Annotated in this window: 227 protein-coding genes, 4 tRNA genes and 3 pseudogenes (1 of these 234 only partly in view); 119 read left to right on the top strand and 115 right to left on the bottom strand. The window is 65.9% G+C overall.

Features of this window, described 5'->3' with window-relative positions; genetic code table 11:
• Positions 1-798 carry the 5' portion of a VOC family protein gene (locus AWC12_RS11875; RefSeq protein WP_024446472.1) on the bottom strand. The gene continues 345 nt to the left of window position 1, outside the view, so 798 of the gene's 1,143 nt are visible here — the first part of the coding sequence; its start codon is at positions 796-798; its stop codon lies beyond the left edge, outside the window.
• Between the two features lie 111 nt (positions 799-909).
• Here AWC12_RS11875 and AWC12_RS11870 point away from each other — a divergent pair, with 111 nt between their 5' ends.
• Together AWC12_RS11870 and AWC12_RS31900 are read left to right on the top strand one after the other, a co-directional pair.
• Complete coding sequence (locus tag AWC12_RS11870; protein WP_085174470.1) at positions 910-1,614, top strand: TetR/AcrR family transcriptional regulator; 705 nt, start codon at positions 910-912, stop codon at positions 1,612-1,614.
• Positions 1,615-1,735: 121 nt separating this feature from the next.
• The gene (locus AWC12_RS31900; protein WP_268786514.1) at positions 1,736-1,864 is read left to right on the top strand and encodes a hypothetical protein; all 129 of its coding nucleotides are present in this window, start codon (positions 1,736-1,738) and stop codon (positions 1,862-1,864) included.
• Between the two features lie 270 nt (positions 1,865-2,134).
• Here the strand turns inward: AWC12_RS31900 and AWC12_RS11865 are convergent, their stop codons facing one another.
• The 3 genes from AWC12_RS11865 to AWC12_RS11855 all read right to left on the bottom strand — a co-directional run bounded on the left by AWC12_RS11865 (position 2,135) and on the right by AWC12_RS11855 (position 5,093).
• On the bottom strand, positions 2,135-3,211 hold the full coding sequence (locus tag AWC12_RS11865; RefSeq protein ID WP_085174468.1) for a helix-turn-helix transcriptional regulator: 1,077 nt from the start codon (positions 3,209-3,211) through the stop codon (positions 2,135-2,137).
• Positions 3,212-3,349: 138 nt separating this feature from the next.
• Positions 3,350-4,285, bottom strand: coding sequence for an alpha/beta hydrolase (locus AWC12_RS11860; RefSeq protein ID WP_085174466.1), 936 nt, complete (start codon positions 4,283-4,285; stop codon positions 3,350-3,352).
• 64 nt (positions 4,286-4,349) lie between these two features.
• Positions 4,350-5,093, bottom strand: coding sequence for an SDR family NAD(P)-dependent oxidoreductase (locus AWC12_RS11855; protein ID WP_085174464.1), 744 nt, complete (start codon positions 5,091-5,093; stop codon positions 4,350-4,352).
• 105 nt (positions 5,094-5,198) lie between these two features.
• Here AWC12_RS11855 and AWC12_RS11850 point away from each other — a divergent pair, with 105 nt between their 5' ends.
• Positions 5,199-5,825, top strand: coding sequence for a TetR/AcrR family transcriptional regulator (locus AWC12_RS11850; RefSeq protein ID WP_085174462.1), 627 nt, complete (start codon positions 5,199-5,201; stop codon positions 5,823-5,825).
• Here AWC12_RS11850 and AWC12_RS11845 read toward each other — a convergent pair.
• Complete coding sequence (locus AWC12_RS11845; RefSeq protein WP_085174460.1) at positions 5,803-6,225, bottom strand: hypothetical protein; 423 nt, start codon at positions 6,223-6,225, stop codon at positions 5,803-5,805. The two genes, AWC12_RS11850 and AWC12_RS11845, sit on opposite strands and share 23 nt — an antisense overlap.
• Positions 6,226-6,582: 357 nt before the next feature.
• Here AWC12_RS11845 and AWC12_RS11840 point away from each other — a divergent pair, with 357 nt between their 5' ends.
• Positions 6,583-8,160: a phospholipase D-like domain-containing protein gene (locus AWC12_RS11840; RefSeq protein WP_085174458.1), complete on the top strand. Its 1,578-nt coding sequence runs from the start codon at positions 6,583-6,585 to the stop codon at positions 8,158-8,160.
• Between the two features lie 167 nt (positions 8,161-8,327).
• Here the strand turns inward: AWC12_RS11840 and AWC12_RS11835 are convergent, their stop codons facing one another.
• From AWC12_RS11835 to AWC12_RS11820, 4 genes are read right to left on the bottom strand one after another with little or no spacing between them, the layout of a single operon-like run.
• On the bottom strand, positions 8,328-8,762 hold the full coding sequence (locus AWC12_RS11835; protein ID WP_085174456.1) for a type II toxin-antitoxin system VapC family toxin: 435 nt from the start codon (positions 8,760-8,762) through the stop codon (positions 8,328-8,330).
• Positions 8,746-8,979, bottom strand: a complete 234-nt coding sequence (locus AWC12_RS11830) for an AbrB/MazE/SpoVT family DNA-binding domain-containing protein (RefSeq protein ID WP_234813978.1) — start codon at positions 8,977-8,979, stop codon at positions 8,746-8,748. Before AWC12_RS11830 ends, AWC12_RS11835 begins: the two co-directional genes overlap by 17 nt.
• A gap of 48 nt (positions 8,980-9,027) precedes the next feature.
• Positions 9,028-9,444: a pyridoxamine 5'-phosphate oxidase family protein gene (locus tag AWC12_RS11825; RefSeq protein WP_085174619.1), complete on the bottom strand. Its 417-nt coding sequence runs from the start codon at positions 9,442-9,444 to the stop codon at positions 9,028-9,030.
• A complete protein-coding gene (locus AWC12_RS11820; protein WP_085174452.1) occupies positions 9,444-10,277 on the bottom strand; it encodes an NAD(P)H-binding protein in 834 nt (277 codons plus the stop codon). Before AWC12_RS11820 ends, AWC12_RS11825 begins: the two co-directional genes overlap by 1 nt.
• An 81-nt stretch (positions 10,278-10,358) precedes the next feature.
• On the opposite strand from AWC12_RS11820, the gene AWC12_RS11815 reads away from it, so the two are divergent.
• Positions 10,359-11,291 carry an AraC family transcriptional regulator gene (locus AWC12_RS11815; protein WP_085174450.1) on the top strand — a complete coding sequence of 311 codons (933 nt, stop codon included), beginning with the start codon at positions 10,359-10,361 and terminating at the stop codon, positions 11,289-11,291.
• 28 nt (positions 11,292-11,319) lie between these two features.
• Here AWC12_RS11815 and AWC12_RS11810 read toward each other — a convergent pair whose 3' ends face one another.
• The 4 genes from AWC12_RS11810 to AWC12_RS11795 all read right to left on the bottom strand — a co-directional run bounded on the left by AWC12_RS11810 (position 11,320) and on the right by AWC12_RS11795 (position 14,676).
• Positions 11,320-11,730, bottom strand: a complete 411-nt coding sequence (locus tag AWC12_RS11810) for a RidA family protein (protein ID WP_085174448.1) — start codon at positions 11,728-11,730, stop codon at positions 11,320-11,322.
• Between the two features lie 127 nt (positions 11,731-11,857).
• Entirely contained in the window at positions 11,858-12,298 is a 441-nt protein-coding gene (locus AWC12_RS11805) for a DoxX family protein (RefSeq protein ID WP_085174617.1), read from the bottom strand.
• Positions 12,299-12,358: 60 nt separating this feature from the next.
• A complete protein-coding gene (locus AWC12_RS11800) occupies positions 12,359-12,865 on the bottom strand; it encodes a hypothetical protein (protein ID WP_085174446.1) in 507 nt (168 codons plus the stop codon).
• Between the two features lie 11 nt (positions 12,866-12,876).
• Positions 12,877-14,676 (bottom strand): ABC transporter ATP-binding protein, encoded by a 1,800-nt coding sequence (locus tag AWC12_RS11795; RefSeq protein WP_085174444.1) that lies wholly within the window; start codon positions 14,674-14,676, stop codon positions 12,877-12,879.
• A 75-nt stretch (positions 14,677-14,751) separates the two neighbouring features.
• Here AWC12_RS11795 and AWC12_RS11790 point away from each other — a divergent pair, with 75 nt between their 5' ends.
• Complete coding sequence (locus AWC12_RS11790) at positions 14,752-15,321, top strand: TetR/AcrR family transcriptional regulator (RefSeq protein ID WP_036464974.1); 570 nt, start codon at positions 14,752-14,754, stop codon at positions 15,319-15,321.
• Between the two features lie 20 nt (positions 15,322-15,341).
• Here the strand turns inward: AWC12_RS11790 and AWC12_RS11785 are convergent, their stop codons facing one another.
• The 9 genes from AWC12_RS11785 to AWC12_RS11745 are packed head-to-tail and all read right to left on the bottom strand — an operon-like array spanning position 15,342 to position 25,900.
• Complete coding sequence (locus tag AWC12_RS11785) at positions 15,342-16,358, bottom strand: zinc-dependent alcohol dehydrogenase (protein WP_085174440.1); 1,017 nt, start codon at positions 16,356-16,358, stop codon at positions 15,342-15,344.
• A gap of 16 nt (positions 16,359-16,374) precedes the next feature.
• The gene (gene araA, locus AWC12_RS11780) at positions 16,375-17,886 is read right to left on the bottom strand and encodes an L-arabinose isomerase (RefSeq protein ID WP_085174438.1); all 1,512 of its coding nucleotides are present in this window, start codon (positions 17,884-17,886) and stop codon (positions 16,375-16,377) included.
• A complete protein-coding gene (locus AWC12_RS11775) occupies positions 17,883-18,590 on the bottom strand; it encodes an L-ribulose-5-phosphate 4-epimerase (protein ID WP_085174436.1) in 708 nt (235 codons plus the stop codon). Before AWC12_RS11775 ends, araA begins: the two co-directional genes overlap by 4 nt.
• The gene (araB, locus tag AWC12_RS11770) at positions 18,587-20,254 is read right to left on the bottom strand and encodes a ribulokinase (RefSeq protein ID WP_085174434.1); all 1,668 of its coding nucleotides are present in this window, start codon (positions 20,252-20,254) and stop codon (positions 18,587-18,589) included. Before araB ends, AWC12_RS11775 begins: the two co-directional genes overlap by 4 nt.
• Complete coding sequence (locus AWC12_RS11765; RefSeq protein ID WP_085174432.1) at positions 20,251-21,279, bottom strand: LacI family DNA-binding transcriptional regulator; 1,029 nt, start codon at positions 21,277-21,279, stop codon at positions 20,251-20,253. The genes araB and AWC12_RS11765 overlap by 4 nt, the downstream gene beginning before the upstream one ends.
• Positions 21,276-22,277 (bottom strand): ABC transporter permease subunit, encoded by a 1,002-nt coding sequence (locus tag AWC12_RS11760; protein WP_234813977.1) that lies wholly within the window; start codon positions 22,275-22,277, stop codon positions 21,276-21,278. Before AWC12_RS11760 ends, AWC12_RS11765 begins: the two co-directional genes overlap by 4 nt.
• Entirely contained in the window at positions 22,274-23,362 is a 1,089-nt protein-coding gene (locus tag AWC12_RS11755; protein ID WP_165762801.1) for an ABC transporter permease, read from the bottom strand. Before AWC12_RS11755 ends, AWC12_RS11760 begins: the two co-directional genes overlap by 4 nt.
• Positions 23,362-24,885 carry a sugar ABC transporter ATP-binding protein gene (locus AWC12_RS11750; protein ID WP_085174427.1) on the bottom strand — a complete coding sequence of 508 codons (1,524 nt, stop codon included), beginning with the start codon at positions 24,883-24,885 and terminating at the stop codon, positions 23,362-23,364. The genes AWC12_RS11755 and AWC12_RS11750 overlap by 1 nt, the downstream gene beginning before the upstream one ends.
• A gap of 25 nt (positions 24,886-24,910) precedes the next feature.
• Entirely contained in the window at positions 24,911-25,900 is a 990-nt protein-coding gene (locus AWC12_RS11745) for an ABC transporter substrate-binding protein (protein ID WP_234813976.1), read from the bottom strand.
• Positions 25,901-26,180: 280 nt separating this feature from the next.
• Between AWC12_RS11745 and chvE the strand changes: the two genes are divergently transcribed.
• Genes chvE through AWC12_RS11710 form a run of 7 tightly spaced genes read left to right on the top strand, consistent with a single transcriptional unit; the run spans position 26,181 to position 33,460 of the window.
• A complete protein-coding gene (gene chvE, locus AWC12_RS11740) occupies positions 26,181-27,287 on the top strand; it encodes a multiple monosaccharide ABC transporter substrate-binding protein (RefSeq protein ID WP_085174425.1) in 1,107 nt (368 codons plus the stop codon).
• Positions 27,288-27,316: 29 nt separating this feature from the next.
• Complete coding sequence (mmsA, locus tag AWC12_RS11735) at positions 27,317-28,828, top strand: multiple monosaccharide ABC transporter ATP-binding protein (protein WP_085174611.1); 1,512 nt, start codon at positions 27,317-27,319, stop codon at positions 28,826-28,828.
• Positions 28,825-30,060, top strand: coding sequence for a multiple monosaccharide ABC transporter permease (mmsB, locus tag AWC12_RS11730; protein ID WP_085174423.1), 1,236 nt, complete (start codon positions 28,825-28,827; stop codon positions 30,058-30,060). The genes mmsA and mmsB overlap by 4 nt, the downstream gene beginning before the upstream one ends.
• Positions 30,061-30,112: 52 nt before the next feature.
• A complete protein-coding gene (locus tag AWC12_RS11725) occupies positions 30,113-30,328 on the top strand; it encodes a hypothetical protein (RefSeq protein ID WP_133057332.1) in 216 nt (71 codons plus the stop codon).
• Positions 30,325-31,416, top strand: coding sequence for a galactose-1-phosphate uridylyltransferase (gene galT / locus AWC12_RS11720; protein WP_234813975.1), 1,092 nt, complete (start codon positions 30,325-30,327; stop codon positions 31,414-31,416). Before AWC12_RS11725 ends, galT begins: the two co-directional genes overlap by 4 nt.
• Before the next feature lie 2 nt (positions 31,417-31,418).
• Entirely contained in the window at positions 31,419-32,522 is a 1,104-nt protein-coding gene (locus tag AWC12_RS11715; protein ID WP_085174419.1) for a galactokinase, read from the top strand.
• 17 nt (positions 32,523-32,539) lie between these two features.
• Positions 32,540-33,460: an aldose 1-epimerase family protein gene (locus tag AWC12_RS11710; protein ID WP_234813974.1), complete on the top strand. Its 921-nt coding sequence runs from the start codon at positions 32,540-32,542 to the stop codon at positions 33,458-33,460.
• A 9-nt stretch (positions 33,461-33,469) separates the two neighbouring features.
• Here the strand turns inward: AWC12_RS11710 and AWC12_RS11705 are convergent, their stop codons facing one another.
• The 3 genes from AWC12_RS11705 to AWC12_RS11695 all read right to left on the bottom strand — a co-directional run bounded on the left by AWC12_RS11705 (position 33,470) and on the right by AWC12_RS11695 (position 38,123).
• Entirely contained in the window at positions 33,470-34,756 is a 1,287-nt protein-coding gene (locus tag AWC12_RS11705; RefSeq protein WP_085174415.1) for a spinster family MFS transporter, read from the bottom strand.
• 59 nt (positions 34,757-34,815) lie between these two features.
• Positions 34,816-37,059, bottom strand: a complete 2,244-nt coding sequence (locus AWC12_RS11700; protein ID WP_207576418.1) for a glycoside hydrolase family 3 C-terminal domain-containing protein — start codon at positions 37,057-37,059, stop codon at positions 34,816-34,818.
• A 122-nt stretch (positions 37,060-37,181) separates the two neighbouring features.
• Positions 37,182-38,123 carry an AraC family transcriptional regulator gene (locus tag AWC12_RS11695; protein WP_085174413.1) on the bottom strand — a complete coding sequence of 314 codons (942 nt, stop codon included), beginning with the start codon at positions 38,121-38,123 and terminating at the stop codon, positions 37,182-37,184.
• 91 nt (positions 38,124-38,214) lie between these two features.
• Here AWC12_RS11695 and AWC12_RS11690 point away from each other — a divergent pair, with 91 nt between their 5' ends.
• A complete protein-coding gene (locus AWC12_RS11690) occupies positions 38,215-39,243 on the top strand; it encodes an aldo/keto reductase (protein WP_085174411.1) in 1,029 nt (342 codons plus the stop codon).
• Positions 39,244-39,340: 97 nt separating this feature from the next.
• On the top strand, positions 39,341-39,892 hold the full coding sequence (locus AWC12_RS11685; protein WP_085174409.1) for a YaeQ family protein: 552 nt from the start codon (positions 39,341-39,343) through the stop codon (positions 39,890-39,892).
• Positions 39,893-39,952: 60 nt separating this feature from the next.
• Here the strand turns inward: AWC12_RS11685 and AWC12_RS11680 are convergent, their stop codons facing one another.
• The 3 genes from AWC12_RS11680 to AWC12_RS11675 are packed head-to-tail and all read right to left on the bottom strand — an operon-like array spanning position 39,953 to position 41,644.
• A complete protein-coding gene (locus AWC12_RS11680) occupies positions 39,953-40,528 on the bottom strand; it encodes a TIGR03620 family F420-dependent LLM class oxidoreductase (protein WP_234813973.1) in 576 nt (191 codons plus the stop codon).
• A 2-nt stretch (positions 40,529-40,530) separates the two neighbouring features.
• A complete protein-coding gene (locus tag AWC12_RS31340; protein WP_207576416.1) occupies positions 40,531-40,815 on the bottom strand; it encodes an LLM class oxidoreductase in 285 nt (94 codons plus the stop codon).
• A gap of 1 nt (position 40,816) precedes the next feature.
• Positions 40,817-41,644, bottom strand: coding sequence for a MerR family transcriptional regulator (locus AWC12_RS11675; RefSeq protein WP_085174407.1), 828 nt, complete (start codon positions 41,642-41,644; stop codon positions 40,817-40,819).
• Positions 41,645-41,793: 149 nt separating this feature from the next.
• Here AWC12_RS11675 and AWC12_RS11670 point away from each other — a divergent pair, with 149 nt between their 5' ends.
• The 3 genes from AWC12_RS11670 (at position 41,794) to AWC12_RS11660 (ending at position 43,854) form a co-directional block, all read left to right on the top strand.
• Positions 41,794-42,144: a nuclear transport factor 2 family protein gene (locus AWC12_RS11670; RefSeq protein WP_207576415.1), complete on the top strand. Its 351-nt coding sequence runs from the start codon at positions 41,794-41,796 to the stop codon at positions 42,142-42,144.
• The gene (locus AWC12_RS11665) at positions 42,141-42,980 is read left to right on the top strand and encodes an SDR family NAD(P)-dependent oxidoreductase (RefSeq protein ID WP_085174405.1); all 840 of its coding nucleotides are present in this window, start codon (positions 42,141-42,143) and stop codon (positions 42,978-42,980) included. The genes AWC12_RS11670 and AWC12_RS11665 overlap by 4 nt, the downstream gene beginning before the upstream one ends.
• Positions 42,981-43,125: 145 nt before the next feature.
• Complete coding sequence (locus AWC12_RS11660; protein ID WP_085174403.1) at positions 43,126-43,854, top strand: L-threonylcarbamoyladenylate synthase; 729 nt, start codon at positions 43,126-43,128, stop codon at positions 43,852-43,854.
• 22 nt (positions 43,855-43,876) lie between these two features.
• Here the strand turns inward: AWC12_RS11660 and AWC12_RS11655 are convergent, their stop codons facing one another.
• Together AWC12_RS11655 and AWC12_RS11650 are read right to left on the bottom strand one after the other, a co-directional pair.
• Positions 43,877-44,461 (bottom strand): hypothetical protein, encoded by a 585-nt coding sequence (locus tag AWC12_RS11655; protein WP_085174401.1) that lies wholly within the window; start codon positions 44,459-44,461, stop codon positions 43,877-43,879.
• 93 nt (positions 44,462-44,554) lie between these two features.
• Entirely contained in the window at positions 44,555-45,394 is an 840-nt protein-coding gene (locus AWC12_RS11650) for an IclR family transcriptional regulator (protein WP_165762800.1), read from the bottom strand.
• A gap of 97 nt (positions 45,395-45,491) precedes the next feature.
• Here AWC12_RS11650 and AWC12_RS11645 point away from each other — a divergent pair, with 97 nt between their 5' ends.
• Together AWC12_RS11645 and AWC12_RS11640 are read left to right on the top strand one after the other, a co-directional pair.
• Positions 45,492-46,394, top strand: a complete 903-nt coding sequence (locus AWC12_RS11645) for an alpha/beta fold hydrolase (RefSeq protein WP_165762799.1) — start codon at positions 45,492-45,494, stop codon at positions 46,392-46,394.
• A 27-nt stretch (positions 46,395-46,421) separates the two neighbouring features.
• Complete coding sequence (locus AWC12_RS11640) at positions 46,422-47,315, top strand: aldo/keto reductase (protein ID WP_085174397.1); 894 nt, start codon at positions 46,422-46,424, stop codon at positions 47,313-47,315.
• A gap of 10 nt (positions 47,316-47,325) precedes the next feature.
• Here the strand turns inward: AWC12_RS11640 and AWC12_RS11635 are convergent, their stop codons facing one another.
• Together AWC12_RS11635 and AWC12_RS11630 are read right to left on the bottom strand one after the other, a co-directional pair.
• Positions 47,326-48,741 carry a dihydrolipoyl dehydrogenase family protein gene (locus tag AWC12_RS11635; protein ID WP_085174395.1) on the bottom strand — a complete coding sequence of 472 codons (1,416 nt, stop codon included), beginning with the start codon at positions 48,739-48,741 and terminating at the stop codon, positions 47,326-47,328.
• Positions 48,738-49,415 carry a TetR/AcrR family transcriptional regulator gene (locus AWC12_RS11630; protein WP_085174393.1) on the bottom strand — a complete coding sequence of 226 codons (678 nt, stop codon included), beginning with the start codon at positions 49,413-49,415 and terminating at the stop codon, positions 48,738-48,740. The genes AWC12_RS11635 and AWC12_RS11630 overlap by 4 nt, the downstream gene beginning before the upstream one ends.
• Before the next feature lie 132 nt (positions 49,416-49,547).
• Between AWC12_RS11630 and AWC12_RS11625 the strand changes: the two genes are divergently transcribed.
• Together AWC12_RS11625 and AWC12_RS11620 are read left to right on the top strand one after the other, a co-directional pair.
• On the top strand, positions 49,548-50,702 hold the full coding sequence (locus AWC12_RS11625) for a molybdopterin-dependent oxidoreductase (protein WP_085174600.1): 1,155 nt from the start codon (positions 49,548-49,550) through the stop codon (positions 50,700-50,702).
• On the top strand, positions 50,699-51,142 hold the full coding sequence (locus AWC12_RS11620; RefSeq protein WP_085174392.1) for a hypothetical protein: 444 nt from the start codon (positions 50,699-50,701) through the stop codon (positions 51,140-51,142). The genes AWC12_RS11625 and AWC12_RS11620 overlap by 4 nt, the downstream gene beginning before the upstream one ends.
• Positions 51,143-51,174: 32 nt before the next feature.
• On the opposite strand, the gene AWC12_RS11615 is transcribed toward AWC12_RS11620, so the two are convergent.
• The 3 genes from AWC12_RS11615 to AWC12_RS11605 all read right to left on the bottom strand — a co-directional run bounded on the left by AWC12_RS11615 (position 51,175) and on the right by AWC12_RS11605 (position 55,126).
• Positions 51,175-52,125 (bottom strand): carbon-nitrogen hydrolase family protein, encoded by a 951-nt coding sequence (locus AWC12_RS11615; RefSeq protein ID WP_024446502.1) that lies wholly within the window; start codon positions 52,123-52,125, stop codon positions 51,175-51,177.
• Positions 52,126-52,138: 13 nt separating this feature from the next.
• Positions 52,139-53,473 carry a histidinol dehydrogenase gene (gene hisD, locus AWC12_RS11610; RefSeq protein WP_085174390.1) on the bottom strand — a complete coding sequence of 445 codons (1,335 nt, stop codon included), beginning with the start codon at positions 53,471-53,473 and terminating at the stop codon, positions 52,139-52,141.
• 162 nt (positions 53,474-53,635) lie between these two features.
• Complete coding sequence (locus AWC12_RS11605) at positions 53,636-55,126, bottom strand: APC family permease (RefSeq protein WP_085174389.1); 1,491 nt, start codon at positions 55,124-55,126, stop codon at positions 53,636-53,638.
• 103 nt (positions 55,127-55,229) lie between these two features.
• Here AWC12_RS11605 and AWC12_RS11600 point away from each other — a divergent pair, with 103 nt between their 5' ends.
• On the top strand, positions 55,230-56,153 hold the full coding sequence (locus AWC12_RS11600) for a LysR family transcriptional regulator (protein ID WP_085174387.1): 924 nt from the start codon (positions 55,230-55,232) through the stop codon (positions 56,151-56,153).
• A 176-nt stretch (positions 56,154-56,329) separates the two neighbouring features.
• Here the strand turns inward: AWC12_RS11600 and AWC12_RS11595 are convergent, their stop codons facing one another.
• From AWC12_RS11595 to AWC12_RS11580, 4 genes are read right to left on the bottom strand one after another with little or no spacing between them, the layout of a single operon-like run.
• The gene (locus AWC12_RS11595; RefSeq protein ID WP_024446506.1) at positions 56,330-56,719 is read right to left on the bottom strand and encodes a type II toxin-antitoxin system VapC family toxin; all 390 of its coding nucleotides are present in this window, start codon (positions 56,717-56,719) and stop codon (positions 56,330-56,332) included.
• A complete protein-coding gene (locus AWC12_RS11590) occupies positions 56,716-56,955 on the bottom strand; it encodes a type II toxin-antitoxin system Phd/YefM family antitoxin (protein ID WP_085174598.1) in 240 nt (79 codons plus the stop codon). Before AWC12_RS11590 ends, AWC12_RS11595 begins: the two co-directional genes overlap by 4 nt.
• 48 nt (positions 56,956-57,003) lie before the next feature.
• On the bottom strand, positions 57,004-58,023 hold the full coding sequence (locus AWC12_RS11585; RefSeq protein WP_085174385.1) for an alpha/beta fold hydrolase: 1,020 nt from the start codon (positions 58,021-58,023) through the stop codon (positions 57,004-57,006).
• The gene (locus AWC12_RS11580; RefSeq protein ID WP_085174383.1) at positions 58,017-59,234 is read right to left on the bottom strand and encodes an MFS transporter; all 1,218 of its coding nucleotides are present in this window, start codon (positions 59,232-59,234) and stop codon (positions 58,017-58,019) included. Before AWC12_RS11580 ends, AWC12_RS11585 begins: the two co-directional genes overlap by 7 nt.
• 91 nt (positions 59,235-59,325) lie before the next feature.
• Here AWC12_RS11580 and AWC12_RS11575 point away from each other — a divergent pair, with 91 nt between their 5' ends.
• The 3 genes from AWC12_RS11575 to AWC12_RS11565 all read left to right on the top strand — a co-directional run bounded on the left by AWC12_RS11575 (position 59,326) and on the right by AWC12_RS11565 (position 61,036).
• Complete coding sequence (locus AWC12_RS11575) at positions 59,326-59,889, top strand: TetR-like C-terminal domain-containing protein (RefSeq protein ID WP_085174381.1); 564 nt, start codon at positions 59,326-59,328, stop codon at positions 59,887-59,889.
• A 305-nt stretch (positions 59,890-60,194) separates the two neighbouring features.
• The gene (locus tag AWC12_RS31895) at positions 60,195-60,374 is read left to right on the top strand and encodes a hypothetical protein (protein WP_207576414.1); all 180 of its coding nucleotides are present in this window, start codon (positions 60,195-60,197) and stop codon (positions 60,372-60,374) included.
• A 293-nt stretch (positions 60,375-60,667) separates the two neighbouring features.
• Positions 60,668-61,036 carry a hypothetical protein gene (locus AWC12_RS11565; RefSeq protein WP_085174377.1) on the top strand — a complete coding sequence of 123 codons (369 nt, stop codon included), beginning with the start codon at positions 60,668-60,670 and terminating at the stop codon, positions 61,034-61,036.
• A 13-nt stretch (positions 61,037-61,049) separates the two neighbouring features.
• Here the strand turns inward: AWC12_RS11565 and dnaB are convergent, their stop codons facing one another.
• The 5 genes from dnaB to rpsF form a co-directional block, all read right to left on the bottom strand.
• Positions 61,050-62,438, bottom strand: a complete 1,389-nt coding sequence (dnaB, locus tag AWC12_RS11560) for a replicative DNA helicase (protein ID WP_085174375.1) — start codon at positions 62,436-62,438, stop codon at positions 61,050-61,052.
• Between the two features lie 492 nt (positions 62,439-62,930).
• Complete coding sequence (gene rplI / locus AWC12_RS11555; protein ID WP_024444219.1) at positions 62,931-63,380, bottom strand: 50S ribosomal protein L9; 450 nt, start codon at positions 63,378-63,380, stop codon at positions 62,931-62,933.
• Between the two features lie 11 nt (positions 63,381-63,391).
• Positions 63,392-63,649, bottom strand: a complete 258-nt coding sequence (gene rpsR, locus AWC12_RS11550; protein WP_024444220.1) for a 30S ribosomal protein S18 — start codon at positions 63,647-63,649, stop codon at positions 63,392-63,394.
• Positions 63,650-63,689: 40 nt separating this feature from the next.
• Positions 63,690-64,199, bottom strand: a complete 510-nt coding sequence (locus AWC12_RS11545) for a single-stranded DNA-binding protein (RefSeq protein WP_024444221.1) — start codon at positions 64,197-64,199, stop codon at positions 63,690-63,692.
• A 117-nt stretch (positions 64,200-64,316) separates the two neighbouring features.
• Positions 64,317-64,607 (bottom strand): 30S ribosomal protein S6, encoded by a 291-nt coding sequence (rpsF, locus tag AWC12_RS11540; RefSeq protein WP_024444222.1) that lies wholly within the window; start codon positions 64,605-64,607, stop codon positions 64,317-64,319.
• A 176-nt stretch (positions 64,608-64,783) separates the two neighbouring features.
• Between rpsF and AWC12_RS11535 the strand changes: the two genes are divergently transcribed.
• A complete protein-coding gene (locus tag AWC12_RS11535; RefSeq protein ID WP_085174373.1) occupies positions 64,784-65,314 on the top strand; it encodes a hypothetical protein in 531 nt (176 codons plus the stop codon).
• On the opposite strand, the gene AWC12_RS11530 is transcribed toward AWC12_RS11535, so the two are convergent.
• Genes AWC12_RS11530 through AWC12_RS11520 form a run of 3 tightly spaced genes read right to left on the bottom strand, consistent with a single transcriptional unit; the run spans position 65,277 to position 69,890 of the window.
• The gene (locus tag AWC12_RS11530; protein ID WP_085174596.1) at positions 65,277-66,905 is read right to left on the bottom strand and encodes a glycosyltransferase family 87 protein; all 1,629 of its coding nucleotides are present in this window, start codon (positions 66,903-66,905) and stop codon (positions 65,277-65,279) included. The two genes, AWC12_RS11535 and AWC12_RS11530, sit on opposite strands and share 38 nt — an antisense overlap.
• On the bottom strand, positions 66,902-69,463 hold the full coding sequence (locus AWC12_RS11525; protein ID WP_085174371.1) for a transglycosylase domain-containing protein: 2,562 nt from the start codon (positions 69,461-69,463) through the stop codon (positions 66,902-66,904). The genes AWC12_RS11530 and AWC12_RS11525 overlap by 4 nt, the downstream gene beginning before the upstream one ends.
• Complete coding sequence (locus AWC12_RS11520) at positions 69,456-69,890, bottom strand: DUF5318 domain-containing protein (RefSeq protein ID WP_024444226.1); 435 nt, start codon at positions 69,888-69,890, stop codon at positions 69,456-69,458. The genes AWC12_RS11525 and AWC12_RS11520 overlap by 8 nt, the downstream gene beginning before the upstream one ends.
• A gap of 134 nt (positions 69,891-70,024) precedes the next feature.
• Between AWC12_RS11520 and AWC12_RS11515 the strand changes: the two genes are divergently transcribed.
• The 4 genes from AWC12_RS11515 (at position 70,025) to AWC12_RS11500 (ending at position 73,778) form a co-directional block, all read left to right on the top strand.
• Positions 70,025-70,900 carry a DUF1707 SHOCT-like domain-containing protein gene (locus tag AWC12_RS11515; RefSeq protein ID WP_085174369.1) on the top strand — a complete coding sequence of 292 codons (876 nt, stop codon included), beginning with the start codon at positions 70,025-70,027 and terminating at the stop codon, positions 70,898-70,900.
• A gap of 118 nt (positions 70,901-71,018) precedes the next feature.
• Positions 71,019-71,564: a PadR family transcriptional regulator gene (locus AWC12_RS11510; RefSeq protein ID WP_024444228.1), complete on the top strand. Its 546-nt coding sequence runs from the start codon at positions 71,019-71,021 to the stop codon at positions 71,562-71,564.
• Positions 71,565-71,634: 70 nt separating this feature from the next.
• Positions 71,635-72,723, top strand: coding sequence for an inositol-3-phosphate synthase (locus AWC12_RS11505; protein WP_024444229.1), 1,089 nt, complete (start codon positions 71,635-71,637; stop codon positions 72,721-72,723).
• A gap of 158 nt (positions 72,724-72,881) precedes the next feature.
• The gene (locus AWC12_RS11500; RefSeq protein ID WP_085174367.1) at positions 72,882-73,778 is read left to right on the top strand and encodes an Rv0045c family esterase; all 897 of its coding nucleotides are present in this window, start codon (positions 72,882-72,884) and stop codon (positions 73,776-73,778) included.
• A gap of 174 nt (positions 73,779-73,952) precedes the next feature.
• On the opposite strand, the gene AWC12_RS11495 is transcribed toward AWC12_RS11500, so the two are convergent.
• Positions 73,953-75,629, bottom strand: a complete 1,677-nt coding sequence (locus AWC12_RS11495) for an Ig-like domain-containing protein (protein WP_051226434.1) — start codon at positions 75,627-75,629, stop codon at positions 73,953-73,955.
• A gap of 337 nt (positions 75,630-75,966) precedes the next feature.
• On the opposite strand from AWC12_RS11495, the gene AWC12_RS11490 reads away from it, so the two are divergent.
• From AWC12_RS11490 to AWC12_RS11465, 6 genes are all read left to right on the top strand, one after another.
• Positions 75,967-78,042: a PhoX family protein gene (locus tag AWC12_RS11490; RefSeq protein WP_085174365.1), complete on the top strand. Its 2,076-nt coding sequence runs from the start codon at positions 75,967-75,969 to the stop codon at positions 78,040-78,042.
• Positions 78,043-78,126: 84 nt separating this feature from the next.
• Positions 78,127-78,924, top strand: coding sequence for an LLM class F420-dependent oxidoreductase (locus AWC12_RS11485; protein ID WP_085174363.1), 798 nt, complete (start codon positions 78,127-78,129; stop codon positions 78,922-78,924).
• A 52-nt stretch (positions 78,925-78,976) separates the two neighbouring features.
• Positions 78,977-79,654, top strand: coding sequence for a GntR family transcriptional regulator (locus AWC12_RS11480; protein WP_085174361.1), 678 nt, complete (start codon positions 78,977-78,979; stop codon positions 79,652-79,654).
• The gene (locus AWC12_RS11475; RefSeq protein WP_085174359.1) at positions 79,655-81,451 is read left to right on the top strand and encodes an ABC transporter substrate-binding protein/permease; all 1,797 of its coding nucleotides are present in this window, start codon (positions 79,655-79,657) and stop codon (positions 81,449-81,451) included.
• Positions 81,451-82,182: an amino acid ABC transporter ATP-binding protein gene (locus AWC12_RS11470; RefSeq protein ID WP_085174357.1), complete on the top strand. Its 732-nt coding sequence runs from the start codon at positions 81,451-81,453 to the stop codon at positions 82,180-82,182. The genes AWC12_RS11475 and AWC12_RS11470 overlap by 1 nt, the downstream gene beginning before the upstream one ends.
• 81 nt (positions 82,183-82,263) lie before the next feature.
• Positions 82,264-82,704: a MarR family winged helix-turn-helix transcriptional regulator gene (locus tag AWC12_RS11465; protein WP_024444237.1), complete on the top strand. Its 441-nt coding sequence runs from the start codon at positions 82,264-82,266 to the stop codon at positions 82,702-82,704.
• Between the two features lie 3 nt (positions 82,705-82,707).
• Here AWC12_RS11465 and ggh read toward each other — a convergent pair whose 3' ends face one another.
• Entirely contained in the window at positions 82,708-84,048 is a 1,341-nt protein-coding gene (gene ggh, locus AWC12_RS11460) for a glucosylglycerate hydrolase (RefSeq protein WP_024444238.1), read from the bottom strand.
• Positions 84,049-84,104: 56 nt separating this feature from the next.
• On the opposite strand from ggh, the gene AWC12_RS11455 reads away from it, so the two are divergent.
• On the top strand, positions 84,105-84,770 hold the full coding sequence (locus AWC12_RS11455; protein WP_024444239.1) for an SDR family oxidoreductase: 666 nt from the start codon (positions 84,105-84,107) through the stop codon (positions 84,768-84,770).
• Positions 84,771-84,810: 40 nt separating this feature from the next.
• Here the strand turns inward: AWC12_RS11455 and AWC12_RS11450 are convergent, their stop codons facing one another.
• Both AWC12_RS11450 and leuS read right to left on the bottom strand, forming a co-directional pair.
• Positions 84,811-85,668 (bottom strand): PDDEXK-like endonuclease domain-containing protein, encoded by an 858-nt coding sequence (locus AWC12_RS11450; RefSeq protein ID WP_085174355.1) that lies wholly within the window; start codon positions 85,666-85,668, stop codon positions 84,811-84,813.
• 101 nt (positions 85,669-85,769) lie between these two features.
• On the bottom strand, positions 85,770-88,547 hold the full coding sequence (gene leuS / locus AWC12_RS11445; protein WP_420087707.1) for a leucine--tRNA ligase: 2,778 nt from the start codon (positions 88,545-88,547) through the stop codon (positions 85,770-85,772).
• 276 nt (positions 88,548-88,823) lie between these two features.
• Between leuS and AWC12_RS11440 the strand changes: the two genes are divergently transcribed.
• Together AWC12_RS11440 and AWC12_RS11435 are read left to right on the top strand one after the other, a co-directional pair.
• Complete coding sequence (locus tag AWC12_RS11440; RefSeq protein WP_085174353.1) at positions 88,824-89,726, top strand: LpqN/LpqT family lipoprotein; 903 nt, start codon at positions 88,824-88,826, stop codon at positions 89,724-89,726.
• Positions 89,727-89,799: 73 nt separating this feature from the next.
• Positions 89,800-90,162 (top strand): hypothetical protein, encoded by a 363-nt coding sequence (locus AWC12_RS11435; RefSeq protein WP_085174351.1) that lies wholly within the window; start codon positions 89,800-89,802, stop codon positions 90,160-90,162.
• Here AWC12_RS11435 and AWC12_RS11430 read toward each other — a convergent pair.
• Complete coding sequence (locus tag AWC12_RS11430; protein WP_024445086.1) at positions 90,159-90,773, bottom strand: YqgE/AlgH family protein; 615 nt, start codon at positions 90,771-90,773, stop codon at positions 90,159-90,161. The two genes, AWC12_RS11435 and AWC12_RS11430, sit on opposite strands and share 4 nt — an antisense overlap.
• 151 nt (positions 90,774-90,924) lie before the next feature.
• Here AWC12_RS11430 and AWC12_RS11425 point away from each other — a divergent pair, with 151 nt between their 5' ends.
• On the top strand, positions 90,925-92,208 hold the full coding sequence (locus tag AWC12_RS11425) for an MFS transporter (RefSeq protein WP_085174591.1): 1,284 nt from the start codon (positions 90,925-90,927) through the stop codon (positions 92,206-92,208).
• 10 nt (positions 92,209-92,218) lie between these two features.
• Positions 92,219-93,004, top strand: coding sequence for a TIGR03084 family metal-binding protein (locus tag AWC12_RS11420; RefSeq protein ID WP_085174589.1), 786 nt, complete (start codon positions 92,219-92,221; stop codon positions 93,002-93,004).
• A gap of 84 nt (positions 93,005-93,088) precedes the next feature.
• On the opposite strand, the gene AWC12_RS11415 is transcribed toward AWC12_RS11420, so the two are convergent.
• Positions 93,089-93,583 (bottom strand): pullulanase, encoded by a 495-nt coding sequence (locus AWC12_RS11415; protein ID WP_085174349.1) that lies wholly within the window; start codon positions 93,581-93,583, stop codon positions 93,089-93,091.
• Positions 93,584-93,589: 6 nt separating this feature from the next.
• Positions 93,590-95,059 carry a CCA tRNA nucleotidyltransferase gene (locus AWC12_RS11410; protein ID WP_085174347.1) on the bottom strand — a complete coding sequence of 490 codons (1,470 nt, stop codon included), beginning with the start codon at positions 95,057-95,059 and terminating at the stop codon, positions 93,590-93,592.
• A gap of 85 nt (positions 95,060-95,144) precedes the next feature.
• Here AWC12_RS11410 and AWC12_RS11405 point away from each other — a divergent pair, with 85 nt between their 5' ends.
• The 8 genes from AWC12_RS11405 (at position 95,145) to AWC12_RS11370 (ending at position 105,827) form a co-directional block, all read left to right on the top strand.
• The gene (locus AWC12_RS11405; RefSeq protein ID WP_024445091.1) at positions 95,145-95,930 is read left to right on the top strand and encodes an NUDIX hydrolase; all 786 of its coding nucleotides are present in this window, start codon (positions 95,145-95,147) and stop codon (positions 95,928-95,930) included.
• Positions 95,927-98,302 (top strand): DUF6049 family protein, encoded by a 2,376-nt coding sequence (locus tag AWC12_RS11400; protein ID WP_085174345.1) that lies wholly within the window; start codon positions 95,927-95,929, stop codon positions 98,300-98,302. The genes AWC12_RS11405 and AWC12_RS11400 overlap by 4 nt, the downstream gene beginning before the upstream one ends.
• On the top strand, positions 98,277-101,861 hold the full coding sequence (gene murJ, locus AWC12_RS11395; protein ID WP_085174343.1) for a murein biosynthesis integral membrane protein MurJ: 3,585 nt from the start codon (positions 98,277-98,279) through the stop codon (positions 101,859-101,861). Before AWC12_RS11400 ends, murJ begins: the two co-directional genes overlap by 26 nt.
• 56 nt (positions 101,862-101,917) lie before the next feature.
• On the top strand, positions 101,918-102,496 hold the full coding sequence (gene sigM, locus AWC12_RS11390; protein ID WP_085174341.1) for an RNA polymerase sigma factor SigM: 579 nt from the start codon (positions 101,918-101,920) through the stop codon (positions 102,494-102,496).
• Positions 102,497-102,554: 58 nt separating this feature from the next.
• Positions 102,555-103,121, top strand: a complete 567-nt coding sequence (locus AWC12_RS11385) for an RsmA family anti-sigma factor (protein ID WP_234813971.1) — start codon at positions 102,555-102,557, stop codon at positions 103,119-103,121.
• 112 nt (positions 103,122-103,233) lie between these two features.
• Positions 103,234-104,229, top strand: coding sequence for a thioredoxin-disulfide reductase (trxB, locus tag AWC12_RS11380; protein ID WP_024445096.1), 996 nt, complete (start codon positions 103,234-103,236; stop codon positions 104,227-104,229).
• A complete protein-coding gene (gene trxA, locus AWC12_RS11375) occupies positions 104,226-104,555 on the top strand; it encodes a thioredoxin (RefSeq protein ID WP_024445097.1) in 330 nt (109 codons plus the stop codon). Before trxB ends, trxA begins: the two co-directional genes overlap by 4 nt.
• Before the next feature lie 84 nt (positions 104,556-104,639).
• Positions 104,640-105,827: an N-acetylmuramoyl-L-alanine amidase gene (locus AWC12_RS11370; protein WP_024445098.1), complete on the top strand. Its 1,188-nt coding sequence runs from the start codon at positions 104,640-104,642 to the stop codon at positions 105,825-105,827.
• 4 nt (positions 105,828-105,831) lie between these two features.
• Here the strand turns inward: AWC12_RS11370 and AWC12_RS11365 are convergent, their stop codons facing one another.
• The 9 genes from AWC12_RS11365 to rpmH form a co-directional block, all read right to left on the bottom strand.
• The gene (locus AWC12_RS11365) at positions 105,832-106,581 is read right to left on the bottom strand and encodes a hypothetical protein (RefSeq protein ID WP_024445099.1); all 750 of its coding nucleotides are present in this window, start codon (positions 106,579-106,581) and stop codon (positions 105,832-105,834) included.
• A gap of 217 nt (positions 106,582-106,798) precedes the next feature.
• Positions 106,799-107,794, bottom strand: coding sequence for a ParB/RepB/Spo0J family partition protein (locus AWC12_RS11360; protein ID WP_024445100.1), 996 nt, complete (start codon positions 107,792-107,794; stop codon positions 106,799-106,801).
• A 43-nt stretch (positions 107,795-107,837) separates the two neighbouring features.
• On the bottom strand, positions 107,838-108,770 hold the full coding sequence (locus AWC12_RS11355; RefSeq protein WP_024445101.1) for a ParA family protein: 933 nt from the start codon (positions 108,768-108,770) through the stop codon (positions 107,838-107,840).
• Entirely contained in the window at positions 108,770-109,453 is a 684-nt protein-coding gene (gene rsmG / locus AWC12_RS11350) for a 16S rRNA (guanine(527)-N(7))-methyltransferase RsmG (RefSeq protein ID WP_024445102.1), read from the bottom strand. Before rsmG ends, AWC12_RS11355 begins: the two co-directional genes overlap by 1 nt.
• A gap of 80 nt (positions 109,454-109,533) precedes the next feature.
• Positions 109,534-110,112 (bottom strand): Jag family protein, encoded by a 579-nt coding sequence (locus tag AWC12_RS11345; protein ID WP_024445103.1) that lies wholly within the window; start codon positions 110,110-110,112, stop codon positions 109,534-109,536.
• A gap of 34 nt (positions 110,113-110,146) precedes the next feature.
• Positions 110,147-111,226 carry a membrane protein insertase YidC gene (gene yidC, locus AWC12_RS11340; protein ID WP_051226537.1) on the bottom strand — a complete coding sequence of 360 codons (1,080 nt, stop codon included), beginning with the start codon at positions 111,224-111,226 and terminating at the stop codon, positions 110,147-110,149.
• A 43-nt stretch (positions 111,227-111,269) separates the two neighbouring features.
• Positions 111,270-111,599 carry a membrane protein insertion efficiency factor YidD gene (yidD, locus tag AWC12_RS11335; protein ID WP_081659932.1) on the bottom strand — a complete coding sequence of 110 codons (330 nt, stop codon included), beginning with the start codon at positions 111,597-111,599 and terminating at the stop codon, positions 111,270-111,272.
• The gene (gene rnpA, locus AWC12_RS11330; protein ID WP_024445105.1) at positions 111,596-111,955 is read right to left on the bottom strand and encodes a ribonuclease P protein component; all 360 of its coding nucleotides are present in this window, start codon (positions 111,953-111,955) and stop codon (positions 111,596-111,598) included. Before rnpA ends, yidD begins: the two co-directional genes overlap by 4 nt.
• Positions 111,956-111,974: 19 nt before the next feature.
• Entirely contained in the window at positions 111,975-112,118 is a 144-nt protein-coding gene (rpmH, locus tag AWC12_RS11325; RefSeq protein ID WP_003930923.1) for a 50S ribosomal protein L34, read from the bottom strand.
• 598 nt (positions 112,119-112,716) lie between these two features.
• Between rpmH and dnaA the strand changes: the two genes are divergently transcribed.
• The 12 genes from dnaA to AWC12_RS11270 all read left to right on the top strand — a co-directional run bounded on the left by dnaA (position 112,717) and on the right by AWC12_RS11270 (position 127,367).
• Positions 112,717-114,192 (top strand): chromosomal replication initiator protein DnaA, encoded by a 1,476-nt coding sequence (dnaA, locus tag AWC12_RS11320; RefSeq protein WP_024445106.1) that lies wholly within the window; start codon positions 112,717-112,719, stop codon positions 114,190-114,192.
• A 537-nt stretch (positions 114,193-114,729) separates the two neighbouring features.
• On the top strand, positions 114,730-115,920 hold the full coding sequence (gene dnaN / locus AWC12_RS11315; RefSeq protein WP_200864956.1) for a DNA polymerase III subunit beta: 1,191 nt from the start codon (positions 114,730-114,732) through the stop codon (positions 115,918-115,920).
• A gap of 33 nt (positions 115,921-115,953) precedes the next feature.
• The gene (gene gnd / locus AWC12_RS11310; protein WP_024445108.1) at positions 115,954-116,847 is read left to right on the top strand and encodes a phosphogluconate dehydrogenase (NAD(+)-dependent, decarboxylating); all 894 of its coding nucleotides are present in this window, start codon (positions 115,954-115,956) and stop codon (positions 116,845-116,847) included.
• A gap of 7 nt (positions 116,848-116,854) precedes the next feature.
• The gene (gene recF, locus AWC12_RS11305) at positions 116,855-118,015 is read left to right on the top strand and encodes a DNA replication/repair protein RecF (RefSeq protein WP_024445109.1); all 1,161 of its coding nucleotides are present in this window, start codon (positions 116,855-116,857) and stop codon (positions 118,013-118,015) included.
• On the top strand, positions 118,012-118,569 hold the full coding sequence (locus tag AWC12_RS11300; protein ID WP_024445110.1) for a DUF721 family protein: 558 nt from the start codon (positions 118,012-118,014) through the stop codon (positions 118,567-118,569). The genes recF and AWC12_RS11300 overlap by 4 nt, the downstream gene beginning before the upstream one ends.
• Positions 118,570-118,780: 211 nt before the next feature.
• The gene (gene gyrB, locus AWC12_RS11295; RefSeq protein WP_024445111.1) at positions 118,781-120,802 is read left to right on the top strand and encodes a DNA topoisomerase (ATP-hydrolyzing) subunit B; all 2,022 of its coding nucleotides are present in this window, start codon (positions 118,781-118,783) and stop codon (positions 120,800-120,802) included.
• A gap of 19 nt (positions 120,803-120,821) precedes the next feature.
• On the top strand, positions 120,822-124,625 hold the full coding sequence (gene gyrA / locus AWC12_RS11290) for an intein-containing DNA gyrase subunit A (RefSeq protein ID WP_085174337.1): 3,804 nt from the start codon (positions 120,822-120,824) through the stop codon (positions 124,623-124,625).
• The gene (locus AWC12_RS11285) at positions 124,626-125,570 is read left to right on the top strand and encodes a DUF3566 domain-containing protein (protein WP_024445113.1); all 945 of its coding nucleotides are present in this window, start codon (positions 124,626-124,628) and stop codon (positions 125,568-125,570) included.
• 70 nt (positions 125,571-125,640) lie between these two features.
• Positions 125,641-125,714: transfer RNA gene (locus AWC12_RS11280), tRNA-Ile, on the top strand.
• A 17-nt stretch (positions 125,715-125,731) separates the two neighbouring features.
• Positions 125,732-125,857, top strand: a complete 126-nt coding sequence (locus tag AWC12_RS31890) for a hypothetical protein (protein ID WP_268743621.1) — start codon at positions 125,732-125,734, stop codon at positions 125,855-125,857.
• Positions 125,848-125,920: transfer RNA gene (locus AWC12_RS11275), tRNA-Ala, on the top strand. Before AWC12_RS31890 ends, AWC12_RS11275 begins: the two co-directional genes overlap by 10 nt.
• Before the next feature lie 418 nt (positions 125,921-126,338).
• On the top strand, positions 126,339-127,367 hold the full coding sequence (locus AWC12_RS11270) for a nucleotidyltransferase domain-containing protein (protein ID WP_133057330.1): 1,029 nt from the start codon (positions 126,339-126,341) through the stop codon (positions 127,365-127,367).
• An 11-nt stretch (positions 127,368-127,378) separates the two neighbouring features.
• Here the strand turns inward: AWC12_RS11270 and AWC12_RS11265 are convergent, their stop codons facing one another.
• The gene (locus tag AWC12_RS11265; RefSeq protein ID WP_165762798.1) at positions 127,379-127,759 is read right to left on the bottom strand and encodes an HIT family protein; all 381 of its coding nucleotides are present in this window, start codon (positions 127,757-127,759) and stop codon (positions 127,379-127,381) included.
• A 299-nt stretch (positions 127,760-128,058) separates the two neighbouring features.
• Here AWC12_RS11265 and AWC12_RS11260 point away from each other — a divergent pair, with 299 nt between their 5' ends.
• From AWC12_RS11260 to AWC12_RS31070, 3 genes are all read left to right on the top strand, one after another.
• Entirely contained in the window at positions 128,059-128,394 is a 336-nt protein-coding gene (locus AWC12_RS11260) for a hypothetical protein (protein ID WP_085174332.1), read from the top strand.
• Positions 128,395-128,509: 115 nt separating this feature from the next.
• A tRNA-Ala gene (locus AWC12_RS31075) sits at positions 128,510-128,577 on the top strand.
• A gap of 94 nt (positions 128,578-128,671) precedes the next feature.
• Entirely contained in the window at positions 128,672-128,845 is a 174-nt protein-coding gene (locus AWC12_RS31070) for a hypothetical protein (RefSeq protein ID WP_165762797.1), read from the top strand.
• A gap of 3 nt (positions 128,846-128,848) precedes the next feature.
• Here AWC12_RS31070 and AWC12_RS11255 read toward each other — a convergent pair whose 3' ends face one another.
• Positions 128,849-130,195 carry an L-serine ammonia-lyase gene (locus AWC12_RS11255; protein WP_085174330.1) on the bottom strand — a complete coding sequence of 449 codons (1,347 nt, stop codon included), beginning with the start codon at positions 130,193-130,195 and terminating at the stop codon, positions 128,849-128,851.
• Positions 130,196-130,209: 14 nt separating this feature from the next.
• On the bottom strand, positions 130,210-130,644 hold the full coding sequence (cwsA, locus tag AWC12_RS11250) for a cell wall synthesis protein CwsA (RefSeq protein WP_024445115.1): 435 nt from the start codon (positions 130,642-130,644) through the stop codon (positions 130,210-130,212).
• A gap of 118 nt (positions 130,645-130,762) precedes the next feature.
• Between cwsA and AWC12_RS11245 the strand changes: the two genes are divergently transcribed.
• Positions 130,763-131,290 carry a peptidylprolyl isomerase gene (locus AWC12_RS11245; protein WP_085174328.1) on the top strand — a complete coding sequence of 176 codons (528 nt, stop codon included), beginning with the start codon at positions 130,763-130,765 and terminating at the stop codon, positions 131,288-131,290.
• Positions 131,291-131,343: 53 nt separating this feature from the next.
• On the opposite strand, the gene AWC12_RS11240 is transcribed toward AWC12_RS11245, so the two are convergent.
• Positions 131,344-131,766 carry a PH domain-containing protein gene (locus AWC12_RS11240; protein ID WP_085174587.1) on the bottom strand — a complete coding sequence of 141 codons (423 nt, stop codon included), beginning with the start codon at positions 131,764-131,766 and terminating at the stop codon, positions 131,344-131,346.
• A gap of 155 nt (positions 131,767-131,921) precedes the next feature.
• Positions 131,922-132,203: a cell division protein CrgA gene (gene crgA / locus AWC12_RS11235; RefSeq protein WP_024445118.1), complete on the bottom strand. Its 282-nt coding sequence runs from the start codon at positions 132,201-132,203 to the stop codon at positions 131,922-131,924.
• Positions 132,204-132,335: 132 nt separating this feature from the next.
• Here crgA and AWC12_RS11230 point away from each other — a divergent pair, with 132 nt between their 5' ends.
• From AWC12_RS11230 to AWC12_RS11215, 4 genes are all read left to right on the top strand, one after another.
• On the top strand, positions 132,336-133,097 hold the full coding sequence (locus AWC12_RS11230) for a DUF881 domain-containing protein (RefSeq protein WP_024445119.1): 762 nt from the start codon (positions 132,336-132,338) through the stop codon (positions 133,095-133,097).
• A 239-nt stretch (positions 133,098-133,336) separates the two neighbouring features.
• Complete coding sequence (locus AWC12_RS11225) at positions 133,337-134,434, top strand: PE-PPE domain-containing protein (RefSeq protein WP_085174326.1); 1,098 nt, start codon at positions 133,337-133,339, stop codon at positions 134,432-134,434.
• 329 nt (positions 134,435-134,763) lie between these two features.
• Positions 134,764-135,927: a PE-PPE domain-containing protein gene (locus AWC12_RS11220; protein WP_085174324.1), complete on the top strand. Its 1,164-nt coding sequence runs from the start codon at positions 134,764-134,766 to the stop codon at positions 135,925-135,927.
• Between the two features lie 38 nt (positions 135,928-135,965).
• Positions 135,966-136,640: an aminodeoxychorismate/anthranilate synthase component II gene (locus AWC12_RS11215; RefSeq protein ID WP_085174322.1), complete on the top strand. Its 675-nt coding sequence runs from the start codon at positions 135,966-135,968 to the stop codon at positions 136,638-136,640.
• On the opposite strand, the gene pknB is transcribed toward AWC12_RS11215, so the two are convergent.
• The 7 genes from pknB to AWC12_RS11180 form a co-directional block, all read right to left on the bottom strand.
• On the bottom strand, positions 136,618-138,495 hold the full coding sequence (gene pknB / locus AWC12_RS11210) for a Stk1 family PASTA domain-containing Ser/Thr kinase (protein WP_085174320.1): 1,878 nt from the start codon (positions 138,493-138,495) through the stop codon (positions 136,618-136,620). The two genes, AWC12_RS11215 and pknB, sit on opposite strands and share 23 nt — an antisense overlap.
• On the bottom strand, positions 138,492-139,793 hold the full coding sequence (locus tag AWC12_RS11205) for a protein kinase domain-containing protein (RefSeq protein WP_024445124.1): 1,302 nt from the start codon (positions 139,791-139,793) through the stop codon (positions 138,492-138,494). The genes pknB and AWC12_RS11205 overlap by 4 nt, the downstream gene beginning before the upstream one ends.
• Positions 139,794-139,856: 63 nt before the next feature.
• Positions 139,857-141,332, bottom strand: a complete 1,476-nt coding sequence (gene pbpA, locus AWC12_RS11200; protein WP_085174318.1) for a D,D-transpeptidase PbpA — start codon at positions 141,330-141,332, stop codon at positions 139,857-139,859.
• Complete coding sequence (locus tag AWC12_RS11195) at positions 141,329-142,741, bottom strand: peptidoglycan glycosyltransferase RodA (RefSeq protein ID WP_024445126.1); 1,413 nt, start codon at positions 142,739-142,741, stop codon at positions 141,329-141,331. Before AWC12_RS11195 ends, pbpA begins: the two co-directional genes overlap by 4 nt.
• On the bottom strand, positions 142,738-144,306 hold the full coding sequence (locus tag AWC12_RS11190) for a PP2C family protein-serine/threonine phosphatase (RefSeq protein WP_085174316.1): 1,569 nt from the start codon (positions 144,304-144,306) through the stop codon (positions 142,738-142,740). The genes AWC12_RS11195 and AWC12_RS11190 overlap by 4 nt, the downstream gene beginning before the upstream one ends.
• Positions 144,307-144,328: 22 nt before the next feature.
• Positions 144,329-144,796 (bottom strand): FHA domain-containing protein FhaB/FipA, encoded by a 468-nt coding sequence (locus tag AWC12_RS11185; RefSeq protein WP_024445128.1) that lies wholly within the window; start codon positions 144,794-144,796, stop codon positions 144,329-144,331.
• Positions 144,797-144,859: 63 nt separating this feature from the next.
• Positions 144,860-146,314, bottom strand: coding sequence for an FHA domain-containing protein (locus AWC12_RS11180; RefSeq protein WP_085174314.1), 1,455 nt, complete (start codon positions 146,312-146,314; stop codon positions 144,860-144,862).
• A gap of 162 nt (positions 146,315-146,476) precedes the next feature.
• On the opposite strand from AWC12_RS11180, the gene AWC12_RS11175 reads away from it, so the two are divergent.
• Positions 146,477-146,562: transfer RNA gene (locus AWC12_RS11175), tRNA-Leu, on the top strand.
• Between the two features lie 132 nt (positions 146,563-146,694).
• Here the strand turns inward: AWC12_RS11175 and AWC12_RS32035 are convergent.
• Positions 146,695-146,868 (bottom strand): annotated as a pseudogene (locus AWC12_RS32035) (GNAT family N-acetyltransferase); the annotation flags it as partial.
• A gap of 227 nt (positions 146,869-147,095) precedes the next feature.
• Here AWC12_RS32035 and AWC12_RS11170 point away from each other — a divergent pair.
• The gene (locus AWC12_RS11170) at positions 147,096-147,617 is read left to right on the top strand and encodes an AAA family ATPase (RefSeq protein ID WP_085174312.1); all 522 of its coding nucleotides are present in this window, start codon (positions 147,096-147,098) and stop codon (positions 147,615-147,617) included.
• 78 nt (positions 147,618-147,695) lie between these two features.
• The gene (locus AWC12_RS11165) at positions 147,696-148,358 is read left to right on the top strand and encodes a histidine phosphatase family protein (RefSeq protein ID WP_085174310.1); all 663 of its coding nucleotides are present in this window, start codon (positions 147,696-147,698) and stop codon (positions 148,356-148,358) included.
• 160 nt (positions 148,359-148,518) lie between these two features.
• On the opposite strand, the gene AWC12_RS11160 is transcribed toward AWC12_RS11165, so the two are convergent.
• From AWC12_RS11160 to AWC12_RS31600, 3 genes are all read right to left on the bottom strand, one after another.
• Positions 148,519-149,466, bottom strand: coding sequence for an alcohol dehydrogenase catalytic domain-containing protein (locus AWC12_RS11160; protein WP_207576412.1), 948 nt, complete (start codon positions 149,464-149,466; stop codon positions 148,519-148,521).
• A 147-nt stretch (positions 149,467-149,613) separates the two neighbouring features.
• The gene (locus AWC12_RS11155; protein WP_234813970.1) at positions 149,614-150,030 is read right to left on the bottom strand and encodes an NADPH-dependent F420 reductase; all 417 of its coding nucleotides are present in this window, start codon (positions 150,028-150,030) and stop codon (positions 149,614-149,616) included.
• A 4-nt stretch (positions 150,031-150,034) separates the two neighbouring features.
• Positions 150,035-150,211, bottom strand: coding sequence for an NAD(P)-binding domain-containing protein (locus AWC12_RS31600; protein ID WP_234813969.1), 177 nt, complete (start codon positions 150,209-150,211; stop codon positions 150,035-150,037).
• On the opposite strand from AWC12_RS31600, the gene AWC12_RS31065 reads away from it, so the two are divergent.
• Entirely contained in the window at positions 150,140-150,406 is a 267-nt protein-coding gene (locus AWC12_RS31065) for a hypothetical protein (RefSeq protein ID WP_165762794.1), read from the top strand. The two genes, AWC12_RS31600 and AWC12_RS31065, sit on opposite strands and share 72 nt — an antisense overlap.
• The gene (locus tag AWC12_RS11150) at positions 150,385-151,041 is read left to right on the top strand and encodes a TetR/AcrR family transcriptional regulator (RefSeq protein WP_337360669.1); all 657 of its coding nucleotides are present in this window, start codon (positions 150,385-150,387) and stop codon (positions 151,039-151,041) included. Before AWC12_RS31065 ends, AWC12_RS11150 begins: the two co-directional genes overlap by 22 nt.
• Positions 151,042-151,532: 491 nt before the next feature.
• Here the strand turns inward: AWC12_RS11150 and AWC12_RS11145 are convergent, their stop codons facing one another.
• A complete protein-coding gene (locus tag AWC12_RS11145) occupies positions 151,533-152,516 on the bottom strand; it encodes an MOSC domain-containing protein (protein ID WP_110808617.1) in 984 nt (327 codons plus the stop codon).
• Between the two features lie 262 nt (positions 152,517-152,778).
• On the opposite strand from AWC12_RS11145, the gene AWC12_RS11140 reads away from it, so the two are divergent.
• Positions 152,779-153,525: an SDR family oxidoreductase gene (locus AWC12_RS11140; RefSeq protein WP_024448768.1), complete on the top strand. Its 747-nt coding sequence runs from the start codon at positions 152,779-152,781 to the stop codon at positions 153,523-153,525.
• A 191-nt stretch (positions 153,526-153,716) separates the two neighbouring features.
• Positions 153,717-154,475, top strand: a complete 759-nt coding sequence (locus AWC12_RS11135) for a helix-turn-helix domain-containing protein (protein WP_024448769.1) — start codon at positions 153,717-153,719, stop codon at positions 154,473-154,475.
• Here AWC12_RS11135 and AWC12_RS11130 read toward each other — a convergent pair.
• Entirely contained in the window at positions 154,426-156,630 is a 2,205-nt protein-coding gene (locus AWC12_RS11130) for a S9 family peptidase (RefSeq protein ID WP_337360670.1), read from the bottom strand. The genes AWC12_RS11135 and AWC12_RS11130 overlap by 50 nt on opposite strands.
• A gap of 269 nt (positions 156,631-156,899) precedes the next feature.
• Positions 156,900-157,283, bottom strand: coding sequence for a hypothetical protein (locus tag AWC12_RS11125; RefSeq protein ID WP_133057329.1), 384 nt, complete (start codon positions 157,281-157,283; stop codon positions 156,900-156,902).
• A gap of 212 nt (positions 157,284-157,495) precedes the next feature.
• On the opposite strand from AWC12_RS11125, the gene AWC12_RS30825 reads away from it, so the two are divergent.
• Complete coding sequence (locus tag AWC12_RS30825; protein WP_133057328.1) at positions 157,496-157,696, top strand: hypothetical protein; 201 nt, start codon at positions 157,496-157,498, stop codon at positions 157,694-157,696.
• Here AWC12_RS30825 and AWC12_RS11120 read toward each other — a convergent pair.
• Positions 157,693-158,250 (bottom strand): lipoprotein LppJ family protein, encoded by a 558-nt coding sequence (locus tag AWC12_RS11120; RefSeq protein WP_234813964.1) that lies wholly within the window; start codon positions 158,248-158,250, stop codon positions 157,693-157,695. The two genes, AWC12_RS30825 and AWC12_RS11120, sit on opposite strands and share 4 nt — an antisense overlap.
• A 7-nt stretch (positions 158,251-158,257) precedes the next feature.
• The gene (locus AWC12_RS11115; protein ID WP_085174305.1) at positions 158,258-160,135 is read right to left on the bottom strand and encodes an alpha/beta hydrolase; all 1,878 of its coding nucleotides are present in this window, start codon (positions 160,133-160,135) and stop codon (positions 158,258-158,260) included.
• A gap of 77 nt (positions 160,136-160,212) precedes the next feature.
• On the opposite strand from AWC12_RS11115, the gene AWC12_RS11110 reads away from it, so the two are divergent.
• Positions 160,213-160,482 carry a YdeI/OmpD-associated family protein gene (locus tag AWC12_RS11110; protein WP_024448774.1) on the top strand — a complete coding sequence of 90 codons (270 nt, stop codon included), beginning with the start codon at positions 160,213-160,215 and terminating at the stop codon, positions 160,480-160,482.
• 19 nt (positions 160,483-160,501) lie between these two features.
• On the opposite strand, the gene AWC12_RS11105 is transcribed toward AWC12_RS11110, so the two are convergent.
• The 6 genes from AWC12_RS11105 to AWC12_RS11080 are packed head-to-tail and all read right to left on the bottom strand — an operon-like array spanning position 160,502 to position 166,182.
• The gene (locus AWC12_RS11105) at positions 160,502-161,299 is read right to left on the bottom strand and encodes an ABC transporter permease (RefSeq protein ID WP_085174303.1); all 798 of its coding nucleotides are present in this window, start codon (positions 161,297-161,299) and stop codon (positions 160,502-160,504) included.
• Complete coding sequence (locus AWC12_RS11100) at positions 161,274-162,170, bottom strand: 2-aminoethylphosphonate ABC transporter permease subunit (protein WP_085174301.1); 897 nt, start codon at positions 162,168-162,170, stop codon at positions 161,274-161,276. The genes AWC12_RS11105 and AWC12_RS11100 overlap by 26 nt, the downstream gene beginning before the upstream one ends.
• Positions 162,167-163,336 (bottom strand): ABC transporter ATP-binding protein, encoded by a 1,170-nt coding sequence (locus tag AWC12_RS11095; RefSeq protein ID WP_085174299.1) that lies wholly within the window; start codon positions 163,334-163,336, stop codon positions 162,167-162,169. The genes AWC12_RS11100 and AWC12_RS11095 overlap by 4 nt, the downstream gene beginning before the upstream one ends.
• Position 163,337: 1 nt before the next feature.
• Positions 163,338-164,378, bottom strand: a complete 1,041-nt coding sequence (locus AWC12_RS11090) for a 2-aminoethylphosphonate ABC transporter substrate-binding protein (protein WP_085174297.1) — start codon at positions 164,376-164,378, stop codon at positions 163,338-163,340.
• A 2-nt stretch (positions 164,379-164,380) separates the two neighbouring features.
• Positions 164,381-165,064 carry a phosphonatase-like hydrolase gene (locus AWC12_RS11085; RefSeq protein WP_085174295.1) on the bottom strand — a complete coding sequence of 228 codons (684 nt, stop codon included), beginning with the start codon at positions 165,062-165,064 and terminating at the stop codon, positions 164,381-164,383.
• A 2-nt stretch (positions 165,065-165,066) separates the two neighbouring features.
• Positions 165,067-166,182, bottom strand: coding sequence for a TIGR03364 family FAD-dependent oxidoreductase (locus AWC12_RS11080; RefSeq protein WP_085174293.1), 1,116 nt, complete (start codon positions 166,180-166,182; stop codon positions 165,067-165,069).
• A 110-nt stretch (positions 166,183-166,292) separates the two neighbouring features.
• Between AWC12_RS11080 and AWC12_RS11075 the strand changes: the two genes are divergently transcribed.
• The 4 genes from AWC12_RS11075 to AWC12_RS11060 are packed head-to-tail and all read left to right on the top strand — an operon-like array spanning position 166,293 to position 168,848.
• Positions 166,293-166,820 carry an HD domain-containing protein gene (locus tag AWC12_RS11075; RefSeq protein WP_085174291.1) on the top strand — a complete coding sequence of 176 codons (528 nt, stop codon included), beginning with the start codon at positions 166,293-166,295 and terminating at the stop codon, positions 166,818-166,820.
• Positions 166,817-167,515 (top strand): GntR family transcriptional regulator, encoded by a 699-nt coding sequence (locus AWC12_RS11070; protein ID WP_085174289.1) that lies wholly within the window; start codon positions 166,817-166,819, stop codon positions 167,513-167,515. The genes AWC12_RS11075 and AWC12_RS11070 overlap by 4 nt, the downstream gene beginning before the upstream one ends.
• Before the next feature lie 36 nt (positions 167,516-167,551).
• Entirely contained in the window at positions 167,552-168,184 is a 633-nt protein-coding gene (locus AWC12_RS11065) for a maleylpyruvate isomerase family mycothiol-dependent enzyme (RefSeq protein ID WP_085174287.1), read from the top strand.
• 52 nt (positions 168,185-168,236) lie between these two features.
• On the top strand, positions 168,237-168,848 hold the full coding sequence (locus AWC12_RS11060) for a hypothetical protein (RefSeq protein WP_024448784.1): 612 nt from the start codon (positions 168,237-168,239) through the stop codon (positions 168,846-168,848).
• A gap of 19 nt (positions 168,849-168,867) precedes the next feature.
• Here AWC12_RS11060 and AWC12_RS11055 read toward each other — a convergent pair whose 3' ends face one another.
• Complete coding sequence (locus tag AWC12_RS11055; protein ID WP_085174285.1) at positions 168,868-169,080, bottom strand: DUF3072 domain-containing protein; 213 nt, start codon at positions 169,078-169,080, stop codon at positions 168,868-168,870.
• Positions 169,081-169,176: 96 nt separating this feature from the next.
• Here AWC12_RS11055 and AWC12_RS11050 point away from each other — a divergent pair, with 96 nt between their 5' ends.
• Entirely contained in the window at positions 169,177-169,698 is a 522-nt protein-coding gene (locus AWC12_RS11050; RefSeq protein WP_024448786.1) for a pyridoxamine 5'-phosphate oxidase family protein, read from the top strand.
• Here the strand turns inward: AWC12_RS11050 and AWC12_RS11045 are convergent.
• The 3 genes from AWC12_RS11045 to AWC12_RS11035 all read right to left on the bottom strand — a co-directional run bounded on the left by AWC12_RS11045 (position 169,670) and on the right by AWC12_RS11035 (position 171,599).
• Entirely contained in the window at positions 169,670-170,092 is a 423-nt protein-coding gene (locus tag AWC12_RS11045; protein ID WP_420087700.1) for a hypothetical protein, read from the bottom strand. The genes AWC12_RS11050 and AWC12_RS11045 overlap by 29 nt on opposite strands.
• 429 nt (positions 170,093-170,521) lie before the next feature.
• Positions 170,522-170,797: an integrase core domain-containing protein gene (locus tag AWC12_RS11040; RefSeq protein ID WP_165762796.1), complete on the bottom strand. Its 276-nt coding sequence runs from the start codon at positions 170,795-170,797 to the stop codon at positions 170,522-170,524.
• Between the two features lie 79 nt (positions 170,798-170,876).
• Positions 170,877-171,599, bottom strand: a complete 723-nt coding sequence (locus AWC12_RS11035) for a FadR/GntR family transcriptional regulator (RefSeq protein ID WP_085174281.1) — start codon at positions 171,597-171,599, stop codon at positions 170,877-170,879.
• A 227-nt stretch (positions 171,600-171,826) separates the two neighbouring features.
• Here AWC12_RS11035 and AWC12_RS11030 point away from each other — a divergent pair, with 227 nt between their 5' ends.
• Genes AWC12_RS11030 through AWC12_RS11010 form a run of 5 tightly spaced genes read left to right on the top strand, consistent with a single transcriptional unit; the run spans position 171,827 to position 177,527 of the window.
• Positions 171,827-173,329: an APC family permease gene (locus AWC12_RS11030; protein WP_085174279.1), complete on the top strand. Its 1,503-nt coding sequence runs from the start codon at positions 171,827-171,829 to the stop codon at positions 173,327-173,329.
• Positions 173,326-174,675 carry a glutamine synthetase family protein gene (locus AWC12_RS11025; RefSeq protein ID WP_085174277.1) on the top strand — a complete coding sequence of 450 codons (1,350 nt, stop codon included), beginning with the start codon at positions 173,326-173,328 and terminating at the stop codon, positions 174,673-174,675. Before AWC12_RS11030 ends, AWC12_RS11025 begins: the two co-directional genes overlap by 4 nt.
• Positions 174,672-175,421: a gamma-glutamyl-gamma-aminobutyrate hydrolase family protein gene (locus AWC12_RS11020; RefSeq protein ID WP_085174276.1), complete on the top strand. Its 750-nt coding sequence runs from the start codon at positions 174,672-174,674 to the stop codon at positions 175,419-175,421. Before AWC12_RS11025 ends, AWC12_RS11020 begins: the two co-directional genes overlap by 4 nt.
• Positions 175,406-176,764 carry an aldehyde dehydrogenase family protein gene (locus AWC12_RS11015; RefSeq protein ID WP_085174274.1) on the top strand — a complete coding sequence of 453 codons (1,359 nt, stop codon included), beginning with the start codon at positions 175,406-175,408 and terminating at the stop codon, positions 176,762-176,764. The genes AWC12_RS11020 and AWC12_RS11015 overlap by 16 nt, the downstream gene beginning before the upstream one ends.
• Before the next feature lies 1 nt (position 176,765).
• Entirely contained in the window at positions 176,766-177,527 is a 762-nt protein-coding gene (locus AWC12_RS11010) for an SDR family oxidoreductase (RefSeq protein ID WP_085174272.1), read from the top strand.
• A 105-nt stretch (positions 177,528-177,632) separates the two neighbouring features.
• On the opposite strand, the pseudogene AWC12_RS30565 reads toward AWC12_RS11010, so the two are convergent.
• The 4 genes and pseudogenes from AWC12_RS30565 to AWC12_RS10990 form a co-directional block, all read right to left on the bottom strand.
• Positions 177,633-177,809, bottom strand: a pseudogene (locus AWC12_RS30565) (thioesterase family protein); the annotation flags it as partial.
• A 15-nt stretch (positions 177,810-177,824) separates the two neighbouring features.
• Complete coding sequence (locus tag AWC12_RS11000; RefSeq protein ID WP_024448788.1) at positions 177,825-178,157, bottom strand: GNAT family N-acetyltransferase; 333 nt, start codon at positions 178,155-178,157, stop codon at positions 177,825-177,827.
• Between the two features lie 7 nt (positions 178,158-178,164).
• On the bottom strand, positions 178,165-179,142 hold the full coding sequence (locus tag AWC12_RS10995; RefSeq protein WP_085174268.1) for a pirin family protein: 978 nt from the start codon (positions 179,140-179,142) through the stop codon (positions 178,165-178,167).
• Positions 179,139-179,579 carry an EVE domain-containing protein gene (locus tag AWC12_RS10990; protein WP_085174266.1) on the bottom strand — a complete coding sequence of 147 codons (441 nt, stop codon included), beginning with the start codon at positions 179,577-179,579 and terminating at the stop codon, positions 179,139-179,141. The genes AWC12_RS10995 and AWC12_RS10990 overlap by 4 nt, the downstream gene beginning before the upstream one ends.
• 83 nt (positions 179,580-179,662) lie before the next feature.
• Here AWC12_RS10990 and AWC12_RS10985 point away from each other — a divergent pair, with 83 nt between their 5' ends.
• Together AWC12_RS10985 and AWC12_RS10980 are read left to right on the top strand one after the other, a co-directional pair.
• Positions 179,663-179,932, top strand: coding sequence for a DivIVA domain-containing protein (locus AWC12_RS10985; RefSeq protein WP_085174264.1), 270 nt, complete (start codon positions 179,663-179,665; stop codon positions 179,930-179,932).
• On the top strand, positions 179,925-181,487 hold the full coding sequence (locus AWC12_RS10980; RefSeq protein WP_085174262.1) for an acyl-CoA carboxylase subunit beta: 1,563 nt from the start codon (positions 179,925-179,927) through the stop codon (positions 181,485-181,487). The genes AWC12_RS10985 and AWC12_RS10980 overlap by 8 nt, the downstream gene beginning before the upstream one ends.
• A 171-nt stretch (positions 181,488-181,658) precedes the next feature.
• On the opposite strand, the gene AWC12_RS10975 is transcribed toward AWC12_RS10980, so the two are convergent.
• Positions 181,659-181,952 (bottom strand): WhiB family transcriptional regulator, encoded by a 294-nt coding sequence (locus AWC12_RS10975; RefSeq protein ID WP_024448793.1) that lies wholly within the window; start codon positions 181,950-181,952, stop codon positions 181,659-181,661.
• 315 nt (positions 181,953-182,267) lie between these two features.
• Between AWC12_RS10975 and AWC12_RS10970 the strand changes: the two genes are divergently transcribed.
• The gene (locus tag AWC12_RS10970) at positions 182,268-183,008 is read left to right on the top strand and encodes a helix-turn-helix domain-containing protein (RefSeq protein ID WP_085174260.1); all 741 of its coding nucleotides are present in this window, start codon (positions 182,268-182,270) and stop codon (positions 183,006-183,008) included.
• Positions 183,009-183,011: 3 nt separating this feature from the next.
• Here the strand turns inward: AWC12_RS10970 and AWC12_RS10965 are convergent, their stop codons facing one another.
• A complete protein-coding gene (locus tag AWC12_RS10965; RefSeq protein ID WP_412093773.1) occupies positions 183,012-184,226 on the bottom strand; it encodes a MinD/ParA family ATP-binding protein in 1,215 nt (404 codons plus the stop codon).
• A gap of 438 nt (positions 184,227-184,664) precedes the next feature.
• On the opposite strand from AWC12_RS10965, the gene AWC12_RS10960 reads away from it, so the two are divergent.
• From AWC12_RS10960 to AWC12_RS10885, 16 genes are all read left to right on the top strand, one after another.
• The gene (locus AWC12_RS10960; protein WP_085174258.1) at positions 184,665-185,522 is read left to right on the top strand and encodes an ESX secretion-associated protein EspG; all 858 of its coding nucleotides are present in this window, start codon (positions 184,665-184,667) and stop codon (positions 185,520-185,522) included.
• Between the two features lie 18 nt (positions 185,523-185,540).
• Positions 185,541-186,065: a hypothetical protein gene (locus AWC12_RS10955; RefSeq protein WP_085174256.1), complete on the top strand. Its 525-nt coding sequence runs from the start codon at positions 185,541-185,543 to the stop codon at positions 186,063-186,065.
• A complete protein-coding gene (eccA, locus tag AWC12_RS10950; RefSeq protein WP_085174254.1) occupies positions 186,062-187,786 on the top strand; it encodes a type VII secretion AAA-ATPase EccA in 1,725 nt (574 codons plus the stop codon). The genes AWC12_RS10955 and eccA overlap by 4 nt, the downstream gene beginning before the upstream one ends.
• 3 nt (positions 187,787-187,789) lie before the next feature.
• Entirely contained in the window at positions 187,790-189,265 is a 1,476-nt protein-coding gene (eccB, locus tag AWC12_RS10945; RefSeq protein ID WP_085174252.1) for a type VII secretion protein EccB, read from the top strand.
• Complete coding sequence (eccCa, locus tag AWC12_RS10940; protein ID WP_085174250.1) at positions 189,262-191,493, top strand: type VII secretion protein EccCa; 2,232 nt, start codon at positions 189,262-189,264, stop codon at positions 191,491-191,493. Before eccB ends, eccCa begins: the two co-directional genes overlap by 4 nt.
• The gene (gene eccCb, locus AWC12_RS10935; RefSeq protein ID WP_085174248.1) at positions 191,490-193,241 is read left to right on the top strand and encodes a type VII secretion protein EccCb; all 1,752 of its coding nucleotides are present in this window, start codon (positions 191,490-191,492) and stop codon (positions 193,239-193,241) included. The genes eccCa and eccCb overlap by 4 nt, the downstream gene beginning before the upstream one ends.
• 179 nt (positions 193,242-193,420) lie before the next feature.
• A complete protein-coding gene (locus tag AWC12_RS10930) occupies positions 193,421-193,714 on the top strand; it encodes a PE domain-containing protein (RefSeq protein ID WP_024448802.1) in 294 nt (97 codons plus the stop codon).
• Between the two features lie 28 nt (positions 193,715-193,742).
• Positions 193,743-195,059, top strand: coding sequence for a PPE family protein (locus AWC12_RS10925; protein ID WP_085174246.1), 1,317 nt, complete (start codon positions 193,743-193,745; stop codon positions 195,057-195,059).
• Positions 195,060-195,195: 136 nt separating this feature from the next.
• Positions 195,196-195,477, top strand: a complete 282-nt coding sequence (locus AWC12_RS10920) for a type VII secretion protein EsxB (protein ID WP_234813962.1) — start codon at positions 195,196-195,198, stop codon at positions 195,475-195,477.
• 42 nt (positions 195,478-195,519) lie between these two features.
• Complete coding sequence (locus AWC12_RS10915; RefSeq protein WP_051226905.1) at positions 195,520-195,816, top strand: WXG100 family type VII secretion target; 297 nt, start codon at positions 195,520-195,522, stop codon at positions 195,814-195,816.
• 92 nt (positions 195,817-195,908) lie between these two features.
• Positions 195,909-197,303: a MinD/ParA family ATP-binding protein gene (locus tag AWC12_RS10910; RefSeq protein WP_024448806.1), complete on the top strand. Its 1,395-nt coding sequence runs from the start codon at positions 195,909-195,911 to the stop codon at positions 197,301-197,303.
• A complete protein-coding gene (gene eccD / locus AWC12_RS10905; protein WP_085174244.1) occupies positions 197,300-198,826 on the top strand; it encodes a type VII secretion integral membrane protein EccD in 1,527 nt (508 codons plus the stop codon). Before AWC12_RS10910 ends, eccD begins: the two co-directional genes overlap by 4 nt.
• 188 nt (positions 198,827-199,014) lie before the next feature.
• On the top strand, positions 199,015-199,596 hold the full coding sequence (locus AWC12_RS10900) for a hypothetical protein (protein ID WP_234813960.1): 582 nt from the start codon (positions 199,015-199,017) through the stop codon (positions 199,594-199,596).
• The gene (locus AWC12_RS10895) at positions 199,593-199,907 is read left to right on the top strand and encodes a WXG100 family type VII secretion target (RefSeq protein ID WP_085174240.1); all 315 of its coding nucleotides are present in this window, start codon (positions 199,593-199,595) and stop codon (positions 199,905-199,907) included. The genes AWC12_RS10900 and AWC12_RS10895 overlap by 4 nt, the downstream gene beginning before the upstream one ends.
• Before the next feature lie 36 nt (positions 199,908-199,943).
• Positions 199,944-200,177 carry a hypothetical protein gene (locus tag AWC12_RS10890; RefSeq protein WP_085174238.1) on the top strand — a complete coding sequence of 78 codons (234 nt, stop codon included), beginning with the start codon at positions 199,944-199,946 and terminating at the stop codon, positions 200,175-200,177.
• The gene (locus AWC12_RS10885) at positions 200,167-200,478 is read left to right on the top strand and encodes a type II toxin-antitoxin system PemK/MazF family toxin (protein ID WP_085174236.1); all 312 of its coding nucleotides are present in this window, start codon (positions 200,167-200,169) and stop codon (positions 200,476-200,478) included. Before AWC12_RS10890 ends, AWC12_RS10885 begins: the two co-directional genes overlap by 11 nt.
• A 22-nt stretch (positions 200,479-200,500) precedes the next feature.
• Here AWC12_RS10885 and AWC12_RS10880 read toward each other — a convergent pair whose 3' ends face one another.
• Together AWC12_RS10880 and AWC12_RS10875 are read right to left on the bottom strand one after the other, a co-directional pair.
• A complete protein-coding gene (locus AWC12_RS10880) occupies positions 200,501-201,538 on the bottom strand; it encodes an ESX-1 system-associated protein (protein WP_085174234.1) in 1,038 nt (345 codons plus the stop codon).
• A 15-nt stretch (positions 201,539-201,553) separates the two neighbouring features.
• Entirely contained in the window at positions 201,554-202,237 is a 684-nt protein-coding gene (locus AWC12_RS10875) for an EspK C-terminal domain-containing protein (protein ID WP_234813958.1), read from the bottom strand.
• Here AWC12_RS10875 and AWC12_RS31060 point away from each other — a divergent pair.
• On the top strand, positions 202,236-202,787 hold the full coding sequence (locus tag AWC12_RS31060) for a hypothetical protein (RefSeq protein WP_234813955.1): 552 nt from the start codon (positions 202,236-202,238) through the stop codon (positions 202,785-202,787). The genes AWC12_RS10875 and AWC12_RS31060 overlap by 2 nt on opposite strands.
• Before the next feature lie 2,224 nt (positions 202,788-205,011).
• Here AWC12_RS31060 and AWC12_RS10865 read toward each other — a convergent pair.
• The 11 genes and pseudogenes from AWC12_RS10865 to AWC12_RS10820 form a co-directional block, all read right to left on the bottom strand.
• Positions 205,012-205,284, bottom strand: coding sequence for a hypothetical protein (locus tag AWC12_RS10865; protein ID WP_085174232.1), 273 nt, complete (start codon positions 205,282-205,284; stop codon positions 205,012-205,014).
• The gene (locus AWC12_RS10860; RefSeq protein WP_085174230.1) at positions 205,281-205,580 is read right to left on the bottom strand and encodes a hypothetical protein; all 300 of its coding nucleotides are present in this window, start codon (positions 205,578-205,580) and stop codon (positions 205,281-205,283) included. Before AWC12_RS10860 ends, AWC12_RS10865 begins: the two co-directional genes overlap by 4 nt.
• Before the next feature lie 86 nt (positions 205,581-205,666).
• Positions 205,667-206,011: a YbaB/EbfC family nucleoid-associated protein gene (locus AWC12_RS10855; protein WP_207576411.1), complete on the bottom strand. Its 345-nt coding sequence runs from the start codon at positions 206,009-206,011 to the stop codon at positions 205,667-205,669.
• The gene (locus AWC12_RS10850) at positions 206,011-207,246 is read right to left on the bottom strand and encodes a PPE domain-containing protein (RefSeq protein ID WP_234813946.1); all 1,236 of its coding nucleotides are present in this window, start codon (positions 207,244-207,246) and stop codon (positions 206,011-206,013) included. The genes AWC12_RS10855 and AWC12_RS10850 overlap by 1 nt, the downstream gene beginning before the upstream one ends.
• A 203-nt stretch (positions 207,247-207,449) precedes the next feature.
• Positions 207,450-207,650, bottom strand: a pseudogene (locus AWC12_RS31595) (PPE domain-containing protein); the annotation flags it as partial.
• Between the two features lie 31 nt (positions 207,651-207,681).
• Positions 207,682-209,079 carry a type VII secretion protein EccE gene (eccE, locus tag AWC12_RS10845; RefSeq protein ID WP_085174228.1) on the bottom strand — a complete coding sequence of 466 codons (1,398 nt, stop codon included), beginning with the start codon at positions 209,077-209,079 and terminating at the stop codon, positions 207,682-207,684.
• The gene (mycP, locus tag AWC12_RS10840) at positions 209,076-210,422 is read right to left on the bottom strand and encodes a type VII secretion-associated serine protease mycosin (RefSeq protein WP_085174226.1); all 1,347 of its coding nucleotides are present in this window, start codon (positions 210,420-210,422) and stop codon (positions 209,076-209,078) included. Before mycP ends, eccE begins: the two co-directional genes overlap by 4 nt.
• 182 nt (positions 210,423-210,604) lie before the next feature.
• Complete coding sequence (locus AWC12_RS10835; protein ID WP_024448821.1) at positions 210,605-210,862, bottom strand: HPr family phosphocarrier protein; 258 nt, start codon at positions 210,860-210,862, stop codon at positions 210,605-210,607.
• A gap of 44 nt (positions 210,863-210,906) precedes the next feature.
• Positions 210,907-212,880: a PTS fructose transporter subunit IIABC gene (locus AWC12_RS10830; protein ID WP_024448822.1), complete on the bottom strand. Its 1,974-nt coding sequence runs from the start codon at positions 212,878-212,880 to the stop codon at positions 210,907-210,909.
• A gap of 21 nt (positions 212,881-212,901) precedes the next feature.
• Complete coding sequence (locus AWC12_RS10825; protein WP_085174224.1) at positions 212,902-213,879, bottom strand: 1-phosphofructokinase family hexose kinase; 978 nt, start codon at positions 213,877-213,879, stop codon at positions 212,902-212,904.
• Entirely contained in the window at positions 213,876-214,655 is a 780-nt protein-coding gene (locus tag AWC12_RS10820) for a DeoR/GlpR family DNA-binding transcription regulator (protein WP_085174222.1), read from the bottom strand. The genes AWC12_RS10825 and AWC12_RS10820 overlap by 4 nt, the downstream gene beginning before the upstream one ends.
• Before the next feature lie 63 nt (positions 214,656-214,718).
• Here AWC12_RS10820 and ptsP point away from each other — a divergent pair, with 63 nt between their 5' ends.
• A complete protein-coding gene (ptsP, locus tag AWC12_RS10815) occupies positions 214,719-216,464 on the top strand; it encodes a phosphoenolpyruvate--protein phosphotransferase (RefSeq protein WP_085174220.1) in 1,746 nt (581 codons plus the stop codon).
• Positions 216,465-216,614: 150 nt separating this feature from the next.
• On the top strand, positions 216,615-217,589 hold the full coding sequence (locus tag AWC12_RS10810) for a pirin family protein (protein ID WP_024448826.1): 975 nt from the start codon (positions 216,615-216,617) through the stop codon (positions 217,587-217,589).
• 2 nt (positions 217,590-217,591) lie between these two features.
• Here the strand turns inward: AWC12_RS10810 and AWC12_RS10805 are convergent, their stop codons facing one another.
• Positions 217,592-219,739 carry an FUSC family protein gene (locus tag AWC12_RS10805; protein WP_085174218.1) on the bottom strand — a complete coding sequence of 716 codons (2,148 nt, stop codon included), beginning with the start codon at positions 219,737-219,739 and terminating at the stop codon, positions 217,592-217,594.
• Between the two features lie 448 nt (positions 219,740-220,187).
• Between AWC12_RS10805 and AWC12_RS10795 the strand changes: the two genes are divergently transcribed.
• The 8 genes from AWC12_RS10795 to AWC12_RS10760 all read left to right on the top strand — a co-directional run bounded on the left by AWC12_RS10795 (position 220,188) and on the right by AWC12_RS10760 (position 227,216).
• Positions 220,188-220,823 (top strand): TetR/AcrR family transcriptional regulator, encoded by a 636-nt coding sequence (locus tag AWC12_RS10795; protein WP_207576410.1) that lies wholly within the window; start codon positions 220,188-220,190, stop codon positions 220,821-220,823.
• Between the two features lie 148 nt (positions 220,824-220,971).
• Entirely contained in the window at positions 220,972-221,901 is a 930-nt protein-coding gene (locus AWC12_RS10790; RefSeq protein ID WP_085174214.1) for a class I SAM-dependent methyltransferase, read from the top strand.
• Positions 221,902-221,979: 78 nt separating this feature from the next.
• Positions 221,980-223,386: an aldehyde dehydrogenase family protein gene (locus tag AWC12_RS10785; protein WP_085174212.1), complete on the top strand. Its 1,407-nt coding sequence runs from the start codon at positions 221,980-221,982 to the stop codon at positions 223,384-223,386.
• Positions 223,387-223,428: 42 nt separating this feature from the next.
• On the top strand, positions 223,429-224,292 hold the full coding sequence (locus tag AWC12_RS10780; RefSeq protein ID WP_085174210.1) for an SDR family oxidoreductase: 864 nt from the start codon (positions 223,429-223,431) through the stop codon (positions 224,290-224,292).
• A gap of 5 nt (positions 224,293-224,297) precedes the next feature.
• A complete protein-coding gene (locus AWC12_RS10775; protein ID WP_085174208.1) occupies positions 224,298-225,260 on the top strand; it encodes an NADPH:quinone oxidoreductase family protein in 963 nt (320 codons plus the stop codon).
• Positions 225,257-225,958, top strand: coding sequence for a haloacid dehalogenase type II (locus AWC12_RS10770; protein WP_024448834.1), 702 nt, complete (start codon positions 225,257-225,259; stop codon positions 225,956-225,958). The genes AWC12_RS10775 and AWC12_RS10770 overlap by 4 nt, the downstream gene beginning before the upstream one ends.
• 22 nt (positions 225,959-225,980) lie before the next feature.
• Positions 225,981-226,715, top strand: a complete 735-nt coding sequence (locus AWC12_RS10765; RefSeq protein WP_085174206.1) for a methyltransferase domain-containing protein — start codon at positions 225,981-225,983, stop codon at positions 226,713-226,715.
• A gap of 18 nt (positions 226,716-226,733) precedes the next feature.
• On the top strand, positions 226,734-227,216 hold the full coding sequence (locus AWC12_RS10760; RefSeq protein WP_085174204.1) for a DUF456 domain-containing protein: 483 nt from the start codon (positions 226,734-226,736) through the stop codon (positions 227,214-227,216).
• Here AWC12_RS10760 and AWC12_RS10755 read toward each other — a convergent pair whose 3' ends face one another.
• Positions 227,217-227,789, bottom strand: a complete 573-nt coding sequence (locus AWC12_RS10755) for an endonuclease domain-containing protein (protein ID WP_133057326.1) — start codon at positions 227,787-227,789, stop codon at positions 227,217-227,219.
• Between the last annotated feature and the right edge of the window lie 64 nt (positions 227,790-227,853).

The raw sequence follows: 227,853 nt of genomic DNA, 5'->3' as shown, positions 1-227,853 counted from the left end.
CAGCGCGTCGAGATCGCTGACCTCATAGGCCGAGTGGACGTAGCGGTTCGCCGGCCCGAGCGCGAGTGCGAGGGTGTGATGGTCGGCAGGGGTGGTGCCGCGATCACACCGGATGAAGCTCATGGCGGGTCCGCGGACCCGCTGTCCGGGGAAGAACAGGAAATCGCTGACGATCATGCCGAACGTGTCCAGATACCAGTTCAGCGTGTGCAGATAGGTGGTGGACTGCAGCACGACATGGCCCAGACGCTGCACACGCGCGGGTACCCGCGGTGGGCGCACCGTGGCGTTGAGCCGCGCATCGTTGATTCCGGTATTGCGCACCTGTGGTGTCTGTTCCGGATGGGCGGGCAGGGTGTGCATGCCGGCGACGACTTTGACTGCCATGCCGCTGGGGTCGGTCAACTGCACCGCCACTCCCCCCATCGATTCGGGGAGCGGATGCAACGCGGCGCCTGTCTTGTCGGCCAGGCGCACGAGGTCGACCTCGTCGGCGGCACGCAGCGCGAGCCCGGCGAAGCGGGTGTGCCGACCGCGCCGGACGATCACGCAGGGCGACCCCGCTTTCGTCCCGCGCAGGTGAAGCTCCTCGGGGTGACGTAGAGCGATGCCGAACCCGAAGGCGCGGGCGAATGCCTCGGCGCGGACGAGGTCGGGTTTGTCGAACTCCAGCCACGCGATGTCTTCGACCCGAATGATCGGGTCCCGCGATCGCCCGGGGTGTTCGCCGGCCAACGCGCCGCGTTCGCTGTGCAGATTGCGATGCCCGTCGGATACGGATGTCACTGCCTGTGCCACCGCTCGGCCTCCTCTCAGACTTTCTGATGAAATCGTCACATACGACGCGATCGTCAGTCAACCAGTTCTGACGAAATCCTCAACTCTGAACCGGCCTGGTATCTTCGGCCCATGAACGTGCAGGAGCGCGACGTCTCGTCGCCCCTCGGCTCGGCGAACCGCCTGCAGAGGCGCAAGCTGAAAACCCGCGGTGCGCTGGTCCGTGCGGCCCAACGCTTCATCGCCGAAGGAAAGCTGAACGCCCCCATCCTGGAGATCACCCAAGCCGCCGACGTCGGCATGGGTTCCTTCTACAACCACTTCTCCAGCAAGGAGGAGTTGTTCGATGCGGCGATCACCGACGCCCTCGACAACCTCGGCGCTTTGCTCGACGTGTTCACCGCTTCGATGGAAGATCCCGCCGAGGCTTTCGCGACCAACTTCCGGCTGACGGGTAGGCTGTTCCGTTATCGCCCCGAAGAGGCCGCGCTCCTGCTCGCCAACGGCGGTTCGCTCATCCTGTCCGATCGTGGACTGTCCCCCCGAGCGCTGCGCGACATCGCCGCGGCAATCGACCGCGGCCGGTTCACCATCAGCGATGCCGAACTCGGGCTGGCCATCGCCGGGGGCATGCTCGTCGGCCTCACCACCCTGCTCCGTGAGCGCCCCGACCGCGAGACGGATGCCACCGTCGACGAGGTGACGGAGAGGTTGCTGCGCACACTGGGTATGACCTCGGCCCAGGCCAGGGCGATGTGCCGAAAGCCGCTGCCTGACATATCCGCCCTGCGCGATTCCCCCGCCGACTGGCCCATTGCCGTATCGCCCGACGCCTGAACCCACGGCGTAGGGACGAGACGTCTCGCGGCAGGTTGGGCACTTTTGGGATCGGTAGCCATCCGGCGCTGTGTATTTGTCTCCACGAGGCCGCCGACGCGGCAGAACGAGAGAAGAGCACATGTCCGCACATACGCGTAAGCGCTACATCGCCGGAGCGTTGATTTCCGCCACCCTCGCCGGAAGCGCCATGAGTGTTGCCGTCGGTACGGCCGAGGCCCAAGTCCCTCCGGGCGGGCCTTACACCTGATGCCCCGGTGATCCGCCGGTCGAGACCGGAAACAAGAAGTTCAACCCTGTCCGCTGGGACGAAGGCATCTGCCACGAGTACTGGTTCGTCTATCACGGGCAGGGCAATGTCGCGCAGAACATCTGGGACGGACCGAATCCTCCTGGACCTCCGCCGGGGCAAGGTGTTGGAGTTCCGCCGCCACCGCTCCCGCCGGGTTGGTGCTGGTCGCTGTTCCTTGCCGGCCCCTGCCCGCCGGGGGTCCCGGGACCACGGCTCGGCTAGGACGGCTCACCCCGGTTTGATCGCCAGGAGCAACCGCACGAGTTCGGCTTGCCGGTGCGTACCGGTCTTGTCGAAGATGTGATGCAGGTGAGTCTTGATCGTCGCGAGCGATAAAGCCATATCATCCGCGATCGGTGTGAGGCCGTCACCGCGCATCACGCGTAACGCTACGTCGGCCTCCGCGTTGGTCAGGCCGAACAACCGCAGCAGCAGTGCCTTTGGCGGCTCGGGTTCGAGGTCGGGATCAACGATCATCACCATTGCTCCGGACGTCATCGGCAGCACGTGGACGATGTACGGGCGCTTTCCCGATGGCCGGCCGCATGTGAGTGATTCTCCTTTGCGAGCGCCGTCGGGTTGTGCGACGCACGCACGGCTGATGCTCTTGGACAGAAGGTCGCTGGTGGATCCGCACAGAGACGCGATGCGCCGGGAGCGCACACACAATCCGTCGTCCGCATTGAAGATTCGCTCGGCTGCCGTATTAATCTGTGCCACATCGTGATTCACCGCGACGAGGGCGATTCCGTGGCGCGATGTTTCGATGACTGCGTTGACGTCATCGGCACGGGCGGCCAGCTCCGAGAAGTGGCTCTGAGTGTGGAGGGCTTGCTGGAGGTGCGGAACGATCGCGCTGAGGAACTTGACCCGCTCGGCCGTCTCGAACGGCTTAGCCCGTTCCGGGGCCACGGCCAGGAAGCTCGTCGGAATCGCGCCGACCGCCAGCCTCAGGAACAATCCCTCACACATGTCGTAGGGACGCATGAAGTCCGCATAAAACTCCGAGTGCTTCGTCAGCGCCACCAGCTCTGGCCCGCCTCTGATCAGACCGACCGGACCGTCCTCGACCGCATCCAGAACGCAGTCGATCGCGTAGTAGTGCTCGCGGTAGCGGCTGCTCACCTCCTCGGGCACTGTGATCGCCATCACCGACCGGGAACTCCCGGCGCCGAGGAACAGTCCCGATCCGGTCGCGCCGAGAAGCCGACTGATCTCCGTCAACGCCGACGTCCAGTTCTCCGACCGGATCGACGACGCGTAGATGGCAGAGACTACGCGCGAGAAATCGTCGATCGTGACCATTGCCGACTCCGACGGTCTACCCAACTTCGCGGCATCGGCGCCCCCTCCCACCTGCGGTTGGCTGGGAACTGTAGCCCGGTCACCGCCCTTGGGTGAGACTTTGGCGCCTCCGCGCGCGGTTTTTTACGCAGTAGTCATTCAGTCGGCGCCGGCCAGGTGCCTGCCGTAGAAGGTCGCCAGACGGTCGACGGCCTGGTCCACGTATTCGGGTACGTCGTACATCTCGTAGTGACCCGCTCCCTCGACGATCAGCAGATCGGCCGGATTGGGCGCCATTCGCCAGAGCTTCATGCCTGCTTCATAGGACTTCGTCACGCCCTTGCGGCCGGCCAGTATCACCTGCAGTGGTTGCGTCAGCAACTGGTCGACGAGGTGGAATGCGTCATAGCCCAGCAGCAGGGGGTCGCTGCGAACCAGGCGACGGTTCGTTGATCGCGGATGAGAACCCCGAGGGGTCCGGTAGTAGGTGAGCGCCTGGGTGTTGTCGATGTCGGTGATACCTGCCGCCGCGGCGTCTTCGAGGGTGTCAGGAAGCCAATTGACCCGAGCCATGTCGCCGGTTTCGGCTTCCCGGCGGCGGGTGAGCGCGAGGTCGTCCAGCGCCTTGGCGGGACCGTCGGGAGCGAACGCCGCGGAGCGCCACGAGTCACCCATGTTGCCGCCAACGACGGTCGCGACCGCCCGGATGCGGTGATCGGTGCGGGCGGTGTACACCGCGTACCCACCGCCTGCACAGATCCCGAGTACGCCGATGCGGCCCGGGTCGACACCATCCATGACGCTAAGGGCGTCGATGACGTACGAGATGTCCTCGCCACGTTGATAGGGATCTTCGAGATCGCGTGGCTCGCCGCCGCTCGCGCCCTGGTAGGCGGAGTCGAAGACCACCGAAACGAAGCCGCGTGCGGCAAGCCGCGTCGCGTAGTTGGCTCCGATCTGCTCCTTGACGCTGCTGCCCGGGGTGGACAGCACGACGGCCGGATAACTCGCCGACCCGTCGAAATCAGCCGGCAGGTGGACGTCGGCGGCAAGCGTGAGTTGTCCTCTCGGCACGGACACGGATCGCACCGTCATATAGCTCCCTTTGATCGTTGTCCTGCAGTGCTAACCCGTCACCGGGCCAGATGCTTCCGCCAGCTCAGAGTTGGCTGGCTCCGCCGTCGACATAGATCTCGGAGCCGGTCATGAACGAGCTCGTACTCGACGCCAAGAAGGTGACCACACCGCCGATTTCCTCTGGTGCCGCACGGCGTTTCATGGGTATGGAGGACGTCAGGTCCGCGAGTGCGTCACCGGAGCCGGAGAACAGGTCGGCGAGGCCAGGTGTCTCCGTGACGCCCGGGGCGATGACGTTGACACGAATGTTGCGGTCGACGAGTTCGGCTGCCCAACTGCGGGCCAGGGAACGAATGGCGGTCTTGGAGGCGGCGTAGACGCTCATCCCGGGTGACGCCTTCACATCGCCCGCCGAGCCGCACAGGATCAACGAGGAACCGTCGTTCAGAAGCGGCAGCGCAGCCTGGATAGTCGCGATAATTCCGCCGACGTTGGTGTTGAACGTCTTCGTGTAGTGCTCCCAGGTGAGGTCTCCCAGTGCCGCCATCTCGGCGATGCCTGCGTTGGCAAAGACGACATCGAGTTTGCGTCCCGTCGCCTCGATGGTGGATGCGACGTGGTCGAGGTCGGATTGGTCGGTGACGTCGGCGCGGATGTGGCTAGCCCGATCGGCACCGATGTCTGCTACGGCCTCTTTGAGCGCGTCCTCGCGCCGGCCCACGAGAACCGCGTAGGCACCCGCCTCGGCGAGGGCGCGAGCTGCCGCCAGTCCGATCCCCGAGGTGGCTCCGGTGACCAACGCGGTCTTCCCTGCCAGCACCGACATGACGCCTCCTATTTTGTACCGTTCGGTTTGATCGCACTTTACATGGTTTTGTACCGTTCGGTAGGCGGACAGTTCGTCGCGATATCAGAGGACTAAGATCGCGCCATGAGCGCAGATCAGCGCAATGGCGGAGGCCGACCTCGCGCCTTCGACGAGGACGAGGCGCTCGACGCTGCTATCGACACGTTCTGGCGACTTGGATACGAAGGCGCGTCGATGACAGAGCTGACGCAGGCCATGGGAATCAACAAGCCAAGCCTCTACGCCGTCTTCGGTAGCAAGGAGAAGCTGTTCACCCTGGCACTGGAACGTTACGGGCTGCTGTACCGACAGCAATTGACTGCGGTGCTGGGCAGATCTACTGCGTACGAGGTGCTGAAGTCCTACCTGCGCTCCGTTGCCGACGCGGCCACAGACGGGACATTGGGTTGTCTGTCCATCCAGGGCGGCTTGGCCTGTGGTCCGGACAACGCCCACATCCCGCGCCTTCTCGCCGACTATCGTCGCGGCCTGGAGGAGGCCGTTACCAACGCACTTGTCAATGCGCAGGATCTCTCTCGAGGCACCGACGGCATCGACGCGGCCACCCTTGCGGGATACGCCGTGACGGTGGGGCAGGGGCTCGCAGTGCACGCCGCGGCGGGAGTGCCGCGAGACAAGTTGGACGCGATCGTCGACGTGGCGCTGGCCGGGCTGGCGAAACTAATTGCTACTGAGCGGCAACCTGATTGAGGGTGATGGTGAACGGCTCATCGACTACGTCGCTTTCCCCGCACACATCGTCCGGCCCCTGGAAAACCGTGCCATGAAGAGTCGCTGCGTCGATTGACACCCGTCGTGTCGCCGGCGCATCGGTGCCGTCTTCGCAGTCCCACCCGATCGGGTGCGTGTAGGTGAACGTCCACTGCCCATCCATGAGCCACGCGTCGGCGTTCACGTGCCCGCTGTCGCTGACGACGTGCGCGCAAGCAGAACCGCACGGCGTCACGACCCACGTGTTGGTTGAGCCGTCTTGGGTCTGCAAGCGAAACGTCCCGTTGAACACCGGACCGTCGGCTGCAGCCTGCGCGGCCAGACCTAGCGAGGCCCCGGCGCAGACGATCACGACGGCGAAGACGTTGCCTTTTCTCACGTTCCCCCCGAAAGTTTGACTGTGCAACATCCGGATCGTAGGGCCTGCCCGGCGGCTTGTCTCCAATACAGCCGCGCGGCACGTACTCGATAATCTGGGATTCGGTAAACCATGGCAGCTCAGCATGATTCAACACGCCGAACCGCATGCAGCTCCCCCGTGTGCCCGTCCTCGTTCGGCCGGGGCGGCCGCAGCCAGGCCTCGGTCTACATTCTGCGCAAGCATCAGGGCCCTTCTGTCCTGCAGCCTCATGACCTACCAGCATTAACTGTGAGGCGCACCACGGTGAAAGGACGTTCGGTTGGGTCGCCGCGACGCGACTGTGACTATGGACGTACACACAGTTGAGGACACACCATGCGCACCAGCTCTGATAGCGGCATCCTGCAGCCTGGCGACACCTGCTGGCGAACCGCCCGTGCCGACCGTTTCAGCCGCATCGTCGACGGGGCCGACTACCTCGCGGATGTGAAGTCGGCGATGCTGCGCGCCAAGCACCGGATCATGCTGATCGGATGGGACTTCGACTACCGGACCGCATTCGAGGCTGACGGCGGATCACTACCCGGGCCCAACCACCTCGGACCGTTTCTGCACTGGCTGGTATGGCGCCGGCCCGACCTCCGGGTGTATCTGCTCAAGTCGAATCTGCGCCTCTTGGCGGCGTTTGACGGATTCTGGTTCGGCATCGCACCGGTCGGCCTGCTCAACCTCGTCACGTCGCCCCGTATGCACTTTGCGGTCGACGGCGCACATCCACCCGGGGCAGTCCACCATCAGAAGATCGTGGTCGTCGACGACACCGTGGCGTTCTGCGGCGGCATCGACTTGACCCTCGGCCGGTGGGATACACGGCAGCACCTCGGCGACGACTCGCGCAGGAAGGGAGCCGGGCAACTCTACGGCCCGCGACACGAAGTCGCGACAGTCTGCGACGGCGATGCAGCACGCGCGCTCGCCGAACAAGCCCGCTACCGCTGGGAAACCGCTACCGGCGAACAACTCGAGCCGATCACCACGCAACGCAAGATCTGGCCACGCGGTGTTCGGAAGCCGCTGCGCGACGTCGAGATCGGCATCGCCAGAACGCTGCCTGCGCTCCCGCAACGCGAAGAGGTACGCGAGGTCGAGGCGCTCAACATGGCCGCGGTCGCCGCCGCCAAAGAAGTGATCTACCTGGAGAACCAATATTTGGCTGCTCGCACGTTGGCCGAGGCGCTGGCCGCGCGTCTGAAAGAACCGGACGGGCCAGAGGTCATCATCGTGTTGCCGCGAAGTTCGGAGAGCCGGCTGGAACAGCAGTCGATGGACAGCGCCCGGCAGCGCCTGCTTCGGTTGCTGTGGGACGCGGATATCCACGGGCGTCTAGGCGTGTATTGGCCGGTATCCCGCGGCGGTGTTCCCGTCTATATCCACTCCAAGGTGATGGTGATCGATGACCGTCTGCTGCGGATCGGCTCGTCGAATCTCAACAACCGGTCGCTGGGCTTCGACAGCGAGTGTGACATCGCGCTGGAGGCAGTGCCCGGCTCGACGGACCACGCGATGATCTCCGACGAGATCGCCTACGCCAGGGATGATCTGCTGGCCGAACATCTCGGTGTCTCGGTCAAAGTCCTTCGCGCCGAAATCGACAGCCAGGGTTCACTTCTCGCCGCTGTCAATGCGCTGCGCACCGCTGGTCGGTCGCTGCGCAAATTCACCCGGACGCAAACGTCGGCCGACGCCGGCCCCTTCGCAGAGAACGATCTGATGGACCCCCCGAGTGTGCCCGAATCGGTGGCCAAGGGCGTCCTCACCCTGGTCACCGGCGCGGCGCTCTGGCCGCTGACCCGCCTTGCACCGCAAGCGGTTTCGACCGTGCGATCACTGTCGGACGCGGCGGCGGCGCTGCGCAACGTGGCGGAGTCCCTGCGGGACAACCCGGACAGTTGAGCACCAGGACATCATTGCCGCAGGAATAGATCCTGCCGCGCCGACCGTCGCGACCCACACCGACATGTGCCGGGTTCGGCACCTCCAAACTGCTCGTGATATGCGGCCCTGCTGATCCCCGCTCACGACGTATACGTGCCCGATCGGCCCACTGCCGCAGGCGACCGTCAACGTGGAGCTGGCGAAAGGAGTTCGTAATCGACACCGAGGAGACGGTATGTCGGCTCGGCTCGACGGTCGCAGGTGACGAGCAACAGCTGGTGCGCACGTGCGGCTGCCCCTACCAGACCGTCGTAGAACGCTCCCCCGGTCACACCAGCGTGGGCCATCTCCTTCACGACACGTTTGGTCTCCGCGGACGACAGAAAACGAGACTCCGGGAAGTTCGTGTCTTCGAGGCGCAGGGTAGCCGCCGGACTGAGCCGGTGCGGGGGCGGAAGCCGGGTCAGCACGGACAGTAGCTCGACCGCTGCGTGGCCCGACATTCCGCGCCGACAGTCGAGGAGTCGCTTTCTGGCCTGGGCATGAAAGGGGTTCTCGCGCTGGACAAGTGCGAGCGCCGCGCTGGTATCGATCAGTACGATGTCATCTTTGGTCGGCAAGCCGCAGCTCCCTGACCTCGTCTGGATTCAGTTTCGGCCCGCCGAGCGGCAGTAGCAGAAGACCGTCTTCTTCGACCAGCTCGTCTGCTGCCACACTCTCGATGCGGATGGCGGCCCCGTCGAGGAATACTTCCACCTCACCTGCGGTGATACCCGCCTGGTCCCGCAGCGCTTTGGGAATTACCAATCGTCCTGCCCTGTCTATGGACGTTCGCATACCGCAAGGATACCAATGTTTTGGTAGTGGTATGGATCCTCCGGGGCCTCACATTGCGTAACGGTGCACCGTCTCGGGATGGAGGACGATCCGGACCCACCGCTGGGCCGACATCTCCGCGAGATCGCTTGCGCGGCGGGCATCATCGAGATCCCAGTATCGCGCGGCGAGTCGCTTCAGCACCGCGTGAGCACCGTCGTCCGCGACCGTCGCGGTGCCCGTCACCGCCACCCACCTTTCCCGCTCGCCGACGGGAGCGGTCACGACGAGCGATGCGCGCGGGTCTCGTCGCAGTCGACGCACGCGCACGGCATCCGGAGCACTGAACAGTTGCACCTCCCCTGACTCGGTGACCTCGAACCACACCGGCCGCGGCTGCGGCGGAACCGGCCCGTCGGCGGTGGACAGGAGGCCGTAGAGCGGACGCCGGAACAACTCCAGATCTTCCTCGGTCAAACCGCTCATCACGTCCACGCTCCGGTGACCGCCACGCGCAGCACGTAGTCCTCGAAGCTGCGAGCCGGGCGCCCGAGCACGGCGGCGACGTCCTCGGTGGTTTCGGCGATCACACCGCTGCCCATCAGCACGAACATCTCCGCGACGTGCTCGGCGCCGCCGCGATCAACTCCCTGTCCGACGAGTGCCTCGACGTAGTCGTGGGGGTTGATGCGCCGGAAGGAGATCGACCGGCCGCAGGCTCGGGAGATGAGATCGACAGCCTCCTCGAAGGTGATGGACCGGGGCCCGCTCAACTCGTAGACGCGTCCCGTGTGCCGGTCGGGGTCGATGAGAACATGCGCGGCGACGTCGGCGACATCCTCCAGGTCGATGAATGGCTCACCGATATCACCTGCGGGAAGCGCCAATTCACCGTCGAGCAGAGGTTGGTGCCAGAGTTCTTCGTCGAAGTTCTGCGCGAAGTTGTTCGGTCGCAAGATGGTCCATGGAATGTCCGAGGCGCTTACGGCGTCCTCGGCGTCGCGCATGTCGCGCCCGAACGACGAATCACCCCAGTCATCGGCGCCGCGGCCAGAGAGTAGAACGAGGTGGCGCACGCCCGCCGCCGTCGCCTGCGCCGCGAACTCGTGGACCGGCCCGGGCACCGCCGGCGGCACGACGTACACGGCTCTCACACCCTGCAACACCGCGTTCCAGCCGCTCGGATCGGCCCAGTCGAACGGAATTTCGCTGCGGCGCGAGACGGCGCGGACGGGCAGGCCCTTCAGCCGGAGCCGGGCCGCGACCCGTCGTCCAGACTTACCGCTCGCCCCCAGGACGAGAGTCGTTGAATCATTCATGACGTCGAGTCAACGCGCTTCTGTCGGACGAGTACATGGGTGAAAAGCCGAAAAACCTGGGCGATCGTCTAACCTGGGCACATGGATGCGTTCGGTGACCTATTCCGGGGTGTACGAGCGCACGGCTCGCTGTTCGGCAGTTCGCTCCTGACCCCGCCCTGGGCGCTGCACTTCGTGGACGGCGCACCGCTGACGCTGTGCGCGGTGCTCGGCGGCGGCGGGTGGATCGTCCCCGAGGACGGAGCGCCGCAACGCCTCGACTCGCATGAGACCGTCCTGGTGCGCGGACCGGGCACCTTCACCTTTGTCGACGACCTCGACACCGCAGCCGAACCGATCGCCTGCGGCGAATTCTGCGCGACGCCCGAGCACGGCGGCACCCGCCACCGACTCGGGTGGAGTGACAGCGGAAACAGCGACGGTGCAACGACTTTAATTGTGGGCGCCTATCCCGTGCGTGGCGAGATCAGCCGCCGCCTCCTCGATGCCCTACCGGTCGTGTTGCATGTGGGGGCAGCCGAAACGGGCGACGCCGTCCTCGACCATCTGGCAGCCGAGGTCGCGATGGATGTACCCGGTCAGCAGGTCGTGCTCGATCGACTGCTCGACTGGATGCTGGTGTGCACCATCCGGGAGTGGTTCGACAGACCCGGCGGTGAGCCGCCGGCCTGGTGGGTGGCTCAGCGGGATCCGGTGGTCGGCGACGCGCTGCGCCTGCTGCACGACGAGCCCGCTGCACCATGGACGGTCAAAGCACTCGCCGAACGCATCGGAGTGTCCCGGTCCACGCTGGCGAAACGCTTCTCCGATCTCATGGGCGAGGCCCCGCTGACGTATCTGACGCAGTGGCGGATGGCGCTGGCGGTGGACCGATTGGTCGACGAACCGACGTCCTCGATCGCCGAGGTAGCCCGCTCGGTCGGATATGCCGACCCGTTCGCGTTCAGTGCGGCGTTCAAGCGCGTGCGCGGCATGAACCCGCGCGACTTCCGGCGCGAGGCACTAGGCGCATGAGTCGCGCCGACATGCCCTGCGCCTGAGCTCAATCCAAGATCGCAGTCGCTTCGACCTCGACGAGGACGTCGGGCTCGAACAGATAATCCACTCCGATCAGGGAGGCCGGGGGCATCGGTGTCGGCAGCCCGATCTCGGCGGCCACCTGCTCCACTCCGGCCATGAACGCAGCGATCTTCTCAGGTGCCCACTGCGTGACGTAGAACGTCAATCGGACGACATCGGTGAATGCCGCGCCGGCCGCGGCAAGCCCGATCGCGGTGTTGCGCAATGCGTGCGCGACCTGCCCCGCGAGATCGCCGGTGGCGACCGGCGTTCCGTCCGCTGTTCGTGCGATCTGCCCGCTCACGTGCACGTGGCGGGTGCCGGTGCCGACGGCGACGTGGTGGTACGGAACGGGCTGGGTCAGCCCGTCGGGCGACAAGTACCGGACAGACACGGGCGCTCCTTGTGGGTTGTCGTCAGGGACGGTGGGCGGGGACGGTTGCAGTCACGGGGATCTGTCGATCCAGTCCGCACCGGACCGCCCATGAAGAATCGCACTCACCCGGGCAGCGATTCGTTGATCATCGTTCCACGGCACGACCGTCCCGGTCGACCAATGCCTTTGAGGCGCTTACCGCCGTGTCGAGGGCCAAAGCGCCCGGTCCGGTGAACACCAGCAGCAGGAACGCAAAGCAGTTCATCACCGCGGGCTCCCCTTGATTGACCGCGGGCCAAAAGCTCATCGACGCGTGGCCCATGAAGTACGCGAAAGCCATCGTTCCCGAGGCCAGGAACGCCGCCGGCCTGGTCGCCGCTCCTAGGGCGATCAGGACTCCGCACACGAGTTCGATGGCACCGGCGTACCAATACGGCCAAACCCCGAACCCGGCGGATTCCCCTGCGGGCCAGCCGAACAGAGCAGTTGTCCCATGGACGGCCAGCATCAGGGCGAACACAACTCGGAAGGCGGCCAGCACGTACGGGGTCATCGGAGCCAAGCGCGCATCTAGGTAACGTTCCATGTCAGACATTTCCTTTCGACGTGTTGCTGCGAAGTCGCGTTGAGTGGAAAGGGAGCCAGGTCATTTGATGACCAGGTTGATGACGATGACCGCCACTCCGAGGCAGGTGTTGCCAAGCCCGACAGCGCATGCCGCCCAACGGGAGTATCCACTGATACGCCCCGCCACCACGCCCCAGGCGAATAGCAGTCCCGCATTCACCATCAGGGTGACGGATGTGTAGCCGATCGTCAGTGATCCATCTGCGGCCACGGAGTCGTCGCGCCATCCGGTCAGGTGTGCGATCCATAAGGCCAACAGCGTCGGTACTGCGGCGAGGACCATGGGCACGCCAGTCAGCATCGAGGATCCGAGATCCTTCCAGAGGCTGGCGGTGGTACTCACCTGGTGGGTGGAGACATGCTGTCCGTAGCTTCTCGTCAGCGCCGCAATCGCGACGCTGGCGGCCACCCAGCCCGCTGAGTAGGCGGGCGGTGCCCCGATGGGGATCGCGGCGAGCGTGGCGCTGGCGAACACCGTTCCGATCACTCCGCCGTAGATATCGTTGGCGGACAACCACTTCAACATTGATGTTTTCCTCATCGCTGTCCTGACTGCACGGCGTCCCGGTCAGCAGCGTCGAGACGCAGCGAGTCGACAAGGCGCCGATACAGCGCGCAGCGCTCCAGCAGATCCTCGTGGCGCCCGTGGTCGACGATGCGCCCGCGGTCCATGACGATGATCGTGTCGGCGTCGACGACGGTCGAGAGGCGATGAGCAATCGTCAGTACCGCGCGTTCGCGCGCCTGATGACGGATGACGTCGTGAACCGCGGTCTCGGAAAGGCCATCGATCTGCGCGGTGACCTCGTCGAGCAGAAGCACGTCGGGTTCGGCAAGTAACGCCCGCGCGAGCGCGATGCGCTGCCGCTGCCCGCCCGAGACGGTCACCGCCGAGACGTCCGTGTCGAGTCCCTGCTCGAGTCCGCAGACCATGTCAGTCAGTCGCAGCTGCTGGAGCACGTTATCGATATCTGCCTGCGACGCCGACTGATTGGCGAACATGAGATTGTCCCGCAGCGTTCCGGGCAGCAGGGGGCTGTCCTGCTCCACATAGCCGAGACGAGCACGAACACCCGCGATCCCAAGGTCCGAGTAGGTGACGCCCGACATCGTCAAACGACCTGCCTCGGGCTCGATGAACTTCAGGATCAAGGCGAAGATCGTGGTCTTGCCCGCGCCTGACGGCCCCACGATCGCGGTGTGGCCGTGCCGAGGCACCTCGAAGCTGACGTCGCGCAGTACAGGCGGCCCTTCGCCCCGATAGCGGACACTGACGTGTTCGACTGCGATGGCCGGCGCCTCGTCGGAGCGCCGCCCCTGATTGTTCACCGATCTGTCGTCGCTGTGCTCCAGGTCCAGTGATCGCACGTCCCGTATCCGGCCCGCCGCGGCTATCCCGGCCTGCAGCGTCGTGAGATGGCTGCTCAATTCCATGGTGGGTCCGAGTAAGCCGACCGCATAGAGCAGGAAGGCAACCAGAGTCGACATGGTGAGCTGCCCCGCCGCCACCAGATAGGCACCCCCGCAGACGATCACGAGGGTCGCAACCTGGATTCCGGAGAAGGCCACACTCCACACCAGCGCCTCTCTGCGCACCGCACGCAGAGAGTGCTCGCGCGAGTCCTTGGCAAGCACGAGAAGCGCTTTCGACTGCCGTTCCTCGGCCGCAGCGACCTTGATGGTCTTGATGGCACGCAGCGTGGTCTCGAGGACGCCACCGAGCCGGCCCAGCGAACCCTGCGCGTCTTCCTGCGCTTGCCCTATCGCGGGCATCAGCGTCGCGAAAATGAGCGAGATCAGCACGATGGCCGCGATGGTGACTGCCCCGAGCAAGGGATGGAGGTAGACCATCAAGACCAAGGTGCCGACGATGGTGATGGTGCCGTTGACAAGACCGACTGCGCTCGACGATGCCGCCTCGCGCAGCAGCACCGTGTCGCTGGTCACCCGGGTCACCAGCTCACCACCCGGTCGCAACTGCAGGGGTATCAGCCGCGCACGCAGAAACCGTCGGACCATACCCTGGCGGGCGTCGTAGACGACGTCCTCGGCCAAGGTCCCCAGGACCACCCACTGCCGCCAGCTCAAGATGGTGCCCACAACGATCAAACCGGCAAGCAGCAGGATCGGTCCGATGAACCGGCTCCCCTGCGCGCCAATGGAGTCCAGAACCCACCGGGTCACCAGCGGCGTGGCGAGTTCGGCCGCCGACACGCCCAACCCCAACACCAGAGCAAAGACCAGCTTCGCCCTGTGCGGCCGGGCGAACCCCCACAGCACGGACAGCTTGGTGGGCTGTACCGGGGCGTGCGCGTCGGCAATAGCGGCGGCGGACATGCACTAATTGGGACATTTATGTCCGATTTTCGTCAAGTTGCGTCCCGCTATCGACATATCGGGCACGATAGACGCATGTCGTCGACTGGCCGACCGATGCGAGTGCGCGACCGCACCCGTGCGGCCTTGCTCTCGGCGGCCATCGACGTGCTGACCGACAACACCGCAGCGTCCATGGGTGAGATCGCCAAGGCGGCGGGCGTCGCACGAAGCACCCTGAACCGGTACTTCCCCGACCGCGCCGCGCTGACCGAGGGCATCGAAGGGTTCGTCGAGTCCGAGTACGAGGAAGCCGTGCGGGCGGCTCGGACCGGGGAAGGCACCGGGTTGGCGGCCTACCTGCGCATCGTCGACGAGATGTTGGAGCGCCTCGACAGTTTGGGATGGTGGATGCGAGCGACAGAGGACTACGACCTCGACGACTTCGAGTGTGAGGCGGATCAGGGGATCATCGCCGTCATCCAGCGTGGTCAGGGCGATGGCACGGTAGACACGCAGTTCACCCCGGTGTTCATGGTCGGCGCAACGTGGTCGATGTTGACGGCAGCCCACTACGACGTGCGGCACGGTAAGCAACCTCGCCGGGAGACCCGAGAGATGTGCCGGACGGCACTGGCGAAACTGGCTCGCGCACAGTCAGATTGACGCTTGCGATCGACCGTTCGTCATCCGCAGCTGTGTGACACCGCGACGACGACCTTGTCACCGCGCCGCTCCGACGCCGCGATGAATGCCTTGGCGGCATCGGTCAGCGCATAACGGTCAGTGACCAGAGCGTCGAGGTCTATCCCGTCGCACGCCATCGCGATCGCGTCGGGATAGGTGTCGAGCATGCGCCGCACCATCGCAAACGTCAGGCCCTTGCGGCGCGCGTCAGCGGCGGGAAAAGACGACGCGTCCTCGGACGGGATACCCGCCAGCGCCACTCTGGCGCCCGGCCGCCCGGCGGCGACCGCGATACCAATGGCCGAGTCGGTGCCGGCTACCTCGATGACGACGTCGACACCCCGGCCGCCGGTCGCGTCGCGCACCGCGTCGGCTGCGTCGGCGGACGACCACACCGCATCGGCGCCGGCGCCCAGGGCCGACAGCCTTCGGTGTACCAACGGCTCGACGGCGAACACTCTGGCGGCGCCCTGCTTTCGCGCCACCTGTACCACCAACTGACCGATCGGGCCCGCACCGATCACCAGCACGTCGGCGCCTGGCCGCAGGTGGCTGACGCGCACCGCGTGGATCGCCACACCCAGCGGTTCCAGCAGCGCGCCCGCATCGTCGCTCAGCTCGTCGGGCAGCGGGTACAGCAGCTGATCAGGCCACAGCAGGTATTCCTGCAGTGCACCGTCGACGGACCCGTGTCCGGCGAACTGCACTGTGGGGCAAAGGTTGTGCTGGCCTGCAAGACATATCTCGCACTTCTGGCACGGTATCGCGGGATCCACCGCGACGCGACGCCCGGCATAGGGCCCGGTCATCGCGACGGCGGCGAACTCGTGGCCCGGCACCACCGGATGCTCGATCCGGTTCTCACCGATGCCGCCGTCGACGAACCAGTGCAGGTCGGAGCCGCAGATGCCCACCGAGGTCACCCGTAGCAATGACCACCCCGGCGGCGGTTCACCGGGTTCGGGCTCGCCGCCGACGCGCAGATCTCCGATGCCGTGCAGCCGTGCGGCCTTCATGGACGGATGTCTCCACTCACAGGCCGGCTGCGACGTGGTGGTACACGTCGTTCCACCTGAGTTCATGGGCGAACCCGCGCGTCGTGGTATCGGCGTCGATGACGAGCAGCTCGGTCTCCGTCATTGCGGCGAAGTCGTCGATCGTCTCGGTGCCGAGGGCCGTCGTGAGCACCGTGTGATGCGGTGCACCGGCCATCAGCCACGCCTCTGCCGAGGTGGACCACGAGGGCAGCGGCTCCCACACGGCACAGGCTACGGGCAGGTTCGGAAGATCCGCGGTCGGCTCGACGACACGAACTTCGTTGGCCACCAGTCGGAATCGGCTACCCATGTCACAGATCCCGACAACGACCGCGTTGCCAGGTGCGGCTGTGAAGCGCAGCCGCACCGGATCATCGCGACCGCCGATGGAGAGCGGATGCACCTCCAGCGTCGGAGTGCCCGCCGCGATGCTGGGGCACACCTCCAGCATGTGGGCACCCAGGATCCGCTCACGCCCCGGCGTCAGGTCGTAGGTGTAGTCCTCCATGAAGGACGTGCCACCGGGCAGGCCCTCGGCCATCACCTTGATGGTCCGCAGCATCATCGCTGTCTTCCAGTCGCCTTCGCCGCCGAATCCGTAGCCGTCGGCCATCAGCCGCTGCACGGCCAGCCCGGGGAGCTGGCGCAGCCCACCGAGGTCTTCGAAGTTCGTGGTGAAGGCACCGAAGCCACCCTGCTGCAGAAACTTTCGCAGACCCAGTTCAATCTGTGCGCCGTGGCGCAGCGATGCATGCTTGTCGCCGCCGGGACGCAGCTCGTCGGCCAGCCGATAGGTGTGCTCGTACTCGCGGACCAGTTTGTCGACATCCGCGGCATTGACCCGGTCGACGACGTTCACGAGATCGTTGACGCCGTAGGTGTTGACCGACACCCCGAAGTGCGCCTCGGCCTCGACTTTGTCTCCCTCCGTGACGGCCACCCCGCGCATGTTGTCTCCGAAGCGGGCGACCTTGAGCGTGGACAGGTCCGCATTGCCGAGGGCAGCCCGAACCCACGAGCCGATCCGGCGCCGGGTGTCGCCATGATCGACATGGCCGGCGATTGTCTTGCGTGGATGCGAAAGCCGGGACTGGATGTATCCGAACTCCCGGTCGCCGTGCGCGGCCTGATTCAGGTTCATGAAGTCCATGTCGATGGTGCCCCAGGGCAACTCGACACCGAACTGGGTGTGCAGATGCAGCAGTGGCTTGCGCAGCGCCTTAAGACCTCGGATCCACATCTTTGCCGGGGAGAACGTGTGCATCCACGCGATGACGCCGATGCACTCGTCGGTGCTATTGGCCTCGGCGAACACCCTGGCAATCTGCTCCGCGTCGGTGACCACCGGAAGCCACCGCACCTCGACGGGTACCTCGCTGCTCGCGTCGAGTCGCTCGGCGATCTGTCGCGATTGGTCGGTGACCTGATCGAGGATCTCCGGACCGTACAGGTGCTGACTGCCCGTGACCAGCCACACCTGACTGGTGACGAGCGTGGGCGCGGTCATCGTGTCTCCTCCGGGGTTCCTGAACGGCCGACCTGGCCGTACACGTTCTGGTAGCGCTCGAACAGCGCGGTGACGTCGGCGTCGGCCAGCGGCGACGCCGACCCGAGTTGGCGGCTGATGTGGACGGTGCGGGCCACGTCCTCAACCATGACGGCGGCCTTGACGGCGTCCCGAGCGGTGCGGCCGATGGTGAACGGTCCGTGGCTCCGCATCAGCACCGCGGGAGATCTGCTGTGCCGCAATGTATCCACGATGCCCCGCCCGATGGAGTCGTCGCCGATGAGCGCGAAGGGGCCGACCGGGACTTCTCCGCCGAACTCATCGGCGATCATGGTCAGCACGCAGGGTATCGGCTCGCCGCGGGCAGCCCACGCGGTGGCATAGGTGGAATGCGTGTGCACCACCCCACCGACGTGCGGCATATGCCGGTAGACGTAGGCGTGGGCTGCGGTGTCTGAGGACGGGTTCAGCGCACCGTCGACCAGGTTGCCGTACAGGTCGCATACGACCATGTCGGCAGCGGTCAGCGAATCGTAATCGGCGCCTGATGGTTTGATCACCATCAGATCGCGGCCGGGCACCCGGGCCGAGACGTTGCCCGCTGTCCAGATGACGAGTTCGTACCGGGTCAGGTGCGTGTGCAATTCGCAGACCTGCTCTCGCAGATCGGCGATGACGCGGTCGACGTCGGAAGTGATTGTCATGCTGTGGCTCCCAGCGTCTCTCGGGCTCCGATGCGACGCAGTCGGCGCATCATCTCGTTACCGCGGCCGAACCATTCGTAGGCCGCGACGTACTCGCGGTAGAGCCTGTTGTATGCGTCGGCGTTTTCGGGGATCGGCTCGTAGGCGTTGCGGGTTCGGCGACCCATTTGTGCCGCGGCGGCGGGAACGTTGTCGAAAACTCCCGCGGCCGCGGCAGCGTGGATCGCCGAACCCAGCGCGGGCGCTTGTGCTGACGGCACGGTCGACAGTGGTAGCCCGACGGCATCGGCGTAGATCTGCATCAGGAGCCGGTTCTTCAAAAGTCCGCCCGCCACGACCAATTCGGTGACCGGCACACCGCTGGCCAGAAACGTCTCCACGATCATCCGGGTGCCGAATGCGGTGGCCTCCAGCAGCGCGCGGTACATGTCGACGCAGGTGGTCTCCAGCGTCTGACCGATCATCACCCCGGACAGCTCGTGGTCGACGAGGACCGATCGGTTACCGCTGTGCCAGTCCAGCGCGACGAGGCCGTGTTCGCCGACCCGCTGCTGGCTCGCCAATTCGGTGAGATAGGCGTGGAGGGTTTGCCCGCGCCTGCGCGCCTCGACGTGATAGCTCTCGGGAACGCAGTTGTCCACGAACCACCCGAAGATGTCGCCGACCCCGGACTGGCCGGCCTCGTATCCCCAACTGCCGTCAGAGATTCCGTCCCGAACCACGCCGCACATGCCGGGCACATCGCGCAGGACATCGGAGTTCATCACGTGGCAGGTGGACGTTCCCATGATGGCGACCAGACATCCGGGCTCCAGCGCGTCGGCCGCGGCGACGGTGACGTGCGCGTCGACATTGCCCACCGCGACGGCGATGCCTTCCGGCAGGCCGGTCCAACGTGCGGCCTGGGCGGTGAGCCCACCGGCCCGCTGCCCGAGGCGACCGATCTGGTGATCCAGCTTCTCGGTGACGAAGTCCGCGAATTCGGGCCGAACCTCGGCGAGGAACTCCCGTGACGGGTAGCGGCCGTCTTGTCGAATGCCTTTGTATCCGGCACTGCACGCGTTGCGGACGTAAATTCCGCTGAGCTGCCACACGATCCAGTCCGCGGCCTCGACGAAGCGGTCCATCGCCGCGTACACCTCCGGGTCCTCGTCGAGGATCTCGAGGGCCTTTGCGAACTCCCACTCACTGGAGATCAGTCCGCCATAGCGAGGCAGCCAGCTCTCCCCCCGTCGGGCCGCTACGGCATTGATCCGGTCGGCCTGCGGTTGCGGGGAATGGTGGCGCCAGAGCTTGGCGTACGCGTGTGGGCGCTCGGTGAAGCCGTCGAGCTCACACAGCGGGGTTCCGTCGCCGCGGACCGGCACCATGGTGCAGGCGGTGAAGTCGGTGCCGATGCCGACGATGTCTGCCGGGTCGATACCCGCCTTTGCGACGGCCTCGGGCACGGCGGTGCGCAGAACATCGACGTAGTCGGACGGCACCTGCAGTGCCCACTGCGAAGGAAGTCGAATCTGGCTGCCGGGCAGGGTTTCGGTGACCACGGCATGCGTGTAGACGTGCTCGGCGCTCGCCATCTCGGCACCGTCGCTGACGCGGACTACCAGCGCCCGCCCGGACAGGGTGCCGAAGTCGACACCGACCGCATACTTTTCGTTCTTCATGGCGCCTCCTGTGGCGGGGCCGTACTGGCACGAATGATCAGTTCCGGGACGAGGAGGGGCACACTGGACGGTGCGCCCTCCAACGTCTTGGTCACCAGGTCGATGGCCCGCTGACCGAGGACCCGGAAGTCCTGCCTGACGGTCGTGAGGGCCGGGTTGAGATAGCCGGATTCGGGAATGTCGTCGAACCCGACGACGCTGATGTCCTCGGGCACCCGCACGCCTGCCTCGGCGAATGCGTGCATCACCCCGATCGACATCTGATCGTTGGCGACGAATACCGCTGTACTGCGGGCCCTTTGCACCAGTTCACGCCCGATCCGGTAGCCGCTCTGCGGGGTCCAGTCGCCTTCCCAGAGCTCCCGCGCGGCCAGGCCTGCGGAGCGCATCGTCTCCTCGTAGCCGGTGCGACGGCCTTTGGCCTCGGTGTAGGTGAGGGGTCCCGCTACGTGGTCGATCGCGCGGTGCCCGAGGTCCAGGAGGTGCTGGGTGGCTTGCCGCGCACCCTCGATCTGGTCGACGCCGACGGTCAAACCGCGGCCGGAGAGATCTCCCTCGACCACGATCAGCGGTACCCCGGCACTCGTCGCGTGCACGACCGCGAGCGCATCTTCCTTGCCGACGATCATCACGATCGCTTCGACGGACTGTCGGACGAGATGGTCGAGGGCACTGTGGAGTTCCTCGACGGTCACCTCGGCCAGCGGAACGAGGCTGGAGAAGTAGCCTGCCGCCCGAGCGGCCTCGAGCACGGAGCGCTGGATGCTCGCCGGCCCGTAGAGCCCACTGTTGGACCCCACGACGCCGATGATCCCGGAGCGCCGCGTCACCAGTGCCCGCGCCGCGGTGTTGGGACGGTAGCCGAGCTCTTGGATGGCCTCCTCGACACGGGCCTTCGTGGCGGGTCGAATGTTGGCCGAGCCGTTGATGACTCGTGAGACGGTCTGATGGCTGACTCCCGCGAGCCGCGCGACGTCGGCCATCACCGGCTTCGCCGTCGAGGGTGTGTTCGATTGGGGGCTCATCCGTGCTTCCTCACCACTAGTCGCTGCACCAGCACGAAGACCAAGAGCAAAGCGCCCGTCATGATCCGGGTCCAGTACGAGTCGAGGTTCTCCGCTGTCACGAATGTTTGTATCGTGCCGAGCACCAGGACACCGATGACCGAGCCAAGTACGAAGCCGACGCCGCCGGAGAGCAGGACACCGCCGATCACAGCCGCGGCAATGGCGTCGAGCTCCAAGCCGATGCCGTTGAGGCTGTAGCCCGACAGCTTCTGCACGGCCAACAGCAGGCCCGCGAGTGCGGCACAGAATCCGCTGATGGCATACACCGAGACCCGCGCCCGGGACGCGTCCAGCCCCATCAGCTGTGCCGACTGCCGGTTTCCACCGACGGCGTACACCGTCCGGCCGAATCGGGTCTGGTGCAGCACATAGACCGCGATGACCACCACGACGGCCGCGATGACGACTGTCCAGCGGATGAACTTGTCCTCGTAGAGGTACACGTAGTTCAGCCCGATCACGCGCAGCACCGGATCGTTGATCGGCAGGGTGTCGACGCTGATCACGTAGCACAGCCCACGAGCCAAGAACATGCCCGCAAGCGTCACGATGAACGGCTGCACGTCGAAGTGCTCGATGATCAAGCCCATCAGCATCCCGAGGAACGGCCCGACCACCAGCACCGTGCCCACGGCCAGCGGCATCGGCCAGCCGGCCTGCAGCGCACTCGCGACGATCACGGTGGACAGCGCCACCACGGATCCGACCGAAAGATCGATACCCCCGGTGAGGATGACGAACGTCATGCCGACCGCCAGGACGATCAGATACGCGTTGTCCACCAACAGGTTCAGGAACACCTGTGCGGGACTGGCAAAGTCGTAGCGAGCCACGACAACCGCGAACATCACGGCGAACAGTGCCAGCGACGCCAGGGGCGACAGATACCGTCCGGTGGCACGCCGCAGCAGGCTGCCGGCGACGGCCCGGGGCCGCATGTCGATTCCGATGCTCACTTCGCCACCACCGAGGGTCGTGCGGGGATCGTCGCCGATCCCTCGGCGGCACCCTTCTCGGTCGGGGATGTCGGTCCCTTGGTCCGCGAGGGTCGGCGACGAAAGAGAGCGCCGCGGAATTTGGGCGACTGCAGCAGGCACACGGCGATGACGACCAGGGCCTTGAACACCAGCGTCGTCTCCGGGGTGATGCCCGCGGTGTACACGGTCGTCGTGAGCGTTTGGATGATCAGCGCTCCCAGAATGGTTCCGGTGAGGCTGAATCGTCCTCCGAGCAGCGAGGTTCCGCCGATCACCACGGCGAGGATGGCGTCCATCTCGATCCACAGTCCGGCGTTGTTGGCGTCGGCGGCCGAGATGTTGGACGCGATCATCAGGCCCGCGATGCCGGCGCACAGGGCGCAGAACACGTAGACCGCGAACACGATGGAGCGATGCCGGACACCCGCGAGCCGGCTGGCTTCCGGGTTGACACCGACCGACTCCAGCAGCATGCCCAGCGCGGTGCGCCGGGTGAGCAGACCCACGAGCGCGAACACCGAGAGGCTGACCAGGATCGCGACGGGCAGGCCGAATACGAAGCCGGCACCCAGCACCTTGAAGGGAGCACTCACGGTGGTGACGATCTGACCGTCGGTGATGAACAGGGCGATGCCCCGGCCGGCGGTCATGAGGACGAGGGTCGCGATGATCGGCTGGACCCGGAAGACCGAGACCAGCATGCCGTTCCACAACCCGAGCCCGACGGCGACGCCGAGAGCGATGCCCATGGCGGTGATGACCGATCCGACGCTCGTCGGGTCGGCCGACGCGGCGATGTGCGCGCACGCCAGTGCTCCGCTGACGGCGACCACCGCGCCGACGGACAGGTCGATACCGCGCGACGCGATGACCAGGGTCATCCCGAGGGCGACCAGCATGGTTGGCGCGCCGTTTCGGAGGATGTCGATGAGGCTGCCGAAGAGGTGGCCGTCCTGCACCCGGATGCTCAGAAAGCTCGGTGTCAGAATGACATTCACGATCAGCAACGCGATCAGGGCCAGGGTAGGCCACAACAGCGGCGACGAGTTCAGCTTCTTGATCATCACTGCGCTCCGCCCGCGATGAGTGCGGTCAGCTCCCGGACGCCGCACTCCTTGCCGACGACGGCGATGCAATGCCCGTCGCGCAGCACCGCGATCCGGTCGCTCATCCGCGCGACCTCGTCGAGTTCGGCGGAGATGAAGACCACCCCCATGCCGTCAACGGCGAGATCGGCGACGAGTTTCTGAATCTGCGCCTTGGCTCCCACATCGATACCTCGGGTGGGCTCGTCGAGGATGAACAGCTGCGGCTCGGTGATCAACCAACGCGCCAGCAGCACCTTCTGCTGGTTGCCACCGCTGAGGTTCTTGACCAGTGCGCCGGGATTCCGCGGCCTGATGTCGAGGGCCTCCATGTAGCGATCGACGAGGTCCTCCTTCACCCGGCTGGACAACGGGCGGGCGAACCCTCGGCGCGCCTGCAGCGCGAGCACCAGGTTGTCGCGGACGGAGAGCTCGCCGATGATGCCTTCCCCTTTGCGATCCTCCGACGAGAAGGCGATGCCGTTGGCGATTGCCGCGCGTGGTGAGCGCAGGGTGACCGCTTTGCCGTTCATGGTGATCCGTCCGCTGCTGGCACGGTCGGCGCCGAAGAGCAAGCGGGCCAATTCGGTTCGGCCCGAACCCAACAGCCCCGCCAGGCCGACCACCTCTGCGCGGTGGACGTCGAGATCGAGCGGTGCAACCGCGGGTGTGCGACCGAGGTCGCGTGCGCTGATCACGGTCTCGCCGCTGCCGACGTCGCGGTCGGCGGCGCGGTCGTCCATCGCGTCGCCGATCTCCTCGAGCAGGTCCAATTCGTGGCCGAGCATCGCTGCGACCAGCTGCACCCGGTCCAGGGTTGCGGTGCGGTACTCCCCGACCAGACGCCCGTTGCGCAGCACCGTCATTCGGTCCGAGATCGCGTACACCTGGTCAAGAAAGTGGGAGACGAACAGGATCGCTGTGCCGCCGTCTCGAAGCCGGCGCATCACCCGGAAAAGTTCGGCGACCTCGTCCGCATCGAGACTGGAGGTCGGCTCGTCGAGGATGAGCACCTTGGCCGACACCGCTGTCGCCCGTGCGATGGCGACCAACTGCTGCAGGGCGATGGGGTGCTCACCAAGGGTCGAGGTCGGCTCGATGCTCACGTCGAGTTGGCCGAGCAGCTCGGCGGCGCGGCGGTTCATCGCACGGTAGTCGATACGACCCAGCCGACGGGGTTCGCGGCCGAGCAGAATGTTCTCTGCCACAGTGAGATTCGGACAGAGGTTGACCTCCTGGTACACCGTGCTGATGCCTGCGTCCTGCGCTTGACGGGGGCCGCTGAACCGCTGCTCGACCCCACCGACCGCGATGGATCCCGAATCGATGTCGTAAACCCCGGTCAGCGCCTTGATCAAGGTTGACTTGCCGGCTCCGTTCTCGCCCATCAGGGCGTGGATCTCGCCGGGCAGCAGCCGGAAGTCGACGGAGTCGAGCGCCTTGACCCCGGGGAAGTCGATGGAGACGTCCCGCATCTCCACCACGGGCGGTGGTGCAGTCATCGTGGGATCCCTCGCTGACCCGAGATCAGTACTTGCGCTCGGGCAGTGCGGCAGACGCTTGCGCCTGATCGAAGGTCTGGTCTTCGGTGACGATGCGGGTGGGCACGGTCTCGCCGGCGACCACCTTCTTCGCGATGTCCATCAGCTGCGGACCGAGCAGCGGGTTGCACTCGACAAGGAAGTTGAATTTGCCGTCGGCGGTGGCCTGCATGCCGTCCCGGGTGGCGTCGATGGCGACGATCTTGATGTCCACGCCCGGCTTCTTGCCCGCCGCTTCGATGGCCTCGACAGCGCCGAGACCCATGTCGTCGTTCTGCGCGAAGACGACGTCGATGTCGGGATGGGTCTTCAGGAACGCCTCCATCACCTGTTTGCCGCCGGATCGCGTGAAATCACCTGTCTGCGAGGCGATCACCGTCAGATTGGGGTTTACGGCGATGGCCTCGGCGAAACCACTGGTGCGCTCCAGTGCGGGGTCCGAACCGGTGGTACCTTCCAGTTGCACGATGTTGACCGGGCCGGGTGCCGAGGCGAATTCCTTGGCGACCCAATCACCGGCCCACTGGCCCTCCTGCACGAAGTCCGCCCCGATGAAGGTCTTGTAGACGTCGGGTTCGGTGGTGTCGACCGCGCGGTCGGTGAGGATGACGGGGATGCCGGCATTCTTGGCCTCCAGGAGCACGGCGTCCCAGCCGGTGCGTACCACCGGACTGAATGCGATGACATCGACGCGCTGCTGAATGAAGGAGCGGATTGCGGAGATCTGATTCTCCTGTTCGCCGTTGGCGTCGGAGAACTTCAGATCGACGCCTGCCTCCTTCGCGGCTTCCTGGATGGACGTCGTGTTCGCGGTCCGCCACCCGCTCTCCGCGCCCACTTGGGAGAAGCCCATCGTGATCTGTCCGCCGTCGGCCCAGCCGCCGCCGGACTGGCCGGACGGGGCCGGTCCGCTCCCGCAGGCGGTGAGCACACCTGCCGTCGCGATGCCCAGCATCGCAATCAGAAATTTGTTCACGACCGCTCCTTTGATGTCCGCATTCGTCGATGTCAAGACGGATCCACACCGGATCGCGTGGGAATCTGAGTGACGCAGCTGCGATGTGACCTGCGCTACACCTGACGGATGTTAACGCTCACATTTATGGGCTGTCAATCATTTGTGAGCGCTCACATTCACCGCCGGCCAGCCCTTGACAAAGGCGTGACCGCGGTCACAAGATCTGGATGTTAGCGCTCACATGCACCGGGGCCGCTCCCCGTGATCGCAACCCGAAACTGACACATCGGAGGACTTCATGCGCAAGAGCTTTGTTCGAATCGTGGGCGCGCTCGCCGTGGCCGCCGCCCTCACCAGCGCGGGCTGCGGTCGGTCTACCTCGCCCGAGGCCGGCGGCGGTGCCGGCTCCGGTGAACGCACGGGCACGGTGGGCATCGCGATGCCCACGAAGTCCTCCGAGCGATGGGTCGCCGACGGGGACAACATGGCCGAGCAGTTTCAGGCCCTCGGCTACGACACCGACCTGCAGTACGGCGACGACGTCGTACAGAACCAGGTGTCCCAGATCGAAAACATGATCACCAAGGGCGTCAAGGTGCTCGTCGTTGCACCGATCGACGGATCCTCGCTGACCGATATCCTGCAGCGCGCGGCCGACGCCGACATTCCCGTGGTCAGCTACGACCGCTTGATCCGCGGGTCGGAGAATGTGGACTACTACGCGACGTTCGACAACTTCAAGGTCGGTGTCCTGCAGGCCACCTACATCGTCGACAAGCTCGGCGTCGCACAAGGCAAGGGCCCCTTCAACATCGAGCTGTTCGCAGGCTCGCCCGACGACAACAACGCGACGTTCTTCTTCGACGGCGCGATGAGCGTCCTGCAGCCCTACATCGACAGCGGCAAGCTGGTGGTCAAGAGCGGCCAGACGTCGTTCGACCAGGTCGCGACGCTTCGTTGGGACGGTGGCCTGGCCCAGTCCCGGATGGACAACCTGCTCAGTCGCAGTTACACCAGCGGGCGCGTCGACGCCGTTCTGTCCCCCTACGACGGCATGTCGGTCGGCATCATCTCCGCACTGAAGAGCGCCGGTTACGGCACTCCCGCCAATCCCCTGCCGATCGTCACCGGCCAGGACGCCGAGCTGGCGTCGGTGAAGTCGATCATCGCCGGCGAGCAGACCCAGACCGTGTTCAAGGACACCCGCGAGCTGGCGAAAGCGGCTGTCCAGATGGCAGATTCGCTGCTGACCGGTGGAACCCCGGAGACGAACGACACCACGACCTACGACAACGGCGTCAAGGTGGTCCCGGCATTCCTGCTCGAACCAGTCAGCGTCGACAAGTCGAATTACGAAAAGGTCCTCGTCGAATCCGGGTACTACACCCAGGCGCAACTCGCGTGACGGGACCCGACACCACAGCGCTCCTGGAGATGCGCGGTATCACCAAGCGGTTCGGCAACGTCACGGCACTGCGAGAGGTCACTCTCACGGTGCGTCGTGGTGAGATCCACGCGATCTGCGGGGAGAACGGCGCCGGCAAGTCGACCCTGATGAAGGTGCTCAGCGGGATCTATCCACACGGCAGCTACGACGGCGAGATCGTCTTCGATGGCCGTCCAGGTGATTTCAAGGACATCCGATCCAGCGAGCAGCGCGGCATAGCGATCATCCATCAGGAACTCGCGCTGGTACCCGTCCTGTCGATCGCCGAGAACATCTTCCTCGGCAACGAGCACGCCCGAGGCGGGGTGATCAACTGGCACGAGACGATCACTCATGCGCAGCACCTGCTGGACCGCGTCGGGCTCAAGGAGAACCCGAACACTCGCATCTCCGACATCGGCGTCGGCAAACAACAGCTCGTCGAGATCGCCAAGGCGCTGTCCAAAAAGGTCCAGCTGCTCATCCTCGACGAGCCGACCGCAGCGCTCAATGACGAGGACAGCCGGCATCTGCTGGACCTGATCCTCGGGCTCCGGGAGCAGGGATTGACCTGCATCATCATCTCGCACAAGCTGAACGAGGTGATGCGGGTCGCCGATTCGGTGACGATTCTGCGCGACGGCCAGACAATCGAAACCCGTTCTGTCGACAACGGACTCACCGAAGAACACATTGTCCGCGGAATGGTGGGCCGCGACATGACCGACCGCTTCCCCGACCGGCAAGCGCACGATATCGGCGATATCGCACTCGCCATCGAGAACTGGACGGTATTCCACCCGGTCGATCAACAGCGCAAGGTGGTCGACGACGTATCGCTGTCGGTGCGGCGCGGCGAAGTCGTCGGGCTGGCCGGCTTGATGGGTGCCGGACGCACCGAGTTGGCGATGAGCGTGTTCGGACGGAGCTACGGGAAGAAAGCGGGCGGAGCGGTCTTCAAAGACGGCCGACAGATCAGCACCCGCACGGTACCGGAGGCCATCTCCCACGGCATCGCGTACGCCACCGAAGACCGCAAGCACTTCGGGCTCAATCTGATGGACGACATCGCCCGCAGCGTCACCTTGGCGTCGCTGCCGAAGGTGAGCAGATTGTCGGTGATCAACGAGCACGACGAGACGGTGGTCGCGGAGGGCTTCCGCAAGGACATGCGCATCAAGGCTCCGTCAGTGCGGGCGACGACCGGCAACCTCTCGGGAGGCAACCAGCAGAAGGTCGTGCTGAGCAAGTGGATCTTCGCCGATCCTGACGTTCTCATCCTCGACGAGCCAACCCGCGGCATCGACATCGGCGCCAAGTACGAGATCTACCAGATCATCAATTCCCTTGCCGCCCAAGGTAAGGCCGTAATCGTTATCTCTTCCGAACTACCCGAGCTGATCGGCCTGTGCGATCGCATCTACACGCTCAACGAGGGCCGTCTCACCGGCGAGGTGGCCCGCGAGGACGCGTCGCAGGAGACCCTGATGCACTACATGATGAAGGGACGTACGACATGACGACCACCCCCATGGTCGACGCGACTCCGAGCGCTCCGGGCGCTCCGCCCCCGTCGGAGGGTCTCACCGAGCGGCTGAAGTCGGCGCTGCGCGGCAACGTCCGACAGTACGGGATGGTCGTGGCGCTGGCTGCCATCGTCATCCTGTTCCAGATCTGGACCAGCGGCATTCTGCTCAAGCCCCTCAACGTGACGAACATCGTTCAGCAGAACGGCTACATCCTGATCCTCGCGATCGGGATGGTGATGGTCATCATCTCTGGCCACATCGACCTGTCCGTCGGATCGATCGCCGGGTTCGTCGGCGCGATGTCCGCCGTCCTGATGATTCAGAACGCTATGCCGTGGCCCGTGGCCGTCACACTCTGCCTGCTGATGGGAGCGGTGATCGGGGCCTGGCAAGGCTTTTGGATCGCCTACGTCGGAATCCCGTCGTTCATCGTCACGCTGGCGGGCATGCTGGTCTTCCGCGGGGCGACACAGTACCTGCTGGAGGGCCAGTCCATCGCCCCGTTCCCGCGCAGCTTCACCCAGGTCAGCAGCGGATTCCTCCCGGAGTTGGGCGCCAACAGCCTCTACCACTGGCCCACGGTCATCCTCGGGCTACTCGTCATGGTGGCTGCTGTGTGGCAGCAGGTGCGGCAGCGACGCACGCAGTCCCGCTACGGATTCGACGTGGCGCCGCTGGGCTGGTTCGTGTTCAAATGCGCAGCGATCGTCGCCGCGCTGGCCGCCTTCACGCTGCTGCTCGCAAGCTATCGCGGCGTGCCTGTCGTCGGCATCATCCTGGCCGTCGCTTTCGTGATCTACGCGTTCATCATGCGCGGCACCGTGGTCGGTCGTCAGGTGTACGCCGTGGGTGGCAACGAGGCCGCGGCCCGACTCTCCGGCGTCAAGACCAAGCGCACGACGTTTTTGGTGTTCGTCAACATGGGTCTGTTGTCGGCCCTGGCCGGTCTGCTCTTCGCGGCACGGCTCAACTCGGCGACACCGCAGGCCGGAATCGGCATGGAATTGGAGGCCATCGCGGCCGCGTTCATCGGCGGCGCATCGGCCACAGGTGGCGTGGGAACGGTATTGGGCGCCATCATCGGTGGCTTCGTCCTCGGCGTACTGAACAACGGGATGTCGCTGATCGGCATCGGCAGCGATGTGCAGCAGGTGATCAAGGGCCTGGTGCTGCTGGCCGCCGTCGGTTTCGACATCTACAACAAGAAGAAGGGCGGGTCCTGACGTGTCCGGTGGTGACATCCCAGATCGATTCACACACGATATCGTCACGTTCATGCGCAGTTGGGCGCCGTACGGTGGGCCGCCCGCCGACGAGGTGCTTCCGGAATTCGGGTTGACCCGCGACCAGTTGATAGAGCGCTACCACCAGATCCTTGCTCGCCGCGCAGCGGAGGCCGAGCAGGCACGCAGGAAGCCCTGGTTGGCGCTGCGCCGCAACGCTTCTCTCGGCGATAAGGCAGCGCCGCGCCCTTCGACGACCAACCAGTGACCATCACCCCGACACGCTGGACACTGGCCGATGGGCGCGAACTACTGTTCTTCGACCTCCCCGGACACCGCTGCGCCCCGGTCACAGACCGGCGGCAGCTACCCGCGCAGCGGGATGCCCAGTCGGAATTGCGCTTCGACCGCATCTCCGGTGAATGGGTGATCATCGCGGCGCTGCGTCAGGACCGCACATACAAACCGCCGGCCGCCCAGTGTCCGCTGTGCCCCGGCGCCACCGGACTGACCAGTGAGATCCCGGCTCCCGACTACGATGTGGCCGTCTTCGAGAACCGCTTTGCCAGCCTCGCCGGTGCCGACGGCCACAAATTTCTGTTGCCCGCCGACCCCGACCCGGGTTTCGTCTGCGAACCGAGCCACGGCCGCTGCGAGGTGGTCTGCTTCTCCGCCGATCACACCGGATCCTTCGCCGATCTCGATTCCCGGCACGCGCGGCTCGTCGTCGAAGTGTGGCGTCACCGCACGCGTGACCTGTTGAGCCGGAACGGAATTGAGCAGGTGTTCTGCTTCGAGAACCGTGGTGAGGAGATCGGAGTCACCCTCACCCATCCACACGGGCAGATCTACGGCTACCCGTACGTCACGCCGCACGCGGAGGCGACGCTTCGCCGGGCACGAGCGCACCGCGCGTCGCACGGCACCAATCTGTTCAGCGACATCCTCGAACACGAGCTCTCCTCCGGCGCGCGGATCATCGCCCGCACAGATGCCTTCACCGCCTTCGTTCCGTTCGCGGCGCGCTGGCCGGTGGAGGTGCACATCTTTCCTGACCGGCCCGCACGCAATCTGCTCGACTTCGACGATGCCGAACTGGACGAGTTCACCGAGCTCTACCAGATGGTTCTACAGCGGCTGGACCGCCTCTACGACGAGCCGCTGCCGTACATGGCGGCTTTGCACCAATACACCGACACCGAGTCCCAATGCGAAGGACGCTTCCACGCGCAGGTGATCTCGACACGGCGCAGCGCCACCCGGCTGAAGTACTTGGCGAGCTCGGAATCCATCATGGGTGCCTTCATCAATGACGTCACACCGGAGTCCCTCGCCCAGAGGCTACGGGAGGTCTGACGATGGCGAAAGGCCCTGCGGTGGTGCGCTACTCGGCGCCCGGGCGGATCAATCTGATCGGCGAGCACACCGACTACAACATGGGTTTCGCGTTGCCGATCGCGCTTCCCGAACGCACCGCCGTGACCTTCCAGCCCGCCGCTGTCGAGACGATCGTTGTCACCAGCGACCGGACGGAAGACCCGGTCGAGTTTCCGGTCGACACGACACCGGGTGCCGTCACCGGTTGGGCGGCCTACGTGGCGGGCATCGTCTGGGCGCTGCGCTGCGCAGGTCACGCGGTGCCCGGCGGCACAATGTCGATCGCCGGCGGCGTCGAGATGGGGTCGGGTCTGGCATCGTCGGCGGCCCTCGAATGTGCCGTGCTCGGAGCATTACTGCACGCGACTGATCGACGGGTCGACCCTATCGGGCAGGCGCGCATCGCCTCGCTGGCCGAGAACGAGTACGTGGGCGCCCCAACGGGTCTGATGGATCAACTCGCCATCCTCCTCGCCGAACCGCAGCGGGCATTGCTCATCGACTTTCGCAAGCCGTTCGCCCGGTCGGTGGTTTTCGACCCTGATGCTTCCGGCGTAGCTCTTCTCTTGATCAACTCCCGCGCAACGCATCGGCACGCCGGCGGCGAGTACGCGGCCCGACGCGCGTCGTGCGAGCGCGCCGCCGCCGCGCTGGGCGTGTCCTCCCTTCGCGATGTGCAGAGCCGCGGAGTGGCGGCGCTCGATGGCGTTCCAGACCCCTGCGATGCCCGTCGTGCCCGGCACATCATCACCGAGAATGGCCGTGTCCTCGATAGCGTGGCGGCTCTCGAATCGGGTGACTTCACCACATTCGGCGCGCTGATGAACGCCTCGCACGCGTCCATGCGGGACGACTTCGAGATCACCACCGGCCACATCGACTTGATCGCCGCCACGGCCGTGCGGGCCGGCGCACTGGGGGCGCGGATGACCGGCGGCGGGTTCGGAGGCTGCGTGATCGCACTTGCTGCTGTGGACGATGTGGAATCAGTCGCTTCCTCGGTGCGCGAACAGATGCGAGACTCCGGCCACCCCGAGCCCACCATCACCCGCACACGGTCCGGACGTGGTGCTGGTGCATGGTGAGGCCAAGCGTGAGGCCGGTGTCGGGAACCGACTACGACCTGGTGCTGACGTCTCCGAGCCGAGACGTTCACGGGCGGATCTCGGGAGTCGGGGCCGCCGTTCAACAACTGTCGATTGACGGCATCGAACTCACCCCCGGCTTCGACTCCCGCCGCCCGGCGCCGTTCTACTGCGGAAAAGCATTGGTGCCGTGGCCCAACCGCGTGCGTGACGCTCGATGGCATCACGACGGCCACACGCTCCAGCTCGACATCACCGATCCCGAAACGAATACCGCGCTTCACGGGCTACTCTGCGCCGCCGAATACGAATGCGTCGCGCACTCGGAGTCGTCGGTGACCCTCGCCGCGCCGATTCAGTACCGGGACGGATACCCATTCGACCTCGCGACCACGGTGCGATACCAGTTGACCGCCACGGGGCTTGCCGCCACACACACGGTTCACAACGTCGGATCACGCTGTGCACCAGTAGCTCTCGGCGCCCACCCGTTCCTGTCCATCGGCGACGTCCCGACCGACCAATTGACTCTGAGGGTGAACGGCGACTTCCACGTCGACGTCGACGCCCAGCGCATCCCGGTGGGAGTCACACCGGTGGGCGGCACCGCGTGGGACCTGCGCACCGGCCGCCCGGTAGCCGACCTCACTCTCGACGACTGCTGGGTCGTGTCAGGTGCCACCAACCACGGCAGCACGCACACCCTGTGCTCGCCCGACGGGCGGACGCTCTCGCTCTGGACCGATGAGCAGTTCGGCTTCCTGCATGTCTTCGTCACACGTGAGTTCCCGAAAGACGGTGACCACGTCACCGCGGTCGCCCTCGAGCCCATGACCGCTCAGGCCGACGCCCTCAACAGCGGTATCGGGCTGCGGTGGCTCGCACCGGGGAAGCAGTTCTCCGCCTCCTGGGCGATCCGCTACGAGTACCCGCGCTAACCGCCCGACTCAGAACTCCGCGACAATGTCGCGCCGATAGCGTTGCGCGGCAAGCGCGTAACAGCCGACGGCCGCCAGCTGCATCGTCGGTACCAGGATCAGTAGGGCGCGGCCCAGAGCCTGCGGGCCCAGTTCACTCGTCAGTGAATCGCTGATCAACCCCGTCACGAACGGCCCGACGGCACCCAATGTCGCGTTGAAGAACAAGAAGACGGCGGACGCCGTCGCCCGCTGCTCCGGGAGCACCAGACGCTGGATCGCCGCAATGGACGGTGCCAGATAGGCGATGCCGATCACGTAGGCCAAGGCCAGAAGCAACACGCACCAGATGCGGTTCTCGACGATGAACGCCAATGCGGATGCCGGCAGCAGCGCCGCGATCAGAATGACCACGATCCACAGCAGCCAGCGCGGGTCGCGGGCGGCCAGCCTATCGGCGATCCGCCCCACGATGAGCAGCCCAAGAATCCCGAGCACGCCGGTGGCCAGCCCGTACTCGATCCCGACCTCACCGAGCGACATGCCCAGGTCACGCATCAGGAACGCGGGCGCAAAAGTCGTCAGCGAGTAGCCGGCGGCGGATACCAGCGCGGTACCGGCGACCATGGCGAGGAAGCTGGGCTTGCGCAGCAGATCCCACCAGTTCAATGCGGCGGTGTTCTCGCGCGGCGGTGGGGCGGGCAGGCGCTGGCGGCTGCCCACGACCCACAGCACCACGGGGGCGAGCAGAACGCTGATGGCGCCCATCACCACGAAAGCCGCCCGCCAGCCCAGGCTTTCGGCGAGCAGACCGCCCCCGAGCAGGCTGGCGGCACTGGCCAGCGGGATCGCCATGGTGGTGACAGCCAGCGGCGCCGAGCGCTTATCGGGGGCGAAGTTGCGCGCCACGTAGGCATGTGCGGCCGGCGTGCTGCCCGCCTCGCCGACAGCGACACCGACGCGGGTCAGGGCGAGCTGGAAACCGGACTGGACGGCGCCGCCCAGCATGGTCATCGAGCCCCACAACGTCAGGCAGCCGGCGATGACCGTGCCGAAGAGGCCGCGATCGGCGATACGTGCGATCAGTATGCCCACCACGGCGTACACGATGAGGAACCCGAACCCGTTGATGACACCGATCGCGGTGTCGGACAGCGCCAGGTCCTTCTTGATGGGTTCGGCCAGTACGCCCGGCAGGAAGCGGTCGACGTAGTTGAGAGTGCCGACGAGGGCGAGCACCACGACTGCGGTCCATGCGCGGGATGGCGAGTGCTCAGCCTGGGTGTCACGGGCGGCTGCATCCTGTGGTGTCGGCATCGTTCTCCTCCGTCAATCGCTGCCGAGCAGCTTGACAGACGGCCCGCCGCTCGGGGCGCTCAGGACTGCACTGATTTGCGCCGGCGACTGCGGCTTCGAGCCATCAGCTTCTCCAGGGCGTCCACCGGTGCCGCGTCGCCGAGCATCATGATCACCGTCCGCATCGGCATGGACGCCACCATGCGCATCAAGTCGGCAGGAGACTCCCCACCTTGTGGTACCTCCGCCGGACCGGATGCCAGCGTGGCGAGCAGCTCCCGCCCCACCACCGGGTGACTCCACCACTCCTGCACCGTGGAATCGAGGGTCAGCGCCCGGACCAGGTTGTCGCCGTCGAGGCTCACCGTGTTCTCCAGGGACACCGTCGCGGAATCCCGGCAGACCTGCACGGTGTAGTCACCGGGCGCCACCACCCAATCGTTCTCGTCGATGTCCCAGTAGGCGAACGAGCGGCGGCTCAATTCCAATGACACCGAACGTTTTTCGCCTGGTTCCAGGCGTACTTTGGTGAAGGCTCGCAGCTCGCGGACAGGGCGGCGCACCAGGCCGGCGGTGCTGGCGACGTACACCTGGACCACGTGGCCGCCGCGGCGGTGGCCGGTGTTGGCAACCATCAGGGTCACGTGCGCGGTGTCGGGCCCGGTGACCTCGACCATCAAGTCCGACACAGCAAAAGTGGTGTAGGACAGACCATGGCCGAACGGGTAGCGCGGTGCGATGCCAGATGTCTCGTGCCACCGATACCCGACCATCACGCCTTCGCCGTAGCGGACGTGGCCCTGCTCGCCCGGGAAGTTCAGATAGCTCGCGGTGTCGGCCAACCTGACCGGGATCGACTCGGCGAGACGCCCGGAAGGGTTCGCCACACCGAAGAGCAGGTCGGCCAGCGCGCCGCCACCGGCCTGGCCCAAGAGAAAGCCCTCGACGATGGCATCGACCAGGTCATGCCAGCCTTCCACCGTGACAACCCCGCCGTTGGCAAGGACGACCACTGTCCGGGGTGCCACCGCGGCCACCGCCGTGATCAGTTCGATTTGGCCAGCTGGCAATTCGAGATTCGTCCGGTCATAGCCCTCGGACTCATCGGCGTCGGCGAGACCGGCGAACACCACCGCCACGTCGACCCGGCGGGCGATGGCGACGGCTTGGGCACGCAGCGTCTCGGCGTCGCCGGTGCCGTCCAAGGTGAAGCCCCCTGCGAAGTCGACGGTGTCCTCGGAATGCTCGCGGATGAAGTCGAGCGCGGTGTCGACACGGGTGGCGTTGACATGCGAGCTTCCTCCGCCCTGAAAGCGTGGTGTCCGGGCGAATTCACCGATGACCGCGATCCGCGCACTGGTATCCAGCGGGAGGATCTGGCCATCATTCTTTAGCAGCACAGCGCATTCGGTGGCCAACTCGCGAGCGAGCGCATGGTGTTCGGCGACGTCGAAGTCCAAGGACGGTTGCTTCGCCAGTTCGGTCAGCGCCAACACCCGGGCCGCCGCGGCATCGAGCGTGTCATCAGAGAGGGTCCCCGCCTGCAGGGCCTCGACAATCTGCCGGGCACTGCGCCCGCCCGTCCCGGGCATCTGAAGATCCAGCCCTGCATCCAGGGCAGCGACGGGGTCGCTCACCGCGCCCCAATCCGATACCACGGCTCCGGTGAAACCCCACTGCTCACGCAGCACATCGGTGAGAAGCCAACGGTTTTGAGCGGCGGGGACGCCGTTGATGCGGTTGTACGAGCACATCACGGTGGCGGGACCGGCATCGGTGACCACCTGTTCGAACGCCGGTAGGTAGATCTCGCGCAGCGTGCGCTGGTCGACATCGGCGCTGATGCGCATCCGGTCGGTTTCCTGATTGTTGGCGGCGAAATGTTTCACCGACGCGCCCACGCCTTGGGCCTGCTGCCCGCGAACGTGCGCCGCCCCCAACGTTCCGGCCAGTAGTGGATCCTCTGAGTAGTACTCGAAGTTGCGTCCGCACAGCGGTGACCGCTTGATGTTGACGCCTGGACCCAGCACCACCTGGACGTCCAATGCGCGTGCCTCCACTCCGATCGCCGCGCCAACCTTTTCGGCGATATCCGGATTCCAGCTACTCCCCACCGCCGCAGCAAGGGGAAAGCAGGTGGCGGGCCGGCTCTCTCCCAGGCCCAGGTGATCGGAGGTGCCGGCCTGGCGGCGCACCCCGTGCGGGCCATCGGTGAGCACCATCGAGGGGACGTCGGCGTGCTCGACCGGGGTCGTGGTCCAGAAATCCCGCCCGCACACCAGGGCCGCCTTCTGCTCACGACTGAGTTGGTCGGCTGACGCCACCTGATCTCCTCCTGCACGGGTTACCTTTTGCCCAACGTACTGGGAGGGGCAACCCGGCCGATCCGAGGAGCGCGCGACGGCGCGGCCGGTGGGTGGGCGCCTGCCGAGATCTCGGCCCGCGGCTACGCGTGTTCGCTGGCGGCGGCCCCGTTCCGGAAGCGGCCTGGCGGCGCGCCCATCACGCGGGTGAATGCGTGGGAGAAGGAACTGTGCGAGGCGTAGCCGACTCGTTCTGCGACCTCGGTGACGGAGGCGTCCGGCCGGCGCAACAGCCCGACCGCATGATGCATTCTCAGATGCAGCAGGTACTCCAGCGGGGGCACTCCGACGAGCTCGCGGAATCGGGCTGCGAACGTGGAGCGGGCGAGGTGGGCGCGCTGGGCCAGTTCTCTGACGGTCCACGGATGTGCAGGGTTGTGGTGTACGGCGCGCAGAACGGAACACAGCTGCGGATCCGTCAGCGCCGCAAGCCAACCGCGCACATCGGGTCCTGCGGCGTAGGCGCGGAGTGCCATGGTGATGACGATGTGCGCCAGGTGCGTCCGCACGAGGTCGCCACCGAGCTGCTGCGCTCCGGCGGCGGTTTCGGCCGCCAACAAGTCCATTGCCGCCCGCAACGCCGGCGCCGGTTTGGAGCCGGCGTAGATGGCCATCACCGGCGGCAACAGATCCAGCAGCAGTGCCGCGTGATCGGCGTTGAGCACGAACCGACCACCGGTGACGACGACGTCCGGGGCGTCCTCGACCTCCCCCAGCCGTAGCCAACCGTCGACCGCGTCGGCTGCGTACCGCACCTCTGCGTCTTCCACGGTCTCGGCGGGGGTGTCCGCGGCGCTGGTCATGGTGTACTGACCGCCGGCGGTGAACAGGTAGCAGTCGCCCGCCTTCAGCCGTACAGCAGGGTGGTCCGGCGCGGCGATCCAGCACACACCCTGGTGCACCACACCGAACTTGGCGTACGGCACCGCGGCGAAGCGCAGCCCCCAACTGCCCGAGGCCTCCAACCGGGAGGTGACAGCCGCCTCTACGGTGACCATCGAGACGATGTCCGACAGCGGGTCCATCGGACCAGTATCCGTCAACTCGGACGATCGAGCACAAAATCAATCGATTCTGCTATAGAAAAGCCAGTACGGGCGTCCTACCGTCGGACACATGAAATACCGCATGCTCGGAAACACCGGTGTCTACGTGTCCGTGGTCAGCCTGGGGTCGATGACGTTCGGCGGGGCAGGCACGACCCTGGGTGATGCTCTGGGTGGCCTCGACCTGCGTGCCACCGAATCCGTTGTCGGACAGGCTCTCGACCTCGGCATCAACCTGATCGACACCGCCGATGTGTACTCCGACGGCGAGTCCGAGGAGTTGCTGGGCACAGCGCTGCAGGCTCGTCGAGACGATGTCATCCTGGCAACCAAGTTCAGTGCACGCACGGGCGCGGGACCCAACCGAATCGGTTCTTCGCGCCTGCACCTGATGCGCGCGTTGGAGGACAGCCTGCGCCGCCTGAGAACCGACCACATCGATCTGTACCAACTGCACAGCATCGACCCGGTCACTCCGATCGAGGAGACGCTGGCCGCCCTCGACGACCTGGTGCGCCAGGGCAAGGTCCGCTACGTGGGCTGTTCCAACCTGGCCGCGTGGCAAATCATGAAGGCGCAGGCCGTATCCGAGCGCCGCGGTTGGACCAGGTTTGTCGCGTCTCAGTCCTACTATTCGCTGCTCGGCCGTGATGTCGAGCGGGAGATCGTGCCGATGGCTCTCGACCAGAACCTTTCGCTACTGGTGTGGGCGCCGTTGGCAGGAGGCATCCTCTCCGGCAAGTACCGCCGCTCGGGCGCCGACGATCCCGGAGCTCGCCGGGCTGCCGCGGATTATCCCGACTTTCCCCCGATCGACCCCCACAGCGCCTGGGACGTGGTCGATGTGCTGCGTTCCGTGGCCACTCGGCACGGGGTCAGCGCGGCTCAGGTCGCCTTGGCCTGGGTGCTGTCCCGGCCGGCGGTGACCAGCGTTGTCGTCGGCGCCAAGCGCCCGGATCAGCTGGCCGACAGTGCCGGGGCAGCCGATCTGGTGTTGACGGCGCAGGACATGGCCGACCTCGACGCGGTCACCGACCCGGGCCGGTCCTACCCGCAATGGGTCTGGGACTTCGCCGGCGGTGGCCGAGTCCCGGCCTGACGGCCAGCGAGGAGTTCCAGTCCACCCGTGCGCGCGGCCTGCACAACTCGAAGAGACCCGACTGATCGCGGAACACCGCCCGGGTGGACACTATGACGTGGCCCTATCCGCAACCGTGTTCAAAGTCGAACTCGCCGTTTCCGATGTCGATCACGGCTACTACGCCGACCACTCGCTGACCGTGGCCCGTCATCCCAGCGAGACCGATGAGCGAATGGTGGTGCGATTGTTGGCGTTTGGGCTGCGCGCACACCGACTCAGCGACGTCGACGGTGAGCTGGCGTTCGGCGCCGGCCTGTCCACCCCTGGCGTACCAGACCTGCGACTGGCCGACTACACGGGCCGGACTCTCGAGTGGATCGACGTCGGTCAACCCGATGAACGCGCGTTGGGCAAGGCGTCCGGCCAGGCCGAGCAGGTGAGGCTGTTCCCGTTCGCCGCCGGAGTGGCCACCTGGTGGCGCACCGTCGGCCCCAAAGTGACGGGGCTGCCGAACCTGTCTGTGGTGCGCATACCGAACGAACCGGTGCAGCAGCTGGCTGATACCGTCGAGCGACGGGTCGCGGTGCAGGTCATGGTGATCGAAGGTGAGGTGACGATGACCGTGGGTGGGGTCGACGCCACCTTCACACCCGAGCCGTTGCTCTGACGGCGGCACAACGGCCGTGCGGCACGTGATCGCCGGCCGATGACGAATTCACGCCGACGGCTACGGAATGTGCGTCGGACGGTGTTCGGCCAGGGTTCGGAAGGCCTGCACGGGTGAGGCGGCGGGATCCTCGGCGAGGACTTGGATGCCGACGTGGTCGGCGCCGGCGATGAGGTGCTCGTTGATCTGGCCGTAGATGGTCGCCGGGGAACCGTGGGCGACCAGGGCGTCGATGAGGGTGTCGCTGCCCGATCCGTCGACATCCGCTCGGGTGAACCCGTGCCGCACGAGGTTGTTGGTGTAGTTGCGCAAGCCGAGGTAGGGATTCCGGACGGCGGGGCGGCCGATCCTCCGCCCCTCACGACCGTCCTCGGTCAGCACGACCTTGTGCTCGGGAGCTAGGAAAGCGTTCTTGCCCAAGACTTCTCGCGCATACCGTGTGTGCGCGGGCACGGTGAGATAGGGGTGCGCCCCCAGTGTCCTGTCGCCGGCCAGCGTGATCGTCTTGGTACCCAGGGCACCGATCACGATCGCGTCGGCCGGCACTGCACTCTCCAAGAGCGAATCGACGTAGTCGACCATCCGCTCGTAGGGCCTCTGGTAGGCGTCTCGGGTTTCGGGATGACCGAGGCCCACGCCTAACAGCAGTCGAGGTCCGTGGCGATCGACGATCCGGTGGTAGTGATGGCGACGCTGCGCGCGTCGTCGTGCCACATGTTGATGATGGCGCTCGCGATGATCGCATGCCTCGTCGAGGCGATCATCTGCTCAAGCAAGCCCATATCGCCTACGGGGTCGGCACCGATTCCCACCCAGATCGTCTGGTAGCCGAGATCTTCGAGTTCAGGGGCGTACTCGATGCGGTGCACATCACCCAGCGCGGGATTGAGCCATGCTCCGTACGTGCCGAAATGCTCGCGCATGTCATTCCGCCGGTGGGGTGGTGCTGAAGATGGGCCAGCAGATCTCGGTGGCGGTGAACGCCATGGGAGCGTGGGGCGTGGCGCCGAGGTAGTGCTCGCGGATCGGGCCCTGGTGACTGATCAGACGTTCGTTGACGTATGTGCCCAGAGCCGCGTAACTGCGGTCGATGCCGTCGTGACCGCCGGTGTGGGTGAGCACGGCGAACTCGGCTGCGGGCAGGACCTCGGCGCGGACACCGTCCGGCGGACGTGCGGTGTGTGGCGCGGGGACGAACATCGTTGCCTTTCCTCGTGATTCGAGGAACAGTGCTCGGTCGTAGAGGCCTCCCGGCGCGGCCTCGAAAGGCGCGCCGTGCACCGTCGCGAGTGCGTCGCGCAGCACTCCCAGAGTCGACCCGAACCAGTCGTCGATCTCGGTGACCTCGATGGTATCGCCGATGGACCAGACGGACAGCGCCGGTTTGCGCTGCACCTCCACGTGGGCCGGGGTGCCGACGGGGGAGAGCAGTTCGCGCAGCGCGCCGACGGTGTCACGGGTCTGCTGCAGTTGCTCCTCCATCTGTGCGAGATGGGTCGTGATGATCTCGGTGCGCGCGGTCGCGTCCTCGGTGCTCAACAGCGCCTTGATGTCGGGGATGGACATGTCGAGGGCTCGGAACCGGCGGATGATGTGGGCGTGATCGACCTGGCTGGTGTCGTAAAAGCGGTAGCCGGTGTGGGAGTCGATGTGCGCCGGCTCGAGGATGCCGATGTCGTGGTAGTGCCGAAGCGCCTTCCTACTCAGGCCGGTCATCACGGCGAAGTCGCCGATCGAGACGTGCGCGCCCATCTGGTCCTCCTCTGTGCTCCGCGCCCGCGTCGTGCGGGTGGGGCCATCCTGCAGCTTCCCCCAGGGGGAAGGTCAACGCGACGCCTAATCGACATGACTTCTGCGATTCGGCTTGACCTTTCCCTTACGGGAAACCGCACCGTGGTGGCATGACCACAGATTGGGATGCACTCCCGGACAACATCACGACGTTCATGACCGCACTCGACGCCCGAGATACCGACCGCGCTCTCGCGACGCTCACCCCGGACGCCGTCGTCACCGACGAGGGCCACGACTACACAGGCCACGCCGACATCGAAACCTGGGTCGCGACGGCGGCCAGCGAGTACACCTACACCACCGAAATCACTGGCTCGACAGTGCTCGAAGGGCAGGCCGGCCCGAGTATCGACGTGACACAGCACCTCGAGGGTGACTTCCCCGGTGGAGTCGCCGACCTGCACTATCGGTTCACCCTCGACGGCGCGCTGATCAGCCGGGTGGTGATCGAGCCGTGAGCAGAACATGGTTCATCACCGGTGGCACGCCCGGCAACTTCGGGATGGCGTTCGCCGAGGCCGCACTCGAGACTGGGGACCGGGTGGTCCTCACGTCCCGGCGTCCACAGGAGCTGACGACGTGGACGCAGCAGTACGGCGACCGCGTCCTGGTCGTATCGATGGACGTCACCGATACCGCGGCGGTGCGGCGTGCGGTGCGCACTGCTGAGGAGCGCTTCGGTGGTATCGACGTGCTGGTCAACAACGCCGGCCGCGGCTGGTTCGGATCGATCGAGGGAATGGACGAGTCCGCGTTGCGCGGGATGTTCGAGCTCAACTTCTTCGGGGTGCTGTCCGTGACGCGGGCAGTGCTGCCGGGCATGCGGGCACGCGGCAGCGGATGGATAGTTTACGTCTCGTCGGTGGCGGGTCTCGTCGCTGCGCCGGGGTTCGGCTACTACAGCGCGACGAAGTTCGCCGTCGAGGCCGTCACCGACGCGCTGCGCGACGAGGTCGCTGGGCACGGTATCTCCGTGTTGGCCGTCGAACCGGGAGCATTCCGCACCAACGCCTACACCGGCTTCGCGGACGAGCCCGTCGCCGAACCGATTCCGGAGTACCACGACATGCTGAAGGAGGTCCGCGCCGCCTTCGTGGAGATGGACGGCGCGCAACCCGGTGATCCGCGTCGCGGTGCCCGTGCGGTGATCGCGGCGATGGCCCAGGAGCCACCGCCGCGACGGCTGGTGCTGGGAAACGGCGGGTATGACGCTGTGGTCGATGCGCTCCAGCAGAGCCTGGCCGACATTCGGGCGAACGAAACGCTCTCTCGCAGCGCGGATTTCCCGGCCTAGCGGGCCGCCTGAGCGAGACGCACCCGACCCCGCCTCGGTGGCGACGCCTCGTTGGTTTCGGTGGACGAAACCAACCTTGTACGGTTCACGATGGCTGTCGAGTGTTGAGTGAGAACACGAGCGATGGTCGGCGAGCGGAGAACCTATGAGCAGATACCACATTCCCGGCGATGCGCAGCGCATCTACGACACGGTCGCCGCCGGCGGCGCGGTCATCATGCCGAGCGATATCGGCTACGGGGCCGTCGCCAGCTCCTCTGAGGCGTTGCTTCGTCTCTTTCGGGCGAAGCGACGGGCCCCGCATAAACGGCATGCGATGGCAGGCAACTACGACCTTCACCGCGATGTACACAAACTCGGCCGGCGTGAACAGGACATCGTCGACGCCGTGGTACTCGATGCGGATCTTCCGTTGGCGGTTGTCGGGCACTACGACGCCACTCACCCCGTCGTCGCGGCTGTCGAACCCGAGACGCTTGCGGCGAGCACAGTCGGCGACACTCTCGCGATGCTCGTCAACGGTGGTGCGCTCCAGGATGCGGTGGTTCGGATCGCGCACGCGAACGAGACACCACTGCTCGGTTCATCGGCGAACCTGACTGGCGCCGGGACGAAGTTCCGGGTTCAGGACATCGAACAACCCATCCTCGACGCGGTCGATCTGGTGCTGGACTACGGCCTGCGGAAGTACCACCTCTATCGCCGATCGTCGACGATGATCGACTTCTCCACGATGAAGGTCGTACGCATCGGTGCGTGCTACGAGTTGATCAGTGACATCTTCGCCAACCGGTTCGGCATCAACCTTCCCGACGATCCCGGCTGGGATGCGCTGCCGTCGGGTCATCTTCGCGAGCACTTGCTCGGACAGTGAACGCGCCTCACAGTCTGTTCATTCAGGCACCGCGCCGTCGCCGGCGTGCAGCGCGCACGCTCAACCCGATCGCCGCAACCAGGAAGTAGACGGCTCCGAACGCTGCATAGGGTGCGATATCGACGGGTCTGGGTGCGGCAGGGCCGGCAGCCTGCCACAGGAACATGACGCCGACAGCTGCGGACTGCGCACCGCTTAGCGCCATCGGCCATTGTGCGCCAACGCCTTTCCATCTGCGGACGGCCGTCGCGAGCTGCAGGGCCCCTGACCCGCTCGCCCAGACACCGAAAATCCCGAGCACCACGTTCATACTCGCGGCCAGCCCGAAGGCGACAGCCAGAGTGGTGAGAAAGCTGACAGCCGTGTTGAGCGCCTGGGTCGGATTACGGCGCAATCCCCCGTTATGCCGGGCATCGACCACGTTCGCCAGGCCATCCCACGCCGGGTAAATCAACAGTAGCGCACCCGCCACAAATGGGGACTGCGAGCCGATGACGACGACAGCGGCGACCCAGAGAAGGGAAAAGAGCGCTCGCACAGCGTAATAGAGTCGTAGCCATTGATCCGTATCAACGGAGGTTCGATCTTTCAGGGTTTGGTCGGTCATGTTCTGTCCTTTGGCCGTTCACGTTGAGTGGCTTCACTGTGAATCGGCAGGCGCACTGGCAGCCATTTAAGTTTCAGATGGTGCAACCGTGCATCACGCGCGCGCGGCCGCCACCAGGTCCTGGATGGTGACATCGAGGGCTTCCCGACGCGCCGAAGAGTTCGGGCCGAGCAGGGCGCAAAAATGTGGTGCGAGTCCGTCGCACGCAGCGATCAATGGTCGGACGAATGTACGCAGCGCTGTCGCCGGCAGTTGCTCGTCGGGTCCGGCGATGGCGATCGACCCGAGCGGATAACCGGTGTCCGGGTCGAGAAGCGCTGCGCCGATTCCGTTGAAGGACGGGCGATTCTCGCTGAACGACAAGGCATAGCCGTCGGCTCGGATGTCGCCGAGTTCGCGCTCGAGCTTTGCGCGATGTCTGCCGATTGCGTGTTCCGCCAACACCGCGCTTGCCTCTTTGGTGGGCAGATGAGCCAAGATCACGCGGCCGCTGCAACCGGAGGTCAGGGGTGACCGCTCACCGATGTGGATCCGCCGCGCCTGCAGGTTGGTACCTTGTTCGGCGCCGAGCACGAGGACCCGATGCTCGCCGCTGCGGAGATGAAGAGTTGCGGTTGCCTGAGCCATGGCCGCCAGTCTGGACAGCACGGGGCGCGCACGTTCGAGCAGCGCGGGACGTGGCCCCACCAATGAGGCCAGCGCTATCGAGCGGCTCCCTACGCGGTAGCCGCGGCGGCCGACATGGTCGACATACCCCTCGTCCTGCAGCGTGCGCAACACTCGGTACGCACCGGCCTTGGACAACCCGACAGCCGACGCGATTGCCAGCAGGCTCGCGGGTTGTTCCATGGCGGCAAGCGTTTCCAGCACCAGCAGCGGTCTTCGAAGAAGATCCGGCTGGGGAGGTTTCGGTGACTTTCGGGGTCCTGACATCACAACCTGTTGGTTTCAGCTGGCGCAACCAAGTTTGGAGCACGTCGTGCGCGCTGTCCACTGTTGTCTCGAAACCTTCGCAGAGAGATGCCGACACATGACCACAGCATGCGATGCCGAGGTGCGGCACGGTCGGGACTGGGTCGACCCGGATAGGACGGTTCGTCTCGGTTACACCGTGGTCGCCCCCGCTGACTTCCTCAAGACCGTGGTGCTTCTGCATGGCGCTCCCCAGACGAGGTACGAGTGGCGCAAAGTCATGATGCCGCTCGCCGCCGCCGGTTACCGGGTCATCATGCCCGACTATCGCGGCGCCGGAGCTTCTGACAAACCTCGTGACGGCTACGACAAACGGACGATGGCCGGCGATGTTCACTCGCTGCTGCGGAAGACCTTGGGCGTGACGGAGCCGGTTTCGCTTGTCGGGCACGACATGGGGTCGACGCTGGCGCTGAGTTACGCACTGCGCTACCGCGATGATGTCGTCAGCGCCACCCTCATGGAAGCGCCGTTGCCGGGCACCGCCTACTACGACTGGCGCGTGACGCAGAAGTCGGCCTGGCAGTTCTCGTTTCATGCCAACCCCGATGTCGCGGTATACCTCACGCACGGACGTGAGCGGTGGTACATCAATCGATTCTTCGACGAGTTGGCCTACCAACCGGATGCCATCTCCAACGATGACCTTGACGTGTACGCCCGTGCGTTCGAAGCGCCAGGAGCCATGCGCGCCATGTGTGAGATCTACCGCGAGCTCGACCGCGACGCCGAAGACAACCGCGCCTCGTTGCAGGAGCACGGCAAGCTTGCCGTTCCGGTGTTGGCGTCCGGGGGCGCTTCCGGGCCTCTGGCCAAGAACTTTCGGGCGATGTGTGAAGAGGTCGCCGAATCGGTGACAGAGCACCTCGTCCCGGATTGCGGCCACTGGGTGGCCGAGGAACAGCCGGCGCACTTCACCAAGATGTTCTGCGACTTCGACGCGGACGCGCGAACACGTTAGGTAACAACAAAACTGGAGGTAGTTGTGATGGTGAATCCTCACCCGCAGGCAATCGGCATTGCCGGCAAGAAGGTGTCGAGGTTGGGCTTCGGATCGATGAGATTCACAGGCCGCGGGATATGGGGCGAGCCGCAGGACCGCGACGAATGTATCGCCGTGGCCCGGCGGGCTATCGACCTCGGCGTGCAGTTCATCGACACCGCCGACTCCTATGGGCCGCATGTCGCCGAGGAGATTCTGCGGGAGGCGTTGCATCCGTACCCCGACGATGTCGTAATCGCGACGAAGGCCGGCCTGACCCGAAACGGACCGGATGTCATCGACACTGACGCCGGACCGAAGCGCCTGGGCCCGGCGGCGTGGCCGCCGGTCGGACGACCCGAATACCTGCGGCAGCAGGTGTTGATGAGCATGCGACGTTTGGGCGTCGACCAGATCGATCTGCTGCAGCTGCACCGGGTGGATCCGAAAGTGCCGCTGGCGGATCAGATCGGTGAGCTCAAGTCGCTCCAGGATGAGGGCAAGATCCGCGAGATCGGCATGTCGCAGTGCACCGTGGAGCAGCTCAACGAGGCGCGGGAGATCGCCGACATTGTCAGTGTGCAAAGCCGATTCAACGTTATGGACCGCGGAGCGCAAGACATGCTGAAGGTGTGCGAGCGCGATAGTCGCACGTTCATTCCGTGGGCACCGGTCGCACAGGGCGGGCTCGACTCGGCCCACCGGGCGCTCGCCGACGTCGCCCGGGCACATCAATGCACCGTGGGCCAGGTGGCGATCGCCTGGCTTCTGCATGTCTCACCGGCGATGCTTCCCATCCCGGGGACATCGCGGCGTGCGCATCTGGAGGAGAACATGGCCGCCGCTGACCTGCAGTTGACTCAAGAAGAGCTCCACACGCTCAGCGCGGCCGGCAGTTGAGAGCCTGGTGTCAACCCGCCGCGAGCAACGGGTTCCAGACCTGGCTGAGCGACGGATGCGGCGCGATCACATGGCGCAGCACCGACAGCGGAACCTCGCCGACCACGGCAACGGTTGCCGCCTGCACCAGGTCCGCGACGTCCGGTCCGACGAACGTGGCTCCCAGAAGCGTGTCGCGGTCGGCGTCGATCACCAGCTTTCCCTCCGCTTCGAATCCGTCGCGAAGGATCGACAGCTGGGTGAGCTCTCCGGGGTAAAGCGCGCTGCGCGTCGTCACGGTGAATCCCGCCGCGCGCGCTGCGGCTTCGGTGTAACCGACCTCGACCACCTGCGGATCAGTGAAGATGATCTGCGCCAGGCGGCCGCTATCCCGTGCGGTGGATTCCGGGCCATCCGGCACTGCACCCCGTGCGCGGCGGGCCACGACGTCTGCCACGATGCCGGCGTGGTACTGGGACACATGCGATAGCAGCGCACGACCTGTCGTGTCACCGATTGCGTAGAGCCACTCACCGTCGACTCCGGTTGCCGTGAGGTGGTCGTCGACCGTGACGAACTCCCCGACGGGAAGACCGACAGTCTCCAGACCCAAGTCCTCGGTATTGACCGAACGTCCTGTGGCGACGAGGATTTCGTCAGCTTCGAGTTGGGTGTCAGCAGTGACGACGCGGACGCCACCGGAACCTGGCCGCTCGACGGATGTCACCGTGGATTCGACATGGATCTTGACGCCGCGGTCTTGTAGCGCGCGCGCCACTCGCGCTCCGGCGAAGGGTTCGGAGCCCGGCAGCAGGGCGGGCCCCCGCGCCAGCAGGGTGACCTCACTTCCGAGCCCGGACAGGATGGTAGCGCTTTCCACGCCGACGACTCCGCCCCCGAGGACGATGCTCCTGGCAGGAACGCTGGTCATGGTCGCGAGATCGCGATTGGTCCACGGTGCCGCAGACCTCAAACCGTCGATGTCGGGGATGAAAGGGCTTGTCCCCGTGGCGAGAACGACGGCGTGCTCGGCGTACAGACGGCGCTGCGAGCCATCGGGTTCGACAACAGCCACCGTGCGGTCCCCGTCGAGGCGACCTCGACCGTGAACGACCTCGATGCCGGCTTGCCCAAGGTTGGCGACGATATCGCGATCGACGAGGTGATCGATGATGACGTCTCTTTTGGCGAACACCGCCTCGAGGTCAAGGCCCTGGCCGGTGACGACCTCCCGAACTCCGGGAACCGCTCTGGCGAGTTGGAGGACCTCGATGGGCCTGATGAGCGCCTTGGTCGGATTGCACGCCCAGTAGTGGCACTCGCCACCGACCAGCCGGTCTTCGATGAGGGCCACGGCGAGCCCCTGGGCTGCGAGGCCTAGCGCCGCGGTCACACCGCCGGGCCCTCCGCCTATGATCACCACGTCGAATCGGTCGACACTGCTCATGGTTTCTCCTCGACAATCGTTGAATCACTGAATGTGCACGCGGTCCTCGCCCGTTTCGTTTCGCCCGGGCGGGGAGAGCCGGCGAGTGCCGCGTCGACGACGCCCCGGAGGGCGCGCCGCAAGGGCGCCACATCGCCGGAGGCATTGGCCAGCAGCACGCCGCCCTGGTAGGCCGCGAGCAGAGCGGAGGCCAGCGTGTCGGCGTCCGAGCCCTTGTTGAGACCTCCGGCGTCATCCACGCGTTGAAGTCCGGCGGCCAGTAACTGTTCCCATCGCGTGAAGCCGGAGACCAGTGCTCGTCGCGCTGCCACGTCGTCGGCCCGGAGTTGATGGATCAGCGACCCGATGGGGCAGCGGATGTTTGACGTGGACGCGGCGTGAAAGGCGACGACCTCGTCACACCAGGCGTGGACGTCAGCGGCTGTCGACATCGACTCGAAGGTCGGGGTGAGCCCGCTGACGACGCGTTCGACTTGCACCGCGACCACCTCGGCGACGAGGTCGGACTTGTCGACGAAGAAGTGGTAGAGCTGACTGCGCCCGACGCCTGCGGCGGCGCCGATCTCGTCGAGTGAGGTGGATTGGATCCCCTGCGTGCCGAAGAGGTCACACGCGGCCTCGATGATTCGCTCGACGGTGGCCCGACCGCGGTCCGTGGTCGGTGTCGATTTCATCGTTGCCTCCTCGCCTTTCCCGGGGACATGTTCTGTACTAGACAGTACAGTGGCTGTATTGCTCAGTACACTTGGGTGCTGAGCTCGGCGCCGACAGTCGCCGGGCACGAGGACACAGAGGTGATCAACGGCATGTCTTCAGACGCACGTGCACGGGTACCGGTGCGCCGAAGAGGATTCTCCGATTCCCGGACTACGGCGGTGACCGTCCGGGTCGGGATGTGGCTGGGGGTCGCCGTCGCGCTGTGCATGGCGACCGGACTCATCAGTCACTTCATCCAGCACCCGCAGCCATGGTTCTGGTGGCCCACCCGGCCGGTGTGGCTCTACCGGTTCACACAGGGATTGCACGTGATCAGTGGGATTGCGGCCATCCCGCTGCTGGTGGTCAAGCTGTGGTCGGTGTGGCCGAAGCTGTTCGCGCGCCCGGTGATCGGAGGCGTGACCCGGCAGCTCGAGCGGTTGTCCATCCTCGTGCTCGTCGGCTCGATGATCTTCCAGCTCAGTACAGGACTGCTCAACATCGCACAGTGGTACGTGTTCGGATTCTTCTTTCCACCAGCGCATTACGCAATGGCGTGGGTCGCCGTGGGCGCGATCGTCGTGCACGTCGGCGTCAAGCTTCCGGTGATCCGGCGCGCGCTCGGCGAACCGGTCGACTCAGCCGACGTCACGGGGGGCGGCGTCGTCGGACCGAGCCGACGCAACGTTCTCGTCGGTGCTGCCGCGGCTACCGCCGTCGCCACCATCGCGACCGCAGGTCAGACGGTGCCATGGCTCAAACGGGTGTCGGTGCTCGCCCCGCGCTCCGGCGACGGACCGCAGGGTCTTCCCGTGAACCGAACGGCGCTCGCCGCAGGCGTCGTGCGGTCCGCCCGTTCTCCGGAGTACCGGCTGACTGTGGTCGGCCCGAGTGGGAGTCGTAGCTTCACCCTGGCCGAACTGCAGGCGATGCCGCAATCGACGCACGAACTGCCGATCGCCTGCGTCGAGGGATGGAGTGCCAGCGCGCAATGGACCGGTATTGTTCTCGCCGATCTCATTTCCGCGGTCGGCGGCTCGCCGGAATCCGACGTTCGGATGATCTCGCTCGAGCCGCCGGGTCCGTATTCGCGAACGACACTGCCCGCTCGTCACGCCCGTGATTCGGCGACGCTGATCGCCCTCCGGTTGAACGGAGGGGAACTCGACCTCGATCACGGATACCCCTGTCGACTGATCGCACCGACGAGACCGGGTGTTTTGCAGACGAAATGGTTGACCCGGATCGAGGTGGTAGGCGCATGACCGAGGTGACGGACGCACCGACTGCCGGGGTGAGGACCCTTCGGTGGGCTTTGGTGGCGATGGGCGTCGCCATCGGCGGCTACGGCGCGTGGCAGCTTTGGGAATTTCCCACGGACGCACTGTTGCGTATCGCCGTGTGGGCGGCGGCGGGCGTGATCATCCACGACTTCGTGTTCGCACCGTTGACTGCCGCCCTCGGGTACACATCCCGGCGGCTGATCAAAGGACGCTGGTGGCCACCGGTCGCCGTCGCCGCGATGTGCTCAATCACCCTGGTACTACTCGCCATCCCCGTCTTCGACACGCCGGGAGCCAAGCCCGACAACCCGAGCGTTCTGGACCGCGATTACCCACTCGGGTTGGGCGTATCACTGGCGCTAGTGTGGGCGAGTGTGCCGCTGTGGTATGCGATCTCCGCGCTATCGCGTCGACGCCGATGAGCCATACATCGCCAGGCGTGGCACCCCGCAGGTCAGTCTGTAAATGCCGTCAGCGCCTGCCGCCGTCGATCGACGACGAGTCTCGTCACGTCGGGACGACCGTAATGGCCTGAGGGATCGAAGTTTTGGCGCTCACGGCGCACCTGACCGTGGTCAAGCGTCGCGACCGTCAAGCCCTCGGTGTCGGCGATCGGTTCGACCAACCAGCTCCCGTCGGGCGCGGCGATGCACGTCCCGCCGGTGCTGATCTGCTCGTCGCTCGCCGCGCGCATCATGTCCGCGCCCGGCATGAAGTCGGGGATGTGCTCGCGGCGCAGTACGCCGGACACGGAGATGACGTAGGACCGCGACTCGAGCGCAATGAACCGGGTGGCGTCCGCGGTGTCGTACACATCGCCCGGCCATAGCGCGACGTGCAGGTCCTCGCCCTGCGAGTACAGCGCGGTACGCGACAACGGCATCCAGTTCTCCCAGCAGTTGAGCGAGCCGAGGGTGAAAGGCGACAGCTCGTGCGTGACGAGTCCGTGGCCGTCACCGCTGGCCCAGCTCAGTCGCTCTTCGTAAGTGGGAGTGAGCTTTCGGTGTACGGACGCCACCTCTCCGCGCGCGTCGATCGTCACTGCCGAACAGTAGATGCTGTGGCCGCCGCGGTCGGCGGGGCGCTCGGCGACGCCGAGCACGACCGCCGTACCGTTGCGTCGCGCGGCGTCTCGCACGCCGTCGAGATGGCCGGCCTCGATCTGTACCGCTTCGCGTAGGTAGAGCGAGTGGATCTCCCGCTGGAGATCGGAATTGAATCTCGCCCCGTCCGTACGCCCCAGCCAGAACGGGTAGCCGGGTACCAGCGTCTCCCCGAACGCGACGAGACGGCAGCCGCTCGCGCCGGCCTCGTCGATGTACCGTTCGACTTTGTCGAGTGTGGCCGCGCGGTCGAGGAAGACCGGTGCCATCTGGACGGCGCCGACAACCAGAGTCTGATCCATGTCGCCCATCCTCCTACTCCGCACCCACGGTCTCGGCGTAGCGGGCAAGTCTGCGCGTGGCAGTCGCGCTGTGGGCGGCCATCCCCTCGGAATCGGAGATGACCGCGACGGCGTTGGCGAGCGCCGGCGTGGCTTCTCGGGTGACGCGCTGAAAGGTCAGCGGCTTGAGGTACCGCGACACCGACAGTCCCGCACTGTGCTTCGCGCCGCCCGCCGTCGGGAGGACGTGATTGGTGCCGGCCATGCCCTTGTCGGAGTACGCGACCGTGCTCCACGGGCCGAGGAAGATGGACCCGTAGTTCTGCAACCGGTCGTGATACCAATCGTCGTCGGCGGTGATGACCTCCAGGTGCTCCGGCGCGAGGTCGTCCATCAGCAGCGCGGCGGTCTCGCGATCGTCGGCGACCGTCACCATGCCGAAGTCCCGCCACGCAGGTCCGGCGATCGGCTCGGTGGACAGGCCTTCGAGCTGCCGCTCCACCGCCGCGATCACCGCGCGCCCATGCTCTTCGGACGTAGTGACAAGGGCGGCAGGCGAATTCGTGCCGTGCTCGGCCTGTCCGAGCAGATCGGCGGCAACGATCTCGGGGTCGGCCGTCTCGTCGGACAGCACGGCGACCTCCGAGGGACCGGCCAGCAGGTCGATCGCCACCGTGCCGAACAGCTGTCGCTTCGCCTCGGCGACGTAGGCGTTGCCCGCGCCGACGAGCATGTCAACGGGGAGCTCGCCGAGCAGCCCGAACGCCATGGCGGCCAGCGCCTGCACGCCTCCGAGCACGAAGACGCGATCGACTCCCGACACGTGTGCCGCGTAGACGACCGCGTCGTTGGCGCTGCCGTCGGGTTGGGGTGGGGTACAGGCGACCACCGTCGACACGCCAGCCACCTTCGCAACCCCTACCGTCATGAACGCCGACGCGGTCAGCGGGAAGCGGCCGGCGGGCAGGTAGGCACCCACGCGCGCCACGGGGACGTAGCGGGTTCCCGTGACCAGTCCGGGGCACAGCTCGGTCTCGAATCCGACGAGGTGCGAACGCTGTTCACGCGCGAACGCGCTGGTGCGCGTCGAACCCAGTTCGATCGCTTCCCGCAGGTCGGGTGGCAGACGGTCGCCGCTCGTGGCGATGTCGCGCGGCGACAGTTCGAAGTCATGGCGGTCATCGTGGTCGAGCGCTCGGCTGAAATCGCGCACGGCGTCGAGCCCCCTGGCCTCGATGTCGCGGAGCATGGTGGTGACGGTGTCGATCACGGCCGGGTCCCGCTGCGCGGCGGGCGCGTCCACGAGCGGGCGCTTGAGGTGCCGAAATCTGCCCTGCAGGCGGTCGAGGAGAAGAGTCGAGTAGCGCATGACACTCACGCTAGGCACTCACCAACCGGCGGACCAGGCAGTGATTTCCGGTATGTGTCAAAGGTTTGGCCTATGTGTCCGCCGCATTGCGTGTGAGCCGGAAACGCGTCGAGACCAAGACCCGATTCGGGCCCTGGTCTCAACGGTGGTGATAAATAGACCTCAGGACGTCACAGCCGCTGCGTCCTGCCGTTCCGAGGTCGCCAGAGCGTACTTCGGCCCTGCCTCGGCGCGGGCGATGCGTCCTCTCAGGACGACGAGCCACCAGACGGCGGCCAGCCCCATCGTCACGACGAACACGATGGCGTTGGCCCGGAAGTCGGGTAGGAACAGGAGCGCGGACATCACCGAGCCGAACACCACGAGACCAAGGACGTAAACGGGCAAGCGCATTCGGCCGAGGTCGAAGACTCCCTCCGCGCCCTGCGGGATCCGCTTGCGGGCGTTGGCGACGACGAGTCCGGCCGTCGTAAGCAGGTAGACGCCGAAGAATCCGAGCGCCGACATTCCGATGATGTAGGAGAAGGTCTGCTCGTTGGCCAGCGCTGACAGCAGTAGCGCGAGCGAGACCAGTCCCGTCGCCCACACGGCGTACGTCGGCACCTTGTGCGTGGCGGAGACTTGTCGCAGTACCCGGGAGCCGGGAAGCATGTTGTCTCGGCCCAAGGCGTACACCAGGCGCGTGGCAACCAGCATGCTCGCGAGGACGCAGACGAGGATGTTCGTCAACGCCAACGCGATCACAAACTTCGAGAACCACGGCGACACCTGCTGGGCGAACAGGTCGGTGATCGGCGACGCGCTGTCAGACAGTGTGGCCGGATCCTTGATCACCAAGAGGAACACGATGTACATGAAGAACTCGATCGCCGACGCCACCCCGAGGGCGAGGAACATCGTGCGCGGGATGGTGCGGCGGGCGTTCTTCGTCTCCTCCGCGACGTCGGCCGCCGCCTCGACACCCAGCAGCCCGAAGATGCAACCGAGACTGGCGGTCAGCCACACGATGACGTAAGGCGACGTGGAATCGCCTGCGGCGCCGGAGAAGAGGAACTCGATCCCCTGGTGCTCATCGGAGATGAAAAAAGCAACGATGGCGATGAACGCCGTCGCGCCGATCGTCACGACCAGTTCCAGGGCCACGCCGATGTTGTTGAGCATGGTCGCGAGCCGCACCCCGTACACGTTGATCAACACGCACAGCAGCACGACGGCGATCGACGTGAATATCTGTGCAGGCGTGCTCATCTCGATGCCCAACAGACTGCCGATGTATCCGGACATCACGAACGCGACGCCGGTGAAGCCACTGATGAATCCGACCGCGCCGGCAAAACCGGTGAACCACCCCAGGTGAGGGCTGACGAGCCGACTGGTCCACTGATATGCGTATCCCGCGAGCGGCAGTTTGACCACCAGGTCGGCGGCAATCAACGCCCACACGAAAAAGACGGCGACCGCGAGAGGGAAGGTCCACACGAAGGCCGGGCCCGCCGTGCTCAGCCCGAATCCGAACCCGGAGAACACCGCCGTCGTGGCGCTGATGACCGAGAAGCCGAGGAAGAACGACGACACTCCTCCCACCGAGCGGCTGAGCTTCTGGGTGTAGCCCAGTTCGCCGAGCTGGCGGTCCTCCTCCTCCGAGGTTTCCATGGGTGATCCTCCTGGATTGGCACTTGCGGATTGGGCTCAGCGTATGGACGGCCGAGCAAGAGGACAACCTTGTGAAAACCGAGGACTGCTATCGTGTTTAGCTATGTCGCTGTCGCTCGTTCAGCTACGCGTGTTCGTTACGGCGGCGCAATGCGGTTCTTTCACGGCGGCCGCCAAGCAGCTGCACATGTCACAACCCACCGTCTCCGAAACCATTCGCCGTATTGAACAGCAATACGGCACACCGCTTTTCGTTCGTGGCCCGCGCCGGTTGATTCTCACCACCCCCGGCGAGGAGCTGATGCCACTGGCCGAGCAGACGTTGGCGTCGGCCGATGGCGCCGACCGGGCCTTGAAGGCGGTCACCGGTCTGCAGGGCGGCGTGGCGTCGATCGGATTGCTGCGCAACGCCAAGTTCTACGCGATGGCGGATCTGCTGACGTCGTTTCACGCGCGTTACCCCAACGTGCGACTCCGTGTCATCGGCGTCAACTCTGCCGACGTCGCCGACCTGGTTCGCGACGGCGCCCTCGAGGCCGGGTTGGTGGTACTGCCCGTCGACACGCACGAACTCTCGGTGACGCCGTTGCTGAGGGACGAGGTGGTGTACGCGACGTCGTACCCGTGGCGGACCGGTCCCGTATCCATCGAGGACATCGCGGCGGCAAAGCTGATTCTCTACGACGCGCACGCGGGATGGCGGGATCCCACTCGCCGCCAGCTGGCGGAGCGCGCACTGTTGCGGGGCCTCGCGCTTGAGCCCGTGATCGAGGTCGAACAGGTCGACACCGCACTCGATCTGGTCGCGGCGGGCGCCGGCGAGACGATCGTGTCGAAGGCCGTCGCTGCGTCCACGATCGCACCCCCCGGTGTCATGTACCTGCCACTGGAGGAACCGCTCTACGATACGGTCGCGCTCATCCAGAAGCAGTCGGCGATCCTGTCGCCGGCGACGAAGGAACTGGCCCGGCTCGCGCGCGAAACCCTCGCCGACCTTCGGTCCTCCGAATCCGATTCGCAGCCATAGGGATTCCCTAGCGTCGACCGCTGTGGCGCACGCTGATTCGGGCGACTCTCGGTGAGCAGGCGTTGGAGCTACGGAAGATGCCCGCACAACGACGCGACGGCTCGCCGATTGACACCGACTACCGCTATCGAGATTTCGAGGCATCCCAGGGTTGAACGAGGGGTGCCGCGCTTGCTTTACGCCTTCAGGGTCGGGGTGAGGGCCGAGTCGAGAATCTTCGCATCGCGAGTGGCAATTGTGAGGTTGCGACGCAGCGCTTGGGCAACGATGACCCGATCAAAAGGATCGCGATGCTGCCAGGGCAACCGACCGGCGAGGATCGCGTCATCCGAGTCGATCGGTAGATCATCCACGCGCATGGCTTCCAGCTGACCCGCCCACGTCGCCAGCAAGGTGGAGCCCTCCAGGCGGCCGAGGCGGGTCTTGATGGCGATCTCCCACGCCGACGCAGCGCTGACAGACACCGTGTTGGCGGGATCGGCTAGCTGGTCGAGTACCTCGGAATCCACGGCACTGGGCTGACTCACGAGCCAAAGCAGCGTGTGGGTGTCGAGCAGGATATTCACGAGCCCTCGTCACCGTAGAAGCGGGCCAGCTCGTCGTCGGGCAGCGGTTCGTCGAAATCGTCTGGCACCGACAGCTTCGGCAGCTGACCAAAGGTGCGCAGTGTAGGGGTGGCCGACACGAGGCGCGCCACATCGCGACCGTGGTTGGTGATGATCACCGTCTTGCCGGTGCGCTCGACGTCAGCCAGCAATGCATTGAGTCGATTCTTGGCTTCGGTGCTGGAGACTTTTTCCACGGTCACAGCGACAACGCTACCGGCGTTGCGCTTGTCGCGCTAGCTGTCCTAGCGCGAATTCATGTCCAGGAGAGCACTGCGCAGCCATGCCCGGATCACCTCGATGTGTTCGTTTTTCCGTTCCAGCGGCAGCCAATGCCCGGCGGGCAGGCTCACCACGCTGAGGTCCGCGCATGCGTCACGCATCGGGTCGCCCTGACGGTTGCCGACGATGGTGCAGATCTGATCGAAGTCTCCGTTGACGAAGAGCACCGGCATCGACAGCCGGCCGCGATCGGGCGCTGTGCGCGCGTACGCGATGTTGGCCTCATCGTTCAGGTACCAGGCACACGGCGGTCGGAAGCCGCGGGCCTCGAACGCCTGGACCACAGCGTCGAAGTCAGCCTGCGGCCAGAGCGTCGGGTCGGGTTCGGTCGGCGGGGCGCGGTGCGCGGCGCCGAAGCGGCCACCGTTGCGCGTAACCATCGCTGTCGGTGACACCTCTCCGATCGCGTCGGGGTTACCCGGTCGGTACACCGCGGCCAGCGTGGCGGCGCGGTCGGCGTCGAGATCAGCCACGGCCGCCTCGAAATGCGTTGTGTAGTAACGGTAGTAGTCCCACTGTCCGTCCGGGTAACGGTCCGCGGGATAGATCTCCCTGTCGACCAGCGAGACCAGGGTGGTAAGACTGTTGGCGTCGGGGAAGTATGCCCAGGACGTGAGCACGAGGCCACGGCTGCGGCGGGGATGATGCGCGACGAGGGCTCCGGCGACGATGCTGCCCCAGTCGTGGCCGACCCAGATCGCCGGCTCTCCGCCGAGATGATCGTGCAGCTCAAGCATGTCGGCCACTACCTCCTCGACGGTGTAGGCCTCGACGTCCGCTGGAGCAGACGACCCGCCGTACCCCCGGAGATCCGGTGCGACGCAATGCCAGCCGTCGGCACCGAACGCCTCGAGCTGCGCGCGCCAGATGAGGCCGGTGGCCGGCCACCCGTGAAGGAACAGGATCAGCGGTCCGTCGGCTGGGCCACATTCGAGGTAGTTAGTGGTATGGCGCGACGAGCGGTACGTCCGTGATGTCAGCATGGCTTCGCCTCGGCACGTAAGATGTTGGCCGGCCGCCCAGACGCCACAACCACTCCGGCCACCACGGCGATCAGGATCAGGGCAACGTCCAGCCCCCCGTACGCGACCGCAGTGGGCTCCAGCCCGAACCGTTCGACGGCAAGCCCCGCCGCGAGCGCGGGCACGCTGAACGCAAGATAGCTGACAAGGTACATCGTCGCGAAGACCTGTCCTCGCTGGGCGGCCGGCGCCACCTCACCGACCGCGGCGACGGCGGACGCGAACGCCGCTCCGAAACCGAAACCCGCAATCGCCGAACCGATCACATAGAAGGGCAGAGCGCCCACCACCATTGCCGCGATCGTGACGACGACACCGACGGCAAGCGTCCCATGCCCGAACCACTCGCGCAGACGAGGCGGTGTGACGACGGAGACCACCGTCCCGGACACCCCTGCAGCGAAGAACACGCCTATCACGATGCCTACCACGAAATGACTGCGCACCCCGAGGATCTCGCGCAGTACCGAGGACCCCAGCGACAGGTAGAGTCCTGCCAGCGCCCAGGTTGCTCCGATCGAGGGAATGAGCGCGAAGAAGGTCGGCCGCGTGGGAGGCGGCAGTCCGATGCTGGGTAGCAGCGATCGCGCGATTGATTCCCGCACAGTCGTTGTATCCGAGGTGTTTTCAGGGATCAGCCAGACGAGCCCGGCCAGCACCAGATGGGTGCCGGCAAGGAGCCAGAAAACGAGTTCTCGAGGGTGAGGCGCAAATTCTACGAGCGCGCCAGACAGGGCCGCTCCGATCACGATTCCCATCGCGGGGACCGCGCTACTCACCGTCGAGCCGGATCGCCGGTTCGGTGCCGTGTCCATGATCATCGCCGTCATGGTGGCGGTGGCTGTCCCCACGGCGGAACCCTGGACGATCCGCGCGGCCATCAGACCCCCGGGACCGCCGGCCGAAGCGAACAGCAGCATGCCGAGGGCGAGAAGAACGAGGGCTGCGGAGGCGACCGGCCGCCGTCCCACCCGGTCGGAGAGCGAACCCACGGTCAGCAGCGCGGTGATCAAGGCGAAAACGTAGACGGCGAAAATGACCGTGAGCGTGAATGTCGAAAAGCCCCAGAGCCGTTGGTAATCGGTATATAGCGGGGATGGCGCCGAGGCAGCCGTGAGCGTGGCGGCACCGGCAGACCCGGCGATGGCGAAGGCGGCTGCGCGACTGACCATACGACCTCGTTCCAAAAAGCAATGATCTTTGCTTTTGAGCACCCTACGCGCCACGGGGACAAAAGCAAAGTTTTTTGCTTATGCTGGTGGAATGTCGCGCGCCGAAACGTCGTCCCGCCCCGGCGGACGTGCCGATCGGGTGCTGACCGCGATCTACACCTCGGTCGGTGAACTCGTCGCCGAGGGCGCCACCAAGATCAGCTTCCCCGTCATCGCCGAACGGGCGGGGGTCAACCCGACTACGCTCTACCGGCGCTGGACCGACGTGCGCGCGCTTCTCGAAGAGGTCGCGGTTGCCGCCCTGACGCGAGAGGGCGATTCGCTACCCGACACCGGATCGCTTGCCGGCGACCTGGCCGAATGGGCGAGCGTCATCGCCCGGGACATCACCCGCCCCAACCGAACCCGCTACCTGCGGGCGATGGTGTCGGCCCGGGTCGAGGCCGTTTCAGCCTGTCCGGTCATGGAGAAGCGGCGAGAGCAGGCAGCGGAGATGGTCAACCGGGCCGCCGAACGCGGAGAAGCGACACCGACCGTCGAGCAGATCCTCGACCACGTCATCTCGCCGCTCTACCACCACGTCGCGTTCGCGCTGGAAGCGGACGACGCGTACGCGCGGCGACTCGTCAGCGACGTGCTGGCGATGTCGCGCTGACCCGTCCTGCCCAGAGTTGGTCACTCAGCACGGGTCGGCGAATGTCCGCCCCACCTGGGTCGCTGCAGCAGCCCCGGCTACTGGCGAGCGCCTCACCGCGACGCACGGGTTGCCTCTCAATCGAAGTGGGTTACTGAAACCTGGAAGCTGCGACCGCTTGGATGCTCGTCTGTGATGAGGCGGACGTCGAAGTCGGCGTGATCGTCGACGAAGTGCTGCGAACTGCCTGGGTTACGCGTTCGTTGCGACCGCGGTTGCATCCGTGCACGACCACCGATTCACCCTCGGCGGCAAGCATTTCGGCGATGCCGGGCGCTCGGCTTTGCAGCGATGTGGTGCTCTCGGTCATCAGCGGAGTGCTCTTAAGGCGTCGCGTTGTCGGTGCCCGCGCGATGAACCGCAGGAACGCCCCTGAACAACTCGCGACTCTGCTGGCGGCGGTGTTGGACGCAATCGTGGAGACGCCGGTGATCTACCCCTGCTGAGATGATCGAGACCTCCCATTCCGGGTCGAGACGAGTTGGAAGAACAGGTTGGCCGCTTCGATGTCAAACGGGATGTCACCGACCTCGCGATGACATCGACCGTAGGGGCTGATATTGCGCAGTTCGGTGTCGAGGCCGACCGATGCGGTGCGGTTCGGCCGAGCGGGTGATCCCCCATGGGGCCGCATTGAGAACGACGGCCACAACCCTCCGCCCCTCGCCGCCTTGGCTCTTGCGGGCCGCACCCGCTCACTTGGCGGCTTCGGCACCTCGCAAGGTCTAGCGTTGACGCAATGGGGTTGTTCAGCCATGAGGAGTTCCGCGACCCGGACGAGGACGTGGCCGGCGGTGCTGGTGGTGGGGCCGTTGAGAGGGCTCGCGGTGCTGATGTTGCCGAAGTCGGGTCAGATCATCTGGTGGTCGTTGGTCCGGGGTTGCCGCCCGAGGATGGTTCCTGCGGTCAGTTCGCCGTGCAGTTTCACGTGTCGACGTCGATGCTGGTCGGGTTGAAGCGTATTGCTGATATGCGCGGGGTCAGCGTGCCGGAGGTGTGCCGGCAGGTGATCGGTGTGTTTGTTGCCCAGCAGGAGGGCGAATTGGGGGCGTTGCTCGCTGCTGAAGCCGAGGCGGCGGACTACCGGCCGAGTTTGGGTGACGCATAGGCGCACCCTGCCGCTACCTCGCCATGTTCGCGAAACGCGACAAATGCAGTTGGTGCGCAACGGTTACCGTCCGCGTCGGACCTGCGCGGTGCTTCGCGACGATGAGGTCGGCCTCGCCGCCACGCGGATCGTCCGTCTCGAAAGCGTCGGGCCGATGGAGCAGGATCACCAAGTCCGCATCCTGTTCGATGCTACCGCTTTCGCGTAGATCGGACAGCATCGGCTTCTTGTCGGTCCGCTGCTCCGGGCCACGGTTCAGCTGGCTCATCGCGACCACCGGAACTTCGAGTTCTTTGGCCAAAAGCTTGATCTGCCTTGAGAACTCGGACACTTCCTGCTGGCGCGACTCGACCTTTTTTCCGGATGTCATCAGCTGGAGGTAGTCGATCACGATGAGACGGAGGTCGGCCTTCTGCTTCAAACGTCTTGCCTTGGCGCGGATCTCCATCATCGTGAGGTTCGGCGAATCGTCGATGTAGAGAGGCGCTTCGCTGATCTCGCTCATGCGGCGCGCCAGCTTGGTCCAGTCGTCATCACTCATTCGACCCGATCGCATATCAGCAAGCTTGATCTTCGCCTCCGCGGACAGCAGACGCATCACGATCTCGGTCTTGCTCATCTCCAGCGAGAACACGATGCTCGGCAGCTGATTCTTGATCGAGCACGACCGCATGAAATCGAGTCCAAGGGTGGATTTGCCCATACCGGGACGCGCCGCGACGACGACCATCTGCCCTGGATGCAGGCCGTTGGTCAGATCGTCGAGATCGGTAAACCCCGTCGGGACACCCTTGGAGATGCCGCCCTCCGACGCGATCGCGTCGATCTCGTCCATCGTCGGTTGGAGGATCTCCTCCAAAACCACGAAGTCCTCGGCGGCGCGACGTTCGGTGACGTCATAGATCTCGGCCTGAGCGCGATCCACGATCTCGTTGACGTCGGCCCCATCGGCACCTGCGTAGCCGTACTGCACGACGCGCGTGCCCGCCTCCACGAGACGGCGCAGCAGCGACTTTTCCGAGACGATCTCGGCGTAGTAACCCGCGTTGGCCGCCGTCGGCACCGTCGAGATCAGGGTGTGCAGATACGGTGCCCCACCGACCCGGCGCAGCAGCCCACGCCGGTCCAGTTCCGCGGCGACGGTGACCGCGTCGGCCGGCTCGCCGCGACCGTACAGATCGAGGATCGCGTCGTAGACGAGCTGGTTCGCGGGCTTGTAGAAGTCGCCGGGGCGCAGCTTCTCCAGGACGTCAGCGACGGCGTCCTTGCTCAGGAGCATGCCGCCCAGCACGGCCTGCTCGGCCGCGGCGTCCTGTGGGGGCTGGCGACCGAAGTCCTCACTCGGCGGGGGCTCGAGATCGGTGGGATTTCCAGGACGTCCTCGGTCGTCGACGACAGCCACGCGGCGCCTCACCCTCCTCGATCCGTATGTGAACAAACGTTCGAAGCCTACCGCCGCGATGCTAATAACAGCCTCCGACAAGCCCCCCGCCGGGAAGTGCTACCAACCCTGCGACCGCCCACGCTAGACGTTGCTGGCAGGGATGCAACCACCCCTTGTTGATGACGTTGTGGATGGTGTGTGGATAGGCCTGGTGGACAATGTTGACGGCCTGGGGAGAACCTGTTGATAACCGACCGCATTGCCGGCATCTCCGCAGTTGGGAGCAGCTTAAGGGGGTGTGCAGGCTGTGGATGGGAAATTGCCCGGCGTGTCGTGCCCGGTTTCGACCCCGGGCGTGTTGTGTTTCGCCACGGGGCCCGGCAGGTTAACAGTCCGTTATGTTAGCTGCGCTTGATTCGTGGAAATTCGTTCGCCACCGGATACGGCAACGGCCGGGTGTCGACCGTGAAGGTCTCCACCCGGCCGTCAGAAGCCGGTACGCCCGTGGGCCTAGCCCGCGACGACGTTCAGCGACACCGTCGCGTTCACGTCGGGGTGCAGCCGCACCGTGATCGAGTGAGTGCCGGTGGTCTTGATGTGCGCCTTGGGCAGGTTCACGACGCGCTTGTCGAGGTTCGGCCCGCCGGCCTTCTTGATCGCGGCGACGACATCGGCTGCAGTCACCGAACCGAACAGGCGTCCGGACTCAGCCTTGACCGAGAGCTCCACCGAATCCAGACCCTCGATGGCGGCCTTGAGCTCGTTGGCGTGCTCGAGGCTCTTGACGCCCTTGAGCTCCTGGGCGCGGCGGATGTCCTCCGCCTGACGCTCGGCGCCACGGGTGGCGACGATCGCGAGCCCACGCGGCAGCAGGAAGTTGCGGCCGTAGCCGTCCTTGACCTCGACCGTGTCACCGGCCGAGCCGAGGTGATCGACCTCTGCGGTAAGAATCAGTTTCATTGTCTTGGTCCCTATCGCGTCGACGAGCTGAACGGCAGCAGGGCAACCTCACGGGCGTTCTTCACCGCGATCGCGATGTCCCGCTGATGCTGGACGCAGTTGCCGGTCACCCGGCGGGCACGGATCTTGCCCCGCTCGCTGATGTAGGTGCGCAGCAGCTGGGTGTCCTTGTAATCGATGCTCTGCCCCTTCTTCGAGCAGAACACGCACTTGCGAGTCTTGACCGGCTTCTCAGGAGCCGGGCGCCTCTTGGTCGAGGACTTGGCCATGTCTCTATCTCTTTCTGGAAATCACTTGAATATTGGTATGTCAGAAGGGCGGTTCGTCGTCAGCGCCGCCGAAGGAACCCGATGCGGGCGCGCTGCCCCACGGGTCCTCGGCAGGCGCGCTATTGGACGAGGGACGCGAGTTGCCGCCCGAACCCGAACCGAACCCGCCACCACCGCCGCCGCTGCGGTTGGCCTTGTTGACCTTGGCCGTCGCGTAGCGCAGCGACGGGCCGATCTCGTCGACCTCGAGCTCCATCACGGTGCGCTTCTCACCCTCACGGGTTTCGAACGAACGCTGCTTGAGCCGGCCGCTGACGATCACACGGGACCCGCGAACCAGGCTTTCGGCGACGTTCTCGGCTGCTTCCCGCCAGATGTTGCAACGCAAGAACAGCGCTTCGCCGTCCTTCCACTCGTTGGTCTGGCGGTCGAACATGCGAGGTGTCGACGCGACCGTGAAGTTCGCGACGGCCGCACCCGACGGCGTGAACCGCAATTCGGGGTCGGCAGTCAGGTTTCCGATCACCGTGATGATGGTGTCACCAGCCACAAGGTCCTCCTGTGTGCTCTTTCGGCTTCGCGCAAGCGCTCATCGCGGGCGGCGTACGCATGGACAGTCGCAGGCGAGCCTACGGAACTGCTCCGACGCGCACAGCCCGTCGCGGGATTAGTGCTTTTCGGTCCGCATCACCTTGGTCCGCAGCACGGACTCGTTCAGGTTGAGCTGGCGGTCGAGCTCGGACACCGTCGCGGGCTCGGCCTTCACATCGAGAATGGCGTAGATGCCCTCGGCATGCTTGGCGATCTCGTAGGCCAGGCGCCGACGGCCCCAGATGTCGACCTTGTCGACACTGCCGCCGTCCTTGCGGACGACGTTCAGGAACGTCTCCAACGACGGAGCTACGGTGCGCTCGTCAAGTGTGGGGTCGAGAATGACCATGATTTCGTATGGACGCATAAGGAACCCATCACCTCCTCTGGTCTGGTGCGGCCACGGCCTATCCGTGGCAGGAGGGTCGCCTGCGTCGGCAACCCGCCAAGGCTACAGGGACAGGCCCTGATCTGCGAAATCCGCACATGCCACCGCCGCCGGACGCGGCTACGCTGGAGCACTCACACCGATCAGGGGGACCAGTGACCTCTCCGCACGGCCAGCAGCCGAGTTACCGGCCCGGCTTTGCGCCGTACAACTTCCCCCAGCCGGTGCCACGGCCCTCGCCCAGCGGCCTCACCGCGATCATCGCCGCCGTTCTGGCCGGGCTCAGTGCGCTGACGTGCCTCAGCGAAGCAATTCTCGGCATCCTCGATCTGGCCGGGCTCAGCGGGAACTCGCAGGTGCAGACGTCAGTCGGAATCGCCGGCGCTCTCCTCCCCGTCGTCGTCCTCGGGATCCTTCTCGACGTGGTGGCCGGGGTCCTGCTGGTGGTCGGGTTGGCGATGCTCGCCCGGCGCAGGCTGACCGGACGCAAGCTGGTGGTCGCGGGGTCCGCCATCACGATCGGCGGAACTCTGCTCAGCCTCGGTTACGTCACTGCCGCAGCCACGCCGTACGGTCTCGCGCTCCTCGGCTTGCTCTTTCCCCTCGCGACATTGATGGCGGTGCTGGTGCCGCCGACGACCGCCTGGCTCAAAGCCCGACCGTCGACGGACTGGTCAGCGAAGTAGGTCTGGGACGCAGCCAATCCGGAAGCCAGCGTGGCGGATTGTCCCTCGCCCCATCGAACACTCCCCCGGCAGGGTCGTCGACTCCGCCGCCGCGCACCAGATCCAGTTCGGGGCGATAGATCTGCCGAATCACCAAGGCGCACAACGTGATCACCGCGATATCGCGAAGCAGCACCGTCGCGGTGAACCACTGCTGCGGCAGGCCCATCTTCTGCTCGCCGAACAGATACAGCATCCGGGGCACCCACACCAGCATGTCGATGGTCATCCATGCCAGCAGGATGCGCCGATGCGGAAGCGCCAGCACGGCCAGCGGAACCAACCACAGCGAGAACTGCGGGCTCCACACCTTATTGGTCAGTAGGAACGCCGCAACCACGAGGAACGCGATCTGCGCGACGCGCGGACGCCGCGCCGCTGTCAGGACGATGTAGCCGATCGCGATGCAGCACGCGGCGAACAACGCCGCCGTGATGGTGTTAAGCACCACCGGCGGCTCCCAAAAGCCGAGATCTGGATCGAACCCGCGCCAGCCGGTGAACGTTTTGACGACGTTGTAGATCGAATCCATGTCGTCGCCGCGACGTGTGTTGAGCCGGAAGAACTCCGACCAGCCCCGCGGGAACAACACCATGATCGGGAGGTTCACCACCACCCACGCCAGCACAGCCGCGATTGCGGTCTTGGCGACCTCCCGCAGACGGCCCGCCCGCAACGCCAGCAGCGTCAACGGAACGATCAGCAGCAGCGGATACAGCTTCGCCGCGACACCGAGCCCGATCAGTACACCCGCAAGCATCGGTCTTCGCCGCGCCCACGCCAGCAGTGCGCAGGCCGCGAAAGCCGTTGCCAGAGCATCGAAATTGGTGAAGATCTGAAAGATCACGATCGGAGAGCCGGCCAGCATCGCGGCGTCCCAGATCCGCCGCGGGCCGGCCAGCATCGCCGTCGCCCACAGCGTCGTCAGCCACGCCAGCGCGAGCCCGAACGCGGAGATGTTGAAGAACATCACGACCTCGGCGACGATCGGCACCGACACCAGCTTCGTCAGCGCCGTGTATGTCTTAGCCAGCGACATCGACAAGTACTGGTAGATCCCGGTGAGCACCGGATACTCCATGTACCGCACCGCGGGTGCGCCGTCGTACTGCACATGCGGCTTACCCTCGGCGTCGGTCTCCACCCAGCTGGATTTGTACGGGAACTTACCGAGATTCAGCAGCTCCGCGGTGTAGAGCGGAACGGTGTCCGAATAGCAGAGCTCGTAGTAGGCCCGCTGATTCTCCCAGTTTGCGACGCGCTGATCGGCAGTGCCGGAACCGGTGGTCTGCAGGCATGCAGCCTTGGTCGAGTAGCCGAGCGCCAAGAACACCAACGCGATGATCATCATGACGCGCAGCGGGGTCAGGAACCGGGTGCGCCCGATGAGTGCGTGCCTACCGACCGGCCCGCCGATGGTCTCCGCGAACGCCGCGCCCAGAGTGTCAGTGCGACTTGGGAAGTCGCGGCTGTCCAAGCTACGGACATCACCCGCCAGAGGAGCGGGTGATGTGCGCGGTGCCTCGTCGTCGACGTCGGATGCTGCCGTCACGGAGGCGGCGGAGGACCGGGCGGCACCGGTGCGCCGGGGGCGCCCACGGGCGCACCGGGCGGCGGAACCGTCTGCTGTCCTGGCGGCGCCCCCGGGACCGGCGAAGCCCCGGGCGCCGGCGAAGCTCCGGGTGCCGGCGGAGGTCCGACCGGCACGGTGGTCGGCGGGCCCCACGGGATCGTGATGCCGGGCGCGATCTCCAGCGTCGGTTGAATCACCGTCTCCGACGGCGGCGGCGGTGCCGTCGGCGACGGCGGCGGCGGCGGGGCTTGCGGCACCCCGGCGTACCCGCCGATCTCCTCGGGCTTCGGGAAAGTCTCGTCCTCCGTACCGTCGAGAGCCTCGTCCATGGTGGATTTCCAGATCTGGCCCGGCAGACCCGATCCGTACACCGAGCCGCCCGATTCGTTGATCAGCGGTTTGGTGCCGTCGACGGTGCCCACCCACACGGCTGTCGAGAGCGACGGGGTGAATCCGACCATCCAGGCGTCGCGGTTCTCGCCGGTGTCACCCAGCTGGTTGGTCCCGGTCTTGGCAGCGGACGGACGACCGCCCGCCAGGCCCCTGCCGGAGTAGCCCGCGATCGGCTGCATCGCCGCGATGACGTTGTCGGCCACCGCCTTGTCGATGCGCTGCTCGCCGGTGTTGTCCTCCTGGCTGGCGTCGAACAGGACCGTGCCCTCGGCGTTGACGACCTTCTGCACGAAGTGCGGTTTGTGGTACACCCCCGACGCGGCGATCGTCGCGTACGCCGAGGCCATGTCGATGACGCGGGACTGGTACTGCCCCAACACGATGCCGTTGTTGGGCGGGCCGCCCTGCCCGTCCTCGGACAGCGTGTGCTCCACACCGGGGAAACTCTCGGCGACACCGGCCTGGTGCGCGGCGTCGGCCACGTCTTGCGGGCCGTTGTTCAGTTGCAGCATCAGGCGGTAGTAGCTGGTGTTCAGCGAACGCTTCAGCGCTTCGGCGATGTTGCAGGTACCGCAGCCGCCGCCTTCGACATTCGTGATCTTGATGCCGTTGACGTCCAACGGTGAGCTGTCGACCTGGTAGCCCAGGCCCATCCCCTGCTGCAGCGCCGCGATCAACGCGAACACCTTGAACGAGGATCCCGTCGGCAGGCCGGCCTGCGCGAAATCGAAACCAGCCGCATCCGAGCCCCCGTAGTAGGCCTTGACGCCGCCGGTCTTCGGATCGATCGACACGACCGCGGTGCGCATGTCGGGGTCCTGCCCCTCCATGTACTCGTTGACCGAATCCACCGCGGCAGCCTGGACTTTCGGATCGATGGTCGTGGTGATCTGCAGCCCCTCGGTGTTGAGCGCCTGCTCGTTGATATCGAAGATCGACAGCAGTTCGTCGACCACCTGGCGCTCGATCAGACCGTTGGGACCTGTCGTCTGGTTCGCAGTGTTGGCCTGGTCCGGCGGGATGGTCGGCGGGTACACCTGCGCCGCCCGCTCCTCGGGGGACAGCGCGCCGATCTCGACCATGCCGTCGAGAACCCAGTTCCACCGCGCGGCGGACGCTTCGGGATCGACCGCGGGGTCGAGCACCGACGGTCGCTGGATCAGCGCCGCGAGCAGTGCGCTCTCGGCGACGTTGAGCTGTTCGACGGGCTTGCCGAAATAGGCCTGCGCCGCCGCGGCGACACCGTAGGAGCCGCGGCCAAAATAGATGATGTTCAGGTAGGACTGCAGCACCTGATCCTTGGACCACTCACTGGACATCTTGGTGGAGATGACCAGTTCCTTGGCCTTGCGGATCACGCCGCCGATGCCCGACCGGGCGTCGCCGACCAACGCGTTCTTCACGTACTGCTGGGTGATCGTCGATCCGCCCTGCAGGTCGCCGCCGAACACGTTGTTCTTGAAGGCGCGCAGGAACCCGGTGAACGAGAAGCCCGGGTTGGAGTAGAAGTCGCGGTCCTCGGCGGCCATCACCGCGTTGCGCAGCGGCACCGGGATCTGGTCGATGTTGACGTCGACGCGGTTGCCTTCCGGCGGCACGATCTTGGCGATCTCGCTGCCGTCACTGGCGAGGATCGTCGACACCTGCGCGGTGCGGATGTCCCCGGGCTTGGGGACGTCGACGATCATGTAGGCCATCCCGAATGTCAGTAGCGGCAGCACGATCAGCGCGATCGCGGCGACGAGCGATCCGCGGCGCACCCATTTCCAGTTGATCTGTTCGCGCAGGGTGCGCTTCTGCGGACCGGTCGGGCTGCCGCCGTAGGGTCCGCCTCCACCGGGCGGGCGACCGCCCGGCGGCGTTGGCGGACGGTTCGGCGGGCCGGACCCCGTGCGTGTCTCGCGCGGGCGGTCGAGGGCACGCTTGACCGCATCGATCGGATCGCGCGTTGGTGGCGGCGCGCCGTCGCGCACAGGCGGCAGGATCGCGGTGCGGCGGTCATCCGGCGGCAAAGCAGGTGGGCGGCGCTGGGCATCAGGACCGGCCGGTCGGTGAGCGGGTCTTCTCGCGCCTACGCTGTCGGCCGCCCGCTGCCCGTCCCGGGCGTCGTGGGGTGACCGGTCGTGGCGCCCTTCGCTATTCACTTGCCGTGCGCGCTGTCCCGCGCGCGGTCTGGGTGCGGCGCGGCCCCCGTGACCCCTTGGGGGGCGGAACCGCTCCGAGCACGTAGGACTTGACCAAGTGATTCCAGCTGCAGGTGCGACATACCTCCACTACGTGTACCGAGAACTCGTCGTATTTGGTGGCCAGTAGGACCAACTCCTCTGCGGTGCGGGCGGATCCGGATACCGCGCCGAGATGGTCACCAAACACCCACGACACCAATGTCAGTTGTTCCTTGCGGCAGATCGGGCACATGATCGAACTCGGCTTGCCGTGGAACTTCGCTGCTCGAAGCAGGTACGGATTCGCGTCGCAGACTTCCGAGACACCCGTGCGCCCCGAGTACACCTCGGCCAGCAGGGATCGCCGCCGGAGGGCGTAATCCACCACCTGTCGCTGCAATCGCACGAGGACCAGAGTACGTCGGCGGGTCGGGCATCGAGGCTCGACGTGCATCCCGAGATCGCACCGACGCCCTTCCGAAACGACCGCCATGGAGTCTGGCCTGCGCGGAAGCCGGGCCAACTCTTACGATCTTCGTCGTGGCTTCGGGCAGCTCAGGACCTCGCACCACCCGCACGCGGGCGAAAGACAGTGACCGCAATGAGACGTGCCAGATCCTCGATACCGCCCTGGCCGAAGGTCAGCTGTCGATGGCCGAGCACGGCGAACGGGTCAAGGCCGCCACGAACGCGTCGACGCTCGGTCAGCTGGAAGGTCTGATCTCCGATCTCCAGACCGGCAAGTCGCTGACGGACACCCCGAAGACGGCGAAAGTCATCAAGCGCCCGTCGCTCCGGCCGGGCTGGGGCCTCAAGGTCGCGATGGCTGCCGTTCTCGTCGTGCTGGGGATGGCCATCGGGTGGGGGCTCTACGGCAACACCCCGTCACCGCTGAGCTTCGAGTCCGATCCCGGGGCCAAGGACGACGGCATCCCCGCCCAGGTGCTGACCCCGCCGCGACAGCTGCAATCGCTCGGGGGATTCAAGGGCCTGTTCGAGCAGATGCGGCAGAAGTTCGGCAGCACGATGGGCTACGAGCTCGACATCCACAGCGACATCGCCTACCTCGACCGGCCCGACCCGCAGGACAATCGGCGCAGCCTCGACTACCAGTACCGCGGCGGTTGGGGCGACCCGAGCAGTGCCGCCTCGACGGTCAGCGCCGACGCCAGGCTGGTCGACCTGTCGAAGTTCGACTACGAAAAGGTGCTCGCGATCGTGCGCGGCGCGCCGGAAACCGTCGGTGTCGCCCGCGCCGACGTCACCGATGTCTGGCTGCGGGTCAGCCCGTCCGAGGATCCCGCCACACCCGACGCCGTCGGCATCGAGATCATCGTCAGCAGTGATTTCGGCGGCGGTCGCGTCGAGCTCTACCCCAACGGCGACACCAAGGCGATCTGGCCCGCCAGCTCCTGAACTGGGGTTTTACCTCTCAGTGAGGCCCACTTGTGGCGTTCAATATATCGGCGCGATACTATTGCGCGACGTGTTGGAGCGTCGTAGCGGCGCATATATCCGAAGAGGAGGTTCCTGGATGCTCGAGCTCGCCATCCTGGGCCTGCTCCAGGAGTCACCGATGCACGGCTACGAGTTGCGCAAGCGGCTGACCGGCCTGCTGGGGGCGTTTCGGGCCTTTTCTTACGGCTCGCTGTACCCGGCTCTGCGCCGGATGCAGACCGACGGGCTGATCGTCGAAGACGCCGCCCCCGAAGGTGTGGTCAAAGTTCGCCGGGCGCGGCGGGTCTACCAGTTGACCGAGTCCGGCAAACAGCGCTTCACCGAACTCGTGGCCGACACCGGCCCCCAGAACTACTCCGACGACGGCTTCGGGGTTCACCTTGCATTCTTCAACCGCACACCGGCCGAGGCCAGGATGCGGATCCTGGAGGGCCGTCGCCGCCAGGTGGAGGAACGTCGCGAAGGCCTGCGTGAAGCAGTAGCGCGGGCGAGCAGCTCATTCGACCGGTACACCCGGCAGCTCCACCAGCTGGGGCTCGAATCCAGTGAGCGGGAAGTCAAGTGGCTCAACGAGTTGATCGCGGCGGAGAAGTCGGCGCAGGGCCGCGCCGAACAGACCTAGGCGAGTACCCCCACATCTCAGCCGCAAATACCGAAAACAAGCAGTGAAGTAAGGACAAGGAGAAGCCGTCATGACCGCAAGCAATGACGTCCGGGTCGCGATCGTCGGCGTGGGCAACTGCGCGTCCTCGCTCGTGCAGGGTGTTCAGTACTACAAGGACGCCGATGAGAACGCCAGCGTTCCCGGCCTGATGCACGTCAAGCTCGGCCAGTACCACGTGCGCGACGTCAAGTTCGTCGCAGCGTTCGACGTGGACGCCAAGAAGGTCGGCTTCGACCTGTCCGAGGCGATCTTCGCCTCCGAGAACAACACCATCAAGATCGCCGACGTACCGCCCACCGACGTCGTCGTACAGCGCGGCCCGACGCTCGACGGCATCGGCAAGTACTACGCCGACACCATCGAGATCTCCGACGCCGAGGCCGTCGACGTGGTCCAGGTCCTCAAGGACGCCGAGGTCGACGTGCTCGTGTCGTACCTCCCGGTCGGCTCCGAAGAGGCAGACAAGTTCTACGCGCAGTGCGCGATCGACGCCGGCGTCGCGTTCGTCAACGCGCTCCCGGTCTTCATCGCCTCCGACCCCGTATGGGCCAAGAAGTTCGAGGACGCCGGTGTCCCGATCGTCGGTGACGACATCAAGAGCCAGATCGGCGCCACCATCACCCACCGCGTGATGGCCAAGCTGTTCGAGGACCGCGGCGTCACGCTGGACCGCACCTACCAGCTCAACGTCGGCGGCAACATGGACTTCCTCAACATGCTCGAGCGCACCCGCCTCGAGTCGAAGAAGGTGTCCAAGACCCAGGCCGTCACCTCCAACCTGTCGGGCTCGCTGGCCGGCAAGGTCGAGGACAAGAACGTCCACATCGGCCCCTCGGACCACGTCGCATGGCTCGACGACCGCAAGTGGGCCTACGTCCGCCTGGAGGGCCGCGCCTTCGGCGACGTGCCGCTGAACCTGGAGTACAAGCTCGAGGTGTGGGACTCCCCCAACTCCGCCGGCGTCATCATCGACGCTGTCCGCGCCGCCAAGATCGCCAAGGACCGCGGCATCGGCGGCCCGATCGAAGCCGCCTCGGCCTACCTGATGAAGAGCCCGCCCAAGCAGCTTGCCGACGACCTCGCCCGCGTGCAGCTGGAGAAGTTCATCGAAGGCTAATCACCCGTTCCGCCGAAACTGCATTCCGCGCGCCGCTTTCTCGAACTATGGCGCATGGAATGCAGTTTCGGCGTTTCAGGGGGTCGGTCACACGGTCGACGGTTGCACACCGGCCCCTGAGAGCGCACACGAATATCGGCGGTGCGTACTGTCAGACCATGGACGATGCCGATGACGAGCTGGCCAGCCTGTCCGAGTTCATCTTTCTCCCGGAGAACGCCCGCCAGGCCGGCCTTACCGGACCACTGCCCACAGTGACCCGAATCGACGCAGGACCGATCAGTGGCCTGAAGTTCGGCGACGACGCTTCACGTGTCGTGTTCCTGCACGGGGGCGGCCAGAACGCACACACGTGGGACACCGTCATCCTCGGGCTGGGGGCTCCGGCACTGGCGTTGGATCTGCCCGGGCACGGCCGTTCGGCCTGGCGCGAGGACGGTGACTACGGGCCGAAGTTCAACGCCGAGGCAGTGGAGCCGGTGGTTCGCAACCTCGCCCCGGACGCCGACCTCGTGGTGGGAATGTCACTGGGTGGACTGACGGCCTTGCGACTCGCCGTGGCAGCTCCTGACCTGGTGCGCAAGCTCGTCATGGTCGACGTCACACCGTCGGCGCCCGAACGCCATACGGAGATGACCGATGTGCAGAAGGGCACCGTCGCGCTCGTCCAAGGTGACCGCACCTTTCCGTCCTTCGACGCGATGCTGGAGGTGACGGTCGCCGCGGCACCACACCGAGATCGAGAGTCGTTGCGGCGCGGCGTGTTCCACAACGCCAAACGCCTCGACGACGGTACGTGGACGTGGCGCTACGACACCATCCGCAAGGGCGAGGGGTTCGAGGGGCTGTGGGACGACGTGCCCCGCCTCACCACCCCGACGACGCTGATTCGCGGCGCCAACTCCTTCTTCGTCAACGACGACGACGCCGCCGAATTCGCCCGTACCGCGCCGGGATTCCAGAAGGTCCACATCGTGGAGAACTCGGGTCACTCGGTGCAGAGCGACCAGCCGCGAGAGCTGGCCGCCCTACTACGAGACGTGCTCGACGGCTAGTCGCCCTGCGGTAGCGCAACGACGGTGTAGCCGACGTGACGCCGAGCTGCAGCCAGCGGCGGACCGTGAGCTAATCCGATATGCGGTGCCGGCCAGAACCATTGGCCGGCAGTGTATCCCGACGATGCTCAGTCATTCTGTCCCAGCCTGTGTTTCGTGCTCCCAGCGGACGGCTCACACCGCCGTGGGCAGGGCGACCAACGGAACCACTGTGTACCCGAGATCCTTGAAGATTCCGAGTTCCAGCGGGGTCAGTGTTCTGACACCCGGACCGCCGCTCAGCTTCGGACTCATCAGGAAGTTGCCGAAGGTCTGCAAATCCAGGTGGGTGAGGGAACTGCCGGGCTCCAACGGATTTGGCGTGTAGATGCGGACCAGCTGCCCCCCGTTGGCGGCGACAGCATTCGCGCCACCGAAGAACAGACCGTTATTGCTGCCGAGAACGTTGGGGGTATACGCCGTGTTGAGCGTGTAGTCGTCGTTGACCAGTCGGTTCCCGCCGTCGGTCATGATGAAGCGAGCGAAAACGTGCCACCGTCCATTTACACCACTGCCGAAGTTGAAGCCGAAGGAATGCAACAACTCGTGCATGATCGTGGTCGTGAAGTCGAGTTGGTTGGCGGGAACGTCATCGCCGAATGCCAGTGGCTTCGCGAAGTTCACGTTGATGTAGCCGTCGGCCTCTTGGCCGTTGAGGTCCTCACCGGTGATGATCTCGTGCTGGATTCGCGTGTACCAGAATCCGCTCTGCTCATTGGTCAGCAAGCCGTACGCGTTGGCGATCGTGCCGACGTTCTCGTCCTCGAAACCCGTTACGTCATAGGTCAAGACCACCGGCTTGACGACTCGGAAGTGCTCGATTAGCAGGTCCGCAGCACGGTGAAGCGCACCCCTGCTCTCGTCGGACCAATAGTCGCGGCCCGCCGTGTAGTTGAAGTCGAACCTGACGGCACCCTGGTTGATCAGTGAGGTGGCCAGTCCGCTGGCGATCGGGCGCAGCGGCTGTAGAAGATTCATGTGCAGGCCGACGTCGATGGCGACGACATGAAAGGTGTCCACGCCGTCGAAGTCATCGCCGGGCACATAGGTGTAGGTGCCGTCGGCGCCGAGTTTCACACTGCCGGTCTTCGGGCCTCTGGTCATGATGTAGATGAGACGGTCGCCGTCTGGATCGATCGCACCGACGGTGCCGGTGATCGGCCCGCTGATCACTCCCGTGACCTGGATCGGTGCCACGGTCGGCGCCTGGTTGAAGAAGGTGCGGCGCATCGCCAGGAACGATGCCGTCAGCCGCTCTTTACGCTGGTCCGACACGTCGAGCGAATCGACCCAGGTCTGGTGCCGATCAGTCCAGTTCTGAAGAATCTCAGCTACTGCCTCCTGATATGGGCTCTGCTGTGATTCGTACGGCGGCATCGACGCTGTCGCGCCTGTTGCCGGCGCTGCCAAAGTCGCTGGCGGCCCGTCGAAGTCGACGCCCGCCTCATCGTCGGCGACTTCCACCAGATTCGAGACTGCGTCGGAGTCGTTGGCATCGGCTGCGATTTCGTCGGCTCGGTCGTCGTCGACGGCCGCATCGTCATCCGATCGGTCGTCGGTCCCGTCGCCGGTTTCGTCGTCGGTCTCGTCGCCGTCCGAGTCGGCATCCGAGCCGGTCTCTCCGTCCGATACGTCGGCGTCGGCCGCTTTGGTGGCCTTCGTCGACTTGGCGCGCTGGGTGGAGCCCGAAGAGTCCGAAGAATCAGAAGAGTCCGAGGAGCCGGCGGATGCCGAGGACTCGGTACCGGTATCGGCCGTTGCCGTCGCCGCGTCCGGGCCGACCAGGCTGAAGCCCAGCAAGGCAGCACCCATACCGGCAGAGGCCAATCCCAGCTTTAGCCATTGTCGGACCGGGAAGTCGTCGGACCGACGATGGCGCCCAACCCTGCGCTCGGTCAACGATTTTCTGACATCATCGGACATAATTTCCCCCACCGTTAGTTGCCTGAGGGAATTTATAGCGCATGGCGTTCGGGTTTGCTGGCAAAACTTTTGCACTTGTTGACACGTAGCACTGAGCCGGCGACCGAACTCCGTTGACTTTTGTTAACCCGCTGCTTGCCTGCTGCTAGCCCGGCTACCGTAACTTTCCGCGAGTCTCGGCCGTCCAGCCCACGGCCGGAGTTCACGCCGGAAGGAATCAGTCGTCATGGCGCTTGTGCCGCTCAATCTCCTTGTCAGCCACGACGGAAAGTCGAAGCGACAGCACGTCACCTGCGTGCACAAGTGCGGCAACGCATGCTCCAAGCCAGCCCCGAACAAGAGCGACAACGAATACTTCGGCGATATCGCCAAGGCAGTCTCGAGGCGCTCCATTCTGCAGGCCGGCGGTGTTGCCGTCCTCGCCGTCGGTGCCGGTTCCGCGCTCGCCGCGTGTTCGAACAACTCCGAGCCTGCGCCGACCACCGCCTCCTCCTCACCCGCAGCCGCCGAGCCGCCTGCCGGCATGAACTTCCCGTCGGTCGCCCCCAACAGCGACGACGCCGTCGTCGTCGCCGACGGTTACGAGCAGGGCGTCGTGATCAGCTGGGGTGACCCCATCCTGCCAGGCGCGCCTGAGTTCGACGTCACCAAGCAGACCGGCGCCTCGCAGCGCGGCCAGTTCGGCTTCAACAACGACTTCGCCGGACTCCTGGCCATCGAGGGCCAGGACGGCCACTTCTTGTTGGTGACCAATTTCGAGTACGCGACACCGCAGTTCATGTTCCCCGGCTACAACGCCGACGCCCCCACCCGCGATCAGTTCGATGTCGAGATCGCCGCGATGGGCATGGGCGTCGTCGAGGTCGAACGCACCCCGGAGGGCGGCCTGCGGCCGGTGATGGGACGGTACAACCGCCGCGTCACCGCCGACACCCCGTTCACGCTTACCGGCCCTGCTGCGGGCACCGACTTCGTCAAGACAGCGGCCGACCCGGCCGGCCGCACCGTCCTGGGCACCATCGCCAACTGCGCGGGCGGTGTAACACCCTGGGGGACAGTTCTTTCCGGCGAAGAGAACTTTCACACCTACTTTGGGGCTCCCGAGGGCTCGCCGCCTCCCGGCCCGGTCGATGCCGACCGTCACGACCGCTACGGCGTTGCGCTGGAGCCATCCGAACTCAAGTGGGAGACCTTCGATCCCCGTTTCGACCTGGCCCGCTCACCCAACGAAGTGAACCGCTTCGGCTACGTGGTGGAGCTGAACCCGTGGGATCCGACGTCGACTCCCGTCAAGCACTCGGCCATGGGCCGGTTCAAACACGAAGGCGCCAACATCCACGTCACCGATGACGGAACCGTCGTGGCCTACTCCGGTGACGACGAACGCTTCGACTACATGTACAAGTTCGTCTCCACCCGGAAGATCCAGCCGGGCACCGGGCCCGAGGCCATGGCCAACAACCTCGCCATCCTCGACGAGGGCACGCTCTACGTTGCCAAGCTGTCCAGCGACACCCCGGCTAACGAGATCGACGGCTCGGGCAAGCTGCCCGCCAAAGGATCGTTCGCCGGGTCCGGCACCTGGCTTCCGCTGCTCAGGTCCGGCCCGAACGGACAGGCGGAGTCACTGGTCGACGGCATCACCGCCCCGGAGGTCGCCGTGTTCACCCGCATGGCCGCCGACAAGGCCGGCGCCACCAAGATGGACCGGCCCGAGGACTTCGAAGCCAACCCCAAGACGGGCAAAGTCTATGTGGCGCTGACCAACAACAGCGAGCGCGGCGCGGCCGGGGAGGCACCTGCCGATGCGCCAAACCCCCGTAACGACAACAAGAGTGGGCAGATCCTGGAGATCACCGACAACCACACCGGCACCGACTTCACCTGGGAGCTATTGCTGGTGTGCGGCGACCCCGCGGCCGCCGACACCTACTACGGCGGCTTCGACAAGACCAAGGTGAGCCCGATCTCCTGCCCGGACAACCTCGCGTTCGACAGCCACGGCAATCTGTGGATCTCGACCGACGGCAATGCGCTCGATTCGAACGACGGCCTGTTCGCCGTCGCGCTGGAGGGGCCCAACCGCGGGGAGACCAAGCAGTTCCTGACGGTGCCGATCGGTGCGGAGACGTGCGGTCCCGTGGTGACCGACGACATCGTCACCGTGTGTGTTCAGCACCCCGGTGAGAACGACGAGAACAGCATCGACGACCCCCAGTCGCGGTGGCCCGAAGGCGGCAACGGCACCGCGCGGCCGTCAGTGGTCGCGGTGTGGAAGAGCGGCGGCCAGATCGGCGTGTAACCTCGCCGAGCAGACGCAAACTCGCACTATTACGGGCCGATCCACGCGAGTTTGTGTCTGCTCGCGGAGGGATACGTTAGATCCATGACTTCTCCCGTCCGTATCGGCGTTCAACTCCAACCGCAGCACTCGCCGCGCTACGACCTCATGCGCGACGCCGTGCGCCGCTGCGAGGACATCGGCGTCGACGTGGTCTTCAACTGGGACCACTTCTTCCCGCTGTACGGGGATCCCGACGGTGCGCACTTCGAGTGCTGGACGATGCTGGGCGCGTGGGCCGAGCAGACGTCACGCGTCGAGATCGGCGCGCTGGTCACCTGCAACTCCTACCGCAACCCCGAGCTGCTCGCCGACATGGCCCGCACGGTCGACCACATCTCCGAGGGTCGGCTGATCCTCGGCATCGGATCGGGCTGGAAGCAGAAGGATTACGACGAATACGGCTACGAGTTCGGCACCGCGGGAAGCCGGCTCGACGACCTCGCGGCCGCGCTTCCCCGCATCGAATCCAGGTTCGCGAAGCTGAACCCACAGCCGGTACGCGACATCCCCGTGCTGATCGGCGGAGGCGGGGAAAAGAAGACCCTGCGCCTCGTCGCCGAGCACGCCCACATCTGGCACTCCTTCTCCGACACCGAGAGCTACCCGCGCAAGTCCGACATCCTCGCCCGACACTGCGCCGACGTGGGCCGCGATCCGGCGACGATCGAACGTTCGGCGGAGGCCAAGGGCCGCGACGAGAACGCACTCGTCGAGAACGCCGGCGCCCTGACCGCGCTGGGCATCTCGATGCTGACGGTCGGCGTGAACGGACCCGACTATGACCTGTCCCAGGCCGAGGCACTGTGCCGCTGGCGGGACCGCCGGGCTGCAAACGGTTGATGCTGCAGAACCGCCCTGCGGGCGGCGCCGCGCGTGAGACACTGTCGCGGCCATGCCCAAGAAATACGGGGTGAAAGAGAAAGACCTCGTGGTCACTCACGTGGTCAACATGGTGCTGACCGGGAAGCTCCGCTCGGGAGATCGATTGGACCGCAACGAGATTGCCCACGATCTCGGTCTCAGTCGCGTCCCGATTCAGGAGGCGGTGGTCCAACTGGAACACGACGGCATCTTGTCCACGCGCTACCACCGTGGGGCCTACGTCGAACGATTCGACGAGTCGACCGTGCGGGAACACCATGAGCTCTACGGCCTTGTCAGCGGCATCGCGGCCGGGCGCGCCGCCGACGCCGCGGACCCGACCATCGTCGCCGAGCTCGCCCACGAGGTCGGGCAGATGTTCGACGCTCGCGACGCCCGCCAATTCGGGGCCCATGCCAAACGGTTCCGCGCCGTCATCAACAGCGAGTACGCGGGTCCCCGCCTGCAGGCCGCCATCGACTCGTCACAGGCCTTCATCCCTGCATCGTTCTGGGAGTCGAATACGCAGCATCGTGAACAGCTGCTGCCCTCCTATGAAGCCGAACTCGCCGCGATCCGCGACCGGGACCGGGATGGAGCACGCGGGGCATGTGCCGAGCGCGCGGACGTCATGGCCAGGACGCTTCTGAGCGAGCTGATACGACGCGGCGTGCTGTGCCCCTCGGGTCGGCCCGCTACGTTGCTTTGAATGACGTGCTTGCGGGTACTGCGCCACTTCGTGAAGATCCTCGTGATCGCCCTGGTGATGGGATTAGTCGTCACGATGGGCCTCGCCGCACCGGCGGGTGCGCAGGTCGACCAGTGTTCGCCGCCCGGAGTCGAGAGTGCCAGCGCGCTGCCGACGAACCTGGCCGCCGCGGCAACCGGTCCGGCCGCCGACAAGTACACCACCGCCACTGTCGAACCCCTCGACTCGATCGACGTGAACGCGCTGGGACTGAGCCAGCCCGGCACACTGACCGTCGGCACGCTCTCCGACGCGCCGCCGAGCATCTGCATCGACTCGGCCGGCCAGTTCACCGGCTTCGACAACGAGTTGCTACGGGCCGTCGCTGACAAGCTCGGCCTTCGCATCAATTTCGTCGGCACCGAATTCTCCGGTCTGCTGGCACAGGTGGCGGCACGCCGGTTCGACGTCGGCTCCTCGTCGATCACCACCACCGACGCCCGACGTCGCACGGTGGGCTTCACCAACGGCTACGACTTCGGCTACTTCTCGCTCGTGGTTCCGACCGGGTCGCCGATCACCGGCTTCGACCAACTCACCGCGGGCCAGCGGATCGGGGTGGTGCAGGGCACGGTCCAAGAGGCCTACGTCATCGACACCTTGAAGTTGCAGCCGGTGAAGTTTCCCGACTACAACACCGTGTACGCGAGCCTGAAGACCGGCCAGCTCGACGCCTGGGTGGCGCCGTCACAGCAGGCACAGGGGACTGTGCAACCCGGCGACCCCGCCCAGATCATCGAAAACACCTTCAGCTTGGACAATTTCATCGCCTGGGCGGTCGCCAATGACAACCCCGCGCTGATCGACGCCTTGAACTCCGGGCTCGACGCAATCATCGCGGACGGTACCTGGGCGCGGCTGTACACCGACTGGGTGCCTCGCGCCCTCCCGCCCGGCTGGAAGCCGGGCTCCAAGGCCGCGCCGGAACCGCAGCTGCCTGATTTCTCGGCGATCGCAGCGCAGAACGAAGAGTCCGGCACGCCCGCGGCACCCGTGCAGCCGAAATCGACGCTCTCGCAACTGGCCTCGGCATTCCTGGACTGGGACCTCTACCGGCAGGCCATCCCGGATCTGTTCACGACGGGTCTGCCCAATACTTTGATCCTGACGGTCGCGGCCAGCGTCATCGGACTTATTCTCGGGATGGCCCTTGCGGTCGCCGGCATTTCGCGATCCCGCTGGTTGCGGTGGCCCGCCCGGGTCTACACCGATATCTTCCGCGGGCTGCCCGAGGTCGTGATCATCCTGCTGATCGGCCTCGGTGTCGGACCTGTGGTCGGTCACCTGACAGGGAACAGTCCGTACCCGCTCGGGATCGCCGCCCTGGGCCTGATGGCAGCCGCCTACATCGGGGAGATCTTCCGGTCCGGCATTCAGAGCGTGGATCCCGGCCAACTGGAAGCTTCACGCGCGCTGGGATTCAGCTACCCGACCTCAATGCGGCTCGTCGTGGTCCCGCAGGGTGTCCGGCGGGTGCTGCCTGCACTGATGAACCAGTTCATCTCGCTGCTGAAAGCGTCGTCGCTGGTGTACTTCCTCGGGCTGGTGGCCGACCAGCGCGAGCTGTTCCAGGTGGGCCGGGATCTCAACGCACAGACAGGCAATCTGTCACCGCTGGTGGCTGCGGGCCTGTTCTACCTTGCGCTGACCATCCCCCTGACGCATCTGGTGAACTACATCGACGCCCGGTTGCGCAGGGGGCGCCGGCCCGACGATGAGGATCCGTTGGTGCTCTCGACTTCTCAGGAGATGAACTGATGGCCACCGCGGTGTCATTGACTGCCAAAGACATTCACCTATCGTTCGGCAAGAGCGCGGTGCTGCGTGGTGTCGATCTCGATGTCGCAGCCGGGTCCAGCACGGCTGTGATCGGCCCGTCCGGATCCGGCAAGTCCACCCTGCTGCGCACGCTGAACCGGCTGTATGAGCCCGACCGCGGCGACATCCTCCTCGACGGTCGGTCCGTTCTCGGCGATAACCCCGATCAGTTACGACAGCGAATCGGCATGGTATTCCAGCACTTTCAGCTCTTCCCGCACCGGTCCGTGCTCGACAACGTCACCCTCGCCCCGCGCCGCCTCAAGAAGCTCAGCGCCGAGGAAGCCCGCGAACTGGGCTTGGCGCAACTCGATCGGGTCGGTCTAAGGCATAAGGCAGAGGTCCGTCCCGCGACGCTGTCCGGCGGCCAACAGCAGCGGGTCGCAATAGCCCGTGCGCTGGCCATGGCACCTCAGGTCATGTTTTTCGACGAGGCCACCTCTGCGCTGGACCCCGAACTCGTCAAAGGGGTGCTCGCGCTGATCGCCGACCTCGCCTCGGACGGGATGACGATGGTGGTGGTCACCCATGAGATGGGGTTCGCCCGGTCGACGGCCGACACGGTGGTGTTCATGGACCACGGCCGGGTCGTCGAAACCGGACCGCCCGACCAGCTATTCGAATCCGCGGAGACCGAGCGCCTACGTCGCTTCCTGGCCCAGGTGCTCTAGACCATCGCGGTGACACGATTTCCCTGAAATCGGCGCTACACCGCAACTTGACATCCTCCGACAGGTTAGGCTGTCTGAATTATGGTGGCCACCGACGCACGGGTCAGCGAACTTGCTGGCGAACTGCAGCGCGTGCTGTCCAAGGTGCTGTCGGTGATGCGACACACCGGACGGACCGCGACGTCGGGCGACCTCACGCTCGCCCAGCTGTCCATTCTTCTCACCCTGTTCGACCAGGGGCCGATGCGGATGACCGAACTCGCCGCCCACGAACGGGTTCGCACACCGACGACCACGGTGGCGATTCGCCGGCTGGAGAAGCTCGGTCTGGTCAAACGTGACCGCGATCCGTCCGATCTGCGCGCCGTCCTGGTCGACATCACCCCGCAGGGTCTCGCGCAGCATCGGGAGGCGTTGGCGTCCAGGCAGGCTCACCTGGCCGCGTTGCTGAGCAAGCTCAGCGAGGAAGAGCTCGACGCGCTCACCAAGGCGCTGGCACCGCTCGAGCGCATCGCCGAATAGCGCTCAGCCCAACCAGTCCAACACCGCTGCCGCGGTCCAGGATTGCTGCATACTGCCCAACGGCTCCCCGGTGAACGGTTCGTAGTACTCGGCGAAGGTGCCGTCGCTGGCCTGGCGCAGTCCCTCCCGGCGCAGCGTCGAAGAACGTTCGGCCCATCCCCGGCGTGCAAAACACCACGAGAACAACCACGTCATCACCGGCCACACCGGGCCCCGCCAGTACTCGCGCGGCCGGAAGTCCCGCGACACCGGTGAAGTCGACGGGATGAGGGCATACGCGAGATCCGGGTGACCGCAGAACCGTGGCCCCTCCAGCAAACGCAGGAGCGCCCGCTCCTGTTCGTGCGGCAGACCCCCGCAGAGCAGCGGCGCGAACTGTGCGGCCGTCTCAGCGGTGATCCATCTCTCCGCGCGCAGATCGTAATCCTTTGCAGCACCCGTTCTTTCGTCTGTCGTCGCAATGACGCCCGAACGGAACCGGTCGGCCCACGCGTACAGGTCCTTCACATCCGCGCGCGGGCGTTTGTGATCCTCGCCGATCTCGGCGAGCACCTGGCACGCCACTGAGAAGATCGCCGAGACGAACACATCCTCGACGGCGAAACTCAGGGTTTTGGCGAGCAACTCGTCGTCGTAGCGCGCGGTCTTCATCTCCTCGAGCAACCACAGGTAGCGGTCGTACTCCATGTCGGAGGGACGCTGGCTCGCGTCGGTGTTGATCTTGTTGTCCTCACGCTGATACTCCGGAACATCGCCGGGAATCACGTTGGCGTAGGCGCTGTCCCAGCGCGGGGAATTGTCCATCCCGGATTCCCAGCCGTGGTAGATCGTCACCCGGCCGTGGCCGTTAGGGTCCCGCCACTCGGCCAGCCAGCGGTGCCACCGCACCAGATCACCCCAGCGCCGGTCCAGGAACGCCTCGGCGACCGCTCGCGTCGAGCGACCCCGGGTCCGGGCCCGGTCCAGGATCCGCTGCACCGCGATGGCGTGCACGGGCGGTTGCGTGATGCCCGAGGTGTGCCGGGAGCGGGGCGCGTCAGCCGACAATGCCGAACAGGCCCATCGGGCAGGGCCGGGGAAGTAGCCGTCCACCCCGTTGGCGAACACGATGTGCGGGATCATGCCGTTGCGCCACTGCGCGGACAGCAGCGTGTCCAGCTCGACGACGGCGCGCTCCACCGACAGCGGCGCCAGCCCGATGGCAACAAATGCTGCGTCCCAACTCCACATGTGCGGGTACAGCAGCGGCGCCGCGGTCGTCATCACGCCGAGGTCGTTACCGCGCAACAGGTAGGCGGCGCGGGCCGCCAGTTGGGTGGGGGCGAAACTCGGATCGTGCGGCATCGTCTTCCAATGATGCGACGACTTTGCCCAATATGCAGGACGGTAGGGTTTCTGGTGTGCCGACCGCCATGATCACCGGGGCCTCCGGCGGTCTCGGATCCGCGCTCGCCGACGTGTTGGCCCCGACACACACGCTTTTCCTCGCCGGACGCCCGTCGCCGCGCCTGGATGCCGTCGCCGAACGTCTGGGTGCCACCACCTGGCCCCTCGACCTCGCCGACCCGGACTCGTTCCCGGCCGTCGTCGAACCGATCGTCGAACTGGACGTGCTGATCCACAACGCCGGCGTGGCCTATCCGGGCCGGGTCGCGGAATCCAGTGTCGACGAATGGCGCTCCACGATGGCCGTCAACGTCGTCGGCGCCGTCGCCCTGACGCTGGAATTGCTGCCCGCGCTGCGCAGCGCAGCGGGCCACGTGGTGTTCATCAACTCGGGGGCGGGCATCAACGCCTCGCCCGGGCTGGCGTCGTACACCGCCAGCAAGTTCGCGTTGCGAGGCTTCGCCGACTCGCTGCGCGCCGACGAACCCTCGCTCAGGGTCACCTCGGTGCACCCGGGCCGCATCGCGACAGCGATGCAGGAGGAACTGGTTGCCTACGAGGGCCGCGCCTATCACCCCGACGAGTTCCTCAGCCCGCAGACCGTCGCGCAGGTGACGGCGGACGCGATCAATGCACCCCGCGACGCGCACATCCGAGAAGTGGTCGTCCGACCCCGCTAGTGGGAATTTCGGCGTGCACAGTCGCGCTGAGCGCAACTGGTCACGCCGAAACCGCCGATCGGATCGTGGCGAGCACCCGCTCCGGATACTCGACGAGGTCCAGCCACGTGAACCTCAATACTTGCCAACCGCGGAGAGCGATGCTGTTCTGGCGAAGACGATCCCTGTGAAATGCCTCCGCGTCGCTGTGAAATGCGAACCCGTCGACCTCGATAGCCACGTGCTCAACCAAGAAGGCGACGTCGACCAGGTATCCGTTAACGGGGTGATTGGTGACCCAGCCGGTAATGCCGCCATTTCGAAGAATTCTCAACAGCATCCGTTCCGCCTCTGACCGCGCCCCGTCGTCGGCGGCTTGCAGCAGTCGGCGCGCAGCCGGCGACCCGTAGCGCCCCTTGTTCCGGAGATGGGCTTTCCACAGATCCGGAAGCCGGGCGTCCCGCTGCAGCGCAGCGTCGAGCAGCTTTGCCCCGCCTCGGTACCGCACCGAGGCCTCGACCACCGTGAGCGGCTTAGCGGTGACGAGCAACCCACGCACCTCCTCGATATCGGCCCCGTCGAGGTCTCGTCGCCGGACGATAGATCCGTCGTGCCGTCGTCCATTGCCGTCCCGTGGCACGGTGACTTCGACGGCAGCGGGCGCGAACTGCGCCAGGCCGTGCCACCACGCGGCCGCGAGCCCACTGGCCACGGCCGATTCGCCGTAACCCCAGACTGCCGAGCGCACACGTGCCGCCTCCGAGAACGGGCGGTCTGCGGCGAAGTAGACGCCCTTGGAACAGCGCTGCCATCGACCCGACGACACACGCCGATTCACCGAGTACTTGCTCAAGCCTGCCGCGCGCGCCTGGGCCAGCGTCACGACGCCGTCATGCCGCTTCAGATATTCGCTCACCACACGCTTAAGACGCCGCTCAGCGGCCCGGCGGTTCCAAACACAGCGGATTGGGCGTGCGCGGTTGCGATGAGCGCAACTGCGCACGCCGAAATCGCTGGGAACTAGACGACGACGTTGACGAGCCGCCCGGCGACGACGATGACCTTCTTCGGTGTCTTCCCGTCCAGAAAGGCGACCACTTTCTCGTCGGCCAGTGCGGCCGACTCCACCGCGTCGGCGGGGGCGTCGGCGGGCACGGTGACGCGACCGCGGACCTTGCCGTTGACCTGCACCGGGTACTCGACCGTATCCTCGACGAGGAACCGTTCGTCGGCGACAGGGAACGGGCCGTGCGCAAGCGACGTTTCGTGGCCCAGCCGTCGCCAGAGTTCCTCGGCAAGGTGCGGCGCCAGCGGGGCGACCATCAGCACGAGCGGCTCCAGGGCTGCCCGAGATGTCACCGACTGCTTGGTCAGGTGGTTGGTGTACTCGATGAGCTTCGCGGCGGCGGTGTTGTTGCGCAGCGCGGCGTAATCCTCGGCGGTGCCGGCGATCGTGCGGTGCAACAGCCGCTGGGTGTCGTCGTCGAGCGGATCATCGGTGACGACCGAGGCGCCCGTGTCCTCCGAGACCACCAGACGCCACACCCGCTGCAGGAACCGGTAGGCGCCGACGACATCCTTTGTCGCCCAGGGCCGTGAAGCCTCGAGCGGTCCCATCGACATCTCATACACACGCAACGTGTCGGCGCCGTAGTTGTCGCAGATCTCGTCCGGCGAGACCGAATTCTTCAGGCTCTTGCCGATCTTGCCGAACTCTTGATTGACCTCGATTTCGCCGGAGGCACCTTCGTAGAAGAACTTGCCGTGGCGCTCGATCACATCGGCCGCGGGCACATACGAGCCGCGGGCATCGGTGTAGGCGAATGCCTGGATGTAGCCCTGGTTCACCAACCGCCGGTACGGCTCGCGCGAGCTGACATGACCGAGATCGAACAGGACCTTGTGCCAAAAACGCGAATACAGCAGATGCAGCACCGCATGCTCGACGCCCCCGACGTACAGGTCGACCCCGCCCGGGTCCTCGACGCCGTGCTCGGCCGGCCGCGGACCCATCCAGTACGCCTCATTCTCCTTGGCGCACATGGCTTCTTCGTTGTACGGATCGGTGTACCGCAGCTCGTACCAGGAGCTGCCGGCCCACTGCGGCATCACGTTCGTGTCGCGGGTGTAGGACTTCACACCGTCGCCGAGGTCCAGTTCCACGTTGACCCAGTCGGTCACCTTGGCCAGCGGCGGCGAGGGTTCGCTGTCGGCGTCCTCGGGATCAAACGACGCCGGCGAATAGTCCGGCACATCGGGCAACTCGACCGGCAGCAGCTCTTCGGGCAGGCCGTGCGCGCGGCCGTCGGCGTCATAGACGATCGGGAACGGTTCACCCCAGTAGCGCTGTCTCGCGAAAAGCCAATCCCTGAGCTTGTATTCGACGCGCTCTTGACCACGCCCATCGGAAACCAGACGGTGGGTCATCGCCGCCTTCGCCGACTCCACGTCCATACCGCCCAGGAATCCCGAGTTGACCAGTGGTCCGTCGCCGGTGAACGCCTCGACGGAGACATCGCCTCCTGCAACGACTTCGACCACGGGGAGCCCGAACTCGGTGGCAAAATCCCAGTCGCGCTGATCGTGTCCGGGCACCGCCATGATGGCGCCTGTGCCGTATCCGGCCAGCACGTAGTCGGCGATGAACACTGGGATCGGTTGACCGTTGGCCGGATTCGTCGCGTAGGACCCCAGGAACACTCCGGTCTTGGACTTGTTCTCCTGCCGCTCCAGATCGGACTTGGCGGCGATTCCCGCCCGGTAGGCGGCCACCGCCTCGTCCGGCGTCGACGCTCCGAACGTCCAACGCTCCTCGGTACCCTCGGGCCACGACGAGGCGACCAGATCGTCCACCAAGTCGTGCTCGGGCGCCAGCACCATGTACGTCGCGCCGAACAGCGTGTCGGGTCGCGTCGTGAACACCTCGATGTCACCGGCGTCAGTGCCGAAGAGTACTGAAGCACCAACGGAGCGGCCGATCCAATTGCGCTGCATCGCCTTGACCTTGTCCGGCCAGTCCAGCACCGCGAGATCGTCCAGCAGCCGGTCGGAGTAGGCCGTAATCCGCATCATCCACTGCCGCAAACGCTTCCGGAAGACGGGAAAGTTGCCGCGCTCGCTGCGGCCATCGGCGGTCACTTCTTCATTGGCGAGCACCGTGCCCAGCCCGGGGCACCAGTTCACCACCGAATCAGCCAGGTACACCAGGCGATGGGAGTCGATGACATCGGCGCGGGCGGCCGCATCGAGATCCGCCCACGCCCGTCCGTCCTCGAGGGAGCGCGCGCCGGAGTCGAACTCTGCGATCAGATCCGCGATCGGACGCGCCTTGTTGACCGACGTGTCGAACCAGGAGTTGAAGATCTGCAAAAAGATCCACTGCGTCCACTTGTAATACGTGACGTCGGTGGTCGAAAAGCTGCGGCGGGAATCGTGGCCCAGCCCCAGCCGGCCCAGCTGCCGCCTGAAATTGACGATGTTGGCCTCGGTCCTGGTGCGCGGGTGCGTGCCCGTCTGGATCGCATACTGCTCGGCGGGAAGACCGAACGCGTCGAAACCCAACGCGTGCAACACGTTTCTGCCGATCATGCGGTAATACCGGGCATACACGTCGGTGGCGATGTAACCCAATGGATGCCCGACGTGCAGGCCCTCACCCGATGGGTACGGAAACATGTCCTGGACGAACATCTTGTCGGCGGGCACCGAACCACCGTCGGCCGGCGCAAGCGACCCCACCGGGTTGGCAACGTCGAACGTTCCGGACTCGGTCCACCGCTGCTGCCACGCACGTTCGATCTCACCGGCGAGTTCCGCGGTGTAGCGGTGCCGCGGCGTGTCGTCGCCGGCCGAGCGCTCGCGTGAGGACTCTGATCCAGCTGCAGTCGGCGTTTCAGTCACCCCACCAGGGTATAAGCATCCCGCTCGCCGATTTTCCGGCCACGGGTTAGATCTCGGTTCCGTTGCGGATGCATCAGGGGTTGATTCCAGGTCGGTTCCGGGGGTGGTGACGCCGCGACGGCCGTGGATACATTTCTCGCCTGACAGCTCCCATCGAGGAAGGACAGCACTCGGATGAGCGAAATCGCCCGCCACTGGCGGGTTCTGGCAGGAGGCATCGGGGCGTGTGCCGCCGGTGTCGCCGGTGTGTTGGGCGTCACCTCCACGGCGTCCGCGCAGCCCACGATTCCGCAGCCGACGGTCCCCATCCCCGCCACCGTGACGCAGACGGTCACCGTCGCCCCGAATGCTGCAGCGACAGTCCCCGCCGCCGCCACGCCCGCCGTCCCGGTCGTGCCACCGCGCCCCGTATCGACCATCACGCCTGCCACGTCGGGAACCCTCGCGGAATTCTTCGCCTCCAAGGGTGTCGCGATGGAACCCCAGTCCAGCCGAGACTTCCGCGCGCTCAACATCGTGCTACCGAAGCCGCGCGGCTGGGAGCACATCCCGGATCCCAACGTTCCGGACGCGTTCGCCGTCCTGGCCGACCGTGTCGGCGGCAACGGACTGTACTCGTCGAACGCCCAGGTCACCGTGTACAAGCTGGTGGGCCAGTTCGACCCGAAGGAAGCCATCAGCCACGGCTTCGTCGACAGCCAGAAGCTGCCGGCTTGGCGCTCCACCGACGCATCGCTCGCCGATTTCGGGGGGATGCCGTCCTCGGTCATCGAAGGCACCTATCGCGAGAACAACATGACGCTGAACACGTCGCGCCGGCACGTCATCGCCACCGCCGGCCCGGACAGCTACCTCGTGTCGCTCTCGGTGACCACCAGCGTTGATCAGGTCGTCGCGGCCGCGAACGCCACCGAGGCGATCGTCAACGGCTTCAAGGTGAGCGTGCCAGGACCCCCGGCCCCGGTCATGCCCCTTCCCGGCACCACGGCGCTGCCGCAGCCCGCCGCGGCGCCGCCCCAAGCCCCCAACGTCCCCGCAGTGGCTTCCCCGCCACAGCTGTTGGGACTGCAGGGATAACGACGTCGTCCCCCGGGCGAAGCCTGGCGCCCGGGGGACGGCGGCCCAATCAGAACCCCGTATTCTGAGGCTCATGCTGGTCGCCGCCGTGTTGAGTCTGTGCGCGGCCGTCGTGACCGCGGCGCTGGGCATGTGGTCGCTGACGCGCCGCCCCTCGACCGATTTCGTGCAGCAGGTGCTGCGCGCCGTGGCGCCGACCCAACTTGCGGCAGCTCTGATGCTCGGGGCGGGCGGGGTGGTCGCCCTGACGGTGCCACCGTCGACCGGGCTGGTGATCCTTGTCGTGTGCATTGCCGGCGCGCTCGGCACCGTCGCCGCCGGCTGCTGGCAGAGCGCCAAGGCCGTCACCCGCGAGAACGCACGGCAGGCAGCGCCTGCGGCGGCCGGTGTCTGCGGCAGCGCGTGCGGTTCGTGCACGCTGTCGTGCGGGAGCTAGTTGCGGCTCAGGTCGATCGGGTGGGTGGCCATCAGCGACAACGGCATAGGCTGCCGCCGCAGTATTCTGGCCCACAGGTCCACCCGCGGTTCCACCAGAACATCAGAAGGCAACGCGGACAACACAATCCAGTCATCCCGCTCGATCTCACCCTCGAGCTGACCGATCGTCCAGCCGGAGTACCCGGCGAAGATGCGCACCCCTTCGACCAGCGGCGCCAGCGAGTCGGGTTCGGCGTCCAGGTCCACCATCACCACGCGGCCCTGCACATGGCGTAGGCCCCTCACGCCGGACGGGTCGGCCCCGGCCCGAAGCGTCGCCAGACACAGTGCGGCGTCCCGCTTCACCGGACCGCCGATGAACATCGTCTTGGGTTTCGTCGCCAGCTTCGTCCACTGCGGAAGCACGTTGTAGACGGCTGTCTCGCTCGGCCGGTTCAGGACCACGCCGAGCGTGCCTCCGTCGTTGTGCTCGACCACGTAGATGACGCTGCGGCGGAAGGTGGGCTCCAGCAGGTCGGTGTTGGCCAGGAGCAGTGTGCCGGCGCGCACCCGGGGAGCCACGGGCGCGACTCTGTCCTGATAATCCTCGGGATCGTCTGGCTGCGCCATCCGACCATCATGTCACCACGGGCAGCATGATCGTGGCGAACAAGCGGGGCGCCTCGCGATATTTGTACTGTGGTGCGGGTCGCGACGGCGCCGTGTTCAGCGTTCGCGCGACGAGCCCCCGCCCCACCCTTGCCAACAGGACGTGACAGCCGTGCCCGACAAACGCGCTCCCCGCACGTTGTGGCGGTCGGTGCGCGCGCTGCCCCAGTTTCGCAGACTGCTGGAACTGCGTGCGGTCAGCCAGTTCGGCGACGGTCTGTTCCAGGCGGGGATCGCCGGGGCCATCCTGTTCAACCCCGAACGTGAAGCCGAGCCGTGGGCGATCGCGGCCGCGTTCGCGGTGCTGTTCCTGCCGTATTCGCTTCTTGGGCCTTTTGCGGGCGCGTTGTTGGACCGGTGGGACCGCAGGCTGGTCCTCGTGGCCGCCAACACCGGCCGCCTCGCGGTGATCGTCGGGGTCGGGGCGCTGCTGGCCGCGGGCGTCAGTGACGTTCCGGTTTTGTTGAGTGCTTTGCTCGTCAACGGTTTCACGCGGTTCGTGTCCTCCGGCTTGTCCGCGGCTCTGCCACATGTGGTGCCGCGCGCGCAGGTGATCACGATGAACTCCGTCGCCACCGCCACCGGTTCGGTGGCGGCATTCGCGGGTGCGATCTTCATGCTGCTGCCCCGCTGGCAGTTCGGTGCCGGGGACTCCGGCTCGTCGATTGTCATCTTTCTCGTCACCGTGCCGGTGGCGCTGGCGCTGTGGCTGGCCAAGAGGTTCCCCCCGCGTCTGTTGGGCCCCGACGACAGCGCCCGCGCGGTGCACGGATCGGTCGTCTACGCGGTGGCTACGGGGTGGCTGCACGGTGCGCGCACGGTGCTCGCCGTCCCGACGGTGTCGGCCACTCTCGCGGGGCTGGCCGCTCACCGCATGGTGTTCGGGATCAACACGCTGCTGGTACTTGTGATGGTGCGCCATACCGACGCCGCGACCGTCGCCGGTTTCGGCACGACGGTGCTGTTCGTCACCGCCGGAGGTGCGGGGCAGTTCCTCTCGACCGCGCTGACCCCGGCACTGGTGAAGAAGTGGGGCCGCTACGTCACGCCCAACGGTGCGCTCGCCTTCGCCGCGGTGGTGCAGCTGGCCGGTGCGACGCTGCAACTGCCCGTCATGATCGTGTGCGGCTTCCTGCTTGCCGCCGCGGGCCAGGTCGTGAAGCTCTGTGCGGACACGGCGATGCAGATCGACGTGGACGACGCACTGCGCGGCCACCTGTTCGCGGTGCAGGATTCCCTGTTCTGGGTGGCGTTCATCGTCGCGATCTCCGGCGCCGCGTTCGTCATCCCGCCCGACGGGCACTCAGCGGCGCTCGCTCTCCTCGGCAGCGCCCTCTATCTCGTCGGCCTGGCTGTGCACGCGACCGTGGCACGGCGCCGCCGGCGCCGCGGCTAGGGTGATCCGCATGGCCGGAGCAGCCCCGATGGTCGCCGATCTGCGCGCAGAAGGCGACGATCTCGACGCGCTCGTCGCGTCCCTTCCGCCGAAGGAGTGGACAAGGGAGACCCCGGCGACGGGGTGGACGATCGCCCACCAGATCGCACATCTGCTGTGGACCGACCGCGTGGCGCTCACCTCGGTCATCGACGAGGCGGGGTTCGCGGCGATCCTCGAGACGGCTGCGAAGAACCCGACGGGATTCGTCGACGCCGGTGCCGAAGAGCTCGCGGTGACGCCCCCGAACGCGTTGCTCGCGGACTGGCGCGCCACCCGCGCCGCGCTGCACGACGAACTGCTCACGGTCGCCGAGGGGCGCAAGCTGCCCTGGTTCGGTCCGCCGATGAGCGCGGCGTCGATGGCGACCGCACGGCTGATGGAGACCTGGGCGCACGGCCTCGACGTGGCCGATGCGCTGGGAGTGACACGGACGCCGACGTCGCGGTTGCGATCGATCGCCCACATCGGGGTCCGCACACGCGATTTCGCGTATGCCGTGCACGGGCTGACCCCGCCGGCGGAACCGTTCCACGTGAAACTTTCCGCGCCCGCGGACTCTGCCGAGAGCGAATGGACGTGGGGTCCCGAGGATGCCGCTCAGCGCGTCACCGGCTCGGCCGAACACTTCTGCATGCTCGTCACTCAGCGCCGGCCGCGGGCGTCATTGGACGTCGTCGCCGTCGGAGCCGACGCCGAGAAATGGCTCACGATCGCGCAGGCCTTCGCAGGGCCGCCCGGGCCGGGGCGCGGCTAGAGGTACTCGACCGTGGCGACGGCGCCCTAAATGCCGTCCTCGACGGCGTGTCGGTGTGCAGACCCGCGCGCTCGCGGTGCGAGGTCACAGGTACTCGACGCTGTCGGCGGCGCCGTCGCCGTTCCCGTCGGACAGCCGCACATCCCAGCGCCCGTCGAGATCCGTGTCGACCCAGGCCTGCGCATCACCGAACGCGCGGTCGGCCAGGCCGTTGCCGTCGGAGTCGCCGAGGCGTTCCGGCGATCCGTCCGCATCGAGATCCGGCGCCGAGGACGCGGGGTGCTCGACACCGTCGAGACCGAGCCATCGCAACGCCGCGCCTGCGCGCTCGGCGGCCACCGCCCAGGTGCCTGTGCCGTCGTCGGTCACGTACGCCTCGGGTGTTCCGTCGCCGTCGAGGTCGAGCACCGCGTGGTCGGCCATGCCGTCGATATCCAGATCGAGCAGGACGTCGTCGAATCCGTCGTCGTCGACGTCGAGACCGACCGCGTCGAACACGCCGTCACCGTCGAAATCCGTATCCGCACCGGCAGACCACACGGTGGCGGACCCGTCCGGGTCACCCAAGCAGAAGTCCACACTTGATCAGACGCGCGGACCGCCCTGCTCGTTCCACCACCTCAACAATTCTTCGACAGCCTGGTCGTGGTCGAGCGGGCCGCGATCGAGCCGCAACTCCTTGAGGTGGTTCCACGCCTTACCAACCTCAGGGCCCGGCGGGATCCCGAGGATCTTCATGATCTCGTTGCCGTCGATGTCCGGCCGGACCCGCTCCAGGTCTTCCTTGGCCGCCAGCTCGGCGATGCGTCGTTCCAGATCGTCGTAGTTCGCCTGCAGCCGCGCGGCGCGCCGTTTGTTGCGGGTCGTGCAGTCCGCACGCACCAGCTTGTGCAGGCGGCTCAGCAGCGGTCCGGCGTCGGTGACGTAGCGGCGCACCGCCGAATCGGTCCACCGCCCGTCGCCATAGCCGTGGAACCGCAGATGCAGATACACCAGCTGCGAGACGTCGGCGATCATCTGCGTGGAGTACTTCAGCTCACGCATCCGCTTGCGCGCCATCTTCGCGCCGACGACCTCGTGATGGTGGAAGCTCACGCCGCCGTCGGGTTCATGCCTGCGCGTCGCGGGCTTGCCGATGTCGTGCAGCAGCGCCGCCCAGCGCAGCACCAGGTCGGGACCGCCCTCCTCGAGATCGATGGCCTGCCGCAGCACCGTCAGCGAATGCTGGTAGACGTCCTTGTGCTGGTGGTGCTCGTCGATCGCCATGCGCATCGCGCCGATCTCCGGCAGCACCACGTCGCCCAACCCCGTCTCCACCATCAGGTCCAGGCCGGCGACGGGATCAGCGCCGAGAAGCAGCTTGTCGAGTTCGGCCGCGACCCGCTCGGCGGTGATCCGCGACAGCTGCGACGCCATCTCCTCAAGCGCACTCCGCACTCTCGGCGCCACCGCGAAGCCGAGCTGCGACACGAATCTCGCCGCGCGCAGCATTCGCAGCGGATCGTCGCCGAAAGACACCTCCGGTTCCGACGGAGTGTCGAGCACAGCCTGCCGCAGAGCAGCCAAACCGCCCACGGGATCGAGGAACTCACCGATGCCCGCAGGATCATCGGGGGTGATGCGCACCGCCATCGCGTTCACCGTGAAATCACGGCGGACGAGATCATCGGCGAGGTTGTCGCCGAACCGCACCTCGGGATTGCGGGATACCTGGTCGTAGGTGTCGGCGCGGAACGTGGTGATCTCCAGGCGGTCCGTGCCTTTGCCGATCGCCAGGGTGCCGAAGTCGATGCCCGTATCCCACATCGCGTCACCCCAGCGACGCAGGAACCGCATCATCTGGTCGGGACGCGCATCGGTGGTGAAGTCCAGGTCCTCACCCAGGCGGCCGAGCAGCGCATCGCGCACACTTCCGCCCACCAGATACAGCTCATGGCCGTTGTCGGCGAACACCCTCCCCAACCCGCGCAGCACCTCGCCATGCTCGGTGAGCGCCACCTGCGCAGCACCGAGCAACTCGGTGTCGGTCACGGCGTCGCGGCTAGGGTCGGGCACGTCCGGTGAGCCTACTGGTCACAGGCATGTCACCGACCGGCGAGTGTGGTGAGGGGCGCTGTTCATGCCAGCTACTATCGCTTGGGTGTCGGACGGGGAGCAGGCGAGGCCACGACGGCGCCGAGGACGGCGCCGCGGCCGACGCGCTGCGGGCCCTCCCGAGTCCGGTTCCGACCAGTCCGCCAACCACCCCCAGCACAGTTCCAACGGTGCATCCGGCGACAAGTCCGGCCAGGTTCCCAAACCTCAGAAGACGCGGGCGCGGCGGCCTCAGGAACGGCTTCGCACCGTCCACGAGACGTCCGCGGGCGGTCTCGTCATCGACGGCCTCGACGGGCCCAAGGACAATCAGGTGGCGGCCCTCATCGGCCGCATCGACCGGCGCGGACGCATGCTGTGGTCGCTGCCGAAGGGCCACATCGAGATGGGTGAGACCGCCGAGCAGACCGCGATTCGCGAGGTAGCGGAGGAGACCGGCATCCAGGGCAGCGTGCTGGCCGCGCTGGGCAGCATCGACTACTGGTTCGTCACCGAGGGCCGGCGAGTACACAAGACCGTGCACCACTACCTGATGCGCTTCCTCGGCGGCGAGCTCTCCGACGAAGACCTCGAGGTCACCGAAGTGGCGTGGGTTCCGCTGCGGGAGCTGCCGTCACGGCTGGCATACGCCGACGAACGCAAGCTCGCCGAGGTCGCCGACGAACTGATCGACAAGTTGCATTCCGACGGGCCCGGCGCGCTTCCGCCGCTGCCTCGCACGACGCCGCGACGCCGCGGTCAGACGCACTCCCACACCCGCCAGCGCAGGCCTGATACCAGCGCTCAACCCCAGCCCGGCCGGCGGACGAACGGCTGCGGTCAAGGACCGTGACAGGGCCTGGGCGCCTGCTCGTGGTGGTTGTCGCGCTGCTGCTTGCCGTGGCGCCGCTCGCCGCTCCCCCACTCGCGGCCGCCCAGCCGCCGTCGATCCCGTTCCTGCGCGTGCAGATCGACAGCATCACCCCCGACACCGTCACCACGACCAGCGATCAGATGGTGACCGTGACCGGCACGATCAGCAACGTCGGCGACCGCGAGGTGCGTGATGTCGTGGTGCGCCTTGAGCGCGCCCCGGTGGTGACGTCGTCCAGCGCGCTGCGCACCGACCTCGCGGGGAATGTCGACCAGTACCAACCCGTCGCCGACTTCATCACTGCCGCACCGGAACTCGCACGCGGACAGCAGGTTCCGTTTCGGCTCGCCTTCCCGCTGAGGTCGCAGGAGGGGTCGTCGCTGCGGATCGACACCCCTGGCGTGTATCCGTTCATGGTCAACGTCAACGGCACCCCCGACTACGGGGCCGCGGCACGTCTCGACGACTCGCGCTTCCTTCTTCCCGTGCTCGGCGTCCCTCCCCAGCAGGGGCCGGAGGGTCAAGATGCCGAGACCACCGCCACCGACGCACTCGAGTCCGCGGTACCGCCTGACACCACCCGTCCGGTCGGGCTCACGATGTTCTGGCCGCTGGCCGACCGGCCGAGGCTCGCTGCGGGCGCACCCGGCGGCACCACCCCGGTGCGTCTCATCGACGACGAACTCGCGACCTCGCTGGCCCCGGGCGGGCGCCTCGACACGATGTTGACCGCCGTGGACTTCGCCACCAGCCCCGAGGTCGATCCCGGCGGGGACGTCACCCGCGCGCTGTGCCTGGCTGTGGATCCCGATCTGCTGGTGACCGTCAACGCCATGACCACCGGCTACGTCGTCGACGACGCCGCCGACGCCGGGCCCGGCACACCCACCCACCCGGGTGCCGGACAGCAGGCCGCGATCGACTGGATGACTCGGCTCAAGGCGTTGGCGCGGCGCATGTGCGTGGCGCCGACGGCGTACGCGCAGGCCGATCTCGACGCGCTGAACCGGGTCGCCGATCCCGGTCTGTCCTCGATCGCCACCACCGGGGCCGGTGGCATCGTCGACCAGATCCTGGGCATCACCTCGACCCGAGGCGCAAGCCTCATCGGTGACGGCCCGCTCACCGCACCAGCCGTCCAGTTGCTCGCCGGGCAGGGGCCGACGGTCGCGATAGGCGCGGCGAACCTGGTCGGGCCCGAGGAGACTGCTGACGGCATGGCCGAGACCGCCGACACCGCTCCGATCCGCTACACCCCCTCCGTCGTGGCCGCACCGTTCGATCCGGCTGTCGGCGCAGCCCTTGCCAGCGTCGGCCCGACTCCGGAGTCCCCGTCCTATGTCGATCCGTCCCTCGATGTCTCCGTCAAGCAGGACTCCGCGGCGGCACGCCGCCAGGACGCACTGGCCTCGCTGCTGTGGCGCAGCCTGCACCCGGAGACGACACCGCGGACCGAGATCCTGATGCCGCCGCTGATGTGGAACTTGAGCCCCCAGGATGCCCAGTCGATCCTCAGCGCGGTGGCGACCAGCATCCGCGCCGGGCTCGCCATGCCCCGCCCGCTGCCCGTACTCATCAACGAGGCCAATGCCGCGGCGCGGGACGCCCCGCTCCCCACCGGGCCGCTCGGCAACCCCCGCGGCCGGTTCGACGCAGGCGTGGTGACGGGCATCGCCGCGGCGACGGGACGCCTGTGGGGGCTGACGGCGGCGCTGACCACCGATGAGCGCACCGGCCTGACCGGATATCAGTACACCGCGCCGCTGCGCGAGGATCTGCTTCGCGCGCTGAGTCTTTCGGTGCCGCCCGACGCCCGCAACGGGCTTGCCCAGCAGCGGTTGACGGCCGTGGGACGCACCGTTGAGGATCTCTTCAACGCCGTCACGATTGTGAACCCGGGCGGGTCCTACACGCTGGCGACAGAACGCAGCCCGCTGCCTCTGGCGCTGCGCAACGACCTCCCGGTGCCGATCCGCGTGCGTCTGGACATCGACGCGCCCCCAGGTATGACGGTGACCGACATGGGCGAGATCGTGCTACCCCCGGGCTTCCTGCCGCTCAAGGTCCCCATCGAGGTGCACTTCACCCAGCGTGTCGCCGTGGATGTGGCCCTGCGCACCGCCGACGGTGTGCCGCTCGGCGAGCCGGTACGCCTGTCGGTGCACTCCAACGCCTACGGCAAGGTGCTGTTCTTCATCACGCTGACCGGTGGCGCGGTGCTGGCGCTGCTGGTCGGCCGTCGCCTGTGGCACCGGTTCCGCGGCCAGCCCGACCGCGCCGATCTCGACCGGCCCGACCCGATCGAGGTGGCACTCTCCTACCGCGATGACGAGACCCCGGCCGATGCGTGAGACCCCTCCGCCCCGCGCGGCGGAGCGCCAGGAGATGTCCGACGCGGCGGTGGTGTCGCGGTCGTGGGGCATGGCGCTGGCCACCCTTGTCAGCAGGCTGACCGGGTTCGCGCGCATCGTGCTGCTCGCCGCGATCCTCGGCGCGGCGCTGTCGAGCGCATTCACGGTGGCCAACCAGCTGCCGAACATGATTGCCGCGCTGGTGCTCGAGGCGACGTTCACGGCGATCTTCGTGCCGGTGCTCGCCCGCGCCGAACGCGATGACCCCGATGGTGGAACCGCTTTCGTCCGAAGGCTTTTGACGCTTGCCACCACGCTGCTACTGGTGGTCACGCTGCTCTCGACGGTGGCTGCGCCGCTGCTGGTGGACCTGATGCTGGGGCCCGATCCGCTCGTCGACCGCCCGCTGACGACCGCGTTCGCCTACCTGCTGCTGCCGCAGATCATCTTCTACGGGCTGTCCTCGGTGTTCATGGCGATCCTGAACACCCGCAACATCTTCGGACCACCGGCCTGGGCGCCGGTGGTCAACAACGTCGTCGCCATCCTCACGCTGGTGGTGTATGTCCTTGTGCCGGGCGAACTCTCGCTGAATCCGGTCGAGATGGGCAACGCCAAGCTCCTAGTCCTGGGCATCGGCACTACGCTCGGCGTCGTCGCCCAGGCCACGGTGTTGTTCGTCGCGATTCGCCGCGAGCGGGTCAGCCTGCGGCCGTTGTGGGGCATCGACGACCGCCTGAAGAAGTTCGGGATGATGGCCGTCGCGATGGTGCTCTACGTGCTCATCAGCCAGGTCGGCTTCATCGTCGGCAATCAGGTCGCCAGCTCGGCGGCCGCGTCAGGCCCGGCGATCTACAACTACACGTGGCTGATCCTGCAGCTCCCGTTCGGCATCGTCGGCGTCACCGTGCTGACGGTCGTGATGCCGAGACTCTCGCGCAACGCCGCGGCCGAGAACGGCCCGGCCGTGCTGGCCGATCTCTCACTGGCCACCCGCCTGACGATGGTGTCGCTGATACCCATCGTGGCGATGATGACCGTCGGCGGGCCCGCCATCGGCAGCGCGCTGTTCTCCTACGGCAACTTCGGCGCCGTCGACGCCGGGTATCTCGGGATGGCGATCACCCTCTCGTCCTTCACGCTCATCCCGTACGCCCTGGTCCTGTTGCAGCTGCGGGTGTTCTACGCCCGGCAGGAACCGTGGACGCCGATCGTGCTGATCGTCGTCATCACCGTGGTGAAGGTCGCCGCGTCGCTGGCAGCGCCACACCTGACCGACGACCGCGAACTGGTCGCGGGCTACCTCGGCCTGGCCAACGGTCTCGGCTTCCTCGCCGGCGCCACCGTCGGTTATCTGCTGCTGCGGGCGCGGCTCGATCCGCCCGACGGACGGCTCGTCGGCCGCGACGTCGTCCGAACCATCCTGGTCACCATCACCGCGTCGCTTGCCGCAGGCCTCATCGCCCACGTCATCGACACGCTGGCCGGCCTGGAGAACCTGACCGAGCACTGGGGTGCCGGCGGCTCTCTGCTGCGGCTGCTGGCGCTCGGCCTGGTGATGGTGCCGATCATCGCCGGCGTGATGCTTGCTGCGAAGGTCCCTGACGCCCAGGCGGCGCTGTCTGCGGTTCGGCGGCGCGTCGGTAGCCGCGCACCGGTGCCGGCACCGCCGGTCCGGGCCATACCGCCTAGACCGCTCACGTACCCTGATCGAAGGCAACCATCGGCCGAGGTTGCCGCCGACGGGAGGCGGAGAGGATCTGCGGTGAGCGACAAACCCACCAGCGATTCTTCGCCTTCCTCTGATCCCGCCGCCACGACCAGGATCGCCCGGCCGTCGGGATCTGAATCGACGGTTCGACCCGACGACTTCCAGCCCGACGTCCCCGACATTCCCGACGAGGGCATCCACGCCCCCGCCGACGACTCCGCGACGACCGCCATTCCGACGTCTATCCCGACTGCCCGGCCCGCGTCGGAATCCCCACCGCGGCCGCCGTCGGACTACGGCGGTGACCCCACCCGCGAGGTCCCCGCCTTCGATCCGCCGCGCGAGCCCGCCATCGAGACCGCGACTTCCGCCGAAGAGCTCCAGCTGATCCCGGGCGCCACAGTCAGCGGGCGCTACCGGCTCCTCGTCTCCCACGGCGGCCCTGCCAACCTTCAGTTCTGGCAGGCCCTCGATACGGCCCTCGACCGGCAGGTCGCGCTGACATTCGTCGACCCCGAGTCGACGATGCCCGCGCAGACGGTCCAGGGGATCCTGGACCGGACGCAGCGGCTCAGCCGCATCGACATGCCCGGTGTCGCCCGGGTGCTCGACGTCGTGAAGACGGGCGGCGGCGGCCTCGTGGTCTCGGAGTGGATCCGCGGTGGGTCCCTGGCCGAGGTGGCCGACACCCATCCGTCGCCCATCGGCGGGGCCCGCGCCATCCAGTCGCTGGCCGCAGCCGCCGAGGTCGCGCACCGCAACGGCGTGGCACTGTCGATCGACCACCCGAATCGGATCCGGGTCAGCATCGACGGCGACGTTGCCCTCGCGTTCCCCGCGACACTGCCTGACGCCTCCCCCGACGACGACATCCGCGGCATCGGGGCCGCGCTCTATGCGCTGCTGATCAACAAGTGGCCGCTGCCTGAGACCGGTGACCCCAGCGGTCTTGCCCAGGCGGACCTCGACGCCGCCGGTCAACCTGTCGAGCCGAAGTTGGTCGACCGCGACATTCCGTTCCAGATCTCGGCTGCCGCAGCGCGCGCAGTCCAGGAGGGCGGCGGTATCCGCAGCGCCCCGACGCTGCTCAACCTGCTACAGCAGGCCACCGCGATCGCCGACCGCACCGACCACATCGCACCCGTCGACGACCCGGCGCCGGGGCAACGCGACGACGACCCGCTGCCGGAGCCCGACGTCGATGCCGCCGCGCGGCGGCGAAAAGGACTCATCATCGGGCTGAGCGTCGCCGGCGTCATCGTGGTCGTCGCGGTGGTCCTGCTCGCGACAGTGCTCAGCCGGATCTTCGGCGATGTCGGCAGCGGCCTCGGCGGCGACGAGCTGGGCCTCAACGCTCCGGAAACGTCGTCGACGTCGGAGAGCCCGGCCGCGAGCGGATCGGCGATCAAACCTGTTCGCGCTACCGTGTTTTCGCCCGAGGGTGAAGCCGACGCACCCGATCTCGCCCCGCTGGCCATCGACGGCAACCCGACAACGGTGTGGCCGATCGACACCTATACCGACCCGGTGCCGTTCCCGAACTTCAAGAACGGTGTGGGCCTGATGCTGCAGCTGCCCGAACCGGCGACCATCGGCTCGGTCACGATCAACCTCAACAGCACGGGTACGTCGGTGCAGATTCGTTCGGCGGACACCGCCACACCGTCGTCGCTCGAGGACACCACTGCGCTGACCGATCCGACCCCCCTCAAGCCGGGTTCCAACACCATCGAGGTGCCGGACGCACAACCGACCTCCAACGTCCTCGTCTGGGTCTCGACCCTCGGACAGGTGAGCGGTGAAAGCCGCTCGGACATCGCCGAGATCACCCTCAACGCACGCTCCTGACCGTCGCACCGAAACTGGTGTCCGGACCCTGCCCTGGTGCCGATTAATGTTCGGCTGTGGGGATTTTCGGGGTGGATCCGCGGCCGACCGGGCAGCCGCGCACGGACGCCGACCTGCTGACTGCACATGTCAACGGAGACCGGTATGCCTTCGAGGAACTCTTCATCCGCCACCAGCGGCAGCTCTATCGCCTCGCCCAACTGACCAGTCGCGACCCTGACGACGCCGCCGACGCTCTGCAGGATGCGATGCTGGCGGCCCACCGCACCGCCCCGCTGTTCCGCCGGGACTCGGCGGTGAGCAGCTGGCTCTACCGCATTGTGGTCAACGCCTGCCTGGATCGTCTGCGCCGCAACAAGATTCGTGCCTGGGATCTCCTCGACGAGCAGGTGTGCGGTTCCGTGGATCCGACCGGAGAGCTGGAAACGACGATCCTGATCGAACGCGCACTGATGCGCCTACCCGTGGAGCAGCGTGCCGCGGTAGTCGCAGTCGACATGCAGGGATTCTCGGTGGCCGAGACAGCGCGCCTGCTCGGCGTCGCCGAAGGGACGGTCAAGTCGCGGTGTTCCCGCGCCAGGACGAAGCTCGCCGAATCGCTGAATTGTCTTGCCGCCGGCGCCGCCGCAGATTGAGTCGGTCGACTAGCCTCGAACGATCGAGCCCAGCGAAGACTCAGACGATCCCGCCGCGGTGATCCGCATCCGGCGTGAACTGTCGCAGTTGCGCGCCGACAACGCCGCCAAGGTCCCGCCCGCGGTGAGCGCACGGGTCACCGCGGCCCTCCGTTCGGCGCCACGCCCTGCCGTCCACTCGATCGCCCGTCCGAAGCTGAGCCGCGCGCAATCGGTGGGTCTGCTCACCGGCCTGGGCGCCGCGGCGCTGGCGACCGTCGTCGGCGCGCACATGCTGGCCGACGATTCGTCGCCCGAATCTCCTGCGCGACCGACGGCATCGAAGATCACGGTGTCGGGGCCGCCGTTTCCGCTCTCGAACGACGAACTTCGTGCCGCGCTCGACACGCCGCCGGATCTCGGGCCGCTCAGCAATGCCCATCGGCGTGGTTCGTGCCTGGCCGGCCTCGGCTACTCGCCGGGGTCAGAGGTGCTCGGCGGCCGCCAACTCGAGGCTTTCCGCCGGTCGGCTGTATTGATGCTGCTCCCTGGTCAAACGGCAGGTGAGGTCCGCGCCGTCGTCGTCGAGCCGGGGTGCGACGACGCGCACACCGCGTTGCTCGCCGAGACCTCGTTACATCGGTGATCACGCCCGGTGACGCCGCGGGAACACCCCGGCCTACCCTGTTGTTGAGAGACTGCAGGTGTTTACCCAGCTGCGGTTCGGGAGAACTCTTGCCCCAGGCAGAAAGGTTCGCATGACCTCCTCAGAGACCGTTCACGACCTCATCATCATCGGATCCGGCCCCGCCGGCTACACCGCCGCCGTCTACGCCGCCCGCGCCCAGCTCACGCCGCTGGTCTTCGAGGGCTCGCAGTTCGGCGGTGCCCTGATGACCACCACCGAGGTCGAGAATTACCCCGGCTTCCGCAACGGCATCACCGGTCCCGAGCTGATGGACGAGATGCGCGAACAGGCGCTGCGCTTCGGTGCGGACCTGCGCATGGAAGATGTCGACGCGGTCGACCTCGCCGGGCCGGTGAAATCGGTCACGGTCGGCGACGAGACCTACCAGGCGCGTGCGGTGATCCTGGCGATGGGCGCCGCAGCCCGCCACCTCGGTGTCCCCGGCGAGGACGACCTGCTTGGCATGGGCGTCAGCACCTGTGCGACGTGTGACGGCTTCTTCTTCCGCGACCAAGACATCGCCGTCGTCGGTGGGGGTGACTCCGCCATGGAGGAGGCGACGTTCCTGACCCGCTTCGCCCGCAGCGTCACGCTGATCCACCGCCGCGAAGAGTTCCGTGCATCGAAGATCATGCTGGAGCGCGCGCAGGAGAACGAGAAGATCACAATCTTGACCAACACCCAGGTGACCGGGATCGAAGGCGACCCGAAGGTGACGGGAATCAAGTTGCGTAACAGCGTGACCGGTGAGGAATCCACGCTGGCCGTGACAGGCGTGTTCGTCGCGATCGGCCATGACCCGCGCTCCGAGCTGGTCCGTGGTCAGGTCGACCTGGACGATGAGGGATACGTTCAGGTCGTGGGTCGCACCACCTACACATCAGTCGAAGGTGTCTTCGCCGCAGGCGATCTCGTTGATCACACATACCGTCAAGCGATCACGGCAGCCGGAAGTGGTTGTGCCGCATCGATCGACGCCGAACGCTGGCTTGCCGACCATGCCGAGCCCGGCGAAAGAACCTCTACGACAACAGATGACACTGACCTGATTGGAGCACAGCAATGAGCGATTCGAGCACGAAGACGGTGACCGACGATTCGTTCTCCGACGACGTCCTGTCCAGCGGCACACCGGTTCTGGTCGATTTCTGGGCGACGTGGTGCGGACCATGCAAAATGGTCGCGCCGGTGCTCGAGGAGATCGCGTCCGAGAAGGCCGGCGCGCTGACCGTCGCCAAGATCGATGTCGACGAGAATCCCGCCACGGCGCGTGATTTTCAGGTGGTGTCGATCCCGACGATGATCCTGTTCAAGGACGGTCAACCGGTGAAGCGGATCGTCGGGGCCAAGGGTAAGGCTGCCCTGCTGCGAGAGCTCGCCGACGTCATCTAGCCACCTCGGAATTCCGCACATCGAGGCATGATTGGCTGCCTGGGGTTTTTCCGAATCTCCTGACGGTCTGAGACAATGCTGCCTATGTCGAGTCTGCGTCGCGGTGACCGCGGTGGTGCGGTCGCCGAGATCCGGGCCGCACTCGCCGCGCTCGGAATGCTCGGGGATCCCGACGAGGACCTGACCACCGGCAAGCACTTCGCGGCGGACATGTTCGATGACGACCTCGATCACGCCGTGCGCGCATTTCAGCAGCACCGTGGGCTTCTCGTGGACGGCATCGTCGGCGAGGCCACCTACCGCGCGCTCAAGGAAGCCTCCTACCGGTTGGGGGCGCGCACCCTCAACCACCAGTTCGGCGCGCCGATGTACGGCGACGATGTGGCGACGTTGCAGGCGCGCCTGCAGGATCTGGGCTTCTACACCGGCCTTGTCGATGGGCACTTCGGCCTGCAGACTCACAATGCGCTCTCGTCCTACCAGCGCGAGTGCGGCCTCTACCCGGACGGAATCTGCGGCCCAGAAACATTGCGTTCCTTGTATTTTCTAGGATCCCGTGTCACCGGTGGCTCGCCGCACGCGATCCGCGAGGAAGAACTGGTACGCAGCAGCGGGCCGCGGCTCTCCGGCAAGCGGATCATCGTCGACCCGGGCCGCGGCGGCGCAGACCACGGTCTGATCATGAATGGGCCATCCGGGCCCATCAGCGAAGCAGACATCTTGTGGGACTTGGCAAGTCGGCTCGAAGGCCGGATGACGGCAATCGGGATCGAGACCTTCCTGTCACGCCCGGTCAACGCCTCGCCCACTGACTCCGAGCGCGCGGCGACCGCCAACACCGTCGGCGCGGACATGATGATCAGCCTTCGGTGCGCCACCCAGACCAGTCCGGCCGCCAACGGTGTGGCGTCCTTTCACTTCGGGAACTCGCACGGCTCCGTCTCGACCATCGGGCGCAATCTCGCCGACTTCATCCAACGAGAGGTCGTGGCACGCACCGGTTTACGTGACTGTCGAGTGCACGGCCGCACGTGGGACCTGCTCCGGCTCACCCGCATGCCCACCGTCCAGGTCGACGTCGGTTACATCACCAATCCTGACGATCGCGCCACCCTGGTGTCACCGGAATCGCGCGATGCGCTCGCCGAAGGCATCCTGGCAGCCGTGAAGCGGCTCTACCTACTCGGCAAGAACGACCGCCCGACAGGGACGTTCACGTTCGCCGAACTCTTGGCGCACGAACTCGCAGTGGAACAGGCCCGCCGCGGCTGAGGCCCTACCGGCAGGGGCTCGCCCCCGCGCCCACAGGCTGCTGCAGCTGCGCACTCTGTAGAAGTTGTTCCAGCGCCGCTTCGACGCCGGCCTTCCAACCCAGCCCCTGCTCGAGCTCCAGTCGTAAACGGGGAAAGTACGTGTGGTGTGAGACCACCACGAAGCCGGCGTCGGTCAACAGGTCCGCGTCGAGCACGCACTGCTCGACGGAACAATCTCCCAGGGCCTCGACGACGGGGCGGATGTCGGAAGGCACCGACTCCAACCCCGACAGTGCGCTCGCCTCGGCAGTCCGGCCGAATGCCTCCAGCGCCCGCACACCGCGGCGAACGAGGTCGTTCACGACGCCGGCGATCAGTGTTCGCGACAAGTCTTCGGTGTTCTGTCCGGATTCGATGCCCAATGTTGTCAACAGAACGGCGTCGGCGCTGACCGGACCGGTCGGAAACCTACCGGCCCGGGGAACCGAACGCGGGGGCGCGTAGAACGCGTAACCCAGACACCGATCGTCGTCGGTGTCCGGCGGCGGTGCCTCGTCCAAACCGATGGGGGGACACTCGACCGCGAGCTGACCGCATGATCCCCACTCGAGCATGACCATCGACAGCCACGCTTCCTTCTCGAATTCGGGATCAGAAAGCGGATCGCCCCCACCCACGATTCCGGGATCGACCTCCCAGTAGACGCAACGTCGCGCGTGCTTCGGCAACTGCTCGAACGCTTCGAGCCGAAGGGGCGTGATACGTGCGGCCACTACTCTCCCCGGTCTTTTCGCCGTGCCCGAACCGACAGCTGCCCTTCCAGGATAGGTGGCCGCCGCCACCGCGGCTCGATCCGGTCACCGAAATTGACTTTGGTTGGGATTTCGTTCCAATTCACTTGGCGCAGAAAGTAATTCCGTGAACTGGCCGGCGCCGCGGCCAAGCGCCGGGCCGGTGTGTCACAGTGACGTAATTCGCCGGTGTGACCGGTCATGGCTTGGAGGCGTTCATCATCTCCACAATTCGCTGCAAATCGTCCACCGAGCCGAACTCGACGACGATCTTGCCTTTGCGCTTGCCCAACGTCACCGTCACCCGGGTGTCGAACGCCGTCGACAGCTGCTCGGCAACGTCTTGAAGACCCGGCATCTGAATCGGCTTGCGCCGCGGCGCCGCGGGCGGCGTGCCGCCGTTGCGGTTGGCCAGAGTGACGGCCTCTTCGGTAGCGCGGACCGACAACCCCTCAGCCACGATGCGTGCGGCAAGCTCCTCCTGGAGCTCCGGGCCAGCCTCCAGCGACAAAAGTGCGCGCGCGTGCCCAGCGGACAGCACGCCGGCTGCGACGCGTCGCTGAACCGCGATCGGCAGCCGGAGCAAGCGGATCATATTGGTGATCAGCGGGCGGGACCGGCCGATGCGGGACGCGAGCTCCTCGTGGGTGACGTTGAACTCCTCGAGCAGCTGCTGATACGCCGCGGCCTCTTCCAAGGGGTTGAGCTGTGCGCGGTGGATGTTCTCCAGCAGTGCGTCGCGCAGCATGCTGTCATCGGTCGTTTCGCGAACGATCGCCGGAATGGTCGCGAGTCCGGCTTCTTGCGCCGCGCGCCAGCGCCGCTCCCCCATGACGAGCTGGTATCGAGGACTCGCATCGTCGGCCGGGGTCGCCCGCACGACGATCGGCTGCATCAGGCCGAACTCTTTGATCGAGTGCACCAGCTCCGCCAGTGCTTCCTCGTCGAAGACCTGACGAGGCTGCCGTGGGTTCGGGTCAATCTGCGACGGGGCGATCTCGCGGTACACCGCGCCTACTGGATTGGTGTCCGTCAAGCCCGCGGGCACCGGGGCGCCACCGAGCAGTACGTCGGCTGCCGCCCCACCCATCTTGGGTCCCAAGGTGGCGGGTTCGTCACCCTCGACCGGGCCCGTCGGAATGAGGGATGCGAGTCCACGCCCGAGGCCGCTGCGCTTGCCCGCCTGCTTGCTCATCAATCCCGTTCTCCTTCGCCCAGTGCCCAAATTGCTCGGTTTCTCATCGGTCCTGACCCTGCCCACCGCGCAGAGCAAGTTCGCGGCTGGCATCGAGATAGCTCATCGCTCCGCGTGAGCCGGGGTCGTAGTCGATGATCGTCATTCCGTATCCCGGTGCTTCGGACACCTTGACGCTGCGCGGGATCACCGTGCGGAGCACCTTGTCGCCGAAGTGTGCCCGCACATCCATCGCGACCTGATCGGCGAGCTTCGTTCGTCCGTCGTACATCGTGAGGACGACGGTTGTGACGTCGAGTTCCGGGTTGAGGTGCGCCTTGACCATCTCGATGTTGCGCAGCAGCTGGCCCACGCCTTCCAGGGCGTAGTACTCACACTGGATCGGAATCAAGACCTCAGGGGCCGCGACGAGCGCGTTGATGGTCAACAGGCCCAACGACGGCGGACAGTCGATGAAAACGTAGTCGAAGTCGTAGTGCTTCAGTTCAGCAAGCGCGGTCCGCAAACGCCCTTCCCGCGCCACCATGCTGACCAGTTCGATCTCGGCTCCGGCCAGGTCGATGGTCGCCGGGATGCAGTAGAGCCGCTCGCTGTGCGGGCTGCGCTGCAGCGCGGTCTCGACATTGATGTCGCCGATCAACACCTCGTATGACGACGGGGTGCCTGGCCGATGCTCAATCCCGAGCGCGGTGCTGGCATTGCCCTGGGGATCGAGGTCGATTACGAGAGTGCGCAGCCCCTGTAGCGCAAGTGCGGCCGCGATGTTCACGGCGGTGGTCGTCTTACCCACGCCGCCCTTCTGATTGGCGATGGTGAAGACGCGCTGCTTCTTCGGCCGTGGCAACTGCCCCTGAACGGCGGCTTGCATCAGCCGGACCGCGCGCTCTGCTTCCGCTCCGATTGGCGTATCGACGTCTTGCGCGTTCCACGTTTCACGTGAAACATCGGCAACCCCCGCATCGTTCGGGCCTGACATCAGTGCTGCTTCCTTCCCGACCGAGGGTGCTTTCCTGACACCGTTCCCTGAAACCCTACGACCACCGTCGCGGGCGGATCCACGAATCGACCGCCACATCTCTCCACCTTCACATCGAACATCCCCAGCGCCGCCATCGCACGACCGTGCTCCTGCACCTCGTCCTCGGCGCGCTCACCTTTGATCGCGAGCATCCGTCCGCCGGGGCGCAGCAGAGGTGCGCTCCACTTGGTCAGCTTGTCCAGCGAAGCCACTGCACGTGACACGACCACGTCAGCAGCCCCCACTTCGTCGCGAACCGTTCGATCCTCGGCACGCCCGCGTACCACCACGCAATCGATTCCGAGTTCCTCGATGGTTTCGCGAAGAAAGTCACTTCGGCGAAGAAGCGGCTCGATGAGCGTGCTATGAACGTCGGGTCGGGCGAGAGCCAACGGTATCCCGGGCAGTCCCGCTCCGCTGCCGATGTCCGCCACTCGCTCCCCGGATCCGAGAAGCTCGCCGACCACCGCACAGTTCAGGATGTGGCGGTCCCACAGTCGGTCGACTTCACGAGGACCAAGAAGACCTCGCTCGACGCCGGCGCCCGCCAAGATCTCTGCGTAGCGCTTTGCGGCATCGAGCGCCGGTCCAAAGAGTTCAACAGCAGACGGGGGCGGCGGTGGTACGTCCGCATGTTTCACGTGAAACATCCTCCGGTTCTTCGCGGCGTAACCACCCAACCATTCCCGTCAAGCGACGGAGAACTACAGCGATGTAACTCTCAGTCGACGAGGACGACCACGCGGCGAGACGGCTCCACGCCCTCGCTCTCACTGTGGACACCAACGATGCCTGCGACCGCGTCGTGCACGATCTTCCGCTCGAACGGCGTCATCGGCGACAACTCTTCGCGTTCGCCGCTCTGCAGCACGCGCTGGGCAACCTTCTCCCCGAGGGCAGCCAGCTCGTCTCGGCGGCGCTTGCGCCACTGGGCGATGTCCAGCATCAGCCGACTCCGCTCCCCCGTCTTCTGGTGCACGGCCAGCCGAGTCAGCTCCTGAAGCGCATCCAGCACCTCGCCCTTGCGACCCACCAACTTCGTCAGATCCCCGCCGCCGTCGATGCTCACGATGGCGCGGTCACCTTCCACATCCAGATCGATGTCGCCGTCGAAGTCCAGGAGGTCCAACAGCTCTTCGAGGTAGTCGCCGGCGATTTCTCCCTCGGCGACCAACCTCTCTTCGAGGTCGTCGGTAGATCCCTCGCTGCCGTTCTCGGAACCCTCGGCATCCTCGTTGGCTGTCAGTACCTCGGCCGGCTCGGCAGCGACCCCGTTGGTCTCGTGGTCTAGATCAGTCATTGCTCACCTCTCCTTTTTCGCGGTCACCCGCGCGTCAACGCTTTCGTTTCTTGGGTCGCGCGCCAGGTTTCGGGGTGCGATTCGTCGCCCCGTTCTGCGCCGCGGATTTGGCAGGGCCCTGAGTCGTCGCCCCGCCCTGGGCGGTCGGCTTCGTCCCCACCGTGCCGTCGCCTGTCTCGTCCACACTCACGCCGTCAGAAGGTTCGGCGATCTCCTTGCCTGAGCCATCCGCACCCGCCTCCGTCGCCGTCTTCTTCTTCCGACTGGGCTTGGCTCCTGGCGCCGGCGCGTTCTGGGAACGCCGCTCGATCGCCTCTTGCTTCTTCTGCTCTTCTTCCTTCTCGATCTTTCCGAACACGTAGTGCTGCTGACCAAAGGTCCAGATGTTGTTCGCGAACCAGTACAGGATGATCGCGAGCGGCAGGAACGGACCACCGACCACGACGCCGAGTGGGAAGACGTACAGCGCAAGTTTGTTCATCATGGCGGTCTGCGGATTCGCCGCCGCTTCAGGACTTTGGCGCGCCACCGAGGCGCGGCTGTTGAAGTACGTTGCGATGCCCGCGGCTATCATGATGGGTACGCCGACGAGGATCACCGAGGTTCGATTGAACTCGGTGAAGGCGTCAAGACCGTGCTGCTGGATCATCGTCGCGCCCAGCGGGGCGCCGAAGAGGTTCGCATCGAGGAAGTGCTGAACATCCGTCGCGCTGAAGAGATAGTTCGGCAGCATGCGGTTCTCTTCAACCGACAGACCCAGGCGGCCGATCCCGGTCTGAGTCCGGTTGAAGGACATCAGCACGTGATAGAGACCGAGGAAGACCGGGATCTGCGCAAGCATCGGCAGGCAGCCGAGGATTGGGTTGAAGCCGTGTTCGCGCTGCAGCTTCTGCATTTCCAACGCCATGCGTTGGCGGTCCTTGCCGTACTTCTTCTGCAGCGCCTTGATCTGTGGCTGCAACTCCTGCATCTGCCGCGTGGTCCGAATCTGCCGGACGAACGGCTTGTAGAGGATCGCGCGCAGGGTGAACACGAGGAACATCACCGACAACGCCCACGCGAAGAAGTTGGTGGGTCCGAGTAGGAAGGCGAATGCCTTGTACCAAACCCACATGATCGCCGACACCGGGTAATAGATGATGTCGAGGCTGAACCAATTAAACGACACTCGTCTGACTCTTCCCTTGCTGTACCGGGCTGAGCCGGTGTTGGGTTACGTCACCAGCGCACTCCGTCGTTGCGTCACTGTGACTTTCGCGGTCGGGTATCGGATCCCACCCTCCGTTATGCCATGGACCGCATTTGAGCAGACGGACCAGGGCAAGCCAACCGCCCCGGATGAGTCCGAACTCGCTCAAAGCATCGACGGCGTACTGGCTACACGTCGGAGTGAACCGACATGTGGGCAGTCGCAGCGGAGAGATCGTGTGGCGATAGAGCTGAATGGCCGACACCACGGTGCGGACCGCCCATGAACGAGCAGTCACGAGGGTGAGCCATTTCGGATTCTGATGCGCTGTAGCGCAGTGCGCAGTTCCTGCTCCAGCCGCGGGGAGATCGCATCGCGACTGGGCGGGAGAGCACGGATGACCACCTGTTCGGCAGGGTCGAGGTCATCGAGGATCGCGCGAGCGGCGTGCCGCAACCTTCGCGACACCTTGTGGCGCGCAACGGCGTTACCGACTGCTTTGGAAACAATCAGGCCGATCCTGGGTCCGGGTTCGCCGGCCTGATCAGATCGCAAGGTGTATACGACAATGTCGGGCTGTGCTGCCCGCTTCCCTCGACTGACTGTGGCACCGAACTCGGCCGACCGCGTCATCCGGTGTTGTGCCGGAAGCACCGCGTCAGACCTGACCGCGTCACGCAGTCAGTGAACGACGGCCCTTAGCGCGCCGGGCCGTCACGATCGCACGGCCGGCGCGGGTACGCATCCGCAACCGGAATCCGTGCACCTTCGCGCGGCGACGGTTGTTGGGCTGGAAGGTCCGCTTGCCCTTGGCCACGACAGTCACTCCTTGTTGGGTTTGGCCCCCGCGCCGACACTCCCATGATGTCCATGGCAGTCCGACACGGTCGGCCGTTGTTAAGCTCGATCGGTCTCGCAAAGCAGCCGGCGCGGTCCCCGGCCGGGGCCGGTCGCAGCCGTATCGCCACGTGCGGGCGACTGTTCGAGGGTACTGACGAGAATTCGCTGGGTCAAACCTGCTCCCCCGGCCTTGACCTGCCGCCCAAGGTGCCAGAACACCCCGTCAGAAGCATCACACCAATCACAGCCGTCACGTTCATCTGGAACGATTGAGCCAGACCTGATTTCGCTTCCTTTCAATGTTGCAGAACTGTTGGCACTCGGAGAGAAAACTGTTAGCTTCTGGCAATGCCGATTCCACGCCGGATCGGCGCAAGACAACGAAGCGAGGACGCCCACACTTCGTCGCGAGCCCACTGATTGAACGTGATGAGCTCCGGCAACGAGGCGTCCTCGCCGGTAGACAACCGAACGGCGACGAGTGTTCTCTTTCCACAACCTGTGGATAACTTTGTGGACAGATCGTCTTCGTTCTATTGGCTGTCCCTGCAGGGACCGCAAGGGGGTAAGTGTCGTTGACAACTGACCCCGATCCACCCTTCGTGGCGATCTGGAACAACGTAGTCACCGAACTCAATGGCGCGGGCGGTCCGGGCAACGGATCGTTGACGCCGCAGCAGCGCGCCTGGCTCAAGCTGGTCCGCCCACTCGTCATCACCGAAGGCTTCGCGCTTCTGTCGGTGCCGACGCCGTTCGTCCAGAACGAGATCGAACGTCATCTCCGCGAACCGATCGTCGCGGCCCTGAGCCGGCAACTCGGCCAGCGCGTGGAGCTCGGCGTCCGCATCGCCGACCCCGTCTCGGACGGTGCCGACGACGTGGCCCCGGCCGGACCGGTCTCGACGCTGGTTGCCGAATCGGACGACGACGACGTCGACGACGACCTCGCCGCCAGGGCCAGTGCCGAGGAAAGTTGGCCCACATACTTCAACCGCGCCAAGACCGAGGACGACAGCGCGTCGCTCACCCTAAACCGGCGGTACACGTTCGATACCTTCGTCATCGGTGCGTCCAACCGGTTCGCTCATGCAGCAACCCTGGCGATCGCCGAGGCTCCGGCCCGCGCGTACAACCCACTCTTCATCTGGGGGGAGTCCGGCCTGGGAAAGACGCATCTGCTGCACGCCGCGGGCAACTACGCTCAGCGCCTGTTTCCCGGTATGCGCGTGAAATACGTCTCCACCGAGGAATTCACGAACGACTTCATCAACTCGCTGCGTGACGATCGCCGCGCGTCGTTCAAGCGCACCTACCGCGACATCGATGTGCTGCTGGTCGATGACATCCAGTTCATCGAAGGCAAAGACGGCATCCAGGAAGAGTTCTTCCACACCTTCAACACGCTGCACAACGCGAACAAGCAGATCGTCATCTCGTCGGACCGGCCGCCGAAACAGTTGGCCACCCTCGAGGATCGTCTGCGGACACGGTTCGAGTGGGGGCTCATCACCGATGTCCAGCCTCCCGAGCTGGAGACTCGAATTGCGATTCTGCGCAAGAAGGCTCAGATGGACCGCCTCGATGTCCCCGATGACGTCCTCGAATTGATCGCGAGCAGGATCGAGCGCAACATCCGCGAGCTCGAGGGCGCACTGATCCGTGTCACGGCGTTCGCATCGTTGAACAAGACGTCGATCGACAAGTCACTCGCGGAGATCGTCCTGCGAGACCTGATCTCCGACGCCACCACCATGCAGATCAGTACGGCCGCGATCATGGCGGCCACGGCCGAGTACTTCGAGACCAGCGTCGAGGAGCTTCGCGGACCCGGTAAGACCCGCGCTCTGGCGCAGTCCCGGCAGATCGCGATGTATCTGTGCCGCGAGCTCACCGACCTCTCCCTGCCCAAGATCGGCCAGGCGTTCGGCCGCGACCACACCACGGTCATGTACGCGGAGAAGAAGATCCGGGCCGAAATGGCACAGCGGCGTGAAGTTTTCGACCACGTCAAGGAACTCACCACACGCATTCGTCAGCGCGCCAAGCGCTGATATCTGGTCAGCTTTCCTCACTCCTCACCGGCTCTTCACCCCTCGTTTGTTGTGCGCGTGTCGTCCGCGTGTCGCGAACCGAATCGCCGCCGGTCCTCGAAAATCTTTGGCCTCTGCCGTCTCACGAGTCACACCACGGGGTGTGCAACGGCCTGTGCATAACCTGAGGTCAACTCCCCGCACAGTTGTCGTTCACTCCCCAGCTGCGCACCCATCCCCAACTGCTCCTCAGGAGACCACCAGATATCCACAAGCTGCCCACATCGCGCGCGGCGCGCTGGCCTGCGATGAGCCCGCTTCATCCCCAATCTGCACAACCGCTATTACTGATACTCATTTATCTCTCTCACTTTCTTCTAGAAGAAGGGTCCTGGGGAACGTTGTACTTCGCCGGTCCGACAGGGCGTGGCCTCACCGCATGTCAGCCCCGTCGTTTAGCTTTCAAGTTGGGGCCGAAAGCTCTACGGTGGTTCAGCGGCAGCCGTTCTGCAGGTTGTTGTTCTTTAGCTGGAAGTGCATCGAAGGGACGCTATGAACGTGGCGACAACGACGGGTCTGTCGGATCTGAAATTCCGGCTTACTCGCGAAGACTTCGCCGACGCTGTCGCATGGGTGGCACGCAACCTGCCGTCCCGGCCGACGGTCCCCGTCCTGGCCGGCGTGTTGCTCACAGGGTCAGACGAAGGCCTGACGATCTCCGGATTCGACTACGAAGTCTCGGCCGAAGTTCAGATTCCAGCTGAAATCGCTTCTCCCGGAAGTGTTCTCGTGTCAGGTCGGTTGCTGTCCGACATCGTGCGCTCACTACCGGCCAAGCCTGTCGACGTCAGCGTGGAGGGCACGCGGGTTTCTCTGACCTGCGGCAGCGCACGATTCTCGCTGCCGACGATGGCTGTCGAGGACTACCCGACGCTACCGACGTTGCCCGACGAGACAGGCGTGGTGTCTTCGGACCTGTTCGCCGAAGCCATCGGCCAGGTCGCGGTGGCCGCCGGCCGCGACGACACCCTTCCCATGCTCACCGGCATCCGAGTCGAGATCTCCGGTGAGAAGGTGGTTTTGGCGGCGACCGACCGTTTTCGCCTTGCGGTCCGGGAATTGACCTGGTCGACAGGAGCGGCCGGCGTCGAAGCTGCCGTCCTGGTTCCGGCGAAAACACTCGCCGAAGCCGCGAAGGCGGGTACCGACGGAACCGAGGTTCATCTGTCCCTGGGCCAGGGCCCCAGTGTGGGCAAGGAAGGTCTGCTCGGTATCCGCAGCAAGGGCAAGCGCAGCACCACCCGCCTGCTCGACGCGGAGTTCCCGAAATTCCGTCAATTACTTCCGACCGAGCACACCGCGATCGCGACCATCGGCGTGGCCGAGCTCACCGAAGCGATCAAGCGCGTGGCTCTCGTCGCAGATCGCGGCGCTCAGGTGCGGATGGAATTTTCCGATGACGTGCTTCGCCTGTCGGCCGGCGCCGACGACGTCGGCCGCGCGGAGGAAGACCTGCCCGTGCAATTCTCGGGTGATCCGCTGACGATCGCGTTCAATCCCACCTACCTGACCGACGGTCTGGGGTCGTTACACGCCGAACGTGTCACATTCGGCTTCACGACGCCCAGTCGCCCAGCGGTATTGCGGCCCGCGGGTGAGGATGATGGAAGTGCCGCAGCCGGCGGCCCGTTTCCGGCCGCACAAACCGATTACGTCTATCTGTTGATGCCGGTGCGCCTCCCTGGCTAACCGGTCGCATCGACAGGCGAAGGGACGCTGACAATGCAGCTGGGTCTGATCGGCCTCGGCAAAATGGGTTTCAATATGCGCGAACGTCTGCGCGAGGGGGGACATGAGGTCGTGGGTTACGACCCGCGCCCCGAGGTCTCGGATGTGGCGTCGCTGGAGGAGCTCGCCGAGAAGCTGCCGTCACCGCGTGTGGTGTGGGTGATGGTCCCCTCGGGCACGGTCACCGAAAGCACGATTTCAGCGCTGGCGGAGGTGCTCGGTGAGGGCGACCTTGTCATCGACGGAGGCAACTCGCGCTACACCGAAGACGGCCGGCACGCCAAACTGTTGGCGGAGAAGGGAATCGCGTTCATCGACGCGGGTGTCTCCGGCGGCATCTGGGGTTTGACGGAAGGTTACGGCTTGATGGTCGGCGGGAGTGAGACCGACGTCGCTCGGGCCATGCCGATCTTCGAGACGCTGCGCCCACCAGGACCGCGCGAAGACGGCTTTGTCCACGCCGGCCCCGTGGGTGCCGGTCATTTCGCGAAGATGGTGCACAACGGCGTCGAATACGCGTTGATGACCGCCTACGCAGAGGGCTACGAGCTGCTGGCTGCGGAGGATCTCGTGAAAGATCCGCAGGCGGTCTATCAAGCCTGGACCAATGGCACCGTGGTGCGTTCATGGCTGCAGCAACTGCTCGCCAAGGCTCTCAAAGAGGATCCGAATCTGGCTGAGATCAGCGGCTACACAGAGGATTCCGGCGAAGGACGGTGGACGGTCGAGGAGGCGATCCGGCTACGGGTTCCTGTTCCCGGAATCGCAGCGTCCCTGTTCGCCCGCTTCCTGTCGCGGCAAGACGATTCGCCGACGATGAAAGCCGTCGCAGCGCTGCGCAACCAGTTCGGCGGCCACGCCGTCAAGCGAATCAGCGAGTCGGGCTGATTGCTCTGTGCATGTACGACACCTTGCGCTGACTGACTTCCGGTCATGGTCCCGGGTCGAGCTCGAGCTTGCCCCCGGACGCACGGTGTTCGTAGGACCCAACGGCTTCGGTAAAACGAATCTCGTTGAAGCGCTGTGGTATTCGGCAACATTGGGATCGCATCGGGTGGCCTCCGATGCGCCGCTGATCAGAGCCGGAGCCGACCGTGCCGTGGTCTCGACAATAGTGGTGAACGAAGGTCGCGAGCTCGCCGTCGATCTTGACATCACGTCAGGAAGGGCGAACAAGGCACGACTCAACCGCTCCCCCGTCAGGTCGGCCCGTGAAATTCTCGGGGTGCTGCGCGCCGTGCTGTTCGCCCCCGAGGATCTGGCGCTCGTGCGGGGAGATCCAGGCGACCGTCGTCGCTATCTCGACGAATTGGCCACCACGCGGCGACCACGTATCGCAGGCATCCGGGCCGATTACGACAAAGTCGTCCGTCAACGCACCGCCCTGTTGAAGACGGCGTCCGGTGCCAGGTACCGCGGCGACCGCGGTGCGCTCGAGACATTGGATGTCTGGGACGGGCACCTGGCCAGCCATGGCGCCGAACTGATCGCTGCGCGTGTGGAACTCGTGAACGAACTCGCCCCTGAGGTGGAGAAGGCCTACCAATTACTTGCACCCGCGTCGCGGGCAGCCTCGATCCGTTACCGCAGCGGTGTGGACGTAGTCGAGGCAGAAGCCGCTGCCGGCAATTCCGACCCGGATGTCTTCGAGGCGGCACTGCTGGACTCCCTGAGTCGCCGTCGCGACGCCGAACTCGAGCGCGGGGTCTGTCTTGTCGGCCCTCACCGGGATGATCTCGAACTGAAGCTGGGTGATCAGCCGGCGAAAGGTTTTGCCAGTCACGGTGAGTCGTGGTCGATGGCGCTGGCGTTGCGGCTGGCGGCCTACGAACTGTTGCGTACCGAAGGAAGTGATCCGGTGTTGCTGCTCGACGACGTCTTCGCAGAACTGGACAGCGCACGCAGGCAGGCACTGGCACAGGTCGCCGCATCGGCGGAGCAGGTTTTGGTGACGGCCGCTGTGCACGAAGACATTCCGGTGGACTGGGATGCAACCCGCGTCGAGATTTCCATGCAGGACGGCGATTCGGGACGGATTTCGGTGGTGCGGTCATGACGAATGACGACGACGAATTGAGGCCACCGCCTCATCTGGAGGGCCTCAAAGGTATGGACCTGGTGCGCCGCACCCTCGAGGAAGCTCGGGGCGCAGCCCGTCAGCAGGGAAAGAATGTCGGCCGCGGCAGGCACGCGCCCGAACAGCGGCGAGTGGCAGGCTCCGGTAGGCGGCGGTGGTCGGGCCCGGGTCCGGACAGCCGTGATCCCCAGCTATTGGGATCTCTGACCAACGAGGTGGCGAAAACGCGCGGTTGGTCGGGTCGTGTCGCCGAGGGCGCTGTCTTCGGCAGGTGGCGCGGGGTCGTCGGGGACCAGATAGCGGCCCACGCTGAACCGACAGCTCTGCACGAAGGCGTTCTGACGATTTCCGCCGAATCGACGGCGTGGGCGACCCAGTTGCGGATGGTGCAGGCACAGATTCTCGCCAAGATCGCCGCGGCGGTCGGGGACGGTGTGGTGAAGTCGTTGAAGATCGTCGGTCCGGTGGGTCCGTCCTGGCGGAAAGGCCCCCGCAGCGTGCCGGGCCGCGGCCCGCGAGACACCTACGGCTGAGAGCCGCCAGGACACGACGGGGTCGTTTCGTCGCCGTCAAGACCTAGCTTCATTCGAGAAATTCCGCGCACGGCGCGATTAGGTATCTGGAAACGCCGTTGCAGAATGGGTCCTGACAGTAGGTATAGGTAGACTGTGTCGGTGATCCGCGAGGGGCTGTCGACTCCTCCGCCGACTACCCCCTGTCATAGACCAAGGAGACGCGTCCAACGTGGCTGCCCAGAAGAAGAATGCGCCGGCCGAGTACGGCGCCGATTCGATCAAAGTCCTCGAGGGACTGGAGGCGGTCCGCAAACGGCCAGGCATGTACATCGGTTCCACCGGTGAGCGCGGTCTTCATCACCTGATCTGGGAAGTGGTCGACAACGCGGTCGACGAGGCGATGGCGGGTTTCGCGACGCGCGTCGACGTCCGAATCCTGCAAGACGGTGGCGTTCAGGTCACCGACGACGGCCGCGGCATTCCGGTCGCCATGCATGCGACCGGAATTCCGACAGTCGACGTAGTCATGACGGTGCTGCACGCCGGCGGCAAGTTCGAGGAGGGCGCCTATCAGGTGTCCGGTGGTCTGCACGGCGTCGGCGTCTCGGTGGTGAACGCGTTGTCGACGCGCCTCGAGGCCGATATCCGCAAGGACGGCTACGAGTGGTTCCAGACGTACGACAGGTCGGTGCCCGGGACCCTGCGCAAGGGTGAGAAGACCACCAAGTCGGGAACGACGATTCGGTTCTGGGCCGACCCCGACATCTTCGAGACCACGGTCTACGACTTCGAGACCATTGCCCGGCGTCTCCAGGAGATGGCATTCCTCAACAAAGGGCTGACCATCGAACTCACCGACGAGCGGGTCACCGACTCCGACGTCGTCGACGACGTGGTGAGCGACCACGCCGAAGCACCGAAAACCGCCGAAGAGAAGGCCGCCGAGGCCTCACACAAGGTCAAGCATCGGGTATTCCACTACCCAGGCGGGCTGGTCGACTTCGTCAAGCACATCAACCGGACCAAGAGCCCGATCCAGCCCAGCGTCATCGATTTCGAGGGCAAGGGTGAAGGCCACGAGGTCGAGATCGCGATGCAGTGGAACGCGGGTTATTCGGAGTCGGTGCACACGTTCGCCAACACGATCAACACCCATGAGGGTGGCACGCATGAAGAAGGCTTCCGTGCGGCACTGACGACAGTGGTGAACAAGTACGCCAAGGACAAGAAGCTCCTCAAGGAGAAAGATCCGAACCTCACCGGTGACGACATCCGTGAAGGGTTGGCAGCGGTCATTTCGGTGAAGGTGTCTCAACCGCAGTTCGAGGGCCAGACCAAAACCAAGCTCGGCAACACCGAGGTGAAGTCGTTCGTCCAGAAAATCTGCAACGAGCAGATGACACACTGGTTCGAGTCGAACCCGGCCGAGGCCAAAACAGTGATCAACAAGGCGGTTTCGTCAGCGCAAGCGCGTATTGCGGCTCGTAAGGCGCGCGAGTTGGTGCGGCGGAAGAGTGCGACGGACATCGGTGGTCTGCCGGGCAAGCTCGCGGACTGCCGTTCGACGGACCCGAGCAAGTCCGAACTGTATGTGGTGGAGGGTGACTCGGCCGGTGGTTCGGCCAAGAGCGGGCGCGACTCGATGTTCCAGGCGATCCTGCCGTTGCGCGGCAAGATCATCAACGTCGAGAAGGCGCGCATCGACCGTGTGCTGAAGAACACCGAAGTACAGGCGATCATCACCGCGCTGGGCACGGGTATCCACGACGAGTTCGACATCTCGAAGTTGCGGTATCACAAGATCGTGCTGATGGCCGACGCCGACGTGGACGGCCAGCACATCTCGACGCTGTTGCTGACGCTGCTCTTCCGGTTCATGAAACCGCTTGTGGAGAACGGCCATATCTTCTTGGCGCAGCCGCCGCTGTACAAGTTGAAGTGGCAGCGCTCAGAGCCAGAGTTCGCGTATTCGGATCGTGAGCGCGACGGTCTGCTCGAGGCCGGCCGGGCCGCGGGCAAGCGCATCAACGTCGAGGACGGGATTCAGCGCTACAAGGGTCTCGGTGAGATGGACGCCAAGGAGCTGTGGGAGACCACGATGGACCCGTCGGTGCGGGTGCTGCGTCAGGTCACTCTCGACGATGCCGCGGCCGCCGACGAACTGTTCTCGATTCTGATGGGTGAAGACGTCGAAGCACGACGCAGCTTCATCACCCGCAACGCCAAAGACGTTCGCTTCCTTGATGTTTAGTAAGGCATAGGAAAACTTCATGACTGATACCACGTTGCCCCCGGCCGGGGAGTCCGGCGACCGGATCGAACCGGTCGACATCCAGCAGGAGATGCAGCGCAGCTACATCGATTACGCCATGAGCGTCATCGTCGGCCGCGCACTTCCCGAAGTCCGCGATGGTCTCAAGCCGGTGCACCGCCGCGTGCTCTACGCGATGTTCGACTCGGGCTTCCGGCCAGACCGCGGGCACGCAAAGTCGGCGCGCTCCGTTGCCGAGACGATGGGTAACTATCACCCGCACGGCGACTCGTCGATCTACGACACTTTGGTCCGGATGGCCCAGCCGTGGTCGCTGCGCTACCCGCTGGTCGACGGCCAGGGCAACTTCGGCTCGCCGGGTAACGATCCGCCGGCCGCGATGAGGTACTGCGTGACCGGTGATGCGATGGTCCGATTGCCGTTCGGCCAGTCGGTGCGCATCAGCGACGTAGTTCAAAGCGCGAGACCGAACTCAGACAACCAAATTGAACTCAAGGTCCTCGACAGGCACGGCAACCCCGTGCTGGCCGACGTGTTGTTCCACTCAGGCGCCCACGAGACCTTCACGGTGCGAACTGCGGAGGGCTTTGAGGTCACGGGTACGGCGAACCACCCACTTCTGTGTCTGGTCGATGTCGGCGGCGTCCCGACGCTCTTGTGGAAACTGATCGAAGAAATTCGTCCTCAGGATCGCGTCGTTCTCCAGCGGACACCACCGGTTGAGTTTGGACCGGCGGAATGGCACGACGTCATGGAGGCGCTGCTGCTCGGGGCGTTCATCAGCGAAGGATTTGTCAGCGAAACTCGGGCAGGTTTTAACAACCTTGACCGTGATTACTTCAACATGGTTGCCGCCGCCTACGAGTCGGTGGTTGGCGGGACGTGTTACATCTACGAACGGCAGATCGCATCGGGCTCCAATTTGCTTGAGTTGGATGTCCACAATCTTGCGGCGTTACGGCGAAGCCGTCTGGCTGGTCTCATTGGCCAGCGGTCGGCCGCAAAGGCCGTACCTGACTGGCTGTGGAATTCGGCGGCCGCTGTGAAGAGGGCCTTCCTCCAAGCCCTCTTCGAGGGTGACGGCTCATGTTCGGCATTGCCACGCAATACGATCCAGGTCTCCTATTCGACGCGCAGCGGTCAGTTGGCAAAGGACGTCCAACAAATGCTGCTGGAATTCGGTGTGATCTCCCGGCGATATCTGCACGCAACCGGAGAGCACAAAGTCGTCATCACAAACCGAGCCCACGCCGAAGATTTCAGCGCACGGGTTGGGTTCGGAGGCGCCAAGCAGCGCAAACTACTCGGTCTGCTGGCTGCTCTCCCGGAACGGGCTGCGGGCCTTGACGGGGACCAAGTTCCGGGCCTGGCTGCGTTCATTCGTTCGGAGAGTGGCGGTCGCTGGATTGACAAGGAGTGGTTGCGCAAGCACAACATAGACAGGCTGTCGCGGTGGCGGCGCGACGGTGAAGAGATCCTGAGCCACATCGCCCACCCCGATGTGCGTGCTATCGCGACAGAACTCACCGACGGCCGCTTCTACTACGCGAGCGTCAGCTCGGTGACAGCAGCCGGCGTGCGGCCCGTCTACAGCCTTCGCGTGGACACTGATGACCATTCCTTCATCACGAACGGATTCGTCAGCCACAACACAGAGGCGCGGCTCACTCCCCTGGCTATGGAGATGCTGCGTGAAATCGACGAGGAGACAGTCGATTTCATCCCGAATTACGACGGCCGGGTGCAGGAGCCGACGGTTCTGCCGAGCCGCTTCCCGAACCTGCTCGCCAACGGCTCGGGCGGCATCGCCGTCGGTATGGCCACCAACATGCCTCCGCACAATCTGCGGGAGCTCGCGGAGGCCGTCTACTGGTGCCTCGACAACCATGAGGCCGACGAGGAGGCCACGCTCGAGGCGGTCTGTGAGCGCGTCAAGGGCCCGGACTTCCCCACCCACGGTCTGATCGTTGGCGGCCAAGGGATTACGGACACGTACACCACCGGGCGCGGGTCCATCCGCATGCGTGGTGTCGTCGAGATCGAGGAAGATTCGCGCGGCCGCACCTCGCTGGTCATCACCGAATTGCCGTACCAGGTCAACCACGACAACTTCATCACGTCGATCGCCGAGCAGGTCCGCGACGGCAAGCTGACCGGCATCTCGAACATCGAGGACCAGTCCAGCGACCGAGTCGGGCTGCGGATCGTCGTCGAGATCAAGCGCGACGCCGTGGCCAAGGTGGTGCTGAACAACCTCTACAAGCACACTCAGCTGCAGACCAGCTTCGGCGCCAACATGTTGGCGATCGTCGACGGGGTGCCGCGCACGTTGCGCCTCGACCAGCTGATTCGTCACTACGTCAACCATCAGCTCGACGTCATCATCCGGCGGACCACCTACCGTCTGCGCAAAGCCAACGAACGCGCTCACATCCTGCGCGGTCTGGTGAAAGCCCTCGACGCGCTCGACGAAGTGATCGCGTTGATCCGGGCGTCGCAAACCGTCGAGATCGCGCGCAGCGGCCTGATCGAGTTGCTCGACATCGACGAGATCCAGGCCCAGGCGATCCTCGACATGCAGTTGCGTCGTCTCGCCGCCCTGGAGCGTCAGCGCATCATCGACGACCTTGCCAAGATCGAAGCCGAGATCGCCGACCTCGAGGACATCCTCGCCAAGCCGGAACGGCAGCGGGCGATCGTGCACGACGAACTCAAGGAGATCGTCGACAAGTACGGCGACGACCGGCGGACCCGGATCATCGCCGCCGACGGTGAGGTGGCCGACGAAGATCTGATCGCACGCGAGGACGTCGTCGTTACGATCACCGAGACCGGCTACGCCAAGCGCACCAAGACCGACCTGTACCGCAGCCAAAAGCGCGGCGGGAAGGGCGTCCAGGGTGCCGGGCTCAAGCAGGACGACATCGTCAACCACTTCTTCGTCTGTTCCACCCACGACTGGATCCTGTTCTTCACCACACAGGGGCGCGTCTACCGGGCGAAGGCCTATGACCTGCCCGAGGCGTCCCGCACGGCGCGCGGACAGCACGTGGCGAACCTGTTGGCCTTCCAGCCCGAGGAACGAATCGCCCAGGTCATCCAGATCAAGGGCTACGAGGACGCGCCGTACCTGGTGCTGGCGACCCGCAACGGTCTGGTGAAGAAGTCCCGCCTCGTGGACTTCGACTCCAACCGCTCCGGCGGCATCGTCGCGGTCAACCTGCGCGACGGCGACGAACTCGTCGGCGCGGTGCTGTGCTCCGCCGAGGACGATCTGCTGCTGGTTTCGGCGAACGGTCAGTCGATCCGCTTCTCCGCGACCGACGAGGCGCTGCGCCCCATGGGTCGCGCCACCTCGGGCGTGCAGGGCATGCGCTTCAACGCCGACGACGCGCTGCTGTCCCTCAACGTGGTGCGCGAGGACACGTATCTGCTGGTTGCGACATCTGGCGGCTATGCCAAGCGCACTGCGATCGAGGAGTACCCCGTACAGGGCCGGGGCGGCAAGGGCGTACTGACGATTCAATTCGACAAGCGCCGTGGCACGCTGGTCGGAGCGCTGATCGTCGACGACGACACCGAGCTGTACGCCATCACCTCGGGCGGCGGTGTCATCAGGACGGCTGCCCGGCAGGTACGCAAGGCCGGACGCCAGACGAAGGGCGTTCGGTTGATGAACCTGGGCGAGGGCGACACACTGATCGCGATCGCACGCAACGCTGAAGCCGGCGACAGCACGGATGAGGTCAACACCGATGTCGACGCTGCTGCAGAGAACGAGGAATCGAGTGAGGAGTCGTAGGTGAGCTCACCGAATGAGCCGGGACCCGCGCGGGCGGGTGAAGGATCCGGTGGCGCCGGACCCGACGGCGGCTCACGAGCGGCCCACACCGCCGACCCCGGCGACCTGCCCCCGTGGCAGCGGGGTCCGGCGGCACGCGCCAGGCAGCAGCAACCGACGCAGGAAGCACCGCGCCCGGACGGATCGCGAGGCAATAGTCCGGCCGGTCTTGATGCCAGGCTGAATCGCTTCATGGCAGGCGGCTCGGCACCAGCGCCCGAGACCGAGCAGACTCCCCGCAAGGAGTCTGGGCCCCGCCCGGAGCCGTCGCCACGCAACGAACGCACCGACATCGTCCGCACCGAGGGCAACCGTCCCGAGGTCGGCGCCAGGCCCGACCAGAGCGCAGCCAGGCCCGACCAGGCGGGCGCGTATGCCAGCGAGATCCCTGATCTTTCCGGGCCGGTCCCGCGCCCGCCGCAGCAGCAGCGCAAGCCGGTGGAGCGACCGCAGACCGAGCCGCCGGCGAAACCGCCCGTCAAGGGCACGCCTGCGGCCGGGAACCGGGCCGTGCAGGTGGGCACCCGCCAGCAGCACAAAGGTCCGGTGCGGGCGAGCATGCAGATCCGCCGTGTCGACCCGTGGAGCACGCTGAAGGTTTCGCTGCTGCTGTCGGTCGTGCTGTTCTTCGTGTGGATGATCGCCGTCGCGTTCCTGTACCTGGTGCTCGGCGGCATGGGTGTTTGGACCAAGCTCAACAGCAACGTCGGTGACCTGCTGACCAGCGCCAGTGGCAGCTCCGGTGGCGAGCTGGTATCCAGTGGAACCATCTTCGGTGGCGCCGCGCTGATCGGTTTGGTGAACATCGTGTTGATGACTGCCGGGGCGACGATCGGGGCGTTCATCTACAACCTCACCACCGACCTCGTGGGCGGTGTCGAGGTCACTCTGGCCGACCGGGACTGACCTCCCGGCTTCGGAGTTTGGGAACGGGTTGTGCGTGCGGTAATCTCGTCGCTCGGCCCGTGCGGTTGACGGGGCTATAGCTCAGGCGGTTAGAGCGCTTCGCTGATAACGAAGAGGTCGGAGGTTCGAGTCCTCCTAGCCCCACGGAAAGGTACATGTCGATGAAGCTGGTGCTTCTGCTCGCAGCGGGTGTCGCCGCCGTCGCCGCGGTGACCGTGTGGCGAACCCAGCACGGACCCGAGGTCTGGCATACAGTTTCCGACGCACCTCCCCCCGAGGGGCCTTAGCTCAGTTGGTAGAGCGCTGCCTTTGCAAGGCAGATGTCAGGAGTTCGAATCTCCTAGGCTCCACAGACCAACAAGCAGGCCAGACAACCATGTTGTCTGGCCTGCTTTGTGTTCAGGCGGCCGCCTGCAAGCCCTGCCACGATGCCAAGACTGCCACCGAAGCCACCGCCGGAAAGGTGGCCAGACGTAAGCGTCCGCCGATAATGCACCCGGCCGATCTTCTGTGAGCAACCGAGACCAGCAGGGCATTTTGCCAGGAGGCTCTCAACGCTGACCGACGGTGGGGGGACCCCCACGACGTCACCGTCGCCACGTAGGCAGGCATAGGGCCTGCCTGTCTGTACGAAATTCAAACCCTTCGGCTTGGGGTTCTGCATGCTGCTCGTCACCGTAACCCGGCGGAGTTCACGCTACGGCCGGATCGGCGCTTGATAACCACGTGGATAAATGCAATCTTGAATCGGGGTAAAAGGGGGCGAGTGTGGATCTTGCAGAGGCAATATCGGAGCTAGGCTTGGCGGGCTCTGTTCCGGGTTTGACCGAAGCAATACACCGCTCGAAGAACACAGCGGAACGAATGCGCACTGCCCTGTCCGGATTCGATTCCGCCGGCGGGGCCATGGATGTCGTGGCGTTCGGTTCGCTTGCTCGGCAGGAGTACACCCCCGCGAGTGACGTCGATTACCTTGTCCTTGTCAATGGAATTCATGATCCTGGAGCACCGCGAGCCCTCTTGGAAGTGGTCAAGCGGGTCGTCGCAGAGGAAGCTGCAGCCGACGGAACTGGTACGAAACAGCCAGGTACGAGCGGGTTGTTCGGCAGGGCGATAGGTGTTTTTGACATCATCAACCAGGTTGGGCTCGAAGGCGACACAAATTCAACACACACCATCAGAATGGAAATAATTCAAGAATCGATAAGCCTCCTGAATGAGGAGCTGCATTCAAAGATCGTTGGCAGCACGCTTGGGAGGTATATCTCTTTATTCGACGTCCCCCGAGATAGTCCCCCGCGCTTTCTTCTGAATGACATGCTCCGTTATTGGCGACAAATAACGGTCGACTATCAGGCAAAAGCGCCAGTCGGCGGGCAGGAGCCCAAAGCCGTCCTTCGTTACCTCAAACTTTTAACTACCCGGAAAAATTTTATCGCCAGTTCCATTCTTCCCTTAATTGCGCCCCGCGACGACGAGGAGCCGTGGGAGAGCTACCTCATGGATTTGTACGCAACGCCGCCGCTGGCTCGTCTAGCCGCGGTGACACGGGGTGCCCCAGGGGCCGTTCTTGACGCTGTACGCACTGTGTTCTCGACGATCGATCTGTTCATACAGCGCACCGACAGCGCCGAGAAGAGGCAGCAGTTCGCGGAAATCCCTTGGGATAAAAGACGAGATGACCCCGGCTACATCGAGCTCAGGGCCGCTGCACGCGATCTGCAGGAAGCATTTGAATACATGTTCTTGGACTGGCCTGAGGTTGCAAAGAAGACCCGCAACTACCTGTTGCTTTAGCGGGTAACGGCCTATGTAGTCCGACGCACTTCGGCAAATCCATGCTTGAGCAAATCGACAAAGATTGTTTGATCCGCCGACGTTAGTTTCGAATGCGGTGCGGCGTTTTCCCACGGCGAAAGGCCGTAGTTGTGGTCTTCGACTCGTCGGGGGATTACGTGCGCATGCAGATGGGGTGCCTTGTTGCCAAGCATGGCGATATTGACGCGTTCGACGTTGGCCATCTTGCGCAGCACCAGGGACGCCTCTTGAAGGTCAGACATGAACGAAGCCAACAAGTGCGGATCTGCCTGGTCAAAGTGCTCGACATGCTCGTTAAGGCTGACGATCAGACGCCCGGGGAAGCGAGCATCGTTATATAGCCCAGCCTGCGATACACTCAGCGCGGCCACGGGAGTCCACAGGGTGAAGCCACACGTCGAGCAACCGGGAAGCCCCTGTTCCGTTCGGATGAGGCCACCGCCAACGTTCTCGCCGGCCTGTCCCCATGCGTGCGTCATGCTCTCCCCCAGCCCATCTTGCCCGCGACGATCCCCAGGCCCATGTTATCGAACATACGTTCGAAAGGTCGTCGTCGTCAACGGTTCCTCCGAAAAGTAACAGCCAAAGGGGATGGCGTCTTCCCTTCGGCTTGCCTCATACTCGTTACATTGAACTTATTACGTAACACGTACATCGTAGCGAGGTGATAGTGGACGACGAGGCATTGCGAAGCGTGTCTCGTGGACTGCTTGGGAACAAACACAAGCTGGAGGTACTGGCCGCCATCGCCGAAGCATTCGCAGAAGGCGCCCAGGACGTGTATCCGCGGATGATTTCGAAGATGGTCGGCGATGCGGCTGACAAACAGGTCAACGAAATTTTCACTCAGCTCCGCAACGGTGGGCTCCTTGTACGTGTGGAAGACAAGACCGATCAACAAAAGCACCGGTACCGCGCCCGCGAGACCAGCGCCTGGGAGGCAGCACGCACGCTTGTTGAGGAACTTCGGGCGGCGGCTTGGTCGCCCGATGAACTCGCAACTTAGGGAAGCGGCATTTTCTACAGTCCTGCCGACCACCAAGTGACCACAATTTGACCACAGGTACAGATAACTGCTGTCAACCCTGGTTAAGTCTCTCAGCACGTCCGACGAGATGAAAACCTCCGAACTGCATGAGGATTCGCCTTTGCAAGGCAGATGTCAGGAGTTCGAATCTCCTAGGCTCCACAACCACATTCACTGCGGATTCACCCAACCCCTCTTCGGGTAGACCCCTGACGTGCCGCGACGACGCGGCGTCGAGCGACGAGGAGGGTCTTGGATGGCTGAATCTGCCGACTTGGAGAAGGACGCGAAGGACGCGCTGCTGAAGGCGATCCGCGCGGCCACCCCGAGCGCGTCGACCGCCGGGCTTCAGCAGCTGGCGACCGCCTACGCGCTGACCATCGGTGCCCGCGGGGGCAAGCTGCCAGGCGTCACGGCCGACAACGACTAGAGGTCAACACTCGACGACGTTGAGGGCCAGTCCCCCGCGCGACGTCTCCTTGTACTTGTCTGCCATGTCGGCGCCAGTGTCCCGCATGGTTTTGATGGCGGTGTCGAGGCTGACGTGATGCGTGCCGTCACCCGCGAGCGCCATTCGCGCCGCCGCGATCGCCTTCACCGACGCGATCGCGTTGCGTTCGATGCACGGGATCTGCACGAGCCCGCCCACCGGGTCACAGGTGAGGCCGAGGTTGTGCTCAATGCCGATCTCGGCGGCGTTCTCCACTTTGGCCGGCGATCCCCCGAGCACCGCGGCGAGCGCGCCGGCGGCCATCGAGCACGCCGATCCGACCTCGCCCTGACATCCCACCTCAGCCCCGGAGATCGACGCATTGGCTTTGAACAGCTGCCCGATCGCCCCGGCCGTCAAGAGGAACTCGACGACGCCGTCCTCGTCAGCTCCCGGGACGAACCGCCAGAAATAGTGCAGGACAGCCGGAATGATGCCCGCGGCCCCATTGGTCGGCGCCGTCACCACGCGGCCGCCCGCAGCGTTCTCCTCGTTGACCGCCAGCGCGTAGACCGTCACCCAGTCCATCGCGTACAGCGGATCCGCCGGGTTCGCCTCGAGCGCCTTCGCCAACACCGCAGCCCTGCGCCGTACATGTAGGCTGCCCGGCAGCGTGCCCTGGACGGCCAGTCCCCGGTCGACGCACTCGCGCATCGCCGACCAGATTCTGAGCAGACCGTCGCGCAGCCGCGGCCCGTTGCCGAGCGCCTCCTCGTTAAGCGCTACGAGATCGGCTATCTTGCAATGGTTTTCGACTGCCAGCGCGACCATCTCGGCCGCGGTGCGGAACGGGTAGGGCACGGTGACGTCCACAGGGGCGCCGCCGGACGCCTCATCCTCGTCGACGACGAACCCGCCGCCCACCGAGTAGTACGTCCGTCGGGCCAGCACTTCGCCGTCGCCGTCGAGCGCGGTGAACACCATGCCGTTGCTGTGAAACTCCATGGCCCGCAACGACAGAACGATATCGGTTGCCATATCGAAGTCGATCGGGCGCACACCTGCGAGCTGCAGCCGTCGCTCGGCGGCCACCGTGGCGATACGGGCGTGCGCGGCGTCGGGATCGACGGTTTCTGGGTCCGACCCCTCGAGCCCGAGCACGACTGCGCCCGGTGTCCCGTGGCCGGCGCCGGTCGCTCCCAGCGATCCGTACAACTCGACGCGCACCTGCGCGACGGAGTCGGGGCGCAGATGTTCGACGAAGCGACGCGCCGCCCGCATCGGGCCCACGGTGTGTGAGCTCGACGGGCCGATGCCGATCGAGAAAAGATCGAACACCGAGACGGTCATGTCGGGGCTTCCTCCTAGGGCTTGGGCGCGACTTCGACGCTCGGTGGCAGAGGTGAGGGCTCGGGCTGTGCGGACCGGCGCAGAATCGAGAATGTGACCGCTCCCCCGGCGAGCACTGCTACACCCACACCGACAAAGAGCAGTCGCCGGCCGCGGCGTCGCGGCTTGCGCGCATTGCTCAGTGCCTCAGGCAGATTCGCGAGGACCTCCTGCGCGGCGGCTACCTCGGAGGCGATGGTCTGCTGGGCCGCCGCGAGCTCTGCCTTCAGTTCCCGGGCGATCTTGCTGCGGCGGTAGCGGTCACCGACCCAGGAAGCCGAGGTACGCACCGACTCGACTCCGAGACCCACCGCCCCCCGGCCGACATCGACCGGGCCGACCGTCGAATACTTCAGGCCGCGGCCGAGCCGCTGACTCGGGGTCAGGCGCACGCGGGTCTTGGAGCTCATATCCCACCTCTTTCTTCAGTGTGTTCTCGATGCCAGACGTCGCCCTATCAGCCTGCCACCCCGGCCTAGGTACCGGTGCCCGGTTGGCCGTCACACTGCTCGTGGCACACTCGGTTCCGTGACGAGTCCCATTCAGACCGCGACCGCGACCCTCCACACCAACCGCGGCGATATCAAGATCGCGCTGTTCGGAAACCATGCCCCGAAGACGGTGTCCAATTTCATCGGACTGGCCCAGGGCACCAAGGAGTACAGCACCGAGAATGCCTCCGGCGGCTCGTCGGGCCCGTTCTATGACGGCGTCATCTTCCACCGTGTCATCGAAGGTTTCATGATCCAGGGCGGAGACCCGACTGGCACCGGGCGAGGCGACGCGGGCTACAAATTCGCCGACGAGTTCCATCCCGAGTTGCAGTTCGACAAGCCCTACCTGCTTGCGATGGCCAACGCGGGACCCGGCACCAACGGCTCGCAGTTCTTCATCACGGTCACCCCGACGCCGCACCTGAACCGGCGCCACACCATCTTCGGTGAGGTCGTCGATCCCGAATCGCAGAAGGTGGTCGACGCGATCTCCACGACCGCGACCGACCGCAGCGATCGGCCGACGGACCCGGTCGTGATCGAGTCGATCACCATCTCCTAGCCCAGTGGTTCGGGTGTAGTTGGTCAGCGTCGCGTCGACCAACTACACCGAAATCACCCGGTGCCAGGCGCGAATCCGGCGTCGGTCAGCGCGTCGAGGACGTGCAGGGGTTCTGTGCCCAGGTCCCATCGGCTCAGCACGAGCAGCCGATCATCTGTCGTATCGATCTCTAGCAGCCGCACCTTTCGACCGATCCGCCGGAACTCGGTGATGCGGATGCGCTTGATGTCCGCTCGTGTGAGCTGCCTCACTTGCCACCAACCGCGGTAGCTCAACGTGTCCTCGGAGATTGCCAGTTTTGGACGCGCGATCCACGACATGAGCGCAAACACCATCAACCCGACCGCGGCAAGCCCGATGAGAATGCGGCCAGGCACGTCTGTGACCAGCGTCACAGCCCCTATAGCCATCAAAATTCCGAGAATTCCGGCAGCCACGATGCCCGCGGTCCTGGGTTGCCAGTGTGTTTGCTGCACGGGTTCCACACACCCTCCTACCGCGACTGATGGGGTTATCCACAAGTGCTATCCCCAATGGGGATGAATCACATTCGTGTGATCCGATGACGGCCACGTTGCCGGCCGGGTAACAACGGGCAACCGAAATGAATTCATCTCGGGCCCGTCCGGCCTCATCGCCAGCGCATCGTGAGCAACAGCCCCGTAATCATGAAGGCAAACGCGATCGCGTAGTTCCAGACGTTCAAGTCCGCCATCCACTGCAAGAAGGACGGAACGTCGGGACCGCTACCGGCCAACTGGAAGACGATCAGCCACACCAGCCCGATCAGCATCAGCCCCACGAACAGCACGACAAACCAGGTGCTCGATGGGCCTGCCTTGACCTTGACCGGAGTCCGGCTCACCGGGTTGATGGTGAAGTCGTTCTTCTTACGGACCTTGGACTTGGGCATGCGTACCTTCGAACGTTCGGCGCCGCCACTGCCTCCGGTGCCACGAACGACCGGTCAGTGCGACGATGTGTAGGGAAAGCCTAACGCAGGCTGTCCGAGCGATTCCGATCATCGAGGGGAGCCGCGACTCCAATGCCCGACGACACCGCAGCCGGACGGAAGCGATCCGTGTGGCGCTTCGGTGTGCCGGTCGTCTGCATTGCCGCGGGTCTTCTCCTGGGCACCACCCACGGGGTCTCCGGCGGTGACGAGATCCGCCGCAGCGACTCCCCCCGGCTCGTCGATCTGGTTCGCGAGGCACAGACCTCCGTCGACCGGCTCAGTGCCGAGCAGGGCGCGCTCGCATTGATGATCGACAACCATCACGGCGGATCGCCCGGTACCGACGCGGCGCTTCAAGCGATTACCCGGAGAGGCGACGTGCTGGCCGCCGAGGCGGGTCTGACACCTTTGCGCGGTCCTGGACTGGTGGTGACCCTCAACGATGCTCAGCGCGACGCTCAGGGGCGGTTCCCCCGGGACGCGTCTCCCGACGATCTCGTCGTCCACCAGCAGGACATCCAGGCGGTGATCAACGCGTTGTGGAGCGCTGGTGCCGAAGGCATCCAGGTTCAGGACCAACGCGTCATCGCGACCTCCGCCCCACGGTGCGTCGGCAACACTCTGCTGCTCAACGGCAGGACGTACAGCCCCCCGTACGTGATCACCGCCATCGGGGATGCGGGGGCCATGCAGGCGGCTCTGTCCGCCGCGCCGCTCGTGACGCTGTACAAGCGCTACGCCGTCAGATTCGGTCTCGGTTACACCGAAGAGGTTCGCGACGTCGAATTGGTCGGCCATAGCGAATCGGTCCGCATGAAGTTCGCTCAGCCGATCGGACCGCTCGGTTACTAAACGGACCGACAATCCGCATGACGAATACACCGACGCGACTCGTTATCCACGGGCAAGACCTGGAGCTGCGATAAAAGACCCTGAAAGGGCCATAGGCCGACCAGCGTGCGTCTTGAGCACGCTGGTCGTATGAATGCTGGAAACAATTCGCACGGACCGCATTAGTCATTTTGGTCAATTAGCTAATCTAGGTGCCAATTGCCACGCTTATCGTGGCGCGGTTGTTTCGAGGGGGTCTCGTGAAGCGTCGGGTCCGTCGCGCGTTGGCAGGTGCCCTTGCCGCGCCCGCCACCATCCTGCTCGTACAGCCGGCGTCGGCGCCGGCGGCGACGGTGCTGGCCGTCGAGGGAACGGCACAGAAGCGGGGCAATGCGCAGACCGCGTTCAACAGCGAGTTCTGCGAGCACAACACATGCCGGTCGATCAACAACGCGCGAAGCCCCTTCGACGTCAAGCCCGGATCCCGGCAACTGCAGGCGGCGGTCGATTCCACCGGAGGCGACATAGTCCTGATGGGTTACTCGCTCGGGGCGGCGACGATCTACGACCGGTTGCGGGAGTGGGAGAAGGCCCCGGCACAGGCACCCGACCCGGACCGGGTCGTTCTCGTCGTCACCTACGGCAATCCGGAGAACAAGTACGGCGGGGACGATCGCAAGAACTACTACGCCGGACTGCCAGCCGCGCAGCCGTACCGGCACCTCGACGTCACCATGCAGTACGACAGCGTGGCAGATGTGCCCACTCGTTTCGGTTGGTACTCGCTGATGAACACCGCCTTCGCGCGGCACCTCGCCTACTTCGACGACGTCGACATCAACGACCCGGACAACCTCGTCTACCGGGACGAGGACGGCTCCACCTACATGCTCATCAAAGCCGAGACATTGCCGATGCTGGCGTGGGTGGACCCCTGGATCAGCGACGAACGGATGGCCGAACTCGACGCGAAGTACCGCCCGCTGATCGAGAAGGACTATGACCGCCCCGCCTACGTGCCGCAGGGCGGAGGAGCCGACTGGGGCAACGGGACCCCTCCCCCGTCGCTCGACGACGAAGAGGACGGCGACGAAGAGGACGACGACGAAGTCGAGTCCGAACTCGCCGAGGACGACCCCGACGATGAAGCGGCCGACGATGAAGCCGCCGACATCGAGGAACTGGACGCGCAATCAAGCGAATCCGACGAAGACGAGGGTGATTCCGAGACGGACGACGACAGCGTCCTGACGCGAAACAGCCGATCAGAGCATGCCCTGCCCGACGCCGAAACTGCGGCCGAGGACGGCGAGGACGACAGCGAGGACGACGCCGACTCGGTGACGCCGACTCGGTGACGACCGACGAACCAGACAGCGACGAAAGCACGGCGCCCTCGGCGCAGGAATGACTCGACGCAGCTGTCACAACTGCGTAAGAGTTAGCGGTGGCTGGATTGCTGCCAGCGAACGTAGATTGAAGCAGAAGCTTTGCTTCGCGCGGCGCAAAATCAAGATCTGACAAGACCTTAACTACAGGACCGCGGGTAGCGAAAGCCGGATGTTTCAAAGCTGAGACGTCGGGAAATGCTTCGCCACAATTTCAGCAGCAACTTTCGTGCACTTCCGGCGTCGGACACTGGGATCCGATCGTGCGGGGCGTTTCGATCGACTCGCCGAGGATTCTCATGAAGCACCGTCGTCACAAAGCCGGGATCGCTGCGCTGGCAGCCGTTTTAGTTCCGGGCATCAGCCTAGTACCCGTTGTCCCCGCCGCCGGCGCGGCGACTGCGCTGTTCGCAGAAGGCGCCACCCGGCAGAGCGGTGAAGCGCAGACCGCCTTCGGCGGAGCGTTCTGCGAGCAGAACACCTGCCGGTCGCTCGGCAGGGGCACGGTGACCAGAAAACTCACCTCTGCGCAGATTCAGGCCGCGGTCGACGCCACGCCAGGCGAGCTCATCCTCGTGGGCTACTCGGTCGGCGGAGCGGGCATGTACGACAGGCTGCGGGAATGGGAGAGAAACCCGCAGCTCGCGCCGGATCCGGACCGAATCAAGCTGATCGTGACCCTCGGCAACCCCGAGAACAAGTTCGGCGGCGAGAACCGCAACCAGGTCGATGTCGGCCTGCCGGCTGTACAGCCCTACGAGCACCTTGACGTCGTCGCGCAATACGACGGCGTCGCTGACAACCCCACGCGCTTCGGCTTCTATTCGTGGGTCAACACGGCCATCTTCTCGCGGCACTTCGCCTACTTCCAAGAAGACCTCGACATCAACGCCCCGGAGAACCTCGTCTACCAAGAGGGCAACACCACCTACATGCTGATACCGGCGAAGACCTTGCCAATGCTTCGCTGGATCGAACCCTTCGTCACCGAGGAGCGGCTCGCCGAGCTGGACGCCAGGTATCGGCCGCTCGTGGAACGCGATTACGATCGGCCGGCCTACGTGCCCCAGGGCGAAGGAGCCGACTGGGGGAATGGCAATCCACCGCCGAGCCTCGCGGAGTCAGAAGAGAACGAGATCCAGACTGTCGCCAACGAATCCGGCACTCCTACAACACTTTCCGAGCCAGCTGACGAGCTCGCGGTGAAGCGGACGAGTCGATCCGCCGCCGTGCTGGATTCCGACGATGCGGACGAGGTGGAGGACAAGGCGGCCGACGAGGTGCAGGACGAGGTCGACTCCGACGAGGTCGACTCCGACGAGGCCGTCGACGAGTCTGTCGACGAGGCCGACGACAGCGCCGAGGACAGCGCGGCCGAGGACGAGACTTCCGCCGCCGACTCCGCCGACGAGGCATCCGACACCGACTCCACGGACAGCAGGGCCGCCGACGCCGCCGCCTGAGGCGGAAACACCGAAAACCCTGGCGGTAGCCTGTTCGGATGCAGGTGTTGGTCGTCGACAATTACGACAGCTTCGTGTTCAACCTCGTGCAGTACCTCGGTCAGCTCGGAGTGGACGCGACGGTGTGGCGCAACGACGACGACCGACTCGCCACCGATGCCGACATCGCCACCGCCGCTGACGAGTTCGACGGCGTGCTTCTCAGCCCCGGCCCCGGCACCCCGGAGCGCGCGGGCGCATCGATCCCGCTTGTGCACGCGTGCGCCGCGGCCGAAACGCCGCTGCTGGGGGTCTGCCTCGGACACCAGGCGATCGGGGTGGCGTTCGGTGGCACCGTCGACCGCGCGCCCGAGCTGCTGCACGGCAAGACCAGCACCGTCCACCACGCCGATGCGGGAGTGCTCAAAGGTCTACCGGACCCGTTCACCGCGACGCGGTACCACTCGCTGACGATCCTGCCGGACACCGTGCCCGACGAGCTCGAGGTCATCGCCACAACAGAGGGCGGCGTGATCATGGGCGTCCGCCATGTCGAACTCCCGATTCACGGCGTGCAGTTCCACCCCGAGTCGATCCTGACCGAGGGCGGCCACCGGATGCTCGCAAACTGGCTGGCGTACTGCGGCAATGCACCGGCGGAATCGCTCGTCGCCGAGTTGGAGGACGAGGTGGCATCCGCAGTGCACGCCGCTACGACGCGAAGTTCAGCGTGATCCTCGCGCCGTAGTTCACGCCGGTGCCCGGCGACGGGCTCTGGTTGACGACGGCATTGGTGCGTTGCCCGCTGTTCTGGACGTCACCGCCCTTGTCGAGCACCCCGGTCCAGCCGAGGGCCCGCAGACGGGGTTCGGCGTCGGTCCAGAACATCCCGGTCAGGTCGGGCATCACGAACTGGTTCCCGCGCGACACCTGGATCTGGATCACCGTGTCCTGGGGGACAGTCTGCCCCGCTGTGGGTTCCAGGCCCATCACTTGGCCGGCAGGCGCGGTGCTGTCGACCTCCACCGGGACGTTCTTCGTGAACCCGGAGGCATTGAGGATCTGCTGGCACACCTCGACGGTCTGGCCGACGCACTCGGGCACGACGGCCGTCGCGGGACCCTTACCCACCACGATGGTGATCTCGTTGGTGATCGCCGACGTCTGGTTCGCCGGCGGCACCGTCGACAGCACACGGTCTTTCTGCTCGGGCAGCGACGCCGACGTCGTCTGCCGGAAGCGTTCGAAACCTGCATCCGTCAACCGCTTCACGGCGTCGGCGTAGCTGAGTCCCGACACATCAGGGACTTCGCGTTGCTCAGGACCCGTCGACACGTTGAGGGTGATCTCGTCACCTGCGGCGACGGATGCGTTGGCGCCCGGGTCGGTGTTGATGACGTGGTCGGGGGGAACCTCCGAATCCGGCTTCTGCTGAGTGCGAATCGAGAAGCCGCGGTTCTGCAGCGCGGCGATCGCGTCGGCCGACGGCTGCCCCGTGACGTCAGGTACCTGCACGTCGCGGGTTTCGCCACCGAACATGTTGATGCCGATCGTGACCAGCACCGTCAACACCGCCAACACGGCCACGGCGATCAGCCATCGGCCCAGCGACCCGCCGCGTTCACGCTCCTCGTAGCGAGGCTGATGCCCGCCGGCGGGATCGATCGGCTGTGTCCGGTGGTGCGCTGGCGTGGCGGCCAGCATGGAGGTGCGTTCGGCGTCGGTGAACACCTTCGGCGCGTCCGGCGCCTCGCCGCTGTGCACCTTGACCAGATCAGCGCGCATCTCCGCGGCCGTCTGATACCGGTTGTCGGGGTTCTTGGCCAGTGCCTTGAGCACCACCGCGTCGAGTTCGGGGGAGATGTCGGCATGCCGCTGCGAGGGCGGCACCGGATCCTCACGGACGTGCTGATAGGCGACGGCCACAGGGGAGTCACCGACGAAGGGCGGCTCACCGGTGAGGAGCTCGTAGAGCACGCAGCCCAGCGAGTACACATCGGAGCGGGCGTCGACCTTGACGCCGCGGGCCTGCTCAGGCGAGAGGTACTGCGCGGTGCCGATCACCGCGGCGGTCTGCGTGACCGGGTTGCCCGCGTCAGCCAGGGCCCGCGCGATGCCGAAGTCCATCACCTTCACCGCGCCGGCCTTGCTGATCATGATGTTGGCCGGTTTGACGTCGCGGTGGATGATGCCGTGCTGATGGCTGAAGTTGAGCGCCTGGCAGGCGTCGGCGATGACCTCGATGGCGCGCCGCGCCGGCATCGGTCCGTCGTTGTGCACGATGTCGCGCAACGTCACACCGTCGACGTACTCCATGACGATGTAGGGCAGTGGTCCGGTGGGCGTCTCGGCTTCACCGGTGTCGTACACCGCGACGATCGCGGGGTGGTTCAGCGCGGCAGCATTCTGGGCTTCCCGGCGGAAGCGGAGATAGAAGCTGGGGTCGCGGGCCAGATCTGCGCGCAACACCTTGATCGCGACGTCGCGGTGCAGGCGCAGGTCGCGGGCCAGATGAACTTCGGACATGCCGCCGAAGCCCAGAATCTCGCCGACTTCGTAGCGGTCGGAAAGGTGCTGTGGGGTTGTCATCGCAATATCTGTTCTGAAGCGTGCAGCATCACCGACGGTGATGCCTCGTCAACGGGTCGGGATACCCAATTTCGGTCGGGTTCATGATCGCGTATCACCGGGGGTGCTGCGCCCGGGGTCTCCGGCGGCGCCTCCGGAGCGGAAGTCTGGCTACTGGGTGTCTCGGTGATCGTCGTCGGAGCGGGGCGGTCCTTGCGGTCCTGAGCGTTGAGGACGATGAGGATCGCGATGACGATCGCCAGCGCGCCGAGTACACCCGCGGCCCACAGCAGCGCCCGCTGGCCCGACGAGAACGTCCGTCGCGCAGGCTGGGGCGACCGGTGGTGGCTGCCCGTCGCCCGCGTGCGCGACGTGGGAGCGGGTGCGCGACCGGTCGCCTCCGGCGGCCTGTTGGCTATGGCGGGCGGCACCGCGGCCGGCGCGGCGCGGCCGATCGAGGGCGCGGCATTCGGCCGCGGGGGCCTGCGGCCGGCACGCACGGCGGCGACGGCATCGGCGAACGGCCCACCGGACTTGTAGCGCATGCCGGGGTTCTTCACGAGCGTGATCTCGATCAGCTCGCGAACATTCGGCGGGAGATCGGCGGGCAGCGGGGGAGGAGTCTCTTTGATGTGCTTCATCGCCACGGTCAATGCACCGTCGCCTGTGAACGGCCGCTTACCCGACACTGCTTCGTAGCCGACCACGCCGAGCGAATAGACGTCGCTGGCCGCGGTGGCGTCATGGCCGAGCGCCTGTTCGGGGGCGATGTACTGCGCCGTGCCCATCACCATGCCGGTCTGGGTGACCGGAGCGGCGTCGACGGCCTTGGCGATGCCGAAGTCGGTCAGCTTCACCTGGCCGGTGGGCGTGATGAGGATGTTGCCGGGCTTCACGTCGCGGTGCACCAAACCCGCGGTGTGGGCGACCTGGAGTGCCCGGCCCGTCTGCTCGAGCATGTCGAGCGCGTGCCGCAGCGAAAGCCGACCGGTCCGCTTGATCACCGAGTTCAGCGGTTCACCGTTGACGAGCTCCATCACCAGGTAGGCGGTACGTCCCTCGCCGTCGATGTCGGTCTCGCCGTAGTCGTACACCCCGGCAATCCCGGGATGGTTGAGCATCGCGACCGTGCGTGCTTCGGCGCGGAAGCGCTCGACGAATTCGGCGTCGGTCGAATACTCGGCCTTGAGGACCTTGATCGCGACCCGGCGGCCCAGCCGCGAATCGACACCTTCCCACACCTGGCCCATGCCGCCCGTGGCGATCAGCCGCTGCAGCCGATACCGGCCGGAGAGGGTCACACCGACTCTTGGGCTCATTTCATGCCTCCGGCATGGTGGCTCATTTCATGCCTCCGGCATGGCGGCTCACGAGGCCTCGGCTCACGAGGCCTCCTGCAGCGCGGCCGCGATCGTCGCGCGCCCGATCGGCGCAGCCAGCTCGCCGCCCGTCGCCGACAGGCGATCCCCGCCGTTCTCGACGAGCACCGCGACCGCGACTTTGGGTGCCTGAGCGGGCGCAAAGGCGATATACCAGGCATGCGGCGGCGTATTGCGCGGATCCGTGCCGTGCTCCGCAGTGCCGGTCTTGGATGCGATCTGCACGCCGGCGATGGCTCCCTTCTGCTGAGTCACCTGCTCGGCGGCGACCATCAAGTCCGTAAGTGTATCTGCGACCTGCTCTGGCACCGCCCGCTGCTCTTCAGAGGGGGCGGTGGTGGCGATGTTCGCCAAGTCGGGGCCCTTCAGACTGTCCACGAGGTAGGGGCGCATCGTGACGCCCTTGTTCGCGATGGTCGCGGCGACCATCGCGTTTTGCAGGGGCGTCAACGCGACATCCTTTTGTCCGATGCTGGACATGCCGAGTGCGGCCTCGTCGGCGATCGGCCCGACCGTGGATTCAGCCACCTGCAGCGGGATCGTCGGGGCCAGCGCGCCGACCCCGAATCCGAGCGCGGTCGAGCGCAACTCGTCGCCACCGGTGTCGATGCCGAGTTGGACGAACGCGGTATTGCACGAGTGCGCGAAGGCGTACTCGAGCGTCGTCGTCGGCCCGCCGCCGCAGGGTGTGCCGCCGAAGTTCTCCAGCGTCGCCGTGCTGTCGGGCAGCGGGATCTGCGGGGCCGCGGTCAACTGCGTCTGAGGTGTTGCCCCTGCCTGCAGCGCCGACGCGGTGGTGATCACCTTGAACGTCGACCCGGGCGGGTAGGTCTCGGAGATGGCGCGGTTCAGCAGCGGTGAGTCGGGGTCGTCACGCAGCCGCTGCCACGCCTCGGCCTGCTGGGCAATGTCGTGTGTAGCCAACAGGTTTGGGTCGTAGGACGGCGCGGAGACCAGCGCGAGGATCTTTCCGGTGGACGGTTCCAGCGCGACCACGGCGCCTTTGCACGGCCCGTTGCAGCCGTCCTCCATCGCATCCCATGCGGCCTGTTGGACCTCGGGGTTGATGGTGGTGGCGACATTGCCCCCGCGGGGGTCACGCCCGGTGAAGAAGTCGGCGAGCCTGCGACCGAACAGACGCTCGTCGGAACCGTTGAGAATGGTGTCCTCGGCGCGCTCCAGCCCGGAGCTCGAGTAGCTCAACGAGTAGAAACCCGTCACGGGCGCGTACGTCATCGGGTTTGGATAGACGCGCAAGAATCGGAACCGGCCCTCGGTCGACACCGAATACGCGAGCAGCTGACCGCCCGCGGAGATCTGGCCACGCTGGCGGGAGTACTCGTCGAGAAGCACCCGCTGATTACGCGGATCCGACCGCAACCCGTCGGCGGTGAAAACCTGTGTCAGCGTTGCATTGGCCAACAGCAGCACGATCAAAGCCATGATCATCACGGAGATTCGGCGCAGCGACGTGTTCATACCTTTTGGATCACCTCGGTACTGGCTCCCGCGATGTTGCCCACCGGAAGCCCCGTGGTGACGATGGGTTTGCGGGCGTTGTGCGAGATGCGGACCAGGATCGCCAGCAACAGGTAGTTGGCCACCAGAGACGAGCCGCCGTAGGACATCCACGGCGTCGTCAGACCCGTCAACGGGATGAGCTTCGTGACACCGCCGACGACGATGAAAAGTTGAATGGCCAGTGTGGCCGCCAAGCCTGCTGCCAGTAGCTTGCCGAAGCTGTCACGGACCGCGATCGCTGTGCGGAGACCGCGGATGATCACGATGGTGTACAGCATCAGGACGGCCGAAAGTCCAACCAGGCCAAGCTCTTCCCCGATGGCAGCAATGATGAAGTCTGTCGACGCCGCGGGCACCGTCCCGGGCTGCCCGTTGCCCAGACCGGTGCCGAAGATGCCCCCGGTCGCGAAGCTGAAGAGGGACTGCACCATCTGGTATCCGGCGCCGTCGGGGTCGGCGAACGGGTCGCGCCACGTCTGGACGCGCACGCGCACATGGTCGAATGCGTAATAGGCGGCGATGCTGCCGGCCGCGAACAGGCCGAGGCCCAACACAACCCAGCTGAACCGCTCCGTGGCGATGTAGACCATCACGAGGAAGGACGCGTAGAGCAACAGCGACGTCCCGAGATCCTTCTCGAAGATCATCACGCCGATCGACGCGATCCAGGCGGCCAGCAGCGGCGCAAGGTCGCGGGGGCGGGGCAGGTCCATTCCGAGAACGTGCTTGCCGGCGCTGGTGAACAGGCTGCGCTTGGAGACAAGGACGGCGGCGAAGAAGATGAGTAGCAGGATCTTGGAGAACTCTGCGGGCTGAATCGAGAAGCCTTCGAACTGAATCCAGATCTTGGCGCCGTTCTGCTCGGACATGCTTCGGGGCAGGACGGCGGGGATCGCCAGCAGGATCAGCCCGACCAAACCGCACACGTAGCCGTACCGCGACAGCACGCGGTGATCGCGCAGAAAGATCACGATGGCGGAGAACCCGATGACGCCGACGAGGGTCCACAGCATCTGCTGATTGGCGGTGCCGCCCAGACCCTGGGCCAATGGCTGCCCCTCGGCCAGGTCGAGGCGGTGAATCATGACCAGCCCCAAGCCATTCAGCAGTGCGACCACAGGAAGCAGCAGCGGGTCGGCATACGGGGCGAAGCGCCGGACCGCCAGATGCGCACCGGTGAACAGTGCGAGATAGGCGACGGTGTACTGGATCAGATCCCAGCGCAGCCCCTGCTCCTGGTTGGCCTCGACGAGCAACAGCGCGATCGTGGTGATCACCGCGGCGAAGCCGAGCAGAAAGAGCTCGGCATTGCGGCGGTTCGGTAGCGCTGGAGTCACCGCGACGAGAGGCTGCGGCTGGGTGGTCATGAGACTTCCCGGCAGTTCGTTCCCGGCTCAGGTGGTGGGGGAGGGAGTGCCGTCACCGTCGGCGAAGGGGACGGCGGCGGGGATGGCACCGGTGAACCGGGGGTGGGCGAACCTGGGCCCGGCGAGGGTGACGGGGCGGCGCCCGAGGTGCGCGGCGTCGCCGGCGGTGTGGTGGTCGGATTCGCTCTCGGCTCAGACGTTTCCGGTGCGCCGGACCTGGCCGTCGTGGTGGTAGCGCCGGGGGAGGGCGCTGGACGTGGTGATGGTGCGGGCGAAGCCGTCGACGGCCGTGCCGGAGGTGCGCAGACCGGAAGCACGGAGCTGCGGGAGAGTTCCTCGATCTGGCTGATCGCCTCGTCGAGGGAACCCGACGGGAGACCCGCGATGACCTGGGCCCGCTCGGGGGGACGCATGTCGCCGACGCTCAGAAGTCGGCAGTCCAGATTGCCACCGGCTTGTCCGGCGCTGATGAGAGAGAGTTCGTTGCGGCTGTTCAGACATCCGAGGAGATAAGGCTCCTGCAAGGCGACTCCGAGGAAGGAGCCCTGAACACCCCGCATGATCGAGACGGTGCCGTCGTGCTCGCTGACGTAGTAGTTGTTCCGCACGATCTCGCGTCCGACTGCCAGGCCTGCCAGCACCACCAGGACCAGCACCGTCGCGGCGATGATCATGCGCCGCCGGGACCGGGGGCGCGGCGGCGGCTCTTCGGGTTGCGGCACAACGCGTTTGGCGGCGTTGCGTTTGGGATTGAATGCCGACGCGCGGCCTGCGGCGGTGTTCGGTGGTGCGCTCTGATCGTCGTCGCCGGATACGGCGCCCGCCAGGATCGGCTGCGTCTGCCCGTAGTCGTAGTCGACGACGTCGGCAACCACCACGGTGACGTTGTCGGGTCCACCGCCGCGCAGCGCCAATTCGATGAGCCGGTCCGCGCTTTCGGCGACGTCCTCGATCTGGAGCGCCTCGGCGATGGTCTCCTGGCTGACCGGATCGGACAGGCCGTCGGAGCAGAGCAGATAGCGATCGCCGGCGCGGGCCTCACGCATGATGAGCGTGGGTTCGACTTCGTGGCCGGTGAGCGCACGCATGATCAGCGAGCGCTGCGGATGGCTGTGCGCCTCCTCGGCGGTGATCCGGCCTTCGTCGACCAGGGTCTGGACGAAGGTGTCGTCCTTGGTGATCTGGGTGAGCTCACCGTCGCGCAACATGTAGCCGCGCGAATCGCCGATGTGCACAAGGCCGAGGCGGTTTCCGGCGAACAAGATCGCGGTCAGCGTGGTGCCCATGCCCTCGAGTTCGGGGTCTGCCTCGACGTGCGCGGCGATCGCCGAGTTGCCCTCGCGGACCGCGGAATCGAGCTTGCTGAGCAGATCGCCACCGGGCTCGTCGTCGTCGAGGTGTGCAAGAGCGGCGATCACCAGCTGCGAGGCCACCTCGCCGGCCGCGTGACCGCCCATGCCGTCGGCGAGCGCGAGCAGGCGGGCCCCCGCGTAGACGGAATCCTCGTTGTTGGCGCGCACCAACCCCCGGTCGCTGCGGGCCGCATATCGAAGTACGAGCGTCACATCGCTCCTCGGGTGCGCGGCGTCACGGGCGCAGCTCGATCACCGTCTTGCCGATTCGCACCGGTGTGCCCATCGGAACTCGTACCGCTGTCGTCACCTTCGCCCTGTCGAGGTATGTGCCGTTGGTCGATCCTAGGTCCTCTACATACCATTCCGGACCTCGCGGTGAGAGCCTGGCGTGGCGCGTCGAGGCGTAATCGTCGGTCAGCACGAGAGTGGAATCATCGGCCCGGCCGATCAGCACGGGTTGGGTTCCCAGCGGGATGCGGGTGCCCGCCAGGGCGCCCTCGGTCACCACCAGCTGGCGCGGCACCGTCCTGCGCTGACGGTTGGGCAGCAACGAGCCGCGCAGCGCCAGCCCGCGTCGCACCATCACCGCGCCGGTGGGCGCATAGATGTCGGTGCGCAGGATGCGCAGCACAGACCAGATGAACAGCCACAGCAGCAACAGGAAGCCGACACGGGTCAGCTGCAGAACAAGCCCCTGCATCTGACGTCCTCTCCGTCCCGTCCTTTCGGCACCGCCACATTACTGGGGCGTCGAGGCCAGTCCTCAGTGAACGCGGACGATGATCTCGGAGTGCCCCAGCCGGATGACGTCGCCGTCGGCCAGCTGCCACTCTTGCACCGGAGCGTTGTTCACCGTCGTGCCGTTGGTGGAATTGAGGTCTGACAATAGCGCGACCTGACCGTCCCAGCGGATCTCCAGGTGGCGTCGTGACACACCCGTGTCCGGAAGCCGGAACTGAGCATCCTGCCCGCGGCCGATCACATTGGCGCCTTCGCGCAGCTGGTAGGTACGCCCGCTGCCGTCGTCGAGCTGCAGGGTGACGGTGGCACCACCCGGGTAGTCGCCCTGACCGGCGCCGTAGCCGCCGTAGCCGCCCTGCTGGGCCGGGGCGCCGTAACCCTGATCGCCATAGCCCTGATCGCCATAGCCCTGGTCCGCGTATCCGGCAGGGGCCTCGCCGTAGCGTCCGTAGTCGGGCTGTGCGTAGTCCTGGCGGCCGTAGGACTGCTGGCCATAGCCGCCCTGGTCGGGGTAGCCACCCTGATCCGGATAGCCGCCGCGATCGGGGTAGCCGCCCTGACGCCCGTAGTCGTAGTCATTAGGAGGAGCACCGTAGCCGGGCTGCCCACCGGGAGGGGGGCCGTAACCGCCGGGCGGACGCTGCTCGTACGACTGCGGGGGATAGTTGCCCGACGGCGGTCCGTAGCCCGCGGGCGGGCGCTGCTCGTACGACGGCGGCGGCGGGTAGCCGCCCTGGTCGGGGTAGCGGCTCTGCTCCGGGTAACCGCCCTGCTCCGGGTAACCGCCCTGCTCCGGGTAACCGCCGCGGGGCGGGTAACCGTGGTCGCCCTGCGGCGGGTAGCCCTGCTCGGCAGGCGGGTAGCCGCGCTGGTCCTCGCCGCGGTTGTAATACTCGTCCTCGGGCCGACCCTGTCCCTGGCCGGCGCGGTAGCTCGGATTGTCGGTCATCGCTGGTACTCCTGGTTCTGCGTGGGACGTGACGTCTCGTGGGGGTGGAGCGGGTTCGACTGTGGTCGCGTCGGGATTGACCGCGCCACGCGCGCGAAACTGTCCGGTGTGCAGGCTGGGTGACTGCTCGAATCTGACGACCACATCACCATACGTTTGCCATCCCTGCTCATGGATGTATCCCTCCAAGTGCTTGGCGAAGGTGGTCGCGGTGATGTCCGGGTCGGCGATCACTTTGTGATAGTCAGGCACACTGAGGGTAATGACGTAGTCGTTCGGGGCCAAAACGCGGCCGCCGTGCAGCTCGCGGGCACCGATGTCGGCCTCGCGGCGAAGCAGCGACTCCACTTCCTGCGGGACTATTGATCCTCCGAACACCCGGGCGAAGGCATTGCCGACCGAATCCTCAAGCTTGCGCTCGAAGCGGCCGACTAGTCCCATGACCCCGATCGCCTCCCTCTCTATGTGCAGGGTTTTCACCCGTGCGTTGTCAGCCACCAGCGTGTCGGCTGGCAGCAATGCTTGCATGCATGCTATCGGCCCTCTGTACCCACCAGGGACAAACAAATCTCTGAGAATCGCATCTGTGCAGGTCACGGACGCGTCCACGCTGGTTTTGGAGATCCCGGGGGTGCGCCAGTACGGTTGGGAAGTGGGGTTGCCTGCGTGATAGGCTCCCCCGGTTGTTTCGGGCGAGTGGCGGAATGGCAGACGCGCTGGCTTCAGGTGCCAGTGTCCTTCGGGACGTGGGGGTTCAAGTCCCCCTTCGCCCACCACGAGGAGTTCCACGAACTCCAGGCGCTAAGGTCACGAACCAGAAATGGTTCGTGACTTTTGTGTTTGGCGGGCAAATGCTGAACCGCGTGACCTAGGGCTCGGGCGGGATGAGCACCAAAAGAGGCCCGGTTAGATGCTCTCGCGGCGGAGAGTCCGAGCACCCAGGCGTGATCTTCGGCGAGATCAGCCAAGAGGGCGTCGAGCAACATGCCTCCGATCCCGGCACCGCGGTGCCCCGGTGCAACGGCGATGCGTAGCTCTGGAGCGGCCCACCCGCGGCGTCGCAGCGCAAGGGGCGGGAGCATCTCCATCACCTCGTTGTCGTCCGGTGCCGAATGAGCCGGTCTTCGAAAGCCAGGCGTAGCGGGCCATCTCGACGACGGACTATTCATCGTCAGGAGTCGCTGCGCGGAGGAGCCCGAGGCGGAGGTGTCATTTCCGGGTTTTGGCAGACGCCGCGTGCAGCTCACACCCTGTTTTACCAGGGCGAACGTCTGGCCCGCGTGATCGACAGTGGGCTTAATGTCGGTGTGTGATTGTGTGGATCAACGGCACCCACGGTGCCGGTAAGACGACAACCAGCGCTTTGGTGCAAAGGCTGCTGCCAGACTCGCGGGTTTTCGACGCCGAGACGGTCGGTGAAGTCTTGATGGACATCACACCTGGGCTTCCCGAAACCGACAATTTCCAGCACTGGCCGCCCTGGAGGCCACTTGTGGTGGAGACCGCTCGCCGGGTCCTCGAATACACCGCGGGCACCCTGGTGATACCCATGACGGTGCTCATCGAGCAGTACTGGCGAGAAATCCACTCAGGACTCACCAACTATGGAATTCCGGTGCGACACTTTGTTCTTCACGCCGACCAGGACACACTTCGCCAACGGATCGAGGGCGACATCGAGATGGGCCCCTCGTCGTTTCGTCTCGACCATCTGCCGGTGTACGCCGAGGCGGCGCGGACCTGGCTACACGCCGAGGCCCACGTCATCGACACCCTAGGCAGGAACGCCGACCAAGTCGCCGCAACCATCGTCGACGCCGTCAAGACTTGAGACAGGATGTGATCGAGCTCGACTTTATCGATCTGCGATGGCCCAGCCTTTGGACGGTTGGGCTCGCTACGGTAAGGCGTGGGCAAGACGATCTACGTAGTGACCCATCCGGAAGCCACCCATCACCAGGACGGCTTAGTCGGCGGCTGGTATGACTCAGACTTGACCGCGAAGGGCTTGGCCGACGCGGTGTCGATCGCACGATGGATACGTGAACAGATCCCGGCCGGGGTCACCACGGACATTGTCTCGTCGGATTTACTGCGTGCCCGACGTACCGCTGAGCAGATCCGCAATGCTGTTGAATCTGTCGTAGCACTGGACCGTCGCCTGCGGGAAAAGTCCTATGGCACAGCAGAAGGACGCCCTCAACGCTGGCTCGATGAGCGCTTTGTTCCCCCGCCAGCTGACGGTGACCGGCTCAACCACGACGAGGGCATACCGGGAGCCGAGACGAAGCGCGATTTCGCGGCGCGGGTGTATTCAGCGATGGAATCCATCACCGCGAACCCCGCCGAGTACCAAGTGATTGTGACACATGGGTTCACACTCACCTTCGTGATCGCAGCGTGGATACAGATGCCTCCGGAGTCGCTGGGCTACGCGAACTTTCGATCAACCCCCGGCAGCATCACCACCCTGCGCCAGGACGACTATTTCCGTAATCGGCAGGTGGCTTCACTCGCTGACACTCAACATTTCGAGCCCACCGGATCAGCATCACCGGTTCTATCCGAATAAGCCTATGAATTCTGTTCGGGCTTAATGGCAACGTTACTGATCCACAGTTCGCTAGCTCGCTGCGGACGCGAGTCTCATCGCATGCACATTCGGATGCAACCCTGCAACGGTTGGGATTCGGCCGCGGCGCGTGTTCCGAGTGCGGAGTCGTTGCCGCTGTTCATGTTTCGATGACGATCTTGCCGATGGTGTGGTGGCTTTCGAGCAGCGAGTGGGCGATCTTCATGTTGTGCACGGTCAGGCCCGTGAGTCGGGTCGTGACAATCGGACGCACCTGGCCGCTGAGGACATATTCACTGATGATCTGCAGAATTCGGCCTTGGTTGCTGGGGTCTGTGCCGCCGCTGATCTGGCTGAAGACCATTTCGGTGTGCAGCGATACGGATTTCTGAATGAGCGGTGCGAGGTCGATCGGCGCGTTGAGGTCGATGGCCGACAAGTGACCGAAGGGCCGCAGCAGTGCGCCGATCCAGGCGAGGTTGGTCGCGGTCGCGGCGGTGGATAGCACCATGTCGACCTGATGGATCCCGGCCTGATTCAGTTGCTCACAGACATCTGCGGTGTGGTCGACCACCAGATCGGCGCCCATTGCGCGACACCAGTCCCGCGACTGCTGACGGGAGGCTGTGCTGATGACAAACGCTGAGGTTCTGGCCTTGAGCAGCTGCACCGCCAACGACCCAACCCCGCCGGCGCCGCCGACGACCAGAACCCGGTCCACTCCCGGCGACAGGCCTGGCTGATCCCGGAACATCGCCTCCCAGCTGGTCAGAATGCCGATGGGCAACGATGCGGCGTCGGTGAAAGAAAGCTGGTCGGGGATCTTGGTGACCACTCGATGGTCCACGGCCAGCTTTTCAGCCCAGCATCCGTCGCGAGTGACATCGCCGGTACCCATCACCCGATCACCCACCGTGAACCCGTTCGCCGCGATACCGGTCTTGATCACCACGCCCGCGAATTCCCAGCCCAGGATTACCTGTCCGCCCGGCTCGGCGCTGCGTTGCGAACGGATCATCGCCTCGCCGGGGTTCACGCCGATCGCATGGATCTCGATCAGCAAGTCGCCCTCACGAAGCCGCGGGTCATCCACCTCTGCCAGATGCATAGCGAACGCTCCCAACGAGTGTGCTCGCGCGTAAGCCAGTGCCTTCATGGCGCCTCCGGTTCTCGAGCTTCGCCTCTGTCGTCGGTGAGGTCGTGGTGTTCCGATGGTTGAGGGGTCTTGCGGTGCGCGGCGGGGACCAGACGCCGGTCAGTCCTGTTTGAGGATGTGCAGGGCCGACAGCGGGCCACCGACCTGCATCAGTCGGCCGCCGTCGCGCAGGGCCCCGACGTCGACCGGAGCGAAACCCAAACCATCGACCAATTCGCGAAAGGTCGCCTTCGCTGCGGCGTCGTCGCCGGCGTAGAACACCACCTGACGCCCGGCGGGGTGGCGCGGGTTTGGCGCAATGTATTCGGCGAATAGCGTGTTGAATGCCTTGATCACCCGCGCATCTGGCACGAGGTTGGCGACCCACTCGCTCCCGGTCTGGTCACCGAGATCGGCAACCTGTATCGGGTCCAGCCGCGCGAACTGGTTGGTGCAATCGACCAGGATGCGTCCTTCCCACGGGGGCAGGTCAACCAGGGCGGCTGCGATGTCCGGCCACATGACCGTGAGAAACACCATGTCACCCTTCGCGGCTTGCGCCACCGTGCCTGCCGAGGTCAGCGGGCCCAGATTGGCAACGACCTCCCAGGGTGGACGGACCGCGACTGTTACTCAACATCACGCGGTGACCGGCGGTCACCAGATGCCGCGCGAGGGCCTGCGCGATGGTGCCGGCGCCGATGGTTCCAAAGTTCATGACCCGCACCGCCTCTCTATCATTTTGATGACGCCCCACATCAATAGCCCAATGCTGTCATGCGTCATTAAAAACTGTCAAGCCGACCACGGCGCGTGGCGGTCAAAAGTCGTCGAAACCGGCCTGCAGGAGTGGGCTAGTATCACATTTGATGACGGCCACCATCGATTGTCTTGCCGCGTGATGATCCAATAGTCCCGGCGGGGAGGAGTTTCCAGTTGCCTCGAATTTCGCGAGAGCAGAAGGAACGCAACCGCGAGCGCATCTTGGCTGCTGCCGGTCAAGCGTTTAGGGCCCGCGGGATCGATGGGGTGGGCATCGACGAGTTGATGAAAACGGCAGGAATGACGCACGGTGGGTTCTACAATCACTTCTCTTCGAAGGAAGAGCTTGCCCTGCAAGTCCTCAACCAGGGCTTCACGGCCTCTCTTGGGTCGGTCGACGATCTAATCGGAGCCCACCCTCGCTCAAGTCGGGCGGCCCTGAACGCCATCATCGACAGCTACCTGAGTACCTACCACCGCGACCACCCCGAAGCGGGGTGCGCTTCCGCGGCTCTAGCTGTCGACACTGGACGGCACGGTCTTCAAGCCCAAAACGAGTACAGGCGCGGCTTGCACGGTTACCTCACCGCCATCACCGCCCTGCTCCGGGGCAGCGCGAAGCAGACCGACGCCAAGCTCGATGCGCGTAGGGCGCGGGATCAGGCCATCGCATTGTTCAGCCAGTTGGTCGGCGCACAAATCATCGCCCGCGCAATCGCCCGGGCTGATCCCGAATTGTCCGATGAAGTGCTCGCCGCAAACAGCAGAGAGCTCAAGCGCCGTTGACTCGATGGACAGCGATCCCGCACAGCTCAAGCACAGACGAGCTCACTTCAGCTGAATGAGGTTCGGCCCGTCGACAACTCGGTAGATTGCCGTCACAAAGGATGAGTGCGCTATCCCGATGGTGGCTGGCCACCCTGCTGAGGCTCGGCCCGCGAACAGAACCGGCAGCGCGACGAGGGTTCGCGTACCTCGGATCTCCGCTGAACACAGCCACGGTTCGCAAGTAATCACCGGCTGAGGTCCGTGGACCTCCTCGTTGAAGTTCTATCGGCCGGCAGCGAGAGCGCTACTTCGACTCACGTCCGTCGTCTCGAAGTGGCTGAGTTACCTTTTGTCCGAACGACTCTCACGCGCTATTCGCCGACAACTCGGGCGAGGTCAATGATTACAGGCAATTGGCGGTCACTCATCGCCGCGGCGCATCCCAGTCGTCGCTACGGCACACCGCGTCGCTGCACCCGCCTCGTTGGCCTCGGAGAACTGCAGGCGAATCAATCCTTCTCGCGCAGGACCGTCGCCTCCAATAGGCGCTGCACGCCCCTCGTCGCCGACGTGTTGACGGCCGTCGCGACGCGGCGCAGCGCGCTGGGCGGCTTGGCGAGGTGCACCCGAACCTCGTCGCCGACGCTGACCACGCCGGGACTTTTCACGTCGGCGTACACGCCGAGGAACCGGTTCGTGCGGTCGGCCAGCTGCCTGGTGATGCCCTTGTCGAGTTCGACACCGGGTTGCGGTCTGGTGGGAACCACGCACCGGATCGTCGGAATCGTCACGTGCAGCCGAACCGGTCCAATCTCCAAGTCGCCGCCCACCCAAGCGGTTTCGGGGAACCTATGCGGGACATCGCCGGCATCGACGAGCACGTTGGGGCGAAACCTGCGGACGTCGTAGCCCTGGTCGTCTGGCGCCAGGTCACGCAGGCTCGCGGTGGTCATCAGATGCACGGGGCTGAGGTCGTAGAACGCGCCCGGCGGTGTGGAGAACCGGGCCAGCGTGACGATGTCCTTCGTCGAGAAAACCGACGTATCGGGGAGCGCCTCGGTCTCGCCAAGGCCAAAGTCCTTGCGCACCTGTGATGCTCGAAAGTTGGCCAACGAGTCCGATACCGTCATCCGGTGTTGACTGGTGTCCCCGACGGGAGGCAGCGCCACCAGACGCATCGGCCTGCCGACGAGCTCGGAGAGCGCGTCGTGGATCGCCGGGTCGTCACTGGCCAGGTCGCGGCCGTCCGGGAACGTCACGACGACAACCGGCACGTTGCCCGGACCCGCATCGGCCGCGGGCTCGGTCGTGTAGCGCGCCATGCAGCCCAGCAGAGCCGGAACTCGCCGCGCTGAGGCGGTGACACCGCGCTCGACGTCGCGGACTGCCCACAGCCGATCGGCGTGAGCGCCCCGACGATCGATCCGCACCCGGTCGACCGAACTCCCGCCCATCGATTTGACGGGGAAGCGCCACAATTGCGCGATCTCCATCGCTACCACCTGCTTTTCCGGTCGGACGCCCGTCGGTGAAAAGACCTTAACAAGTGTGCACATCACAGCTGCGACGTTCATGCGCCTCCTCGAGTTGAAGATGGCGCCTCAGCATCGATGGGGGTGCGACATTGCGCCACGCCCGCTCGATGTACTCCTGCTTTTCGCCCGATCGAGCGCGACAAGCCTCGGAATAAAGTGACATGTCACCTAGTTGTCGGACATGAGACGCAACAAGCGTTTTCGACAACAGGAGGGCAAGATGGCTCAGCTTGAGGGGAAAACAGCACTGATCACCGGCGGCACATCCGGCATCGGTTACGCGGCGGCGCGCGCCTTCGTCGACGAGGGCGCCAAGGTGTTCATCACCGGGCGTACCCAACAGCGCGTCGACGCCGCCGCAGCGTCTCTGGGTTCCGGTGTCGTCGGTGTTGCCAGCGACGTCACCAGCACCGAGGATCTGGACCGACTGGTTGGGGTCATCCGTGACGCAGGCGCCGGCCTCGACATCGTCTTTACCAACGCCGGCAGTGGCGAGTTCGCCACGCTGGAGGAAGAGACCCCCGAACACCTCATCGACACGTTCAACCGCAACGTGGGCGGGACAGTGTTCACCGTGCAGAAAATGCTGCCACTACTCAATCCCGGTGCCTCGATCGTTCTTTCCGGCTCCACAGCGGCCACCAGGGGGACCCCGGCATTCGGCGCCTACGCCGCGGCAAAGGCTGCCATCCGGTCCTTCGGCCGCACCTGGGCCACCGAGTTGGGCGACCGTGGCTTCCGGGTCAACACGGTCGTACCCGGTCCCATCCTGACCGAGGGACTCACCGAACTGGTGCCTGACGAAGACCAGCGGCAGGAGTTCTTCGACGGCCTGGCAACCAACCCGATGAAGCGAATCGGTGATCCTGCCGAACTGGCCGCCGTGGCGGTGTTCCTCGGCTCCGATGCGAGCAGCTTCATGACAGGTGCGGAGATCTTCGTCGACGGCGGGATGAACCAGGTTTAGCTCGTCCATCTGAGGTCGGGATGCGGCAAGGTGCCCTCGCGCAACAGACCCTCGTGAACAACGGCGAGGATGTCGGCGGGGGCATCGTGCTCGGAAGCTAGATCGGCGACGAACGCCCCGTGTACCCACTGTGGCATACACCGGGACCGCGACGGCACAGCCGCATGCCGCCGTTGATCAGAATGGAAACCATGGCCTGGAGCACCCGTGAGATCGCCGCGCTGTCCGGTACCAGCCTGCGGGCGGTGCGGCACTACCACGACGTCGGCCTTCTCGCCGAGCCCGAACGCCGGACCAACGGCTATAAGCAATACGGGGTGACACATCTGGTCCGCCTCGTGCGTATCAAACGTCTTGTCGACTTGGGCTTCTCACTTTCCCAGATCGCCGCGATGGGCGATGCCGACGACCACCCGGCCGCCGAACTGCGCGCCCTCGACGATGAGCTGGCCGCGACCATCGAGCAGCTGCAGCAGGCACGCACCGAGGTGCGTCAGATCCTGGATCAGAAGGCACCGACCGACCTGCCGACGGAATTCGTGTCACCGCACGCGGTCGCCAAACTGTCCGAGGCCGACCGCTCTCTCGTCGTTCTGTTGTCGCGGGTGCTGGGTCCCCGGGGCCGGCAGGTCTACGCCCACCTGCTGGAGAACGCCCCGGACGACCCCGTGGCCTGCGAGTTCGATGATCTGGCCTCCGACGCCGACGAGCGCACCCGCGAGGACCTCGCAGAACGCCTGGTGCCCTACCTGCTGTCGGTGCGCGAGGCACATCCGGGGCTCGCGGAGTCGCGCGCCGACGCCCCCGGCGGGGCGCAATTCGCCGGCAGGGCCATCAACGAGGCCATGCAGGAGCTCTATACCGAAGCGCAGCTCGACGTGCTGCGCCGCAGCCGCGACATCATCCGAGCGACCACTGCGGAAGCGGCAACGGGGCCAGGCGGTAGCTAGGCGGTTCGGTCCCGTGGAGGTGGGCCACAAAGTAGTCCCAGGTGCGTCGGTAGGCGTAGTGCTGGTAGCCGATCAGCGCGTGTTCGCCGCCCGGAATGAGGATCAGATCGAAGTCCTTGTCCGCCTGGATGAGTGCGTGCGCCAGGCGCATCGTCTGATAGGGATGGGCGTTGTCGTCGAGCTCGCCGTGGATCAGCAACAGCTTGCCCTGCAGTTCGGCGGCCAGGTAAGTGTTGGAGATCGTCTTCTTGCCGTCGTCGCTGAGATCGCCGTGGTATTGCTCGGCCCACATGGCCAGGTTGACGGTGTTGTCGTGGTTGCCCGACACCGCGACCGCAACCCGGTAGAAGTCCGGGTACGTGAGCAATGCCCTGGCGGCGGCGAAGGCACCGGCCGATAGACCCGTTATCCCGACGCGCTCGGTGTCCAACCAGCTGTGGCGCCGGCCCAGTTCGCGAATCGCGGCGACGCGGTCGTCGAGGGCGCCTGCGTTGCCCATGTCGCGGTAGGAGTGGTCGTGAAAGGCTTTGCTGCGCCCGGCGGTTCCGCGTCCGTCGATCACCACCACAGCGAAACCCAGCGCTGCCAGCGCCTCGGGTTGGCCGACGTGCGGTGAGTCGAATGCGGCCCCCGCGTTCCAGATCTGCGGGCCTGGATAGATGTGCTCGATGACAGGGTAGCGGCGTTGTGGATCGAAACCGTGTGGACGCCAGAGCAATCCGTAGATGCGGGTTCTGCCGTCGGCGGCGGTGGTGCTGAACCGCTCCGGCGGGCTCCAGCCCTGTTCCTCCAGCGCTGTGGCGGTCGGCGCCTCGAGTTCGACCAGGAGTTGGCCGTCCCCGTCGCGTACCACCGTATGCGGAGGGCGGTGGGGCGCGGATGCTCGTTGAACGAAGTAGCCGCCGCCGTCCGGACTGACCGCGTCGTGGTCGAGGGTGTCGTCCTCGGTGAGTCGCACGAATCCCCGGCCGTCGAGCCCGATTCGGCAGATCTGGCGTACATAGGGATCGTCGGCGACGAGGCCGGCAGCGACGAACCACACCTGCCGGCGCTTCTCGTCGACCCAGAGCACCTTGCGCACCTGCCACTGCCCGCTGGTGATCTGCCGGACCTGTTGTCCGTCGGGCGAATAGAGATAGAGATGGCCCCAGCCATCGCGCTGCGACCACCACACGATCTCACCGGAGTCCAGCACCCGAGTCATCGTTGGTTCTCCCAGCTGCGGCGTCGGGTCCACCCGCGTCTCACCGGATTCGCTGATCAGGGTGGTGACGGCTCCGGTGGCCGGGTCCAGGCGGCGCAGCTCCAGCGTGCGGGCGTCGCGGGAATGGTTCAGGAAGTGCACCGCGTCCCCCGATATGCCGGTCCACCAGGCGTACATGACGGCGGTGCCGTGCATGACAACGGTGGGTTCGGCCTGTCGGACCACGGTGCGGTCCGCCACGTGGAGGACATTCCAGGTCAACATCGCCTGCGCCTCCTCGCCCGGCATGGTGTAGCGGGTGCGGTGCTCGACCGGCCTGCCGCCGTCGGGCGGAGATGATTCGACCAGCACCAGCTCGGGCAGGCCACGCTGATCGATGCGCTGGGCCAGGATCCGTGTCGAGTCCGGTGACCACTGCACGGCGAACAGGGGCGGCAGCCCGAGCACCCGCATCAGCGCTCGCCCGCCGGTCGCATCGGCCATCCCGCCGTATTCGAAGTGCGGTTCGGCGTCGTCGGTGAGCGCGAATTCCTGCTCACCGTCACGGGATCGGACCCAGATGTTGCCGTCGCGGCGAAAAGCCACCCACGACTTGTCGGGCGATTCCACCTCCCAGGGCAGCGCGCGCTCGCCGGTGTCGGCCCGTTCGCAGGTGCCGGCGCCGGGCGACCACACCCACCGTGATCCGAACGCGGTGAAGCCGACCATCCCGTCGCCGCCGAACTCGACGGCGCTGATCGGAAGATCGTCCACGCTGACCGCATGACCGGAAGCCAAGGACAACGCCGCGGCCAAGCGGTCGTGGTCGAACGCGTCGCCTCTGCTGCCGTGGCGCGGATCCACCATTACGAAGCGAGACTCGACCTGATACCAGAAACGGTGGCCGTCCGGAAGCCACTGAGGCTGTATTGATGCTCCGGGCACGCGGCGTGCCCGGTACGGTGCCAGCATCTGCTCAGCGCGGGCGTAGTCGGCGGCGGTCAAGATCGTTTCGTGGGGGGCCGCGGTGGCATCGGAATTCACAGCCACAATGGAACAGCAGGACGTAACGGCACAGTCAACGCTCGCGCGGAACCGGCCGCGTCGGGACAAGCTGTGCTGATTCCCTGTCGCCCGACCAACGCACATGAACCGTCCACCACACGAAGAGGTCACGGACCAGAAACGGTCCGTGACCTCTTTTGTTCGATCGGCGGCGCCGCTACCTCGAAGGCCGGATCCTAACTCGGCTGGTTGCGCTGGAAGTTGCTCTGCGCCGCGGCGTTGGCGTTCCAGTTCTGCTGGCGGATGTCCGGTGTCACGCAGATGATGTCTCCGTCGAACGCCTCACGCCAGACGAAGCCGGAGACACAGTTGATGCTTGCCGGAACCTTGTTGGCGTATGGGGCGGCATTCTCCGCCGCAGTGCGAGCCCGGAACCCCGGCGACACGCAGACGGTGTCGCCAGGGCGCGCTTCCCGCCACACCAGTCCTTGGATACACGTGTCGGGGCCGTACGGCAGTGCCGGAGCCGCGAAGGCCTGCACCGGCGCGCCGGCAGCCATCGCGGCGGCGACGATGCCGAGCACCTTCGCCTGTTGTGCAAGTTGTTGTTTCACAGCCATGACGTTGTCCTTCTTTCTCATTGATGAATCTGTCAGCTCCCGCACTCAACTCAGGAACGGCTGGCCCCCCGGTCAGCTGACAGAAACCTAAGGCGGCACAACGCGAGACGATTGCGTAGTGGACTATCTGATTTCTCCGGGGTTAGCCCCCAGCGGTCCGCGGACGCCCGCCCCAATGGCGCGCCGGCCGGCATAAATGAGGCGAACACCGCATGTACCGAACCGGGTGGGGTGGCGAGACTTTAGGTCGTCAGGAGGTCGACCCCGGAATGGGCAACGCGCCCTCCCAGAGCCTGGACGGCTCCTACAGCCTCGAGCACAGCAATCTCTGGGACGGTGCGAACCCGCCGGCGGGGTCGGACCGCACGGTATGCGGGAACGACATGTTCACCGGCATCCCCATCCCCTGCTAGCCGCCGCGAACTTCGTCGGTGATCTCCACGCCCCCGCCCTGGCGGTGGTCGTTCATGTTGCGGCACTCCCCGAAAATTCGGACGCCGCCGCGCTCGGGGTAGTTGCCCGGCCCGATCACCGCCCACACATTGCCTTGGTGGACGGCGTCGCCGGCGGTGTGGATCCCGGGCGGGGTGCCCGCCTCCCAGCCCGGCACCCCCGCGACCTTCGAGGCGACCTCCTTGGCCATGTCCACGTTGTCGGTGCCAGGCGGAACCACGAACGCGAGATCGACGCGGCTCCGGTAGGGCGGATCGCCCTGGTCGTTGCACCACTCCCAGCCGTAACTCGCATAGGCGATGTCCAGATTCGCCGCCTGCGTGATGGCTTTGGCGGCGTCGACCACCTGGGCGCGCGACTCCTCGTCGGAGATCGGGGTCGGCTCCGGCCGGTCTCGCTTGAACGGGATCATCTCCGAACATCCTCCTGTCGCGGGAAGCGCGGTGGCGAGTAGGACCAGCAGCGCCGCGGTGCGGCGCCTGGCGCGGCGGTTGTTCACGGGCATCGTCGTCATTGGAAACTCATTGTCCTGGCCGGTCCCATTCCGGGTCGTAGATCATCGGCGTCTCGACGGAAAGATGCGGCAACGGGACTTCCCCGATGATCGGCATGTCGACGTTCTGCGGGGTGGAGACCGTCAGCTCCGTGCGGTGCTCGGCCAGCAGGCCCAGATCGCCGAGGCCGTCGCCGTTACCGACGACGATCTGAGTCATGCTCCGCAGCGACTCGCTGCCGGAGGTGTAGTAATACGAGTGGTCGGAGGGGTCGATCATGTCCGCGCCGGGCACCTCGGCCCGGAAGCGTGTCGCGCCGAAGTCTTCGAACGCCGGGTCGGCGCCTAGTCCTGCCGACGGCCCGATCATGTTGCCGAGCGAGTCGTTGAGTTCGTCGGGCAGAGTGTTGCCCATCTGTCCGAGCCAGCCGACGGGATCGGTGGACGCGTCGCCGATGTAGACCTGGCCGCCGTCGACGTTGAAATCGCCCGCATTCTGTGCGACGTCGGTGCCCGGGCTGCCCAGCAGGATGGCATCGTTGGCCTGCAAGCCACTGTTGGCGAACGCGTCCGCGACGGTGGTCGAGCCGTAGGAGTGCCCGGCGACGGTGACGTGCTGCGGCACGCCGGATTCGTGAGTCACGTTAAGGCTGTTGACATCCCACGCCAGCGCATCCCCTCCGGCACGGGCGAGGCCGGTGTTGGCGATGTTCGGATCGGTGAAGCTCTCCGGGGTGTCGTAGCCCATCCAGGAGATGACCGCTGTGGGCTCTCGCGGTGCCGCCGCCAGCGATTCGTCGTAAAGGTTGATGGCGTCGTTGTGGCCGTCGGAGAGCCAGCCGTCGCGGACGCTGGCGCTGGTGCCCGGAACGATGACGGCGGTGTTCACTGCCTTGTCGGGGTTGCCGATCGCAACGGCCGCGCGCCCCTTGCCGTCGAAGGCCTGCGGGTCGTAGGCCCACAGCATCGTAGGACGCCAGTTCTCACGCATCCGCTCCTCGGCGGTGACGTCACTGTAGCGACGCGGCTGTCCGTCTGGACCCTTGAGCTCGTTGGACCCGGTCATCTGGTGGATCAGGCCCTCCTGGGTCTTCTTCGCGTTCTGGTAGCGCGTGATGTCGTTCTCGGACAGCCCGTACCGTCCGGGGTTGGCGGCCACCTCGTCGGCGGATACGTTGTTGGACCTGGCGGCGCTCTCCACGCGATCGAGGTCGTCATCCATCACCGCCACATTGATGGGATCGCGGGCCTCGGCGGGAATCCCGTTGAGATTGCCGAGGATTGGCGGATGCTCTGCGATCAGCTCCTGCTGTTGTTGCTCGCTGAGCGAGTCCCACCACGCCTTGACGTCGGCAGGGTCGGTGTCTGGTGATGGGATCTGGAGGAGCTGTCCGCCGACCTCGACCGGTGGATTGGGGATGTCGACGCCGGCGGCCTGGTCGATCGCCGAGGCGGTGTTCTCGTCGAGGTCGGTGAACAGCCGCAGCATCTCTTTGAGAAAGGTGCTGAGTTTCTCGGCGATGCCTTTGAGCAAGTCGCCGACCAGCCACTGCTCCGGCGTCACGGTGCCGTCGTCGGCCACCGCGAACCCGAAGCGCTCGGTCGTCGCCACCAGATCCAGGAGCGCATCGCGCAGCGCACCCATCTGCAGACCACCATTGCGCAGGGCGGACTCCAGGTTCAGCAAGCGGCGGGCGATCCGCTCCTGTTTGGCGATGTCGTCGAGACCCCTGTCGAGGGCAGCGGTCGCGGCATCTCCCGACCAGCGGTCTTGCAGCAAGGACAGCATCTCGCGGCCGCCGGTGATGACGGCCTGCAGCTCGGAGTGCTTGCCGCGCATGACATCGGCAGCGTCGACAAGCCTGTCGGGCTGCGATTCCCGCACCGTCGAAATCGATACCGACAAGTTCCCTCCCTCAGCGGCACTGTTGATCGTTCCATATGGGGGACGGGTGTCGGCGGGGGTGGGGCTAGGCTGACCGCATGGGCGGCCAGCAGATCCCCGGGGGCGTGGTACACAAGCTGCCCGCCGATCTGCGCACCGCGCTGGCAGGCAATGCGGACGCGCTGGCCGCGTGGAAGGACATCACGCCGCTGGCGCGCAACGAGTTCATCTGCTGGGTGGAGGACGCCAAGCAGGACAAGACCCGAGAACGACGGATTCGGCGCACTCAGGAGGAGTTGGAAGAGGGTATGCGCCGCCCGTGCTGCTGGCCAGGCTGCAAGCACCGCGAACGTACCGGCAAGGCCTAACCGTCGGCGTTGTCACCGGCTAGCGCAGCGCGGCGCGCCCGCGGATCCGTCCCAGCACGATCAACGACACCAGCGTCACCGTGAGCAGCAGCGTGGTGCTGGCGGCTGCCTGGAACACCTGGCCGCGATCGGTCAGCCCGAAGATGGTGACCGGCAGCGTCTTCCACGTCGCGGGATAGACCATCACGGTAGCGCCCAGCTCACCCATCGACAGGGCAACGGCGAGCCCGGCTGCCGCACCGAGGGCGGGCAGAAGCAGCGGCAGCGTGACCCGGATCAGCACTCGCGCGGGGCTCGCTCCGAGCGACTCGGCCGCCTGCCGGTAGGCGGGGTCGAGGCGGTCCAGCGCGGCGGAGACGGCACTGAAGGCGAACGCCATCACCAGGACGGCGTGGGCGAGGATCACGATCCAGCGAGTCCCGCCGAGCAGCAACGGTTTCGAGTTGAATGCAATGAGCAGCCCCAAACCGATCGCGACGGACGGCACCGCGATGGGCAGATGAAACACCGCATCGGTGATGCGGCGCAGCCAGTCGGGGGCTTCTCGCGCGGCAAGTGCCGCCCAGGTGCCGACGACCAGTGCGAAACCTCCTGCGAGGAAGGCGGTTTGAAGGCTCACCGAGAGGCTGGCGAGATCCTGGCCGGACAGTGCGTCACCGAACCGGGCGAAGCCCAGGTCGGAGGGCAGAGGCCCGGTCCACGAACCCGCGAGCCCGGCCAGCAGGACGGTACCGAGCGGCAGCATGAACACCACCAGCACGACGATCCCGAAGACCGCCAGGGTCACCCCTCTACTTCGGCGGCTCCACAGCAGCATCGCCAACCCCCCTTCGGGTCGTCAACCGGGCAAAGACCACCCGGTAAAGGCCGTACAGCGCGAGCGAAAGGAGAACCTGGACGGTCGCAATCACCGCGGCGCCGGGCAGGTCGAACGTGACGATGCCACGCGTGTAGATCAGCACCGGCAAGGTGATGACGCCTTTGGCTCCGGTGAACAACACGATGCCGAATTCGTTGAGCGTCAACAGCAGAACGAGGCTGCCACCGGCGGCCAGCGCGGGCCAAGCTTCGGGCAGGATGACCGCTCTGAGCACCCTCCACGGCGAGGCACCCAGGCTCGCAGCGACGTTCAGCTGCGACTGGGGGATCAGAGAGAACGCGGCGAGCAGTGGCCGCACCACGAACGGTGTGAAGAAGGTGATCTCGGCGGTGATGACGCCGGCGGGCGTGTAGAGGAAGTCCAGCATCGGTGAGCTTGAGCCAGTGATGGCCGAGATCGCCGCGTTGATCGCACCGGCACTCCCGTAGAGGAACGTGAACGCCAGGGTGATGAGGAACGACGGCAACGCCAGCACCGTATCGATCAGGCGGCCGACGACGGCCGAGCCCGGGAATGGGACGAAAGCGAGCACGATGGCCAGGAAGGTGCCGAGGATGAGGCAGCCGAGTGTGGATGTCGCTGCGATGGCGACCGTGCGCCACAGCGCGTCGCGGAACATCTCGGAACCGAGGACCTCGCCCCAGGAGCCGTCCGCCGACGATTCCATGAACACCCGGACCAACGGGTAGAGCACGACAAGCAGAACCAGCAGCAGCGGCGGCAGTACCCACAGCCAAGCCCTCGACCGCGGGGCGGCGGTGGTCGACGGCGGAGGTGTCGTTTCGGGTCGCTCGAGAAGACCTGTCATGCCGCGGTGCCCGGCGACACCAACACACCGGCGGGTTCGGGGAGTCGCAACCCGACGACGCTGCCGATTTCGAACGGCGTGTGACCCGGTACGTCGACGTCGACGAGGATGTCGGGAAGTGACTCGACGGCAAGGACCAGCCGGGTCACCGCTCCGCGCCACACCGCGGCGTTCACGTTCGCCTGCAACGCATCCCGCTCACGTGTCGACACCACCTGCATCGCGTGCGGTCGCACGCACAGCAGCGCCTGCGACCCAGGAGCCCAGTCGGCATGACCGAACGCGGGCTGCGGCGCTTCGGCATTGACGGTGCGGGAGCCAACTTTGACCAGCGCGGAGTTGCCGATCACCCGGCCCACCTCGCAGGGCAACAGGTTCGCCCCGCCGAGAAACGCCGCCGTGAAGCTCGTCGGTGGTCGCTTCCACAGGTTCTCCGCGGTGTCGACATCCATCAGGCGCGCGTCGTTCATCACCACGATGCGGTCCGCCAACGCCAGCGCCTCGGCCTGGTCATGGGTGACATAGAGCATCGCGGTGTCGGGCAGAGCCTCTTTGAGTCGCTGCAGCTCCGCCAGCATCGACTGGCGCAGCTGGGCGTCGAGCGCGGCGAGCGGCTCGTCGAGCAGCAGGACGGACGGCCGGATCGCCAAGGCGCGGGCGATCGCGACGCGCTGCTGCTGTCCGCCGGAAAGCTCACGGGGCAACCGCTTCTGGAAGCCCGACATACCGACCATGTCCAGCACTTCGTTGACTCGCGGGGTGATCTCGCGGCGGGCCACCTTGTGGGCGTGCAGTCCGAACGCGACGTTGTCGGCGACCGACATGTGCGGGAACAGGGCGTAGGACTGCAGTACGACGCCGATGCCGCGACGCGCGGGCGGAAGGTCGGTGACGTCGCGGCCTGCGAGTCGCACCCGCCCCGACGTCGGTCGGACAAACCCCGCGAGCGCGTTCAAAGCCGTTGACTTGCCGGATCCGCTGGGGCCCAGCAGCGCGACGGTCTCGCCCGGTGCCACCCTCAGGTTGAAGTCGATGAGCGCGTGCGTGCCCTTCTTTCCGCGGCCGTAGGAGACTCCGACGCGGTCGAAAAGAATTGCCGCAGTGCCGGGCTCGGCCGCTGTCGGTTGAAGCCGCTGACTCGCGGGGGTGACCCGTGTCTCGGCCATGTCAGCTACCGGTGGCCTTCTGGTATTCGGCGAGGTCGGCGTCAAGGTCGGCGAGCACGGCGTCCCAGTCCGGCACCCAGACGTCGACTCCGTCCAGCACCGCCATCGGCGTATTCGGCGCCGTGGACCCCGAGCCCTTGAGCGATTCGAGGACCGGGATTCCGAGTGCGTCGGGCTCAACCGTCTTCTGGATGTCCTCGGAGATCAGGAAGGCCAGGAGCTTCTTTGCGTCCTCGGCGTGCGGGGCACCCGCGGTCACGCCGGCCACGTAGGGCAGCGAGATGCTGGTGCGCTTCCCGTCGGCGCCGGCCGGAATGAAGATCTCGAATGTGGAGCCGTCGTCCTTGATCGACGCGAGATTCATCTGCACGTCGCCGTTGGCGACCAGCAGTTCGCCGTTGCTCACCTTGGGCTGCAGCTTGCCGGTCGACGACGAGGGTCCGACGTTGTTGGCCTGCAACGCCTTCAGATACTCGAGGGCGCCGGGCTTGCCGAGCAGATGCTGGAGCAGGACGAGCACGGCGGTGCCGTCGCCGGCCTGGCCGGGCGTCGAGTACTGCAGCTTGCCCTTGAACTCGGGTTTGAGCAGGTCGTCCCACGTGACGGGCGGGGGGTTGGCGCCCGGGTTGACGATGAAGCTGAGTGCGTTGTCGACGATCGGCACGAACGTGCCTTCGGGGCCGACCTGATCTTCGGCCATCCCACTGGTGTCGGCGCCGCTGGGCTGCAGCAGGTTGGACTGCGCGGCCCGCTGGATGAAGGGCGGCAGGGTCACCAGCAGGTCAGCCTGCGGATTGGACTGCTCCTTCTCGACACGCGAAACGACCTCGCCCGAACCGGCTTCCACCAAATTGACGTTGATACCGGTCTCTTCGGTGAATTTCTTGAACGTCGGCTCATACCAGCCGGCCAGGCCGTCGGCGCTGTACACGGTGAGTGTCGTGCCGTCACCGGAGCCCGACGATCCGGTTCCGCCGCAGGCGGCGGACAGGGTGGCTACGGCGGCGACGGCAATCACCGACAGTGTCTTACGGAGTTTCATGGTCAGCCTTTCAGGAGGAGGTCAGCGAAGTCGGATACGGAGGTGACGATGTGGGTGGCGCCGGCGGCGACCAGTTGGCGCTCGTCGTGGGCGCCGGTGAGAGTGCCTGCGGCGATGGCACATCCGGCCCGCAGTGCACTCTCGATGTCGCTTGCGGTGTCGCCCAGGGCGGCGACGGACCGCACACTGTCGGCGCCGATCCGTAGCAGGGCGGTGAGGATCAGGTCGGGGTACGGGCGGCCGCGGACGCCGTCACCGGGCGCGAGAACGAGGTCAGCGATGTCGTGCCAGCCGAGCGCGGAGATCAGTTTGCCTTGCGTGTCGGGCGAGAAGCCGGTGGTCAGAGCGACTTTGATCCCGCCTGCGCGAAGCCGTGAAAGTGACTCCGCCGCACCGGTAATCGGTTCGGCACGCCCGGCGGCGATCAGCGAAGCGTAGGACTCTTCGAACGCGGCGTTGGCGCGCTGTGCGGTGTCGTCGTCGTCGAACAGAGCGCGGAACACCGTGATCTTGGACTGTCCCATGGTGTCCAGAACGTATTGGCGCGCATGCTCGCGCTGCGGCCCGCTCGGAGGAAGTCCGCCAGCTTCGGCGGCGGCCTCGAAGGCCTCGACGACGAGGCCGTCGTCGGCGACGGTAGTGCCCGCCATGTCGACGACTGCTAATTGAATTCCGCTGTCCTGCATGCTCACAATCCGATCTCGTTGGCGGTGTGTTCACCGATGACCGGGCCCAGCGTCATGCCGCGCCCGCCTGGTCCTGTCACGACCCAAACTCCGGAGGCGACTTCGGCCCGGTAGGCCAACCGGCCGGGGTCGACGCACTGGCTGTAGACGCCGGCCCACCGCTGCCGGATCGGGGGCAGGCGACGCCCCAGCAGTTCCTCGACGACGCCCGTCAGGTAGGTGTAGGGCGCCTCTGTCACGTCGAAGGCGAACGGCTCGGCGTACTCGTGGGTGTCGCCGATGGTGAGGCCTCCGTGGAGGCGCTGCACGCACAACAGTTGCATGCGGTGCTCGTGGGCCACCGGGTTCTGATTCTCATTGCGCTGCAACGAGTCCAACGCATTGCTTGCATAGGCGGGGTAGTAGCGCAGGCTGTCACCGTCGGCGATCGCGGTGGTCAGCTGTTCGTCGAGGGGGGCGGTCTGCATCATCTGCAGGCGCACCCTGCGTACCGGAATCTCACCGGCGAGATCACGAACCAATCCGCTATGGGTAGCTCCGGCGCAGACGATCACGACATCGGCGTCGTAGGTGTTGCCGCGGTCGTCACGCACACGTGTCCCGTCGACGTCGCGGGCCTCGGCGCCGGGGACGAACGTATAGCGCCCGGTGGCGCCGAGGACGGCGCGGATCGCGGGTAGGGCCTGGCGCGACTCGACAGCGCCGTCGCGCGCGCAGTGCAGGGCGGCGACGAACTTGCCCCGCAGGACGGGATTGACGGCCCGCGCGGCGCCGGGTTCGAGGAGGCGGAAGCCGCGCCGCCCGGCGTCGGCCCGGCTGCAAACCTCCTCCGCGACAGCGACTTCGGCGGGGGTGCGCAACAGCGTCAGCGATCCGCACGGTCGAAAGCCGATCGCGGGCACCTCGGTGCCAATCTCTTCCCACAGGATTCGTGAGCGCAGGCTGGCGTCCAGTTCGCCCGACGAGCGGCCCGATACCCAGACCAGTCCGAAGTTGCGTACGGTGGCGCCGCGCGGCTCGGCTTCGCGCTCGAGGTGGACGACGTCGTGGCCCCGCCGGACTGCTTGCCACGCGTGGGCGGTTCCGAGGATGCCGGCGCCGATGATCGTGACCCGCATGGGCGCTGAGATAACTCCGCGCGAGCGTCCGTGCCGCAAGCACGTGATGTGGGCCGTGGGAACAGCCGGTTAACAATTGGTATAGACCAATTGGGGGTATGGTTTGGCGCATGCCATCACGAGCCGAAGTGGTCCGTGCCGAGACAGCGGCGGTGCTGAAATCTCTGCGCGGTGTGTGGGATGAAGAGGCCGTCGACGAATGGGACCACGCGCTGCAATCGGCGGCCCGCGCCCTGGAAGACGGCGCCGACGACGAACTGGTGTTGGCGGCAGCGCTGCACGACATCGGCCACAGCCCGCTTCTTGGAAGACCCGGAATCGCTGACCATTCCGGGCTGGCGCGGGATTGGATCGTGCCGAGGTTCGGGGCGCGGGTGGGGTGGTTGGCATGGGCGCACGTGGCCGCCAAACGGCACCTCGCCGCGGTGGATCCCGAGTATGCGGCCGCGCTGACTCCGACGTCGGTGGCGTCGCTGGCAGAGCAGGGCGGCCCGCGTGTCGACCCCGAGTTCGCCGACCATCCGTGGTGTGAGGATGCGTTGCGGCTGCGCCGTTACGACGACGCCGCCAAGGACCCCGCCGCGGCCGGCGCGCCACTGGTCGTCGTGCTGGTGATCGCGGCAAAGCTCGCCAGGTGAACGTTCCGAAGCCCTATCTCGTTCGCACCCGACTGGACGAGATTCTCGACGGTCTGCGTGAAGGGGATCGGTTTCCTCCGGAACGGGAACTGGCAGCGCGTTTCGGCGTCGCGCGCGAGACCGTCCGCCAGGCGGTGCACGAACTGCTCGTCGAGGGCCGCATCGAACGCCGCGGCCGGGGCACCGTGGTGTCGCGACCCAAGCTCGTCCAACCGCTGTCACTGAAGTCGTACACCGAGGGCGCGCAGCGCATGGGCCGGGCGCCGGGCCGGCTGCTGGTGACGTGGGAGAACGTCAGCGTCGACGCGGAAGTCGCTGCTGCTCTTGAGGTCTCGGCGTCCTCACGGGTGATGCACCTGGAGCGCATCCTGCTCGCCGACGGCGCGCGCATCGGGCTGGAGAGCACTTATCTTCCGCTGCACAGGTTCGCGGACTTGAGCGACGACTTCGATCCGACGAGGTCGCTCTACGCAGCTCTCCGGGCCAGGGGGGTGGAGTTCGGCACGGCAACCGAGCGCATCGAGACGGTCCTGCCGTCACCCCGGGAAGCGGGCTTACTCGAGTCGACGACCGCGATGCCGATGCTGCTCCTCAACCGCCGATCCCTCGACGCGGACGGTGCGCCGATCGAGGTGGTGCGCGCGCTCTACCGCGGCGACCGGGTGGCATTCGAAGCGGTGCTCACCGACCGCTGACCGATGACATTTGCGCGTCGCGCGAGTCCTATCGGCATGAAGCTCAGCAAGGCCCAGGTGTGGTCATTCGTTCACCGCGAGCGGGCGCGACTCGCCGACGACCTGGCGACGCTGCCGGACGAGGCTTGGACGACTCCGTCGCTGTGCCCGGGGTGGGACGTGCACGACGTGCTCGCGCACCTGGTCGACACGGCGAAGACATCACGCATCGGATTCGCGCGCCGAATGCTGTTCGCGCGCTTTGACTTCGATGGGGACAATGCCTTCGGTATCCGGCGCGAGCGGCAGACCGACCCGGGGGACACGGTCGAGGCACTTCGCGCCGTGGTCCCGCTGACGTTGACTCCGCTCGCGCCGCGACCCACCCGGCTGGTGGAGGCCATCGTGCACGGCGAGGACATCCGTCGTCCCCTCGGCATCACAGCCAGCTACGACTGCGCGGCCGTCACCGCCGCGCTGACCTATCAGGTCAAGACAACTGTGGCGATGGGCGGCGGCCGCGAGCGGGTCGAAGGTGTTCGTCTCGTGGCGACGGACTGTGAATTCGCGACGGGTTCCGGGGACGAGGTCCGCGCCCGCGCCATCGACCTGCTGTTGGCGGTGTCGGGCAGGGGTGTCGGCGCGCAGGCCTTCGACGGTCCTGGGACATCGCGCCTTACCGAGGTCTGACATCTGACCGGCGTTCGCATGACGGCAGATCGTTCGGGGTAGATAGTCGGGCATGCGAATCGCAGACGCAGGCACTTTGTCAGCAGGGTCCCGCGCGGTCCGAGCGACTATCGCCGCCGTCATCGGCCAGGTGGACTCCGTCGCCCCCACCGATGCCGAGACGTTCGACGCGGTCCTGACGATCGACGGTGACGCCGATGTTCCGGATGGAGTCTCCCTGCTCGAACCCGGTTCGTCGCATCAAGCCGTGGTGCAGGCAGGGCCCGAACGCGCCGGGACCGAACCGCGGTGGTTGCTGGTGAAGATTCCGGACGCGTACGGGACCGGTAGCGATCAGGACTTCTTGCTCGCGTCGTCCGGTGACGGGGCGCCTCTTCACCATGCCGTGCTGCCTGCTAACCCGGTGGCACCGCTGTACTCCTCACTGTGGCTGTATTTGGCCGGACTCCAGCCGGTGCTGTTCGGGGTGAAAACACCCACCGCGGGGCCCGACGTGCGGTTCGGCGCCGGCGATGAGTTGGGCTTCGTTATCAGCCCACCGGTCGGCCGCTTTCGTGCCATCGGCACGCTGACGCTGACGAAGCCTCACCAGGGGCCTGCGCGCTTCTCCGGCGGCAACAGCGGAGGTGGCATCCGGCCGCTGCCGCCGGTCAACTTCTACTGACAGACAATGGGATTCGCGGTCATTGGCCGCGCCCGGTCTTCTGCTGCAATTCGTCGATCAGCTCGGATGCACGGGCCTTGGTCACATCGTTGGGTACCTCGACGTCGGCCTCCTGCGCCAGAGTCTGGAGGTAACTGCGCTGCGGTCCGGTCATCGGTTCGTCTCCGGTGACCCAGTCAGAGGGATCCTTCTCGGCGTTTTCCTGCGGTGCTTGGGTGGTGTTGTCGCTCATGGCCTCTGGATGCCCATCGCATATATGTTCGAAACACGTCACCGGGAAAGACCAGCCCGCGTCAAGATGCCGACCGCACCCTGCCAGTATCGACCCGTGGGCAAAAACGAACGCGCGAAGATCGTGATGTCAGACGGCGAGATCGCCGAGTTCATCGAACGCAGCCGCACCGCGACCATGGCCACCGTGCTGCCGAGCGGCCGGCCGCACCTGGTGGCCATGTGGTACGCCGTCCTCGACGGGGAGATCTGGTTCGAGACGAAGGCGAAGTCGCAGAAGGCCGTCAACCTTCGCCGCGATCCGACCGTGACGGTCATGATCGAGGACGGCCTCACCTACGACACGCTGCGCGGGGTGTCGATCGACGGGCACGCCGAGATCATCGACGACCCGGAAACCAACCTGCGCGTCGGAATCAGTGTGTGGGAGCGCTACACGGGTCCCTACACCGACGAGATGAAGCCGTTCGTGGACCAGATGATGAACAACCGCATCTCGGTGCGCGTGGTGCCCTCGCGGATGCGCAGCTGGGATCACCGCAAGCTCGGGATGCAGGGCATGCCACTTGCCGGCAGCACCGCTCAGTTCCTCAACCGAGCGGAACCCTCGGCGGACTGAACCCAGGGTTCGACAGCGCGGTCGCCGTGGCTGTTCCGATCGGTCCCGAGGCGTCGGCGACCACCGCGGTGCCGGTGGCGATCCCGTCGTGGCTGTGGTGTGTCAGCGTGGCAAGGCCGAGGTAGGCCCCCTCCGGCAGGCGGCTGAGGGTGAGCGTGTAATCGGCGTTGATGAAGGGCAGTCCGTCCGCCCCGAAGTGGGTCAGCGAGCTGGCCATATCCCCGGCCATCGCCGCACGGGTGAACGGTGTGAGCTCCACGCCGTCCACCATCGGAGCGAGGTCGCACGCCCAGATGAACTTCGGCCCGTGATGTGCCCATGCGCCGAGCCCCAAGCTCGGGGTGTCGCCGTCCTTGCCGTAGGTCCCGACAAGCGTCACGACGTCGTCGGGCACTGGGGTCGTTGGTGCTGGCGAGAGCCTCGGGGACTTTCGCGAGTGGGTAGGTCGCGGTGGTGACGTCGTCGAGCCGGATGCGACGACGTTGCATGAAGGTGAGGGCGTCGGGCCAGATGTCGCTGGAGCCGGTGGTGCCGTAGATGGTGAGGGCTTGGGCTTGTATGAGACTGATGGGTGCGGTGGCGGTCGCGTCGGCGCAGATCCCGAGATTAGGGACGCGTCCGGCGCGTCCGGCGCGTCCGGCCTAGGTGAAGGTGGACGCTAGACCGGCGGCTGATCCGGAGGCTTCGATGACCAGGGTGGCGGTCGGGCTGTCCGGTGAATCGCGTTGGAAATCGCGGAGTCTCCGGGCAAACCAGCGCGATTCACGATGTGGACTACCCCAGGTTTGTTCCTACTTTGTTGCGAGGGCCGGGGTTGGCCGGCTCACGGGTTGTGAGGCGCTGGTGAGGGCGGCCTCGTTCTCGGCTGGTGGAACGTAGCCGGGGGCCTCGTGCAGGTGTTTTCCCGGTTGTACCAGGACACCCATTCGGCGGTCGAGAGTTCGACGTCGTCGATGTATCGCCACGGCTTGCCGCGGTTGCTGAACTCGCTCTTGTAGGCGGCGTTGACCGCTTCGGCGAGGCCGTTGTCATAACTATCGCCACGCGGCCCGACCGAGGGAGCGATCCCGAGTTCGGCCACCCGGTCGGTATAGGCCATCGATAGGTACTGAACTGGTTCAACCGGTCGAAGCAACACCCTGAGATTTGGGGATCGGAGCATGCGGGATTGGGCCGGGTCAGTCGTACCCCGGCGTGGAGTCGATGACTGCCTCGATCTCGGCCCACGCCTCGGCCAGGTGCACCGACATCAACGTGGCGGCCTCATCGCCGTTGCCTACGGCAATAGCGTCGAGGATCTTTTGATGAGCTTTTCCCGAACTGGCTTTGAGAACCTCGAAGTTGGAGGTATCGAACATCACGAACAGTGCGGACCTGGCGTCTTCGACGGCTTTGGCCAGTAGCGGGTTTCCACTCGCCTGGGCGATCGTCATGTGAAATGCGGAGTCGGTTCGACGGAATGATGAGACGCCAGTGGTTGTAAAGATTTCGTCTTGATGCGCGCGCAGTGCAGCCAACTGACCGTCGGTGATTCGTTCTGCGGCGAGCCGGGCGGCCATGGGTTCGATTGCTTGACGCACTTCGTGGACATCGCGCATGTGGTCACGGGCTTCGACGAGCAAACGGTGCCGTTGCTCAGCACTCGGCTCCGAGAGCGCGATCGTCGCGCCTCCGCTGGCGCCGCGGCGGATGGTGATGAGTCCTTCGCCTTGCAGGGTGCGTAGCGCCTCGCGAATGGTCAGGCGGGACACCTCGAGGCCCTCGGCCAAGGCGCGTTCGGAGGGCAATCGTTCACCGGGAATGAGTTCGCCGAGCCAGATGGCACGGCGCAATCGGTTCGCGACGTGTTCGTAGGCCGGGGGGACGTGCAGAGGCGCTAGCTCGAGTCCGACTTGCGCCATGACGGCCAGGTTAATCGTCAATGGTCCGATTGGCGAACATTCAGCGCGGCGACGGACCGGCTTTCGATGTGGCTTGCGCCTTCATGCGCGCTTGACTTCGATCCTGCCTAATGGTCCGATATATGCACCATTGAACCAACACGTGGTGATGGCGTAACGATTGCGCCTTTCCCGCCCATTCAGCCGAGGGAGCCTGCCGTGCAGATTGCGCTAGAGATGAGCCGGCCATGACCGAGAAGATCTCCGACGCCGTTGCGTCGTCCCCGGAGCCAAGCGTCGGCGAGTCCAAACTGGCTTCGGGTGTCATCAATACCTGGCACCTGGTGTTCTTCGTCGTCGCGGCGGCTGCGCCGCTAACCGCGCTGGCCACGAACAGTCCGATCGCCGTCGCCTTCGGGGGGATCGGTGCCGCCGGCGCTTTCGTCGTCGCTGGAATCATCCTGGCGCTGTTCGCTGCCGGATTCACTGCCATGACGATGTTCATCCGCAACGCGGGCGCCTTCTACGTCTACATCTCGCGCGGCCTGGGCCGGCACGTCGGCATGGGGTCGGCGTTCCTGGCGGTGCTGTCCTACAACTCGATACAGATTTCCCTCTACGGAGCGTTCGCGGTCTTTGCCAAGACCACGATCGCCGACTTCACCGGCGTCGAGATTCCCTGGCCGGTGCTGGTTCTCGCGGCGGTCATCATCGTGACGGTGTTGGGTATCCGCAACATCTCGGTCAACGCCAACGTGCTCGCGGTCGCGTTGGCCGCCGAGGTCGCGATCCTGGCCATCGTCGCGGTGGCGATCGTCCTCCAGGGTGGCGGGCCGGACGGGCTGAGCCTCGAACCGCTGTCGCCGACCGAGTTGGTCAGCTCTGGCGCGGGCGCGATGTTCGCCTTCACGTTCCTGTCCTTCATCGGCTTCGAAGCCACCGCTGTCTTCAGCGAGGAGGCCAAGGACCCCGCCCGCACGGTGCCGCGCGCCACCTACATCGCCGTGGCCTTCCTTGCACTGTTCTACGCCTTCGTGGTCTGGGCGGTCGTCGACGGATTCGGGGCGGCCGAAGCGGTCACCGTCGCCACCGACGATCCCACCAACATGTACTTCATCGCCGCAGAAACCTACGTCGGACACTGGGCGCGCATCGCCATGGAGGTCTTTATTCTCACCAGCCTGCTGGCGGTGCTCCTGGCGTTCCACAACGCCGTCGCGCGCTACCAGTTCTCCCTGGCCCGTGAACGGGTTCTTCCGAAGGTGTTCGCTCGAATCCATCCCCACCACAAGTCGCCGTGGGTGTCCTCGGTGTTTCAGTCGGTGGTCGCCGTCATCGTGGTGCTGCCGTTCGTACTGCTGGGCGCCGATCCGTTCCTGGACTTCTACGTGCCCACAACGACGCCGGGTATCTACGGCATCCTGGCTCTGCAGGCGCTGACCGCCATCGCAGTCATCGCGTTCTTCGCCAAGAACCGTCGCGGCGTGGACATCTGGCGAGCCTTCATCGCCCCCGCCATGGGTGCGATCGGTCTCATCCTGGTCACCTACGCAGCGGTCTCCAACGTCTCAGTCATCACCGGACGCACCGGAGTCCTGAACCTGATCCTGCCGGGCGTCGCTGTACTGGTGTTCCTACTGGGCATCGGATTGTCGTTCTACTTCAAGTCGCAGCGCCCCGAAATCTACGCGGCGTTCGCTCAGGTCACCGACTCGATCGACGCCCCCACCAGCCACGGGTCCGCCAAATGACCCCCGCGAGCGCCACTCCCACCCTGGAGGAACTGCGCGAGCGCGTCGAGTCCGGCGAAATCCACACGGTCCTGCTCGGTTTCGTCGACATGCAGGGCCGGCTGCAGGGCAAGCGCTGCTCGGGACGGTACTTCGTCCACGAGGTCGCCGACCACGGCGCCGGAGCGTGCGACTACCTGCTGTCGGTGGACGTCGAGATGAACCCGCAGGCCGGTTACGACATCGCCGGCTGGGACAAGGGACACGGGGACTTCACCCTCAACCCGGACCTGAGCACCCTTCGCGTGCTGGCATGGCGCGAAGGTACCGCGGTGTGTTTCGCCGACGCCGCATGGTCGGACGGCACCCCGGTGGTGCAATCCCCGCGCCAGGTGCTGCAGCGCCAACTCGACCGCCTCGCCGAGCGCGGCTGGACCTCCAACGCGGCCACCGAGCTGGAGTTCATTGCCCATCAGGAGACCTACGAGCAGGCGTGGAACGCCGGGTACGTCAACCTGACTCCGATCAACCGCTACAACGTCGACTACTCGCTGTTCGGCCTTACCCAGGCCGACCCGCTGATCACCGACATCTGCCGCGCGCTGGAGGACAGCGGGCTATTCGTCGAAACGGCCAAGGGCGAGGCCAACTACGGTCAGCACGAGATCAACCTCAAGTACGACGAGGCCATGGCCTCGGCCGACGCGCACGTCCTGTTCAAACATGCGGTCAAGGAGATCGCACTGCGCCACGACGTTAGTGCGACGTTCATGGCCAAGTGGGACAACCGCGAGGGAAACTCGTGCCACGTGCACATGTCACTGCAGGACCAGGACGGCAACGCCGTCTTTGAGCAGCAGCCTGAGCTATTCGACCACTTCGTCGCCGGCCAGCTGGCATGTCTAAATGAGTTCACGCTCTTCTTCGCTCCGAACATCAATTCCTACAAGCGTTTCGCCAGCCGCTCGTTCGCACCCACGGCAATCGCATGGGGTCACGACAACCGCTCCTGTGCCTTAAGGGTGCTCGGTAAGGGCCCGGCCACCCGCATCGAGAACCGGGTCGGCGGCGGCGACGTCAACCCCTATCTGGTGCTGGCGGCGACCATTGCCGCGGGCCTGCACGGCATCGACAACCAGCTTGCGCTCCCACCCGCCGAGGAGCACGACGCTTACTCAGCCGATCACGAACGCATCCCACTGACGCTCGCCGACGCCATCACCAGCCTGCGGGGCAGCACCACCGCCCGCGAGGCGTTCGGCGACGACGTGATTGAACACTATCTGCACGCCGCGGAAATCGAACTGGCCGAGTTCAACTCGGCGATCACCGACTGGGAACGAAAGCGAGGCTACGAACGGCTATGAGGACGCCACCCATCATCGGCATCTGCGCCGCCTATGAGAACGCGGCGTGGAGCTTCTGGAATCAACCCGCGGCGATCGTCTCATCGACCTACCTCAACAAGGTGCGCGAGGCCGGCGGCCTGGCGATCGGGCTGATCCCCGACCCCTCGGTGGTCGCCGACCCCCGGTTGCTGCTGGACCGCATCGACGGGCTGCTGCTGATCGGCGGCGCGGACCTGGAACCGGGCACCTACGGTCAGACCAAGACCGACCGCACCGAGGGCACCGCCCCCGCCCGCGACGCCTTCGAGATCGCCTTGGCCGCTGAGGCGTTGGCGATGGACCTGCCCGTGCTGGGGATCTGCCGCGGCCTGCAGATCCTCAACGTTGCCGCGGGCGGCACGCTGCACCAGCACCTGCTCGACGAGGGCTACGAGGAGCACCGCCGCAGCCCCGGCCGCCTCGACCACCCGACCTACCACGACGTCGTCGTCACCCCTGGCACCCTGGCCGCGTCGATCACCGGGGCGGGCACCTCGCATGTCAACTCCCACCATCACCAGGGCATCGCCCGCATCGGCGACGGCGCATCGGTGACCGCGCGGTCGCTGCCCGACGACCTACCCGAGGCCCTGGAATGGCGGGGCTGCCGCTACGTCCTGGGCGTGCAGTGGCACCCCGAAGCCGTGGAACTCGAACACGCTCTGACCGACTTCGTAGCCGCCGCTGCGGCGAGCAGAAGGGAACACCTGTGGCCATCAAACTGATCGAGCCGGCCACCGAGGCCGTCCTGGACTCCGTGGAGGAGACCAGCGCCGCCGAACTCGACCGCATCATCGACCGCGCGCACACCGCCCAACGGGCCTGGGCCGCGGAATCACCGCAGTACCGCGCTGGTGTGTTGGCGGCGATCGCGGCCGCCGTCGACGCCGAAACCGAGACGCTGGCGCGGATGGAGAGCCGCAACGTCGGCATGCCCATCGGCGATGCCCGCGGCGCCGTCGGCGGAGCCGCCGCCACCTTCCGCTACTACTCCGCAGCCCCGGAACGCCTTCTCGGGCAGACCATCCCGGTCGCCGGGGGCGTGGACATGACGTTCCTGGAACCGATCGGGGTGGTCGGGCTCATCACCCCGTGGAATTTCCCCTTGTCGATCGCCAGCTGGAAGGTCGCCCCCGCGCTGGCCGCAGGCAATGCCGTCGTCCTCAAACCGTCGGAGCTGACGCCGCTTACCTCGCTGGAATTGGCTCGCATCGCCACTGACGCCGGACTGCCCGAGGGACTGCTCAACGTCGTCAACGGCACCGGCACGACCATCGGTCGGCAGCTGGTCGATCACCCCGGCATCGGCAAGATCGCCTTCACCGGATCGACCGCGGTCGGCAAGGATATCGCCCGACGCGCCGCCGACACCATCAAACGGGTCACCCTGGAACTGGGCGGCAAGTCTGCGGCGATCATCTTCGCCGATGCCGATCTCGACGCCGCAGCAGAGGGCCTGGCCGGCGGCGTGTTCGGTAACGCCGGTCAGGACTGCTGCGCACGGTCCCGAGTCCTTGTGCAGCGCAACGTGTTAGACGACTTCTTGGAGCGCCTCGAGAAGGTCGTCACCGGAATCGCCGTCGGCGATCCACTCGACGAGGCCACCGAGATGGGTCCGCTGATCTCGGCCACCCAGCGCGACCGTGTGAGCGACTATCTCGGCGACGCCCCGGTGCTGTTCCAGGGAACGGCGCCGAGCGGGCCGGGCTACTGGTTCGCACCGACGGTGCTGCACCCGATCGAGGATGCGCACCGCGCAGCCAGGGAGGAGATCTTCGGCCCCGTCGTGTCGGTGCTGGTCTTCGACAATGAGGAGGAAGCGCTGCACCGTGCCAATGACACCGCCTACGGCTTGGCCGGGTCGGTGTGGACCACTGACGCAGCGCGGTCGATGCGGGTGGCGCGCGGTCTGCAGGCCGGTGCGTTGGCCGTCAACTCATACAGCTCCGTCCGAATCACCACCCCGTTCGGAGGTTTTAAGCAATCCGGTCTCGGGCGCGAGCTGGGACCGGACGCCTTGGCCGCATACACCGAAGTCAAGAACGTTTTCTTCAGCACCGGAGGCTGACATGCAGTATTTGGACAAGAAGGTCGCCGTTATTACCGGCGCGTCGGGATCCATCGGACGCGCCTCGGTGGAGGCGTTTAAGCGCGAAGGCGCCACCGTCGTCGCGGTCGACATCCAGGGCGAGGCTCCGGCGGCCGATCTGTTCCTGACCGCCGATCTCACCAACGAGCCCGAGGTCAAGGCGCTCTACAACACCGTCGCAGAGAAGTACGGCCGCATCGACGTGCTGTTCAACAACGCCGGTATTGCGCTGCCCGAAGACGGCTCGGTCCTGGAGACCGAAGTCGAGGTGTTCAACCGCCTGCTGAAGGTCAACACGCTGAGCGTGTTCCTCTGCTGCAAACACGGTCTGCGCCACCTCATCCGCAACGGCGGCGGCTCCGTCGTCAACACCGCGTCTCTGGTGGCGTCCATGGGTTCGGCGGCCTCCCAGATCGCCTACACCGCCTCCAAGGGTGCAGTGCTGTCGCTGACCCGTGAGATCGCGGTCGAGTTCGCGAAGAAGGGCGTAAAGATCAACGCCATCAGCCCCGGCCCCGTCGAAACTCCGCTGCTAGACACCCTCTTCAGCCCGGATCAAAAGGCGCGCCGCCTCATTCACGTCCCCTACGGTCGCTTCGCGCAAGCCAAGGAGATCGCTGAGGCAGCGGTCTTCCTCGCCAGCGACGCCTCGTCCTACGTCAACGGCACCGAGTTCCGCGTCGACGGCGGCATCACCGCCGCCTATGTCACGGCCGAAGGCGATCCCGTCCCCGCCCCCTGACCTCATCGCCCCGTACCACTCCCGGTCCGGCCCATCTGGGTTGGAGCTGGGTCGACGCTGTCATTCGTCAGCGTCCGGACGCCGCCGAGAAAAGGCAGCCCTGATGATCTCGAGGTTGCTTGTCGCCAACCGCGGAGAGGCATCGCGCTCGATGACGTGACCGAGCAGGCCGCCGACGTAGTTGCCGCTGATCGTGGCTCCCCACGGGCCGCGCGCCCAGTCGGTCGGGACGAATTCCTTACCGCCAGGGGAGTCGGGCACGAAGAAACACCGGGCGCTCACCGCGGCGACGATAGCTCAGCGGCGGGCCAGGACTCTTTTCAGATCGGTTGTGAGTGGGTCGACCGCGTCGGCGTAGTCGGGATGCTTGTCGATGAAGGCCGCGACCATCGAGCAGACAGCCACGATGCGCATCCCCTCGGCGCGGGTCTTGTCGAGCGCTTCTTTGATCAGAATGGTTGCCAAGCCGCGTCCACCGAACGCGTCGTCGACTTCGGTGTGCGGAAATATTCGCTGATCACCCACGTCGATGAACTCGGTGAACCCGACCTTCTGCCCGTCGACGGAGATGCTGAAGCGGTCGGATTCGGCAATGACGTCAGTAGGCGCGCCGGTTTTGTCGGTGGTCATGACTTCTCTATACCCCGGGGTTGGACCGCGGACGCAGCGTCGCATTCGGAAGAGGTGGCGCAGGCAACCGCGCGACGGCGCCGCGGTAGCCGTCGACGGAACCGAACCGCTCGTCTTCCTGCTGCCACTGCTCGCGGTAACCCACGATGTCGCTGTGGCTGCGGCCCACGAAGTTCCACCACATCACCAAATCCTCGCCGAACGGCGTGCCGCCGAGGAGCACCACCCGTGCCGGTGCATCACCGCGGTTGGTGATGGTGAGCTGCCCGTACCCGGTGCCCTGATAGCCGAGATCGCCTGGCTGCAAGGTGGATTCGCACGCCGCGACATCACCGCTGTCGACCAGGACCCCGTGCTCGAATCCCGTGTCGACATCCAACACCACCTCGGCACGGGCGTCGAGATCGACTTGGGCGCCCAGCAGCGGGGTGAACGTGTGGACCGGTGACCGACCGGTATCGAGTTCGCCGAGAAACACCCGGACCGCCGCGGCGCCCACGGTGCGCAGTGGCGGTGCGAAATGCGCGAAGTCCCTGTCGGTGTCACGGTCGGCGTCCGGTAGTGCGACCCACAGCTGGACACCGTGCAACAGCGTCGTCGCCGCGGTGGACACTTCGGAATGGCAGATGCCGGCGCCCGCCGTCATCAGGTTCAGCTCGCCAGGACGCACCATCGCGTGCACGCCCGCGCTGTCGCGGTGTTCGATCTCCCCGCTGAACAGCCAACTGACTGTCTGCAGACCGGTGTGCGGGTGCGGAGGCACATCCATGCCCGAGCCGGCGCGCACATCATGGGGCCCGTAGTGGTCGGCAAAACACCAGGCGCCGATCAGGGAGCGCTCCCGCTGCGGGAGGGTGCGCCGCACCCGGATCGCCCGCGGCCCGCCGAGCGGGACCTCGCGGGGGTGCAGCACACCATCCAGATTGGCAGCGAATCGCGATGCCGCACAATCGACTTCGACCGGCGCGGCATCCGTGTTACTCATGCACCCAGACTAGACCCCTCGACCGGCCGCACCATTGCCGAACGGATGACGTCGAGGTCGTCGTCGGAGATCTTGAAGACCCCGAAGCGGAATTTGTATCCCCACCGCGCCTTGTCTTCGATGAAGTCGAGGTCGTCGAGCAGAGGCCGGATCGGGGTCTCCGCGCAGTAGAGGAAGTCGACGTTGCGCCGCCACGGCTGGAAATCCGGCGACACGTCCGCCTGATAGGGCTCGTCGTCGGCGACCTGGCCGATCGCGGTGAACGCCTGCAGAGGCGGACCATCGGGGTACACCGTCTTGGGCGAGTAGAAGACAATCCAGTCGCCCCGCGCCATTTTGCGCAGCATGTGGGGCTTGCCGTGGTTGGCCTGTGTGAAGCGGCCGCGAACGCCACGCTCGACGTGATCGCGGCTGACTGTGTTGATCCAGTTCGTCATACCCGAACGCTATGCCCGGCGCCCGACAAGCCACAGCCGTGAACCGGCGGCCCTGTGGATAACTCGCGCACTAGTCTGTCGCCATGAGCGACGGCGCCGTCACGGCCGACTACCTGCGGAACTTCACCTTCGAAAAGCCGCCGCTCGGGAAACGCGGCTACAACGAAAAAGCAGTGCTCGACTTCGTCGCGTTGTGCGCACGCCGCCTCGACGGGCGAGGCCATCTCACCGCCGACGACGTCCGCAGTGTCCGGTTCAACAAGCCGCCGTTCGGAAAGCGCGGCTACGACGAAACCCAGGTGGATGCCCTCCTCGACGAGATTGCCGCGGCGATCGTCGAACTCGATGCCTGAGTACCAGATCCGCGGGGATCTGGCCGAGCTGCTGCGCCGCCGCGGTCTGACCGAGGACGCCGCGCGGCCCGACGCCGTCGCCCGCAGGCATGCCGCCGGCGGTCGCACGGCCCGCGAGAATGTCGACGACCTCGTCGACCCCGGATCGTTCGTCGAGTACGGGCGATTCACCGTCGCCCCGCAGCGCGCCCGCCGCGACATCGACGACCTGATCGCCCGAACCCCCGCGGACGGGCTGATCGCGGGCACCGCCCGAATCAACGGCGAGCTGTTCGGCGCCGAGGCCGCAGCCTGCGCGGTGCTGTCCTACGACTACACGGTGCTCGCCGGCACCCAGGGTGGACTCGGCCACCGCAAGAAGGACCGGCTCTTCGAACTCATCGAGCGGATGAGGTTGCCCACAGTGTTCTTCGCTGAAGGCGGCGGCGGCAGACCGGGCGACACGGACTATCCCGTCGTGTCGTCACTTGATACCCGGGCGTTCGCTCTCTGGGCCAAACTTTCCGGCCTCGTGCCGCGGATCGCTGTGGTCAAAGGCCGCTGCTTCGCCGGAAACGCCGTCATCGCAGGCGCTTCCGATCTGATCGTCGCCACCGGGGACGCCTCACTCGGCATGGGCGGACCCGCGATGATCGCCGGCGGCGGCCTCGGTGACGTGCCCCCTGACGACGTTGGCCCGATGTCGATGCAGGAGCCCAACGGCAACGTCGACGTCGTCGTGGCCGACGAAGCCGAGGCGGTGGCGGCGACCAAACGCCTCATCGGCTACTTCCAGGGCTCGATCGACCAATGGACCGTCGGAGACCAAACGGCGCTACGTACAGCGGTGCCCGAGCGAGCGCGCCGCGCCTACGACGTCGCGCCGGTCATCGAAACCCTGGCCGACGAGGGATCGGTGACGTTCCTGCGCCCGCGGTTCGCGCGGGAAATGGTGACCGCTCTGGCCCGGATCAAGGGACGACCCGTGGGCGTGATCGCCAATGACACGCGCTTCACCGCGGGGGCCATCACGGCCGCCGCATCCGACAAGGCAGCCCGCTTCCTTCAGCTGTGCGATGCCTTCGGGCTGCCCGTGGTCTCGCTGATCGACTGCCCCGGATACATGGTGGGACCCGCTGCCGAAGCAGAATCTCTGGTACGCCGGGCGTCACGAATGTTGGTGGCAGGGGCAGCACTTCGCACACCGCTGATCGCGGTGATCCTGCGCCGCGGCTACGGTCTCGGCGCTCAGGCGATGGCGGGCGGCAGCCTGCACGAGCCGGTGTTGACGGTGGCCTGGCCGGGTGCGCATCTCGGACCAATGGGCCTCGAAGGGGCCGTCAGGCTGGGCATGCGCAAAGAGCTGGACGCGATCGCCGACGAGCAGCAGCGGGAGGAGCGTGTGCGGATCGCCACCGCGGCGGCTCAGGAGAACGCCAAGGCGCTCAACGCCGCGATGCTCTTCGAGATCGACGACGTGATCGATCCGGCGGAAACGCGGTCGGTCATCGCATCGACTCTGATGGCCACGAAAAAACCGGCTCCCGTGGGGAGCCGGTTCATCGACACTTGGTGAGTGTTCGGGTCGGTGCCGCCTGCGCCTCTCGGCAAGTGGTCGCTCGAAGCGACTGTGGGTTGGGGCCCGGGGCATGCCCGGCACCGACGAATCATGTAACCGACACCGCGTGCGAACTATTCCGGGGCTCGTCCGCCGCCGACCCCCCGACCGGCGGCGGACGGCGCTGGGTCAGGCAATGTCGGCGTAGTACACCCGGCGCTCACCGACCGGGTAACCGTTCTGTTCGGCCAGTGACTTGAGCTGGCGCAACGCGAAGGTGCGACCGCGGCCCGCTTCGGGAACGTAGATCCCTGCCCACAGGCCCTCAGCGCGCGGCGATTCGTAGGCTTCCCGGGCGCACAACCACCTGCGCGGGCACGAACGGCAGATCGCCTTGGCCTCGTCGTCGGCGGTCGTGGTCCAGCGTTCGGGGTCGCGCGTGCACTCGCCGACCGGCGTCTCATCCCAGGACTTTGCGTTCATCGGTGTGCTCCTTACCTATGCCGGCGGCGCTCTCGCCGCGATGACGCACAACGTAACCAACAAACCGTAGCAGTGCAACAGTTTGTGCTTCGGTCTTGAACCCGGCCAGCAATTCGAGCGCAACGACTTCGAGGCCGCATGCAGTTTGAACTGGCCTTTCACTTCACCTGTGGCGGTCCGTGCACTGCTACGGATTAGTGCGAAATTTCCATCGCGTTGTTACGGTATAGACCAGCGAAGTGATGTAGCTTGGTCGTGTTGCGGCGCTTCAACCGGCGCTCGCCTGGCCACACCGCATGAGGGATTCCGGTAGAGATGACGAACGCTGAACCGGTCGACGCGTCGACCGGGGCGCCGGACGCCGGCATGCGTCGGGCGGGTGCGGCCGCAGCGGCCCGCCGTCGCGAGCTCGACATCAGTCAGCGCAGCCTCGCCGCCGAGGGCATCATCAACGCCGGCGCACTCATCGCCTTCGAGAAGGGCAGAAGCTGGCCTCGCGAGCGGACCAGGTCCCGTCTGGAGAAGATCCTGCAGTGGCCTCCGGGCACCATCGCGCGGCTGCGCAACGGCGAACCTGTGCCGAGCAGCAAGCCCGCCCCGGCGGCAGCGCCGACGACGAACAACGACGAGGCGTCGCTTATCGCCCAGGCGGTGATCACCGCGGTCGGCGCTCTCGGTTCAACGGCCGACACCCTGCCGCCCATCGACGACCCGGCGTTCATGACGCGGACGACTGCGATCCTCGCAGATCTGCGACAACTGGAGGCGGTCGCCTCGCGCGCCGCCCGGATCGGACGGGTCACCCCCGCTCTGATCAAGGCGCTCAGCACTGTCCGCAGTCTCTATGACGACCTGATGCTGCGCGCCGCGGCCGCGCCGGACGCGTCGCTGGGGCAGCGCCTATATGCCGCCCGGCGGGGCGCAAACCTCACGGTTCTCGAAACCGCTCAGGCAGCGGGTGTTTCCGAGGACGCAATCCGGCAGGCGGAAGCGGGCCAGCCCGTCTCGGATGCCGAGGTCGAGGCCATCGAGGGTTTGGTCGTCCAGATCGAGTGAGCCTCAGGGACGGGCGCGTGGGCGCTCGTCGTGGGGGAAGAATCCGGCCAGCGCTGCGGCCACTTCGACGAGCTTGCGCCGCGCCGCCCGCGACATCTGGGCCGTCCCGGTGATGACGCCGCCCGGCCGCAGGCTGCCGTCGAACGGGATCTCGACCACCGGTTGGCCGTGCCCTGAGAACTGCTGGGCGAGAACACTTCTGGTGCGCTTGTCGGCATGGCCGTCGGAGTCGTTGAGAACGACGATGGTGCGCTCAAGCAGTGTCGTCATGCCCCGCGCGGCCAGCCAGTCGAGGGTCTGCCCAGCCGCGGCGGCGCCGTCCACCCACGGTGAGGACACCACTACGAGCGCATCCAGATCGCGAAGAACCTCCTGGGTCACCGGTGAGTCCATCGTGGAACTGCAGTCGGTCACCACGATAGAGAAGTGACGGTCGAGGCGGGCCGCGGCTTCGCGGTAGATCGCCGGGTCGAGCACCCGCCGGCGCGCCGGTGTTGCTTCGCCGGCAAGGACGAACAAGCCGGCGGCGTTGTGCCCCAGCCGGTTACGGACGTCTGCGAACGTTTCCAGGTGCCGGTCTGCGGCGAGCTCCCAGAACGAACCCTGAGCGGCCGGGTCCACGCGGCTGCCGAGCTTGCCGAAGGCGGTGTCGGCGTCGATGGCGACGACGCGGTCGTCCGGGCGCAGTTCGGCCAGGAGCGAGCCGATACACGCTGACACGGTGGTTTTGCCGACCCCGCCCTTACCCATCACGCCGATCTTGAACCGCCCGCGCAGAGGTCCACGGATGACGGCCTCAAGTTCGGCGAGCCTGCGCTCCTCCGGAGACGGTCCGAGATTCACCAGACCGAAAGTCGCCTTGTGGAGGACAGCTCGCCATCCGTGACCGGGAACGGCCCTGCGGGTCGGGACGAGCTGATCGGAACGGATGCGTTCGGCATAGGACGCCGGCGGCGGCTGCGCCTGCGGGTGCTGCGTCGGCCCCGGCCAGGTTGGACTGCTCGGAGGAGGAGACGGATGAGCGGGGGCGGGGTGGGGAGGTACCGGCCGGGTCGGTGCCGACCAACCCTGCTGCTGGGTGTCGCCCCATTCCGCGTAGCGGTGCCCGGGAGCCGCGGGTGGACGGAACATCGCCCGCGTTTCCGGTGGCGGAGGCAACGCCGGGGACTGGTCGGTCACAGGCTCGTTGTCACGTACGGTCTCGTCGCGGTCGGTCACCACCCGTCTCCTTCACGCTTCGGTACGTGCTGTTCCAGGCAAGGCTAGCGGCATGGGAGGACCAGCAAACGACCTCATGAGACGGTGCAGCGGGCGGGCCCGGACGTTACAGACTTCCCGGCGGGTGGCAGATCGTGGTGCGTGGCGATCGCGTCTGGCCCGCGCGAAGCCGGGCAGCCGTGTTTGCTATCACTCTGACGAAGCACTCTGATGATGTTTAGGCGATAACTGGAGAGGAAATGGAACTTTGTCGGAGCGCCACCGGAGGGTGACGAATTGGTGTCATGAGCACTCAATTCCCGCTGGTAGGCTCCCGTTGGAAGGGGTGCGACACATGGTTATGCTTGGCAACTCCACGGGGTCTGGCAAAGGCAATGCGGCCGCGCGTATCGACGGTGTCGGGCAGACACGGCGCCACATGGGTCGGTTCGTGCGCTGATGGCGAGCCCAGTCTTCGGTGACGCCGAGCCGACCCACTACGACGATGTGGTGGGCGTTGAGGTGACGATCGACGGAATGCTGGTGATCGCCGACCGGCTTCATTTGGTCGACTTCCCGCTGTCGCTGGGGATTCTTCCCAACATCCCCTACGAGGATCAACGCAAGATCGTCTGGGACCAGGTGGCCCGCGACTTGACTTCTCAAGGCGTTCTGACCGCGCACGGGGACCCGCACCCCGAGGTCGCGGCCATGGTCGATGCGCTGAGTCGGCCCGATCGAACCCTGGACTGCCGGTGGTGGCGCCGCGACCACGATGGCAAGATGGTGCGCTTCGTGGTGTGCCGCAAGGGGGAGCGTCATGTCGTCGCCGCACGGGATGAAGAGATGCTGGTGCTTCAGCGGGTGGCTCCGCAGGTCGGTCTCGCCGCCATGGTGAATGTCGTCCTGGGCAGCGCGACGCCGGCCAACGTGGAACCGCTGACCGGCATCGTGTCGAAATTGGCCGAGACGCGGACCGTCGAGCAACTCGCCGCATACGGGCAACCGACGTCGTCGGCGAAGATCTACGCCGAAGCCATCGCGACGCCCGACAGCTGGGTGGAGATCACCGCCAACGAGCGGAGGACCGGCGGCACGTACGCAGAGGCCGGTGTCGGGGCGGGAGTGCTCGACTCCAGCCATGGCCGGATCGTCTCGCTTCCGCGCCGGGTTGGTAACGAGCTCTACGGCAGCTTCCTTCCCGGTACCGACGAAAACCTGAAGCGTGTACTCGACAGCTTGATGGAGTTCCTCCCCTCGAAGTCGTGGTTCGACCATGTCGACGCCGCTGCTGGCGACAACTCCGTGCCGGACTGAGAAAGGCGAACGACTACGGTGGCCAACCCTCCGCACGATCCCCGCGACGACGGGGATCATGACGACTTGGCTGCGCTGGACTACAGCGCGGTCGGTGCCGACGAGGGCGAAACCGATCTGGGGCTGATTCTCGGCGACTACTCGCACGAGGACGACCGTGAACCCGGGCCGGCGGCACTGGCGATCGACCTCGGTGCCGAAGATGACGCGGCGATGCCGATGTTCACGGTGACCAATCCGCCGGGCACGGTGACCGTGACGACGTACATGGACGGTCGCGTGCATCAGATAGATCTTGCCCCGCACGCAGTTTCGCTGACGGAGTCGATGCTGGCCGAAGAGATTGTCGTCATCGCCGGCCTGGCTACTCAGGATGCGAGGTCCGCCCAGTACACCTTCATGCTCGAGGGCATGCGAGAACAAGGCCATGACACCGTGGCCACCCGGGACTTCTTGAACCGGGATCTGGATCTGCCCACCCCGGAACAGGCTCAGGCGGCCCGTGCCGAGCTGTTCGCGAACCGCTACGCAGGTGAGGAATGACGGAACATTTGGCAAGTGTCTTCGGCACCGCGGTGGGCTTGCTGCCCACCTCACAGACGCGGTCGCTGGAGTTGTTCACCGAGATCACCGACTACGACGAATCCGCCTGCGACGCCTGGGTCGGCAGGATTCGATGCGGTGACACCGACCGGGTCACGATGTTCCGGGCGTGGTACTCCCGCAACAACTTCGGCCAACTCGCCAGCGCCGCCGAGATGTCGATGAACAGCCTCGGTGCACGAGTGCCCATCGGCGGGATGTTCGGCGACATCACCTATCCGGTGAACTCGCCCCTGGCGATAACCCTGGGCTTCGCCGTCAGTGAGGCCGGTGTCGGCAACTACACCGACGCGATCGAAGCCCTCGATGCCGCGCCCGCTGCCGGTGCCGAACACCTGGTGTCCTGGGTGAAGGCCGTCGTCTTCGCCGCGGCGCAGCGCTGGACCGACGTCATCGACGAGGTGCGATCCGCCGCCAACACCTGGCCGGACAAGTTCCTGGCCGGTGCCGCACTGGTGGCGCACGGCGTCGCCGCAGCCAACCTCGGGTTGTTCACCGAGGCCGAACGCCGCCTCGTGGAAGCGAATTCAGCACCCGCCGGACAGGCGTGCAATCGGACCATCGCTTGGTATTCGGCGATGGCGTATCGCTCCCTGGGCAACGAGGAGGCCGCCGTCCGCCTGCTCGAATGGCTGCAGGCATCACATCCGACACCGGAAGTTGCTGCCGCGCTGAAGGATCCGGCCTACCGGCTGGAGACGACGACGGCCGAGAAGATCGCGTCGCGACGCGACCCGTGGGATCCGGCCAGCGCACAAGCCGACAATACGGGTCGTGAGACGCTGTTGGCCGAAGCCCAGGCAGAACTCGACCGCCAGATCGGCCTCACCCGGGTCAAGGAGCAGATCGAGCGCTACCGGGCGGCGACGCAGATGGCGAAAGTGCGCGCGGCGCGGGGGATGAAGGTGGCGCAGGCATCGAAGCACATGATCTTCACCGGTCCCCCCGGCACCGGTAAGACGACCATCGCGCGCGTGGTGGCCAACATTCTGGCCGGCCTCGGCGTCATCGCGGAGCCGAAGCTCATCGAGACGTCCCGGAAGGATTTCGTCGCCGAGTACGAAGGACAGTCGGCGGTCAAGACCGCCCGCACCATCGATCGGGCAATGGACGGGGTGCTGTTCATCGACGAGGCCTACACCCTGGTGCAGGAGCGCGACGGCCGCGCCGACCCATTCGGCACCGAGGCATTGGACACCCTGCTGGCGCGAATGGAGAACGACCGCGACCGGCTCGTGGTGATCATCGCGGGATACAGCAATGACATCGATCGCCTGCTGGAAACCAATGACGGTCTGCGGTCCCGGTTCTCGACGCGTATCGAGTTCGATTCGTACTCGCCCGAGGAGATCGTCGATATCGCCCGGGTGCTCGCGGCCGCCAACGATTCGAGCTTGAGCGACGAGGCGGCGAAGCAGGTTCTGGAAGCGGCGACACTGTTGACGCAGAGCACCTCGAGTGGCAAACCGGCCCTGGACGTCGCAGGCAACGGCCGCTACGCGCGACAGCTGGTCGAGGCAGGTGAGCAGACCCGTGACATGCGCCTGGCGCGTTCACTGGACTTCGAGAATCTCGACGTCGAGCAGCTCAGCGAGATCAGCGGCGAAGACATGGCGGCGGCGATCGCGTCGGTGCACGGACGACTGAATATCAGCGGATAAGCGATGGCCGGTTTCAGACTCACCACCAAGGTCCAGGTCAGCGGATGGCGGTTCCTGCTGCGCCGTGTCGAGCACGCCATCGTGCGGCGCGACACCCGGATGTTCGACGATCCGTTGCAGTTCTACAGCCGCGCAGTGTCGGCCGGCATCGTGATCGCGGTGCTGATCTGCCTCGGTGCGGTTCTGCTCGCGTACTTCAAACCGCTCGGAAAGCGCGGCGGCGACACACTTCTGGTGGATCGCACCACCAATCAGCTCTACATCGTGCTCCCCGACAGCGGTCAACTGCGACCGGTCTACAACCTGACGTCGGCCCGGCTGATCCTCGGCGACGGCAAGACGCCCGTCGCGGTCAAGTCCGACGAGCTGGATCGGATGCCGAAGGGGCAGCCCGTCGGCATCCCCGGTGCCCCCTACGCCACCCCGGTGTCGTCGTCTTCGGATTCGCAGTGGACGTTGTGCGACACCGTGATCAAGCCTGACAGCGTGGCGCCGACCGTGGAATCGTCGGTGCTCATCACCCCGCTGGCCACCGATGCGTCCGTCGCCGGGATGCGGCCGGACCAGGGGATGCTCGTCTCCTACAAGGATCAGGACTGGCTCGTCACCGACACGGGTCGTCACCTCATCGACCTCGCCGACCGCGCGGTGACCTCCGCCGTCGGGATCCCCGTCACCGCACGCTCGACGCCGATATCGGAGGGCCTGTTCAACGCCCTGCCGAATGCGGGGCCGTGGCAGTTGCCTTTCATCCCGGCCGGCGGCACCCCCAACACGGTGGGACTGCCCCCGGAACTCGTTGTGGGATCGGTGTTCCTGACCGTCACAGATTCCGACGAGCAGCACTATGTCGTGCTGCCGAACGGGGTGGCGAAGGTCAACAACACGACAGCTGCCGCGTTGCGCGCCACCAACTCCTACGGCCTCATCGAGCCACCGTCGATGGAGTCCAGCGCGGTCGCCCGAATCCCCGAGCAGGTGTACAACTCGCCGCTGCCCGACGTGCCGATGGATGTGCTTCTGCGTGAAGAGATTCCGACGCTGTGCTGGTCGTGGCAGCGGGTTGCGGGTGACCAAGCGCCGAAGATGACGGTGATTGCTGGGCGTCGCCTTCCGCTGACCGGGTCGGCACTGACCATGGGCATCAAGCAGATCACCGGTGACGCCACGGTGTACATCTCCGGTGGGCAGTACATCCGGCTGCAGTCGCCGGATCCGCGCTACGGCGAGAACCTGTACTACATCGACCCGCAAGGGGTGCGCTATGGACTGCCCGACGAGCAGACCGCTGCGCGCCTGGGGCTGAGCGCGCCACGGACGGCGCCGTGGCAGGTGGTCAGCCGTTTGGTGGACGGTCCGGTGCTGTCGCAGGAGGCGGCGCTGATCGAGCACGACACGCTGCCGGCAAATCCGAACCCCCGCAAGGTCGGTGGTGACGCCGCGGCTCCGGTCGGTGCGAGCAACGGAGGCGGAGGATGACGACTCGAAAGTTCACGCCGACCCTCAAGCGGGGGCCACGCCTGACCCCGGGTGAGATCAACGTGACCCCGCCGGACGACCTCGGGGTGGACATCCCGCCGTCGGGCATGCAGAAGGCATTGCCGTGGGTGATGGGTGGCTGCATGCTCGGCATGATCGCCATCCTGATCTTCGGCGGCATGCGCAACTTTTCGCCGTACATGCTGATGATGCCGCTGATGGTGGTGATGGGTGCGGTCGGCCTGATGGCCGGTGGCGGCAGTGGCGGCAAGAAGGTTCCGGAGATCAACGCCGACCGCAAGGAGTATCTGCGCTATCTCGCGGGGCTTCGCACCAGAGTGACGTCCTCGGCGGCAGCCCAGGTGACGTTCTTCAACTATCACGCGCCGCACCCCGACGACCTGTTGTCGATCATCGGCACCCACCGGCAGTGGTCGCGGAACACCAATCACGACTTCTACGCCGCCACCAGGATCGGGCTGGGCTCCGAACCCGCCGTCGACCGGTTGCTCAAACCCGCGGTGGGTGCCGAGCTGGCCGGACCCGCGGGCGCGCCGCAGGCCCACCTCGAACCTGTCAGCCACATGTGGGTGACGAAGTTCCTGCGGACGCACGGTCTCATTCACGACTGCCCGAAGCTGGTGCAACTCAAGACGTTCCCGACAATCGCCGTCGGCGGCGACCTCGACGGCGCCACCAAGCTGCTGACCGCCATGATCTGCCACCTCGCGGTGTTCCATCCGCCGGACATGCTGCAGATCCGCGTGCTGACCGACGATCCCGAAGATCCGACGTGGGAGTGGGTGAAGTGGCTGCCGCACGTTCAGCATCAGTCGGACACCGATGCGGCCGGCGCCACTCGGATGGTGTTCACCCGCCCCGACGCCCTCAGTGATCTCGCGGCCCGGGGACCGCACACCGCGGACGCGACGCCCAGCGGCGCCTACGTCGTGGTCATCGACTTGACCGGCGGCAGAGCAGGATTCCCGATGGACGGCCGTTCGGGGGTCACCGTCATCACTCTGGGTAATCACCGCTCGGCGTACCGCATTCGGGTCGACGATGCCGATCACACCGCCGATGACAAGCTGCCGGGAGCGTCGTTCCGGTTGGTGGCCAGCCAGGTGGACGGCATGACACCCGACCAGGCCGAGCGCGTGGCCCGCAAGCTGGCCGGCTGGTCGATCACCGGAACCATCATCGACAAGGGCACGCGCGTCCAGAAGAAGGTCGCGACCGAATGGCATGAGATCGTCGGAGCGCAATCGGTCGAGGATGTCACGCCGGCGCGCTGGCGGATGTTCACCGATACCGACCGGGATCGCCTCAGGATCCCCTTCGGCCATGAGCTCAGGACCGGCGACGTCATGTACCTGGACATCAAGGAGGGCGCCGAGTTCGGTGCCGGTCCGCACGGAATGCTCATCGGCACCACAGGTTCGGGCAAGTCGGAGTTCTTGCGGACGCTCATCCTGTCGTTGGCCGCCACACATCATCCCGACCAGGTGAACCTGCTTCTGACGGACTTCAAGGGAGGGTCGACCTTCCTCGGGATGGAGAAGCTGCCGCACACCGCAGCCGTGGTCACCAACATGGAAGAAGAAGCTGAGCTGGTCAGCCGCATGGGTGAGGTCCTGACCGGCGAACTCGACCGCAGGCAGTCGATTTTGCGGCAGGCCGGCATTCAGGTGGGCGCTGCGGGCGCGTTGTCCGGCGTGGCCGAGTACGAGAAACACCGGGAACGCGGCGCCGATCTGCCACCGTTACCAACACTTTTCGTCGTGGTCGACGAGTTCGCCGAGCTCCTGCAGAATCACCCGGACTTCATTCAGCTGTTCGACCGGATCTGCCGTGTCGGTCGGTCGTTGCGCGTGCATCTGCTGCTGGCCACCCAGTCGCTGAACACGGGTGGCACCCGAATCGACAAGCTCGAGCCCAACCTCACCTACCGGATCGCGTTGCGTACCACCAGCTCCGCGGAGTCCAAGGCCGTGATCGGAACGCCGGAGGCGCAATACATCACCAACAAGGAGAGCGGCGTCGGGTTCCTGCGTGTCGGGATGGAGGATCCGGTGAAATTCCAGAGCGTCTACACAGGTAACCCGTACGTGCCCACGGTCGTCAACGCCGGTGACGACGATCTGGGGCCGCGTGCGCACGCCGACAACAGCATCCGCATCCATCGCTTCACCGCGGCACCCATCCTCGACGCGAGGGTGAACTCATGACCATCGACTCCGGACCGAAGGTTCTGCGCGAGGTCGTCCTTGAGCAACTGACCACCGGTGAGAACCACGCGTACCGAATGTGGTTGCCGCCGTTGGCCGACCCAACCCCTGTCAACGAACTGGTCGCCCGTGACTACGACGGGCGGCCGCTGCGCGTCGGACTCGGCGTCATGGACGAGCCGCGCAGGCACCGTCAGGAAGTCTGGGGGATCGACATCACGACAGCGGCGGGCAACATCGCGGTCGGCGGTGCGCCGCAGACCGGCAAGTCGACGCTGCTGCAGACCTTCATTCTGTCGGCCGCGGCGTCGCACACTCCACGTCAGATCCAGTTCTACTGCGTCGACATGGGCGGCGGCGGCCTCATGTACGTCGAGGATCTCCCGCATGTCGGTGGTGTCGCCACACGCGCAGAGCCGGATCGCGTAAACCGCGTCGTCGCGGAAGTGAAAACTGTTCTGCGGCAACGCGAGCAGACGTTCAAGCAGTACCGGGTCGGCTCCGTGGCCGATTATCGGCAGATGCGCGAGGACCCCAACCATCCCGCGTCGGCCGATCCCTTCGGCGATGTCTTCCTCGTGATCGACGGCTGGCCGGCGTTCGCCTCTGAGTTCCCCGACCTCGAGCCGGTGGTGCAGGATATCGCTGGACAGGGTCTGGCGTACGGCGTCCACACCATGATCTCGACCCCGCGATGGACCGAATTACGATCTCGAATTCGCGACTATCTCGGCACGAAGATCGAATTCCGGCTCGGCGACGTCAACGAAACCCAGATCGACCGCATCACGCGGGAGATCCCGATGAACCGGCCCGGTCGGGCGGTGTCCACCGAGAAGCATCACCTGATGATCGGGGTTCCTCGGTTGGACTGCGTGCACAGCGCCGAGGGACTGGTGCCTGCGATGACCGCTGCGGTGAAGGAGATCGCCGCACGGCACACCGACGAAGCTCCGCCGGTGCGTGTCCTGCCGTCTCGGATCCATCTGCACGAGATCGACCCGAACCCACCCGGTCCCGAATCCGACTACCGCACGCGGTGGACGATTCCGGTCGGAGTGCGCGAGGCAGACCTGACGGTGGCTCACAACCACATGTACAACAGTCCGCACCACCTGATCTTCGGCGCCGCCAAGTCGGGCAAGACCACAATCGCCCACGCCATCGCGCGGGCCATCTGCGCGCGCAACAGCCCGCAGCAGGTCCGGTTCATGGTCGCCGACTACAGGTCGGGACTGCTGGAAGCGGTGCCTGAGACCCACTTGCTCCCGGCAGGTGGCATCAACCGCAACCATGCCACGCTGGAGGAGTCGATCAAGGCGCTCGTGGCGAACCTGTCCAAGCGGTTGCCGCCGACCGATCTCACGCCGAGCCAGCTTCGGCAACGGTCCTGGTGGTCCGGGCCGGACGTCGTCCTGCTCGTCGACGATTGGCACATGATCACCGCGGCGAGCGCGATGATGTCGCCGATGGCAGCGCTCACTCCGTTGCTACCGGCAGCAGCTGACATCGGGCTACACCTTGTCGTGACGTGCCAGATGAGTCAGGCCAGCAGAGCCACGATGGACAAGTTCGTGGGGGCCGCATACGGCGCCGGGACCCCCACGATGTTCCTCTCCGGCGAGAAGCAGGACTTCCCGTCTCGGGAGATCATCGTCAAGAAACGGCCCCCTGGACAGGCGTTTTACGTCACTCCCGATGTGAAGGAAGTGATCCAGGCGGCGTATGTGGATCCGCCGGAAGAATAAGTGTTCAGACCACCCTCGGATGGCGGTTAAGATTTGTTTTGTGCTTCTCCAGCAAATGGCGAAGCCACCGCAAAGCTAAAATTGTCCGGGGGGTTAAAAAGCATCCCGTCCGGGTATTGGTGCTCGTTGAGCGACAACTAAATACATTCGTGTGTTTAGCGACGTGAGGAGACAGCAAAATGCAACCATTGAGCCACAACCCGGGTGCAGCCGGCGTCGGCGGTCAGGTCACCGCCAACGGTGCACGCGGTCTGTCGACCGGAACAGCCGCCACTGCCGAGGTCAGCGCACTGGCACCGGCCGGTGCCGACGAGGTGTCCGCCATGGCTGCACTGGCGTTCGCCGCAGAGGGCGTACAGACCCTCGGACTCAACGCTCTGGCGCAGGAAGAGATCGCCCGCGCGGGCGCCACGGTCATCGAACTTTCGGCGACCTACCAGGCGGTCGACGCCGCCAACGCCACCACTCTGTAGACCGGCAGCACAGAAGAGCGATTTATCCATGTTTGCTGGGATCCCCCTGCCTCCGATCTGGGGCGCGTTTCCGCCCGAGATCAACACCTCGCGCCTGCAGGCCGGGGCCGGCGCCGTGCCGATGCTCCAGGCGGCCGCGGGGTGGGAGGCCTTGGCGATCTCGCTGGAAACCCAGGCCGACGAACTGACGGCGAGCCTGTCGTCGCTGGGCCAGATGTGGCAGGGGATGGCCAGCGAGCGAGCCATCTCCGCGGTCATGCCGATGGTGCTTTGGCTACGGATGTTGGCGCTCGCCGCTCAACTGCGTGCGGCGCAGGCGTCCGCACAGGCATCAGCGTGGACCAGCGCCGCCACCGCGACTCCGCAGATTGCGGAGATCGAACAGAACCACGTCACGAATGCGGTGTTGCACGCCACGAACTTCCTCGGTGTCAACGGGATTCCGATCGCACTCAACGAAGCCGACTACATCCGGATGTGGAACCTCGCGGCGTCGGTGATGGGCCTGTACCAGGCGGATACCTCGCTCAACACGACGTTTCCGCCGGTCCCGCCGCCCAAGCCGATCACGGTGCCCGCGGGGGGTCAGGGTATGGCGATGGCTATGGGGAACGCGGTGCCCGGCGCGGCCACCGCGTTCGCCCGCAACGCGACCATCGCCAAGGTCAGTACCGTCGCGAAGTTCGACACAGCCAACCAGGTCGCGGGCCGAGCCGAAGGCGCGGTGCATCAATCTGCCCAGCAGGCGCAGTCTCAGGCTCAGCAACAGGGTCAGCTCATGCAGCAGGCACCCCAGCAGGGGATGCAGATGGGCATGCAGATGGCCTCTCAGCTCGGTTCGACGCTCGGTCAGTTGCCGCAGCAGATGATGCAGGGCGTCACGCAGCCATTCCAGCAGCTCACCCAGCCGCTGCAACAGATGTCCTCGCTATTCGGGCAGATGGGCGGGATGGGCAACGGCAACGGCGCTCAAGTCGGATTGCTCGGTGCCACACCGTTTTCGAATCATCCGGCGATCGGTGGATCGGGAGCCGCCACCGGTGCCGGGCTGATCCGCGCGGCGTCGCTGCCCGGTGCCGGTGGGTCGGCCCCGCAGACCCCGCTGATGTCGAACCTGGTCGGGTCAGGTCTCCAGTCCACCAGCCCGGTCGCCGTCGGCGCCGGTGCTGGACCCGGAGCGGGGGCAGGGTTGGCCCCGGTCGGGGCCGGTGCAGGTATGGGGGGCGGTGGTGGCCCGATGGGAATGATGGGTCAGCGCGGGAAGAGCGGTGGAAACAGGCCGGGCCTGAACGCGCCGGCCCCGCTCGATCACGATCTGAGTGAAGACGAGGACGACGAATGGTGATCGTCCGACACAGACTTGCCGGCCGCCTGGGTCGGGAGGGCTCGCCGAAATCGGCGAGAGCACAGGTAAACCGAAATACAGGTAACAGAGAGAAGGTCAACACATGTCATCTCCGATGAGGGCAGATGTTGCCTCATTGACCACCGAGGCGGGTACCTTCGATCGCATTTCAGGCGATCTCGAGGCAACCCGGCTCCAGGTCGAGGCAATCGCCGCGCAAGCCCAGGCGAACCTGAACAGCCCCAGCGCGGGCATCGCGTTGCAGGCGGCACTCCAGCGTTATCGCGAGGCGTCGCACCAGCAGAACGTTCTGCTGTCGCAGATTTCCGAGAACATCCACGTTACAGGCGCGCAGTATGACGCCACCGATGCGAACAACGCGAGCGCGGTCCAGACCGCCATGGGCTCGGTTCTGTAGCGCCAACCACCACTCCAACAACACGAGACGAGGCAATCGAACATGGCTTCAGATGGATCAATCACCTACAACTTCGCAGGAATAAGCAATGATGCCGGCGAACTCCACGGCGTGGTCGGGAAGGTCAACGCCCTGCTCACCGAGGGGGAAGGCGCATTGGCGCGACTCGCTGGGAGCTGGGAGGGCGAGGCGAACCTTTCGTACTCCGAAGCGCAGCAGCGCTGGAATCAGAATTCCACGGAGTTGAACCTCGCTCTGCAGAGCTTGGGCCAGGCCGTCGAGCAGTGCGGTGGCGACATGGGCCAGTGCGAGATGGCAGGCGTCAACCGCTTCATGTGAGGCACCGTGCGCGCCGTGGGTGGCCCGTTTCGACGAGGGTTCACCCACGGCGTGCGCATCCATTTCACAACCAGAACCCCTGAGAGGTAACTATGTCGGCCGACTATGACCGGCTCTTCCACTCCCCGGATGCCGTCCGGACGGTCGACGACGAGCCGGACCGCGACACCACGCCGCCCAGTCGGGACGCCTCGGTTCCTCCTCCCGGCGGCGGGTCGCACAGTGACGCCACCCCGCCTCCGATGCCTGCCGCGCCACCGCGGACGCAGGCTGCGCAGCAGGCGCCGCCGTCGTGGCAGACCGAGGTGATCAGCCAGGTCAACAGTCAACTCCACCCTGCGCAGCAGCAGGCGTCGCATCGCGTCCCCGATAACGGCATGATGCGTGCACCGCAGGCCGGCACACCCTCGGGCGCGCGTCATGAGCAGCAGCGTCCCGCACCGAGCCCGGCACCGCGGCCTGCCCCGGCCCCGCCGCCGTCGCAGTACTACGGCGATGCCGTCGATCAGCGAGGCGCGGCGCAACCGCAGCAGGCGTCTGCTGCGTCGATGGGCAACCACCGGGCGATCGACGCACTGTCGCATGTCGGGGTCCGCTCCGCGGTCAAGATGCCGTCCCAAAGGGGTTGGCGGCATTGGCTTTACGTGATGACACGGATCAACCTCGGATTATCGCCCGACGAGGTCTACGAACTGGACCTGTTCACGAGGATCCGTCGCAACGCCCGGGATTCCTACCAGATCGGCGTGTTCGGCCTCAAAGGCGGCGTCGGGAAGACCGCGGTCACGGTGGCTCTGGGATCGGCGCTGTCCAGTGTTCGCGGCGACCGGATCCTGGCCATCGACGCCGATCCCGACGGCGGCAACCTCGCCGACCGCGCCGGGCGCCAGTCCGCTGCGACGATCGCTGACCTGCTGTCGGACAAGGAGTTGAACCGCTACAACGACATTCGTGCCTACACGAGCATGAACTCGTCGAACCTCGAGGTGTTGTCGTCAGAGGAGTACAGCGCGGCGCGTCGCGAATTCAACGACGACGACTGGCGTACCGCCACCGACATCGTGTCCCGCTACTACAACCTGGTGTTGGCCGACTGCGGCGCGGGCCTGTTCCAGCCCGGTGCACGAGGCGTGCTGTCGACGGTGTCCGGTCTGGTGATCGTCGCGAGCGCATCCATCGACGGCGCGCGGCAGGCGGCGATCACGATGGACTGGTTGCGTCAGAACGGATACCAGGATCTGCTCGGCCGCTCGTGCGTGGTCATCAACCACATCACGCCGGGCAAGCCGAACATCGACGTCGAGGATCTGGTGCAGCAGTTCGAGCGCCATGTTCCCCCGGGGCGCGTGATCGTGCTGCCGTGGGACAAGCACATCGCGGCCGGCACCGAGATCCAATTCGATCTGCTCGGTAAGACGTTCTCGCGCCGGGTCGTCGAACTCGCCGCGGCCTTGTCCGACGACTTCGACAGGCTCGAACGCCGTTGACCGCAACGGCCGCGCCCCCGACGTCGTCGAACGTAACGCCTGGTCGGCCATCGACCACGCGGGTCACGATTTTGACGGGGCGCCGGATGACCGACCTGGTGCTGCCGTCGGCAGCGCCGATTGAAAGCTATGCCGACGAGACCGTGTCGGTACTCGCCGAAATCTTGGCCGATGCACCTGCAGATGTCTTGGCGGGCTTCGACTTCAAGGCCCAGGGGGTGTGGTCGTTCGCGCGCCCGGGCGCGCCGCCGATCAGGCTGACCGACTCGCTCGACGACGCCGGTGTGGTCGACGGGTCGCTGTTGACCGTGGTCCCCGTCAGCCGCACCGAGCGCTACCGGCCCCTCGTCGAGGATGTGATCGATGCGATCGCGGTCCTCGACGAGACTCCCGAATTCGATCGCACGGCGCTCTACCGGTTCGTCGGACTTGCCCTTCCGTTGGTGGCTCTACTGATCACGATTGTCGGGGTGCTCTCGTGGGGGTCGACCGGCCGCGACTGGTGGTGGGCTGTTGCGCTGGGCGTGCTCGGTGTTGGACTTATGGTCGGCAGCGTTCTTGCCCAGCAGCGGTACAACAGCCTCGACATGGCCGAAAGCCTCCTGGTCTCGTCTTTGGTAACGCTGGTGGGCGGGGTCGTCTTGGCGGTGCCTCTGCCAGAAGGCGTGGAATCGCTTGGTGCGCCACAAGTTGCGGGTGCGGGCGCATTGGTGTTGCTGATGGTGTTGGCCACGCGCGGCGGACCACGGCGAAGAGCCGAGATCGCCGCATTCCTGGCCGTGATCTCGCTCGCGCTGACGATCGCCGCCGTCGCATTCGGGTACGGGTGGAACGCCTGGGTGCCGGCCGGGGCCATCGCCTTCGGTCTCATCGTCGTCACCAACGCTGCGAAAATGACTGTGGCCGTGGCCCGTATTGCCCTACCACCGATCCCGGCACCCGGTGAGACGGTCACCAACGACGAACTTCTCGATCCGGTCACCACCACGGACACCTCTGAGGAATCGGAGACGTGGCAGGCGATCATCGCCTCGGTCCCAGACTCCGCGGCGCGACTCACCGAGCGCAGCCGATTGGCCAAACGGCTGCTGATCGGATTCCTGTCGGCCGGAGCCTTGGTCCTGGCGCTCGGTTCGATCGCCGTTGTCGTACAGGGGCACTTCTTCTGGCACAGCATGATCGTGGCCGGGTTGGTCACGGTGCTGTGTGGCTTCCGTTCCCGGCTCTATGCCGAACGCTGGTGTGCGTGGGCATTGATGGCGGCGGCAGTGGCGATCCCGACGGGGATCATGGTGCGACTGTGCCTTTGGTTCCCAGACCGGGCGTGGCTCGTTCTGGCCATCTACACGGCGTTGGCCACGGTGGCGGTCATCGTCGTCGGCGCCACCGAGGGAGTCCGACGAATCTCCCCGGTCACCAAACGCATCCTCGAGCTGTTCGATGGCGCGACCATCGCCGCGGTCATCCCGATGCTGCTGTGGATTGCCGGTGTGTACGACGTCCTGCGGAATATCAGGTTCTAGGAGGCGACATGGTCAGCGGCGGTCTTCCCCCTCTGAAGGTGAACCCGGAGGAGTTGGCGGCGGCGGGTAATGCGCTGAACGCTTCTGCTCTCGATTTGCCTGAGGCGCCAGCACCTTTCATGCCGGTGGGGACTGACCCACTCTCCGTGGCGATCATCGGTCAGATCCCGGCAGTTGAAACTCCCATCTTGACCCAGCTGCCCCTTGTCAAGACGCAGGCAACCACCACAGCCGGAAACGTGGTGACCACCGCCCAGGAGTACGCGGCCACCGATGCCCGCAACGGTGCTGCCATCAACCAGGCGATGCAGAACGGTCCGCTGGCCGCGGATACTCCCGCGACGGGTGGTGCGACCAGTGCCGCTGGCGGCGGCGCAGACCAGATGGGCCAAATGATGAACATGCCGATGCAGATCGGCCAGCAGATGGCGCAGATGCCGATGCAGGTCATGGGTGCAGTCGCTGCGGTGCCACAGGGGCTCATGCAGGGCGTTCAGCAAGCGGGACAACAGGTTCAGCAGATGGCGGGGCAGTTCGGTCAGGGCGCCACCGGTTCCAACAGCGGCGCCGACAGTGGTGCACCCGGGTCGCCGGCAGCCGAGACTCCCGCGGCGGAACCGCCCGTGGAACAGGGCCCCCACGACGGGGCATCATCGGGTGACCCGGATGCCGAACGCGCACCGGACCCGAAGGACAAGGCGTCCGAGAACAGCGACGAATCCCCGGGAAGGCATCGTGCCGCGGAAACCGACGACAGGATTGATCTATGACTGAGTTGCAGGTCGACACCAGCGAAGTCCGCCGGGCCGGCAACAGCTTCACCGCCGCGGGCGAGACGATGGCCGGGTTGCAGGCCGATGCCCCCCTCGGTGACGCAGCCGCCGCGGTTCCTGAGCTTCGGACAGCCGACGCGTGCCGCGCCGCAGGGACGACCGTGGCCACCGAGATGTCGAAGATCGCCACTGCGGCCAGGGATTACGGGTCGAACCTGAATACGACGGCTGACCAGTACGACGCAACGGACCAAACTTCGGGAGCGAACATCGCGGGGGTTGATGTCCCGGCTCCCGCGCCGCGCTAATGCTTGTGTCTTACAAAGCGTAGTACGCTTGTGATTATGGCTGACACGATTACCTTCCGGCCGGACGAAGACACGTCGAAGGCACTGGAAGTACTCACCAGGGACGGCACGGCGGTATCGGCAGCCGTGCGCGCTGCTCTGATTGATGCCGCGCGTCGCAAGGCACAGGCAGTGGTCCGGGCGGAAGCGGAGGAACTGGCCGAAGACGAAGCCGACCGCGCGGAGGCCATGCAGGTGCTACGCGATATGGAGACGCTGCGTGCGTGGTGAAGTCTTTCGCCTAAACACACCTCGGGGAAGTCGTGGCCATGAGCAGTCCGGTTCGCGATACGCAGTGGTGGTCCAGTCAAATCAGCTCCCGCTATCCACTTGGCTGGTTGCGCCGACGTCCACGTCTGCTCGTGCAGCCAGCTTTCGACCTGAGGTTGACATCGTCGGAGGAACGACGCGGGTTCTTGCCGAGCAGACTACGGCGGTCGACCCGGGCAGGCTGGGCGCGAGTGTGGGATTTCTCAGCTTTGACGAGATGCGCCGCGTCGAGGCGGCCCTGCGGATAGTTCTTGATCTGTGATCGAAGCCCTCGGGCCGCCTGGTCAATTCCGAACTGCTTGGCACGCTTGGTTGGTCAGGGCTTGCAGGCGAAGCGCGGCGTTGTCGAGGTGGGTATCCGGCAGAGCGTACGTGGGAAGTGCCAACGCGTACGCGCGTCGATAATGTGACGCCAGAGCGGCGAAGTCGGCGGCGACGAGGTTGCCGCTCAGCAGCCCCAGTAGCTGAGTGCGGTCGGCGTTCTGCTGCATCGTGACAGAAATCCTGTCACCCAAGGCTTTCTGCTCCGGTGACCAGTAGGAAGCAGGAATGTTCGGGTCGTGGCGATCGCGCCATTCGCGGGTCGCTTGCGCGTATCCGGACACCATCGCCACCCACTCGTCGCAGAACGCCGACGGTCCCGCGATGTACTTGGCAGGCTGGCTGGGGTCGCCAAGTGGCACGTCTGGTACCGGCGGCGGACCTGGAAGCGTCAAGGGGCTTCGCGATCCGGCAGCACCGAAATCGATTGCTGCACAGATGGCGTTGACCGATTCCACGGCGTTGACGGCGGCGCGCGCGAGATGGTCGGCAGACGGTCGGTAGGTATCGATGCTGTCTGCGTAGGCCCGCCAGTAAGCGGTCGCCTGCCCGTAGAGCTCCCGCATCACCCGATGAGGTGTCGCCTTTGTCAGCGCGATGGTCTTGTCGGCTGCGGCGCGCATCGCCTCGGCGACCGCCCGATGTTGAGCCCACTGCGCTTCCGTCCACGCGGAGGCCGGCACCGATGCGTCGCGTTCATTCCAGCCGTTCCGGAGACCGGTGTTCAACGCGGTGACGATCGGCTCCCAGTCCGGGCATGTCGGCTCGTCGGTGATGATGCTGACAGGGTCTTCGTCACGCGCGCTGGCGAACTCGGCGGAGATGGCGGTGGGGGTGGGTGACGGTGCGGGCGGAGGTGGCGCCGCTTCTTCCGAATCTCCGCGGCTGAACCACATTGTGGTCAGCGTGATCAGCACGACGAGCGCGAGCGCACTGCCGCCGACGATCCGGTCGTTTCGGTCGCTGGGCCGGAACGGGCGTCCGATGGGCGGCGGAGTCATCCGTACCGACGGTACCTACACCGTGGCGTCTGCGTTTGCCGCGTCGCTCATGATGACCGCAAGGTGCTGCCAGTAGACCCAATTGGCGATGGCCTTGCGCTGGTCGTTCGGTTCGGTTGCGGTGTGCGCGGAATAGAGCGCCGCTTCTTGGGCGTGCTCGGCGTAGGTGATGAAGGCTTTGAGGTGCGGCACCCCGCGTTGCGGGTTGGTGCTCATCAACGGTTTCGATACCTCGAACCACAGCTTCGGAGTTTCGTCGGCGGGTGGTTTCAGGTCGGCAGGGGCTGGCGGTAGCAGGTCGTTCAGTCCGAAATCGCTGACAGCAACCAGGCGTTGAGCGGCGTCCGGTGCGATGACTGTCAGGCGATCGCGTCCCTGCATCACGCCGCTGTCGGGGATGTCGTCCTGTGTGAGAACGATCTTGGCGACACCAGGGTCGAAGCTGGCGAACTGTTCCTCGGTCGCAACGACGGCGCGCAGCTGCTTGTCATGATGCTGAGCCCAGCCCTGCACGGCCAGGATCGGGTAGGTGGCCCACTTGGCACGCTCGGCTGCGGGAACTGCATCGTCGGCGGATGCCATACGAACGTCGTCGGGCAACTCAACACCTTCGGGGATGTAGGCGATGCCGTAGCTGTTGGCGACGACGATCATGCCGTCAGCCGTCACGCCGGTTACCCAGAAGAATCCGAAATCCATGACGCCGACGTTCAAGGCCGCGCCGATGCGACGGGCTCGCTGCAGCGGGTCGCTGCCATTTGCTTTGCGGCGCAACGCACCCGCAGTCGATGCTGAGAGGATCGCGTCACGTTCGGCGCGGGACGCCGACACCGGGATGGGTGCTGGGGCAGCGCCAGCGGCACTGCCGGCAGTCGACATCGGCGCCACGCCGGGACCCACCGAAGCCGCGGAGGCGGTTCCCGGGGCGCCTGTCGGCGGCAGGGGCGCCGGCGGCGCGGGTGTGGTCGGCGGGCCCAGAGGCACGGGTGGTGCCGGCGGGGCGCCGCTGCTCGGTTGTGCGCTGAGGGGTGCGGCGCCAGCAGAGGTCGAGACGCCGCCGACGCCGGTACTCGGCCCAGCGCCTGCTGCCGCAGGGGGCGGGGCGGCGGGCTGGCTGGGAGCCGGTGCCGGGGCGGGCGAGGTCGCGGGAGCAGACGACGCTAGAGGCGGTGGGGCCTGGCTTGCCACCTGCTGCATCGGCGAGGGTTGTGCCTTGGCGGCGCTGGTCGGTGACGCGGCGGCGGGCTGACCGGTGGCAGCGCCTGTGCCGGTGGCCGACTGACCGCCGGCGCCTGACGGGGTTCCGGAGGATGACGAGGATGATGCGCCTGAGCCAGACGCGGACCCGCTGGCGGAACTGGCGCCGCCGCTGCCGGATGACGACCCGCCACCGGGCGAGCTCATCGACGTCGAAGGTGACGAGGGGCTCGAGGGTGAGCTGGGGGATCCGAGGCCGCCGGGTGAGCCTCCCCCGCTGCTGGAGCCGTTTGATGGAGCCGATGGACCACCGGATTGCGAACTGGTGGCGGGGGTCGAAGGGAGATCTCCATGTCCAGCGGCCCGCTCCACCGGCGGACTGCTTGTAGTAGTTGCGGGTGCTGGGGCTCCTGCTGCAGGCGCGCCTTGGTAGTTGCGTACGCGGTGTACCGATGGTGGCTTTGGTTGTTGAGATTGATTCGGAGCTTGTGAGACTGGAGGGGGGACAGAGCCAGGCGCGGGCAGAAACTGATCAAAAGCCACAATCTGGGGCACCATCGCACTTACGACGCCAGCGTTCACTGAGTTCTGCCAGGCAACGTACATTTTGATCAGCGCCGTCTTGGTCGCCTCGCTGTACTGCGGGGACGAACGGAGATCCTGGATGGTTTTTTGAGCGGCCGTTAGGTTGCGATTGACCTGCGATTTTGCATCAACAATCTTGCCGGCGACCATGTTGTAATAGCTATATGCCTTTGCCGCGTGCCCTTCAATAGCAGTCATCGCGTTTATGCGTTGCTGCACAGCATTGTTCGCGGCATTAGCGGCATTGCCCGACCACGAGCCGCTGGCGAATATTTGACCGTGGTGGGACTTCCAGTCATTGCACACAAAGTGCGTTTCGTTCCGGACTAGGAGCATAGCGTCGGCACGATCGCGGATGGAGCTCTCATCGATGTCCGGCCATCCCGCAGGCTCTGTCATCTCTTCGATGTATTCGCCGTCGGCCTTACCTATGCCCATCATCTAGCTCCGACAGCCTGGCACGCGTGTGTGTTTGTGGCCGATAGTTCCGCAGCAGTATTGGCGAGGTATGTGTCAGCCGGGGCATAAGTCGGAAAAGACTGGACGAAGGCGCGTCGGTATTGAGTCGACAGTGCTGCAAAGTCGTCGAACACCGGATTCAGGCTTTGAGCGCCAAGGTTCTGCAGTTCGTCTGCGCTCGCCTGCATTACTGGTGCTGCTCGCTCATAAACTGCTGTGATTTCGGGGGTCCATTCGGTGACAGGAATGTTGGGATCCGTTGCGAACCACTCCGCTGTGGCGTCATCAAGCTGTTTCGTAGCCGAAAGCCATTCTGAACAGACTGACAACGATTCAGTCAGGTACCGCGAGGGATTGTCAGGATCCTGCAAGATGCCGGCCCCGTATCCGGCGGGCGCTGGCGAAACTAGAGGAGCCCTCGACGCGGCTGATCCGTGGGTTATAGCTGAGCAAATGTTGCTTACGGCATTTGACGCGCTAATGGCCACACGGGCTAAAGAGTCGTCTTTTGGTTCGTAACTCGGGACTGCATCCGCGTATGCCCGCCTATATGCGATGGACTGCTCGTACAATTCGCGCATCACTCGATGAGGTGTCAACTTGACCAGCGCCACCGTCTGATCTGCGGCGGAAGTCATGGCATCTGCAATCGCTTCGTACTGCGACCGTTGACTCGGCGTCCAATCGCTTGCCGGGATGGATGGGTCTCGGTCGTTCCAACCGTTTGAAGACTGCGCTGCGAAGGTCTCAGCGATCGGGGCCCACGCTGCACAGGTGCGGTCCTCGGTGATTATCTCGACTGGACCATCATCGTTTGCGCTTGCGAGGCTTCCGGTATCAGCCGGATTGGTCGCTGGCGGTCCAGTGGCTGCGGGCGGACCCGCTGAATCGCCGCCACGCGTAACCAGAAGCGTCGCGACGACCGAGACCACCACAACTACCAGCAGAGCCAGGCCGCCAAGGATCCATTTGGTTGCGCCGTTCTTGGGTTGATTCGAGATTTGTGGACCCCACGGCGGCAGCCCCTGAGGCGACGGAGGCGGGGGCCACTGACCTGGAGGAGGGGTAGTCACACCCACCACTCCAGACTGGACCTCGTCATCGCCATCCTCCCCAGTCGGTCGCACTCCGCCTATGTCGACGTTGATTTTTGTTCCAAACCAGCTTACGAGAGATCGAGCCGTCCCCATGACGCCGATTCTGTGCGGTGGCCCATCGCTCCTGTAACAGCTTCAGCCGAACACACTCCCTCCAACTCCTGCCCCAATGAGGAAGGCGACGATGGTCAGCGGAAACACGAGCAGCGCCAGCACAAGCCCGGTCCCCAGCTGCTTCGCCCACCCCCACGTAAGCATGAGGGGAGCACCAACGATGACCAGCGCCGCGAAGCTGTAGCTGATCTCAACAACCTGCAGCACAACAAGCGTCAGGTAGGTCGCCCCGATAACGACGCCGACCAGACTCGCTGGACCGAAGAATTGCGCGTAATTGATGCTGCGCTTCATAGCGTCAACACGCCCCCTGCGAGCAAGAGGACGCCGATGATTCCCGCGGCGACTGCCGATCCCGCCGGCACCTCGGTGCCTTTCGTTGTGCCCCAGACGGACCCCGCGATGAGCAGTGCTTCGACGATCGCAACTGCGATCAACCGCGACGTCTGGTGTTCAATGCCGCACGCAGTTAGCGACATTTCCAATACCAACGCGAGCAACAGCGATGCCGACAGCAGAACTGGGACGCCCACCGTGGCGGCGGCCCAGAACGCGGTCGACCGTCGATTAGCACGTGTCTGTCGGTCCATGTTCGATCGCCTAAGCGGGCCTATCCGGACCAAGACGATGGCGAAAGTCGAAGATGCGCACTACCGAAATCGTCACGCCCACAGCCCTACTCCGGCTGCCGGTCCGCGATCTCGGCCGTGATCTCGGCGACCACCGCATCGAGCCGCTCCCGGTCGGCATCGATCGAGGCTGTCGCGTCGGCACTCGCCTTCTGCAAGGCCTCGTTCACGCGATGTTCGACGGTCTCAGCGCCCAGCCGCAACAGGCCGTCCTGGATGTAGACGTCCTTGAGCCACTGGTGCCCGTTGAGCGTCACCTCGACCGTTTCGTCCTCATCCGCTCCCGTGAACGACTCAGTCGCCATCTTGTCGAGTTGCTCATCCATCAGTGATTGCAGCCGCCGCGCCTGCCGAATCACCTCTGCCACTTCGGGATGCATGTCATCTGACACTATGTCTCCCCCCTCTTTGTGTCGTCCGGCGCTCCCCTTCGCCGCGGCCGCACACCAATCACCTGCTCGGTGTGCGGACGATCCTCAACGTAGAGCGGTTCGTCGGGAGACAGCTGCGGATTGCGCTTCTTCTCCCCGGCGCCGCCCTGTGCACCGTGCATCGGCGCCATACCGCCCATGCCGCCGCCCATCGCGCCACCGCCGCCCGAACCGCTCGACGCCACCGGAATAGGGGCGCCCTGAACCCCAGGTGCGGGCGCAACGGTTTCGGCACCCACCGCGGGCTGTAACGGCGACGACGGAACACCGCCACCGCCTCCGCCCCCGCCGCCCGAACCACCGCCCGCCGCAGCAGGTTTCAGCGACGGATCGGTGGGGAGCCTCGGCTCGACACCCTTGCCTGTGGACGGCATACCGCCACCCGGCATACCGCCGCCGGGTGCGCCGCCACTCGGTGCCCCGCCACCTTGCGAGCCGCCACCCGGAGATCCGCCTTGCGAACCTCCTTGCTGCCCAGCCTGTTGCGCGGCCTGGGCGGCCGGATCGGAGGCCGACGCCGGCGAGACGGGAGGCTGCTGTGGTTGCGGTTGGCCTTGGCCCTGCGGCTGTCCCTGTCCCTGTCCCTGTCCCTGTCCTTGGCCGCCGCCGGAACCCTGCGGCGCGCTCTCGGAGGTACCCCCGCGCTGCTCTTCCTCCTCGGTTCTTGCAGGCACGCCACGATCCCTCGGATCTCCGTTGCCGGTAACAGGAGTCGTCGGGGCCACCGTATTCGGCCGCGGCTGCGGCGGCTGCACCGGCGTGGGTCTGCCGCTGTTGGCGTACGCCTCCCGGATATTCTCGGACTCCTGGTAGAGCTGCATCATGCGATCCCGCTTGGCTTGCGATGACGTGAGGCCGCCCCCGGAAAGCACCTCCGCCTGAAGCGCTTCGTACTCCGCCCGAATCGGCGCATTGGCTGCTTTGGCTACTTCGTGCGCGGTCGCCAACTTCTCGGCCTCTGCAGCCAGCTGCGTCCACTTCCCGGCAAGTGCCTGCAGCCAGCCCCCGAACGACTTGAACTTGATATAGGCGGCTTCGGCGGCAGCACCCTCCCAGTTGTGGATCCGAATCTCAAACGGCAGCGCGGCTTCTGACAGTCGGGCTGCGTTCGCGGTCCACTCGGTCGCCGCAGCTCTGAGCGCCACAGCCTGGTCACCCTCCATGAGCTTGTTGTCCGTCTCGATGGGGTCGAGCATCTCGTCGCCGGAACGTCCTCGAACGGAGACATGGCAGGCGGTGCAGGCGGGGGTGGTGTTGTATTCGTCCCGATCGGCACGGGCGCCGGCGCGGGCCCGGACGCACCTCCCGGAATCGTTGCATCGATGTTCTGTCGATTTGCGTCGTCGACATTCTGATAGGCCTGGCCCACAAGCCGCAGCGTCTCGGCCAACCGCTGGCTCTCGACCTTTCCCCATTGCTGCTCGGCGGCGAGGGCCTCGGCGTTCTTGACCAGGTTCCGGACGGAACCGGTTGTCGCCGTGAGCTTGTCGGGATCCGCCACCGCAGCTGTCGCGGCGGTATCACCCCAGGGGATACCCTCGATCAAGGTGGCCTTGTTGGCGAGATCGCTCGGATCGACTTTGAGTTCGCCATCTGCCATCAGCGTTCCTCCCAGCATCCAGTAGCCCGCGTCATGGCTCGAGAACCATCTGGTAGCGGCTCTCTTCACGCGGATTGATCAATCGGATGGGCAGCTGCTTGTGTCGCGGGGTCGCAATGAAGTTGTCGCGCAACATGACCTGACCGACACCCGGTTGAGGCCGCAGATAGGTTGTTGCTTTCTGCCACGACACCTTGGGGACCGGACCGATCCGCGCGTTGACGTACCCGGCGAATTCCTGGAATTGCGGTTGCAAGGTGACGCTGGCGCCGGCGGCGGCAGAGCGCACGACGAACTGTGTGAACAGCCGCGCGTTGCCGAGGTTGATACTCACGTCGACGTCGTCGAACGGCATGTACACCGGATAACGGTCCGCCGTCTCGCCGACCAGAATGCCCGCCGCGCCGATCGGCAGTTCGTAATGCCGGTCGGTCACCGGACTCTCACCCAGCAACGCGGCGCGCTGCCCGCCGTACAGGCACGAAAAGCCGCGAGGTGTCGAGGGATTCGCCAGGGTCGTCAGCAACACCGTTACCCTCGGCGCGGATCCGGGAACGATGCGCACCCGGGTCAACGTGTGGTCGGCCCGGGCCGACCACCACACATCGGGTCCGCCTGGTGCGTGGTAGGCGGCGGTGAATGTGCTGCGGCCTTTGACCATTGACCATGTCTCGCGCTCGAAACTGATCTCTGTTGCAGCATCGAAGTCGTCGAAGCTGCGCGCCGGGCGTGCGTCCACGCCCTTGCCGGCCAGGTGGTCCGCGATGCGGGTGGTCGATGACACCAGGTACTGCGCCAACCCGGCCACACCTGCGTTGCGGCGCAACGCGGACTTGCGGGTCTTGTCGGGATCGGCGCGCACGACGATCCACGTTCGGCGGTTGGCAGGCGCGGGATAGGGGCCGACGACCTGTTCGTAGAGCGCCACCAGTGCGGCCGGCGCCGTCCTGCCCACCCGGTAGCCGGCCGAGACGACGTCGGCCTCCAGATCGGGGCAGTAGGCGCTGAGCAGGTTTTCCAAGAGCTTGGTGTCGATGACGTCGTCGGTGGCGGCCTCGCCGTTGACGATCACCGTGGGCGTGAAGGGCCGCGGCACGAGTTCGATCACCGAGACGACGTAGCCGTCCTGCCACCGCAGCGCGACGTGATCGCCGGGGATGACAGTGGCTCCGACGGCCGGCTCCGACGGCGTCGCCGGGGGCTGCTTGTGGCGTCGTCGCCAGGCGAACAATGCCGCCACCCAGCCGCTGACGCGGCGTCCGCGGATCGTCACCACCGAGGACAGCCCGATCAGCACAGCCAGCGTGATGCCCAGCCACATCAGGTCGAGCGGGGCGAAGATCAGAATGCACGCCGGGATGAGCACCGCCGCCCACAGCGCATGGCCCGTGGTGAGTCGGAGCCCGAAGATCGACAGGAACCTGCTCATCGGCGCCTCAGCGCCCGTCGGGCCAGTGCTCCGATACCCAGCAGCACGGCCACACCCGCGGCCACGACGACGACCCCTGTGATCGGATTGCGGTCCGGCGGAGGCACATACACCGGCGGTGGGACCTCCTTGATGTTGTACGGAATCTCGGCCGGGCCCGGCGGGACATCCCACGTCAGTGCTGCGACCGGGTCGATGACCCCGGCGCCGACGACATTGTTCACGCCGCCGCCGGGATGGCGCGCCGTCGCGGTGATGCGGTTGATGATCTGGGCGGGCGTCAGTTCGGGGAAGCGCTGCTTGATCAGCGCGGCCAGACCGGACGCATACGCCGCGGAAAACGACGTGCCGCTGATCGGAATCGGACCGTCCTCGCCCTGCAGCGCGTTCACCGGGTTGCCGTCATAACCCAGCGCGACGAGGTTCTCGCCGGGAGCAGCGGCACCCACCCACGGACCTTGGACGGAGAACCCGCTGGGCTGGCCATTCGGGGCGATGCTGCCGACCGTGAGGACCAGCGGCGAGTACCACGCCGGAGACACGATCGTCTGGACTCCCTGCCATCCGCGGGGATCGGCGGGCATCGCGGGATCGGGCGGCGGGTTCTGGGTGCAGTTCTCGCCGGTGTTTCCCGCCGCGGCGACGATCACCGCACCCTTGACGTTGACGGCGTAGTTGATCGCGGCTCCGACAACGGCCTCATTGATGCGGCGGGTGACCTTGTAGCACGCAGCTTCGCTGATGTTGATGATCTGCGCGCCCAGGTTGGCCGCGTGCACGATCGCCCGGGCAAGGCTGCGCAGCGAGCCGGCCGTCTGCGTCGAATTCGGATCGTTGGGGTCGTTGTTGGCGCCGACCGGGGAGAAACTGTCAGACGTCTGGCGCAGCGACAAAATCCTCGCGTCGGGTGCGACGCCGATGAACGCGTCGGTGGGGGCGGGCCGTCCTGCGATGACGGCGGCGGTCAGAGTGCCGTGCGCATCACAGTCGGACATGCCGTTCCCTGCTGCGTCGACGAAGTCGCCACCGGGTTCCGCGGGCACGCGGGGCGATCCGTTCACCCCGGTGTCGATGACCGCCACAGTTACCCCGGCGCCGGTTGCGAACTTCTGCGCCTGCGCCAACTGGAGATAGTCGCTGGCCCAGGGCCGGTCCGCGAAGTTGGAATTGGGGAAGACCGTGGGGGCAGCGCAGATGCGGCGCTGTTCCATCGGCTGGTCCGGGCCCGTCTCATCAGGGGGGATCGCCGCCGGATCGATGATCGGCTGCTCGATCGCGCCCGCAGGCGGAGCCGTCAGCAGCACAAGGAACAGAGCCGCGATCAGCGCACCGACTCGGCGCACGCGATGTCACCCCCCGAAACACCCGACATGTGCTTGACCGTGGACAGCAAACTCGCTGACCACGGTGGTATAGCCCAAAAGATCAGGTCCAGGCTACGCGTCTGAGGCACCACGCAAGCCTAAGGGTGTCCCGGTAGGGGTCATTCCGCTTTCTTGCGGTGACCCCACCGGGACGACGACGGTCAGGCGTCGAGGTCCTTCTGTACGAGTTCGGCGATGGTGGCCAGCGCGGACTCGTCGTCGGAGGCAACGGTCACCTCGGCGCCGTTCCCGGCGCCGAGGGTCATGATCATCAGTGCCGAGCCGGCGTCGACGGGCTCGCCCCCGTCGACCGACAGGGTGACGGGCACACCGGCCTCGACGACAGCCTCGGCGATGATCGCGGCGGGGCGGGCGTGCAGGCCGATGGACGAGCCGACGATGACGGTCTTGCTGGGCATGATTCTCCTTGGTTGTTATCGGTTGTTGGGTTGTCCTACGACGGTCAGGCGGCGACGAGCTCGCGTTCGTCTTTGGCGCCGGCCTTGATGAACTGCTTGGCTGCGACGACCGCGAGCGCGGACGCGATGGTCCCGGCGACGATGGCGATGACGAAGCCGAGCTTGTTGTCGATCGCGAAGAGCACGAAGATGCCGCCGTGGGGCGCCCGTGATCCGACGCTGAACGCCATGCACAGCGCACCGGTGATCGCCCCGCCGAACATCATCGACGGGATGACGCGCAGCGGATCGGCCGCGGCGAACGGGATGGCACCCTCGGAGATGAACGATGCCCCGAGAAGCCAGGCAGCGCGGCCGTTCTCTTTCTCCGGCTCGCTGAACAGATGCGGGCGGATGGTTGTCGCCAGCGCCATGGCCAGCGGCGGCACCATGCCTGCGGCCATCACGGCAGCCATGATCTCGAACGCCGCAGTGGTGTTGGCGGCAAGGCCCGCGGTGGCGAACGCGTAGGCCGCCTTGTTGACCGGGCCACCCAGGTCGAAGCACATCATCAAGCCGAGAATGATGCCGAGGAAGATTGCCGAGGTGCCCGACAGTCCGCTCAGCCATTCGGTGAGCCCGGTGTTGATGTTGGCCAGCGGGCGACCCACGAAGAAGAACATGATCAGGCCGACCGCCAGCGATGCTCCCAGAGGCACGATCACCACCGGCATCAGGCCTCGCAGCCACTGCGGCACCTTGATTCCGCTGATCCACAGCGCCACAAAGCCGGCCAGCACACCGCCGACGATGCCGCCGATGAAGCCGCCGCCGATGAAGACGGCCAGAGCGCCCGCCGTGAATCCGGGAGCGATGCCGGGCCGGTCAGCGATGGCGAACGATATGTAGCCCGCGAGGGCGGGAACAAGGAAGCTGAACGCCAACCCGCCGAGCGTGAAGAGGATCGCGCCGAGATACTGGGCGAACCCGCCGTCAGGCAGGTTGGTCAGCGAATTGTTGAGGGCGATGTCGTTGCCCGTGTCGGCGATTTCGTAGCCGCCGAACAGGAAGCCCAGCGCGATCAGCAGACCGCCCGCGGCAACGAACGGAATCATGTAGCTCACGCCGGTCAGCAGGATCTGCCGCGTGCGGGTTCCCCACCCGACATTGCCCGACGGCGCATCGGATGCCGCGGCACCCGAGCCCTGGACCCGAGCTGCGTTCGGGTTATCCGCTGCGGCAACGGCTTCGGCGATCATCTTGGCAGGCTCGTTGATGGCGCGTTTGACGCCGGATGCAATCACGGGCTTGCCGGCGAAGCGGCCCTTGTCCTTCACCCCGACGTCGGTGGCGAAGATGACGGCGTCGGCCTTGGCGATGGTGTCAGCGGGAATGGGTGTGCTGCCTGAGGATCCCTGCGTTTCGACGACGAGCGTGACGCCGGCATCCTTGGCCGCTTGGCTCAGCGAGTCGGCCGCCATGTAGGTGTGGGCGATGCCGGTCGGGCAGGCGGTGATCGCAACGAGCGTCTTGGCGGCGGGCTTCTCGGCAGCTGCTGCAGGCGCTGCCGCAGGTGCCGGATTGACCACCCCTTCGACCAGGCCGACCACCTCGTCGGCCGACGACGCGTTGCGAAGGGATTCGACGAAGTCCTTGCGGACCAAAGCCCTTGCCAGACTGGACAACAGCTTCATGTGCTCCTGGCCGCCGGAATCCGGCGCAGCGATCAGGAAGGCCAGATCCGCCGGGCCGTCCGGCGCGCCGAAATCGACGCCCGGCTTGAGTCGGGCGAATCCGATGGTGGGCGTGTCGACGTACGGCGATCGGCAGTGGGGGATCGCGATGCCGCCGGGAAGGCCGGTGGCCGACTGTGCTTCCCGCGCCATCGCAGCACCGACGAGCCCCTCGGCGTCGTTGGTCCGCCCCGCGCCGGCCAGAGTTTCGACCAGGCGCGTGATGACGGCTTGCTTGTCACCGTCGACCGCGGCATCGAGGAGCACCAGATCGCGGGTGATGATCGGGGTGGTGGAGGTGGTCATGGAACTACCCTGTCTCTTCTGTTACTGAGTGGCGGGAATCGGTGAAATCGGTGACACCGCAACGGCGTTCAGATCGATCTCGGCTGGGGAGGGCAGCGTCGTGCCCGGGAGTGCGGCAGCGGCGCTGCCGTAGGCGACGGCCATCTGGAGCCGTTGTGGTGGGACCGCACCGCCGACCTCGGCGCGCACGTATCCCGCCAGTGACGAGTCGCCGGCACCGACGGTGCTGCGGGGCGTGATGGGTGGCGGGCTCGCCATCCAGGCCCCGTTGCAGTCGACCAACACGGCGCCAGCGGCACCGAGGGTGGCCAACACGGCTCCGACTCCCAGGTCGATCAGTTGCCGGGCCGCAGCCACGACAGGTGCCGGATCGCCCTGAGCGACGGCATCTTCGAGCGCATCCGGGGAGAGCCCGAGAACACTAGCCAGCTCCTCGGCATTCGGCTTGACGAGGTCCGGTGCACCACGCTCCAGCGAGCTCATGAGTGAGGCCAGCGGCGCGTCAGAGGTATCGACGGCCACCCGGCAGGGTCGCGATGCGAGCAGCGCGACGACGTCTGCGTACCAGGACGTGGGCATGCCGGGCGGCAGGGAGCCGGACATCACGACCCAGTCGGCGTCTTCGGCGGCCCCGATGACGACCTCGGTGAATGTCGTCAACGTGGCTCCGTCGATCATGGCGCCGGGTTCGTTGATCTTGGTGGTGGTGCCGTCCTGCTCGGTGATCGTCAGGTTGGTCCGGGCTGGTTGATCCGTCGTGACGATCTGGTAGGGGACGGCGGCGTTCACCAGTGCGGTGAGTAGCGGATCGTTCACGGCGGCGGGCAGCACCGCCAGCGCATCGACACCCGCCATCGTCAACACCTTGGCGACGTTGACCCCTTTGCCGCCAGCCTGATTCGTCACTGACGTGACGCGGTGCACGGCGCCGCGCGTCAATGGGGACGGCAACGTGACGGTGCGGTCGATGCTCGGGTTGGGGGTGACGGTCACGATCACGGGTGGCCTCCTGCGCGAATGATCTCGACGCCGCACTCGCCCAGCTCGGCGCTGTCGGCGGCAGAGATCTCGGGGTCGGTGATGAGGGTGTCGACACTGGAGATCGGCGCGAAGCTGACGAAGTCTTCGCGGCCGACCTTGGAGGAATCTGCGGCGACCACGACGTAGTTGGCCGCGCGGACCATGGCACGTTTCACCGCGGCCTCCTCGCTGTCGGGAGTCGACAGCCCGTGGCGCACGCTGATCGCGTTGGTCCCGATGAAGGCGATGTCGACGCGCAGCGTGTCCAGGACGCGCAACGCCTGCTCGCCGACGGCGGCCTGCGTGACACCGCGGACTCGACCACCCAGCAGTTGCAGAGACACCGAGGGGATCGTGGCGAGCCGAGCCGCAATCGGGACGGAGTTGGTCACCACGAGGAGCTCGCGGTCGGTCGGCACCTGCGCGGCGATCCGCATCGTGGTGGTGCCCGCGTCGAGGAGCACGCTGGCGCCGCTGAGCGGGAAGAATTCCGCTGCTGCCGCCGCGATCGCGTCTTTGTGCTCGGCGCGGGTCACATCGCGCTCGCCGACGCCCTGCTCGACGAGGTGCAGGGCCCGCACGGGAACCGCACCGCCGTGCACTCTGCGCACGATGCCTGCTTTGTCGAGGACGGCGAGATCGCGCCGGACGGTTTCGGTGGTGACGTCGTAGGTCTGTGCGAGTTCGGTCACCGAGGCACGGCCCTTGGTCATCACCAGCGACGCAATCGCCTGCTGCCGTTCTTCCGGGTACATGTGACTCCGCACTGAGGGTTCATGTGGATATTGGTGGGGCTGGAGCACCCTTTTGATGTTGATATGTTTGGTTTTACTCCTGAACGTGTTGACTTGTCAACGCTTTCTTGTAATCTGGTTCACATGACTGTGACGTCCCCGCTCACCTCACACTCGGTTCTGCACGGTGTTCCCGTTGTGCCCGGAGTTCAGTACGCGCCGGTGATCCGTCCGGGAAAGCTGCCCGATGTCGATAACGACGCCGAAGGCGAGATCGCCGAGGAGAAACGGGCGGCGGAAGGTGAGCGCTTCACTGCCGCAGCCGCAGCGGTGGCCGAGAGGTTGCGTGAACGCGCAGCTCACGCCACCGGTGCAGCCTCCGAGGTGCTCGCGGCGACCGCGACGCTCGCCACCGACCGCGGCTGGCTCGGCGCGGCAGAGAAGCGCATCAGAGACGGTGCTCCTGCTGTTCGTGCGGTCAACGGCGCCATCGATCAGTTCGTCGAGATGTTCACCAAGCTCGGCGGATTGATGGCCGAGCGTGTCACCGACCTGCGCGACATCCGCGACCGGGTGGTCGCCGAGCTGAAAGGCCTGCCGGAGCCGGGCGTACCCGTGCCCGACGAGCCGTCGATTCTGTGCGCCGAGGACCTCGCGCCTGCGGATACCGCCGGCCTTGACCCCGAACTCGTCGTCGCCTTGGCCACCACGCTCGGCGGGCCGACGAGCCATACCGCGATCATCGCGCGACAGCTGGGCATTCCGTGCGTCGTCGCCGTCGCGGGTCTCGACGACGTCCCTGCCGGCACGATGGTCCTCGTCGACGGCACCCGTGGCACCGTCACTGTTTCCCCCGACGAAGGGCCGGCCCGCGAAGCCGTCGCCGAGGCCAAGCGTGTCGCCGAGGCGGCGGCCAACTGGTCGGGTCCGGGCACCACGGCGGACGGGCACGCCGTCGCCGTGCTCGCCAACGTCCAGGACGGTGCGGCCGCGCGGTCGGCGCGCCAGACCCCGGCGGAGGGCGTCGGTCTGTTCCGTACCGAGCTCTGCTTCCTCAACACCGACACCGAACCGACCGTCGACGAGCAGGCGACCATCTATGCCGAGGTGCTCGACGCATTCGCCGGCAACAAGGTGGTCATTCGAACGCTCGACGCCGGCTCGGATAAACCACTGAAGTTCGCGGGCCATCCCGACGAGGCCAACCCCGCCCTCGGTGTCCGCGGAATCCGCATCGCCGCCAACAATCCCGGACTCCTGGCCAATCAGCTCGAAGCCATCGCCAAGGCAGCCGAGCGGTCGGGCAATCCACCCTGGGTCATGGCACCGATGATCGCCACCGCGGAAGAGGCGAAGAACTTCGCCGACAAGGCACGCTCACACGGTCTGACGCCGGGCGTCATGATCGAGGTACCCGCTGCCGCGCTCCTGGCCGACCGCATTCTCGAGCACGTCGACTTCCTCTCGATCGGCACCAACGACCTCGCGCAGTACACGATGGCCGCCGACCGGATGTCGGCCGAATTGGCGACGCTGACCGACCCATGGCAGCCCGCGGTGTTGGCGCTTGTCGCCATGACGGTGAAAGCCGGTGCCGCCGTGGGCAAGCCGGTCGGTGTGTGTGGTGAAGCAGCCGCTGATCCACTGCTGGCGTGTGTCTTGACCGGCTTCGGCGTCACCTCACTGTCGGCGGCTGCGGCAGCGGTCCAGGGAGTGGGCGCCAAGCTCGCGCAGGTCACGCTGCAGCAGTGCCGTGACGCGGCCGAGGCCGTGCTCGGCACCGCCAGTGCTGCCGAAGGCCGCGCCGCGGCGTTGGCTGTCCTGGGCTGAACCGTCCAGCCCGTTTCTGAGGTCGGTGCTGCAATCGGCTGAACTGAGTGTGCGTCCAGGTCGGACAACGGGCCGGATCCTCACCCCCACCGCACACTCGAGGGCAAGCCGGAAAGGAATTAATCGGACTGCAGTCCGGTTGTTGGGAACATGCCTGCCATCACAGCCGATACGCTCACTCTCCCGCGCATCGCGGGGCCAGCACCGACCGACACCGAACGTCCGGTGCGGTCCGTCACGACCGGACCACGCGGGTACGAAGGCGAAGGTTTCCCCGTCGTCCGCGCGTTCGCCGGCGTGAACGCGCGTGATCTCGACCCGTTCATCCACATGGATCAGATGGGGGAGATCGAGTACCAGCCCGGCGAGCCGCGTGGGACCGATTGGCATCCGCATCGCGGTTTCGAGACCGTCACCTACATGATCGACGGCCGCTTCGCGCACCAGGATTCCCACGGCGGTGGTGGTTTGATCGCCGACGGCGCCACCCAATGGATGACGGCCGGTTCGGGCATCCTGCACATCGAGACGCCGCCCGCCGAACTCGTCGAGAGCGGCGGGGTGTTCCACGGCATCCAGCTGTGGGTGAACCTCCCCAAGAAGGACAAATTCGCCGACCCGAACTACCAGGCGATCGAGGGCGCACAGGCCACCCTACTGTCGTCCCAGGACGGTGGCGCGTTGGTGCGAATCATCGCCGGCGACATCGGCGGCCAGGCGGGACCGGGGTCCACCCACACACCGATCACGCTGGCGCACGCCACCGTGGAGCCCGGAGCGCGCCTCGACCTGCCGTGGTCGCGCGACTTCAACGCACTGGTGTACGTCCTGTCCGGCCGAGGATCAGTGGGCCCGGTAGGCCATCCAGTGCAGCAGGGGCAGCTCGCGGTGCTCGGCCCCGGCGACCGGATTGCCGTGACCGCCGATTCATCTCAGGATTCGAACCGACCCGCCCTCGAAGTGCTGTTGTTGGGCGGAAAGCCAATTCGTGAGCCGGTCTTTCAGTACGGGCCCTTCGTGATGAACTCGAAGTCCGAGATCATCCAGGCCGTCGAGGATTACCAGTCCGGCAAGTTCGGCGCGATACCGCCGAACGCGCTGATGCCGCATCGCCCGCTGCGCTGAGTTCAGCGGTCGGCCTTCAACGGATAGATCAACTCCAGCTCCCCGATGGCGGCGGCGGTGGTGAGCAGTGGCAGCGCGGCGGAGAGCCCGAGACTGTCGTCTCGGGCCTCCGACCGCAGTGCCCGCACGAAATCGTCGCTGATCGGGGTCCACGCGTCGACGGAGTCCCACTGACCGGTCACCCGGTCACAGATGGCGTCGACGTGGGACTCCAAAATCGCGCGGACATTGGGATACGACCCCAGCGGCGGCGGAGTGGGGATATCGGCGATCAAGTCGGCGACCGCCCGCAGGCGGATCGCGCGGTTGAAGGAGCGCACGATGGGAGCGCGAAAGTCCGTCTCGCCACTGCTTTCCGAGAGATAGTGCCTGACCGCGTCGTCGATCACCCGGGATGCGGACAGCGCCTCGTGACTGAGCGTCGCCACCTCGTCGGTGCGCGCCTCCGTGGCGCCGCGGGTGATGCGCAGCACGGCGGCGCGTAGGTAGCGCGCAAAAATCCTTCGGGCCGAATCGATCTGACGTGTCACCGACGCGGTTGCCCCGCGCGGCCACAGCAGAAGAGATACCGCGACGCCCACCAGCGCGCCCACGAAAACGTCCTCGACACGAACCAGGCCTACCTGCCAGCCGGTCGGCGCGATCAGGTTGAAGAAGATCAACACCATCATCGTGAACGCGGCCTGCGCGGCCGTGAACGATGCGATCTCCGGTACGTATGCCGATCCGAACACGACCACCGGCATCAAGATCCACAACACCACCGGGTCTACGCCCACCAGATAGATCAGCACGGCGCCGAGCAGGAAGCCTATTCCGGTGCCGAATACCGCGCGCCACACTCGCGTGCCGGTGGTGAGTGCGCTGCTGCGCAGCACGGACAGCGCGCCGAGCACCACCCAGAAGCCGTGCTCAATCGGGAAGACGTGCGTGACGGCGACCGCGAGCGCGAGACCCAACCCGGTGCGCAGACTGTTGCGGACAGCCACCGCCCTGTTCTCCAGGAATCCGGAGGTGATTTGAGCGGCCGCAATCGTTTCGGGCAGCAACCTGTCGGATGCACCAGTGGGCGGCAATCGCAACCCGAGCGCGCGCGCCCACACCGGCCGCGCATCGGCAGCGGCCGCTGCCGCGATGATGCGGCCGGTGGCTCCCACGGTGGCGGCGATCGTGCGACGGCGCAGCAGATCCCGGCCCAGCGCCACCGCCTGATCGTCGTCGGGTGCGGCCAGGATCTCGTCGAGGTCCTCCCGCCAGCGCCCCTGCGCCGTGGCACGCAGCACCGTCAGTGCCGCGGCCAGTTCGGCGCGCGCGAGTTCGCGGCCGCGGGGGCGCGAAATGCGAAGCACGGCAGCCGCGCTGCGCAGGACGCGTCCGACCGCGTCCTTGTCACGCAACGTGACTCCAGCGTGCGGACCCGTCCGATCGGCGACCCATTCCAGGTCGTCGACGACGCGGACGAGGGCGCGGCTGCCTGCTGTCAGGCCGACCGGCCGAAAGTCTGCCTCCAGGAAGGTCTGGCGCAGGGAATCCATTGCCCTGCTGACGTTGTCGGCGGTGCCGGTTCCGTCCAGCTGGTCGGCCAGGGCCGCGCACGCCCGCGCTGCCCGGCTGCGGAGCTGACCGTGATGCCTTGGCGGAAGCAGGAACAACGCGGCGGGCGCACACACCGCGAGTGCGATCGCCCATCCCAGAAGGCGTTCCCCGATCGGCCCGGGAGCCGTGCACGCGGGGAGCACGAACAGTACGAGCGTGGCGCGCTGTCCCGCGGCGATCGTCTCGCTGAGTACCCCGGAGAAGGTGACGGCAACTCCGAGGACGAACATCGTCGCGACGGCGGGCCACGGGTGCGGTGCCACCAGGGTGCCGAGGGTGATCAGGAGGAATCCGTTGACGCCCAGCCACGTATAGGCCACGGCCCGGTTCTGGCGATTACCGGGAAAATCGGAGAACACCAGGAGCGCCACGGAACCGAAGATCGTGAACAGCGGCGTCTGTGGATTGGCGCCGCCGATGAGGAAACCCAGGGCGCCGGCGAGCGGTACCACCATCGCGGCGCGCAACGCTCGGCGGAACGCGTCATTGTCGGGGTCTCGCTGCGCGGCTCGCCGCACGATGCGCTGTCGGGTGTCGTACAAGAGTGCAGACATCAGTGTTTACGGGTCTCGACGCCGGTGTCCGGGCGCCCGACACCCCTGGGTAACGGTTCTGTCATTGTTTGCTGCGGAAAAGGTGCGCACGCCTGCCCATGCACCGCACACACCTGCCGGTCGATCGAACTCCGCGTCCAGTCGGGGACATAGTGAGAGAAGGAGTCGGTGGTCACACCGCCCCGCTCGCACACCTCCGCGAGTTCGAGGAGGCCGTACCCGAGGTAAGACAGTGCGGCGGAGCCTGCGTCGAAGAATGCGTCTCGCGATGGCACCGCACCCATACGACAAACCTAGTTCGCCGTCGGCCCGAGCCGCTCAGGCCGTCGTCCCGAAGCGGCGAACTATCCCCCGCATGAACGGTGAGGTGTTTGCTGATGGGTCTCTCTCAGGTAATGGGTGGAGGTCCCGGCGCCAAGTGCCAGGTGACGTGTGGCACAATTTACGGGTGCCGTATACGGCTAGTAGAGGTCCAGGGCGTCCTCCCGCAGCGAAGGCAGCTGAAACACGGGAGCGCATTTTGCATGCCGCTCGCGAGGTATTCAGCGAACTTGGCTACGATGCTGCGACGTTCCAAGCGATCGCCATTCGCGCTGATCTGACCCGCCCAGCGATCAATCACTATTTCGCGAGTAAACGCGTTCTCTGGGGCGAGGTCGTCGAGCAGACCAACGCCAGCATTGTTAGTGCCGGAATCGCGAGGGCTCAGGAACAGCTGACGTTGATCGAACGGCTTTCGGCGTTCCTGTCGGTGGCGACGCAGGCCGACTCCGAGGATCGTTCCGCGGCCGCATTCCTGGTGACCTCGGTTCTGGAGTCGCAACGCCACCCTGAGCTGAGCAATGACGAGCACGACTCGTTGAAGAACTCGCGCGCTTTCGTCTCCTGGGCGGTCAACGACGCGATCAGCCGCGGTGAGCTGAGCACTGATACCGATGTCGATCACCTGGTGGAGATGCTCGTCGCGGTGGTGTGGGGGATGGGTTTCTATGCCGGCTTCGTCGGCGATCGCACCGAACTCAGCGCGGTGGTGCACAAGCTCGAGCTCTTGCTCGCCAACAAGCTGTGGAACCTGAGCGAGTAATCCGCTTCTCCTGACCACTTCCTGTGAGTCTGGCCGTTCTGCCTGTGTCATGGCCCACACCCGGCTGGAACGACGCCGGCATTTAGATAGCCTTGCAATGTAATCAGGCGCTTATCGTCGCCCGTCCTAAGACAGGAGGGAACCTGCTGTGAGTTCACTTCGCACCGACAACGACACCTGGGACATCGCGTCCAGCGTCGGCGCCACGGCGGTAATGGTGGCGGCCGCGCGTGCCGCCGAGACCGACCGGCCGGACCGGATCATCAGCGATCCGTACGCCAAGGTCCTCGTCTCCGGCGCGGGCTCGGGCGCCTGGGGCTTCATCGGTGACGACACCTTCCGGGCCAGGGTCGCCGAGCAGGACCCCGAGATCGACGCCTTGTTCGAGCACATGGGCAATTACCAGGCCGTCCGCACGCACTTCTTCGACTCGTACTTCACCGCCGCCGTCGACGCCGGAATCCGCCAGATCGTCATCTTGGCCTCCGGACTGGACTCGAGGGCGTTCCGTCTGCCCTGGCCGGCCGGCACCACGATCTTCGAGATCGACCAGCCGCTGGTGCTGGAGTACAAGTCCGCAACCTTGGCCGCCGAGGGCGTCGCCCCCACCGCCGACCGGCGCGAAGTCCCGATCGACCTACGGCAGGACTGGCCTGCCGCGCTGAAATCTGCCGGATTCGACCCAAGCCGGCCGACTGCCTGGCTCGCCGAGGGTCTGCTGATGTACCTGCCCGCCGACGCCCAGGACCGGCTGTTCGCCCAAGTCACCGATCTGAGCGCGCCGGGAAGTCGCGTCGCGGCAGAGTCGATGGGACCTCACGACCCCGACCGCTGGGAACGGGCGCGGGAGCGCTTCGACCGGATCACCGCGCAGCTCGACACCGAGCCGATGGACATCACCGAGCTCACCTACGAGGACCCCGACCGGGCGGACGTGGCGGAGTGGCTGGCCGCCAACGGGTGGCGTTCCGAAGCGGTCGACTCCCGGGACGAGATGCGCCGACTCGACCGCCTGGTCGTCATCCCCGACAACGGTGATCAGGCATTCTCGACGTTCACCACCGGGGTCAGACTCTGACGGTCGCTTGACACCTGTTCACCAACCGGATGGTTGGTTAGGATTCGGGGTACTCCAAGGTCAGGAAGGAACCCCATCATGACCACCGAATCCGTCGCACCTGCTCAGGGCACCGCCACCGCAGCCGACATCCCTGCCGTCGTCGCCCGCCTCCGGCAGACCTTCGCGACCGGACGCACCCGCCCCGTCGAATGGCGCAGGGAGCAGCTGCACGCGCTGGAACGCCTCATGTCCGAGAACGAGGCAGCCGTCACCGACGCTCTCGAGAAGGACCTCGGTCGCTCTCCGTTCGAGGCCTGGCTGGCCGATATCGCCAGCACCACAGGCGAAGCCGCCTACGCAGCCAAGAACGTCGGCAAGTGGATGAAGCGTCGGCATCGTCTGTTGGAGATGTCGCAGCTGCCGGGCCGCGGCTGGGTGGAGTACGAGCCGTACGGAACCGTGCTGATCATCGGCGCCTGGAACTTCCCGTTCGCCCTCACGCTCGGCCCCGCCGTCGGTGCGATCGCCGCCGGAAACACCATGGTGCTCAAGCCATCTGAGGTCGCGCCGGCGTCGTCGGCGCTGATGGCCGAGTTGGTTCCCCGCTACCTGGACAACGACGCCATCGCCGTCATCGAGGGCGACGGGGCGGTGAGCCAGGAGCTCATCGCGCAAGGCTTCGACCATCTGCTGTTCACCGGCGGCACCGAGGTCGGCAGGCGCGTCTACGAGGGTGCAGCCCCGCACCTGACCCCTGTCACCCTGGAACTGGGCGGAAAGAGCCCGGTCATCGTGTCCGCCGACGCCGACATCGAGGTGGCCGCCAAGCGAATCGCGTGGACCAAGCTGATCAACTCCGGACAGATCTGCATCGCCCCCGATTACGTTCTTGCCGACGCATCGGTTCGTGACCGGCTCGTCGACGAGCTCCGCAAGACGATCGACAAGTTCGAGGCGGGCAACTCAGGTAAGCGCATCGTCAACGAGCGGCACTTCAACCGGCTCGCCAATGCCCTGGCCGCCACCAAGGGCACCGTGGCGGTCGGCGGCCAATCCGACGCTGTCAACCTCAAGATCCAGCCGACCGTCGTGGTCGACCCCGACCCCGCCGAGCCCCTGATGACGGACGAGATCTTCGGGCCGATCCTGCCGATCGTGACGGTCCAAAATCTGGATGAGGCAATCTCTTTCGTCAACGCGCGGCCCAAGCCGCTGGCCGCCTACCTGTTCACCAAGGCCAAGGCGGTGCGGGAGCGGGTGATCCGGGACGTGCCGGCCGGCGGCATGGTCGTCAACCACCTGATCTTCCATTTCGCCACCCACAAGCTGCCGTTCGGCGGCGTCGGGCCGTCCGGACTTGGCGCATACCACGGGAAGTTCGGCTTCGAGACGTTCAGCCACAAGAAGTCGGTGCTGACCAAGCCGACCCGACCCGACCTCACGGCCATGATCTACCCGCCGTATACAGAGAAGGCGTTCAAGCTGGCGCGCAAGCTGTTCTAGGGTGAGCGCCGTCGTCATCTGAAACCAACGAGAGGAACACCAGTGCCAGGAGTGCAGGACCGTGTCATCGTCGTCACGGGTGCCGGAGGGGGGCTCGGTCGCGAATACGCGCTGACCCTCGCACGCGAGGGCGCCAGCGTCGTCGTCAACGACCTCGGCGGAGCGCGCGACGGTACGGGCGCCGGGCACAACATGGCTGACGAGGTGGTCAAGGAGATCAAGGACGCCGGCGGCCGCGCCGTCGCCAACTACGACTCCGTGGCCGAGCCCGAGGGAGCCGCCAACATCATCAAGACCGCTGTCGACGAATTCGGCAAGGTCGATGGCGTGGTCAGCAATGCGGGCATCCTGCGTGACGGCACGTTCCACAAGATGGAGTTCGGGAACTGGGATGCCGTGCTCAAGGTCCACCTCTACGGCGGATACAACGTCATCCGCGCCGCCTGGCCCCACTTTCGCGAGAACGGCTTCGGCCGCGTCGTCGTCGCGACGTCGACGTCCGGCCTGTTCGGCAATTTCGGACAAGCCAACTATGGCGCTGCCAAGCTCGGGCTCGTCGGCCTGATCAACACGTTGGCCCAGGAAGGCGCCAAGTACAACATCAAGGCCAATGCCGTCGCACCGATCGCAGCGACCCGCATGACGCAGGACATCCTGCCGCCTGAGGTATTCGAGAAGCTGACCCCGGAGTACGTGGCCCCGGTGATCGGGTACCTGTGCACCGAGGAACTGCCCGACACCGCGTCGGTGTTCATCGTCGGCGGCGGCAAGGTGCAGCGCGTCGCGCTGTTCCAGAACAGCGGCGTGACCTTCACCGAGGTTCCGTCGGTGGACGACATCGCGGCCAAGTGGGGCGAGATCACCGATCTGTCTGCGGCTGAGCGAGCCACCTTCAGCCTCGGCTGATCGGAATGAAAGCGCTTGTAGCGCAAGAGCTCTCGGGCCCTTCAGGGCTGGCGTACACCGACGTGGATGACATTTCCAGCGACTCCGCTGTTGTCATCGACGTGGGTGCCGCCGGCGTCTGCTTTCCCGACCTGCTGATGCTGCGCGGCGAATACCAGATGAAGATGCCGCCGCCGTTCATTCCCGGCGTCGAAGTGGCCGGAACCGTTCGCTCTGCGCCTGCCTCCTCGGGTTTCACGGCGGGACAGCGTGTTTCCGGCTTCAGTCTGTTAGGGGGCTGGGCGGAGCAGGTCGCGGTGCCGGAGGACGCCGTCATTCCGACCAACGAGGCGCTCGACGACGGCTCGGCGGTCTGTCTGCTGGGCAACTACTACACGATGTACTTCGCGCTGCAGCGTCGCGGTGCGTTGCAGCCAGGCGAGACGGTTCTCGTGCTCGGTTCCGGCGGGGGTGTCGGGACAGCGTCGGTGCAGATCGCAAAAGCTCTGGGTGCCAAGGTGATCGCGATGGTGCACCGGCCGTCGGCGGTGTCGTTTGTCGAGTCGCTGGGCGCCGACGTGGTGCTGCCGCTGACCGACGGGTGGCTCGACGCGGTCAAGCAGGAGACCGGCGGACGCGGTGTCGACGTGGTCGTCGACCCGATCGGCGGCTCCGCGTTCGACGACGCGATCCGGGCAATGGCCACCGAAGGTCGGCTGCTCGTAATCGGATTCGCCGCGGGAGGCATCCCGACGGTCAAGGTGAATCGTCTGCTGCTGCGCAACGTCAGTGTCGTCGGCGTCGGGTGGGGCGAGTTCGTCAACCGCACCCCCGGAGCGCAGGCTCAGGTCGGTGCCGCGCTGGCCCAGCTGGTCGATGCAGGTCTCAGACCGCCTGCGCCCGTGCGCTTTCCGCTGTCCGACGGTGCGGCGGCGCTGCAGGCGCTCGCCGACGGCGAGATCAACGGAAAATTGGTCCTCGAACCATGATGATCAAGGCGCTGGCGTTCGATGTGTTCGGCACCGTCGTCGACTGGCGGTCCAGCGTGATCACACAGCTCGAATCTTTCGGTCGGGCGCACGATGTCCAGGCGGACTGGGCTCAGTTCGCCGACGACTGGCGAGCTGGTTATGTCCCGGCGATGGACCGGGTGCGCCGCGGCGAGCTGCCCTGGACGCGGTTGGACGATCTGCACCGGGCGCGGCTCGTCGAGCTGCTCGATGCTGCCGGGATCACCGCCGGGGACGCCGAGATCGACGACCTCAACTTCGCCTGGCACCGGCTCGATCCGTGGCCCGACAGCGTCGCCGGTCTGATGCGGCTCAAGCAGCGCTACACCATCACGACACTGTCCAACGGCAACGTGTCGCTGCTGACGAACATGGCCAAACGGGTCGGACTGCCGTGGGATTGCGTGCTCTCAGCCGAGATCTTCCGGCACTACAAGCCTGACCGGGAGGCCTACCTGGGCTGCGCCCAGATCCTCGACGTCGCCCCCGACGAGTTGATGCTGGCCGCCGCGCACCCCGCCGACCTGCGTGCTGCACGCGACGCAGGTTTGCGGACGGCGTTCGTGTTCCGGCCCGGCGAACACGGCCCGGCCCGCACACTGCGTAAACCCCCCGATGGCGAATTCGACGTCATGGCAGACGATTTCCTCGATCTCGCGGACAAGTTGGGTGCCTGATCCTGCGCGTAGCGTGGACGGTATGACCACAACAACGACCTTGTCACCGGCCCTGCGGCTGGCCGAGAAGTTGCTTGTCGACCCTCCGGTGAACCCCGACGTCAGCAACGGATATCTGGACCTGCTCGGCGACCGGTCCGCCGACGCCGAGCAGAACACCGGCGCGATCCAGGCGCTGTGGGCCTCGCGGCTCGGCTCGCTGTTCTACGACAACGCGCAAACGCTCGCGCGCCGGGTGATTACGGCGTGGCAGGAGCCCACCGAGTGGCTGAACATCCCGGTCGGGGGCAGCGCGCTCGACGTCGGCAGCGGCCCAGGCAACGTCACCGCCGCACTGGGCCGTGCGGTCGGCCCCGGTGGGTTGGCACTCGGCATCGACATCTCCGAGCCCATGCTGCGCCGCGCCGTGAGCGCGGAGGCTGCGGCGAATGTCGGCTTCCTGCGGGCGGACGCGCAACGCCTGCCGCTCAAAGACGAGTCCGTCGACGCCGTCGTGTCGATTGCGATGTTGCAGTTGATCCCCGACCCGGCGGTGGCGGTCGCGGAGATGGTGAGGGTGCTGCGGCCAGGCCGTCGGATGGCGGTCATGGTGCCGACGGCCGGCCCAGGCGCGGCCGTGTTCCGCTACCTGCCGAATGCCGGTGCCCACGTCTTCGACGACGACGAGCTCGGCGACACGTTCGAGAGTCTCGGGCTGACGAGCGTGCGGACCAAGAACATCGGCACGATTCAGTGGGTGCGCGGCAAGAAGCCGTAACCCCGTACTCTCGCTGGCGTGAGCACTGTCGGCGTCGTCCTCGTCGCGTTGGTGATCGCCGTCGGGCTCGTCGGGATCATCGTGCCGATCCTGCCCGGCGGAATCCTGGTGATCGGTGCCATCGGGGTGTGGGCGTTCGTCGAGAACACCACCGTCTCCTGGGTGGTGTTCGGCATTGCCGCAGCACTTTTCGCCGGGTCCCAAGTCATCAAGTACACGTGGCCGGTCAAGCGGATGCGTGCGGCCGATGTGCGCACCTCAGTCCTCGTAGTGGGCGGCATCGCGGGCGTGGTCGGCTTCTTCGTGATCCCGGTGATCGGTTTGCTCATCGGATTCGTGTTGGGTGTGTTCGCCGCCGAACTCAGCATTCGAGGGGATGTCAGGCGCGCGTGGGCGTCCACCTGGCACGCACTCAAGGGTGTCGCGCTATCCGTCGGCGTGGAGCTCTCGGGTGCACTGTTGGCGACCATCGCCTGGGTGGTCGGACTCTTCCTGGTCTAGCTAGCCGCACGCACGGACGCGACGGGCCCATGCGTCGGCGAGTCTGATCCGAATGGTGGCTTCGGAGTCCGCCGCCGTCACCCGGATGACGATCCAATCCTGCTCGATCATCTCGTCGTATCGGCGGATGTCCCTGTCGAACTGCTCCCGACTCATTCGGTGGTGGCTGCCTTCGTACTCCAGCGCGATCTTGTACTCGGGCCAGCCCAGATCGACCCGGCCGATGAGGACGTCGTACTCGTTGTATACCGGCACCTGCGTCCGAGGTCGTGGGTAGCCGGCTCGTACGACACTGAGACGTAGTGCCGTCTCGCGAGGGGACTCCGCACCCGGGTCGACGAGTGACAGGACCTCCATAGCCCGGGCGATGCCGTGACGGCCTGGATAGCGGACGACGGCGTCTTCGATGGCCGCGACTTTCGTGCGAGTGGCACGCGCGAGCGCGTCTATTGCCACCACCGCGGTGTCGAGCGGGTATCTGCGAGCGAGGTCGATCGCGGTGCGGGTGGGCGTGGTCAGACGCATCCCGTCTACCGTGCACACCTCCTCCTCGGCCAAAGTGCCGACGGTCACGTAATTCCCCAGGGGCTGCCGTCACGTAATTCCTCATGTTCGGGCCCTGCTGTGGCGAGGATAG

The organism is Mycolicibacterium iranicum (assembly GCF_002101705.1).
GTDB lineage: Bacteria > Actinomycetota > Actinomycetes > Mycobacteriales > Mycobacteriaceae > Mycobacterium > Mycobacterium iranicum.
Note: the sequence above shows the minus strand (reverse complement) of the source record. Positions and strands in the feature narration are given on the sequence as shown.

Coding starts and splice junctions, on each gene's coding strand:
- AWC12_RS11870 (WP_085174470.1), top strand. CDS start 910: ATGAACGTGCAGGAGCGCGACGTCTCGTCGCCCCTCGGCTCGGCGAAC.
- AWC12_RS31900 (WP_268786514.1), top strand. CDS start 1,736: ATGTCCGCACATACGCGTAAGCGCTACATCGCCGGAGCGTTGATTTCC.
- AWC12_RS11865 (WP_085174468.1), bottom strand. CDS start 3,211: ATGGTCACGATCGACGATTTCTCGCGCGTAGTCTCTGCCATCTACGCG.
- AWC12_RS11860 (WP_085174466.1), bottom strand. CDS start 4,285: ATGACGGTGCGATCCGTGTCCGTGCCGAGAGGACAACTCACGCTTGCC.
- AWC12_RS11855 (WP_085174464.1), bottom strand. CDS start 5,093: ATGTCGGTGCTGGCAGGGAAGACCGCGTTGGTCACCGGAGCCACCTCG.
- AWC12_RS11850 (WP_085174462.1), top strand. CDS start 5,199: ATGAGCGCAGATCAGCGCAATGGCGGAGGCCGACCTCGCGCCTTCGAC.
- AWC12_RS11840 (WP_085174458.1), top strand. CDS start 6,583: ATGCGCACCAGCTCTGATAGCGGCATCCTGCAGCCTGGCGACACCTGC.
- AWC12_RS11830 (WP_234813978.1), bottom strand. CDS start 8,979: ATGCGAACGTCCATAGACAGGGCAGGACGATTGGTAATTCCCAAAGCG.
- AWC12_RS11825 (WP_085174619.1), bottom strand. CDS start 9,444: ATGAGCGGTTTGACCGAGGAAGATCTGGAGTTGTTCCGGCGTCCGCTC.
- AWC12_RS11820 (WP_085174452.1), bottom strand. CDS start 10,277: ATGAATGATTCAACGACTCTCGTCCTGGGGGCGAGCGGTAAGTCTGGA.
- AWC12_RS11815 (WP_085174450.1), top strand. CDS start 10,359: ATGGATGCGTTCGGTGACCTATTCCGGGGTGTACGAGCGCACGGCTCG.
- AWC12_RS11805 (WP_085174617.1), bottom strand. CDS start 12,298: ATGGAACGTTACCTAGATGCGCGCTTGGCTCCGATGACCCCGTACGTG.
- AWC12_RS11800 (WP_085174446.1), bottom strand. CDS start 12,865: ATGTTGAAGTGGTTGTCCGCCAACGATATCTACGGCGGAGTGATCGGA.
- AWC12_RS11795 (WP_085174444.1), bottom strand. CDS start 14,676: ATGTCCGCCGCCGCTATTGCCGACGCGCACGCCCCGGTACAGCCCACC.
- AWC12_RS11790 (WP_036464974.1), top strand. CDS start 14,752: ATGTCGTCGACTGGCCGACCGATGCGAGTGCGCGACCGCACCCGTGCG.
- AWC12_RS11785 (WP_085174440.1), bottom strand. CDS start 16,358: ATGAAGGCCGCACGGCTGCACGGCATCGGAGATCTGCGCGTCGGCGGC.
- araA (WP_085174438.1), bottom strand. CDS start 17,886: ATGACCGCGCCCACGCTCGTCACCAGTCAGGTGTGGCTGGTCACGGGC.
- AWC12_RS11775 (WP_085174436.1), bottom strand. CDS start 18,590: ATGACAATCACTTCCGACGTCGACCGCGTCATCGCCGATCTGCGAGAG.
- araB (WP_085174434.1), bottom strand. CDS start 20,254: ATGAAGAACGAAAAGTATGCGGTCGGTGTCGACTTCGGCACCCTGTCC.
- AWC12_RS11765 (WP_085174432.1), bottom strand. CDS start 21,279: ATGAGCCCCCAATCGAACACACCCTCGACGGCGAAGCCGGTGATGGCC.
- AWC12_RS11755 (WP_165762801.1), bottom strand. CDS start 23,362: ATGATCAAGAAGCTGAACTCGTCGCCGCTGTTGTGGCCTACCCTGGCC.
- AWC12_RS11750 (WP_085174427.1), bottom strand. CDS start 24,885: ATGACTGCACCACCGCCCGTGGTGGAGATGCGGGACGTCTCCATCGAC.
- chvE (WP_085174425.1), top strand. CDS start 26,181: ATGCGCAAGAGCTTTGTTCGAATCGTGGGCGCGCTCGCCGTGGCCGCC.
- mmsA (WP_085174611.1), top strand. CDS start 27,317: ATGCGCGGTATCACCAAGCGGTTCGGCAACGTCACGGCACTGCGAGAG.
- mmsB (WP_085174423.1), top strand. CDS start 28,825: ATGACGACCACCCCCATGGTCGACGCGACTCCGAGCGCTCCGGGCGCT.
- AWC12_RS11725 (WP_133057332.1), top strand. CDS start 30,113: ATGCGCAGTTGGGCGCCGTACGGTGGGCCGCCCGCCGACGAGGTGCTT.
- AWC12_RS11715 (WP_085174419.1), top strand. CDS start 31,419: ATGGCGAAAGGCCCTGCGGTGGTGCGCTACTCGGCGCCCGGGCGGATC.
- AWC12_RS11705 (WP_085174415.1), bottom strand. CDS start 34,756: ATGCCGACACCACAGGATGCAGCCGCCCGTGACACCCAGGCTGAGCAC.
- AWC12_RS11695 (WP_085174413.1), bottom strand. CDS start 38,123: ATGGACCCGCTGTCGGACATCGTCTCGATGGTCACCGTAGAGGCGGCT.
- AWC12_RS11690 (WP_085174411.1), top strand. CDS start 38,215: ATGAAATACCGCATGCTCGGAAACACCGGTGTCTACGTGTCCGTGGTC.
- AWC12_RS31340 (WP_207576416.1), bottom strand. CDS start 40,815: ATGCGCGAGCATTTCGGCACGTACGGAGCATGGCTCAATCCCGCGCTG.
- AWC12_RS11675 (WP_085174407.1), bottom strand. CDS start 41,644: ATGGGCGCGCACGTCTCGATCGGCGACTTCGCCGTGATGACCGGCCTG.
- AWC12_RS11670 (WP_207576415.1), top strand. CDS start 41,794: ATGACCACAGATTGGGATGCACTCCCGGACAACATCACGACGTTCATG.
- AWC12_RS11660 (WP_085174403.1), top strand. CDS start 43,126: ATGAGCAGATACCACATTCCCGGCGATGCGCAGCGCATCTACGACACG.
- AWC12_RS11655 (WP_085174401.1), bottom strand. CDS start 44,461: ATGACCGACCAAACCCTGAAAGATCGAACCTCCGTTGATACGGATCAA.
- AWC12_RS11650 (WP_165762800.1), bottom strand. CDS start 45,394: ATGTCAGGACCCCGAAAGTCACCGAAACCTCCCCAGCCGGATCTTCTT.
- AWC12_RS11645 (WP_165762799.1), top strand. CDS start 45,492: ATGACCACAGCATGCGATGCCGAGGTGCGGCACGGTCGGGACTGGGTC.
- AWC12_RS11640 (WP_085174397.1), top strand. CDS start 46,422: ATGGTGAATCCTCACCCGCAGGCAATCGGCATTGCCGGCAAGAAGGTG.
- AWC12_RS11635 (WP_085174395.1), bottom strand. CDS start 48,741: ATGAGCAGTGTCGACCGATTCGACGTGGTGATCATAGGCGGAGGGCCC.
- AWC12_RS11630 (WP_085174393.1), bottom strand. CDS start 49,415: ATGAAATCGACACCGACCACGGACCGCGGTCGGGCCACCGTCGAGCGA.
- AWC12_RS11625 (WP_085174600.1), top strand. CDS start 49,548: ATGTCTTCAGACGCACGTGCACGGGTACCGGTGCGCCGAAGAGGATTC.
- AWC12_RS11620 (WP_085174392.1), top strand. CDS start 50,699: ATGACCGAGGTGACGGACGCACCGACTGCCGGGGTGAGGACCCTTCGG.
- AWC12_RS11615 (WP_024446502.1), bottom strand. CDS start 52,125: ATGGATCAGACTCTGGTTGTCGGCGCCGTCCAGATGGCACCGGTCTTC.
- hisD (WP_085174390.1), bottom strand. CDS start 53,473: ATGCGCTACTCGACTCTTCTCCTCGACCGCCTGCAGGGCAGATTTCGG.
- AWC12_RS11605 (WP_085174389.1), bottom strand. CDS start 55,126: ATGGAAACCTCGGAGGAGGAGGACCGCCAGCTCGGCGAACTGGGCTAC.
- AWC12_RS11600 (WP_085174387.1), top strand. CDS start 55,230: ATGTCGCTGTCGCTCGTTCAGCTACGCGTGTTCGTTACGGCGGCGCAA.
- AWC12_RS11585 (WP_085174385.1), bottom strand. CDS start 58,023: ATGCTGACATCACGGACGTACCGCTCGTCGCGCCATACCACTAACTAC.
- AWC12_RS11580 (WP_085174383.1), bottom strand. CDS start 59,234: ATGGTCAGTCGCGCAGCCGCCTTCGCCATCGCCGGGTCTGCCGGTGCC.
- AWC12_RS11575 (WP_085174381.1), top strand. CDS start 59,326: ATGTCGCGCGCCGAAACGTCGTCCCGCCCCGGCGGACGTGCCGATCGG.
- AWC12_RS31895 (WP_207576414.1), top strand. CDS start 60,195: ATGCCGGGCGCTCGGCTTTGCAGCGATGTGGTGCTCTCGGTCATCAGC.
- AWC12_RS11565 (WP_085174377.1), top strand. CDS start 60,668: ATGGGGTTGTTCAGCCATGAGGAGTTCCGCGACCCGGACGAGGACGTG.
- rplI (WP_024444219.1), bottom strand. CDS start 63,380: ATGAAACTGATTCTTACCGCAGAGGTCGATCACCTCGGCTCGGCCGGT.
- rpsR (WP_024444220.1), bottom strand. CDS start 63,649: ATGGCCAAGTCCTCGACCAAGAGGCGCCCGGCTCCTGAGAAGCCGGTC.
- rpsF (WP_024444222.1), bottom strand. CDS start 64,607: ATGCGTCCATACGAAATCATGGTCATTCTCGACCCCACACTTGACGAG.
- AWC12_RS11510 (WP_024444228.1), top strand. CDS start 71,019: ATGCTCGAGCTCGCCATCCTGGGCCTGCTCCAGGAGTCACCGATGCAC.
- AWC12_RS11505 (WP_024444229.1), top strand. CDS start 71,635: ATGACCGCAAGCAATGACGTCCGGGTCGCGATCGTCGGCGTGGGCAAC.
- AWC12_RS11500 (WP_085174367.1), top strand. CDS start 72,882: ATGGACGATGCCGATGACGAGCTGGCCAGCCTGTCCGAGTTCATCTTT.
- AWC12_RS11495 (WP_051226434.1), bottom strand. CDS start 75,629: ATGGGTGCTGCCTTGCTGGGCTTCAGCCTGGTCGGCCCGGACGCGGCG.
- AWC12_RS11490 (WP_085174365.1), top strand. CDS start 75,967: ATGGCGCTTGTGCCGCTCAATCTCCTTGTCAGCCACGACGGAAAGTCG.
- AWC12_RS11485 (WP_085174363.1), top strand. CDS start 78,127: ATGACTTCTCCCGTCCGTATCGGCGTTCAACTCCAACCGCAGCACTCG.
- AWC12_RS11480 (WP_085174361.1), top strand. CDS start 78,977: ATGCCCAAGAAATACGGGGTGAAAGAGAAAGACCTCGTGGTCACTCAC.
- AWC12_RS11475 (WP_085174359.1), top strand. CDS start 79,655: ATGACGTGCTTGCGGGTACTGCGCCACTTCGTGAAGATCCTCGTGATC.
- AWC12_RS11470 (WP_085174357.1), top strand. CDS start 81,451: ATGGCCACCGCGGTGTCATTGACTGCCAAAGACATTCACCTATCGTTC.
- AWC12_RS11465 (WP_024444237.1), top strand. CDS start 82,264: ATGGTGGCCACCGACGCACGGGTCAGCGAACTTGCTGGCGAACTGCAG.
- ggh (WP_024444238.1), bottom strand. CDS start 84,048: ATGCCGCACGATCCGAGTTTCGCCCCCACCCAACTGGCGGCCCGCGCC.
- AWC12_RS11440 (WP_085174353.1), top strand. CDS start 88,824: ATGAGCGAAATCGCCCGCCACTGGCGGGTTCTGGCAGGAGGCATCGGG.
- AWC12_RS11435 (WP_085174351.1), top strand. CDS start 89,800: ATGCTGGTCGCCGCCGTGTTGAGTCTGTGCGCGGCCGTCGTGACCGCG.
- AWC12_RS11430 (WP_024445086.1), bottom strand. CDS start 90,773: ATGGCGCAGCCAGACGATCCCGAGGATTATCAGGACAGAGTCGCGCCC.
- AWC12_RS11420 (WP_085174589.1), top strand. CDS start 92,219: ATGGCCGGAGCAGCCCCGATGGTCGCCGATCTGCGCGCAGAAGGCGAC.
- murJ (WP_085174343.1), top strand. CDS start 98,277: ATGACGAGACCCCGGCCGATGCGTGAGACCCCTCCGCCCCGCGCGGCG.
- trxB (WP_024445096.1), top strand. CDS start 103,234: ATGACCTCCTCAGAGACCGTTCACGACCTCATCATCATCGGATCCGGC.
- trxA (WP_024445097.1), top strand. CDS start 104,226: ATGAGCGATTCGAGCACGAAGACGGTGACCGACGATTCGTTCTCCGAC.
- AWC12_RS11370 (WP_024445098.1), top strand. CDS start 104,640: ATGTCGAGTCTGCGTCGCGGTGACCGCGGTGGTGCGGTCGCCGAGATC.
- AWC12_RS11360 (WP_024445100.1), bottom strand. CDS start 107,794: ATGAGCAAGCAGGCGGGCAAGCGCAGCGGCCTCGGGCGTGGACTCGCA.
- AWC12_RS11355 (WP_024445101.1), bottom strand. CDS start 108,770: ATGTCAGGCCCGAACGATGCGGGGGTTGCCGATGTTTCACGTGAAACG.
- AWC12_RS11345 (WP_024445103.1), bottom strand. CDS start 110,112: ATGACTGATCTAGACCACGAGACCAACGGGGTCGCTGCCGAGCCGGCC.
- yidC (WP_051226537.1), bottom strand. CDS start 111,226: ATGTGGGTTTGGTACAAGGCATTCGCCTTCCTACTCGGACCCACCAAC.
- gnd (WP_024445108.1), top strand. CDS start 115,954: ATGCAGCTGGGTCTGATCGGCCTCGGCAAAATGGGTTTCAATATGCGC.
- AWC12_RS11300 (WP_024445110.1), top strand. CDS start 118,012: ATGACGAATGACGACGACGAATTGAGGCCACCGCCTCATCTGGAGGGC.
- gyrA (WP_085174337.1), top strand. CDS start 120,822: ATGACTGATACCACGTTGCCCCCGGCCGGGGAGTCCGGCGACCGGATC.
- AWC12_RS31890 (WP_268743621.1), top strand. CDS start 125,732: ATGAAGCTGGTGCTTCTGCTCGCAGCGGGTGTCGCCGCCGTCGCCGCG.
- AWC12_RS31070 (WP_165762797.1), top strand. CDS start 128,672: ATGGCTGAATCTGCCGACTTGGAGAAGGACGCGAAGGACGCGCTGCTG.
- AWC12_RS11255 (WP_085174330.1), bottom strand. CDS start 130,195: ATGACCGTCTCGGTGTTCGATCTTTTCTCGATCGGCATCGGCCCGTCG.
- cwsA (WP_024445115.1), bottom strand. CDS start 130,644: ATGAGCTCCAAGACCCGCGTGCGCCTGACCCCGAGTCAGCGGCTCGGC.
- crgA (WP_024445118.1), bottom strand. CDS start 132,203: ATGCCCAAGTCCAAGGTCCGTAAGAAGAACGACTTCACCATCAACCCG.
- AWC12_RS11230 (WP_024445119.1), top strand. CDS start 132,336: ATGCCCGACGACACCGCAGCCGGACGGAAGCGATCCGTGTGGCGCTTC.
- AWC12_RS11220 (WP_085174324.1), top strand. CDS start 134,764: ATGAAGCACCGTCGTCACAAAGCCGGGATCGCTGCGCTGGCAGCCGTT.
- AWC12_RS11215 (WP_085174322.1), top strand. CDS start 135,966: ATGCAGGTGTTGGTCGTCGACAATTACGACAGCTTCGTGTTCAACCTC.
- pknB (WP_085174320.1), bottom strand. CDS start 138,495: ATGACAACCCCACAGCACCTTTCCGACCGCTACGAAGTCGGCGAGATT.
- AWC12_RS11205 (WP_024445124.1), bottom strand. CDS start 139,793: ATGAGCCCAAGAGTCGGTGTGACCCTCTCCGGCCGGTATCGGCTGCAG.
- pbpA (WP_085174318.1), bottom strand. CDS start 141,332: ATGAACACGTCGCTGCGCCGAATCTCCGTGATGATCATGGCTTTGATC.
- AWC12_RS11195 (WP_024445126.1), bottom strand. CDS start 142,741: ATGACCACCCAGCCGCAGCCTCTCGTCGCGGTGACTCCAGCGCTACCG.
- AWC12_RS11185 (WP_024445128.1), bottom strand. CDS start 144,796: ATGCAGGGGCTTGTTCTGCAGCTGACCCGTGTCGGCTTCCTGTTGCTG.
- AWC12_RS11180 (WP_085174314.1), bottom strand. CDS start 146,314: ATGCAAGCATTGCTGCCAGCCGACACGCTGGTGGCTGACAACGCACGG.
- AWC12_RS11160 (WP_207576412.1), bottom strand. CDS start 149,466: ATGCATCTGGCAGAGGTGGATGACCCGCGGCTTCGTGAGGGCGACTTG.
- AWC12_RS31600 (WP_234813969.1), bottom strand. CDS start 150,211: ATGAACTTTGGAACCATCGGCGCCGGCACCATCGCGCAGGCCCTCGCG.
- AWC12_RS11145 (WP_110808617.1), bottom strand. CDS start 152,516: ATGGAGATCGCGCAATTGTGGCGCTTCCCCGTCAAATCGATGGGCGGG.
- AWC12_RS11140 (WP_024448768.1), top strand. CDS start 152,779: ATGGCTCAGCTTGAGGGGAAAACAGCACTGATCACCGGCGGCACATCC.
- AWC12_RS11135 (WP_024448769.1), top strand. CDS start 153,717: ATGGCCTGGAGCACCCGTGAGATCGCCGCGCTGTCCGGTACCAGCCTG.
- AWC12_RS11130 (WP_337360670.1), bottom strand. CDS start 156,630: ATGCTGGCACCGTACCGGGCACGCCGCGTGCCCGGAGCATCAATACAG.
- AWC12_RS11125 (WP_133057329.1), bottom strand. CDS start 157,283: ATGGCTGTGAAACAACAACTTGCACAACAGGCGAAGGTGCTCGGCATC.
- AWC12_RS30825 (WP_133057328.1), top strand. CDS start 157,496: ATGTACCGAACCGGGTGGGGTGGCGAGACTTTAGGTCGTCAGGAGGTC.
- AWC12_RS11120 (WP_234813964.1), bottom strand. CDS start 158,250: ATGACGACGATGCCCGTGAACAACCGCCGCGCCAGGCGCCGCACCGCG.
- AWC12_RS11110 (WP_024448774.1), top strand. CDS start 160,213: ATGGGCGGCCAGCAGATCCCCGGGGGCGTGGTACACAAGCTGCCCGCC.
- AWC12_RS11105 (WP_085174303.1), bottom strand. CDS start 161,299: ATGCTGCTGTGGAGCCGCCGAAGTAGAGGGGTGACCCTGGCGGTCTTC.
- AWC12_RS11100 (WP_085174301.1), bottom strand. CDS start 162,170: ATGACAGGTCTTCTCGAGCGACCCGAAACGACACCTCCGCCGTCGACC.
- AWC12_RS11095 (WP_085174299.1), bottom strand. CDS start 163,336: ATGGCCGAGACACGGGTCACCCCCGCGAGTCAGCGGCTTCAACCGACA.
- AWC12_RS11090 (WP_085174297.1), bottom strand. CDS start 164,378: ATGAAACTCCGTAAGACACTGTCGGTGATTGCCGTCGCCGCCGTAGCC.
- AWC12_RS11085 (WP_085174295.1), bottom strand. CDS start 165,064: ATGCAGGACAGCGGAATTCAATTAGCAGTCGTCGACATGGCGGGCACT.
- AWC12_RS11080 (WP_085174293.1), bottom strand. CDS start 166,182: ATGCGGGTCACGATCATCGGCGCCGGCATCCTCGGAACCGCCCACGCG.
- AWC12_RS11075 (WP_085174291.1), top strand. CDS start 166,293: ATGCCATCACGAGCCGAAGTGGTCCGTGCCGAGACAGCGGCGGTGCTG.
- AWC12_RS11065 (WP_085174287.1), top strand. CDS start 167,552: ATGAAGCTCAGCAAGGCCCAGGTGTGGTCATTCGTTCACCGCGAGCGG.
- AWC12_RS11060 (WP_024448784.1), top strand. CDS start 168,237: ATGCGAATCGCAGACGCAGGCACTTTGTCAGCAGGGTCCCGCGCGGTC.
- AWC12_RS11055 (WP_085174285.1), bottom strand. CDS start 169,080: ATGAGCGACAACACCACCCAAGCACCGCAGGAAAACGCCGAGAAGGAT.
- AWC12_RS11040 (WP_165762796.1), bottom strand. CDS start 170,797: ATGGCCTATACCGACCGGGTGGCCGAACTCGGGATCGCTCCCTCGGTC.
- AWC12_RS11035 (WP_085174281.1), bottom strand. CDS start 171,599: ATGGCGCAAGTCGGACTCGAGCTAGCGCCTCTGCACGTCCCCCCGGCC.
- AWC12_RS11030 (WP_085174279.1), top strand. CDS start 171,827: ATGACCGAGAAGATCTCCGACGCCGTTGCGTCGTCCCCGGAGCCAAGC.
- AWC12_RS11025 (WP_085174277.1), top strand. CDS start 173,326: ATGACCCCCGCGAGCGCCACTCCCACCCTGGAGGAACTGCGCGAGCGC.
- AWC12_RS11020 (WP_085174276.1), top strand. CDS start 174,672: ATGAGGACGCCACCCATCATCGGCATCTGCGCCGCCTATGAGAACGCG.
- AWC12_RS11010 (WP_085174272.1), top strand. CDS start 176,766: ATGCAGTATTTGGACAAGAAGGTCGCCGTTATTACCGGCGCGTCGGGA.
- AWC12_RS11000 (WP_024448788.1), bottom strand. CDS start 178,157: ATGACCACCGACAAAACCGGCGCGCCTACTGACGTCATTGCCGAATCC.
- AWC12_RS10995 (WP_085174268.1), bottom strand. CDS start 179,142: ATGAGTAACACGGATGCCGCGCCGGTCGAAGTCGATTGTGCGGCATCG.
- AWC12_RS10990 (WP_085174266.1), bottom strand. CDS start 179,579: ATGACGAACTGGATCAACACAGTCAGCCGCGATCACGTCGAGCGTGGC.
- AWC12_RS10985 (WP_085174264.1), top strand. CDS start 179,663: ATGAGCGACGGCGCCGTCACGGCCGACTACCTGCGGAACTTCACCTTC.
- AWC12_RS10980 (WP_085174262.1), top strand. CDS start 179,925: ATGCCTGAGTACCAGATCCGCGGGGATCTGGCCGAGCTGCTGCGCCGC.
- AWC12_RS10975 (WP_024448793.1), bottom strand. CDS start 181,952: ATGAACGCAAAGTCCTGGGATGAGACGCCGGTCGGCGAGTGCACGCGC.
- AWC12_RS10970 (WP_085174260.1), top strand. CDS start 182,268: ATGACGAACGCTGAACCGGTCGACGCGTCGACCGGGGCGCCGGACGCC.
- AWC12_RS10960 (WP_085174258.1), top strand. CDS start 184,665: ATGGCGAGCCCAGTCTTCGGTGACGCCGAGCCGACCCACTACGACGAT.
- eccA (WP_085174254.1), top strand. CDS start 186,062: ATGACGGAACATTTGGCAAGTGTCTTCGGCACCGCGGTGGGCTTGCTG.
- eccB (WP_085174252.1), top strand. CDS start 187,790: ATGGCCGGTTTCAGACTCACCACCAAGGTCCAGGTCAGCGGATGGCGG.
- eccCa (WP_085174250.1), top strand. CDS start 189,262: ATGACGACTCGAAAGTTCACGCCGACCCTCAAGCGGGGGCCACGCCTG.
- eccCb (WP_085174248.1), top strand. CDS start 191,490: ATGACCATCGACTCCGGACCGAAGGTTCTGCGCGAGGTCGTCCTTGAG.
- AWC12_RS10930 (WP_024448802.1), top strand. CDS start 193,421: ATGCAACCATTGAGCCACAACCCGGGTGCAGCCGGCGTCGGCGGTCAG.
- AWC12_RS10925 (WP_085174246.1), top strand. CDS start 193,743: ATGTTTGCTGGGATCCCCCTGCCTCCGATCTGGGGCGCGTTTCCGCCC.
- AWC12_RS10915 (WP_051226905.1), top strand. CDS start 195,520: ATGGCTTCAGATGGATCAATCACCTACAACTTCGCAGGAATAAGCAAT.
- AWC12_RS10910 (WP_024448806.1), top strand. CDS start 195,909: ATGTCGGCCGACTATGACCGGCTCTTCCACTCCCCGGATGCCGTCCGG.
- AWC12_RS10895 (WP_085174240.1), top strand. CDS start 199,593: ATGACTGAGTTGCAGGTCGACACCAGCGAAGTCCGCCGGGCCGGCAAC.
- AWC12_RS10890 (WP_085174238.1), top strand. CDS start 199,944: ATGGCTGACACGATTACCTTCCGGCCGGACGAAGACACGTCGAAGGCA.
- AWC12_RS10880 (WP_085174234.1), bottom strand. CDS start 201,538: ATGACTCCGCCGCCCATCGGACGCCCGTTCCGGCCCAGCGACCGAAAC.
- AWC12_RS31060 (WP_234813955.1), top strand. CDS start 202,236: ATGACGCCGACGTTCAAGGCCGCGCCGATGCGACGGGCTCGCTGCAGC.
- AWC12_RS10875 (WP_234813958.1), bottom strand. CDS start 202,237: ATGGATTTCGGATTCTTCTGGGTAACCGGCGTGACGGCTGACGGCATG.
- AWC12_RS10865 (WP_085174232.1), bottom strand. CDS start 205,284: ATGAAGCGCAGCATCAATTACGCGCAATTCTTCGGTCCAGCGAGTCTG.
- AWC12_RS10860 (WP_085174230.1), bottom strand. CDS start 205,580: ATGGACCGACAGACACGTGCTAATCGACGGTCGACCGCGTTCTGGGCC.
- AWC12_RS10850 (WP_234813946.1), bottom strand. CDS start 207,246: ATGCTCGACCCCATCGAGACGGACAACAAGCTCATGGAGGGTGACCAG.
- eccE (WP_085174228.1), bottom strand. CDS start 209,079: ATGAGCAGGTTCCTGTCGATCTTCGGGCTCCGACTCACCACGGGCCAT.
- AWC12_RS10835 (WP_024448821.1), bottom strand. CDS start 210,862: ATGCCCAGCAAGACCGTCATCGTCGGCTCGTCCATCGGCCTGCACGCC.
- AWC12_RS10830 (WP_024448822.1), bottom strand. CDS start 212,880: ATGACCACCTCCACCACCCCGATCATCACCCGCGATCTGGTGCTCCTC.
- AWC12_RS10820 (WP_085174222.1), bottom strand. CDS start 214,655: ATGTACCCGGAAGAACGGCAGCAGGCGATTGCGTCGCTGGTGATGACC.
- ptsP (WP_085174220.1), top strand. CDS start 214,719: ATGTTTGGTTTTACTCCTGAACGTGTTGACTTGTCAACGCTTTCTTGT.
- AWC12_RS10810 (WP_024448826.1), top strand. CDS start 216,615: ATGCCTGCCATCACAGCCGATACGCTCACTCTCCCGCGCATCGCGGGG.
- AWC12_RS10805 (WP_085174218.1), bottom strand. CDS start 219,739: ATGTCTGCACTCTTGTACGACACCCGACAGCGCATCGTGCGGCGAGCC.
- AWC12_RS10785 (WP_085174212.1), top strand. CDS start 221,980: ATGACCACCGAATCCGTCGCACCTGCTCAGGGCACCGCCACCGCAGCC.
- AWC12_RS10775 (WP_085174208.1), top strand. CDS start 224,298: ATGAAAGCGCTTGTAGCGCAAGAGCTCTCGGGCCCTTCAGGGCTGGCG.
- AWC12_RS10770 (WP_024448834.1), top strand. CDS start 225,257: ATGATGATCAAGGCGCTGGCGTTCGATGTGTTCGGCACCGTCGTCGAC.
- AWC12_RS10765 (WP_085174206.1), top strand. CDS start 225,981: ATGACCACAACAACGACCTTGTCACCGGCCCTGCGGCTGGCCGAGAAG.